The 229,208-nt window shown below is 59.1% G+C and carries 206 protein-coding genes, 5 tRNA genes and 5 pseudogenes (2 of these 216 running past the window's edge); 110 read left to right on the top strand and 106 right to left on the bottom strand.

Annotated features, from left to right (window positions below):
• A protein-coding gene (locus ACZRKZ_RS07775; protein WP_463981264.1) for a carbon-nitrogen hydrolase family protein crosses the window boundary here: on the bottom strand, positions 1-453 show its 5' portion. The gene continues 297 nt to the left of window position 1, outside the view; 453 of the gene's 750 nt are visible here — the first part of the coding sequence; the start codon lies at positions 451-453; its stop codon lies off the left edge, out of view.
• A gap of 148 nt (positions 454-601) precedes the next feature.
• Here ACZRKZ_RS07775 and ACZRKZ_RS07780 point away from each other — a divergent pair, with 148 nt between their 5' ends.
• The 13 genes from ACZRKZ_RS07780 to ACZRKZ_RS07840 all read left to right on the top strand — a co-directional run bounded on the left by ACZRKZ_RS07780 (position 602) and on the right by ACZRKZ_RS07840 (position 17,111).
• The gene (locus tag ACZRKZ_RS07780) at positions 602-736 is read left to right on the top strand and encodes a hypothetical protein (protein WP_463969527.1); all 135 of its coding nucleotides are present in this window, start codon (positions 602-604) and stop codon (positions 734-736) included.
• A gap of 337 nt (positions 737-1,073) precedes the next feature.
• Entirely contained in the window at positions 1,074-2,162 is a 1,089-nt protein-coding gene (locus ACZRKZ_RS07785; protein ID WP_463969526.1) for a 3-deoxy-7-phosphoheptulonate synthase, read from the top strand.
• A gap of 49 nt (positions 2,163-2,211) precedes the next feature.
• Positions 2,212-2,493, top strand: a complete 282-nt coding sequence (locus ACZRKZ_RS07790; RefSeq protein WP_149413954.1) for a peptidylprolyl isomerase — start codon at positions 2,212-2,214, stop codon at positions 2,491-2,493.
• Between the two features lie 139 nt (positions 2,494-2,632).
• Positions 2,633-4,516, top strand: a complete 1,884-nt coding sequence (locus tag ACZRKZ_RS07795; RefSeq protein ID WP_463981265.1) for an extracellular solute-binding protein — start codon at positions 2,633-2,635, stop codon at positions 4,514-4,516.
• Positions 4,516-5,577 (top strand): microcin C ABC transporter permease YejB, encoded by a 1,062-nt coding sequence (locus ACZRKZ_RS07800; protein ID WP_463969524.1) that lies wholly within the window; start codon positions 4,516-4,518, stop codon positions 5,575-5,577. Before ACZRKZ_RS07795 ends, ACZRKZ_RS07800 begins: the two co-directional genes overlap by 1 nt.
• Entirely contained in the window at positions 5,577-6,599 is a 1,023-nt protein-coding gene (locus ACZRKZ_RS07805; RefSeq protein ID WP_350616791.1) for an ABC transporter permease, read from the top strand. The genes ACZRKZ_RS07800 and ACZRKZ_RS07805 overlap by 1 nt, the downstream gene beginning before the upstream one ends.
• A 14-nt stretch (positions 6,600-6,613) precedes the next feature.
• On the top strand, positions 6,614-8,185 hold the full coding sequence (locus tag ACZRKZ_RS07810; protein ID WP_463981266.1) for an ABC transporter ATP-binding protein: 1,572 nt from the start codon (positions 6,614-6,616) through the stop codon (positions 8,183-8,185).
• Between the two features lie 15 nt (positions 8,186-8,200).
• Positions 8,201-9,607, top strand: a complete 1,407-nt coding sequence (locus tag ACZRKZ_RS07815) for a sigma-54 interaction domain-containing protein (RefSeq protein ID WP_463981267.1) — start codon at positions 8,201-8,203, stop codon at positions 9,605-9,607.
• 298 nt (positions 9,608-9,905) lie between these two features.
• A complete protein-coding gene (locus tag ACZRKZ_RS07820) occupies positions 9,906-11,297 on the top strand; it encodes a GntP family permease (RefSeq protein WP_463969520.1) in 1,392 nt (463 codons plus the stop codon).
• A 7-nt stretch (positions 11,298-11,304) separates the two neighbouring features.
• Positions 11,305-12,078: a 3-hydroxybutyrate dehydrogenase gene (locus ACZRKZ_RS07825; RefSeq protein ID WP_463981268.1), complete on the top strand. Its 774-nt coding sequence runs from the start codon at positions 11,305-11,307 to the stop codon at positions 12,076-12,078.
• A 52-nt stretch (positions 12,079-12,130) separates the two neighbouring features.
• A complete protein-coding gene (locus tag ACZRKZ_RS07830) occupies positions 12,131-14,086 on the top strand; it encodes an acetoacetate--CoA ligase (protein ID WP_463981269.1) in 1,956 nt (651 codons plus the stop codon).
• Between the two features lie 152 nt (positions 14,087-14,238).
• Complete coding sequence (locus tag ACZRKZ_RS07835; RefSeq protein ID WP_463981270.1) at positions 14,239-16,776, top strand: PAS domain-containing protein; 2,538 nt, start codon at positions 14,239-14,241, stop codon at positions 16,774-16,776.
• 59 nt (positions 16,777-16,835) lie between these two features.
• The gene (locus tag ACZRKZ_RS07840) at positions 16,836-17,111 is read left to right on the top strand and encodes a peptidylprolyl isomerase (protein WP_149413944.1); all 276 of its coding nucleotides are present in this window, start codon (positions 16,836-16,838) and stop codon (positions 17,109-17,111) included.
• Positions 17,112-17,161: 50 nt separating this feature from the next.
• Here ACZRKZ_RS07840 and ACZRKZ_RS07845 read toward each other — a convergent pair whose 3' ends face one another.
• From ACZRKZ_RS07845 to ACZRKZ_RS07880, 8 genes are all read right to left on the bottom strand, one after another.
• A complete protein-coding gene (locus ACZRKZ_RS07845) occupies positions 17,162-18,070 on the bottom strand; it encodes a sugar kinase (protein ID WP_463981271.1) in 909 nt (302 codons plus the stop codon).
• Positions 18,071-18,220: 150 nt separating this feature from the next.
• Positions 18,221-19,429 (bottom strand): amino acid deaminase, encoded by a 1,209-nt coding sequence (locus ACZRKZ_RS07850; RefSeq protein ID WP_463981272.1) that lies wholly within the window; start codon positions 19,427-19,429, stop codon positions 18,221-18,223.
• A gap of 10 nt (positions 19,430-19,439) precedes the next feature.
• On the bottom strand, positions 19,440-20,204 hold the full coding sequence (locus ACZRKZ_RS07855) for an IclR family transcriptional regulator (RefSeq protein WP_149413941.1): 765 nt from the start codon (positions 20,202-20,204) through the stop codon (positions 19,440-19,442).
• A 117-nt stretch (positions 20,205-20,321) separates the two neighbouring features.
• Positions 20,322-20,711: a RidA family protein gene (locus ACZRKZ_RS07860; protein WP_463981273.1), complete on the bottom strand. Its 390-nt coding sequence runs from the start codon at positions 20,709-20,711 to the stop codon at positions 20,322-20,324.
• A gap of 23 nt (positions 20,712-20,734) precedes the next feature.
• Positions 20,735-21,532, bottom strand: coding sequence for an amino acid ABC transporter ATP-binding protein (locus tag ACZRKZ_RS07865; RefSeq protein ID WP_463969513.1), 798 nt, complete (start codon positions 21,530-21,532; stop codon positions 20,735-20,737).
• Positions 21,529-22,191 (bottom strand): amino acid ABC transporter permease, encoded by a 663-nt coding sequence (locus tag ACZRKZ_RS07870; protein WP_350616808.1) that lies wholly within the window; start codon positions 22,189-22,191, stop codon positions 21,529-21,531. Before ACZRKZ_RS07870 ends, ACZRKZ_RS07865 begins: the two co-directional genes overlap by 4 nt.
• A gap of 9 nt (positions 22,192-22,200) precedes the next feature.
• Positions 22,201-22,863 carry an amino acid ABC transporter permease gene (locus tag ACZRKZ_RS07875; RefSeq protein ID WP_463969511.1) on the bottom strand — a complete coding sequence of 221 codons (663 nt, stop codon included), beginning with the start codon at positions 22,861-22,863 and terminating at the stop codon, positions 22,201-22,203.
• Between the two features lie 51 nt (positions 22,864-22,914).
• Positions 22,915-23,763, bottom strand: a complete 849-nt coding sequence (locus ACZRKZ_RS07880; RefSeq protein WP_463969510.1) for a transporter substrate-binding domain-containing protein — start codon at positions 23,761-23,763, stop codon at positions 22,915-22,917.
• 372 nt (positions 23,764-24,135) lie between these two features.
• Here ACZRKZ_RS07880 and ACZRKZ_RS07885 point away from each other — a divergent pair, with 372 nt between their 5' ends.
• The gene (locus ACZRKZ_RS07885) at positions 24,136-24,477 is read left to right on the top strand and encodes a thioredoxin family protein (protein ID WP_463981274.1); all 342 of its coding nucleotides are present in this window, start codon (positions 24,136-24,138) and stop codon (positions 24,475-24,477) included.
• Between the two features lie 52 nt (positions 24,478-24,529).
• Here ACZRKZ_RS07885 and ACZRKZ_RS07890 read toward each other — a convergent pair whose 3' ends face one another.
• Both ACZRKZ_RS07890 and sohB read right to left on the bottom strand, forming a co-directional pair.
• Positions 24,530-26,092, bottom strand: a complete 1,563-nt coding sequence (locus ACZRKZ_RS07890) for a TerC family protein (protein ID WP_463981275.1) — start codon at positions 26,090-26,092, stop codon at positions 24,530-24,532.
• A gap of 331 nt (positions 26,093-26,423) precedes the next feature.
• Complete coding sequence (sohB, locus tag ACZRKZ_RS07895) at positions 26,424-27,446, bottom strand: protease SohB (protein WP_463981276.1); 1,023 nt, start codon at positions 27,444-27,446, stop codon at positions 26,424-26,426.
• Positions 27,447-27,651: 205 nt separating this feature from the next.
• Between sohB and ACZRKZ_RS07900 the strand changes: the two genes are divergently transcribed.
• Both ACZRKZ_RS07900 and ACZRKZ_RS07905 read left to right on the top strand, forming a co-directional pair.
• Positions 27,652-28,362: a histidine phosphatase family protein gene (locus ACZRKZ_RS07900; RefSeq protein WP_463981277.1), complete on the top strand. Its 711-nt coding sequence runs from the start codon at positions 27,652-27,654 to the stop codon at positions 28,360-28,362.
• Positions 28,363-28,418: 56 nt separating this feature from the next.
• Positions 28,419-28,733, top strand: coding sequence for an SCP2 sterol-binding domain-containing protein (locus tag ACZRKZ_RS07905; protein ID WP_463981278.1), 315 nt, complete (start codon positions 28,419-28,421; stop codon positions 28,731-28,733).
• Positions 28,734-28,787: 54 nt separating this feature from the next.
• On the opposite strand, the gene ACZRKZ_RS07910 is transcribed toward ACZRKZ_RS07905, so the two are convergent.
• Positions 28,788-31,424 (bottom strand): MGH1-like glycoside hydrolase domain-containing protein, encoded by a 2,637-nt coding sequence (locus ACZRKZ_RS07910; protein WP_463981279.1) that lies wholly within the window; start codon positions 31,422-31,424, stop codon positions 28,788-28,790.
• A gap of 207 nt (positions 31,425-31,631) precedes the next feature.
• Here ACZRKZ_RS07910 and hglS point away from each other — a divergent pair, with 207 nt between their 5' ends.
• Positions 31,632-33,014: a 2-oxoadipate dioxygenase/decarboxylase HglS gene (gene hglS, locus ACZRKZ_RS07915; RefSeq protein ID WP_463981280.1), complete on the top strand. Its 1,383-nt coding sequence runs from the start codon at positions 31,632-31,634 to the stop codon at positions 33,012-33,014.
• A 145-nt stretch (positions 33,015-33,159) separates the two neighbouring features.
• On the opposite strand, the gene ACZRKZ_RS07920 is transcribed toward hglS, so the two are convergent.
• Complete coding sequence (locus tag ACZRKZ_RS07920) at positions 33,160-33,387, bottom strand: DUF465 domain-containing protein (protein WP_463981281.1); 228 nt, start codon at positions 33,385-33,387, stop codon at positions 33,160-33,162.
• 190 nt (positions 33,388-33,577) lie between these two features.
• Here ACZRKZ_RS07920 and tkt point away from each other — a divergent pair, with 190 nt between their 5' ends.
• Positions 33,578-35,644: a transketolase gene (gene tkt, locus ACZRKZ_RS07925; RefSeq protein ID WP_463981282.1), complete on the top strand. Its 2,067-nt coding sequence runs from the start codon at positions 33,578-33,580 to the stop codon at positions 35,642-35,644.
• A 114-nt stretch (positions 35,645-35,758) separates the two neighbouring features.
• Here the strand turns inward: tkt and ACZRKZ_RS07930 are convergent, their stop codons facing one another.
• Positions 35,759-36,730, bottom strand: a complete 972-nt coding sequence (locus tag ACZRKZ_RS07930) for a Gfo/Idh/MocA family protein (RefSeq protein ID WP_463981283.1) — start codon at positions 36,728-36,730, stop codon at positions 35,759-35,761.
• Positions 36,731-36,871: 141 nt separating this feature from the next.
• Here ACZRKZ_RS07930 and ACZRKZ_RS07935 point away from each other — a divergent pair, with 141 nt between their 5' ends.
• Complete coding sequence (locus ACZRKZ_RS07935; protein ID WP_463981284.1) at positions 36,872-37,234, top strand: NUDIX hydrolase; 363 nt, start codon at positions 36,872-36,874, stop codon at positions 37,232-37,234.
• A 53-nt stretch (positions 37,235-37,287) separates the two neighbouring features.
• Here ACZRKZ_RS07935 and ACZRKZ_RS07940 read toward each other — a convergent pair whose 3' ends face one another.
• The 5 genes and pseudogenes from ACZRKZ_RS07940 to ACZRKZ_RS07960 form a co-directional block, all read right to left on the bottom strand.
• Complete coding sequence (locus ACZRKZ_RS07940; protein ID WP_463981285.1) at positions 37,288-37,536, bottom strand: DUF1652 domain-containing protein; 249 nt, start codon at positions 37,534-37,536, stop codon at positions 37,288-37,290.
• Positions 37,537-37,781: 245 nt separating this feature from the next.
• Positions 37,782-38,225 (bottom strand): GNAT family N-acetyltransferase, encoded by a 444-nt coding sequence (locus ACZRKZ_RS07945; protein ID WP_463981286.1) that lies wholly within the window; start codon positions 38,223-38,225, stop codon positions 37,782-37,784.
• A gap of 46 nt (positions 38,226-38,271) precedes the next feature.
• The gene (locus ACZRKZ_RS07950; RefSeq protein WP_463969496.1) at positions 38,272-38,601 is read right to left on the bottom strand and encodes a hypothetical protein; all 330 of its coding nucleotides are present in this window, start codon (positions 38,599-38,601) and stop codon (positions 38,272-38,274) included.
• A 207-nt stretch (positions 38,602-38,808) separates the two neighbouring features.
• A pseudogene (locus ACZRKZ_RS07955) lies at positions 38,809-38,889 on the bottom strand (outer membrane lipoprotein carrier protein LolA); the annotation flags it as partial.
• Between the two features lie 104 nt (positions 38,890-38,993).
• Positions 38,994-41,147, bottom strand: a complete 2,154-nt coding sequence (locus tag ACZRKZ_RS07960) for a TonB-dependent receptor family protein (protein ID WP_463981287.1) — start codon at positions 41,145-41,147, stop codon at positions 38,994-38,996.
• A gap of 241 nt (positions 41,148-41,388) precedes the next feature.
• Here ACZRKZ_RS07960 and ACZRKZ_RS07965 point away from each other — a divergent pair.
• Both ACZRKZ_RS07965 and ACZRKZ_RS07970 read left to right on the top strand, forming a co-directional pair.
• A pseudogene (locus ACZRKZ_RS07965) lies at positions 41,389-41,781 on the top strand (LLM class flavin-dependent oxidoreductase); the annotation flags it as partial.
• Positions 41,782-42,221: 440 nt separating this feature from the next.
• Complete coding sequence (locus ACZRKZ_RS07970; protein WP_463981288.1) at positions 42,222-43,805, top strand: sensor domain-containing diguanylate cyclase; 1,584 nt, start codon at positions 42,222-42,224, stop codon at positions 43,803-43,805.
• Between the two features lie 133 nt (positions 43,806-43,938).
• On the opposite strand, the pseudogene ACZRKZ_RS07975 reads toward ACZRKZ_RS07970, so the two are convergent.
• Positions 43,939-44,481 (bottom strand): annotated as a pseudogene (locus ACZRKZ_RS07975) (LysR substrate-binding domain-containing protein); the annotation flags it as partial.
• A gap of 111 nt (positions 44,482-44,592) precedes the next feature.
• On the opposite strand from ACZRKZ_RS07975, the gene ACZRKZ_RS07980 reads away from it, so the two are divergent.
• Positions 44,593-45,144, top strand: a complete 552-nt coding sequence (locus tag ACZRKZ_RS07980) for a chalcone isomerase family protein (RefSeq protein ID WP_463981289.1) — start codon at positions 44,593-44,595, stop codon at positions 45,142-45,144.
• Positions 45,145-45,163: 19 nt separating this feature from the next.
• A complete protein-coding gene (locus ACZRKZ_RS07985) occupies positions 45,164-45,682 on the top strand; it encodes a DUF3833 domain-containing protein (RefSeq protein WP_463969487.1) in 519 nt (172 codons plus the stop codon).
• A gap of 100 nt (positions 45,683-45,782) precedes the next feature.
• On the opposite strand, the gene ACZRKZ_RS07990 is transcribed toward ACZRKZ_RS07985, so the two are convergent.
• The 4 genes from ACZRKZ_RS07990 to ACZRKZ_RS08005 form a co-directional block, all read right to left on the bottom strand.
• A complete protein-coding gene (locus ACZRKZ_RS07990) occupies positions 45,783-46,103 on the bottom strand; it encodes a hypothetical protein (RefSeq protein WP_463981290.1) in 321 nt (106 codons plus the stop codon).
• Positions 46,100-46,435: an MFS transporter gene (locus tag ACZRKZ_RS07995; RefSeq protein WP_463981291.1), complete on the bottom strand. Its 336-nt coding sequence runs from the start codon at positions 46,433-46,435 to the stop codon at positions 46,100-46,102. The genes ACZRKZ_RS07990 and ACZRKZ_RS07995 overlap by 4 nt, the downstream gene beginning before the upstream one ends.
• 221 nt (positions 46,436-46,656) lie before the next feature.
• Positions 46,657-46,854, bottom strand: coding sequence for a hypothetical protein (locus ACZRKZ_RS08000; protein ID WP_133100199.1), 198 nt, complete (start codon positions 46,852-46,854; stop codon positions 46,657-46,659).
• Positions 46,855-46,986: 132 nt separating this feature from the next.
• Complete coding sequence (locus ACZRKZ_RS08005) at positions 46,987-47,220, bottom strand: hypothetical protein (protein ID WP_463969484.1); 234 nt, start codon at positions 47,218-47,220, stop codon at positions 46,987-46,989.
• A gap of 309 nt (positions 47,221-47,529) precedes the next feature.
• Between ACZRKZ_RS08005 and ACZRKZ_RS08010 the strand changes: the two genes are divergently transcribed.
• The gene (locus ACZRKZ_RS08010) at positions 47,530-47,742 is read left to right on the top strand and encodes a hypothetical protein (protein ID WP_463981292.1); all 213 of its coding nucleotides are present in this window, start codon (positions 47,530-47,532) and stop codon (positions 47,740-47,742) included.
• A gap of 92 nt (positions 47,743-47,834) precedes the next feature.
• Here ACZRKZ_RS08010 and ACZRKZ_RS08015 read toward each other — a convergent pair.
• Positions 47,835-48,143, bottom strand: a pseudogene (locus ACZRKZ_RS08015) (putative metallopeptidase); the annotation flags it as partial.
• A gap of 119 nt (positions 48,144-48,262) precedes the next feature.
• On the opposite strand from ACZRKZ_RS08015, the gene ACZRKZ_RS08020 reads away from it, so the two are divergent.
• Complete coding sequence (locus ACZRKZ_RS08020; protein ID WP_463981293.1) at positions 48,263-48,517, top strand: helix-hairpin-helix domain-containing protein; 255 nt, start codon at positions 48,263-48,265, stop codon at positions 48,515-48,517.
• A gap of 92 nt (positions 48,518-48,609) precedes the next feature.
• On the opposite strand, the gene ACZRKZ_RS08025 is transcribed toward ACZRKZ_RS08020, so the two are convergent.
• The 3 genes from ACZRKZ_RS08025 to ACZRKZ_RS08035 all read right to left on the bottom strand — a co-directional run bounded on the left by ACZRKZ_RS08025 (position 48,610) and on the right by ACZRKZ_RS08035 (position 49,646).
• Positions 48,610-48,801, bottom strand: coding sequence for a hypothetical protein (locus tag ACZRKZ_RS08025; protein ID WP_463981294.1), 192 nt, complete (start codon positions 48,799-48,801; stop codon positions 48,610-48,612).
• A 165-nt stretch (positions 48,802-48,966) separates the two neighbouring features.
• Positions 48,967-49,311 carry a hypothetical protein gene (locus tag ACZRKZ_RS08030; RefSeq protein WP_463981295.1) on the bottom strand — a complete coding sequence of 115 codons (345 nt, stop codon included), beginning with the start codon at positions 49,309-49,311 and terminating at the stop codon, positions 48,967-48,969.
• Positions 49,308-49,646: an MFS transporter gene (locus ACZRKZ_RS08035; RefSeq protein ID WP_463981296.1), complete on the bottom strand. Its 339-nt coding sequence runs from the start codon at positions 49,644-49,646 to the stop codon at positions 49,308-49,310. Before ACZRKZ_RS08035 ends, ACZRKZ_RS08030 begins: the two co-directional genes overlap by 4 nt.
• Positions 49,647-49,899: 253 nt before the next feature.
• Between ACZRKZ_RS08035 and ACZRKZ_RS08040 the strand changes: the two genes are divergently transcribed.
• On the top strand, positions 49,900-50,415 hold the full coding sequence (locus tag ACZRKZ_RS08040) for a DUF6998 domain-containing protein (RefSeq protein WP_463981297.1): 516 nt from the start codon (positions 49,900-49,902) through the stop codon (positions 50,413-50,415).
• Here the strand turns inward: ACZRKZ_RS08040 and ACZRKZ_RS08045 are convergent.
• A complete protein-coding gene (locus ACZRKZ_RS08045; RefSeq protein ID WP_463981298.1) occupies positions 50,388-50,645 on the bottom strand; it encodes a hypothetical protein in 258 nt (85 codons plus the stop codon). The two genes, ACZRKZ_RS08040 and ACZRKZ_RS08045, sit on opposite strands and share 28 nt — an antisense overlap.
• A complete protein-coding gene (locus ACZRKZ_RS08050; protein WP_463981299.1) occupies positions 50,642-51,364 on the bottom strand; it encodes a phage antirepressor KilAC domain-containing protein in 723 nt (240 codons plus the stop codon). Before ACZRKZ_RS08050 ends, ACZRKZ_RS08045 begins: the two co-directional genes overlap by 4 nt.
• A gap of 331 nt (positions 51,365-51,695) precedes the next feature.
• Here ACZRKZ_RS08050 and ACZRKZ_RS08055 point away from each other — a divergent pair.
• Positions 51,696-52,352, top strand: a pseudogene (locus ACZRKZ_RS08055) (tyrosine-type recombinase/integrase); the annotation flags it as partial.
• A 127-nt stretch (positions 52,353-52,479) separates the two neighbouring features.
• Here ACZRKZ_RS08055 and ACZRKZ_RS08060 read toward each other — a convergent pair.
• Positions 52,480-52,570, bottom strand: a tRNA-Ser gene (locus ACZRKZ_RS08060).
• Positions 52,571-52,722: 152 nt separating this feature from the next.
• Here ACZRKZ_RS08060 and ACZRKZ_RS08065 point away from each other — a divergent pair.
• From ACZRKZ_RS08065 to ACZRKZ_RS08095, 7 genes are all read left to right on the top strand, one after another.
• Positions 52,723-53,394 carry a Bax inhibitor-1/YccA family protein gene (locus ACZRKZ_RS08065; RefSeq protein WP_133100215.1) on the top strand — a complete coding sequence of 224 codons (672 nt, stop codon included), beginning with the start codon at positions 52,723-52,725 and terminating at the stop codon, positions 53,392-53,394.
• 102 nt (positions 53,395-53,496) lie between these two features.
• Positions 53,497-53,889 carry a sulfurtransferase complex subunit TusD gene (tusD, locus tag ACZRKZ_RS08070; protein ID WP_463969482.1) on the top strand — a complete coding sequence of 131 codons (393 nt, stop codon included), beginning with the start codon at positions 53,497-53,499 and terminating at the stop codon, positions 53,887-53,889.
• A gap of 1 nt (position 53,890) precedes the next feature.
• Positions 53,891-54,241, top strand: a complete 351-nt coding sequence (gene tusC / locus ACZRKZ_RS08075) for a sulfurtransferase complex subunit TusC (protein ID WP_463969481.1) — start codon at positions 53,891-53,893, stop codon at positions 54,239-54,241.
• Positions 54,241-54,534: a sulfurtransferase complex subunit TusB gene (gene tusB, locus ACZRKZ_RS08080; protein ID WP_463981300.1), complete on the top strand. Its 294-nt coding sequence runs from the start codon at positions 54,241-54,243 to the stop codon at positions 54,532-54,534. Before tusC ends, tusB begins: the two co-directional genes overlap by 1 nt.
• Entirely contained in the window at positions 54,531-54,866 is a 336-nt protein-coding gene (locus tag ACZRKZ_RS08085) for a TusE/DsrC/DsvC family sulfur relay protein (RefSeq protein WP_463969479.1), read from the top strand. Before tusB ends, ACZRKZ_RS08085 begins: the two co-directional genes overlap by 4 nt.
• Positions 54,863-55,864: a glycosyl transferase family protein gene (locus ACZRKZ_RS08090; protein WP_463981301.1), complete on the top strand. Its 1,002-nt coding sequence runs from the start codon at positions 54,863-54,865 to the stop codon at positions 55,862-55,864. Before ACZRKZ_RS08085 ends, ACZRKZ_RS08090 begins: the two co-directional genes overlap by 4 nt.
• Positions 55,865-55,952: 88 nt before the next feature.
• A complete protein-coding gene (locus ACZRKZ_RS08095; RefSeq protein ID WP_463981302.1) occupies positions 55,953-56,948 on the top strand; it encodes a glutathione S-transferase family protein in 996 nt (331 codons plus the stop codon).
• 33 nt (positions 56,949-56,981) lie between these two features.
• Here the strand turns inward: ACZRKZ_RS08095 and cysG are convergent, their stop codons facing one another.
• From cysG to ACZRKZ_RS08125, 6 genes are read right to left on the bottom strand one after another with little or no spacing between them, the layout of a single operon-like run.
• The gene (gene cysG, locus ACZRKZ_RS08100; protein ID WP_463981303.1) at positions 56,982-58,376 is read right to left on the bottom strand and encodes a siroheme synthase CysG; all 1,395 of its coding nucleotides are present in this window, start codon (positions 58,374-58,376) and stop codon (positions 56,982-56,984) included.
• The gene (serS, locus tag ACZRKZ_RS08105) at positions 58,377-59,657 is read right to left on the bottom strand and encodes a serine--tRNA ligase (RefSeq protein WP_463981304.1); all 1,281 of its coding nucleotides are present in this window, start codon (positions 59,655-59,657) and stop codon (positions 58,377-58,379) included.
• 16 nt (positions 59,658-59,673) lie between these two features.
• A complete protein-coding gene (crcB, locus tag ACZRKZ_RS08110; protein WP_463981305.1) occupies positions 59,674-60,048 on the bottom strand; it encodes a fluoride efflux transporter CrcB in 375 nt (124 codons plus the stop codon).
• The gene (locus ACZRKZ_RS08115; RefSeq protein ID WP_133100225.1) at positions 60,048-61,370 is read right to left on the bottom strand and encodes a replication-associated recombination protein A; all 1,323 of its coding nucleotides are present in this window, start codon (positions 61,368-61,370) and stop codon (positions 60,048-60,050) included. Before ACZRKZ_RS08115 ends, crcB begins: the two co-directional genes overlap by 1 nt.
• Before the next feature lie 27 nt (positions 61,371-61,397).
• Positions 61,398-62,021, bottom strand: coding sequence for an outer membrane lipoprotein periplasmic chaperone LolA (lolA, locus tag ACZRKZ_RS08120; protein WP_133100226.1), 624 nt, complete (start codon positions 62,019-62,021; stop codon positions 61,398-61,400).
• A gap of 57 nt (positions 62,022-62,078) precedes the next feature.
• The gene (locus ACZRKZ_RS08125; RefSeq protein ID WP_463981306.1) at positions 62,079-64,484 is read right to left on the bottom strand and encodes a DNA translocase FtsK; all 2,406 of its coding nucleotides are present in this window, start codon (positions 64,482-64,484) and stop codon (positions 62,079-62,081) included.
• Positions 64,485-64,669: 185 nt separating this feature from the next.
• Here ACZRKZ_RS08125 and ACZRKZ_RS08130 point away from each other — a divergent pair, with 185 nt between their 5' ends.
• The 4 genes from ACZRKZ_RS08130 (at position 64,670) to infA (ending at position 66,779) form a co-directional block, all read left to right on the top strand.
• Positions 64,670-64,978 (top strand): hypothetical protein, encoded by a 309-nt coding sequence (locus tag ACZRKZ_RS08130; RefSeq protein WP_463981307.1) that lies wholly within the window; start codon positions 64,670-64,672, stop codon positions 64,976-64,978.
• Between the two features lie 38 nt (positions 64,979-65,016).
• Positions 65,017-65,697 carry a leucyl/phenylalanyl-tRNA--protein transferase gene (gene aat, locus ACZRKZ_RS08135; RefSeq protein WP_463981308.1) on the top strand — a complete coding sequence of 227 codons (681 nt, stop codon included), beginning with the start codon at positions 65,017-65,019 and terminating at the stop codon, positions 65,695-65,697.
• Between the two features lie 55 nt (positions 65,698-65,752).
• Positions 65,753-66,460, top strand: a complete 708-nt coding sequence (locus ACZRKZ_RS08140; RefSeq protein WP_149414855.1) for an arginyltransferase — start codon at positions 65,753-65,755, stop codon at positions 66,458-66,460.
• 100 nt (positions 66,461-66,560) lie between these two features.
• Positions 66,561-66,779: a translation initiation factor IF-1 gene (gene infA, locus ACZRKZ_RS08145; protein ID WP_002553999.1), complete on the top strand. Its 219-nt coding sequence runs from the start codon at positions 66,561-66,563 to the stop codon at positions 66,777-66,779.
• Positions 66,780-67,002: 223 nt separating this feature from the next.
• On the opposite strand, the gene clpA is transcribed toward infA, so the two are convergent.
• Positions 67,003-69,273 (bottom strand): ATP-dependent Clp protease ATP-binding subunit ClpA, encoded by a 2,271-nt coding sequence (clpA, locus tag ACZRKZ_RS08150; RefSeq protein ID WP_463981309.1) that lies wholly within the window; start codon positions 69,271-69,273, stop codon positions 67,003-67,005.
• Positions 69,274-69,302: 29 nt separating this feature from the next.
• Positions 69,303-69,692, bottom strand: a complete 390-nt coding sequence (clpS, locus tag ACZRKZ_RS08155; RefSeq protein ID WP_463969469.1) for an ATP-dependent Clp protease adapter ClpS — start codon at positions 69,690-69,692, stop codon at positions 69,303-69,305.
• Between the two features lie 218 nt (positions 69,693-69,910).
• Here clpS and cspD point away from each other — a divergent pair, with 218 nt between their 5' ends.
• On the top strand, positions 69,911-70,216 hold the full coding sequence (gene cspD, locus ACZRKZ_RS08160; protein ID WP_463981310.1) for a cold shock domain-containing protein CspD: 306 nt from the start codon (positions 69,911-69,913) through the stop codon (positions 70,214-70,216).
• Between the two features lie 85 nt (positions 70,217-70,301).
• On the opposite strand, the gene icd is transcribed toward cspD, so the two are convergent.
• Positions 70,302-71,558: an NADP-dependent isocitrate dehydrogenase gene (icd, locus tag ACZRKZ_RS08165; protein WP_133100233.1), complete on the bottom strand. Its 1,257-nt coding sequence runs from the start codon at positions 71,556-71,558 to the stop codon at positions 70,302-70,304.
• Positions 71,559-72,052: 494 nt separating this feature from the next.
• Between icd and ACZRKZ_RS08170 the strand changes: the two genes are divergently transcribed.
• From ACZRKZ_RS08170 to nuoN, 22 genes are all read left to right on the top strand, one after another.
• Complete coding sequence (locus tag ACZRKZ_RS08170; RefSeq protein ID WP_463969467.1) at positions 72,053-74,278, top strand: NADP-dependent isocitrate dehydrogenase; 2,226 nt, start codon at positions 72,053-72,055, stop codon at positions 74,276-74,278.
• Between the two features lie 146 nt (positions 74,279-74,424).
• Positions 74,425-74,871, top strand: coding sequence for an NUDIX hydrolase (locus ACZRKZ_RS08175; protein WP_463981311.1), 447 nt, complete (start codon positions 74,425-74,427; stop codon positions 74,869-74,871).
• 59 nt (positions 74,872-74,930) lie between these two features.
• A complete protein-coding gene (mnmA, locus tag ACZRKZ_RS08180; protein WP_463981312.1) occupies positions 74,931-76,055 on the top strand; it encodes a tRNA 2-thiouridine(34) synthase MnmA in 1,125 nt (374 codons plus the stop codon).
• On the top strand, positions 76,052-76,675 hold the full coding sequence (hflD, locus tag ACZRKZ_RS08185; RefSeq protein ID WP_017137510.1) for a high frequency lysogenization protein HflD: 624 nt from the start codon (positions 76,052-76,054) through the stop codon (positions 76,673-76,675). Before mnmA ends, hflD begins: the two co-directional genes overlap by 4 nt.
• 126 nt (positions 76,676-76,801) lie before the next feature.
• Positions 76,802-78,172, top strand: a complete 1,371-nt coding sequence (gene purB, locus ACZRKZ_RS08190) for an adenylosuccinate lyase (RefSeq protein WP_463969464.1) — start codon at positions 76,802-76,804, stop codon at positions 78,170-78,172.
• 82 nt (positions 78,173-78,254) lie between these two features.
• Entirely contained in the window at positions 78,255-79,421 is a 1,167-nt protein-coding gene (locus ACZRKZ_RS08195) for a ribosomal protein uL16 3-hydroxylase (protein ID WP_463981313.1), read from the top strand.
• Positions 79,414-79,836 (top strand): GNAT family N-acetyltransferase, encoded by a 423-nt coding sequence (locus ACZRKZ_RS08200; RefSeq protein ID WP_463969462.1) that lies wholly within the window; start codon positions 79,414-79,416, stop codon positions 79,834-79,836. Before ACZRKZ_RS08195 ends, ACZRKZ_RS08200 begins: the two co-directional genes overlap by 8 nt.
• Before the next feature lie 145 nt (positions 79,837-79,981).
• On the top strand, positions 79,982-80,707 hold the full coding sequence (locus ACZRKZ_RS08205; RefSeq protein WP_463981314.1) for a secretin N-terminal domain-containing protein: 726 nt from the start codon (positions 79,982-79,984) through the stop codon (positions 80,705-80,707).
• 482 nt (positions 80,708-81,189) lie between these two features.
• Positions 81,190-82,515 carry an isocitrate lyase gene (aceA, locus tag ACZRKZ_RS08210; RefSeq protein WP_133100243.1) on the top strand — a complete coding sequence of 442 codons (1,326 nt, stop codon included), beginning with the start codon at positions 81,190-81,192 and terminating at the stop codon, positions 82,513-82,515.
• 638 nt (positions 82,516-83,153) lie between these two features.
• Positions 83,154-83,567 carry an NADH-quinone oxidoreductase subunit A gene (locus ACZRKZ_RS08215; protein WP_133100244.1) on the top strand — a complete coding sequence of 138 codons (414 nt, stop codon included), beginning with the start codon at positions 83,154-83,156 and terminating at the stop codon, positions 83,565-83,567.
• A gap of 10 nt (positions 83,568-83,577) precedes the next feature.
• A complete protein-coding gene (locus ACZRKZ_RS08220) occupies positions 83,578-84,252 on the top strand; it encodes a NuoB/complex I 20 kDa subunit family protein (RefSeq protein WP_133100245.1) in 675 nt (224 codons plus the stop codon).
• Between the two features lie 72 nt (positions 84,253-84,324).
• Positions 84,325-86,109 (top strand): NADH-quinone oxidoreductase subunit C/D, encoded by a 1,785-nt coding sequence (nuoC, locus tag ACZRKZ_RS08225; RefSeq protein ID WP_133100246.1) that lies wholly within the window; start codon positions 84,325-84,327, stop codon positions 86,107-86,109.
• 2 nt (positions 86,110-86,111) lie between these two features.
• Entirely contained in the window at positions 86,112-86,609 is a 498-nt protein-coding gene (gene nuoE / locus ACZRKZ_RS08230) for an NADH-quinone oxidoreductase subunit NuoE (RefSeq protein ID WP_149414138.1), read from the top strand.
• Positions 86,606-87,961, top strand: a complete 1,356-nt coding sequence (gene nuoF / locus ACZRKZ_RS08235) for an NADH-quinone oxidoreductase subunit NuoF (protein ID WP_149414137.1) — start codon at positions 86,606-86,608, stop codon at positions 87,959-87,961. The genes nuoE and nuoF overlap by 4 nt, the downstream gene beginning before the upstream one ends.
• 135 nt (positions 87,962-88,096) lie before the next feature.
• Positions 88,097-90,811 carry an NADH-quinone oxidoreductase subunit NuoG gene (nuoG, locus tag ACZRKZ_RS08240; RefSeq protein WP_463969459.1) on the top strand — a complete coding sequence of 905 codons (2,715 nt, stop codon included), beginning with the start codon at positions 88,097-88,099 and terminating at the stop codon, positions 90,809-90,811.
• Positions 90,808-91,815: an NADH-quinone oxidoreductase subunit NuoH gene (nuoH, locus tag ACZRKZ_RS08245; RefSeq protein ID WP_463969458.1), complete on the top strand. Its 1,008-nt coding sequence runs from the start codon at positions 90,808-90,810 to the stop codon at positions 91,813-91,815. Before nuoG ends, nuoH begins: the two co-directional genes overlap by 4 nt.
• Positions 91,816-91,826: 11 nt before the next feature.
• Positions 91,827-92,375: an NADH-quinone oxidoreductase subunit NuoI gene (nuoI, locus tag ACZRKZ_RS08250; RefSeq protein ID WP_149414135.1), complete on the top strand. Its 549-nt coding sequence runs from the start codon at positions 91,827-91,829 to the stop codon at positions 92,373-92,375.
• A gap of 9 nt (positions 92,376-92,384) precedes the next feature.
• The gene (nuoJ, locus tag ACZRKZ_RS08255; RefSeq protein ID WP_133100251.1) at positions 92,385-92,888 is read left to right on the top strand and encodes an NADH-quinone oxidoreductase subunit J; all 504 of its coding nucleotides are present in this window, start codon (positions 92,385-92,387) and stop codon (positions 92,886-92,888) included.
• Positions 92,889-92,890: 2 nt separating this feature from the next.
• Positions 92,891-93,199 carry an NADH-quinone oxidoreductase subunit NuoK gene (gene nuoK, locus ACZRKZ_RS08260; protein WP_003174727.1) on the top strand — a complete coding sequence of 103 codons (309 nt, stop codon included), beginning with the start codon at positions 92,891-92,893 and terminating at the stop codon, positions 93,197-93,199.
• Entirely contained in the window at positions 93,196-95,049 is a 1,854-nt protein-coding gene (nuoL, locus tag ACZRKZ_RS08265; RefSeq protein ID WP_463981315.1) for an NADH-quinone oxidoreductase subunit L, read from the top strand. Before nuoK ends, nuoL begins: the two co-directional genes overlap by 4 nt.
• 39 nt (positions 95,050-95,088) lie before the next feature.
• Positions 95,089-96,621, top strand: a complete 1,533-nt coding sequence (gene nuoM, locus ACZRKZ_RS08270) for an NADH-quinone oxidoreductase subunit M (RefSeq protein WP_463969456.1) — start codon at positions 95,089-95,091, stop codon at positions 96,619-96,621.
• A 7-nt stretch (positions 96,622-96,628) separates the two neighbouring features.
• Positions 96,629-98,092, top strand: a complete 1,464-nt coding sequence (nuoN, locus tag ACZRKZ_RS08275) for an NADH-quinone oxidoreductase subunit NuoN (RefSeq protein ID WP_463981316.1) — start codon at positions 96,629-96,631, stop codon at positions 98,090-98,092.
• A gap of 178 nt (positions 98,093-98,270) precedes the next feature.
• Here nuoN and ACZRKZ_RS08280 read toward each other — a convergent pair whose 3' ends face one another.
• The 6 genes from ACZRKZ_RS08280 to ACZRKZ_RS08305 are packed head-to-tail and all read right to left on the bottom strand — an operon-like array spanning position 98,271 to position 104,209.
• Positions 98,271-100,013, bottom strand: a complete 1,743-nt coding sequence (locus ACZRKZ_RS08280) for an ABC transporter substrate-binding protein (protein ID WP_463969454.1) — start codon at positions 100,011-100,013, stop codon at positions 98,271-98,273.
• A 47-nt stretch (positions 100,014-100,060) separates the two neighbouring features.
• Positions 100,061-100,333, bottom strand: coding sequence for a DUF2160 domain-containing protein (locus tag ACZRKZ_RS08285; protein WP_133100256.1), 273 nt, complete (start codon positions 100,331-100,333; stop codon positions 100,061-100,063).
• A 10-nt stretch (positions 100,334-100,343) separates the two neighbouring features.
• The gene (locus ACZRKZ_RS08290; protein ID WP_133100257.1) at positions 100,344-101,144 is read right to left on the bottom strand and encodes an ABC transporter permease subunit; all 801 of its coding nucleotides are present in this window, start codon (positions 101,142-101,144) and stop codon (positions 100,344-100,346) included.
• 10 nt (positions 101,145-101,154) lie between these two features.
• Positions 101,155-102,021, bottom strand: coding sequence for a carbohydrate ABC transporter permease (locus tag ACZRKZ_RS08295; protein ID WP_149414131.1), 867 nt, complete (start codon positions 102,019-102,021; stop codon positions 101,155-101,157).
• On the bottom strand, positions 102,018-103,115 hold the full coding sequence (locus ACZRKZ_RS08300) for an ABC transporter ATP-binding protein (RefSeq protein WP_463981317.1): 1,098 nt from the start codon (positions 103,113-103,115) through the stop codon (positions 102,018-102,020). Before ACZRKZ_RS08300 ends, ACZRKZ_RS08295 begins: the two co-directional genes overlap by 4 nt.
• A complete protein-coding gene (locus ACZRKZ_RS08305) occupies positions 103,115-104,209 on the bottom strand; it encodes an ABC transporter ATP-binding protein (protein WP_463981318.1) in 1,095 nt (364 codons plus the stop codon). The genes ACZRKZ_RS08300 and ACZRKZ_RS08305 overlap by 1 nt, the downstream gene beginning before the upstream one ends.
• Before the next feature lie 283 nt (positions 104,210-104,492).
• On the opposite strand from ACZRKZ_RS08305, the gene ACZRKZ_RS08310 reads away from it, so the two are divergent.
• The 4 genes from ACZRKZ_RS08310 (at position 104,493) to ACZRKZ_RS08325 (ending at position 107,842) form a co-directional block, all read left to right on the top strand.
• Complete coding sequence (locus ACZRKZ_RS08310) at positions 104,493-106,319, top strand: sigma-54-dependent Fis family transcriptional regulator (RefSeq protein ID WP_463981319.1); 1,827 nt, start codon at positions 104,493-104,495, stop codon at positions 106,317-106,319.
• 437 nt (positions 106,320-106,756) lie between these two features.
• Positions 106,757-107,245 carry a hypothetical protein gene (locus ACZRKZ_RS08315; protein WP_463981320.1) on the top strand — a complete coding sequence of 163 codons (489 nt, stop codon included), beginning with the start codon at positions 106,757-106,759 and terminating at the stop codon, positions 107,243-107,245.
• Positions 107,246-107,253: 8 nt separating this feature from the next.
• Positions 107,254-107,442 (top strand): hypothetical protein, encoded by a 189-nt coding sequence (locus ACZRKZ_RS08320; RefSeq protein ID WP_463981321.1) that lies wholly within the window; start codon positions 107,254-107,256, stop codon positions 107,440-107,442.
• Positions 107,443-107,461: 19 nt separating this feature from the next.
• The gene (locus ACZRKZ_RS08325) at positions 107,462-107,842 is read left to right on the top strand and encodes a hypothetical protein (RefSeq protein WP_463981322.1); all 381 of its coding nucleotides are present in this window, start codon (positions 107,462-107,464) and stop codon (positions 107,840-107,842) included.
• Between the two features lie 70 nt (positions 107,843-107,912).
• On the opposite strand, the gene ACZRKZ_RS08330 is transcribed toward ACZRKZ_RS08325, so the two are convergent.
• From ACZRKZ_RS08330 to ACZRKZ_RS08345, 4 genes are all read right to left on the bottom strand, one after another.
• Positions 107,913-108,716, bottom strand: coding sequence for a 2OG-Fe(II) oxygenase (locus ACZRKZ_RS08330; RefSeq protein ID WP_463969449.1), 804 nt, complete (start codon positions 108,714-108,716; stop codon positions 107,913-107,915).
• 84 nt (positions 108,717-108,800) lie between these two features.
• Complete coding sequence (locus ACZRKZ_RS08335; RefSeq protein ID WP_463981323.1) at positions 108,801-109,610, bottom strand: glycosyltransferase family 2 protein; 810 nt, start codon at positions 109,608-109,610, stop codon at positions 108,801-108,803.
• Between the two features lie 448 nt (positions 109,611-110,058).
• Positions 110,059-111,447, bottom strand: coding sequence for a cysteine--tRNA ligase (gene cysS, locus ACZRKZ_RS08340; protein WP_463981324.1), 1,389 nt, complete (start codon positions 111,445-111,447; stop codon positions 110,059-110,061).
• 43 nt (positions 111,448-111,490) lie between these two features.
• Positions 111,491-113,188, bottom strand: a complete 1,698-nt coding sequence (locus ACZRKZ_RS08345; RefSeq protein WP_463981325.1) for a glutamine--tRNA ligase/YqeY domain fusion protein — start codon at positions 113,186-113,188, stop codon at positions 111,491-111,493.
• A 247-nt stretch (positions 113,189-113,435) separates the two neighbouring features.
• Here ACZRKZ_RS08345 and ACZRKZ_RS08350 point away from each other — a divergent pair, with 247 nt between their 5' ends.
• Both ACZRKZ_RS08350 and lpxH read left to right on the top strand, forming a co-directional pair.
• The gene (locus ACZRKZ_RS08350) at positions 113,436-113,942 is read left to right on the top strand and encodes a peptidylprolyl isomerase (protein ID WP_463981326.1); all 507 of its coding nucleotides are present in this window, start codon (positions 113,436-113,438) and stop codon (positions 113,940-113,942) included.
• Positions 113,939-114,688: a UDP-2,3-diacylglucosamine diphosphatase gene (lpxH, locus tag ACZRKZ_RS08355; RefSeq protein WP_463981327.1), complete on the top strand. Its 750-nt coding sequence runs from the start codon at positions 113,939-113,941 to the stop codon at positions 114,686-114,688. Before ACZRKZ_RS08350 ends, lpxH begins: the two co-directional genes overlap by 4 nt.
• 72 nt (positions 114,689-114,760) lie before the next feature.
• On the opposite strand, the gene ACZRKZ_RS08360 is transcribed toward lpxH, so the two are convergent.
• The 7 genes from ACZRKZ_RS08360 to ACZRKZ_RS08390 form a co-directional block, all read right to left on the bottom strand.
• Positions 114,761-116,290: a DHA2 family efflux MFS transporter permease subunit gene (locus ACZRKZ_RS08360; protein ID WP_149413977.1), complete on the bottom strand. Its 1,530-nt coding sequence runs from the start codon at positions 116,288-116,290 to the stop codon at positions 114,761-114,763.
• Entirely contained in the window at positions 116,290-117,489 is a 1,200-nt protein-coding gene (locus ACZRKZ_RS08365) for an EmrA/EmrK family multidrug efflux transporter periplasmic adaptor subunit (protein WP_463969444.1), read from the bottom strand. The genes ACZRKZ_RS08360 and ACZRKZ_RS08365 overlap by 1 nt, the downstream gene beginning before the upstream one ends.
• A 15-nt stretch (positions 117,490-117,504) precedes the next feature.
• The gene (locus tag ACZRKZ_RS08370; RefSeq protein WP_463981328.1) at positions 117,505-118,956 is read right to left on the bottom strand and encodes an efflux transporter outer membrane subunit; all 1,452 of its coding nucleotides are present in this window, start codon (positions 118,954-118,956) and stop codon (positions 117,505-117,507) included.
• On the bottom strand, positions 118,953-119,426 hold the full coding sequence (locus tag ACZRKZ_RS08375) for a MarR family winged helix-turn-helix transcriptional regulator (protein ID WP_463981329.1): 474 nt from the start codon (positions 119,424-119,426) through the stop codon (positions 118,953-118,955). The genes ACZRKZ_RS08370 and ACZRKZ_RS08375 overlap by 4 nt, the downstream gene beginning before the upstream one ends.
• A gap of 154 nt (positions 119,427-119,580) precedes the next feature.
• Positions 119,581-123,255 carry a translocation/assembly module TamB domain-containing protein gene (locus ACZRKZ_RS08380; RefSeq protein ID WP_463981330.1) on the bottom strand — a complete coding sequence of 1,225 codons (3,675 nt, stop codon included), beginning with the start codon at positions 123,253-123,255 and terminating at the stop codon, positions 119,581-119,583.
• Positions 123,252-124,979: an autotransporter assembly complex protein TamA gene (locus ACZRKZ_RS08385; protein ID WP_463981331.1), complete on the bottom strand. Its 1,728-nt coding sequence runs from the start codon at positions 124,977-124,979 to the stop codon at positions 123,252-123,254. The genes ACZRKZ_RS08380 and ACZRKZ_RS08385 overlap by 4 nt, the downstream gene beginning before the upstream one ends.
• A gap of 64 nt (positions 124,980-125,043) precedes the next feature.
• The gene (locus ACZRKZ_RS08390; protein WP_463981332.1) at positions 125,044-125,694 is read right to left on the bottom strand and encodes a GNAT family N-acetyltransferase; all 651 of its coding nucleotides are present in this window, start codon (positions 125,692-125,694) and stop codon (positions 125,044-125,046) included.
• A gap of 198 nt (positions 125,695-125,892) precedes the next feature.
• On the opposite strand from ACZRKZ_RS08390, the gene xthA reads away from it, so the two are divergent.
• Complete coding sequence (gene xthA / locus ACZRKZ_RS08395; protein ID WP_149413984.1) at positions 125,893-126,705, top strand: exodeoxyribonuclease III; 813 nt, start codon at positions 125,893-125,895, stop codon at positions 126,703-126,705.
• A gap of 90 nt (positions 126,706-126,795) precedes the next feature.
• Positions 126,796-128,136 (top strand): substrate-binding domain-containing protein, encoded by a 1,341-nt coding sequence (locus tag ACZRKZ_RS08400; RefSeq protein ID WP_463981333.1) that lies wholly within the window; start codon positions 126,796-126,798, stop codon positions 128,134-128,136.
• A gap of 66 nt (positions 128,137-128,202) precedes the next feature.
• Here ACZRKZ_RS08400 and ACZRKZ_RS08405 read toward each other — a convergent pair whose 3' ends face one another.
• The gene (locus ACZRKZ_RS08405; RefSeq protein ID WP_463969437.1) at positions 128,203-129,432 is read right to left on the bottom strand and encodes an acyl-CoA dehydrogenase; all 1,230 of its coding nucleotides are present in this window, start codon (positions 129,430-129,432) and stop codon (positions 128,203-128,205) included.
• Positions 129,433-129,594: 162 nt separating this feature from the next.
• Between ACZRKZ_RS08405 and ACZRKZ_RS08410 the strand changes: the two genes are divergently transcribed.
• From ACZRKZ_RS08410 to ACZRKZ_RS08420, 3 genes are all read left to right on the top strand, one after another.
• On the top strand, positions 129,595-130,530 hold the full coding sequence (locus tag ACZRKZ_RS08410; protein WP_133100278.1) for a LysR family transcriptional regulator: 936 nt from the start codon (positions 129,595-129,597) through the stop codon (positions 130,528-130,530).
• A gap of 154 nt (positions 130,531-130,684) precedes the next feature.
• Entirely contained in the window at positions 130,685-131,086 is a 402-nt protein-coding gene (locus tag ACZRKZ_RS08415; protein ID WP_463969435.1) for a MerR family transcriptional regulator, read from the top strand.
• 12 nt (positions 131,087-131,098) lie between these two features.
• Positions 131,099-131,998, top strand: a complete 900-nt coding sequence (locus tag ACZRKZ_RS08420; RefSeq protein ID WP_463981334.1) for a hydroxymethylglutaryl-CoA lyase — start codon at positions 131,099-131,101, stop codon at positions 131,996-131,998.
• Between the two features lie 568 nt (positions 131,999-132,566).
• Here the strand turns inward: ACZRKZ_RS08420 and ACZRKZ_RS08425 are convergent.
• Positions 132,567-134,249, bottom strand: coding sequence for an AMP-binding protein (locus ACZRKZ_RS08425; protein ID WP_463981335.1), 1,683 nt, complete (start codon positions 134,247-134,249; stop codon positions 132,567-132,569).
• Positions 134,250-134,421: 172 nt separating this feature from the next.
• Between ACZRKZ_RS08425 and ACZRKZ_RS08430 the strand changes: the two genes are divergently transcribed.
• The 4 genes from ACZRKZ_RS08430 to ACZRKZ_RS08445 are packed head-to-tail and all read left to right on the top strand — an operon-like array spanning position 134,422 to position 139,981.
• Positions 134,422-135,585 carry an acyl-CoA dehydrogenase family protein gene (locus tag ACZRKZ_RS08430; protein WP_133100282.1) on the top strand — a complete coding sequence of 388 codons (1,164 nt, stop codon included), beginning with the start codon at positions 134,422-134,424 and terminating at the stop codon, positions 135,583-135,585.
• Between the two features lie 13 nt (positions 135,586-135,598).
• On the top strand, positions 135,599-137,206 hold the full coding sequence (locus ACZRKZ_RS08435) for a carboxyl transferase domain-containing protein (RefSeq protein WP_463981336.1): 1,608 nt from the start codon (positions 135,599-135,601) through the stop codon (positions 137,204-137,206).
• A 16-nt stretch (positions 137,207-137,222) separates the two neighbouring features.
• Positions 137,223-138,029, top strand: a complete 807-nt coding sequence (locus ACZRKZ_RS08440; RefSeq protein ID WP_463981337.1) for a gamma-carboxygeranoyl-CoA hydratase — start codon at positions 137,223-137,225, stop codon at positions 138,027-138,029.
• Complete coding sequence (locus ACZRKZ_RS08445; protein WP_463981338.1) at positions 138,026-139,981, top strand: acetyl/propionyl/methylcrotonyl-CoA carboxylase subunit alpha; 1,956 nt, start codon at positions 138,026-138,028, stop codon at positions 139,979-139,981. Before ACZRKZ_RS08440 ends, ACZRKZ_RS08445 begins: the two co-directional genes overlap by 4 nt.
• Here the strand turns inward: ACZRKZ_RS08445 and ACZRKZ_RS08450 are convergent.
• On the bottom strand, positions 139,978-140,625 hold the full coding sequence (locus ACZRKZ_RS08450; protein WP_463981339.1) for a LexA family protein: 648 nt from the start codon (positions 140,623-140,625) through the stop codon (positions 139,978-139,980). The genes ACZRKZ_RS08445 and ACZRKZ_RS08450 overlap by 4 nt on opposite strands.
• Before the next feature lie 129 nt (positions 140,626-140,754).
• On the opposite strand from ACZRKZ_RS08450, the gene ACZRKZ_RS08455 reads away from it, so the two are divergent.
• Both ACZRKZ_RS08455 and ACZRKZ_RS08460 read left to right on the top strand, forming a co-directional pair.
• A complete protein-coding gene (locus ACZRKZ_RS08455; RefSeq protein ID WP_463981340.1) occupies positions 140,755-141,117 on the top strand; it encodes a DUF6124 family protein in 363 nt (120 codons plus the stop codon).
• Between the two features lie 466 nt (positions 141,118-141,583).
• Positions 141,584-142,735, top strand: coding sequence for a M14 family metallopeptidase (locus tag ACZRKZ_RS08460; protein ID WP_463969426.1), 1,152 nt, complete (start codon positions 141,584-141,586; stop codon positions 142,733-142,735).
• A gap of 34 nt (positions 142,736-142,769) precedes the next feature.
• Here the strand turns inward: ACZRKZ_RS08460 and ACZRKZ_RS08465 are convergent, their stop codons facing one another.
• Positions 142,770-143,216 (bottom strand): winged helix-turn-helix transcriptional regulator, encoded by a 447-nt coding sequence (locus tag ACZRKZ_RS08465; RefSeq protein ID WP_463969425.1) that lies wholly within the window; start codon positions 143,214-143,216, stop codon positions 142,770-142,772.
• A gap of 99 nt (positions 143,217-143,315) precedes the next feature.
• On the opposite strand from ACZRKZ_RS08465, the gene ACZRKZ_RS08470 reads away from it, so the two are divergent.
• Positions 143,316-144,515, top strand: coding sequence for an MFS transporter (locus tag ACZRKZ_RS08470; RefSeq protein WP_463981341.1), 1,200 nt, complete (start codon positions 143,316-143,318; stop codon positions 144,513-144,515).
• Positions 144,516-144,521: 6 nt separating this feature from the next.
• On the opposite strand, the gene ACZRKZ_RS08475 is transcribed toward ACZRKZ_RS08470, so the two are convergent.
• Both ACZRKZ_RS08475 and ACZRKZ_RS08480 read right to left on the bottom strand, forming a co-directional pair.
• Positions 144,522-145,061, bottom strand: coding sequence for a cytochrome b (locus tag ACZRKZ_RS08475; protein ID WP_463981342.1), 540 nt, complete (start codon positions 145,059-145,061; stop codon positions 144,522-144,524).
• Positions 145,058-146,140, bottom strand: a complete 1,083-nt coding sequence (locus tag ACZRKZ_RS08480; RefSeq protein WP_463981343.1) for a catalase family peroxidase — start codon at positions 146,138-146,140, stop codon at positions 145,058-145,060. The genes ACZRKZ_RS08475 and ACZRKZ_RS08480 overlap by 4 nt, the downstream gene beginning before the upstream one ends.
• Positions 146,141-146,309: 169 nt before the next feature.
• Between ACZRKZ_RS08480 and ACZRKZ_RS08485 the strand changes: the two genes are divergently transcribed.
• The 3 genes from ACZRKZ_RS08485 (at position 146,310) to ACZRKZ_RS08495 (ending at position 149,001) form a co-directional block, all read left to right on the top strand.
• Positions 146,310-146,816, top strand: coding sequence for a sigma-70 family RNA polymerase sigma factor (locus ACZRKZ_RS08485; protein ID WP_149414001.1), 507 nt, complete (start codon positions 146,310-146,312; stop codon positions 146,814-146,816).
• A complete protein-coding gene (locus ACZRKZ_RS08490; RefSeq protein WP_463981344.1) occupies positions 146,813-147,568 on the top strand; it encodes an anti-sigma factor family protein in 756 nt (251 codons plus the stop codon). Before ACZRKZ_RS08485 ends, ACZRKZ_RS08490 begins: the two co-directional genes overlap by 4 nt.
• Before the next feature lie 125 nt (positions 147,569-147,693).
• Positions 147,694-149,001, top strand: a complete 1,308-nt coding sequence (locus ACZRKZ_RS08495; RefSeq protein ID WP_463981345.1) for a leucine-rich repeat-containing protein kinase family protein — start codon at positions 147,694-147,696, stop codon at positions 148,999-149,001.
• Between the two features lie 45 nt (positions 149,002-149,046).
• Here the strand turns inward: ACZRKZ_RS08495 and ACZRKZ_RS08500 are convergent, their stop codons facing one another.
• Positions 149,047-149,754, bottom strand: coding sequence for a YebC/PmpR family DNA-binding transcriptional regulator (locus ACZRKZ_RS08500; RefSeq protein WP_463981346.1), 708 nt, complete (start codon positions 149,752-149,754; stop codon positions 149,047-149,049).
• A 184-nt stretch (positions 149,755-149,938) separates the two neighbouring features.
• The gene (locus ACZRKZ_RS08505; RefSeq protein ID WP_463981347.1) at positions 149,939-150,799 is read right to left on the bottom strand and encodes a LysR substrate-binding domain-containing protein; all 861 of its coding nucleotides are present in this window, start codon (positions 150,797-150,799) and stop codon (positions 149,939-149,941) included.
• 112 nt (positions 150,800-150,911) lie between these two features.
• On the opposite strand from ACZRKZ_RS08505, the gene ACZRKZ_RS08510 reads away from it, so the two are divergent.
• From ACZRKZ_RS08510 to ACZRKZ_RS08520, 3 genes are all read left to right on the top strand, one after another.
• Positions 150,912-152,021: a 2-aminoethylphosphonate--pyruvate transaminase gene (locus ACZRKZ_RS08510; protein WP_463981348.1), complete on the top strand. Its 1,110-nt coding sequence runs from the start codon at positions 150,912-150,914 to the stop codon at positions 152,019-152,021.
• A 36-nt stretch (positions 152,022-152,057) separates the two neighbouring features.
• A complete protein-coding gene (gene phnX, locus ACZRKZ_RS08515) occupies positions 152,058-152,885 on the top strand; it encodes a phosphonoacetaldehyde hydrolase (RefSeq protein ID WP_463981349.1) in 828 nt (275 codons plus the stop codon).
• Positions 152,886-153,007: 122 nt separating this feature from the next.
• Positions 153,008-153,553, top strand: coding sequence for a cytochrome b (locus ACZRKZ_RS08520; protein WP_463969414.1), 546 nt, complete (start codon positions 153,008-153,010; stop codon positions 153,551-153,553).
• A 2-nt stretch (positions 153,554-153,555) separates the two neighbouring features.
• Here ACZRKZ_RS08520 and ACZRKZ_RS08525 read toward each other — a convergent pair whose 3' ends face one another.
• Together ACZRKZ_RS08525 and ACZRKZ_RS08530 are read right to left on the bottom strand one after the other, a co-directional pair.
• A complete protein-coding gene (locus tag ACZRKZ_RS08525; protein ID WP_463981350.1) occupies positions 153,556-154,449 on the bottom strand; it encodes a 1-aminocyclopropane-1-carboxylate deaminase/D-cysteine desulfhydrase in 894 nt (297 codons plus the stop codon).
• Positions 154,450-154,506: 57 nt separating this feature from the next.
• Positions 154,507-156,546 carry an oxidoreductase gene (locus ACZRKZ_RS08530; protein ID WP_463981351.1) on the bottom strand — a complete coding sequence of 680 codons (2,040 nt, stop codon included), beginning with the start codon at positions 156,544-156,546 and terminating at the stop codon, positions 154,507-154,509.
• 316 nt (positions 156,547-156,862) lie between these two features.
• On the opposite strand from ACZRKZ_RS08530, the gene ACZRKZ_RS08535 reads away from it, so the two are divergent.
• The 3 genes from ACZRKZ_RS08535 to ACZRKZ_RS08545 all read left to right on the top strand — a co-directional run bounded on the left by ACZRKZ_RS08535 (position 156,863) and on the right by ACZRKZ_RS08545 (position 161,985).
• Positions 156,863-159,529: an autotransporter family protein gene (locus ACZRKZ_RS08535; protein WP_463981352.1), complete on the top strand. Its 2,667-nt coding sequence runs from the start codon at positions 156,863-156,865 to the stop codon at positions 159,527-159,529.
• Positions 159,530-159,810: 281 nt separating this feature from the next.
• Entirely contained in the window at positions 159,811-160,941 is a 1,131-nt protein-coding gene (locus ACZRKZ_RS08540; protein ID WP_463969410.1) for a carbon-nitrogen hydrolase family protein, read from the top strand.
• 3 nt (positions 160,942-160,944) lie between these two features.
• Positions 160,945-161,985 (top strand): AraC family transcriptional regulator, encoded by a 1,041-nt coding sequence (locus ACZRKZ_RS08545; RefSeq protein WP_463969409.1) that lies wholly within the window; start codon positions 160,945-160,947, stop codon positions 161,983-161,985.
• Positions 161,986-161,992: 7 nt separating this feature from the next.
• Here ACZRKZ_RS08545 and ACZRKZ_RS08550 read toward each other — a convergent pair whose 3' ends face one another.
• Positions 161,993-162,130: a hypothetical protein gene (locus ACZRKZ_RS08550; protein ID WP_463981470.1), complete on the bottom strand. Its 138-nt coding sequence runs from the start codon at positions 162,128-162,130 to the stop codon at positions 161,993-161,995.
• Positions 162,131-162,314: 184 nt separating this feature from the next.
• Between ACZRKZ_RS08550 and ACZRKZ_RS08555 the strand changes: the two genes are divergently transcribed.
• Positions 162,315-163,346 (top strand): transketolase-like TK C-terminal-containing protein, encoded by a 1,032-nt coding sequence (locus ACZRKZ_RS08555; RefSeq protein WP_463981353.1) that lies wholly within the window; start codon positions 162,315-162,317, stop codon positions 163,344-163,346.
• A gap of 1 nt (position 163,347) precedes the next feature.
• Here the strand turns inward: ACZRKZ_RS08555 and ACZRKZ_RS08560 are convergent, their stop codons facing one another.
• On the bottom strand, positions 163,348-163,818 hold the full coding sequence (locus ACZRKZ_RS08560; RefSeq protein WP_463969407.1) for a MarR family winged helix-turn-helix transcriptional regulator: 471 nt from the start codon (positions 163,816-163,818) through the stop codon (positions 163,348-163,350).
• 155 nt (positions 163,819-163,973) lie between these two features.
• Here ACZRKZ_RS08560 and aceE point away from each other — a divergent pair, with 155 nt between their 5' ends.
• Entirely contained in the window at positions 163,974-166,643 is a 2,670-nt protein-coding gene (gene aceE / locus ACZRKZ_RS08565; RefSeq protein WP_463981354.1) for a pyruvate dehydrogenase (acetyl-transferring), homodimeric type, read from the top strand.
• 6 nt (positions 166,644-166,649) lie between these two features.
• Here aceE and ACZRKZ_RS08570 read toward each other — a convergent pair whose 3' ends face one another.
• Complete coding sequence (locus ACZRKZ_RS08570; protein ID WP_463981355.1) at positions 166,650-167,480, bottom strand: DUF2242 domain-containing protein; 831 nt, start codon at positions 167,478-167,480, stop codon at positions 166,650-166,652.
• A gap of 326 nt (positions 167,481-167,806) precedes the next feature.
• Between ACZRKZ_RS08570 and nhaA the strand changes: the two genes are divergently transcribed.
• Positions 167,807-169,162, top strand: a complete 1,356-nt coding sequence (gene nhaA, locus ACZRKZ_RS08575) for a Na+/H+ antiporter NhaA (RefSeq protein WP_463981356.1) — start codon at positions 167,807-167,809, stop codon at positions 169,160-169,162.
• A 63-nt stretch (positions 169,163-169,225) separates the two neighbouring features.
• On the opposite strand, the gene ACZRKZ_RS08580 is transcribed toward nhaA, so the two are convergent.
• The 10 genes from ACZRKZ_RS08580 to ACZRKZ_RS08625 all read right to left on the bottom strand — a co-directional run bounded on the left by ACZRKZ_RS08580 (position 169,226) and on the right by ACZRKZ_RS08625 (position 178,829).
• A complete protein-coding gene (locus tag ACZRKZ_RS08580) occupies positions 169,226-171,097 on the bottom strand; it encodes a SurA N-terminal domain-containing protein (protein WP_463969403.1) in 1,872 nt (623 codons plus the stop codon).
• Between the two features lie 230 nt (positions 171,098-171,327).
• Entirely contained in the window at positions 171,328-171,600 is a 273-nt protein-coding gene (locus ACZRKZ_RS08585; RefSeq protein ID WP_074759350.1) for an HU family DNA-binding protein, read from the bottom strand.
• A gap of 146 nt (positions 171,601-171,746) precedes the next feature.
• On the bottom strand, positions 171,747-174,143 hold the full coding sequence (lon, locus tag ACZRKZ_RS08590; RefSeq protein ID WP_463969402.1) for an endopeptidase La: 2,397 nt from the start codon (positions 174,141-174,143) through the stop codon (positions 171,747-171,749).
• A 177-nt stretch (positions 174,144-174,320) separates the two neighbouring features.
• Positions 174,321-175,604 (bottom strand): ATP-dependent Clp protease ATP-binding subunit ClpX, encoded by a 1,284-nt coding sequence (clpX, locus tag ACZRKZ_RS08595; protein ID WP_133100315.1) that lies wholly within the window; start codon positions 175,602-175,604, stop codon positions 174,321-174,323.
• 106 nt (positions 175,605-175,710) lie between these two features.
• Entirely contained in the window at positions 175,711-176,352 is a 642-nt protein-coding gene (gene clpP / locus ACZRKZ_RS08600) for an ATP-dependent Clp endopeptidase proteolytic subunit ClpP (protein ID WP_133100316.1), read from the bottom strand.
• 92 nt (positions 176,353-176,444) lie between these two features.
• Positions 176,445-177,755: a trigger factor gene (gene tig / locus ACZRKZ_RS08605; RefSeq protein WP_463981357.1), complete on the bottom strand. Its 1,311-nt coding sequence runs from the start codon at positions 177,753-177,755 to the stop codon at positions 176,445-176,447.
• A 588-nt stretch (positions 177,756-178,343) separates the two neighbouring features.
• Positions 178,344-178,419 (bottom strand) — tRNA-His (locus tag ACZRKZ_RS08610).
• Positions 178,420-178,504: 85 nt separating this feature from the next.
• Positions 178,505-178,589: transfer RNA gene (locus ACZRKZ_RS08615), tRNA-Leu, on the bottom strand.
• Between the two features lie 55 nt (positions 178,590-178,644).
• Positions 178,645-178,720: transfer RNA gene (locus tag ACZRKZ_RS08620), tRNA-His, on the bottom strand.
• A 32-nt stretch (positions 178,721-178,752) separates the two neighbouring features.
• Positions 178,753-178,829, bottom strand: a tRNA-Arg gene (locus ACZRKZ_RS08625).
• 275 nt (positions 178,830-179,104) lie between these two features.
• Here ACZRKZ_RS08625 and folD point away from each other — a divergent pair.
• Together folD and pbpG are read left to right on the top strand one after the other, a co-directional pair.
• Positions 179,105-179,959: a bifunctional methylenetetrahydrofolate dehydrogenase/methenyltetrahydrofolate cyclohydrolase FolD gene (folD, locus tag ACZRKZ_RS08630; protein ID WP_463969401.1), complete on the top strand. Its 855-nt coding sequence runs from the start codon at positions 179,105-179,107 to the stop codon at positions 179,957-179,959.
• 208 nt (positions 179,960-180,167) lie between these two features.
• The gene (gene pbpG, locus ACZRKZ_RS08635; RefSeq protein ID WP_463969400.1) at positions 180,168-181,103 is read left to right on the top strand and encodes a D-alanyl-D-alanine endopeptidase; all 936 of its coding nucleotides are present in this window, start codon (positions 180,168-180,170) and stop codon (positions 181,101-181,103) included.
• A gap of 33 nt (positions 181,104-181,136) precedes the next feature.
• Here pbpG and ACZRKZ_RS08640 read toward each other — a convergent pair whose 3' ends face one another.
• Positions 181,137-181,814 (bottom strand): peptidase C39 family protein, encoded by a 678-nt coding sequence (locus tag ACZRKZ_RS08640; protein WP_463981466.1) that lies wholly within the window; start codon positions 181,812-181,814, stop codon positions 181,137-181,139.
• A gap of 210 nt (positions 181,815-182,024) precedes the next feature.
• On the opposite strand from ACZRKZ_RS08640, the gene ACZRKZ_RS08645 reads away from it, so the two are divergent.
• Positions 182,025-182,186 carry a hypothetical protein gene (locus tag ACZRKZ_RS08645; protein ID WP_463969399.1) on the top strand — a complete coding sequence of 54 codons (162 nt, stop codon included), beginning with the start codon at positions 182,025-182,027 and terminating at the stop codon, positions 182,184-182,186.
• 149 nt (positions 182,187-182,335) lie between these two features.
• Here the strand turns inward: ACZRKZ_RS08645 and ACZRKZ_RS08650 are convergent, their stop codons facing one another.
• Together ACZRKZ_RS08650 and ACZRKZ_RS08655 are read right to left on the bottom strand one after the other, a co-directional pair.
• Positions 182,336-183,619: a Zn-dependent hydrolase gene (locus ACZRKZ_RS08650; RefSeq protein ID WP_463969398.1), complete on the bottom strand. Its 1,284-nt coding sequence runs from the start codon at positions 183,617-183,619 to the stop codon at positions 182,336-182,338.
• Between the two features lie 32 nt (positions 183,620-183,651).
• Entirely contained in the window at positions 183,652-185,136 is a 1,485-nt protein-coding gene (locus tag ACZRKZ_RS08655; protein WP_463981358.1) for an NCS1 family nucleobase:cation symporter-1, read from the bottom strand.
• 602 nt (positions 185,137-185,738) lie between these two features.
• Between ACZRKZ_RS08655 and hydA the strand changes: the two genes are divergently transcribed.
• From hydA to preA, 3 genes are all read left to right on the top strand, one after another.
• The gene (gene hydA, locus ACZRKZ_RS08660; RefSeq protein WP_463981359.1) at positions 185,739-187,178 is read left to right on the top strand and encodes a dihydropyrimidinase; all 1,440 of its coding nucleotides are present in this window, start codon (positions 185,739-185,741) and stop codon (positions 187,176-187,178) included.
• Between the two features lie 156 nt (positions 187,179-187,334).
• A complete protein-coding gene (locus ACZRKZ_RS08665) occupies positions 187,335-188,702 on the top strand; it encodes an NAD(P)-dependent oxidoreductase (protein WP_463981360.1) in 1,368 nt (455 codons plus the stop codon).
• The gene (preA, locus tag ACZRKZ_RS08670) at positions 188,703-189,977 is read left to right on the top strand and encodes an NAD-dependent dihydropyrimidine dehydrogenase subunit PreA (RefSeq protein ID WP_463969394.1); all 1,275 of its coding nucleotides are present in this window, start codon (positions 188,703-188,705) and stop codon (positions 189,975-189,977) included. It begins immediately after the preceding gene.
• A gap of 81 nt (positions 189,978-190,058) precedes the next feature.
• Here preA and ACZRKZ_RS08675 read toward each other — a convergent pair whose 3' ends face one another.
• Positions 190,059-190,679 (bottom strand): TetR/AcrR family transcriptional regulator, encoded by a 621-nt coding sequence (locus tag ACZRKZ_RS08675; RefSeq protein WP_149415041.1) that lies wholly within the window; start codon positions 190,677-190,679, stop codon positions 190,059-190,061.
• Between the two features lie 116 nt (positions 190,680-190,795).
• Between ACZRKZ_RS08675 and copC the strand changes: the two genes are divergently transcribed.
• Together copC and copD are read left to right on the top strand one after the other, a co-directional pair.
• Positions 190,796-191,161, top strand: coding sequence for a copper homeostasis periplasmic binding protein CopC (gene copC / locus ACZRKZ_RS08680; RefSeq protein WP_463981361.1), 366 nt, complete (start codon positions 190,796-190,798; stop codon positions 191,159-191,161).
• A gap of 3 nt (positions 191,162-191,164) precedes the next feature.
• Positions 191,165-192,022, top strand: a complete 858-nt coding sequence (gene copD / locus ACZRKZ_RS08685; protein ID WP_463981362.1) for a copper homeostasis membrane protein CopD — start codon at positions 191,165-191,167, stop codon at positions 192,020-192,022.
• 52 nt (positions 192,023-192,074) lie between these two features.
• Here the strand turns inward: copD and ACZRKZ_RS08690 are convergent, their stop codons facing one another.
• The 11 genes from ACZRKZ_RS08690 to pedF all read right to left on the bottom strand — a co-directional run bounded on the left by ACZRKZ_RS08690 (position 192,075) and on the right by pedF (position 203,792).
• On the bottom strand, positions 192,075-193,220 hold the full coding sequence (locus ACZRKZ_RS08690; protein ID WP_463969391.1) for an HlyD family secretion protein: 1,146 nt from the start codon (positions 193,218-193,220) through the stop codon (positions 192,075-192,077).
• On the bottom strand, positions 193,217-194,875 hold the full coding sequence (locus ACZRKZ_RS08695) for an MFS transporter (RefSeq protein ID WP_463981363.1): 1,659 nt from the start codon (positions 194,873-194,875) through the stop codon (positions 193,217-193,219). The genes ACZRKZ_RS08690 and ACZRKZ_RS08695 overlap by 4 nt, the downstream gene beginning before the upstream one ends.
• A 142-nt stretch (positions 194,876-195,017) precedes the next feature.
• Positions 195,018-195,530, bottom strand: a complete 513-nt coding sequence (locus ACZRKZ_RS08700) for a ClbS/DfsB family four-helix bundle protein (RefSeq protein ID WP_463981364.1) — start codon at positions 195,528-195,530, stop codon at positions 195,018-195,020.
• Between the two features lie 18 nt (positions 195,531-195,548).
• Positions 195,549-197,027, bottom strand: a complete 1,479-nt coding sequence (locus tag ACZRKZ_RS08705) for a DASS family sodium-coupled anion symporter (protein ID WP_463969388.1) — start codon at positions 197,025-197,027, stop codon at positions 195,549-195,551.
• A gap of 88 nt (positions 197,028-197,115) precedes the next feature.
• On the bottom strand, positions 197,116-198,486 hold the full coding sequence (locus ACZRKZ_RS08710; RefSeq protein WP_463981365.1) for an ATP-binding response regulator: 1,371 nt from the start codon (positions 198,484-198,486) through the stop codon (positions 197,116-197,118).
• The gene (ercA, locus tag ACZRKZ_RS08715) at positions 198,470-199,633 is read right to left on the bottom strand and encodes an alcohol dehydrogenase-like regulatory protein ErcA (RefSeq protein WP_133100364.1); all 1,164 of its coding nucleotides are present in this window, start codon (positions 199,631-199,633) and stop codon (positions 198,470-198,472) included. The genes ACZRKZ_RS08710 and ercA overlap by 17 nt, the downstream gene beginning before the upstream one ends.
• Positions 199,634-199,761: 128 nt before the next feature.
• Positions 199,762-199,833: a pyrroloquinoline quinone precursor peptide PqqA gene (pqqA, locus tag ACZRKZ_RS08720; RefSeq protein WP_010209364.1), complete on the bottom strand. Its 72-nt coding sequence runs from the start codon at positions 199,831-199,833 to the stop codon at positions 199,762-199,764.
• A gap of 178 nt (positions 199,834-200,011) precedes the next feature.
• On the bottom strand, positions 200,012-201,532 hold the full coding sequence (gene exaC / locus ACZRKZ_RS08725) for an acetaldehyde dehydrogenase ExaC (RefSeq protein WP_463981366.1): 1,521 nt from the start codon (positions 201,530-201,532) through the stop codon (positions 200,012-200,014).
• A gap of 107 nt (positions 201,533-201,639) precedes the next feature.
• On the bottom strand, positions 201,640-202,581 hold the full coding sequence (locus tag ACZRKZ_RS08730) for a quinoprotein relay system zinc metallohydrolase 1 (protein ID WP_463981367.1): 942 nt from the start codon (positions 202,579-202,581) through the stop codon (positions 201,640-201,642).
• Entirely contained in the window at positions 202,578-203,327 is a 750-nt protein-coding gene (locus ACZRKZ_RS08735; protein WP_463981368.1) for a quinoprotein dehydrogenase-associated SoxYZ-like carrier, read from the bottom strand. The genes ACZRKZ_RS08730 and ACZRKZ_RS08735 overlap by 4 nt, the downstream gene beginning before the upstream one ends.
• Before the next feature lie 3 nt (positions 203,328-203,330).
• Complete coding sequence (pedF, locus tag ACZRKZ_RS08740) at positions 203,331-203,792, bottom strand: cytochrome c-550 PedF (protein WP_463981369.1); 462 nt, start codon at positions 203,790-203,792, stop codon at positions 203,331-203,333.
• 254 nt (positions 203,793-204,046) lie between these two features.
• On the opposite strand from pedF, the gene exaA reads away from it, so the two are divergent.
• A complete protein-coding gene (gene exaA / locus ACZRKZ_RS08745) occupies positions 204,047-205,936 on the top strand; it encodes a quinoprotein ethanol dehydrogenase (protein WP_463981370.1) in 1,890 nt (629 codons plus the stop codon).
• 77 nt (positions 205,937-206,013) lie between these two features.
• On the top strand, positions 206,014-206,661 hold the full coding sequence (locus ACZRKZ_RS08750) for a pentapeptide repeat-containing protein (RefSeq protein ID WP_463981371.1): 648 nt from the start codon (positions 206,014-206,016) through the stop codon (positions 206,659-206,661).
• 27 nt (positions 206,662-206,688) lie between these two features.
• Here ACZRKZ_RS08750 and ACZRKZ_RS08755 read toward each other — a convergent pair whose 3' ends face one another.
• Positions 206,689-207,315, bottom strand: a complete 627-nt coding sequence (locus ACZRKZ_RS08755) for a response regulator (protein WP_463981372.1) — start codon at positions 207,313-207,315, stop codon at positions 206,689-206,691.
• Complete coding sequence (locus tag ACZRKZ_RS08760) at positions 207,312-207,440, bottom strand: hypothetical protein (protein ID WP_463981373.1); 129 nt, start codon at positions 207,438-207,440, stop codon at positions 207,312-207,314. The genes ACZRKZ_RS08755 and ACZRKZ_RS08760 overlap by 4 nt, the downstream gene beginning before the upstream one ends.
• Positions 207,441-207,602: 162 nt before the next feature.
• Here ACZRKZ_RS08760 and ACZRKZ_RS08765 point away from each other — a divergent pair, with 162 nt between their 5' ends.
• On the top strand, positions 207,603-208,148 hold the full coding sequence (locus tag ACZRKZ_RS08765; protein WP_463981374.1) for a PQQ-dependent catabolism-associated CXXCW motif protein: 546 nt from the start codon (positions 207,603-207,605) through the stop codon (positions 208,146-208,148).
• Between the two features lie 55 nt (positions 208,149-208,203).
• Positions 208,204-208,869, top strand: a complete 666-nt coding sequence (locus ACZRKZ_RS08770) for a response regulator (RefSeq protein ID WP_463981375.1) — start codon at positions 208,204-208,206, stop codon at positions 208,867-208,869.
• 47 nt (positions 208,870-208,916) lie between these two features.
• Here ACZRKZ_RS08770 and nahK read toward each other — a convergent pair whose 3' ends face one another.
• From nahK to ACZRKZ_RS08795, 5 genes are all read right to left on the bottom strand, one after another.
• On the bottom strand, positions 208,917-211,508 hold the full coding sequence (gene nahK, locus ACZRKZ_RS08775; RefSeq protein WP_463981376.1) for a hybrid sensor histidine kinase/response regulator NahK/ErcS': 2,592 nt from the start codon (positions 211,506-211,508) through the stop codon (positions 208,917-208,919).
• On the bottom strand, positions 211,477-212,640 hold the full coding sequence (gene nosP / locus ACZRKZ_RS08780) for a nitric oxide-sensing protein NosP (protein ID WP_463981377.1): 1,164 nt from the start codon (positions 212,638-212,640) through the stop codon (positions 211,477-211,479). Before nosP ends, nahK begins: the two co-directional genes overlap by 32 nt.
• A 261-nt stretch (positions 212,641-212,901) precedes the next feature.
• Entirely contained in the window at positions 212,902-214,086 is a 1,185-nt protein-coding gene (locus ACZRKZ_RS08785; protein WP_463981378.1) for a porin, read from the bottom strand.
• A 197-nt stretch (positions 214,087-214,283) separates the two neighbouring features.
• Positions 214,284-215,090 carry a sulfite exporter TauE/SafE family protein gene (locus tag ACZRKZ_RS08790; protein WP_463981379.1) on the bottom strand — a complete coding sequence of 269 codons (807 nt, stop codon included), beginning with the start codon at positions 215,088-215,090 and terminating at the stop codon, positions 214,284-214,286.
• Between the two features lie 9 nt (positions 215,091-215,099).
• Positions 215,100-216,344, bottom strand: coding sequence for an NAD(P)/FAD-dependent oxidoreductase (locus ACZRKZ_RS08795; protein WP_463981380.1), 1,245 nt, complete (start codon positions 216,342-216,344; stop codon positions 215,100-215,102).
• A 189-nt stretch (positions 216,345-216,533) separates the two neighbouring features.
• On the opposite strand from ACZRKZ_RS08795, the gene ACZRKZ_RS08800 reads away from it, so the two are divergent.
• Positions 216,534-217,397 (top strand): MBL fold metallo-hydrolase, encoded by an 864-nt coding sequence (locus ACZRKZ_RS08800; RefSeq protein ID WP_463969385.1) that lies wholly within the window; start codon positions 216,534-216,536, stop codon positions 217,395-217,397.
• Between the two features lie 15 nt (positions 217,398-217,412).
• Here ACZRKZ_RS08800 and ACZRKZ_RS08805 read toward each other — a convergent pair whose 3' ends face one another.
• The 3 genes from ACZRKZ_RS08805 to ACZRKZ_RS08815 all read right to left on the bottom strand — a co-directional run bounded on the left by ACZRKZ_RS08805 (position 217,413) and on the right by ACZRKZ_RS08815 (position 221,232).
• The gene (locus tag ACZRKZ_RS08805; protein ID WP_463981381.1) at positions 217,413-218,624 is read right to left on the bottom strand and encodes an HD-GYP domain-containing protein; all 1,212 of its coding nucleotides are present in this window, start codon (positions 218,622-218,624) and stop codon (positions 217,413-217,415) included.
• 18 nt (positions 218,625-218,642) lie between these two features.
• Positions 218,643-220,268, bottom strand: a complete 1,626-nt coding sequence (locus ACZRKZ_RS08810) for a methyl-accepting chemotaxis protein (protein WP_463981382.1) — start codon at positions 220,266-220,268, stop codon at positions 218,643-218,645.
• A gap of 472 nt (positions 220,269-220,740) precedes the next feature.
• Complete coding sequence (locus tag ACZRKZ_RS08815) at positions 220,741-221,232, bottom strand: Lrp/AsnC family transcriptional regulator (protein WP_133100380.1); 492 nt, start codon at positions 221,230-221,232, stop codon at positions 220,741-220,743.
• Between the two features lie 196 nt (positions 221,233-221,428).
• Here ACZRKZ_RS08815 and ACZRKZ_RS08820 point away from each other — a divergent pair, with 196 nt between their 5' ends.
• The 5 genes from ACZRKZ_RS08820 (at position 221,429) to ACZRKZ_RS08840 (ending at position 227,505) form a co-directional block, all read left to right on the top strand.
• Complete coding sequence (locus ACZRKZ_RS08820; RefSeq protein WP_463969383.1) at positions 221,429-222,664, top strand: thiamine pyrophosphate-dependent enzyme; 1,236 nt, start codon at positions 221,429-221,431, stop codon at positions 222,662-222,664.
• A gap of 1 nt (position 222,665) precedes the next feature.
• The gene (locus ACZRKZ_RS08825) at positions 222,666-223,724 is read left to right on the top strand and encodes an alpha-ketoacid dehydrogenase subunit beta (protein WP_133100382.1); all 1,059 of its coding nucleotides are present in this window, start codon (positions 222,666-222,668) and stop codon (positions 223,722-223,724) included.
• Entirely contained in the window at positions 223,725-224,999 is a 1,275-nt protein-coding gene (locus ACZRKZ_RS08830; RefSeq protein WP_463981383.1) for a dihydrolipoamide acetyltransferase family protein, read from the top strand.
• A gap of 3 nt (positions 225,000-225,002) precedes the next feature.
• Positions 225,003-226,382 carry a dihydrolipoyl dehydrogenase gene (lpdA, locus tag ACZRKZ_RS08835; RefSeq protein ID WP_463981384.1) on the top strand — a complete coding sequence of 460 codons (1,380 nt, stop codon included), beginning with the start codon at positions 225,003-225,005 and terminating at the stop codon, positions 226,380-226,382.
• Positions 226,383-226,485: 103 nt separating this feature from the next.
• The gene (locus tag ACZRKZ_RS08840) at positions 226,486-227,505 is read left to right on the top strand and encodes a branched-chain amino acid aminotransferase (protein WP_133100385.1); all 1,020 of its coding nucleotides are present in this window, start codon (positions 226,486-226,488) and stop codon (positions 227,503-227,505) included.
• Positions 227,506-227,555: 50 nt separating this feature from the next.
• Here ACZRKZ_RS08840 and ACZRKZ_RS08845 read toward each other — a convergent pair whose 3' ends face one another.
• Positions 227,556-228,443, bottom strand: a complete 888-nt coding sequence (locus ACZRKZ_RS08845) for a GNAT family acetyltransferase (RefSeq protein ID WP_463981385.1) — start codon at positions 228,441-228,443, stop codon at positions 227,556-227,558.
• A gap of 209 nt (positions 228,444-228,652) precedes the next feature.
• On the opposite strand from ACZRKZ_RS08845, the gene ctlX reads away from it, so the two are divergent.
• Positions 228,653-229,208, top strand: partial view of a citrulline utilization hydrolase CtlX gene (gene ctlX, locus ACZRKZ_RS08850; RefSeq protein WP_463969379.1) — the 5' portion only. Its footprint extends 386 nt past the window's final position; only the first 556 of its 942 coding nucleotides appear in the window; the start codon lies at positions 228,653-228,655; its stop codon lies beyond the right edge, outside the window.

Below are 229,208 nucleotides of genomic sequence, written 5' to 3' on the forward strand. Positions count from 1 at the left end.
GGCGTGGGAAAAGTCTGCACACACCGCCAGTGCGATCCTGTCGTCACCCCACTCCAGCGCGGCGCCGCCCACTCCGGGGGCAAATGCCACTTCTTCACCGGGATGCAGGTGCTGCTTGCTGTACACCGCCAACGAACCATCCGCCGCCAATACCAGTGCGCCAATCAGCACCTCCGCGCCTGGTGCCAGCCGGATCGGCATGCCGACCACCGCCGTCATGTGCAGCTCACGGGCCATCTCACGCAGCGGCGCCAGCACTGCATCATCCGGGGCAATTGCCAGGTCAGCGGCGAGGGACGGCTCATAACCTGTCAAGGAAAGCTCTGGAAACACCAGCAACTGCACGCCTTGCTCGACTGCACGACGCATGAAGGTCAGATGGCGGGCGATGTTCGCTGGCACGTCACCAGCAATGGAGATGGATTGAGCAGCAGCAAGGGTCAAGGCAGTCATGTGGTCGCGTCCCAGCAATCATCGTGAAGTTTCATGCAGCATATCGGCAGTTGAGCCATAGCCGTAAGTACCCAAGCGCAATAGAAATTACTGATTGAATCCACCCGCACGCCTCAGTTAAGCTCCACCCATCATTTGGAGACACGCCATGTTGCAACTCACCCACACTCAGGTTCGCCCTACCGCCAACGCCCAGCGTTCGGTCGTGGCTACCCGCGTGAACGGTTTGAGCGCACTGGTCAGCTTTTATTTTGGTTATTGGTTTAGCCACTGGCGCGCCTGATACCTGAAATCGGCGCCCACGAATCAAGGGGTCGCCTACCAGAGAAATCTAACCCCCGGTCGGCTCCCCGACCGGGGGTTTTGTTTTTTCGGCCCCTCACTTTTTGCTTGATCCAGAATACTTAAAGGAATCGCAACATGAACTACATCACTTATTACCGCTACGACACTTGCACCGCCTGGCGATTTAGCAAGCTCCGCTCGGGACAGCCTGCCGCCTCCGATCGGTCACCTACAGGTGGCAAGCCAACACACGTAGCCAGTCTGGCCAATTGTCGAACACCCCAGTAGGGCCGAGCGTGCGGGAACAGCCCGCCGCTTGCCCAGGAAGCCCGAATATGAACTCGTCCATCGCCACCCTGCCTGCTTGCACCCTGTCCTGTGCCAATGAAACGCTGACCCAGCGTTTGCCCAGTTCCCTTGAACTCAAGCAGCAACTGCCCCTGAGCCCGTTCCTGACCGAGCAAGTCAGCGCCCATCGCCAGGCCGTGCGCGCCATTCTCGATGGCAAGGACTCGCGCCTGCTGGTCATCGTTGGCCCCTGCTCGATCCACGACCCGGAATCGGCCATGGAATACGCCCGCAACCTGAAGAAACTGGCCAATGAGGTCAGTGACCAGATGCTGCTGGTGATCCGCGCCTATGTCGAAAAACCCCGCACCACCATCGGCTGGAAGGGTCTTGCCTACGACCCGCGCCTGGATGGCAGCGACGACATGGCCGCCGGCCTGACCCTGTCCCGTGAATTGATGCGCGAAATGCTGCGCCTGGGCCTGCCCGTCGCCACCGAGTTACTGCAACCGATGGCTGCCGGCTACTTCGATGACCTGCTCAGTTGGGCCGCCATTGGCGCACGCACCACCGAATCGCAGATCCACCGGGAAATGGCCAGCGGCCTGGGCATCCCCGTCGGTTTCAAGAACGGCACCGACGGCGGCGTCGCCATCGCCTGCGACGCCATGCGCTCTGCCACTCATCCGCACCGCCACTTCGGTGTTGACAGCCAGGGGCATCCGGCGATCATCCAGACCCAGGGCAACCCCGACACCCACCTGGTGTTGCGCGGCGGCCACCGTGGGCCGAACTACGACCGCCAGAGCGTGGCCCAGGTGAAAGACGACCTGGCGAAAACCAAGGTAGCCACGCGGATCATGGTCGATTGCAGCCACGCCAACAGTGGCAAGGACCCTTTACGCCAACCGGCAGTGTTCAATGAGGTGCTGGAGCAGCGCTTGCAAGGCGACACATCACTGATCGGCATGATGCTGGAAAGCCACCTGTTTGAAGGCTGTCAACCACTGGGCCCGTCGATGCGCTACGGGGTATCGGTGACAGACGGTTGCCTGGGTTGGAACGGGACAGACCAGTTGCTGCGCGACGCTGCCCATCGGCTGCGTGAACATCATCGGAACTTTGCCGGGAAATAACCGCCTGAATCCGGTACGCTCACCTTTTTTATTCAAGGAGTTACCCCTCATGGCCAAAGCCACCGCCCGCCACATCCTGGTTGCCACTGAAGACAAGTGCAACGAACTGAAGACCCAGATCGAAGGCGGCGCCGACTTCGCCGAAGTTGCCAAAGCCAACTCCTCTTGCCCATCCAGCCGTCAAGGTGGCGACCTGGGCTCGTTCGGTCCAGGCCAGATGGTCAAGGAGTTCGACGCCGTGGTCTTCAGCGCCCCGGTCAATACCGTGCAAGGCCCAGTGAAAACCCAGTTCGGTTATCACCTGCTGGAAGTGACCAGTCGCCAGGACTGATCCCTGTGCACTGATGCATAAAACAACGGCCCGCCTTTTGGTGGGCCGTTGTGTTTGTGCGACAGCATGGCGACTGGCGACGCGTGCGCGGTTAGCGTACAAATCCCCTTCCTTCTTCACCCGGCGCTCAAGGCTGATAATGCGACTGGACTTCTTCACCTTATTTGGCTCGCCCCTGCTTTGCTCCACCCTGGCCCTGCTGATGGCGAGCGCGGCCGTTGTCGCCGCGCCGCAACAGGCATTGACCGTCTACGGAGAACCGGCGAAATACCCCGCCGACTTCAGCCACTTTGCCTACGCCAATCCCAAGGCCCCCAAGGGCGGTAGCCTGCGGCGCTCGGCCGTGGAGATCGGCCGTTTCGACCACGTCCTGCCGTATATCGATAAAGGCATCGGCGTCAGCCAACTCGACGGCTGGGTGTACTCGCCCCTGGCCCAGCGCTCCCTGGATGAGCCCTACACCGTCTATGGCCTGGTGGCGGAAAAAATGGAGCGGTCAGACGACGGTCTGTCCCTGCGTTTCTACCTCAACCCCAAAGCCAAGTTTGCCGATAACACGCCGATCACCGCCGAAGACGTGCGCTACACCTTCGACCTGCTGATGACCCAGGGCAGCCTGCGTTACCGAACCCTGTTCGCCGACGTCAAGCACGTCGAAGTGGAAGGCCCTCGGCAAGTGCGCTTCGACTTTTCCAGCAACGAAAACCGCACCCTGCCCCTGGACATCGCCACCCTGCCGGTCTTCCCCGAGCACTGGTGGAAAACCCGCGACTTCGCCAACGGCGGCGGCTACGAAGCGCCACTGGGCAGCGGCCCGTACCGCGTCAGCAAGGTTGATTCGGGCAACACCATCAGCTTCCAGCGCAACCCTGACTGGTGGGGCAAAGACCTCCCCGTCAGCCGTGGCCTGTACAACTTCGATCACCTGAGCCTGGAGTACTTCGGTGACACCGAAGTCGCGCGCCAAGTCCTGCGGGGCGGCGCCTACGATTTCAACCGCGAATTCTCCGCCACCGGCTACTCCATCGGCTACAACGGCCCAGCCCTGGACGACGGCCGCCTGCAACGAGCGCACCTGGCCAAGGACGCGCCGCAACCGGCCCAGGGCTACGTGTTCAACACGCAAAAACCGATATTCCAGGACCGCCGCGTGCGTCAGGCCCTGGCCATGCTCTGGGATTTCGAGTGGGCGAACCGGCAGATGATGCGCAATATGTACATCCGCCAGCAAAGCTATTTCTCCAACAGCCCGCTGGCGGCCACTCAGTTGCCGGACGCTCAGGAGCTGGCGATTCTCGAACCCCTGCGCGGGCAGATTCCCGACGAAGTCTTCACCAAAGTATTCAAGGCGCCGACCACCGACGGCACCGGCATGATCCGCGACAAACAACTGCAAGCCCTGGAACTGTTGGAACAGGCCGGCTGGAAGCCCGATGGCGACAAACTGGTCAACGCCGCCGGCGAACCGCTGGAGTTCACCTTCCTCAATGCCCAAGGCGGCCTTGAACGCCTGTTGTTGCCCTACAAGCGCAACCTGGCGCAGATCGGCATCACCCTCAATATCCGCCGTATCGACTCGTCGCAGTACGTCAATCGCCTGATGGCCCGGGACTACGACATGATCGTCACCGGCTTCCCGGTCACCACCTCGCCGGGGATGGAGCTGTACAACTACTTCGGCTCGTCCGCCGCCTTCGATCCCGGCGCCAACAACTACATAGTGTTGAAAAACCCGGCGGTGGATACTCTGATCACCGGGCTGGTCCGCGCTACCACCCAGGCGCAGATGCTCAGCTATGCCCACGCCCTGGACCGGGTGCTGCAATGGAATTACTACTGGATCCCCAATTACTACCCGTACGGCGCCTCGGCGGCATGGTGGAACCGCTTCGGTCGCCCGGCCGTGGCAGCCAGCAATGACGAAGCCCTGGAAACCTGGTGGGAAGTCAGCCACACACCGCTGACCAATGAGCAAATGGACGCCGAGCTGATCAAGCGCGGCCAGTCGGGAGGTGCCCACTGATGTTTACCTATATCGTGCGGCGCCTGCTGCTGATCATCCCCACCCTGGTGATCATCCTCTTGGTGAATTTCGTCATCGTCCAGGCCGCACCGGGCGGCCCGGTGGAGCAGGCCATCGCCCACCTGCAAGGGATTGGCGGCGGTGGCATTGGCGGCTCGTCCGGCGAAAGCATCAGCAGCGGTTCGCGGGCCAGTCGCGGGCTGGACCCAAAACTGATCAAGGACATCGAAAAACAGTACGGCTTCGACAAGCCAGCGCCGGAGCGCCTGTGGTTGATGCTCAAAAGCTACGCCCAACTGGATTTCGGCAACAGCTTCTTTCGCGGCTCGACGGTGATTGATCTGATTCTGGAAAAAATGCCCGTGACCATTTCCCTGGGCCTGTGGGCGACGCTGATCACCTACCTCGTATCAATTCCCCTGGGGATTCGCAAGGCGGTGCGCCATGGCAGCCAGTTCGACATATGGAGCAGCACGGCCATCGTCATCGGTTATGCAATGCCGGCGTTCCTGTTTGCGATGTTCCTGATCGTGGTCTTTGCCGGAGGCACCTCGCTGAACTGGTTCCCAGTGCGTGGCCTGGTCTCGGAAAACTTCGACCAGTTAAGCACTGTCGGCAAGATCGCCGACTACTTCTGGCACCTGGTGTTGCCGGTCAGCGCCCTGGTGATCGGCGGCTTTGCCACCTTGACCATCCTCACCAAAAACTCGTTCCTCAATGAAATCACTCGCCAATACGTGGTCACCGCACGCGCCAAGGGCCTGAGCGAACGCCGCGTGCTCTACGGCCATGTGTTTCGCAACGCGATGCTGCTGGTGATCGCCGGTATTCCCCAGGCGTTCATCAGCGTGTTCTTCGCAGGCTCCCTGCTGATCGAGGTGATCTTCTCCCTCGACGGCCTGGGCCGCATGAGCTACGAAGCCGCCGTCTCGCGGGATTACCCGGTGGTGTTCGGCTCGTTGTTTATCTTCACCTTGTTCGGCCTTTTGATAAAGCTCATCGGTGACCTCTGCTACACCCTGGTGGACCCGCGCATCGACTTCGCCGCGAGGAACGCCTGATGCTCAGACTGTCTCCCGTGGCTCGCCGGCGCTTTGAACGCTTCAAGAAAAACCGTCGCGGCTGGTGGTCGCTGTGGCTGTTTATCGGCCTGTTCATCCTGACCCTGGGCGGCGAGTTGGTCGCCAATGACAAGCCCTTGGTACTCAGCTACCAGGACGAACTGTACTTCCCGGCCTTCAAGCGCTACACCGAACAACAGTTCGGCGGCCAACTGCCGTTCCAGGCTGACTACCGCAGCGACTACGTGCAAAAGCTGATCAAGAAAGACGGCGGCTGGATGCTGTTCCCGCCGATCCCCTTCAGCGACGACACCCCCAACTATGAACTGACCCGCCCTGCCCCAAGCCCGCCGTCGACGGTGAACTGGCTGGGCACCGACGACCAGTCCCGCGACGTACTGGCGCGGGTGATCTTCGGTGCGCGAGTGTCAATCCTCTTCGCCCTGGCCCTGACTGTCATCAGCGGCGCCATCGGCATTGCCGCCGGGGCCTTGCAGGGTTATTACGGCGGCTGGGTAGACCTGCTCGGGCAGAGAATACTGGAAGTGTGGTCGGGATTACCGGTGCTGTACCTGCTGATCATCCTCTCGGGGTTTGTCGAGCCGAATTTCTGGTGGTTGCTGGGGATCATGGCGCTGTTCTCGTGGCTGGCCCTGGTGGACGTGGTACGCGCCGAATTCCTGCGCGGGCGCAATCTCGAATACGTCAAAGCCGCACGGGCGTTGGGCCTGAGCGACGCCAAGATCATCCGCCGGCATATCCTGCCCAACGCAATGAATGCCACCTTGAGCTATTTGCCATTCATTCTGACCGGGGCGATTTCAACCTTGAGCGCCCTGGACTTCCTCGGTTTCGGCATGCCGGCGGGCAGCGCCTCATTGGGTGAGCTGATCGCCCAAGGCAAACAGAACCTGCAAGCGCCCTGGCTGGGGCTAACGGCGTTTTTCACCCTGGCGCTTATTCTGTCGCTGCTGGTGTTTATCGGCGAGGCGTTGCGTGACGCCTTCGACCCACGATCATGAAAGGCAGCGAATGTATGACCGACAACCTGATCGAGATCCGCGACCTGTGCGTCGCCTTCAACGGCCAGACCGTGGTGCGCAAGCTGTGCCTGGATGTGCGCCCCGGCGAGTGCCTGGCGCTGGTGGGTGAATCTGGTTCCGGCAAGTCGGTGACCGCCCACTCGATCCTGCAACTGCTGCCCGAAGTCGGCACTGAAACCACAGGTTCCGTGCGTTATCGCGGCCAGGAGTTGATTGGCGCATCCGCCTCCACCCTGCAAAAGCTGCGGGGCAACCGGATTGCGATGATCTTCCAAGAGCCGATGACCTCCCTCAACCCGCTGCACAGTATCGAAAAGCAGATCGGCGAAATCCTGCTGCTGCACAAGGGCCTGGGCGGCAAGGCGGCGCAAGCGCGCATCCTTGAGCTGCTGGAACTGGTAGGCATCCAGAAACCCCAGGAACGGCTCAAGGCCTATCCCCATCAACTGTCCGGCGGTCAGCGCCAGCGAGTGATGATCGCCATGGCTCTGGCCTGCGAACCGGAACTGTTGATCGCCGACGAACCCACCACGGCACTGGATGTGACGGTGCAGCGCAAGATCCTGGTGCTGCTCAAGTCCCTGCAACAACGCCTGGGCATGTCGCTGTTGCTGATCAGCCACGACCTCAATCTGGTGCGCAGTATTGCCCAGCGAGTCTGCGTGATGCGTGCCGGGGAAATCGTCGAGCAGGCCGACTGCCAAACCCTGTTCAGCGCCCCGCAACATCCCTACAGCCGCCTGTTGCTGGACGCCGAACCGGCTGGCGCCCCGTTGTGCCGCGACGAGTACGAGACCGTGCTGCAGGTCGATGACTTGAGCGTGCAGTTCCAGATCGGCGGCGGCCTGTTTCGACGCAAGCAATACCTGCGGGCAGTGGACGGTATCAGCCTGAGCGTGCAGCGCGGCAAGACCCTCGGGATCGTCGGCGAATCCGGCTCCGGCAAGTCGACCCTCGGCCAGGCGATCCTGCGGTTGCTGGATTCCAGCGGCGGCATTCGCTTCCAGGGTGAAGCCCTCGACGGCCTGACCCACAAGCAAATGCGCCCCTGGCGCAAGCAAATGCAAGTGGTGTTCCAGGACCCCTTCGGCAGCCTCAGCCCGCGCATGTCGGTGGAGCAGATCATCAGCGAAGGCCTGGAAGTCCATGCCCCGTGCAGCCTCAAGGACCGGGAGGCGCAGGTGATTCAGGTGCTCGAAGACGTAGGCCTGGACCCCGCCAGCCGCCATCGCTACCCCCACGAATTCTCCGGCGGCCAGCGCCAACGCATCGCCATCGCCCGCGCCCTGGTGCTCAAGCCCGCGTTGATGCTGCTGGATGAACCGACCTCGGCACTTGACCGTACGGTGCAGAAACAAGTGGTCGCTCTGCTGCGCGAACTCCAGGAAAAATACGGCCTGACCTACCTGTTTATCAGCCATGACCTGGCGGTGGTGCGCGCCCTGGCCCATGACATGATCGTGATCAAGGACGGCAAGGTGGTGGAGCGCGGGCCGAGCCATGACGTATTTGAATCGCCACAGCATCCTTACACCCAAGAACTCCTCGCCGCTGCATGCGTGTAAAACGGATTGCCTGACATGAACACCACCGAAAGCCTCAAGGACTACCAACGCGTTCGCGCCCTGGCGATCCGCTCGTTGTTCAAGATCATCGAGCAGTCCAGCGAAGGCACGGTGATTGTCGACAGCGACGCCAATATCGTCTGGATGAACGAGCGCTACGCCAAGCGCTTCGGCCTCAAAAGCGCCGACCAGGCCATCGGCCAACCGTGCGAGCAGGTGATTTCCAATAGCCTGTTGCGCCAGGTGGTGCGCACAGACCTGCCCATCCTGCTGGATATCCAGGACACCCCCAAAGGCCCGCTGGTGGTGATGCGCCTGCCAATCCATGACGATGCCGGCGCGGTGATCGGCGCCATTGGTTTTGCCCTGTTCGATGAACTGCGCAACCTGTCGCCGCTGATCGAACGTTACCTGAGCATGCAGCAGGAACTGGCCTCCACCCGCTCGCTGCTGCGCTCACGCCAGAGCAAGTACAACTTCGCGCACTTTATCGGCACCAGCGCCGCCAGCCTGGAAGTCAAACGCCGTGCCCGACGCAGCGCCAGCGCCGAATCACCGGTGTTGCTGCTGGGGGAAACCGGTACCGGCAAAGAATTGTTGGCCCAAGCCATTCACGGCGCCTCACCGCGCGCCCATAAGGCGTTCGTCAGCATCAACAGTGCCGCGATCCCCCATGACCTGCTGGAAGCCGAATTCTTCGGCACCGCCCCCGGCGCCTTCACCGGCGCCGACCGCAAGGGCCGCCCCGGCAAGTTGCAGATCGCCCAAGGCGGCACGTTGTTTCTCGATGAAATCGGCGACATGCCGCTGCCACTGCAAAGCAAATTGCTGCGGGTGTTGCAGGAGAAGGAGTTCGAGCCGGTGGGCTCCAACGAGATGATCCACAGCGATGTGCGGGTGATCGCCGCGACGTCCATGGACCTGGAAGCCGCGATCAAGCGCGGCGAGTTTCGGGCGGACTTGTATTACCGCCTTAACGTCCTGCCGATCCAGGTCCCGCCCTTGCGCGACCGCCTGGACGACCTGCCGGCGTTGAGTGAAGCAATCCTGGAGGAACTGCGCAGCGAGCATGAACTGGATCGCGAGGCCTTGGCGCTCCTGGCACAGCACGCCTGGCCGGGGAATATCCGCGAGTTGCGCAACGTGCTGGAGCGGGCGGCGCTGCTCAGTGATGACCTGGTGCTTGATGCCCGCGAGATTCGCGCGGCGATTGGCACGTTCAGTCCGGTGGAGCGCAGTGCCGTGGAGTCGGCTGAAGGTGAAACCTTCAGTGCGGCGCGGGAACGGTTTGATCGGCAGGTGATTGGGGCGGCGCTTAAGGCGTGTGAGGGGAATGTGGTTGAGGCGGCGAAGCGGTTGGGGCTGGGTAGGTCGACCTTATACAAGAAAATGGTGTCGTTGGGCATCGAACAATCTCAATAAAGAGATGAAAATCCCCAAACAGAGACAGCCCTTGTAGGAGCGAGCTTGCTCGCGAAAAGCGCAAAGGCACCGCATGCATCCTGGATGCCAGCGTTATCGTTGACGACCATCGCGAGCAAGCTCGCTCCTACAGTGAGCCAGTACTCGTCTCAAAACAGAGATAAGCGCTGAATAATCTTTACTAAAACAAAATAATATTCATATATTTCAACAAGTTAACAACTTGGCACAAATCCCGCTATAGCCTCTCTCCACAGCTTCACCCACACAAAAATAACAATCCGATTGGAGACACTCCATGAGTGTGATCATTGCCCTCGCAGCCCTCGCGCTGCTGATGCTGGCGGCCTACCGTGGCTACAGCGTCATCCTGTTTGCTCCCATTGCCGCCCTCGGCGCCGTATTACTCACCGACCCCTCCGCCGTCGCGCCCGCCTTCACCGGGGTGTTCATGGAAAAAATGGTCGGCTTTATCAAACTGTACTTCCCGGTGTTCCTGCTGGGTGCGGTGTTCGGCAAGCTGATTGAGATTTCCGGCTTCTCGCGCTCCATCGTCGCCGCCGCCATTCGTTTGCTCGGCACTCGCCAGGCGATGCTGGTAATCGTGCTGGTCTGCGCCTTGCTGACCTACGGCGGCGTGTCGTTGTTTGTGGTGGTGTTCGCGGTGTACCCGTTTGCCGCCGAGATGTTCCGCCAGAGCAATATCCCCAAGCGCCTGATCCCCGCGACCATCGCCCTCGGTGCATTTTCATTCACCATGGACGCACTGCCTGGCACGCCGCAGATCCAGAACATCATCCCCAGCACCTTTTTCAACACCACCGCCTGGGCTGCCCCGTGGCTGGGCGTGATCGGCGCCATCTTCGTGTTCTGCGCCGGCATGCTCTACCTGGCCCGCCAGCGCAACAAGGCCCAGCGTGCCGGTGAAGGCTACGGCACCGAACTGCGCAACGAGCCGGAAACTGCTGAAGACATCAAGCTGCCCAACCCCTGGATCGCCCTGTCGCCGCTATTGCTGGTGGGGGTCATGAACCTGCTGTTCACCCACTGGATTCCCCTGTGGTACGGCAAAACCCACAGCCTCAGCCTGCCGGGCATGAGCGTGCCGGTGCAGACCGAGATCGCCAAGCTCACGGCAATCTGGGCAGTGCAAGCGGCGCTGTTGGTGGGGATCATCATGGTGCTGGTGTTCGGCTTTTCGGCGATCCGCAGCAAGCTGGCCGAAGGCAGTAAAAGCGCGGTCAGCGGTGCGCTGCTGGCGGCGATGAACACCGCTTCGGAATACGGCTTTGGCGCGGTGATCGCCTCCTTGCCGGGCTTCCTGGTGCTGGCAGACTGGCTCAAGGGCATCCCCGACCCACTGGTCAACGAAGCGATTACCGTGACCCTGCTGGCCGGCATCACCGGTTCTGCATCCGGCGGCATGAGCATCGCCCTGGCGGCGATGTCCGAGAGCTTTATTTCGGCAGCGCATGCGGCCAATATCCCCCTTGAAGTGCTGCACCGGGTCGCGGCCATGGCCAGCGGCGGCATGGACACCCTGCCCCACAACGGCGCCGTCATCACGCTGCTGGCGGTGACCGGGCTGACCCACCGCGAAGCCTATAAAGACATTTTCGGCATCACCATCATCAAGACCCTCGCGGTGTTCGTGGTGATCGGTACTTTCTATGCCACCGGCATTGTGTGAGGTTTTCATGACGACATTGAACGGCAAGACCGCCCTGGTCACCGGCTCCACCAGCGGTATCGGCCTGGGGATTGCCCTGAGCCTGGCCAAGGCCGGCGCCAACCTGATCCTCAATGGCTTCGGCGACGCCAGTGCGGTGATCGCCCAGGTGCAAGCGTTCGGCGGCAAGGTCGGCCATCACCCGGCGGATGTCAGTGACCCGGCGCAAATCGCCGAGATGATCGCCTATGCCGATCGCGAGTTCGGCGGCGTCGACATCCTGGTGAACAACGCCGGCATCCAGCACGTAGCCGCCGTGGAAGACTTCCCGGTGGAACGCTGGGATTCGATTATCGCCATCAACCTGTCCTCGGTGTTTCACAGCACGCGCCTGAGCCTGCCGGGCATGAAGACCAAGGGCTGGGGACGGATCGTCAACATCGCCTCGGTGCACGGCCAGGTCGGCTCGGTGGGTAAGGCGGCTTACGTGGCCGCCAAGCACGGGGTAATCGGCCTGACCAAGGTGGTGGGCCTGGAAACCGCCACCAGCAACGTCACCTGCAACGCCATTTGCCCAGGCTGGGTACTGACCCCGCTGGTGCAGAAGCAGATTGATGATCGTATTACCGCCGGGGTTGATCCGCAGCAGGCGCAGCATGATTTGCTGGCCGAAAAGCAGCCGTCCCTGGAGTTTGTGACGCCGCCACAGTTGGGCGAGTTGGTGCTGTTCTTGTGCAGCGAAGCCGGTAGCCAGGTGCGTGGCGCGGCGTGGAATATTGATGGTGGTTGGCTGGCCCAGTAAAAGCTGCCATGACAAAAGCACTGCACTATCAAAAAATAACAATAGGCCGATCATGTCCAACATCCTCTGGCAACCCAGCCCCGAACGCATCCGCACCACCCGAATGGACCAGTTCCGGCGCTTTATCAATGAGCGCCACGGCGTGCAGATCAATGACTATCCGGCCCTGCACCAATGGAGCATCGATGAGCGCCCGGACTTCTGGCGCGCGATTGTCGTATTCTTCGACGTGCAGTTCCGTACCCCGCCCAGCGCGGCACTGATCGAAGACGCGCAGATGCCCAGCGCCCATTGGTTTCCCGGCGCCACCCTGAACTTCGCCGAGCACCTGCTGCGCCGTCGTGATGATCATCCGGCGGTGGTGGCTATCAGCGAAGACGGACAACGCGAACAACTGACCTACGCCGAACTGGCCCAACACGTCGCCGGCCTGCAATACAGCCTGCGAGCGGCCGGTGTTGGCACCGGGGATCGGGTTGCCGCCTGCATGCCAAACACCTGGCAAACCCTGGTGGGCATGCTCGCCACTACCAGCCTGGGTGCGATCTGGTCCTGCTCTTCGCCGGACTTCGGCACTCAAGGGGTGATCGACCGCTTCGGCCAAATAGAACCCAAGGTGCTGATCACCTGCGCCGGTTACCGCTACGCCGGCAAGGTCATCGACCAGAGCGCCAAGCTCAATGAAATCCTCGAACGCCTGCCGTCCCTGCAACAACTGATCATCGTGCCTTACGCCCGGCCCGAGGCACGCGCTGAGGATTATCGGACCCAGGCCAAGGTTGCGCTGTGGGAGGAGTTCTACGCCGTCGGCGGCGAGCCCGAATTCGTCGCCGTACCCTTCGATCACCCGCTGTACATCCTCTATTCCAGCGGCACCACCGGCGTACCCAAGTGCATCATCCACGGCACCGGCGGCGTGCTGCTGACCCACCTCAAGGAACACGGCCTGCACGCCGACCTGTCCAGGGACGACTGCCTGTTCTACTACACCACCTGCGGCTGGATGATGTGGAACTGGCTGGTCTCGGTGCTGGCCATCGGCGCCACGGCAGTGCTGTATGACGGCTCGCCGTTTCATCCCGGGCCGGAGCGGTTGATTGACCTGATCGACCAGGAAAAAATCAGCGTCTTCGGCACCAGCCCGAAATACCTCGCCACCCTGGAAAAGGCCGGCCTCAAGCCGCGCCTGAGCCACGACCTGAGTAGCCTCAAGGGCCTGATTTCCACCGGTTCGCCACTGTCGCCGCAGAGCTACGACTACGTGTACCGCGAGGTCAAGGAAGAACTGTGCCTGTCATCCATGTCCGGCGGCACCGATATAGTCTCCTGCTTTGTGATTGGCAACCCTGTGCTGCCCGTACGGCGCGGCGAAATGCAGTGCAAAAGCCTGGGAATGTCCATCGAAGTGTGGGACGACCAGGGACGCCCCCTGATCGGTGAAAAGGGTGAACTGGTGTGCACCCGACACTTCCCGGCGATGCCCATCGGCCTGTGGAACGACCCGCACCAGGAAAAGCTGCGTGCCTCTTATTTCAGCCAGTTTCCCGGTGTCTGGGCGCAGGGCGACTATGCCGAGCAACGGCCCAACGGCAGCCTGCTGATCCATGGCCGCTCCGACGCAGTGCTCAACCCCGGCGGCGTGCGCATCGGCACGGCAGAGATTTACCGCCAGGTGGAGAAAGTACCCCAGGTACTGGAAAGCCTGGCCATCGGTCAGCGCTGGCAGGACGATGTGCGGGTGGTGCTATTTGTCCGCCTCAATGACGGGATAGAGCTGGATGAGGCGCTGCAACAGCAGATCCGCGAGGTGATCCGCGCCAACACCACGCCCCGCCACGTGCCAACGAAGATCCTCGCAGTGACGGACATTCCGCGCACTATCAGCGGCAAAATCGTCGAACTGGCGGTGCGCAACGTGGTGCATGGCGAGGCGGTCAAGAACACCGACGCCCTGGCCAATCCTGAGGCGCTGGAGCAGTTTCGCAATCGCCAGGAGCTGACCACCTGACCTGACAGAAAGGTAAAACGCTTTAGCCTTGGCGCACTCATTTGAAGACAAACCCCTCAAGCATGCTATTTTTCGAGGGTAGAAAGCCTTTCCCGACTCGCGGGATAATCGGTTTTTGTCATTCTTCAAAGCGTTACGCACAGGGCTTTTACATGAGCGGATCACCCACCGGCAGCGAGGCCGCAGCACTGATTACCCGGCTGGATTGGGCCAAAAGCCCCCTCGGTGATGCCAGCGACTGGCCACAAAGCCTGCGCACTGCCGTCGACATCGTGATCCACTCGCCCATGCCAATGCTGTTGCTATGGGGCCCGTCACTCACCCAGATCTACAACGACGGCTTCGCCCTGCTGGCCGGCAACAAGCACCCTGCTGCCTTCGGCCAGCCGGTGGACTTGGTCTGGCCGGAGATGAAACCGTTTACCGACCCAATCTACAGTGCGGTACTCGCCGGCCAGGTACGCGCGTTCACCGAGCAGCGTTTCGTCCTGCAACGCAACCACCGCGACACCGATATCTGGCTGGACCTGACCTATAGCCCGATCCGCGACGAGCGCGGCAACGTCGCCGGCATTTTGGTCACCGCTATCGAGACCAACGAGCGCCGGCGTATCGCCCTGGAGTTGCAACAACGCTCCGAAGAAAGCCTCAAGTCCCAGCACAACACCGAACAACGCCTGCAACTGGCCCTGGCGGCCACCGATGCCGTGGGCACCTGGGACTGGGACATCGGCGAAGACCGCTTCATCGCTGACGCCCACTTCGCGCAACTGCACGGGGTCGACCCCCATGAGGCGAGCCTGCTGCCCATCAGCGACTACCTGCACGGCGTACACCCTGAAGACCGCGGCATGGTCGCCCGCAGCATCAAGCATTGCATCACCCACAGCACCGAGTACGCCGAGGAATACCGCCTGCTGCAGGCCGACGGCCAGGTGCGCTGGGTGTTCGCCCGTGGCCGCTGCTACAAGGATCATCATGGCCGCCCGGCGCGTTTTCTCGGCGCCGCCCTGGACCTGACTGAACGCAAACACTCCGAACAAGCACTGCGCCAAAGCCAGACCGAGCTGCAACTGATCATCAACGCCATGCCGGTGCTGATTGGCTACGTCGACCACGAACAACGCTTTCGCCTGAACAACAGCGCCTACCTGGACTGGTACGGCAAAACCCCGCAAGAGCTGTATGGCAAGACCATTCGCGAAGTACTCGGTGAGGAGCTCTATGCCGGGCGCGCCGATAAAATTGCCGCCGCGCTCAAGGGCAAGGCCTGCAGCTTTGTCACCGTCACCCCCCATCGGGATGGCCGGCCACGGCATGCGCTGATGAAATATTTGCCGCGTTTCAGCGGCGACGGTTCGGTGAATGGCTTCTACATTTTTGTGATCGATGAAACCGAACGCAAACTCACCGAAGAGGCGTTGCGCCACCTCAACGATAACCTCGAAGAGCGGGTCAGCCAGCGCACCCAGGCCCTGGCCGAGGCCAACCAGCGCCTGCAAAACGAGATGTACGAACGCGAACGGGCCGAGGACGCCCTGCGCCATGCGCAAAAAATGGAAGCGGTCGGCCAGCTCACCGGCGGTATCGCCCATGACTTCAACAACATGCTCACCGGCATCATCGGCAGCCTGGACTTGATGCAGCGCTACATCGCCGCCGGGCGCAGCGATGAGATTGGCCGTTTCACCGACGCCGCCGTGTCCTCGGCCCATCGGGCGGCAGCGCTGACCCATCGTCTGCTGGCCTTCTCCCGGCGCCAATCGCTGGACCGACGGCCTATCGACCCCAACCAACTGGTCGCCTCCCTGGAAGAGCTATTTCGCCGCACCAAGGGCGCCCATATCGAACTCAAGGTGCGGCTGGGCACCGATATCTGGCCGGTCAATACCGATGCCAGCCAACTGGAAAACGCCCTGCTCAACCTGGTGATCAACGCTCGCGACGCCATGCCCGATGGCGGCGAACTGTGCATCGAAACCGCCAACAGCTACCTGGATGACACCGATATTTCCACCCCGGAGCCAGTCAAGGCCGGTGACTACGTGATGCTCGGTGTCAGCGACAACGGCGCCGGCATGAGCGCGAAGGTCCTGGCCAAGGCCTTCGATCCATTCTTCACCACCAAGCCCATCGGCCAGGGCACAGGCCTTGGGCTGTCGATGATTTATGGCTTTGCCCAGCAATCCGGCGGCCACGTAACGATTCAAAGCGAGCCAGGCCAGGGCACTTGCGTACGCCTGTACATGCCGCGCCTACATGGCACCGCGCTTGAAAAAACCATGCCCACCAACCTCGGGGAAGCCCCAGTGGCCATGGCTGGCGAAGCTGTGGTAGTGGTCGAGGACGATCCGGCGGTGCGCATGCTGGTGGTCAATGTGTTGGATGAACTGGGTTACACCGCCCACCAGGCCGCCGATGCGCGGGCGGCGTTGCCGTTGCTGGAATCCGACCTGCGGGTGGACTTACTGGTGACCGATGTCGGGTTACCGGGGATGAATGGCCGGCAATTGGCGGAGATCGCCCGTCAGCATCGCCCCGGGCTCAAGGTGCTGTTCATGACCGGTTATGCCGAGATGGCCGCCGAGCGCCAGGGCTTTCTGGAAGAAGGCATGGACATGGTGGCCAAGCCGTTCTCCATTGACCTGCTGGCCAATAAAATCCGCAGCATGATCAGCACCCATAAATGAGTTCAGGCATAATCGCGCGCCTTAAGCCTTACGACATAAGCAAGCCAGGTAATTGATCAATGAAAGCCCAAGCCCGTCACATCCTGGTGAAGACCAGCGAAGAAGCCGAACAGCTCAAGCAGCGTATTGCCAAGGGCGAAGCCTTTGATGTGCTGGCGAAGAAGTACTCCACCTGCCCGTCCGGCAAGCGCGGCGGCGACCTGGGTGAAGTGCAACCTGGGCAGATGGTCGGGGTGATTGATGCGGTGATCTTTAAAAAGCCTCTGCGGGTAGTGCATGGGCCGATCAAGAGCAAGTTTGGCTATCACCTGGTGCAGGTGTTTTACCGCGATTGATGAGCCTTTATGGCGAGCGGACTTGCCCGCTCGCCACAGGTCAGGTCGTTCTATTCCCTTGGGATAAGCGCTCCAGGCACCCGAATCACCCGGCTCGCCAAGCGATGCCCGGCCAATGCTGCCTGCTGCGGCGTGCCGCCCTTGAGCCGACTGGCCAGATACGCCGCACTGAACGAATCCCCCGCCGCCGTGGTGTCCACCACCTTCTCGACCACCAAGGCCGGGACGGTAAAACGCTCGCCGTCACAGCGAATCAGACACTCATCAGCGCCGCGTTTGAGCACCACTTCGCCAATCGCCGGGTAAGCGGCAAACACCTGCTCGCTGTCCTCATAGCCAAACAGCGCCCGCTCGTCATCCTCGGTCAACAAGGCGATATCTACCTGCGCCAACACTGGGTGATAAGCCGTTCTCGCCACCTCGGCACTGGCCCACAAGCGCGGCCGGTAGTTGTTGTCGAACACCACCTTGGCACCACGCTTGCGGGCCTCGATCAGGGTTTCCAACAGACGCTCGCGCCCCACTTCGCCCAATACCGCCAGGGTGATGCCGCTGAAATACAGCACATCGTAAGCCGGTAATGCGGCCAGAATAGGTTCCGCCGCCGCCGTGGTGAAACAGTCGCGCACCGCCGCTTCGTTGCGCCAGTAGAGAAACTTGCGCTCGCCGCGGGCGTCGGTCTGGATGCAGTACAAGCCCGGCAGACGACCCGGCAAGCGCTGGACCATGCCCAAGCCGAGGCCTTCTTCAGACCACTGCTTGCACATGGCGTCGCTAAAGCTGTCATCGCCCAGGGCCGTGACGTAATCAACACTGGCGCCTTCGCCCAGTTCGCGTCGCAGGTAAACAGCGGCGTTCAGGGTGTCGCCCCCGAAGCTTTGTTGCAGGCTTCCGTCGGCGCGGTGTTGCAGTTCGATCATGCATTCGCCGATCAGGGCGATGCGAGGGGTTGTGTTCATGCCTTGGTTCTCATGGTGTGCTTTAGGCTGCTTTTCTGTAGGAGCGAGCTTGCTCGCGAAGAACTGGCAGGCGCCGAGTGCATTCAGGATGCCAGCGTTATCGTTAACGACCATCGTCGGAACGCCGCCCGGAGCAAGCTCGCGCCTACATTAGAAGCAGGTACGCAGGGACTCGATCACCTGCAATTGCTCATCCACCAGATTACCCACTTGCCATTTGTCGAAGGTCAGGCACGGATGGGAAGTGCCGAAGGAGATGATGTCGCCGATACGCAACTCAACCCCAGGCGCTACAGTCATGAACGCATGCTGGTCCATCACTGCCGTGACCTTGCAGGCGCTGACATCATCGCCCACCGCGGGTACCACGCCAGCTTTGTAACGCAGCAGCGGCACCGGCAACCCGGCGTCGTAGGCCACGTCGCGCTTGCCCAGGGCTATCACCGCAAAGCCTGGTTCCGGCAACGACTGCACGTGCGCCCAGACTTCCAGCGCCGGGCGCAGGCCTTCATTGAGGTCACTGCGACGGTCGAGCACGCAGCATTGCGCCTCTTTGTAGATGCCATGGTCGTGCGCCACGTAGCTGCCCGGACGCAGCACACTGAGGAAGCGACCGGCAGCGTTTTGCGCTTCGAATGATTCGGCAATCAGGTCGTACCAGGCCGAACCCGACGCGGTAATGATCGGCTTGCCGAGGTCGAAAGAACCACTGTTTTGCAGGTCCACCGCCAGGCGCACCAGCGAGGCGGCGAATTCACGGATGCCGCTGACAGCCTGGTCGCCGTGGATCACACCTTCATAGCCTTCAATACCGGTCAACGCCAAGGCTGGCTGCGCCTTGATCGCGCTGGCCAGGTTCAATACTTCCTGCTCGCTGCGGCAGCCACAACGCCCGCCGACCACACCGTATTCGATCATCACGTTCAGGCGCAGGCCCCGTGCAGCGAAGAAGGCGCCCAGGTCGGCAACGTTGTCCGGGTGATCGACCATGCAGTGGAAGTCGAACTCAGGGTTGGCCAGCAACTCGGCGATCAGCGCCATGTTCGGCGCGCCCACCAATTGGTTGGCCATCAGCACCCGCCGCACGCCACCGGCATAGGCGGCGTGAGTCTGCACCGCAGTGGCCAGGGTGATACCCCAGGCGCCCTGCTCAAGCTGACGCTGGAACAGTGCCGGCATCATGCTGGTCTTGCCGTGTGGCGCCAGTTGCGCGCCACTGCTGCTGACGAAATCCTGCATCCAGCGAATGTTGTGCTCCAGGGCGTCGCGGTGCAGTACCAGGGCTGGCAGGCTGACGTCGCGCACCAGGTGGGCACCGATTTGAGCGGCGCCTTTTTCGACAGCATTGAAGGCAGTCATGGACAATCTCCTATTCATTGATGCGACGGGCCAGGTTGTTGGCGCTTTCAATCAACACCCGGCGATAGTCGTTGTAATTGTTCTTGGCATCGGCCCGCGGGGCAACGATACACAGGGTCGCAATGCTGATGCCCTGCGCGTCCCGTACCGGGGCGGCAAAGCAATGGGTAAAGGTGTCGGCCACACTGTCGAAGGAGAAAAAACCATCGACGCTGGCCTGACGGATTTGCCCAAGGAAGGTCTCCAGGGGCAGGCGCTGACCGTCCGGCAAAATGAAGTCGTCATGGTCGATCAGGTCGATGATTTGCTGGTCACTCAGATGCCCCAGCAACAAGCGTCCGGAGGCGGTCCAGGGGATCGGCGCGTTCTCGCCGATGTCCGAGGAAATGCGAAAATGCCGCTCGCCTTCACGCATCAGCGCCACGGTGTATTTGCGCCCGTTAAGCAGGCACATCTGCGCGGTTTCGTGGGTCTGGCTGACGATTTCCTGCAAGGCGTGATCGGCCTCGCGGGTCAGGTCGAAATGACGCAAATGCGCCTGGCCAAGGAAGTACAACTGACGGCCGAGGTAGACGTGACCGTCCTTGCCCACGGTTTCGAGAATCCGTCGCTCCAGCAGCGAAGCGACCAGTTCGTAGACGGTGGATTTCGGGCTGCCGATGCCGCTGGCAATATCGTTGGGGCGCAGGGGCTGGCCAACTTCCTTGAGGAAATCGAGGATATCGAACGCCCGGTCCAGGCCTTTGGCGCGGCGCTTGATGGTGTCTTCGGTCATGGCAGTGTCGGGTCCCGTCAAAGGCTTAATGTGTGCATGGGCATCTACACATCTTTGAAAACTGGCAAAACCTTGTGGCCAGGAGGCTTGCCCCCTATCCACAGGTCAATCGGGCATTTAGCCTTTTTTCCTGTAGGCCACGCAATCAATCTCAACCTTGCAATCGACCATCATGTTCGCCTGCACACAGGCTCGTGCCGGGGCGTGTTCCGGGCTGAAGTACTCGCCGAACACCTTGTTGAAACTCCAGAAATCCCGTGGGTCTTCCAGCCACACACCAACACGCACCACATCCTTGAGCTCATAGCCGGCCTCTTCGAGAATGGCGACGACGTTGCGCAGGGTCTGGCGAGTCTGTTCGATGATCCCGCCCTGGATGATTTCGCCATCCACCGCCGGCACCTGGCCCGACACATACAACCAGCCATCCGCTTCTACGGCGCGGGCGAAAGGGCGCGGCTGGCCACCGCCAGCGGTACTGCCGGCGCCGTAACGAGTAATGCTCATAATGGTTCTCCTGATTAAAACAATTAAAAACGAATGTTCTTGAGAAATTCCGCCAGGCGTGGCGATTGCGGGCGCTCAAAGATGTCCTTCGGTGGCCCCTGCTCTTCAATGCGGCCCTGGTTCATAAAGACGATCTTGTCTGAGACTTCATAGGCAAAACGCATTTCGTGGGTGACCAGCAACATGGTCATGCCCTCCTCCGCCAGGCCCTTGATGACGCTGAGCACTTCGCCAACCAATTCCGGATCGAGGGCCGAGGTCACTTCGTCGAACAGCATCAGGCTGGGATTCATGGCAATCGCCCGGGCAATCGCCACACGCTGTTGCTGGCCGCCAGATAACTGACCAGGAAAGTAGTTACGGCGTTCCAGAAGACCTACACGCTCCAGCCATTTTTCCGCCAGTGCCACCGCCTCGTCCTTGCCCATTTTCTTGACCTTGAGCAGTCCCAGGGTGACGTTTTGCAATGCGCTTAAATGCGGAAACAGGTTGAACTGCTGGAACGCCATGCCAGTCATCGCGCGATGCTGGGCGATGACTTTCTCGGCGTGGCGCACGCGCTTGCCGTTGACTTCGTTGTAACCGATGGACTCACCGTCGAGAGTAATCTGCCCACCCTGGAACTCTTCCAGCAGGTTGACGCAGCGCAATAGCGTGGTCTTGCCCGAGCCACTGGAACCGATCAGCGTCACCACATTGCCACGGTCCATGGCCAGGTCGACGCCCTTGAGCACTTCCACTGGGCCGTATTGTTTACGCAGGCCGCGAATGTCCAGCAGCGGTTGGCTATTGTTTACTGCAGTTGTGTTAGAAGGAGTCATGGCAAGGCCACCCGCTTTTCAATGTAGCGCCCGAATAACTCGATGGCGTAGTTGATGACAAAGAACAGAAAACCGGCGAACAGGTAGAACTCCAGGGTCATGAAGGTCCGGGCGATTACCTGTTGCGTACTGAGCAGCAACTCGGCGACGCCGATCACCGACAGCAGTGTGGAGGCCTTGACGATTTCCGTGGACGAGTTGACCCAGGTCGGCAGGATCTGCCGCAATGCCTGGGGTAACAGCACATAACCGAGGGACTGGTAGAACGTCAGTCCGATGGCCTTGCCCGCTTCCAGTTGCCCACGAGGAATAGCCTGCAGCGAGCCTCGGACGATTTCGGCAACGTGTGAACCGCAAAACAGCGTCAGGCCCAATGCGCCGGCCTGGAACGCGCTGATCTGCCAACCCAGGGCCGGAGCCATGTAGAAGCAGGCCAATACCAGTACAAACACCGGCGTGCCACGGATCAGGTCGACATACAGGCGAAACGGCGCGCGCATCCAGAACTTGCCGTAGGTCAGCACCAGCCCGGCGACGATGCCGATCAGGGTGCCGAAAATAATCGCCAGTACCGAGCAATAAACGCTGGTCTGGAACCCCGCCCAGAGGGTTTCCCGGGCGATCCACAACTCATGCAGCCAGCTGGGGGATTCGTACATGGGGCCTCCTTAGCGACGAATTGCCAGACGCTGTTCCAGGTAACGGAGCAGCATGGCGATGAGGTAACAGGCGGCCACGTAGAGCGCGGTCGTGACCATCCAGGTTTCAATCACCCGGTAGCTTTCGACGTTGATCTTGCGGGCGTAATAGGTCAGCTCCGGCACCGCGATTGCGGCCGCCAGGGAGGTGTCCTTAAACAGCGAGATGAAGTTGTTCGACAGCGCCGGCAGCACGTTGCGCAGCATCACCGGCACGGTGATGTAGGCACGAATGCGCCACTCGCCCAGGCCGATGGCCAACCCCGCTTCACGCAAACCCTTGGGAATATTCAACAGCCCGGCGCGGAACACTTCGGTCAGGTAGGCACCGGCGTACAGCGACAGGGTGATGATGAACGAGGGGATTTTATCCAGGCGAATCCCCAGGCTCGGCAAGGCAAAGTAGATCAACAGGATCAGCACCAGGATCGGCGTATTGCGGACCACCGTCACATACACCGACGCCAGGATTCGCAGCGCACGGTGTTTGGACAGCAGGGCAAAGGCCGCCAGCAGGCCGATCACGCAACCAATGGCAATCGACAGCAATGCCAGTTGAAGGCCCAAACCGAGCCCCACCAGCAAACTGTCAAAATCGCGCCATACGGCGGCAAAATTCAACTGATAATTCATGGTCAGCAGTACCTTAATCGGGGCGCCAGCAGCAGCGCCCCGCGCTCACGATCATTTGAATTCGACGGGAAAACCAATTGCTGGCGTTGGCAGGTCAACACCGAACCACTGCTTGAACGACGCCGCGTACATCGGGAACTCGACGCCAGTCATGGCCTCATGCAGCGCGGTGTTGACGAAGTTCAGCCAGTCCTGGTCGCCACGCTTGACGGCGCAGCCGTAGGTCTGCGGGCTCCAGGCGTAGGCTGGGCTGCGGTAGCGGCCGGGGTTCTGCACCATCAGGTACTTGACCGAAGACTGGTCGGTGGCGGCGGCGTCGGCACGGCCGGAGTTCACGGCCTGGTACATCAGGTCGACGCTGTCGTACTGGTCGACCTTGGCCTTGGGCAGCGCCTGGTGCACCAGTTCTTCGGCGTAGACGTTTTGCAGCACGGCCACGGTGACGTCGTCGCCTGCGGCTTGCAGGTCTTCGATTTCCTTGTATTTGCTGTTGGTCGGCAGCAGCAGGGCGACGCCCTCGCGGTAGTACGGCAGGGTGAACGCCACTTGCTGCGCACGGCTGGCGGTGATGGTGATGAATTGGCAGCTCATGTCGACCTTGTCGGTCAGCAGGTTGGGAATCCGCGCGTCGGAGGACTGCACCACAAACTCGACCTTACTGGGGTCGTTGAACAACCCCTTGGCCACGATTCGGCCGATGTCGATATCAAAACCTTGCAACTTGCCATCCGCTCCCTGGAAGTGCCACGGCGCATTGGTACTGCCTGTACCCACGATCAGATGCCCACGGGAGAGCACGCTGTCGAGCTTGCTGTCCGCCGCTTGCACAACGTTTGCGAGGGAAGCCGATGCGGCGAAGAGAAAAGCACACGCTTTGAATACGGAAGGTCGCTGATGCATGACAAGCACTCCAGGAGTTGTATATTCCGCTATACCGGAACTTGGTATGTAACAACGGAATAGACAGCAGAAAGTGTGCCACAGGCTGCAGCAGAAAAACATTGAAGGCTTAAATTTGTTGTAAATCAGATAGATAGAAATTTATGAACGAAGCGTTGTTAAACCAATAACGAAACCCAGATTGCTACCGATGGCCCCACGTATCGGTGACAAGTCACATTTGGGTGCACACGTGAGTCTTTTACGCGCACAAAAGAGATGCAGGCAGCAGCCGAGATCATTGGCTACCTGTGAGTTCTGACAGTAGACCGTATCCGCTTCCTGGCTTAGCTTGAGTGCAGGAGCTATCGGGCTTTCGAGAAGGAGATCATCATGGGGATTGCCACCGCAGTTATTGCCAGTCACGAGGATTACCAGCGGGTCCTGAAGACGCCAAAAGCGGTCTTCATGCTGTTTGTCTCACAGCACTGTCCGGCGTGCGAGGAAGCCGTGCCACTCTTTATGCGCATTGCCGGAAAATATACCGAAACCGTGGAAAGCCTGGTGCTCGACACCGCCCAAACCCCCAGGCATCCGGAGGTGACTGGCACCCCCACCCTACTGATTTTCCAGAATGGCGAAATGATCGAGAAGCTTAAAGGGTTCGGCACCTGGGGGACCCAGGTGCCGACCTTGGAGCAGATATTCAGCCGCTACGGCGGGCTGCCTGAATAAACGTGGCGCCCTACCGCTTTTCGCGAGCAAGAACTAGGCGTCCCCCTCGCTCCTACATGGGGTCGGCGGGCGCCAGCAGCACTTGGGTCACCCGCCGCTCCGCCACCGTCGCCACCGTCAGGCGCCAGCCTTCATGCTCCAGGCTGTCGCCCACCACCGGCAGGCGATCCAGCAGGCTCATGACCAGGCCGGCCAGGGTCTGGTAATCCTCGGTCGCCTGCGCCTGAAAGCCGGTGCGCTGGCGGATCAGGTTGAGATTCAAGGCACCGTTGACGCGGAAATCGCCTTGCTCTTCGACGATGTCCGGACCTTCGACTTCACTGGCGTCGGGCAATTCACCGGCAATGGATTCAAGAATATCGGTCATGCTCAACACGCCCATGAAGTCACCGAATTCGTTGATCACGAAGGCGATGTGGGTCGATTCCTGACGCATTTGCTCCAGGGCGTTGAGGATCGAAAAGCTCTCCAGCAGGTTGATCGCCCGGCGCGCCAGGTGCTCCAGGTTCGGCTCGTTGCCGGCCAGGTATTCCTTGAGCAATTCCTTCTTGTGCACAAAGCCCAAGGGCTCGTCGATAGCACCGTTGCGGATCAACGGCAGCCGCGAGTAGGACGAATGCATCAGTTTCAAGCGAATGGTGTCGGGATCGTCCGCCAGATCGATATAGTCGACATTGGCTCGCGGTGTCATCAAGGTGCGGATCGGCCGCTCGGCCAGCTGCAACACGCCACTGATCATCACCCGCTCACGGCGGTCGAACAACGGGCCTTCGTTGGCCTGAGCATCACCCAGCAGGTCACTGACATCTTCACCCACCTCTTCCACTGCCAGGTTTCGCCCGCCCAGCAAGCGCATCACCGCATGGGCAGTACGCTCGCGGATCGGTCGCGTACCTTGCGCAGATTTCTTGCGCCGGGCCCGGGCGATCTGGTTGAACACCTCGATCAGGATCGAGAAACCAATGGCCGCATAGAGGTAGCCTTTAGGAATATGGAAGCCCAGGCCTTCGGCGGTCAGCGCAAAGCCGATCATCATCAAAAAGCCCAGGCACAGCATGATCACCGTCGGGTGCGCGTTGACGAAGCGGGTCAGCGGCTTGCTGGCAATGATCATCACACCAATGGAGATGATCACGGCGATCATCATCACCGCCAACTCATCCACCATTCCCACGGCGGTAACTACCGCATCAAGGGAGAACACGGCGTCCAGCACCACGATCTGCGCAACAATGGGCCAGAACATCGCATAGGCGGCGTTGCCGGTGCGCTGGGCGATGTGGCCTTCCAGGCGCTCATGCAGTTCCATGGTGGCCTTGAACAACAGGAACACACCACCGAACAACATGATCAGGTCTCGTCCGGAGAAGCTCTTGTCGAACACCTCGAACAACGGCTGGGTCAGGGTCACCAGCCAGGAAATACTCGCAAGCAGGCCCAGGCGCATCAACAGCGCCAGGGACAAACCGATCAAGCGCGCACGGTCGCGCTGCTCCGGCGGCAACTTGTCCGCCAGGATCGCGATAAACACCAGGTTGTCGATACCCAGAACCAGTTCCAGCACAATCAAGGTCAACAGGCCGAGCCAGGCCGTTGGATCCGCTAACCATTCCATATAAATGTCTCTATCTCGTTATTGATTTCAGATCGCCGGACACGGCAAGGCACGACCAGAAGGCCGGGAAACAGTGGGCAATCGGAAAACGGGATGTTTGGCCTGGAGGGAGGCGTTCAGCGGGAACAGCGGCAGCGGATGTCCTGGAGAAAGACGACTGGGTGGCTCCGAGAGGGTGTTCATGCAAGTCCTGTAGCGGAAAAAGGACTTGAATCCTACAACCGAAAGCCAAATTCCCTACCACGCAAAACTATTACAAAATTTGTAACAGTCCGAGCAGACACCGCTTGACAATGTGGAGCGAGGGGGACGCCTCGCTCCTACAGAGGTATTACCAGAAGCGCTGCTGGGTCAAGCGGCTCCACCAGGTCAGCAGCACCCGGTCCACCGAGCCGCTTGCCGCGAGGCCAACCCGCTCTTGCAGGCTTTTGCGCTCGGCATAGTGCAGGTGATACAGCTCGGCAGTCTTGGCCCGAGTGGACAGGTATTCGTCGCTGGTTTGCAGCTCGTCCACCAGTTGTTTATCCAGCGCCGCGACGCCAAGCCAGACTTCGCCGGTGGCCACGTCATCAATGGCCAGTTGCGGGCGGTAGCGGGAAACGAAGTTCTTGAACAGTTGGTGGGTGATGTCCAGGTCTTCCTGGAACTTTTCCCGGCCCTTCTCGGTGTTTTCGCCAAACACCGTCAAGGTGCGTTTGTATTCGCCGGCAGTCAGCACTTCGAAGTCGATGTCGTGCTTTTTCAGCAAGCGGTTGACGTTGGGCAACTGCGCTACGACGCCAATGGAGCCAAGGATGGCAAACGGCGCGCTGATGATCTTCTCGCCGATGCACGCCATCATGTAACCGCCGCTGGCCGCGACCTTGTCGATACACACGGTCAACGGCACGCCCGCCTGGCGGATTCGCGCCAGTTGCGAAGAGGCCAGGCCGTAGCTGTGGACCATGCCGCCGCCGCTTTCCAGGCGCAGCACCACTTCGTCCTTGGGCGTGGCCAGGCTCAACAGCGCGGTGATTTCATGACGCAGGTTTTCGGTGGCCGAGGCCTTGATGTCGCCGTCAAAATCCAGCACGAACACCCGAGGTTTGTCTTCAGGCTTTTTCTTGGCCTTCTTTTCAGCCTTGCTTTCAGACTTGCGCAGGGCCTTGAGTTGATCCTTATCCAGCAAGGTCTGCTCCAGGCGCTCACGCAGGCCCTTGTAGAAATCATTGAGCTTGCTGACCTGCAACTGGCCGGCATTCTTGCGCCGGCCTTTGCTGCGCAGCGCAGCAAAACTGATCAAGACCACCAGAATGGCGACCACCAGGGTGACGGTTTTAGCCAGAAAACTTGCGTACTCGGCAAGGAAATCCACAGCAACTCCTTAAATGCGGCGCGCCCTCTGTCAAGTGCGGGCGCGGATTGCCCAAGCATACCGACGGGACTGCCGGGGAGCCAGTGATGAAACCGCTTGTAGCGGGCCTCTAACGAGCTTTTAAAACAAGCGTATGTTTTTTCATTGACAGCTTCTCGGCATCCTCATAACCTCGCCAGACTTTCAACGTACCGGGTGAACGGACGTGGGCAGCATCTATTTGATTCGACATGGCCAGGCCTCCTTCGGTGCAGACGACTATGACGTGCTGTCGCCCATTGGTGTGCAGCAGGCGCAAGTATTGGGCAGCCACCTGGCAGAACTGGGGCTGACCTTCGACCGCTGTGTGTCGGGTGACCTGCGCCGCCAGCAGCACACCGCGACCAGTGCTCTCGAACAATTCAGCACCCTCGGCCTTTCAGTTCCTACCCTGGAAATCGATAGCGCCTTCAACGAATTCGACGCCGACGCCATCATCCGCGCCCTGCTCCCTGATCTGCTCAACAGCGAACCCGAAGCCCTGGATATCCTGCGCAATGCCGCGCAAAACCGCAGTGAATTCCAGCGCATCTTCGCCCTGATCATCGAACGCTGGCTCGCCGGCACTTATGATCCGCCGGGCCTGGAAAGCTGGCTGGGGTTTATCGAGCGCGTCCAGGGCGGCTTGCAACGCATCCTTGAAGCCGCCGATAACCGCGACAAGATCGCTGTGTTTACCTCCGGCGGCACCATCACTGCCCTGCTCCACCTGATTACCCGAATGCCTGCCACCCAGGCCTTCGAACTGAACTGGCAAATCGTTAACACCTCGCTCAACCACTTGAAGTTCCGTGGTCGCGAGGTGGCACTCGCTTCCTTCAACAGCCATACCCACTTGCAACTGTTGAAGGCGCCGCAGCTCATCACTTTCCGATGAGCTGCGGCCAACCGTGACCCCTGGGTCGCTGGAATCACCCATAAAAGGATCGAACCATGACTGACGTAGCTAAAGCCGTAGAAGCAATGAAAGCCAAATTCAACCCAGCCGCTGCTGCCGGCCTGGACCTAGTGTTCGGTTTCCGTGTCGACGAGAACGAGAACTTCTCGCTGATCGTCAAAGACGGCACCTGCGAACTGAAAGCAGGCGTAAACCCTGACGCCCAAGTGACCTTGGTCATGGACGGCGAAACTATGCAAGGCATCGTCGACGGTTCCACCGACGGCATGCAGGCTTTCATGGGCGGCAAACTGCGCGCCGAAGGCGACATGATGCTGGCGATGAAGCTGAGCGAGCTGTTCCCGGCCTGATCCAAGGGGAAACCCTGGATAGACCAATCCCGCCTTCTGGCGGGATTTTTCATTTCAGACCCTAGGCTGCAACAGCAACGCCACCAACGCACTCCACCCCGTCTGATGCGAAGCCCCCAAGCCACGCCCAGTCTCGCCATGAAAGTACTCATGAAACAACACCAGGTCACGACTGTGCGGGTCTGCCTCCAATTGCGGGTAACTCGCCATCGACGGTCGCAAGCCATTTTCGTCCCGCAAAAACAGTCGCGTCAGGCGTTGGCTGAGGCTGTCGGCCACCTCCTCCAGAGAGGATAGATAACCGCTGCCCGTCGGGTATTCCACGGAAAAATTGTCATCGTAATAGCGGTGAAATTCGCGCAGCGACTCAATCAACATGTAGTTGACCGGCATCCACAACGGCCCGCGCCAGTTGGAGTTACCGCCGTACAGCCGCGAGTCGGACTCCGCCGGCTCATAGCGGGCACACAACGTATCGCCATTCATCTTCAGCGCCAGCGGCTGCTCGGCGTATGCCTTGGACAGTGAACGCACGCCAAAATCCGAGAGGAACTCCGAGTCATCGAGCATGCGCTTGAGCAAATCCTTGGTCCGCTCACCCCGCAGCAACGCCAGCAACAGGCGATTGCCCTGCCCCGGCTCGTTCCAGCGCGACACCAGCTTGGCCAAATCCGGCCGATGCTTCATAAATCCCAGCAAGCGCTCGCGCAACCCTTCCAGCCCTTCATGCTCGTGCTGCTCCAGCACCAGCACGGCAAACAGCGGCATCAATCCGACGATGGAGCGCAGGCGCACCGGCTCGCTGTGGCCGTCGGGGCGATGCAGCACGTCGTAAAAAAACTGGTCCTGCTCATCCCACAGGCCTTCAGCGCTGTCATCAACCCGATTAATGGCGCCAGCGATGTAAAGGAAGTGCTCGAAGAACTTCACTGCAATGTCGACATACACGCCATTGCGCTTGGCCAGCTCCAGGGCGATGCGCATCAGGTCCAGGGCATAGGCGGCGACCCAGGCGGTGCCGTCGGCCTGATCCAGTTGATAGCCGGGGGGCAACGTGGCCGAGCGGTCGAACAAGGCGATATTGTCCAGCCCCAGGAACCCGCCCTGGAACAGGTTGCGGCCCTCGGCGTCCTTGCGGTTGACCCACCAGGAAAAATTCAGCAGTAGCTTGTGGAAGATCCGCTCCAGGAAGTCCAGGTCGCCGACGCCGGTCAACGCCTTGTCCTGCTGATACACCCGCCAACTGGCCCAGGCATGGACCGGCGGGTTGGCATCGTCGAAACGCCACTCGTAGGCCGGCAATTGGCCGTTGGGGTGCATGAAGCGATCTTTCACCAGTAGTAATAATTGCTGCTTGGCGTAGCCCGGATCGATCAGGGCAAAGGCCACCGCCTGGAAACCCTGGTCCCAGGAGGCGTACCAAGGGTACTCCCAGGTGTCGGGCATGGAGACGATGTCAAAGTTGGACAGGTGCCGCCAATGGATATTACGAATATGCAGGCGCTCGGGCGGCGGTGCGGGTTGGGCGGGATCGCCATCAAGCCACTGTTTGACGTCGAAGTAATACAGCTGCTTGGACCACAACAGCCCCGCCAGGGCCTGGCGCTGAACATTGCGTGCGTCATCGTCGGCGATGCCCTGTTGTAGCGTCGCGTAGAAATCGTCGGTCTCCTGGCGGCGCAGCTCGAACAGTTTGCGCGCGTTGACCTGTGGCGCATCCACCGGGGCAAAGCGCAGGTATAAGGTTTTGCTTTCCAGCCCCGCTAACTCAAGGATAAAACGGGCAGCGACCTTGGTCCCCGCATCCCGGCGAATCGCCGTCTCAGCGCCGGCCACCACGTAATCGTTGATCCCGTCCTTGAACGGGCCCGACGCCGGTTGCCCGTCAAGTATGGGGAAGTTGCTTTCGTTCTCGCAAAACAGCCATTCGACGCCGTCCTGGCCCCAGGCACTGAGGTGGCGGTCAAGCAACTCAGGGTGACGCGCCAACACCCGCTCGCCCTCAAGGCGCAGTTCGGGCTTGGGTACATCAGCCGTCCAACTCCAGTCATTGCGCGCCCACACCTGCGGCATCACCTGCAAGCGCGTCGGCTGATCGGAACGATTGTGCACGGTCACCCGCATAAACAGGTCGTCGGGCTGGTGCTTGGCGTATTCGACGCTGACGTCGCAATAGCGATTGTCTTCGAACACCCCGGTGTCGAGGATTTCGTATTCGGCATCCGCCAAGCCACGGCGGGCGTTTTCGCTGATCAGGTCGTCATAGGGAAAGGCGGCGTGAGGGTATTTGTAGAGCATGCGCATGTAGGCATGGCTGGGAACGCCATCGAGGAAAAAGTACAGTCCCTTGACGTCTTCGCCGTGGTTGCCCTCGGCATTGTTGAGGCCGAACAGGCGCTCCTTGATGATGCCATCGCGCTCGTTCCACAGCGCCAGGCCCAGGCACCAGCGCTGGGCCTTGTCGCTGAAACCCGCCAGGCCATCCTCGCCCCAGCGATAGGCGCGGCTGCGTGCGTGTTCGTGGGGGAAGTAGCGCCAGGCATCGCCATCGGCGCTGTAGTCCTCGCGCACCGTGCCCCATTGCCGCTCACTGAGGTAGGGGCCCCAGTCGCGCCAGCGCTCGGCGGCATCTTTAGCCAAGCGCTGACCTTCAATCGTTTGCAGAATGTTCGTCAAAGGCTTGGCCGTCATCGAGTCTTCCATCGCGCACTGAGGTAAGGGCCAGTGTAGAGCCCACGGTCGATCAGATGCACGGGAACACAATCAAGTTCAGCGCGGGTTCAGCTCATTCATTTGCAGAATGAAGTCCAGAGGAATCTTCGTTTGCAAGGCATCGCGGCGCCCAACAAAATCAGCGCAAACGGCCAAGCCCTTCTAACAGCTGCCAGGAATTTTTCTATGCCAACCGCCCGCCATGTCAGCCCTGACGACATCCGCAAAGGCTTCTCCAAGGCCATGTCCGACATGTATCGCGATGAAGTGCCGCTGTATGGCGCGTTGATGGAACTGGTAGCCGAGACCAATGCACGGGTGCTGGCGACAGACACCGGCCTGGCGCGGCAACTGCAGCGCACCGGGGAAATCCAGCGCCTGGACATGGAACGCCACGGCGCCATCCGCCTGGGCACCGCCTTCGAACTGGCGACCATCAGCCGTCTGTTTGCAGTGATGGGCATGCAGCCGGTGGGTTACTACGACCTGACACCGGCCGGAGTGCCGGTGCATTCCACGGCCTTTCGCGCCGTGCATGAAAGCGCGTTGCAGACCAGCCCGTTTCGGGTCTTCACCTCGTTGCTGCGCCTGGAGCTGATCGAAAACCCCGAACTGCGCGCCTTTGCCCAGGCGGCACTGGCCAAGCGCTCGATCTTCACCCCGCGCGCCCTGGCGCTGATCGAGCAGTGTGAAGCCGACGGCGGCCTTGAGCAGGCAGACGCCGACCAGTTTATCCAACAAGCCCTGGAAACCTTCCGCTGGCACCACACCGCCACCGTCAGCGCTGCCCAGTACCAGCAGTTGAGTAATCAGCACCGGCTGATCGCCGATGTGGTGGCGTTCAAGGGCCCGCACATCAACCACCTGACCCCGCGCACCCTGGACATCGACCAGGTGCAGGCCGCCATGCCCGGCAAAGGCATCACGCCAAAGGCCGTGATCGAAGGCCCGCCACGGCGCCAATGCCCGATCCTGTTGCGCCAGACCAGCTTCAAGGCATTGGACGAAGCCATTACCTTTACTGACGCCAAAGGTAGCCACAGCGCACGCTTCGGCGAGATCGAACAGCGCGGCGTGGCGCTGACGCCCAAGGGCCGGGCGCTGTACGACCAACTACTGAATGCTGCACGCGATGACTTGGGGGCATTTCCTAATGAAGCCAATGCCTCACGCTACACCGAGCTGATGGCGCAGCACTTCGAGGCCTTCCCGGATGATCATCGGCAGATGCGTGAGCAAGGGTTGGCGTTCTTTCGCTACTTCGTCACCGACAAGGGTCGCGGGGCACAAGCTGATCCGTCACGCAGCCTCAGCGAACTGATCGCCACCGGTCATGTGGATGTGGAGCCATTGGTGTATGAGGATTTCCTGCCGGTGAGTGCCGCGGGAATTTTCCAGTCGAACCTGGGGGATGCCGCACAAACTCACTATGCGACCAACTCCAATCAGACGGAATTTGAAAAGGCCCTGGGACGTCGGACTATTGATGAGTTGCAGTTGTATGGCGAGACCCAACAACGCTCGCTCGCTGAGTGCGCCACGGCGCTGGGGTTGCCGGCGCTGGCGTGAAGGGAAAGAGTTCGCCCGACGCCACAACGCATTCCATGCGCAGTCAACGTGCCCCAGGGTCGGGCGAACGGTTGGCATGATAGGCAGCGGTATCGCCGCTGTCCTTCAAACAATTCTGAACAAATCTTTGCGATCCCCCTGGCCCTCAGGAACCGAGTTGGTTAACGATCTTGTCTTTGACCAACAAGCGTTTCTTCTTCAGTTTCTCCAGCTCTTCATCTACGCCGCCGGATGACTCAAAGTCCACCACCTCTTTGTCGGCACTGTCGTATTGGTGGAGCAGCGAATCCAGATACTTGTCGTCCGCCCTGCGTTTTTGAATGTCTTCCTTGGTGAAATCCAGGTCCTGATACAGGTCGTGTTTCACTGGCATGGAGTACCTCCGCAAGTTGATCAATGACTGAGTACACTTTGAAGCTAGCCCATCCGAGGGGCTTTTGTCATGTTTGAGATTAAGCCTGTCGTGTTTGCGTTCCCGTTCGTCGCGGCACAGGTTGATGGATAAAACCTTTACTCCCCAGCGGCCTCCACTGTAGATCGCCACCCGAGGGAGAACCGGTTCAATGAATCACGCCGCCAACGCTTGCGACACCCAATGCATCAACACCATTCGCACCCTGGCCATGGACGCCGTGCAAAAGGCCAACTCCGGCCACCCCGGCACGCCCATGGGACTGGCGCCGGTGGGTTACACCCTGTGGAGCCGCTTCCTGCGCTACCACCCCGAACACCCCGACTGGCCCAACCGCGACCGCTTCGTGTTGTCGGTGGGGCATGCCTCGATGCTCCTGTATTCGTTGCTGCACCTGGCCGACGTGGTGGAGATTGACGAGCACGGCAAACGCTCTGGCCTCCCGGCCATCAGCCTGGATGACATCAAGCAGTTCAGGCAGATGGATTCCAAGACCCCGGGCCACCCCGAATACCGCATGACCACCGGCGTCGAAACCACCACGGGCCCGTTGGGCCAGGGCTGCGCCAACAGCGTCGGCATGGCCATGGCCCAGCGTTGGCTGGCCCGGCGTTTCAACCGCGCTGACCAGGTGCTATTCGACTACAACGTCTACACCCTGTGCGGCGACGGCGACATGATGGAAGGCATCAGCAGCGAAGCCGCGTCCATGGCCGGCCACCTGAAGCTGGACAACCTGTGCTGGATCTACGACAACAACACCATCAGCATCGAAGGCCATACCGAGCTTGCCTTCAGCGAGGACGTGATCAAGCGCTTCCAGGCCTACGGCTGGCACACCTTGCACGTGACCGACGCCAATGACCTGCAGGCCCTGAGCAACGCCCTGCAAACGTTCCAGCGCAATACGGGCTCACCGACCTTGATCGTGGTCGATAGCGTTATCGGCTATGGCTCGCCCCACAAGCACAACACCGCCGCGGCCCATGGCGAGCCCTTGGGTGACGAGGAAATCCGCCTGACCAAGGCCGTCTATGGCTGGCCCCAGGATTCCAGTTTCCTGGTGCCTGATGAGGCGCGCACCGTGTTGCGTGATGCGCTCGTGGAGCGCAGCCAGCCTTTGTACAAGCACTGGACACAAACCCTGGCCCATCTTGAACAGCACGAACCAGAACTGGCCGACGAACTGCGCCGGATGCGCACTGGGGAAATGCCTGAGCATTGGCAGGAGGGCTTGCCCCGTTTTGCCGGTGATGCCAAAGGCGTCGCCAGCCGCGCTTCGGGTGGCGAGGTGCTGAATGCGTTCGCCCAGCAGATCCCCTGGTTGCTGGGCGGTTCGGCAGACCTGTCGCCGTCCACCAAGACCAACCTGACCTTCGACGGTGCCGGACGGTTCAGTGCCGAGGACTACAGTGGGCGCAACCTGCACTTCGGCATTCGTGAGCACGCCATGGGTGCCATTGCCAACGGCATGGCGCTGTCCTATCTGCGCCCGTACACCTCGACCTTCCTGGTGTTCAGCGACTACATGAAGCCACCGATTCGCCTGGCAGCGATCATGGAACTGCCGGTGATTTTCGTGTTTACCCATGACTCCATCGGCGTCGGCGAAGACGGCCCGACCCACCAGCCCATCGAGCACCTGAGCCAGCTTCGCGCCACGCCGGGGCTACTGACCCTGCGTCCGGGGGATGCCAATGAAACCCTGGAGGCCTGGGCAATCGCCCTGGCCCAGACCCATCGGCCCAGTTGCCTGGTGTTGTCGCGCCAGGCCTTGCCGACCCTGGACCACACGAAATACGCAGCGGCGTCGGGTACGGCCCGTGGCGCCTATGTGCTGGCCGGTGCCGGGAAGCCCGAAGTCATCCTGATCGCCACCGGCAGCGAAGTGAGTCTGGCAGTGGACGCCTATGAACAGCTGACGGCTGATGGCGTGACAGCGCAGGTGGTGTCGATGCCCAGTTGGGAGCTGTTTGAAGAGCAGGACCAAGCCTATCGCGACAGTGTCTTGCCGCCCGCGGTAAAAGCGCGGGTGGTCGTAGAACAGGCAGGGCCCCTGGGATGGGATCGTTATGTCGGGCAGACCGGGGCCAAGGTGGTGATGAATAGCTTCGGCGCCTCGGCACCGCTAGCCAAGCTGCAGGCCAGGTTCGGATTTACCGTGGAAAACGTGGTGAAGATGGCTAAAGAGCAGATTCAACACGCTATGGCTGACTAGCCCCTATGTTCGGGTGCCTGCCTGGGTGGGTGACCGTAGCATCTGTCGATGCTTAAGCGAGGCTGCGTCAGGAGCGACTCGATTGATGGCCGTGTTGCAGCCAACCTAGCCTCGCTAGGCCACACTACGCCCCAGAATCCGATCCATGATCCTATCCGTCTTCAACGCCTCGATCGCCACCGCCGGATGCTGCGCCTCGCCCCGGATATGCGCATTCATCCCCAGCACGTGATGCCACTGGATATGCGCATGATTAGGCACCTCCAGGGTCAGGTTGAACGCCCCCTCAAGCCGCAACGGTTGCTCATCGAACACCGAAAACGTAATGCGCCCCTTGCTGCCGATCAACTCGACCCGATCCTCCCGCCGATCCGCAACAAAGTTCCAGCAGCCCATTCCCAGGGCCCCCGAAGCAAAACGCCAACTGGCGGTCACGGCATCTTCAGCCGCATAGCGCCCAGCCTGGTGGGCACTGAAACCGGCGACATCGACAATGTCCCCCGCCAGAAACTGAAACAGATCAAGGCCATGACTGGCCAGGTCAGCAAAATAACCGCCACCGGCGACCTGAGGGTCGGTACGCCAGTTACCGGCGCTCTCATCCGCCGGGGACGGCGGCTTGCACAACGTCCAGGTGAGGTGACGCAACTCGCCAATTTTCCCGTCCAGCAGCCAGTCCCGTACTTGCTGAAAACGCGGCAGCGACCGCCTGTAGTAAGAGACAAACAAATGCAGGCCTGCCCGCTCGAACGTGCGCTGCATCAGCACACTCTGCTCGGCGTTCAACGACATGGGCTTTTCGACACAGCAATGCTTGCCAGCGGCGGCCACCAGCAGGCTGTATTCAAGGTGACTGTCGGGCGGTGTGGCGATATACACCGCATCCACCTCGGGATCATCGATCAGCGCCTGGGCATTGGTGTAGAACCGGGTAATGCCATGGCGTGCCGCATAATCGCGCACCGCCTCCTCCCGGCGCCCCATCACGGCCACAAGGGCAGAACCTGGCGCTTTGTAGAATGCCGGTCCACTCTTGATCTCAGTGACACTGCCACAGCCGATCATGCCCCAGCGTACGGTGTTCATCTGCATCCCTCTTCGTCGTGTTTTTTCCAGTGGGGCAGTATCTGTGTTTTCCCACGTCCTCTCCAGCCTGCGCCTTAAACATCACGCATGACAATTGCATTACACTTTTGTGACGATCATCCAACTGCAGGGGCACAGACGATGAAAATACGGGCAACAGTCATTTGCGAACACGAAGGGCACATTCTCTTCGTGCGCAAGGCCAGATCGAAATGGGCGCTGCCGGGCGGCAAGGTCGAGCGTGACGAGCTGCCGGTCGGCGCGGCCGCCCGTGAGCTGGAGGAAGAAACCGGACTGAACGTCGATGGCTTGCTGTATCTGCAGGAGTTGACGGCGGACAACACCGTCCATCACGTGTTTGAGGCTTCAGTGGTGAACATCGACGAAGCCCAGCCACGCAGCGAAATCATCGACTGTCAGTGGCACGCCTATGGTGCCCTCGACCAACTGGACACCACCGAGGCCACCAAGCGTATTGTCAGGTCCTTTCTGCGCCGTCTCTAGGCGCCACCAGGCACACGCTACGGATAGTATTGCCCTGGAACGCTCTGCGTCCCCTACCCCACCGCCGCAAAGCCCCGGCGACCGGCCTTGATTTCGGTACGCAACTCGCCAATCAAATTGGAGATGGAGCGGATGCTGTCCAGGCCGTTGGTGGACACCCCCGTCAGCAGCAAGTCCACCCGGCCAGACTCGGGTTCAAAGATGCAAATCCGCAGCGAGCCGTCCTTGCTCAGGGTGCAGTCACACGAAAGCGGCAGGAAGCCGGACTCCATGATGCGACTGAATTCAACGATCGAGATCATGCTGGACACCCTTCCCGGGACCTGACTCGGCGGATTTGATCCGTCTAGATTAGATGAGCTTTTACACCGTGCGCGGGCAATTAGTACGAAAGTGTTAGCTACCCCACAATTTCGCAAAACTGCCTGCCCAATGGCGCCCAAAAACCACGTGACAACCTCTCATCCGATGCCGTTGGCAGCTTGATTCCTGACGATGACGGCCAGCGGCAGATCGAACATGGGCACTGAGCGGTGTCGCCGCTGCTTCAGGCCCTGCGCTTCTGGTAACGCACGTCGTCACCGTCGACGTCATCGATGACCGACCAACCGAGTCGCTGGTAAAACCCGTTGGCCCTGACGTCACTCCGGCCATCGGTGATGAGGAAAATCTCCTCGTGGTGTTCGAACAACGCCTGCTCGGCCACGGCCATCAACAACCGGCCCAGCCCGCGACTCTCATAAGCAGGCAGGACAAACATGGCAAATACCTCACCCTCGGCGAGATCCACCATGGAAAACGCCGCAGGCTTGCCTTGAACCTCGGCGATCCAGGCACAGGGCGCCTCATTGATGCTGTCCGCCAGTACTTGCGGGGTTATGCCCAACTCCGTCATTTGCTCACGGCTCAAATGGTTCTGCACCACCGAGGTGCGGATCTCGAAGAGCGCTTCAATATCCCCAACCGTTGCCACCCTGACGACCGACGTCATAGCCACCTCCTCCATTTTTGCACTGGCCGGTGCAAAGCCGGCCGGGTCATTTACGCGCCAGTTTGTACCGAACGCACTCCTCATAAAAACTCTTGCGGATTACCGGTGGCTTGAGGCGCGAGGGGCTGTCGTAGGTCTGCTCGGTAATGCCCATGGCCATCATGTGCATCCAGGATTTGTTGAATTTGTACGTTTGAATCTTCTGCCGGGCGGCATACAACGAAACACCCAACAACTTGAGTTCCTGGGCCCTTGCCGCCGTGCCCGCCCCCCAACTGCACATGAAACGATCGCTCTCGCGCAGCTCTTTTGCCTGGGCAGACACAGCCCCGCCCGCCAGGGACAAGGCGATCAGTGTGCTTGTTACAATGCGCATTTAAATCCCACCTAACCACCTGAAAATAAAAGTGATTTTGGCGATTATCTTGTAACAGCGGGGCCAGCAAATTGCCTTCGGTGCGAGGGGCTTACTCCCACTGGGCCGCAAAGTAGCCCCAATCAGGTCACTACGACTTTTCAGACCGGGCGTGGTGACTAGTTTCAGGCCTGCTGCGCAGCCCAGCGCGGGCAAGCCCTAATGCCGAATTGTAGGAGCGAGCTTGCTCGCGAAAAACTTGAGGCCCCCACGGGGTGCCAGGTTTTCCGCGTTATCGTTAGCGACCATCGCGAGCAAGCTCGCTCCTACAGTGGATCACCTTCGCTTAACTTACCGGCATTAAGGCTTGCCATAGATATCAGCACTCTCAAAAAACGGGTAGATGCCTGGCCTTAACGCAAACTCCATGAAACCCCGGCGTACACGCCCATGCCGTCACCGGGCGTGGAGCGCGCAACGTCGCGGCCCTTGTCGTCATAACCCGGCGTTATCGTATTGGCATAACGCTTGTTGGTGAGGTTGCGCAGGTCGACCCAGGCTTGCCAGTCCTGCTTGGGCGCGTCGTAGCCGACGGTTGCACCCAGCAGCGTGTAGGCCGCCGCGTAGTAGGAGTTGGCATAGTCCACTGCAACTCGCGACGAATGCTCGCCATTGAGGCTGGTGTAAAAACCGGTGGGATGGCTGTAGCGCAGTTGCGCCTGGTAATAGTGCTTGGGGATGCCCGGCAGCATGTTGTCGCCAAAACGGTCGTCGTTACGGTAGTGGAAATCGCTGTAGGTGTAGGCCTGGCGCAGGGCGAGCTTGCCAGTGTTGCCACCGTCCCACAGCGGGCTGATCAGGCTCAGTTCCATGCCTTGGTGAATCGTGGGGCTGGCATTTGACTCGGCGAGCACCTGAGATTGGGTGGGGCTCGCGGCCTGGGTTTCCACGGTAAGCAACTCGTGGCGCACCTCGGAGTGATACAGCGCCAGGTCCCATTGCCCAAACCATTCTTCGCCGCGCCCGCCCACTTCCAGGGTGGTTGCGATCTGGTTCTGCAGGTCCACGCCTTCGCGTTGCAAGCCGCTGGCCGGACCGCTGTCTTTCGGGAAAAACTTGTTGGAACCCCAGATCATCGACCACGCATGGGGCGGCTCGACCGAGCGGCTGAGGTTGCCGTACACCTGTAGTTGCGGGTTGAAGTCGTAGCGCAAACCGACGCGGGGGGCGTAGTCCCAGTCGTGCTTGCTCAAGGGCGCATGGGTATCGGGGTAAGTAACCTCGGTTTCCCGGCGGGTATAGATCGCCGCAAGGCCGGTGGTCAGCCAAAGGTCCGGCACCAGCTCAAGGTCATTCCCGATATGCAGCACGGTGTCGGAACCCAGGTAGCTGTAGTCGCGGGTCTTGGTGCCGGGAGCATAGCCAGCCGTATTGCCGGTCGGCACCCGCACATATTCAGAAGCGCCGTTATTGGGCATACCTTGAGTAGTACGCAGGCCGACGGTGGTCTTGCTGTCGCGACCGAACAGGGTGTCCTGGCGAATGTAATTCAAGGTGCCGCTGATATCGGTGTAGGCAACTTTGAGGCGGTTGGTGCCTTCGCGCAGGTCCATCGGGTAATCGTGATAAACCAGTCCGGCCTCGATCCTGGCGTTGTCATCCAGGCGCAAGGTGGTCTTGTTGGCGATCCAGGTCGAGCCCGGTTGCAGCCGTTTGGAGTCCCGGGCCTGGTTGAGGGCGTTAGCCGCGCGAGGATCATGGTTGATCTGCTGGCGGGTCAACTTGCCGGGGCTATCGTTGGCGGTTTCCCGGTAGCGCAAGTAGAAACGGGTTTCCAGGTCGGGATTGAAGCGGTAGCCAACGTTGGCCGCCACGCCCTTGCCACTGCCCGCGCTCTGGTGTTGAAAACCGTCGTATTCGGAGTCGGTCAGGCTGATGTAATAGTCGGCATCGCCCAGCACCTGCCCGGAACTGATCTCCCGCTGAGCGTAACCATGGCTGCCGGCCTCATAGCGCACTTGCAACGTGGGTGCATCGTAGCCAGTGCGAGTGACATAGTTGATCGCCCCGCCTAACGCCAGCGCCCCGCGATCAAAACCGTTGGCGCCCCGCAGCACTTCGACCCGGCTGAGCCACAACGGGTCCTTCAGCTCATAAGGCGTGCCGCCAGGGCCGGTCAGTGGCAGGCCGTCGAAGGTCTCGTACAGCCCGGACGCATGGCCACCAGGGCCGCGATTGATCCCCGAACCACGAATGGAAATCTTCACCCCCTCGTTGTTCGCCGCCTTGGCGTAGACACCAGCCTGGTATTTGAGTACGTCTTCGTTGGTGCTCACCCGGCCTTGCTTGACGCTATCGAGATCGATGTAGTTGGTACCGCCCGGTACATTTTTCAGTTGCGCCTGGGCCGCTTCGCCCTCGCTGATTTCGGTGCTGGTCACTTCTACCGGGGCCAGTTGGAGAGTCCCTGTAGAGTCTTGGGCCGTGGCCAGTTGGCTGAGGGTCATGGCCGCACCGAAGCCGAGCAAGCGTGGGCAGAGAAAAAGCAAAGGTTGTCGCAGGCGCATGTGCCTATCCTTGATGAGGTCTGTGCTTGGAAGACCCGGTTGATCGGCAGGTCACGCAGCCCACGCCAAGCCCAGAATCGAATTAACAAATGCACACTCAGTATTTATCGATAGCTCCCACGCTCCGCGTTGGTTCAGCAGGTGCAACCCATGGCCTGGAGCTGATCCAGGCGCGACTGGAACGGCACTACGCCAAGGCCTACCTTCACGGGCGATAGTGCATCGCCCACACTTTGCATGCAGGATCGTCACCGCCGCCACCGCCATCGAGGCACAGAAAAAGTACGAAACCCTGCAAAGCAACTATCACCTGCAAGCGCAATTGGTGAGCTATGCGGGCGACACCGGCATTGATATCAGTCGCTATGCCGACAATGAGGCGCTGTCCACCTATACCGAAGGCATGACCTCCTACGTCATGAAACCCGATGGCAGCGGCAAGCCGCTGACCGCCGGCGAGGTCAGGCAACGCTTCGCCAACGTGACCCGCGGCAGCGACCTGATCCTGGTCGGCACACCGGAACAGGTGGCAGCACAGATCGAGGAACACGCGAGAATCTCCGGCACCAGTGGCTACATGCTTAACCCGCTGATCAGTCCCGGTTCACTCGATGACTTTGTCGAATGGGTGATCGCCTGCCAGGCTCGGCCTACGGCGCCTCGTTTCGCTTCGATTGAGCAGAACTCAATCTACGGCCGCGCCAACGAGCGCGCCGATCAGCACCAGTGGCAACATGACACACCGACCTCACGAGCGCGCCCCTCAGTGTTGGGCGGACGGGCCGCGGCGTTGTGGCGTGTTACACGACTGCGCATCGAACTCAGCCTGGCATTCACTCGGGCTGACGAAGGCACGACTGTTCTTGCTGATCAGCCCTGGGCGATTCTGGCGGTCGATAAATACCTTCAGCCTCCTGGGGTCATGAATCTACCGTCCAATTCGTCACACTAAGGCCGCAGGCCGAATACAACCCACCCAAATAATCCAACTAATCCATCTGCTCTTTTTAAAAAATCTCCTCAGAAAAAATCGGATATGCTCAAAATCACTAGAAAGGAAGCTTGGAGGATTTTATGTTAAAAAAAATCACCACCATTTTTCACGTCGAATGGGCTAATGCCAAACTCAAAGTCAGTCATATCGTCCTCTTTATTGCCGCAGTATGCCTCTCATTGATAGTGATAAGTATTTGGGGCGTTTTTAGCTCTCTAGAGAGGCACCTACACAACAAAACAACCGAGATGTCAAATCTTTCCAAGACCTTGTCATCCAGTATAGGGGCTACTCTAACTGAAGCTGACATAGTGATTTTAGGGGTCAAGGAACAGCTGGAAGCAGAAGGTACCAGCGCGGAGAATTTAAAAAGCCTGGGGGGGATACTAAAAATACAACAAAAACACCTACCTCAAATACATGGTTTCTTTATTTATGACGAGCATGGGAGTTGGCTGTTTAACTCAAACGGCATAATGCCGGCGGGTGCAAACAACTCAGACCGCGATTATTTTATTTACCACCGCGACCACACCGACCCGACCACTTTTATTGGCCCCTCTATACGCAGTCGATCAACAAACGAATGGATCACCACAGTATCGCGACGAATCAATCATCCTGACGGCAGCTTTGCCGGTGTCACGATAGCTACGATTTATCTTAAATATTTCATCACCCTTTACGATGACATAGACATGGGGAACAATGGCATTATTAACCTTACATCCTCAACGGGGAAAATTTTAGTCCGCAAACCATTTCGTGATGCTGACGTCGGCACGGACATTTCAAACGGACAAGTGTTTTCCCTATTAGTCTCTTCGGTAAATTCGGGAACCGCAACAACAAAATCAGTTGTCGATGGCGTAGAGCGGGTCGTCAGCTTTCGCCGCATTAATGGTTACCCCCTTGTAATTATTACTGCATTTGATAAAAATGAAATACTTGCGAATTGGCGGAGCGAGTCCCTCGACAGCATATTTATATCATCCCTATTATTGGTGGTACTGAGCCTTCTGGGATATCGACTAATAAAACTCATGAGCCAACAAATCCAGGCACAAAAAGAATTACAGTTTTCACAAAAAACTTACATCGAAGCTAACAAAGCCCTCGGCCTACTTGCTCTTGAAGATGGATTAACGGGACTTTCCAATCGCCGTCAATTCGACTTTTTTATCGAAGCCGAAATCAGCAGAAAAAACCGAAAATCAGATGACACAGCACTCATCATGATCGATGTTGATTTTTTCAAAAAGTACAATGACCATTACGGTCACGTACAAGGTGATGAATGCCTCAAAATCGTGAGCACCATAATAAAAAATAATGTCACTCGGACAGGTGATCTTGCTGCAAGATACGGCGGAGAAGAATTTGCCATCGTACTTCCAGGCACAGATTACGTTGGCGCCTTCCTCGTAGCCGAAAAAATTCGAACTGAATTAGAGCGAAATGCAATTCAACACACTGAATCCCCTATGGGAGTAGTGACCATTAGCATTGGCATTGGCATTGGCATTGGCATTGGCATTGGCATTGGCATTAGCGCATTGTCAGGCACAATGACTGAGACGCCTAAAGACCTGGTCGACATTGCTGACAAGGCACTCTATATCGCCAAATCCAGCGGAAGAAACAGGACTGTTATTTCCGATTAACTGTCCAACACACCTTACGAACAGAACCTGTCTCCGCTCTCTTTTCAACCTTAATGATTCACCGCCGAATCAGCCTACGTGCGCAGTTTAATGAGCGTTGAACCAGTTGGGGTGTAGCACGGGGAAATGCTCTTTCAACCAAATCTCCTGTTGCGAGGAATGTCTCAACAGTGATTCCCGGAGCTTGAACAATGCCGAAACCTGCAACACCGCATTGCACGTAGGCATTCGACTGATTCACGGTGATACCTCCATGAGGCGTATGAGGACGATCTTCGCCGTTCACCGAGAAATGCCAAGACAGCGGTCTGCTATTTTGACCGGAGATGAAGCTGACGCATCGGTGATCTTTTATATCTTGTGGGGTTTTGGGTACCCCACACGCCTGGAGATAACCTGCAGATGCACAGGCCACCATGGTGGCGGTGCCAATTTCTCTCGCTACCATGCTTGAGTCCGGGAGTTCGCCAATTCGCAGTGCACAATCGATGCCCTCGGCTACGAGATCTACCCTGCGGTCCGTCACGCCCAGCGCAAGCTCGATTTCGGGAAATGCCTCCGTAAATATTCTCAGGCTTTCCACGAAACTGTGCTGGGCAAATGCAGTGGGAATGTCAATGCGAAGCCGTCCACGCAACGTCGATCCACTACGGTCGAACATGGACGTTGAATCGCTTCTGGCGAGCCCGTTTTAAGGGGAGAGTCCGGTTTTGAGGTATTAGCTGTACAAAATAATAATTTGGTATAACTTTTAAGGGCGTCTATTGAGTCTTAACGAGGTCTTTGCATGGCTATGCAGACGGACCGCTTAATCCGCCACCTTATCTGTCTTGTTTTGATGTTCCCAAGTGCAGATCTATTTGCTGATTGGCGCGAGGCGTTACCCGATGCTCGTCGGTTGGGTAGCGGGGAGATGCGCGTGTTCGGTTTCTCTATCTACAACGCGCAATTCTGGAGCCCTCGCCTGACTGCCCGTGAACCGCTGGATGCGGATGTGCCTTTTGCGCTAGAGCTGACCTACAGTCGCGCTATTAGTCGCGATGATATGGTTGAGGCCAGCATCAAGGAAATGCGTCGCCTTTCACCCAACTCCCTGAATTCAACGCTGATGGCCCGCTGGGAGTGGGAGATGCAGCAGGCGTTTGTCGATGTGCGCGCCGGTGACCGCATCACCGGAGTCTATATGCCTGGAGAGGGCGCACGTTTTTACTTCGGCGAGAACCTACAGCATGTAGTGAGGGATGATGCGTTCGCCAAAGCCTTTTTTTCCATCTGGCTTGACCCCCGAACACGCAACCCGGAGCTACGCGCCCAATTGTTGGGTGTAGCTAAACCCTGAGACCGTTGAGGAAATGCACATGTTGAAGATATGGATACTGCTGCTATGCATTGGCCTTGCAAGTTGCAGTCGGGTGGATGTGCACACCTACAATCATGAGAAGCCCACGCTTGAGTTGCGAGAATTCTTCGAGGGGCGGGTCGAAGCCTGGGGTATGTTTCAAAATCGTTCTGGTGAGGTCACTAAGCGCTTCCACGTGGAGATCAATGGCCATTCCGAAGGTAGCAGGCTGATCCTCGACGAGTCATTTACTTACAGCGATGGTACTAAGCAAAAACGGGTGTGGACGCTAACTCCAGTTGGTTCTAGCCAATGGAGCGGAACCGCTGGCGACGTGGTAGGCGAGGCGCTTGGTGAGGTGGCAGGCAATACACTGCGCTGGAGATATGTGCTGAGCCTACCGGTGGATGGAAAGGAATATCAGGTTCAGTTGGACGACTGGATGTACCTAATGGACAAAAACACCATGATCAATCGCTCGTTCATGACCAAGTTCGGGGTGGAGGTAGGCCAGATCACCTTGTTCTTCCGCAAGTAGTCTTGAGTCCACGAGCATGCTGTCCGGCTATCCGGTGCAGCGCCGGCATCAACATCGCCCATATCAATGCGATTAGCAGAGCGCTAGGCCCTAGAGGTACTTAATGCAGGGGGCGTTGATGGCGTTGAAGGTTTCGCGTCAGCGTCCGGCACAGCCAGACCTTCACCCGCTGCCAGTACGTGACCATGAAGATGTGCCGGGCACCGGCCAGGGCCAGGGCGACATGAAGCGTCAGGCCGGCAGTGGTCGGGCCGAAGAAGATGTTCTGGCTGCGCACCATCACAACGAAACCGGTGATGGCGATCGTCGAGTAGATCAGCTTGCCAAGGATGCCGTCCCTCACCTTCCCGCTCAGTACGCACCAGGCCGCCCACAAAGCGATCAGGCCGCAGGCGATGGAGTTGATCAGTTCAAGATTCATGGATTGCCTCCCCCGAACCGCTGGCGGATAAGCGCCCAGAGGTCAGCGGATTTGATGGCTCGATTGATGGCCGCCAGGAGCGAGCCACCGAATGTGCCCAGCAGGAAACCGATACCGGCAACGATCTTCGGCTCAGTCACGCCCAGGTAGGTGCTGACCATGCTCGTTAGGTACAGCGAGCAGGCAACCCCAGTGATCAGGAAGATCAACCAGGCGCGCCAGTCCGCCAAGTCGTCCTTGTGCCACCAACTGGCAACCACGGCGCCGACCAGGCCTGCGATCAGCAATTCAAACCTGTCGATTTTGTCGAGCAGGCGCTGTAGATACTCCATGCGCTCGACTCCGTGGGGCATGACTTGAATTGAATCAGCCCCAACAGCACTCCCAGCCATAGCGATGGGTGTGGTGGGGCCGAAAGCGAAAAGGCCTCGATCAATGTCGAGGCCCTGAATGGGGCCCTCATCAGCGTGACGAGTCAGAGGCTCTGAGGGTCTGGGAAACTGGAGACGCAAAAAACCCGGCTCGGCGGCCGGGTTTTTAGCTGAGCTGTGTGTCAGTTGTCTGGATGTTCGCTCGCTACTGAATCGGCAGCCTCGACATCCGACATGTCTTCTTCAAGAGGCGCTTCGTCATCCGGCGGCAGAGGGATTGCATCCATATCACGCTTCGGATCGTGCCCTGTTTCGTTATCTGTCCCGCGGGTCACTTCCTGCTGTGAAATGTTCCCAGGGGCTTTCTCATTGATTTCCATGCTGGCTCTCCGTTCTAACGCTCGGAATATCCGCGCTTAAACATGAGAGTCGGCAGGTTCCAGTGAGTGCCGAACACTAGACGAACGGCGAAAAGCAAAAAGCCCCGTTCTAGGCGGGGCTTAATGAAAACTTTAGTCGTTTGAGGCTTGAGGGACTGGGGCCTCGTCGATGCTAATGCAGTGCTCAATGTCCGTTATTTTCTGCAGCGCAAGCTCGGCCGTTGAATAAGCCCCGAACATTCGGGCCTGATAAAAAACAACCCACGCAAACTGAATATCCGCGTTGCCGGCCTGCCCTACAACCAACTTCTTGAACCGTTCCGCCAAGTCGTCGACATGCATCTGTGCCATGCCACGCAAAACCATGACGCTCTCCCAGTTTATAGTCGGAAGCTCTATTTTCGACCTTGCACAAACTGAGCGCAATAAAAAGCCCGACATATAAGCCGGGCTTTGCAGTGCCAACCCCTAACGCGCAAGATCGACAGAATGGGCAAATGCTCTCTCACTTTCTCACTCATTGCAATGGCTATTTGCTACGCCGCGCAACTTTCGATAAGTCCCTCGGCATCAAGCAGTTCCTGAGCAGCGGTAAGCGCCTCATTCACCTGATCATCCAACGCCTTGCGAATCGACGAACGCCACCGGTAACGGGTTGATTCCGGCCTGCCATCGTTGTCCCAATTAGTGATGTCGTACCAGGCAGCGGGCAACACCGCCGTCGAGCGCTTGCCCGATGCCGAGGTTCAGCAGTTGATCCAGTTCTACAGAGTGAAAGACATTCGCAGCTTGATCGACCAGCAGGCCGAACACGTTAAGAAGCTGCAACTGCGGCTTTCTCCATTCCTGAATGAACTCAACCCAATGGTAAGGGTTCGCGAGGGCTGAACAACCAGCGCCACGACAGCTTGTCGTTAACTGCCCGGTCACCCATTTGGCAGCAAGAGTCTTGCTCGACCGCTTGGTCGCATCGTGCGATTCACACAGCTGAACCAATCGCGCATCTGCTGCTCCATCCGAGCTTTCTGCCAGCCGCCAGCGCGGAACGCTACCTGTTCGGCCTGGCCCAGGACGGTGCGGCCCTGCTTCTCGAAGCTCGACGACGCCCACATGACCCGGATGTCTGCATCCAGTAGGTGGGCATGGTCTTCGTTGTGAATTCTGCCCGTGTCGGCAAGGATCTCGGCTTGGAGCCAGTCCCACACCTCAGGCGCCGGGGTCAGGCGTGTACCAAGGTCCGATAGCTCGGACAACCCAAGCAATGATGCCGGCGGCACTGGTCTGTTCACGCACTCTCCCTAGATACTCTTCACCGCTCACACTCAAAACGATGACGCCTGTCTATTGAGGCACCGCCTAGCGTCGGGCACACTTCCACAGACTCATCGAAGAAAAAAGGACTTTACGGATGCCATTCTCACTGGAAGAAAGAACCGCCTTGCTCACCCTCAAGGGCGTAGGACCAACCGTCATTACTCGGCTTGAGCAGATGGGTATCGAATCGCTCGCCGAGCTCCGAAAGTCGGATGTTGGTGACATCCTGGCTCAAGCGTCCGCGGCATTAGGTTCGACTTGCTGGAAGAATAGCCCTCAAGCCAGAACAGCCATCACTGCAGCCGTCGAGCTTGCGAGGAGCTCAACAGAGAACAACCCGGCACGGTAGGCGCGTTCGATTGCCTCCCAGTCGGGTTGCTTGGTTGTCATAATCCGTCCAAATAAAAACCCCTCCAGATGGAGGGGCGGGGTAAGTGCTCATTACTCGAGCTTTTCGAGAACCTCATCGCGGAAATTCGCGCGCTGAACTTTTCCAGAATCGTCGTGCCAGATGCAACCAACGCCAGGGCTAGACTGTTCGTCTTCTCCGATCACGTTCTTAATTGACTCCACTACCATCGGCTTACCGCCGCATTTAAAACCGACTGCATCACCTAATTGAAACTTTGACATTTTGAATCTCCTTTGCTGGGTCAAACCACAACATGAGGCCAGAATGCCATCATTTCAACTAGCCTCACTCAAACCATCCGGTCGTCTCTGTATCACAACCACGGTAGTAGACCGCGTCACTTGGTTGCGCGCCACGATTTGGCGCATTCGAAAACGTGGCGCGGATTACTTGCCCCGGCGCTCAATACCACCAGGCGCCTTTTCACAGTGCAGGCAGTGCTCGCAGTTCAGCGTCCGGCACAGCCAGACCTTCACCCGCTGCCAGTACGTGACCATGAAGATGTGGCGGGCACCGGCCAGGGCCAGGGCGACATGCAGCGTCAGGCCAGCAGTGGTCGGGCCGAAGAAGATGTTCTGGCTGCGCACCATCACAACGAAACCGGTGATGGCGATGGTCGAGTAGATCAGCTTGCCGAGGATGCCGTCCCTCACCTTCCCGCTCAGCACGCACCAGGCCGCCCACAGCGCAATAAGGCCGCAGGCAATGGAGTTGATCAGTTCAAGATTCATGGTGGGTTGCCTCCCCCGAACCGCTGGCGGATAAGCGCCCAGAGGTCAGCGGCTTTGATGGCTCGGTTGATTGCTGCCAGGAGCGAGCCACCGAACGTGCCCAGCAGGAAACCAATTCCCGCGACGATCTTCGGTTCAGTCACGCCCAGGTAGGTGCTGACCATGCTCGTCAGGTACAGCGAGCAGGCAACCCCAGTGATCAGGAAGATCAACCAGGCCCGCCAGTCGGCCAGGTCGTCCTTGTGCCACCAACTGGCAACCACGGCGCCGACCAGGCCTGCGATCAGCAATTCAAACCTGTCGATCTTATCGAGCAGGCGCTGTAGAAACTCCATGCGCTCTACTCCGTGGGGCATGTTTGAATTGAATCAGCCCCAGCAGCACTCCCAGCCATAGCGATGGGTGTGGTGGGGCCGAAAACGAAAAGGCCTCGATCAATGTCGAGGCCCTGAATAGGTGCGCTGTCTCTCCCACTATCCCGGTATCGACGCACAGGCATCACCGAGGGCTGTAGGTGTAAAGTGGCGACACAGAGCGCTATTCAATGCAAACGTCGCCATTTGCTCTGCATCCCAGGACTCTCGCACGATGAATCTCGCTAATCTCCAGACAAAAGACCTACTCAAGCTTCAATCTGAAGTAATAAGCGAGCTCAGAGTTCGTGGTGTCCTGAGAACAATGAACAATCCCGTCGGCGACTATGCTGAATGGCTCGTTGCTTCAGCCCTCGGATTGAAGCTCGCCAAGAACTCAGCTGCCGGCCATGACGCAGAGTCTGAAGACGGCAAAAAATTTCAGATCAAGGCGCGCCGTGCCAGCCCTACCAACAAATCCAGGCAGCTAGGCGTAATACGCAATTTGGATAAAGGCGATTTCGACGAACTGATCGCAGTTATTTTCAGCGAGTCGTATGAGGTAGTAGAGGCAGTATCAATCCCGCACGCAGTTATATCCGACTACAGCACGCACAGATCACATGTAAATGGTCACGTTTTGAACCTCCGCGGAAAACTTCTCACTGACGGTCGCGTTCGGGATATTCGTGCCGAACTCAACCGAGAAATTTCCCAGCAGCCTCAAAAAGCTGGCGAGATGTCGAAGTAGTAATCCTTCCCTTCTTCGAAGTGCTCTGCGCGATCAGCGGCCACATTCACGGTGTATTCGCCGTATGGCGTGTACTTACCGTAGATTGCGTCCTCTTCCGCCGGATTGGCCGACCACACGGCACCGAAGTTCAGGCGGGTCGCCTCTGCAGCATCGTCCACCATGATCTGGTGGGCCAGTGCGCGATCGGCAACGCGGAGCAGGAGCTGTAGGCGCTCGGTGGTAATCACAGGACACCTCCCAGCAGGTCGGCATCGCGTGCGGACCACAAGGCGCGGATCTTGGTCAGGCCCTTTCCGGTCACGCGAGCAGTGGCAACAGTGGTCTTGCCGTTCTCTGGATGCTCGAAGGTGCTGAGCTTCGCGGTCAGGTAACCGGACTCAATAGGAGCTTGCATGGGTTCGTTTTTGCGCAGAGTGACCCAGCGTTTCTGGCGCAGGAAATCCATCAGGCGTTTCTGGCCTGTACCGATAAGCTTGGCAGCCTCGCCCACTGAGTAGGTTTCGTGGGTTACGGTTACGGCATTGAAGAAGTCGACCTTTGGTGCGTCGGACACTACCTTCTGCTCAAGCATCAGGTTTTCGTGGCTTAGCTCGGTGTTGTCAGCCTCCAGGGAGACGACCTTGCGTACGTTGTCGGTCAATAAAGCCAGCAGTACCTTTGGGTCGTTGAGGCTGGCGATATCGAACGACGGCCTTACCAGAGCATCTTCAAGTTCGTGAAGGCGTCGGATCACCTTGAGTCGAAGCGGCACGCTATAGCCGGTGACCAGGGTTTCGGTCAGTTCACGATTGAGGTGGTAGTTTTCTGTGTAGCCACGGGAATCCTTGTCTTCAACGACATGATCCAGAACTGGATCATCGGCCAGCGCCTTAAGCATGACGCGAATGTCGCGAATGACATGGGCGTGAAGCTTCCCCGTCAGATCCGCAATATCCGAACTGCTCATGGAAACTTCTCGCGCCACGTTTTGCGATTGCAGAAAACGTGGCGCGGGATTGGTTGAGCTATTGATATGTGGCTGGGTTTGCATATAATCGGCCTCACAAAGTGTTATCGAATTAGCCGACCTCGACCGTCGGCTTTTTTGTGCCCGTCAGATCCGCATATTTGTAAGTGCGAATCGAAAGCCCCCTTTCCAGCCTGTTTTTTCCCCGCAAGCAGAAAAAAACTTCAAGCAGCCCTCACCGACGCGTCCATCACATCCAGGCTCTGGCGAACATGGCCGATCTCTTGGCGGATAGCGGTGGTGCTGCCTGAGCACAAGCGAGTTCATCCGGGTATCCCTGCTTTCGCACATCTACAACATTGCGCGTGAGTGGGGAATCACCGAGAACAACCCCGCCGCCGGCGTACGGAAAAACAAGGAAGTGCCGCGGGACTTTTACGCGACCGAAGAAATCTGGAGCGCCGTGTATGCGGTCGCATCCTCGGAGCTGCGGGACGCTATGGATCTGGCCTATCTGACCGGCCAGCGCCCGGCAGATGTGCTGTCGATGCGGGAAGCTGACGCGGTTAACGAGTTCCTGCAGGTATCGCAGGGCAAGACGTCCAAGAAGCTACGAATTCGCCTGACTGCTGCCGGCGCTCTCAATCACTTGGGCGCACTGGTAGAACGACTGATCGAGCAAAGGCGTGCACGCGGGGTGCGGAGCCCGTACCTAATTGTCACAGAAGATGGACGGCAGGTGACCAAGCCGATGCTGCGGCTGCGCTTTGACGATGCCAGGGATCGGGCGATAGCGACAGCCCGCGAGAAGGGAGACGGGATTCTTGCGGCGAGCATCCGCCAATTCCAGTTCCGCGATATTCGCCCGAAAGCTGCCAGTGAGATCCTAGACTTGGGCGATGCAAGCCGCCTGTTGGGGCACACGGACAAGCGTATTACCGAGACGGTTTATCGGCGTGTGGGAGAGATCGTAAAGCCGACCCGCTGACCGCAACTTGCAACGAGTTGCGGAAACTGCCTGAAATGATGCGGAAACGATCAGCGATTAAGCCGCCTGATCTTTCAAACCCCAGAAACACAAAAGCCCCGCATTAACGGGGCTTTCGTATGAATCTTGGCGGGAAACCAGGGATTCGAACCCTGGGAACGCTATTAACGTTCGCCGGTTTTCAAGACCGGTGCATTCAACCACTCTGCCAATTTCCCTTATGCAACACAGGATTATAGTAGTCCATCCTGTCTCAGCGGGCGCCATAATACCCGAATGAAACACACTGTCAAACTCTCTGCGTAGCTTGTTACAGGGCGTCTGTTATGATCTTTGCGACTGAACGTTTCAAAACTGAAGGAGTGTCGCCATGCGCGAACAGGATTACGCAGTTAATAGCAACGTGCAGGCTGAGCAGCTAGAGGTTAGCCGCGTCCTGCGCAACACATACGGCTTGCTCGCTCTCACCCTCGCGTTTAGCGGCGTGATGGCGTTCGTGGCCCAGCAAATGCGCGTCGGCTACCCGAATATCTTTGTGGTACTGATCGGCTTCTATGGTCTGTTTTTCCTGACCAACAAGCTGCGTGACTCGGCCTGGGGCCTGGTGTCGGCGTTTGCCTTGACCGGTTTCATGGGTTTCCTGCTGGGCCCGATCCTTAACCGCTACCTCGGCATGCAGGGCGGCGCGGAAGTGGTCAGCTCGGCGTTTGCCATGACCGCCCTGGTGTTTGGTGGTCTGTCGGCCTATGTGCTGATTACCCGCAAGGACATGAGTTTCCTCGGTGGCTTCATCACTGCTGGCTTCTTCGTGTTGCTGGCGGCGGTGCTGGCGAGCATGTTCTTCCAGATCAGCGGCCTGCAATTGGCAATCAGCGCGGGTTTTGTGCTGTTTTCCTCGGTCTGCATTCTGTTCCAGACCAGCGCCATCATCCATGGCGGCGAGCGTAACTACATCATGGCGACCATCAGCCTGTATGTATCGATCTACAACCTGTTTATCAGCCTGTTGCAGATCTTCGGCATCATGAGCCGCGACGACTGATCGTAGCCTCATGCAAAAAGCCCGCTTCGGCGGGCTTTTTGTTGTCTGCGGCTTTATCATTGGCCCAGGTTTGCCGACCGTCTGTTCCATAAAGAGTGTTCCATGAAGTTCGCGATTGCGCTTTTCTCCGCCGCCCATGCGCCCTCCTCGCGCCGCGCCCTGCTGTTCGCCCAAGCGGCGCTGGCTGGTGGGCATGAGATTGTGCGGCTGTTTTTTTATCAGGATGGCGTCTACAGCGCGTCCAACTCGGTTGTGACACCGCAGGATGAGCAGGACATCGCCCAGCAATGGCGGACGTTTGTCAGTGAACACCAATTGGATGGCGTGGTGTGCATCGCCGCAGCTTTGCGTCGCGGGGTGCTGAACGCCGAAGAGGCTTCGCGCTATCAACGTAGCGCGGTGAGTCTGGATGCACCTTGGGCGTTATCGGGCCTTGGGCAGTTGCACGACGCCGTGCAGGACGCCGACCGCCTGATCTGTTTTGGAGGCCCATAAGATGTCTAAATCCTTGCTGGTTATCAGCCGTCAGGCGCCGTGGTCCGGGCCGAGCGCGCGGGAAGCGCTGGATATTGTTCTAGCCGGTGGCGCGTTTGATTTGCCCATTGGCCTGCTGTTTCTGGATGACGGAGTGTTTCAACTGGCAACGGGCCAGGACGCCAAAGCCGTGCAGCAGAAAGACCTCAGCGCCAATCTGCAAGCGCTGTCGCTGTTTGGCATTGATGAGGTGTTCGCGTGCAGCCAGAGCCTTGCCGAACGTGGACTAACATCTGCCGGCAGCGCGCAGCCGCTGAACAGCGAAGAGATTTCCCGGATGATTGACCGTTACAGTCAGGTGATTACCCTCTGATGTCGACCTTACATGTAGTGTCCCACTCGCCTTTTACCGATAGTCGCCTGGACAGCTGCCTGCGCCTTTGTGGCGTCCAGGACGCGATCCTGCTGTGCGGTGACGCTGCCTATGCCCTGCAGGCCGGCAGCGCACCCTTTGAGGCCCTGCAAGCCAAGGCGCTAAAGGTATTTGTCCTCGTCGAAGACAGCCAGGCTCGCGGCCTGCCCGTACCAGACTGGGCCAAGAGTGTCGACTATCCGGCTTTTGTCCAACTGTCGATCGACCATGACAAGGTCAACACCTGGCTATGAACACCCTGACCGTGGGCGAACACACCCTTGAGCTGGACAAGGACGGCTACCTGGTTGACCTGAGCGATTGGTCAATCGAGGTGGCCAACACCCTGGCCGCCGCCGAAGCGCTTGAGTTGACCCCTGAACACTGGGAAATCCTCAACGTGCTGCGTGGTTTTTATCAAGAGTTCCAGCTGTCGCCCGCCACCCGCCCGCTGATCAAGTACACCGCCTTGAAGCTGGGCCCGGAAAAAGGCAACAGCCTGCACCTTAACCGACTGTTTAAAGGCACTCCCGCCAAACTCGCCGCCAAGCTGGCGGGCCTGCCCAGGCCGACGAATTGCTTATGACCGATTTTTCCCCGCTGATCACCGAAACGCCTGCCGAGCATCCGTTTGCGCCATTCGTGCGCATCCTGGGCAAGGGCAAACGTGGCGCCCGCAGCCTGACCCGCGAAGAAGCGCGGGAAGCCATGGGTATGCTGCTCGATGAAAAAGTCGAAGACACCCAGCTCGGTGCGTTCCTGATGCTGTTGCGGCACAAGGAAGAAAGCCCGGAAGAGCTCGCCGGCTTTACCGAAGCGGTACGCGAACGACTCAACGCCCCTGCCTTACAAGTAGATGTCGACTGGCCTACCTATGCCGGGAAAAAACGCCACCTGCCCTGGTACCTGCTGGCGGCCAAGTGCCTGGCACAAAACGGCGTGCGCATTTTTATGCATGGCGGCGGCGCTCATACAGCGGGTCGGCTCTACACCGAGCAGTTGCTGGAAGGCTTGCAGATCCCGCTGTGCCGCACTTGGCAGCAAGTCGAGACCGCCCTTGAACAGGGCAACCTGGCCTTTATGCCCCTGGACGACTGGGCGCCGCAGCTGCAGCGCATGATCGATCTACGCAACACGCTGGGCCTGCGTTCACCAATCCACTCCCTGGCGCGCATCCTCAATCCGTTGAACGCTCGCTGCGGCCTGCAAAGCATCTTCCATCCGGGCTATCAGGGTGTGCATCGCGATGCCAGCGGCCTGCTCGGCGACAATACCATCGTGATCAAGGGCGATGGCGGCGAGATCGAGATCAACCCGGACACCATCAGCCACTTGTACGGCACCACCGGCGGCGAAAACTGGGATGAAGAGTGGCCCGCCCTCTCCCCCCAGCGCCACGTCAAGCCGGCGGCCCTCGACCCCGAGCATCTAAAGGCGCTGTGGCGCGGCGATGTAGAGGACAGCTATCCACAACTGGCCCTAATAGCCACCATGGCTCTGGCGTTGCGCGGCCTTGGCCACCCACGGGAGCAGGCGTTCGAGCTGGCCCAGCAGTACTGGGACGCCCGGGACAAATCGATTTAGTCGATCATTAACCCCCAGCCTTTGCGCTACTTGTTCGAACTCAGACCTTTAGACTGGACTCCAACGCTTATTAGCCAAGGAGTCAGTCATGGGTTTGCTGATCGAAGGACGCTGGCATGACCAGTGGTACGAAAGTAGCGCAGATGGCGCCTTCCAACGGGAACAGGCGCAACGCCGCAACTGGGTAACTGCCGACGGCCTGCCCGGCCCTACAGGCGATGGCGGCTTCGCTGCCGAAGCGGGTCGCTACCACCTGTACGTTTCCCTTGCCTGCCCCTGGGCACACCGCACACTGATCCTGCGTAAACTCAAGGGCCTGGAAAGCCTGATCGACATGTCGGTGGTCAGTTGGCTGATGCTGGAGAACGGCTGGACCTTCGACAAGGCCCATGGCTCCAGCGGCGACAAGCTCGACGATTTCACCTACATGCATCAGCGCTACACCGCCGATACGGCCAGTTACACCGGACGCGTCACCGTGCCAGTGCTATGGGACAAGAAGCTGAAGCAAATTGTCAGCAATGAATCGGCGGAGATCATCCGCATGTTCAACAGTGCGTTTAATGGGCTGACAGGTAACGAGCTGGACTTCTATCCCGAGGCGCTGCGCTCAACCATCGATGCACTGAACGATCGGATCTACCCCGCCGTGAACAATGGCGTCTACCGCGCAGGCTTTGCCACGTCGCAAAAGGCCTATGAGGCGGCTTTCGACGATGTGTTTGCCGAACTGGATCGACTGGAGCAGCACCTGGGTGAGAATCGCTACCTCGCCGGCAAATACCTCACCGAAGCTGATGTGCGCCTGTTCACCACGATGATCCGGTTTGATGCGGTGTACTACAGCCACTTCAAATGCAACCTGCGGCGGATTGCCGATTATCCGAATTTGTCGAATTGGCTAAGAGAGCTGTATCAGTGGCCAGGGATTGCCGAGACGGTGGATTTTGCTCACATCAAGGGTCACTACTACGCCAGTCACCGGACGATTAATCCGACGGGGATTGTACCGAAGGGGCCGTTGCAGGCGTTTGATGCGAAGCATGATCGGGAGAGATTGAGCGCAAAAGGGGTTTGGGCTTAATCACTGTAGGAGCGAGCAAGCTCGCTCCTACACCTAGACTTGCGACTGAGCGCCTTCAAACCACTTCAGCTTCTCACGCAGCAGCACCACTTCCCCGACAATCACCAGTGTCGGCGCATGAACCTCATGCTCCGCCACCATGCGTGGCAGGTCAGCCAGCGTGCCCGTGAACACCCGCTGGTTGGACGTAGTGCCCTGCTGGATCAACGCCGCCGGCGTATCCGCCGAACGCCCATGCTGGATCAGTTGTTCGCAGATGATCGGCAAACCAATCAAGCCCATGTAGAACACCAGGGTCTGTGATGGCCCCACCAGATCACTCCAGGGCAGGTCCGACGTACCGTCCTTCAAGTGCCCGGTAATGAAGCGAACTGATTGCGCATAGTCGCGGTGAGTCAGCGGAATACCGGCATACGCAGCACAACCACTGGCCGCAGTAATACCTGGCACGACCTGGAACGGGATGCCATGGGCCGCCAGTTCTTCGATCTCTTCGCCACCACGGCCGAAGATGAACGGATCGCCACCCTTGAGTCGCAATACACGCTTGCCCTGCTTGGCAAGGTCCACCAGTTGCTGGTTGATCTGGTCCTGAGGCACAGCGTGATCGGCGCGACGCTTGCCAACGTAAACCCGCTCGGCATCACGGCGACACAGTTCAAGAATCGCCGGCGCCACCAGACGGTCATACAGCACCACATCGGCTTGCTGCATCAAGCGCAAGGCACGGAAGGTCAGCAGGTCCGGATCACCAGGGCCTGCGCCCACCAGATAAACCTCGCCCGGCGCATGAGGCGGCGCACCGTTGATCTTGTCCACCAGCAGCCGCTCAGCTTCGTCACCCTGCCCGGCCAGCTGCCGATCAGCGATTGGCCCCTGAAAGACTTCCTCCCAGAACGCCCGACGTTGCTGCACGTCCGCAAACAAGCCTTTGACCTGGGTGCGAAAGCGCGCAGCCAACCCGGCCAACTGGCCATAAGTCGACGGAATCCAGGTTTCCAGCTTGGCTCGGATCAACCTCGCCAGCACTGGCGCATCGCCACCACTGGAGACAGCAATCACCAAAGGTGAACGATCGACAATCGCCGGGAAGATCACGCTGCACAAGGCAGGTGCATCCACCACATTGACCGGCACACAACGGCGCCGGGCATCACTGGAGACTTGCGCGTTCAGCGGCTCGTCATCCGTAGCCGCGATGATCAGGGTGCAACCATCAAGGTCCACTTCCTGATAACCGCGCACAATTAGTTCACCGCCACTGCCCTGCACCAGTTCACGCAACTGGTCTTCAATCTGGGGAGCAACCACCCGCAACGACGCGCCGGCGTCGGCCAGCAGCCGGGATTTGCGCAAGGCAATCTCCCCGCCACCGACGACCAACACACGACTGCCGCGCAGGTTATGAAACAGCGGCAGAAATTCCATTTAGCCGATGACCTCAATGCCCGCCATGTAAGGCTTGAGCACATCTGGCACACGAATCGAACCGTCGGCTTGCTGGTAGTTTTCCAGCACCGCGACCAAGGTCCGACCCACTGCCAGACCAGAACCGTTCAAGGTGTGGACCAGTTCCGGCTTGCCGGTTTCCGGATTGCGGAAACGCGCCTGCATGCGACGGGCCTGGAAATCACCGCAGTTGGAGCACGACGAAATCTCGCGGTACTTGTCCTGGCTCGGTACCCAGACTTCCAGGTCGTAAGTCTTGACCGCGCTGAAACCCATGTCGCCGGTGCATAGCGCCAGCACTCGATACGGCAGTTCCAGCAATTGCAGGACACGCTCGGCGTTGGCAGTCAGGCCTTCCAGCGCTTGCATGGAGGTCGACGGCTCGACGATCTGTACCATCTCTACCTTGTCGAACTGGTGCTGTCGGATCATGCCGCGAGTATCGCGACCGGATGCACCGGCCTCGCTACGAAAGCACGGCGTGTGGGCGACGAACTTCAATGGCAACTGCTTGGCGTCGAGGATTTCCCCGGCGACGATGTTGGTCAGCGACACTTCGGCGGTAGGGATCAGGTACAGATCGGCTTCGCCTTCGCGGCTGATCTTGAACAGGTCTTCCTCGAACTTGGGCAACTGGCTGGTACCAACCAACGCCGGCGCCTGTACCAGGTAAGGCGTGTAGGCCTCTTCGTAGCCGTGTTCGCCGGTGTGCAGGTTGACCATGAACTGCGCCAGGGCACGGTGCATACGGGCAATCGGGCCACGCAGCAAGGCAAAACGGGCGCCGGACAGCTTGGCGGCGGTTTCGAAATCCAGGCCGCCACTCAGTTCGCCGAGGGCGACGTGGTCCTTGATCTCGAAATCAAAGGCCTTCGGTGTGCCCCAGCGGCGCACTTCGACGTTGCCGTCTTCGTCGACACCGACCGGCACCGACTCGTGCGGCAGGTTAGGGATGCCCAGCAGGATCGAATCCAGCTCGGTCTGGATCGCGTCCAGCTCCACTTTACCGCTGGCCAGTTCACCCGCCATGCGCTCGACATCTGCCATCAACGGCGCGATGTCTTCGCCACGCTGCTTGGCCTGACCGATGGATTTGGAACGCGCATTACGCTCAGCCTGCAGTGCTTCGGTGCGGGTCTGGACGGTCTTGCGCTGTTCTTCCAGCGCTTCGATGCGCGCAACATCCAGGGCAAAGCCACGGGATGCCAGGCGGTCCGCTACGTCCTGAAGGTTGCTACGTAACAGTTTGGAATCGAGCATGTCGGTCTCTCGTTTATCAAAGTTTGGTCAAGGACAGGCCAGCCCAGGTGGCGAGCAGCCCGCCGAACACGCTGATGGCCAGGTACCCGAAGGCGACCGGTGCCTGCCCGCTTTCCAGCAGACGCAACGTATCCAGTGAAAAGGATGAAAAGGTCGTCAGACCGCCTACAAAGCCGACAATCAAACCGGCGCGAATTTCAATGGGCACTTCCGGGCGCAACAAAAACAGCCCGTACAACACGCCAATGATCAAACACCCCACCAAGTTGACCGCCAGGGTCGCCGCATAAAAATGTCGCGGCCAGTTGGCACTCACCCAGTTGCTTGCGGCGAAACGCAATAATGTACCAGCGATGCCGGCCACGGACACGGCAAGAATCATTCTAAGCACTACTTTCTCCGCTGTTTCGGGCTAAGTCGGTCGAGTTGGGCGAGGTGATTGAGTTTCTCACCGATCTTCAGCTCCAGGCCACGAGGCACCGGTTGGTAGAACGGCTGAGGCTCAAGCTCGTCGGGAAAATAGTCTTCGCCGGCCGCATAGGCATCCGGCTCATCATGGGCGTAACGGTATTCGTCGCCATAACCCAGCTGTTTCATCAGTTTGGTCGGCGCATTGCGCAGGTGCAGCGGCACCTCCAGCGAACCGTGCTCGGCGGCAGCGCGCAATGCGGACTTGAACCCCATATAAACCGCGTTGCTTTTCGGCGCACAGGCCAGGTAGGTAATGGCCTGGGCCACCGCCAACTCGCCTTCCGGGCTGCCGAGGCGCTCTTGCACTTCCCAGGCGGCGAGGCACAGGCTCAGGGCGCGCGGGTCGGCGTTGCCAATGTCTTCGCTGGCCATACGTACCACACGCCGAGCCAGATACAGTGGGTCGCAACCACCGTCGATCATGCGGGCGAACCAGTACAGCGCGCCGTCGGGGTTGGAGCCTCGCACCGACTTGTGCAGCGCCGATATCTGGTCGTAAAACGCTTCGCCGCCCTTGTCGAAACGGCGGCGGGTATCGCCCAAAAGGCTTTGCAGCAGGTCGACACCGATTTCACTAGCATCTTCAGCCAGGTCGGAAGCGTTCTCCAACAAGTTGAGAAAACGTCGCCCGTCTCCGTCAGCGGCGCTTAGCAGAATCTTGAAACCTTCTTCACTGAGACTCAACTGGCGCTTGCCCAGGCCCTTGTCTTCACTCAACGCTCTCTGCAGCAGCTTTTTCATGGCTGCTTCGTCGAGGCTTTTGAGCACATAGACCCGCGCCCGAGACAACAGGGCGTTGTTCAGCTCAAAGGAGGGGTTTTCGGTGGTGGCACCAATAAAGATCAGCGTGCCGTCTTCGACATAGGGCAGGAACGCATCCTGTTGCGACTTGTTGAAACGGTGCACTTCGTCGACGAACAAGATGGTGCGCTTGCCGTATTGACCGGCCTGCTGCTTGGCGATTTCCACAGCCTGGCGGATTTCCTTGACCCCGGCCAGTACCGCCGAGACCGTTTCGAAGTGCGCGTCCGAGACCTTTGCCAGCAGCCGCGCCAGAGTGGTTTTACCCACGCCCGGCGGCCCCCAGAAAATCATCGAGTGCAGGGCACCCTGCTCCAGGGCTTCGCGCAAGGGTTTGCCGCGAGCGAGCAGGTGTTCCTGCCCGACGTACTCGTCCAGGTTGGTCGAGCGCAGGCGCGCCGCCAAAGGTTGAGCAATCGGGTCACTTCGAAACAGGTCCATGGGCAGCGTTTATAACCTCTAGGCAGTTTATTCCTGGATCACATCGGCACCCTTGGGGATGTCGAACTTGAACTTGGAAGCGGCGACAGGCTCATTGGCCTTGACCCCGGTGAACAAGATATTGGTGCGCTGGCCGACGCTGTCGATCAACTGCATGTCGTTAATCATGCCATTGCGAAACGACAGGCGCAGGCTGTCAAACAGCGTGTCCTTGGATTTCGGCTTGAGGGTGAAGTCGATCACGCCGCTGGCCTGCTTGGACGTAATATCAAAGCTCTCACTGATTTGCGACACATTGCCAGACAGCAGCAAGGCCGGGGTCTGGCTCAGGCGCGGATCAAGTGTCTTGATGGTCGCCTGCTCCAGATCCGGATCCCACAGGGTCACCTTCTTGCCATCAGAGACAATGGTTTGCTCGGCGGGTGCGTCGGTATGCCAGTAGAAAAGCCCTGGGCGCTGCACTGCCATTTCGCCAGCGGTTTCCTGCAACTGGGTACCGCCACCATCCAGGGTCAACTGGGAAAAGCGTGCGGTCAGTGTCTTGGATTTTTCCAGCAAGTTGGTCAGGCTCGCAACGGAGGCCGGATCAGCGTGAGCAGAAAGAGCGGTCAAAGCCAGCGCCGGCAACAACAGCATGCGGATAAGACGCATGGGAGTCCTCATAGATTTCGGTTGAAAGGCGAGCCGCGCGTGGTCACGCGGCACATATCAGTCGCGCACCGGCCCCGGCGCAAGAACTTCGCGGGAACCGTTGGTGTTCATGGACGTCACCACACCAGCCATTTCCATGGATTCGATCATGCGGGCGGCGCGGTTATAGCCGATCTTCAGTTTGCGCTGAACAGCAGAGATCGAGGCACGACGACTTTCCAGGACGAACTGTACGGCTTCGTCATAGAGCGCATCGGTTTCGGCATCATCATCGCCACCACTGCCGCCGTCAAAGCCACTGCCGGCCTCTTCGACGCCTGCGAGAATATCGTCGTTGTATTCCGGGGCGCCGCGCAGTTTCCAGGCTTCCACCACGCGGTGTACTTCATCATCGGAGACGAACGCACCGTGGACCCGGATCGGCAGGCTCGTGCCTGGCGGCATGTAGAGCATGTCACCGTGGCCCAGCAACTGTTCAGCGCCACCCTGGTCGATGATGGTCCGTGAGTCGATCTTGCTCGACACCTGGAACGCCATGCGGGTTGGGATGTTGGCCTTGATCAGACCGGTGATCACATCCACCGACGGCCGCTGGGTCGCCAGAATCAAGTGAATACCGGCAGCACGAGCCTTCTGGGCAATACGAGCAATCAGCTCTTCGACCTTCTTGCCAACGATCATCATCATGTCGGCAAATTCGTCGACCACCACCACGATGGTCGGCAGTTTGATCAGCAATGGTGCTTCGTCGTGAATACTTTCGCGTTTGTACAGCGGATCGGTCAGCGGCGTGCCGGCGTCCTGGGCTTCCTTGACCTTGGCGTTGAAGCCAGAGAGGTTACGCACGCCCATCTTCGCCATCAACTTGTAGCGCCGCTCCATCTCGGCGACGCTCCAGCGCAGGGCGTTGGCGGCGTCCTTCATGTCGGTTACCACCGGGCACAACAGGTGCGGAATGCCTTCGTAGATCGACAGTTCAAGCATTTTCGGGTCGATCATGATCAGTTTGGCGTCTTCCGGGCCAGACTTGAACAGGATCGACAGGATCATCGCGTTCACACCCACCGACTTACCTGAACCGGTGGTACCGGCTACCAGCAGGTGAGGCATTTTCGCCAGGTCAGTGATGACCGGCCTACCACCGATGTCATGGCCCAGGGCCAAGGTGACCGGCGACTTGAAGTTGTCGTACTCCGATGTCGACAGCACTTCGGAGAAGCGCACGATCTGCCGGTCTTCGTTGGGAATCTCGATACCGACGGTAGTCTTGCCCGGAATCACTTCCACCACCCGCACACTGGTCACGGCCAGGGAACGCGCCAAGTCTTTAGCGAGGTTGGAAATGCGGCTGACCTTCACACCAGCGGCCGGCTGGATTTCGTAACGAGTGATCACGGGGCCTGGATGAATCGAGTCCACCGAGACTTCGACGCCGAACTCCTTGAGTTTGATTTCCAGCAAATGGCCAACGGCCGCCAGGGACTCAGGGGAATAGTTGAGTTTTTTCTTCTCGGCTGGATCAAGAATCGAGATCGGCGGCAAGGTCCCTTCCACGGCGCTGTCGACAAACAATGGAGCCTGTTTCTCTTTCTGCACGCGCTTGCTCTGCTCCGCAGCCATGGTCGGCGCGGGGGCAATCACCGGCGGTACTTGCTTCTCGCGGTCAGACATGTGCTTGGTCAGGGCCTGCTCGCGCTCGATCAGCCGCTCCTTGACCTTGGCCTGTTCACGCCGGTCCGGCGTGCTGGGGGCAACCACTTCGCTGACGCGGGTGTCGACCTCACGCAACTGCGCGACCATGCGCTTGCGGTCCACGCGAGCTGACCACCAGCGGTTGGCGGCGCTCTGGAATAGTTCGAGCAGGTCCAGGGTGATCTTGCCGGTCACGTCCATGACCTTGAACCAGGACAGGTCGGTAAATACCGTCAAGCCGAACAGGAACAAGGCGATGAACATCAGGGTGCTGCCCTGGATGTTCAGGCTCTTGCGGGCCAGGTCACCTAGGCTTTCGCCCAAGGCGCCGCCCGCTCCAGCCGGCAAGCCGGTAGGTGCGTGAAAATGGATATGCGCCAAGGCCGCGCCCGACAACACCAGGAACACCAGTCCGATCAAGCGCCAGGAAAACAGCCAGCCGCTCCACTGCCAGGGTTCATGGCGCTGCCGGAAAATCTGCCAGGTCTTGATTGCCAGCAACAACGGGAAGATATAAGCGAAATATCCCAGGATCATGAACAGGATATCGGCGCTGTAGGAGCCGGCAGGACCACCGAAGTTCTGCACATCGTCGATCTTGCTGTTATGGCTCCAGCCCGGATCATCCTTGCCATAGGTCAACAAGGCCATCATCAGGAACAGGCATAAAGCGCCGATGGCAATCAGCGCACCTTCCTTGAGCCGGTAGTGCAGATGCTGGCGCCAGGCCGGAACTACTGCTGTTTTAGGTGTTACGGTGGATTTCTTCAAAACTGGTCTTTTCCTGCGCCTGTAGCGCGTCCAACTGTTGAATGACTACAAAAACACTGCCCAATCCGGACAGGTAAAAAAGTGAACCCGCGTCGTTGATACTTCTTTTAACACTCTGTGACGGGATCATGAAACGGCGATAACGCCTGAACACAAGGATATAGCGCCGCATTGTACGGGTTTGTGTGCCCGTTGCCACGCAGTTGGCTCACCAATACAGCCTAGCCAATGGCAATTTTCATGCAATTCAATTTGAGCATGCATTGTCTTTGCTGACAAAGGCTTATGAGCTGTTGTTATCAGACTGGACAAGCATCGAAAGCGATCATCCTGCGCCATCCGCCCAGCGGATCATCACTGAACCCGATTACGACCACACCTCTGCCTTAGAGTTGCAGAAACACTCGCTTATGCATCCGGGCACTGATTGCGCGTTCGGGGTAGCCGAGCTGCGTCCCGTCGACAATAATCACTGCCTGATGCGGCGGGCCTAGACCTGTCACCGCCCTCCCCTCCCCTAAGTCTGAATACCATGCTGACCTGGCTGCAACGCAACACCCTGACTTTCCCGCCGCTGGCAAAAGCCATGCGCGAACCCAATGGCCTGCTTGCGGCCGGTGGCGACCTGTCTGCCGACCGCCTGATCAAGGCCTATCGCCACGGCTGCTTTCCCTGGTTTTCGGAAGGCCAGCCGATTCTCTGGTGGTCGCCCGACCCACGCACCGTGCTATTTCCCGCCGAACTGCACGTATCCCGCAGCCTGGGTAAATTACTGCGTCAGCAACGCTATGAGGTTACCTTCGACAAGGACTTCGCCGCAGTCATCCAGGCCTGCGCCGCCCCCCGACGCTACGCCGACGGCACCTGGATCACCGACGCCATGCAGAGCGCCTACCTGCAACTGCATCAACGCGGTTATGCCCACTCGGTGGAAGTCTGGGACCAGGATGAACTGGTCGGCGGCCTCTACGGCCTGGCGATGGGCCAGTTATTTTTCGGTGAGTCGATGTTCAGCCGCGCCGACAACGCCTCGAAATTCGGCTTTGCTACCCTGGTCAAGCAATTACAGGCCTGGGGGTTTGTGCTGATTGACTGCCAGATGCCCACCGATCATCTGCACAGCCTCGGCGCCCGCGCCATACCCCGCAGCGACTTTGCCGGTTATCTGCGCGATCATCTGGACCAACCCAGCGCCGCACCGTGGGTTTCCTAGGCGACTTCGTCGCACCTGGCTTACACTTATTTCAAAGCTTATCCGAGGGTTGATCATGACCGAGTTGGCGCGCTTGAAGTTTTATGCCACTCAACCCCACTCTTGCAGCTATCTGCCCGATGAGCAGGCCACCACGCTGTTCCTCGACCCCAGCCAGCCAATGGACGTGCACGTCTATGCCGATCTGTCGGAGATGGGCTTTCGGCGCAGCGGCGACCACCTCTACCGGCCCCACTGCCAGAACTGCAATGCTTGTGTGCCGGCACGCATTCCCGTGGCGCAATTTTTGCCAGATCGTAATCAGAAACGCATTCTCAAGCGCAATGCCGACCTGACGGTGACACCGGCCAAACCAGGCTTCAGCGAAGAATATTTTGATCTCTACCAGCGCTACATCGAACAACGCCACGCCGATGGCGACATGTTCCCGCCCAGCCGCGACCAGTTCTCCACGTTTCTGGTGCGCGAGCTGCCGTTCTCACGCTTCTACGAGTTTCGCCTTGAGGGACGGCTGGTGGCCGTTGCCGTCACGGACCTGCTGCCCAACGGCCTGTCTGCGGTCTACACCTTTTACGAACCTACCGAAGAACGCCGCAGCCTGGGACGCTTTGCAATCCTCTGGCAAATCGGCGAAGCGTTGAGGCTGGAATTGGAAGCGGTATACCTCGGATACTGGATCAAGAACTGCAAAAAAATGAACTACAAGACCCAATATCGGCCCATTGAGCTGCTAATTAATCAAAGATGGGTCACTCTGAACTAGAACCCCTTGGCTTAAACCCCATTTTTCGGGCACAATGCACGCCGCTTTTGCCTGGAGCAGTTGCACCGGGCCATTCATTGGATACCGAGGGCTTTACTGCATGTCGAAAGAAGACAGCTTCGAAATGGAAGGCACTGTCGTCGACACCCTGCCCAACACCATGTTTCGTGTGGAGTTGGAAAATGGGCACGTCGTAACCGCGCATATTTCCGGCAAGATGCGCAAGAACTACATTCGTATTCTTACCGGCGACAAAGTGCGCGTCGAGCTGACGCCCTATGACTTGAGCAAAGGGCGCATCACTTACCGCGCTCGTTAATCAAGTCAATACAAAACGCCCGGTTATGCCGGGCGTTTTTGTGCGCGCAGTATTTAGCAGCACCATTGAGCCATTGTGGAGCGAGCTTGCTCGCGAAGGTGGTTAACCATAACGCAGGGCACCTGGCAACCAAGGGCGCCCTTTCGTTTTTCGCGAGCAAGCTCATTCCTACACACAGCAAAAAGGCGCCTCTCGGCGCCTTTTGCTTTATTGCAGTCAGCTATCAGGCCATTTCAGCCGTGGTTTCGAACTCGAAGGTCAGTTCACCGTCCTTCAGATCGATGTGCACCACGCCACCATGGTCAGCCAGTTCACCAAACAGGATCTCTTCGGCCAGTGGACGCTTGATCTTGTCCTGGATCAACCGCGCCATCGGCCGTGCCCCCATTGCCGCGTCGTAGCCACCCGCGGCCAGCCAGCTGCGTGCAGCGTCCGTTACTTCCAGCTGCACGCGCTTGTCTTCCAGCTGCGCCTGAAGCTCGGTAAGGAACTTGTCCACCACGTTCTTGATGACCTCATGACTGAGGCGACCAAACTGGATAATGGTGTCCAGACGGTTGCGAAACTCTGGCGTAAAGCTCTTCTTGACCACTTCCATCGCATCGGAAGAGTGATCCTGATGAGTAAAGCCAATGGAAGCCCGTGCGGCCGTTTCGGCACCGGCGTTGGTGGTCATGATCACGATCACGTTACGGAAGTCCGCCTTGCGCCCGTTGTTGTCGGTCAGGGTCCCATGGTCCATGACCTGCAGCAGCAGGTTGAAGACTTCCGGGTGGGCCTTCTCGATTTCATCGAGCAGTAATACGCAATGCGGCTGCTTGGTGATCGCCTCGGTCAACAGACCGCCCTGGTCGAACCCGACATAGCCCGGAGGCGCACCGATCAGGCGCGACACAGTGTGCCGCTCCATGTACTCGGACATGTCGAAACGCACCAGTTCGATGCCCATGGCCTTGGCCAACTGGCGTGCCGCCTCGGTCTTGCCGACACCGGTAGGCCCTGCGAACAGGAACGAGCCGACTGGCTTGTCCGGTGACTTGAGGCCAGCCCGGGACAGTTTGATCGCAGTCGACAGCGAATCAATCGCCGCATCCTGACCAAACACCGTCAGCTTGAGGTCGCGCTCCAGGTTACGCAGCAGCTCCTTATCGGAACTGGTGACGTGCTTTGGCGGAATTCGTGCGATTTTCGCCACGATATCCTCGACCTGAGGCACTTCAATGCGCTTCACACGCTTCTCGACCGGTTGCAGGCGCTGATAGGCCCCTGCTTCGTCGATGACGTCGATGGCCTTGTCCGGCATATGCCGATCATTGATATAGCGCGACGCGAGCTCAGCAGCAGCACGCAGGGCTTCATCGCTGTATTCGATGCCATGGTGCGCTTCGAAACGCCCCCTGAGACCGCGCAGAATGCCGATGGTGTCTTCGACCGAAGGCTCGGACACGTCGACCTTCTGGAAGCGACGTGCAAGGGCACGGTCTTTTTCGAAGATCCCGCGGAACTCCTGGAACGTGGTCGAACCTATGCAACGGATATCGCCCGATGACAGCAGCGGCTTGAGCAGGTTCGCGGCATCCATCACGCCGCCGGAGGCTGCACCGGCACCGATGATGGTGTGAATTTCATCGATAAACAGGATCGCCTGCGGACGTTTTTTCAGCTCGCCGAGCAACGCCTTGAAGCGCTTCTCGAAATCGCCACGGTACTTGGTCCCGGCGAGCAACGCGCCCAGATCAAGGGAGTAGACGACGCTGTTGGCCAGCAGATCGGGAACCTGATTATCAACGATACGCTTGGCCAGGCCTTCGGCAATCGCGGTTTTACCCACGCCCGCCTCGCCTACCAGCAGCGGATTGTTCTTGCGACGACGAGCCAGGATCTGCGCGACGCGCTCGACTTCCAGCTCACGCCCCACCAGCGGATCGATCCGCCCTTGGCGCGCCAGCTCGTTGAGGTTACTGGCATAGGCATCCAGTGGGTTGCTTGAAGAAGAAGACTCACCGCCCTCGTCGTCCTGCATATCCTGCTCACCCTCGGAGTGATCGCCATGCCCAGGCACTTTCGAGATGCCGTGGGCGATGTAGTTGACGACATCGATCCGGGCAACGCTCTGCTGCTTGAGCAGAAACACCGCCTGGCTTTCCTGTTCGCTGAAGATGGCGACCAGCACGTTGGCGCCAGTGACTTCGCGCTTCCCGGAGCTCTGTACGTGGAAGACGGCACGCTGAAGCACCCGCTGGAAGCCCAGGGTTGGCTGGGTTTCGCGGTCCTCGTCGTGAACGGGGATCAGTGGCGTGGTGGAGTCGATAAACTCTTGTAGATCATGCTTGAGCTTGTCGAGGTTGGAGCCGCACGCACGCAAAACGGTGGCGGCAGCTTCGTTATCCAAAAGTGCCAGCAGCAGGTGTTCGACGGTCATGAATTCATGACGCTTCGAACGGGCCTCCTTGAAGGCAAGATTGAGGGTGACTTCGAGCTCGCGGTTTAACATAGCTTCACCTCATACCCAACTGGTCGGAGTTAACCGTCCTTCTCGATTTCACAGAGTAGCGGATGCTGGCTTTCCCTGGCGTACTGGTTGACCTGCATGGCCTTCGTCTCGGCGATGTCGCGGGTAAACACTCCACATACTGCCCGTCCTTCTGTGTGAACGGCCAGCATTACCTTGGTCGCCAACTCGCGGTTCAGGCTAAAAAACACCTCGAGTACTTCGACGACGAAATCCATCGGCGTGTAGTCATCATTAAACAAAACCACCTTGTACATCGGCGGTGCCTGTAAAGCAGGCTTAGCCTCCTGGACAGCAATACCTGCAGAACCGTCGTCGCCCTCGTGACCATCCGGATGATCCTTATGGAGAGTCGGGCGGTCCTGATTGAATGTTAGTCGAATCTGGCTAATTGCATGCATGGAAAGAAAGGTTCGTCAGTTGTGCAAATACAGTGGTGGGGGCGGCCTGTCAGATTTTCAACTCTGGCCGACTGGTCGCCTTGACTATCGGCAAATCGGTGTTACAACCAATAGAACCCACAGTGGGTAAAAAAGGTCCGCGCAGTCAACCTTATTTGTTCGGGTTAGGACGGATAAACTGGATGATACTCCAGTGATGGAGTCTGGTGCAGAGGGATATGGGCATGGCTAGCGGCAAGGTCAAGTGGTTCAACAATGCCAAGGGGTACGGCTTCATTAATGAAGACGGCAAGGATGAAGACCTTTTTGCGCACTTTTCGGCCATCAGTATGGATGGCTATAAAACGCTCAAGGCCGGACAACCTGTAACCTTTGAAATCATTCAAGGGCCAAAGGGGCTTCACGCGGTGGAAATTCGTGCGCATGTCACGGAGAGTACCAGCACACAGACTGAAACCCCCGATCTGAGCGCAACCGCCAGCGAAAGACCCATGACTCAAAAATCAAAAAAACAAACGGCTTGATTCGCCGCTGAGTAAACGCTCCACGATAAAAAACCGACCCCCCAATGACTTGGGCGGGTCGGTTTTTTCTTTTCGGGTTGTCGACTTACATATGAGAAATCAATGCATCACCAAACGCCGACGAAGACAGCAACTTGGCCCCCTCCATCAAGCGATGGAAGTCATAGGTCACAGTCTTGGCCGAGATTGCGCCGTTGGTGCCCTTGATGATCAAGTCAGCCGCTTCGGTCCAGCCCATGTGACGCAGCATCATTTCTGCCGAAAGGATCAGCGAACCCGGGTTGACCTGGTCCTTGCCGGCGTATTTCGGCGCGGTACCGTGGGTGGCTTCGAACATCGCTATGGTGTCGGACAGGTTGGCGCCCGGTGCAATGCCGATACCGCCCACTTCTGCCGCCAGGGCATCAGATAGGTAGTCACCGTTGAGGTTCAGGGTAGCGATCACATCGTATTCGGCTGGGCGCAGCAGAATCTGCTGAAGCATGGCGTCGGCGATGGCGTCCTTGACCACGACGTTCTTGCCGGTGCGCGGGTTCTTGAATTGCATCCACGGACCACCGTCAAGCAGGGTCGCGCCGAACTCTTCGGCGGCCACTTCGTAGGCCCATTCCTTGAAGGCACCTTCGGTGAACTTCATGATATTGCCTTTGTGCACAATGGTCAGCGAGTCGCGGTCATTGTCGACCACATACTGCAGGGCCTTACGCGCCAGGCGCTTGGTGCCTTCCAGAGATACCGGCTTGATGCCAATACCGCAGTTTTGGTCGAAGCGGATTTTGGTAACACCCATTTCCTCTTTCAGAAACTTGATGACCTTGATCGCTTCCGGGGAACCGGCTTTCCACTCGATACCCGCGTAAATGTCCTCGGAGTTTTCACGGAAGATGGTCATGTCGACATCGCCAGGTTTCTTGACCGGGCTTGGCACACCTTCGAACCAGCGCACCGGGCGCAGGCACACATACAAATCGAGCTGTTGACGCATGGCCACGTTCAGCGAACGGATGCCACCACCGACCGGAGTGGTCAGCGGGCCCTTGATGGAAACCACGTAATCCTTGACCGCGTCCAGGGTTTCCTGGGGCAACCAGGTATCCTGGTCGTAAACTTGAGTCGCCTTCTCGCCGGCATAAACCTCCATCCAGGAAATCTTGCGCTTGCCGCCGTAGGCCTTGTTAACAGCTGCATCGACAACCTTGATCATCACCGGGCTGATGTCGACGCCAATACCGTCACCTTCAATGAAGGGAATGATCGGGTTGTTAGGAACATTGAGAGAATGGTCTGCATTGACGGTGATTTTGTCGCCGACTGCCGGAACCTGAATCTTCTTGTATCCCATGCTGAACTCCGTTTGTGGATTGAACATCTGGCTGCGCTCGAGCGTACTCCAGTTGCCTGGCAACGGGAACCTCAGCCCCCGCCCATTCGCTGCGAAAACAGCACATTTAGCTGCCTACAAGCTTGAAATAAAAGGGAAAAACGCCAAACTTGAGCATATCGTGCGACTTTAGGCGTAGCCCGGTACCTGCGACCTTTAGACCAATGGACGAGACACCTTTTGTATGAAGGCTCGGCGTAAGCATAGCGACCTATGTATAATGCCGCCGCTGACCACAGAGTCACGACGGCTGGCCTCTCTATTACGAGACTTTCCGCCCAAAAAGCCGGGCTGCCACAGCAGTCCACCCGCCTGACGCTCGACTGATGCAACCCAACATCATCGCGAAGAAACATCGACATTCGGCTCATGGATGACTTTGAACGAACGCGCTTTACCCGGCGCATCTCGAGTTTCCGCGCACGCTTTCAGTAAAGAAGAGAGTTAATCCGAATATGCCCACCCGCTCGAAGATCATCTATACCTTCACCGACGAAGCCCCAGCCCTCGCCACCTATTCACTGCTGCCTATCGTAGAGGCCTTCACCGCTTCCGCTGATATTGCTGTGGAAACCCGCGACATCTCCCTCGCAGGGCGCATCCTCGCAAGCTTCCCAGAGCAACTGGGCGCCAAGGCCGTACCGGACCACCTCGCCGAACTGGGCGCCCTGGCCGTCACCCCTGAAGCCAACATCATCAAGCTGCCAAACATCAGCGCCTCGACGCCTCAGTTGCAGGCCGCGATCAAGGAACTGCAAGCCCAGGGCTTCGACCTGCCGGACTACCCGGAAACCGTAACCACCGACGCGGAAAAAGAAACCCGTGCACGTTACGACAAGATCAAAGGCAGCGCCGTGAACCCGGTACTGCGCGAAGGTAACTCGGACCGCCGCGCACCGCTGTCGGTCAAGAACTATGCACGCAAGCACCCGCACAAAATGGGCGCCTGGGCTGCGGACTCCAAGTCCCACGTTGCCCACATGAGCACCGGCGACTTCTACGGCAGCGAAAAAGCCGTACAGATCGAAGCTGCTGACGCTGTCAAAATCGAGTTGATCGCCAAAGACGGCACCACCACCGTCTTGAAAGAAAAAACCACCGCCCTGGCGGGTGAGATCCTCGATTGCGGCGTACTGAGCAAAAACGCCCTGCGTAGCTTCATCGCCGCTGAAATCGAAGACGCCAAGAAACAAGGCGTGTTGCTGTCGATTCACCTGAAAGCCACCATGATGAAGGTTTCCGACCCAGTCATGTTCGGCCAGATCGTTGCCGAGTTCTATAAAGACGCCCTGACCAAGCACGCTGATGTGCTGGCGCAGATCGGCTTCAATCTGAATAACGGCATCGCTGACCTGTACGCCCGCATCAAGGCCCTGCCGGCCGATCAGCAAGCGCAGATCGAAGCCGACATCCAGGCGGTGTACGCCGCTCGTCCGTCCCTGGCCATGGTCAACTCGGACAAAGGCATTACCAACCTGCACGTACCGAGCGACGTTATCGTCGACGCCTCGATGCCTGCGATGATCCGTGACTCCGGCAAGATGTGGGGCACTGACGGCCAACTGCACGACACCAAGGCCGTGATCCCGGATCGCTGCTACGCCACCATCTACCAGGCGGTGATCGAAGACTGCAAGCAACACGGCGCCTTCGACCCAACCACCATGGGCAGCGTGCCAAACGTTGGCCTGATGGCGAAAAAAGCCGAAGAGTACGGCTCCCACGACAAGACCTTCCAGATCAAGGCTGACGGCGTAGTTCGCGTCACCGACAGCAAGGGCAACCTGCTGATGGAACAGACCGTCGAAGCCGGCGATATCTTCCGCATGTGCCAAACCAAGGACGCACCGATCCAGGATTGGGTCAAGCTGGCCGTCAATCGTGCCCGCGCCAGCAACACCCCGGCGATCTTCTGGCTGGACCCACTGCGCGCCCACGATGGTGTAGTGGTCGAGAAAGTTCAGGCTTACCTGAAGGATCACGACACCAGCGGCCTGGACATCCGCATCATGGCGCCTGTTGACGCGATGAAGTTCACCCTGGACCGCACCCGCGAAGGCAAAGACACCATCTCGGTGACCGGCAACGTACTGCGCGACTACCTGACTGACCTGTTCCCGATCATGGAACTGGGCACCAGCGCCAAGATGCTGTCGATCGTGCCGTTGATGAACGGTGGCGGCCTGTTCGAAACCGGCGCTGGCGGTTCGGCACCGAAACACGTGCAGCAGCTGCTGGAAGAAAACTTCCTGCGCTGGGATTCCCTGGGCGAGTTCCTGGCCCTGGCAGCCTCCCTTGAGCATTTGGGTGTGAACTACAACAACCCGAAAGCCCTGGTACTGGCCAAGACCCTGGACCAGGCCACCGGCCAGTTCCTCGACAACAACAAGTCGCCATCGCGCAAAGTCGGCAACATCGACAACCGCGGCAGCCACTTCTACCTGGCGCTGTACTGGGCTCAGGCCCTGGCTGCCCAGACCGAAGACAGCGCACTGCAAGCGCAGTTCGGAGAACTGGCCAAGACCCTGGCCGCGAACGAGGCAACTATTGTTGCCGAGCTCAACGCCGTACAGGGCAAGCCGGTGGACATCGGCGGTTACTACCACGCTAATACCGACCTGATCAGCAAGACCATGCGCCCAAGCAACACCTTCAACGCGGCGATTGCTGCGCTGGTGTAAGGTTGTAAGGATGCAAAGAAGCCCCGGCCTTGTGCCGGGGTTTCTGCGTCTGGAACCGAATTAAAATGTGGGAGCTGGCTTGCCAGCTCCCACACTGACCGCAATCCTCAGCAAAGATAGCGCCACTCCTTGAATCGAGGCTCTCCATGACCTGGCAACCCCACATCACCGTCGCCACCATCGTCGAAGACAATGGCCGCTTCCTGATGGTCGAAGAACTCAAGGGCGGCCGCGCCGTGCTCAATCAGCCCGCCGGCCACCTCGATCCGAATGAAACCTTGATCGAGGCCGCCGTGCGCGAAACCCTCGAAGAGACCGGCTGGGACGTCGAAGCTACCGGCGTCGTCGGGATCTACCTGTACACCGCCCCCAGCAACGGCGTGACCTACCAGCGGGTCTGCTTCATCGCCAAAGCCCTGAAACACCATCCGGACTATCAACTGGACGCCGGTATCGTGCGCGCCTGCTGGCTGACCCGTGACGAGCTGATGGCGCTGCGCGAGAACTGGCGCAGCGAGTTGATCATCCGTTGCATCGATGATTATCTGGCAGGCTTTCACCACAGTCTCGAATTGATCCGCCCTTCTCTTTAGCCTTGCAGGCTCGGGCCTGCTAGAATCGCGTCCTTTTTAAAGACACCCGTTGAAATCCTATGCGTGATCCAGCCCCTTCTGACACACAAAAGAAGCGCGTCATCGTCGGTATGTCCGGCGGCGTGGATTCTTCCGTTTCCGCCGTCCTGCTGATGGAGCAGGGTTATGAGGTGGAAGGCCTGTTCATGAAGAACTGGGAAGAAGACGATGGAACGGAATATTGCACCGCCATGGACGACCTGGCTGATGCCCAGGCCGTCTGCGACAAGATCGGCATCAAGCTGCACACCGCCAACTTTGCCGCCGAGTACTGGGACAACGTGTTCGAGCACTTCCTGGCCGAATACAAGGCCGGTCGCACGCCGAACCCGGACATCCTGTGTAACCGCGAGATCAAGTTCAAGGCGTTCCTTGACTACGCCATGATCCTCGGCGCTGACCTGATTGCGACTGGCCACTACGTGCGCCGCCGCGATGTAGACGGCCGCACCGAACTGCTCAAGGGCCTGGATTCGAACAAGGACCAGAGCTACTTCCTGCACGCTGTTGGCGGTGAACAAATCGCCAAGACGCTGTTCCCGGTCGGCGAACTGGAAAAGCCCGAAGTGCGCAAGATCGCCGAAAAACACGAATTGGCGACCGCCAAGAAGAAAGACTCCACCGGGATCTGCTTTATCGGCGAGCGCCGCTTCAGTGACTTCCTCAAGCAATACCTGCCAGCGCAACCGGGCGAGATCAAGACCACCGAAGGCGAAGTCATCGGCCAGCACCACGGCCTGATGTATCACACCATCGGCCAGCGCCAGGGCCTGGGCATTGGCGGCCTGAAAGACGCCAGTGACGAGCCGTGGTACGTGTTGATCAAGGACCTGGAGCACAACGAACTGATCGTCGGCCAGGGCAATGACCACCCGTACCTGTTCTCCCGCGCCCTGCTCGTCTCGGACATCTACTGGGTCAACCCGGTGGACCTGAGCACGCCGCGCCGCCTGACAGCCAAGGTGCGCTATCGCCAGAGCGACCAGCCGTGCACCCTGGAAAAAACCGCCAACGGCTACCGCGCCACCTTCGACGACCCGCAACGCGCGGTCACACCAGGGCAATCGGTGGTGTTCTATGACGCAGAGATTTGCCTGGGAGGCGGCGTGATTGAAGTCGCCGAACCCTGGAGCAGCAAGGCATGAGCCCGACCCAGGAGCAATTGACGGCATTGGGCGGCGTATTTCTTGCCGCCGTGCTGGTGGATAAAATCGCCAAGACCGGCCAGGTTACCGAAGCGGGCCTGACCTGCATGCTTGGCAGCCTGCTGATCCGCGACCCAAAAGACACCCTGGAAGTCTACGGCGGTGACGATCTGGCCCTGCGCGAAGGTTATCGCGCCCTGATCGGTGCCCTGGAGCGCGACCCAAGCACCCTGCAGCGCGAGCCACTGCGCTACGCCCTGTCGATGCTCGGCCTGGAGCGGCAACTGGCCAAGCGCGACGACCTGCTGGAAACCATCGGCAAGCGCCTGCCGCAGATTCAGTCCCAGGTCGAGCACTTCGGCCCGGCCCACGAAAATGTGATCGCAGCCTGTGGCGCGCTGTACCAGGACACCTTGAGCACTTTGCGCCAGCGCATCCAGGTCCACGGCGACATGCGCAACCTGCAACAACCGAACAACGCCTCGAAAATCCGCGCCCTGCTGTTGGCTGGTATTCGTTCGGCGCGGTTGTGGCGGCAATTGGGCGGTCATCGTTGGCAGTTGGTCATTAGCCGTCGCAAATTACTTAAAGAGCTTTACCCGTTGATGCGCAACGAATAAGTCGCAGATACAGGCCCCTTTTCACCTCGTTACGCGTAATACGCCGGTCAGTTGGCAGCGGGCCGGCGAATTTTTTCATGTATGATACGCGCCCCATTTCGTTGCCCGACTGTCCGAGAGCACCCCATGCAGCTTTCTTCGCTCACTGCGGTTTCCCCTGTTGACGGCCGCTACGCCGGCAAAACCCAGGCCCTGCGCCCTATTTTCAGCGAGTACGGGCTGATCCGTGCGCGCGTTCTGGTTGAAGTGCGCTGGCTCCAGCGCCTGGCTGCTCACCCTGCCATCAGCGAAGTGCCGGCGTTTTCAGCCGAAGCCAACGCTGTACTGAACACCCTGGCGGAAAACTTCTCTCTGGAGCACGCCGAGCGTGTCAAAGAGATCGAGCGCACCACCAACCACGACGTCAAAGCCATTGAGTACCTGCTCAAGGAACAAGCGGCCAAACTGCCAGAGCTGGCCCAGGTCAGCGAATTCATCCACTTTGCCTGCACCAGCGAGGACATCAACAACCTGTCCCACGCCCTGATGCTGCGTGAAGGCCGTGATGACATCATGCTGCCTCTAATGCGCCAGACCGCCGAAGCCATTCGTGAACTGGCTATCCGCTTTGCCGACGTGCCAATGCTGTCGCGCACTCACGGTCAACCGGCCTCGCCGACCACCCTGGGTAAAGAGCTGGCCAACGTGGTATACCGCCTGGAGCGTCAAATCGCTCAAGTCGCTGCTGTACCGCTGCTGGGCAAGATCAACGGCGCCGTCGGCAACTACAACGCACACATTTCTGCCTACCCTGAGATCGACTGGGAAGAAAACGCCCGCGCCTTCATCGAAGACGAGCTGGGCCTGGGCTTCAACCCCTACACCACGCAGATCGAGCCGCACGACTACATCGCCGAGCTGTTCGACGCCATTGCGCGCTTCAACACCATTCTGATCGACTTTGATCGCGATATCTGGGGCTACATCTCCCTGGGCTACTTCAAGCAGCGCACCATTGCCGGTGAAATCGGTTCGTCGACCATGCCCCACAAGGTCAACCCGATCGACTTCGAAAACTCCGAAGGCAACCTCGGTATCGCCAACGCCCTGTTCCAGCACCTGGCCAGCAAGTTGCCAATCTCCCGCTGGCAGCGCGACCTGACCGACTCCACCGTACTGCGCAACCTCGGCGTGGGCTTCGCTCATAGCGTGATCGCGTACGAAGCCAGCCTCAAAGGCATCAGCAAGCTGGAACTCAACGCGCAGAAAATTGCCGCTGAGCTGGACGCTTGCTGGGAAGTCCTGGCCGAGCCGATCCAGACCGTGATGCGTCGTTACAACATCGCAAACCCTTACGAGAAGCTCAAAGAGTTGACTCGCGGCAAGGGCATCACCTCCGACGCACTGCAAACGTTCATCGACGGCCTGGACATGCCAGCCGCCGCCAAGGCTGAGCTAAAACTGCTCACCCCGGCCAACTACATCGGCAACGCTGTGGCACAAGCCAAACGCATCTGATTGCTGCAAGACCCTTGAGACGCCCGGCAGCGCCGGGCGTTTTTATTCCCGTCTTAAAAGTATTTTTTTCAATAGGTTACACATGAATCCTGATATTCCTCTTCAACTTCTGGGCGGCATCACTGCACGGGAATTCCTGCGCGACTACTGGCAGAAGAAACCGCTGCTGATCCGCCAGGCCATTCCCGATTTCGAAAGCCCGATCGATGCCGATGAGTTGGCCGGTCTGGCCCTGGAAGAGGAAGTCGAGTCACGCCTGGTGATCGAGCACGGTGAGCGTCCGTGGGAGCTGCGTCGCGGCCCGTTCGCCGAAGATGCCTTCAGCGCCTTGCCCGAGCGTGACTGGACTCTGCTGGTACAGGCTGTCGACCAGTTCGTCCCGGAAGTTGCCGAGTTGCTGGAAAACTTCCGTTTCCTGCCGAGCTGGCGCATCGACGACGTAATGATCAGCTATGCCGCCCCTGGCGGTAGCGTTGGCCCGCACTTCGACAACTACGATGTGTTCCTGCTGCAAGGCGCCGGCAAGCGCAACTGGAAAATCGGCCAGATGTGCGACTCCGAAAGCCCGCTGCTGCAGCACGCCGACCTGCGCATCCTCGCCAACTTCGACGCCACCGAAGAATGGGTGCTGGAGCCGGGAGACATGCTCTACCTGCCACCGCGTCTGGCCCACTGCGGTGTTGCCGTGGATGACTGCCTGACCTACTCGGTAGGCTTCCGCGCCCCGAGCGCCGCTGAAGTACTGACCCACTTCACCGACTTCCTCAGCCAGTACCTGCCGGATGAAGAGCGCTACACCGACGCCGACGCCCAGCCCGTGAGTGATCCGCACCAGATCCAGAGCGACGCCCTTGACCGCCTCAAGGGGCTGTTGGCCGAGCACATGAGCGACGAGCGCATGCTGCTGACCTGGTTCGGACAGTTCATGACCGAGCCGCGCTATCCAGAACTGGTAGTAGGCCCGGAACTGGAAGAAGACGACCTGCTGAGCAGCCTGGAACAGGGCGCCGTGCTGATTCGCAACCCAAGCGCACGCCTGGCATGGTCGGAAGTGGATGACGACCTGCTGCTATTCGCCAGCGGCCATAGCCGTCTGTTACCCGGCAAGCTGCGGGATCTGTTGAAAATGGTTTGCGCCGCCGATTCGCTGCACGTCGACAACCTCGGCCCTTGGTTGGCGGATGAGGACGGCCGCGATCTGCTCTGTGAACTGGTCAAGCAAGGAAGCCTGGGGTTTGCCGATGAATAAGATTCGCGTACGTGTCGCGGACTGGCTAAAGGACAACGCCGAGATTCGGCGTATTCGTGAAGCGGTGTTTATCGCCGAACAATCAGTTCCGCCTGAGTTGGAATGGGATGCTGACGACGCTGGCGCGGTACATTTCCTCGCGCTGGAAGGCGACTTTCCTGTCGGCACCGCCCGCTTGCTGCCCAGTGGCGAGATCGGCCGCGTGTCGGTCCTCAAGGACTGGCGCGGACTGAAGGTCGGCGATGCACTGATGGATGCGGTGATTGGTGAGGCCCAGAAGCGCGGCCAGGCCAAACAGATCCTTAGCGCCCAGGTTCATGCAGCGCCGTTTTATGAGCGGCTGGGCTTCAAGATTGTCAGCGAAGAGTTCCTGGAAGTCGGGATTCCTCATGTTGATATGGTGCGCGAGGGCTGATCCAAGCCTCTAAGCCCCAATAAGCAACACCACAAAATGCCCCGCTATCATGTCGATAGCGGGGCATTTTGCTATGGTGGCCCATCGCAGCCTCGTTTCACTCGACAGCGCCTACGGGCTTCATTTATTCGCAGAGATAACGGACATGTCCCTACGTACCCTACTCACCGCCCTGCTCCTGGCCACCAGTTTCTCGGTGATGGCCGCCACCGAAGTCGTGCCCCTGAGTAATCGCACCAGCGCCGACCTGCTGCCAGTGGCACAGAACTTTATCGGCAAGGACGGCACCGTCAGCGCCTATGGCAATCAATTGATTGTCAACGCCGAGCCAGACAAGATCCAGGGCTTGCGCGCCCTCCTCGCGCAACTGGACATACCGTCCAAGCGCCTACTGATCACCGTCGACACTAACGAAAACAATCAGCAAACCAACAACCAAGTCATTACCTACAGCACTGAAAGCCGCGACGGCGGCATCCAGCAGATCCAGGCCAGCGAAGGCGTGCCGGCGCTGATCCAGGTGGGCCAGAGCGTGCCTCTCACCACAACCCAGCCCGACACCTACGGCCGCCCGCAAAACCAGACCCAATATCGCAACGTCACCCAGGGTTTCTACGTCACTGCCAGCGTCACCGGCGAAACCGTCCACCTGAGTATCAGCACAAATCGTGACCGCATGAGCCAGGAACGCCCCGATGTAGTGAACGTGCAAAGTGCCGACACAACCGTCAGCGGCCGCCTGGGCGAGTGGATCACCCTGGCCGGGATCAATCGTCAGACCCAGGCCGACAAACAGGGCGCAACCCGTACCTACTCGACTCAGGGCAGGGATGACCTGACCTTGCGGGTCAAAGTCGACACATTGAACTGAAGCACCAAAAACTGACTGATTAGTCGTCTTAGACTAAAGATGTAGTGCCTGAAAAAAAGCACTACAAAACATTTGACGATCCAAAAAAGCATGGGCATGATGGCCTCGCTCCCGCTAATCAGAGGCCCTGGCAAGGGCCTTCGGATCGCAGCTCTTAGCTACCCACTTGAGCCGATTCGTGTCTGTACCCGCCCACAAGGTGTGTTTGACGAGGTTGCGACTGGAACGAAGTTGTCCCGAGGGACGGAAGCTAACCAGGTAACCCGGCAATACACTGATGGATCGTACAAAGGCCCACGATGCCCGAAGACTGTTCTCGGTTCGCCTCTACCTGCTCACTTCCCCCTTGAGCCCATCGTTCATCCCGTCGCAGTCCCCGCCAAGCCTAAGCCTCTGGTTAGCGAGCAGCCACGCCCACGCACTGAATGCGCGGCTGGCAACAGGATTTTTCCACCCAGACCTATGCGACGAGGTTTATCTCCATGGCACTGACACGCGAACAGCAAATTGCAGCCCTCGAAAAAGATTGGGCTGAAAACCCACGCTGGAAAGGCGTGACACGCGCTTACTCCGCTGCTGACGTCGTCCGCCTGCGCGGCTCGGTTCAACCTGAGCACACCTTTGCAAGACTGGGCGCCGAGAAGCTGTGGAACCTGGTGACCCAGGGCGCCAAGCCGTCCTTCCGTCCCGATAAAGATTTCGTCAACTGCATGGGCGCCCTGACCGGCGGCCAGGCTGTGCAACAAGTCAAGGCCGGTATCCAGGCGATCTACCTGTCTGGCTGGCAAGTGGCTGCGGACAACAACTCCGCAGAATCCATGTACCCAGACCAGTCGCTGTACCCGGTGGACTCCGTACCAACCGTGGTCAAGCGCATCAACAACTCGTTCCGCCGCGCCGACCAGATCCAGTGGAAAGCCGGTAAAGGTCCGGGCGATGAAGGCTACATCGACTACTTCGCGCCAATCGTAGCTGACGCCGAAGCCGGCTTCGGCGGCGTACTGAACGCCTACGAGCTGATGAAGAGCATGATCGAGGCAGGCGCTGCCGGCGTTCACTTCGAAGACCAACTGGCTTCCGTGAAAAAATGCGGCCACATGGGCGGCAAGGTACTGGTTCCTACCCAGGAAGCCGTACAGAAGCTGACCGCAGCCCGTCTGGCGGCTGACGTTGCCGGTACACCGACCATCATCCTGGCCCGTACCGACGCCAACGCAGCAGACCTGCTGACTTCGGATTGCGACCCGTACGACCTGCCATTCGTAACTGGCGAACGCACCCAGGAAGGCTTCTACAAAGTACGCGCCGGCCTTGACCAGGCTATCGCTCGCGGCCTGGCCTACGCGCCGTACGCCGACCTGATCTGGTGCGAAACCGCCAAGCCAGACCTGGACGAAGCTCGTCGCTTTGCTGAAGCGATCAAGAAGGAATACCCGGACCAACTGCTGTCCTACAACTGCTCGCCTTCCTTCAACTGGAAGAAAAACCTGGACGACGCGACCATCGCCAAGTTCCAGCGCGAACTGTCCGCCATGGGCTACAAGCACCAGTTCATCACCCTGGCCGGCATTCACAACATGTGGCACAGCATGTTCAACCTGGCGCACGACTACGCCCGTAACGACATGACTGCCTACGTGAAGCTGCAGGAGCAGGAATTCGCTGATGCCTCCAAGGGTTACACCTTCGTGGCGCACCAGCAGGAAGTGGGCACTGGCTACTTCGACGACATGACCACCGTGATTCAGGGCGGCTCCTCGTCCGTGACCGCGCTGACCGGCTCGACCGAAGAAGAACAGTTCCACTGAGTAACCTGAGTACACGGCCATTGCGGACTCGATAAAAAGCTAACCGCAGTGCCGCACAATCTGACGCCCCGACTGGTTCGGGGCGTTTTTTTGCCTGCGAAAATCCCCCTGGCACACCGAAGCTCAAATGTGTGGCTTGCTCATAAGTACCTACCCAACTTTTGATGGCTGTCGGATTCCCTGTGGCGAGCCCGACGCCCACTGGAAATACGCCCAGCGCCAGCACTTTCGCAAAACATTGATCCAGAGCGGTATTCGCTTTGGAAGATTCGGTTAAAAGATCCCCTTTACCAACTTGGGCCAAACGGGCAAGTAACAACAACTTCTCCCGCGACACACCCAACATCCGTTTAAAACCCGCACAAACGATAGTCATTATCATTTGTAGAGCAAAAACTTCATTACACGTTAAACAAAACATAATTGATGAAAATCAAGCTAATGCCCGTAGCGTCTGGGCTGCAGACCCACAAAGGTGCACTATGTCCTTATTCCATCGAATAAATTCGCTCTCGGAATTTTACTTGCCCGGTGTTTAGCCATAAAATCACCGCGGTTGATTGCTCTGCGACATATCGTCACTGCTTTATTTCTTTATCAAGCTCAGAGACCCTTGCTCTCTGTTAAGGATTACCAGCATGCCCGAAGCGACAGGACTCATGGCCCACAACTGGGGCTTTGCCATTTTCCTTTTGGGTGTCGTCGGCCTTTGCGCCTTCATGCTCGGTGTATCCAGCCTCCTGGGGTCAAAAGCCTGGGGTCGCAGCAAAAACGAACCGTTCGAGTCCGGCATGCTACCTACAGGTGGCGCCCGTTTGCGGTTCTCAGCCAAATTCTATCTGGTCGCGATGCTCTTCGTGATCTTCGATATCGAAGCCCTTTTTCTCTTTGCCTGGTCTGTGTCCGTCCGCGAAAGCGGCTGGACCGGATTCGTCGAAGCTCTCGTTTTCATAGCAATTCTGTTGGCAGGCCTTGTCTACCTATTTCGAGTGGGCGCCCTTGACTGGGCTCCGGAAGCTCGTCGCAAGCGGCAAGCGAAGCTGAAACAATGAGGCTTTGGCGATGCAATACAATCTCACCAGGATCAACCCGGATGCTCCTAACGAGCAGTACCCCATCGGCGAGCGGGAAACCGTTTCCGATCCGTTAGAAGACCAAGTCCACAAAAACATCTACATGGGCAAGCTGGAAGACGTGCTGAACGGCGCGGTCAACTGGGGGCGTAAAAACTCCCTGTGGCCGTACAACTTCGGCCTTTCCTGCTGCTACGTGGAAATGACCACCGCCTTCACGGCGCCCCACGACATCGCGCGCTTTGGCGCCGAAGTTATCCGGGCATCGCCGCGCCAGGCGGATTTCATGGTTATCGCCGGTACCTGCTTTATCAAGATGGCGCCGATCATTCAGCGTCTCTACGAGCAAATGCTCGAACCAAAGTGGGTTATCTCCATGGGTTCGTGCGCCAACTCCGGTGGCATGTACGACATCTACTCCGTTGTTCAGGGGGTGGACAAGTTCCTGCCCGTGGACGTCTACGTGCCTGGCTGCCCGCCCCGCCCTGAAGCATTTCTGCAAGGCTTGATGCTGTTGCAGGAATCGATTGGCAAGGAGCGTCGCCCACTTTCCTGGGTTGTCGGAGATCAAGGCGTATACCGCGCCGAGATGCCGTCACAAAAGGAACAGCGCCGCGAACAGCGTATTCAGGTCACCAACCTGCGCAGCCCCGACGAAGTCTGATCCAGAGCCGCTTCTTTTATAGAACGAAAACCTGGCTTCATTCTTTACGTTGACCGAAAGCGATAAAAAACCATGACTACAGGCAGTGCTCTGTACATCCCGCCTTACAAGGCAGACGACCAGGATGTGGTCGTCGAACTCAATAACCGTTTTGGCCCTGACGCCTTCACCGCCCAGGCCACGCGTACCGGTATGCCGGTGCTGTGGGTGGCGCGTGCCAAGCTTGTCGAAGTCCTGAGCTTCCTGCGCAACCTGCCCAAGCCGTACGTCATGCTCTATGACCTGCATGGCGTGGACGAGCGCCTGCGTACCAAGCGCCAGGGGCTGCCGAGCGGCGCCGACTTCACCGTGTTCTATCACCTGATGTCGCTGGAACGTAACAGCGACGTGATGATCAAGGTTGCCCTGTCCGAGAGCGACCTGAGCATTCCGACCGTGACCGGTATCTGGCCAAACGCCAACTGGTACGAGCGTGAAGTGTGGGACATGTTCGGCATCGATTTCCCCGGCCACCCGCACCTGTCGCGCATCATGATGCCGCCGACCTGGGAAGGTCACCCGCTGCGCAAGGACTTCCCTGCCCGCGCCACTGAATTCGATCCGTACAGCCTGACCCTGGCCAAGCAGCAGCTTGAAGAAGAAGCCGCACGCTTCCGTCCGGAAGACTGGGGCATGAAACGCTCCGGCACCAACGAGGACTACATGTTCCTCAACCTGGGCCCGAACCACCCTTCGGCTCACGGTGCCTTCCGCATCATTCTGCAACTGGACGGCGAAGAAATCGTCGACTGCGTGCCGGACGTTGGCTACCACCACCGTGGTGCCGAGAAGATGGCCGAGCGCCAGTCCTGGCACAGCTTCATCCCGTACACCGACCGTATCGATTACCTCGGCGGCGTGATGAACAACCTGCCGTACGTGCTCGCGGTCGAGAAGCTGGCCGGCATCAAGGTGCCGGACAAAGTCGACACCATCCGCATCATGATGGCCGAGTTCTTCCGGATCACCAGCCACCTGCTGTTCCTGGGTACCTATATCCAGGACGTTGGTGCGATGACACCGGTGTTCTTCACCTTCACCGACCGCCAGAAGGCGTACACGGTGATCGAAGCTATCACTGGTTTCCGTCTGCACCCGGCCTGGTACCGCATCGGCGGCGTTGCGCATGACCTGCCGCGCGGCTGGGAAAAACTGGTGAAAGACTTCGTCGAGTGGCTACCAAAACGCCTCGACGAGTACCAGAAAGCCGCCTTGGACAACAGTATCCTCAAGGGTCGGACCATCGGCGTCGCTGCCTATAACACTAAAGAGGCCCTGGAATGGGGCGTCACGGGTGCCGGCCTGCGTTCCACCGGTTGTGATTTCGATCTGCGTAAAGCACGCCCGTACTCCGGCTACGAGAACTTCGAATTCGAAGTCCCGCTGGCGGCCAATGGCGATGCCTACGACCGTTGCATCGTGCGCGTCGAAGAGATGCGCCAGAGCATCAAAATCATCGACCAGTGCATGCGCAACATGCCGGAAGGCCCGTACAAGGCGGATCACCCGCTGACCACGCCGCCGCCTAAAGAGCGCACCCTGCAGCACATCGAAACCCTGATCACGCACTTCCTGCAAGTCTCGTGGGGCCCGGTGATGCCGGCCAACGAGTCCTTCCAGATGATTGAAGCGACCAAGGGTATCAACAGTTATTACCTGACGAGCGATGGCGGCACCATGAGCTACCGCACCCGGATTCGCACCCCAAGCTTCCCGCACCTGCAGCAGATCCCTTCGGTGATCAAAGGCAGCATGGTCTCGGACTTGATTGCGTACCTGGGTAGTATCGATTTCGTTATGGCCGACGTGGACCGCTAAGCATGAACAGCACGCTTATCCAGACAGACCGTTTCACCTTGAGTGAAACCGAACGCTCGGCCATTGAGCACGAGCTGCATCACTACGAAGACCCGCGCGCGGCGTCGATCGAAGCCTTGAAGATCGTCCAGAAGGAACGTGGCTGGGTGCCAGACGGCGCCATCTACGCCATCGGCGAGATACTGGGCATCCCCGCCAGCGACGTTGAAGGCGTGGCTACGTTCTACAGCCAGATCTTCCGCCAACCGGTGGGCCGCCACATCATTCGCGTGTGCGACAGCATGGTCTGCTATATCGGCGGCCACGAGTCCGTGGTCGGCGCAATCCAGAGCAAGCTGGGCATCGGCCTGGGCGAGACCACCGCTGACGGCCGGTTTACCCTGCTGCCGGTGTGCTGCCTGGGCAACTGCGACAAGGCGCCGGCGTTGATGATCGACGACGACACATTCGGTGACGTGCAAACTGCTGGCGTCGCCCAATTGCTCGAGGGCTACCCATGACCCTGACTTCCTTCGGTCCTGCCAACCGCATCAAGCGTTCGGCCGAGACTCACCCGCTGACCTGGCGCCTGCGTGACGATGGCGAAGCCGTTTGGCTCGACGAGTACCAGGCCAAGAACGGTTACGCTGCCGCGCGCAAAGCCTTTGCCGACATGGCCCAGGACGACATCGTCCAGACCGTGAAAGACGCAGGCCTGAAAGGCCGCGGCGGTGCAGGCTTCCCCACGGGTGTGAAGTGGGGCCTGATGCCCAAGGACGAATCCATCAACATCCGCTACCTGCTGTGCAACGCGGATGAAATGGAGCCCAACACCTGGAAAGACCGCATGCTGATGGAGCAACTGCCCCATCTGCTGATTGAAGGCATGCTGATCAGTGCCCGCGCGCTGAAAACATACCGTGGCTACATCTTCCTGCGTGGCGAATACACCACCGCCGCCAAGCACTTGAACCGTGCAGTGGAAGAAGCCAAGGCAGCCGGCCTTTTGGGCAAGAACATCCTGGGCAGCGGTTTTGATTTCGAACTGATCGTCCACACCGGCGCAGGGCGTTACATCTGCGGTGAAGAAACCGCACTGATCAACTCCCTCGAAGGCCGCCGCGCCAACCCGCGTTCCAAGCCGCCCTTCCCTGCCGCCGTCGGTGTGTGGGGCAAGCCGACTTGCGTAAACAACGTTGAAACCCTCTGCAACGTGCCGGCGATCATTGCCGACGGCGTGGACTGGTACAAATCGTTGGCCCGCGAAGGCAGTGAAGACATGGGCACCAAGCTCATGGGCTTCTCCGGCAAGGTCAAGAACCCTGGCTTGTGGGAGTTGCCATTCGGCATCACCGGTCGCGAGTTGTTCGAAGACTACGCCGGCGGCATGCGCGACGGTTACACCCTCAAGGCCTGGCAGCCAGGCGGCGCCGGTACCGGCTTCCTGTTGCCCGAGCACCTGGACGCACAAATGTATGCCGGCGGCATCGCCAAGGTGGGCACCCGCATGGGTACCGGCCTGGCCATGGCGGTGGACGACAGCGTCAACATGGTCTCCTTGCTGCGCAACATGGAGCAGTTCTTCTCCCGCGAATCCTGTGGCTTCTGCACGCCTTGCCGCGATGGTTTGCCATGGAGCGTCAAGCTCTTGATGGCCATCGAGAAAGGCGAAGGTCAGCCCGGTGATATCGAGACCCTGCTGGGTCTGGTCGGATTCCTCGGCCCAGGCAAGACCTTCTGTGCTCACGCACCGGGCGCCGTGGAGCCATTGGGCAGCGCAATCAAATACTTCCGTTCGGAGTTCGAAGCCGGCATCGCGCCCACCAGCGCCGCCGTCCCACCTCTGGCGAGGCCGATCGTAGTCGGCGCGTAACGCTTAACAAGGCGAAAGGTCCGTGCCCTTCGCTTTCTCATGTGATGACGCCTTTAAGGCTGTGTTGATTCCCATGAATAACAAGATTCCATTAGCCACGCCCGCTGACACCGGGCCAACGAAGAACTTTGAACCATGGCCACTATCCACGTAGACGGCAAAGAGCTCGAAGTCGATGGGGCAGACAACCTGTTACAGGCGTGTCTGTCGCTAGGCCTCGATATCCCTTATTTCTGCTGGCACCCCGCCCTTGGCAGCGTTGGCGCTTGCCGCCAGTGCGCGGTCAAGCAGTACACCGACGAGAACGACAAGCGTGGTCGGATCGTCATGTCCTGCATGACCCCCGCCACCGACGGCAGCTGGATTTCCATCGACGACGAAGAAGCGAAAGTGTTTCGCGCCAGCGTCGTTGAATGGCTGATGACCAACCACCCGCACGACTGCCCGGTCTGCGAGGAAGGCGGTCACTGCCACCTGCAAGACATGACCGTGATGACTGGCCACAATGAGCGCCGTTATCGCTTCACCAAGCGTACTCACCAGAATCAGCAACTGGGCCCGTTCATTTCCCACGAAATGAACCGCTGCATCGCTTGCTACCGCTGCGTGCGCTTCTACAAGGACTACGCCGGCGGCACCGACCTCGGTGTGTTCGGCGCCCACGACAACGTGTACTTCGGTCGCGTTGAAGATGGCGTGCTGGAAAGCGAGTTCTCCGGCAACCTCACCGAGGTCTGTCCGACCGGTGTGTTCACCGACAAGACTCACTCCGAGCGCTACAACCGCAAGTGGGACATGCAGTTCTCGCCGAGCATCTGCCATGGCTGCTCCAGCGGTTGCAACATCTCCCCTGGCGAGCGCTATGGTGAACTGCGTCGTATCGAAAACCGCTTCAACGGTTCGGTCAACCAGTACTTCCTGTGCGACCGTGGCCGTTTTGGCTATGGCTACGTCAACCGCGAAGACCGTCCACGCCAACCGCTGCTGGCCGATGGCGCCAAGCTGAGCCTGGACCAGGCGCTGGATAAAGCCGCTGACCTGCTGCGCGGTCGCAACATCGTCGGTATCGGTTCGCCCCGCGCCAGCCTCGAAAGCAACTATGCGTTGCGCGAACTGGTAGGCGCCGAGCACTTCTACTCGGGTATCGAAGCCGCTGAACTGGAACGCATCCGCCTGGTCCTGCAAGTGCTGAACGACAGCCCGCTGCCTGTGCCAAACATGCGCGACATCGAAGACCATGACGCGATCTTCGTCCTCGGTGAAGACCTGACCCAGACCGCCGCCCGCATGGCCCTCGCCCTGCGCCAGTCGGTCAAAGGCAAGGCTGAAGACATGGCCGACGCCATGCGCGTCCAGCCATGGCTCGACGCTGCGGTGAAAAACATCGGTCAGAACGCGCTGAACCCGCTGTTTATCGCAAGCCTGGCTGAAACCAAGCTCGACGATATCGCCGAAGAGTGCGTTCACGCCGCGCCTGACGATCTCGCCCGCATCGGTTTTGCCGTAGCCCATGCCATCGACGCCAGCGCGCCTGCCGTCGAAGGCCTGGACGCCGAAGCCCTGGAACTGGCCAAGCGCATCGCCGACGCCCTGCTGGCGGCCAAGCGCCCACTGATCATCGCCGGTACCTCCCTGGGTTCCAAGGCGTTGATCGAAGCCGCGGCCAACATCGCCAAGGCCCTCAAGCTGCGCGAGAAGAACGGTTCCATCAGCCTGATCGTGCCAGAAGCCAACAGCCTCGGCCTGGCCATGCTGGGTGGCGAGTCCCTGGACGCCGCCCTGCAAGCCGTGATCGACGGCAGCAGCGATGCCATCGTGGTGCTGGAAAACGATCTGTACACCCGCACTGACGCGGCCAAGGTTGACGCTGCGCTGAACGCGGCCAAAGTGCTGATCGTTGCCGACCACCAGAAAACCGCCACCAGCGACCGTGCCCACCTGGTACTGCCAGCGGCAAGCTTCGCCGAAGGCGACGGTACTCTGGTCAGCCAGGAAGGCCGCGCCCAGCGCTTCTTCCAAGTGTTCGATCCGAAGTACCTCGACGCGAGCATCCTGGTTCACGAAGGCTGGCGCTGGCTGCATGCCCTGCGCGCCACCTTGCTGAACCAGCCAATCGACTGGACCCTACTGGACCACGTCACCGCAGCCTGCGCTTCCAGCACGCCGCAATTGGCCCGAATCGTCGACGCTGCACCGTCCGCCTCGTTCCGCATCAAGGGCATGAAACTGGCCCGTGAACCGTTGCGCTATTCCGGTCGTACCGCCATGCGCGCCGACATCAGCGTGCACGAACCGCGTACTTCGCAAGACAACGACACCGCGTTCGCCTTCTCCATGGAAGGTTACTCGGGCTCGGTCGAGCCTCGCCAGCAGGTGCCGTTCGCCTGGTCGCCGGGCTGGAACTCGCCGCAAGCCTGGAACAAGTTCCAGGACGAAGTCGGTGGTCATATCCGCGCTGGCGACCCAGGTACCCGCTTGATCGAAAGCCAGGGTGACTCGCTGAACTGGTTCGCCAATGTTCCACGCGCCTTCAACCCGGCCCAGGGCACCTGGCAGGTCGTGCCGTTCTTCCACCTGTTCGGCAGCGAAGAGAACTCTTCCAAGGCCGCGCCGGTTCAAGAGCGCATCCCGGCTGCTTATGTAGCCTTGGCCAAGTCGGAAGCCGATCGCCTGGGCGTCAACGACGGTGCCCTGCTCAGTTTGAACGTAGGCGGCCAGACCCTGCGTCTGCCGCTGCGCATCAACGAAGAGCTGGGCGCCGGCCTGGTGGCATTGCCAGCAGGTATCGCCGGTATCCCGCCGGCAATTGCAGGCTTTATCGTTGACGGTCTGCAGGAGGCAGCGCAATGACCTGGTTCACCCCTGAAGTGATCGACGTGATCATTGCGGTCGTCAAGGCCATCGTGATCCTGCTGGCCGTGGTGGTCGCGGGCGCCCTGCTCAGCTTCGTCGAACGTCGCCTGCTGGGCTGGTGGCAGGACCGTTACGGTCCGAACCGCGTTGGCCCGTTCGGCATGTTCCAGATCGCCGCCGACATGCTGAAAATGTTCTTCAAGGAAGACTGGACCCCGCCGTTTGCCGACAAGGTGATCTTCACCCTGGCACCGGTCGTGGCCATGAGCGCCTTGCTGATTGCCTTCGCAATCATCCCGATCACCCCGACCTGGGGCGTGGCGGACCTGAACATCGGCTTGCTGTTCTTCTTCGCCATGGCCGGTCTGTCGGTCTATGCGGTGCTGTTCGCTGGTTGGGCCAGTAACAACAAGTTCGCCCTGCTGGGCGCCTTGCGGGCCTCGGCCCAGACCGTGTCCTACGAAGTGTTCATGGGCCTGGCCCTGATGGGCATCGTGGTGCAAGTCGGCTCGTTCAACATGCGCGACATCGTCGAGTACCAGGCCCAGAACCTGTGGTTCATCATTCCGCAGTTCTTCGGCTTCTGTACCTTCTTCATCGCAGGCGTAGCCGTGACTCACCGTCACCCCTTCGACCAGCCGGAAGCGGAACAGGAACTGGCCGACGGTTATCACATTGAATACGCCGGCATGAAATGGGGCATGTTCTTCGTCGGTGAGTACATCGGCATCATCTTGATCTCGGCGCTGCTGGTGACCTTGTTCTTCGGTGGCTGGCACGGTCCGTTCGACATCCTGCCGCAACTGGCTTTCCTCTGGTTCGTCTTGAAGACCTCGTTCTTCATCATGCTGTTCATCCTGCTGCGCGCTGCCATCCCGCGTCCACGGTATGACCAGGTGATGGATTTCGGCTGGAGATTCTGCTTGCCGCTGACCCTGATCAATTTGCTGGTGACTGCTGCCGTTGTGTTGTTGAACACGCCAGCGGGCGCGGTTCAGTGAGGATTTGACCCATGTTCAAATATATTGGCGACATCGTTAAGGGTACCGGTACCCAGTTGCGAAGCCTGGTGATGGTGTTCGGTCACGGCTTTCGCAAACGCGACACCCTGCAATACCCGGAAGAAGCGGTGTACCTGCCGCCGCGCTATCGCGGCCGTATCGTCCTGACCCGCGACCCCGACGGCGAAGAGCGCTGCGTGGCCTGCAACCTGTGCGCCGTGGCGTGCCCGGTGGGCTGCATCTCCCTGCAGAAAGCTGAAACCGAAGACGGTCGTTGGTACCCGGAATTTTTCCGTATCAACTTCTCGCGCTGCATTTTCTGCGGCCTCTGTGAGGAAGCCTGCCCGACCACCGCGATCCAGCTGACACCGGATTTCGAAATGGCCGAGTTCAAACGTCAGGACCTGGTGTACGAGAAAGAAGATCTGCTGATCTCTGGTCCCGGTAAAAACCCTGATTACAACTTCTATCGCGTTGCAGGTATGGCCATTGCCGGTAAGCCAAAAGGCTCCGCGCAAAACGAAGCCGAGCCGATCAACGTGAAGAGCTTGCTGCCTTAAGGAAGAAAGATGGAATTCGCTTTCTATTTCGCATCGGGTATTGCAGTAGTGGCCACGCTTCGCGTGATCACCAACACGAACCCCGTGCACGCCCTGCTCTACCTGATCATTTCGCTGATCGCCGTGGCCATGACCTTTTTCAGCCTCGGCGCACCGTTCGCTGGTGTGCTGGAAGTGATCGCCTACGCTGGCGCCATCATGGTGCTGTTCGTGTTTGTGGTGATGATGCTCAACCTGGGCCCGGCTTCGGTCGCCCAGGAGCGCGTCTGGCTCAAACCCGGCATCTGGATCGGCCCGGTGATCCTGGCAGCCCTGCTGCTTGGCGAGCTGCTGTATGTGCTGTTCGCTCACCAGAGCGGCCACGCCATCGGCCACACCACCGTAGACGCCAAGGCCGTGGGCATCAGCCTGTTCGGCCCGTACCTGCTGGTGGTCGAACTGGCTTCGATGCTGCTGCTTGCCGCAGCCATCACCGCCTTCCACTTGGGCCGCAACGAAGCCAAGGAGCAATGATGATGCCTGCTATCCCTTTGGAGCATGGTCTGGCGGTCGCCGGCATCCTGTTCTGCCTTGGCCTGGTCGGCCTGATGGTGCGCCGCAACATTCTCTTCGTGTTGATGAGCCTGGAAATCATGATGAACGCCGCTGCACTGGCGTTCATCGTGGCAGGTGCACGGTGGGGCCAGCCGGATGGACAAGTCATGTTTATCCTGGTGATCAGCCTGGCAGCCGCCGAGGCCAGTATTGGCCTGGCGATTCTGCTGCAACTGTATCGTCGCTTCCACACGCTTGATATCGACGCTGCCAGTGAGATGCGCGGATGAACATGATCTTTCTGACTTTCGTATTTCCCCTGATCGGTTTTCTGCTGCTGTCGTTCTCCCGTGGACGTCTCTCGGAAAATCTCTCGGCCCTGATCGGTGTCGGGTCCATTGGCTTGTCGGCGATTGTCGCCGCCTACGTCATCTGGCAATTCAACGTCGCGCCGCCCGAGGGTGGTCACTACACCCTGGTGCTGTGGCAGTGGATGTCGGTGGAGGGCTTCAAGCCCAACTTCGCCCTCTACGTCGACGGCCTGTCGATCACCATGCTTGGCGTGGTGGTGGGCGTGGGTTTCCTGATCCACCTGTTCGCCTCCTGGTACATGCGCGGTGAGGCCGGTTACTCGCGCTTCTTCGCCTACACCAACCTGTTTATCGCCAGCATGCTGTTCCTGGTGCTGGGCGATAACCTGTTGTTCCTGTACTTCGGCTGGGAAGGTGTAGGCCTGTGCTCGTACCTGTTGATCGGTTTCTACTACAGCAACCGCAACAACGGTAACGCGGCACTCAAGGCCTTTATCGTCACCCGTATCGGCGACGTATTCATGGCCATCGGCCTGTTCATCCTGTTCCAACAGTTGGGCACGTTGAATATCCAGGAGCTGCTGGTGCTGGCGCCGCAGAAATTCCAGGTCGGTGACTTCTGGATCACCCTGGCGACCCTGATGCTGCTGGGCGGCGCTGTCGGTAAATCCGCGCAACTGCCGCTGCAAACCTGGCTGGCGGACGCGATGGCCGGTCCTACTCCGGTTTCGGCACTGATCCACGCCGCGACGATGGTAACCGCCGGTGTCTATCTGATCGCCCGTACCCACGGCCTGTTCACCCTGGCGCCGGACGTCCTGCATCTTGTCGGCATCGTCGGTGGTGTGACCCTGGTGCTCGCCGGTTTCGCCGCACTGGTTCAGACCGACATCAAGCGTATCCTCGCCTACTCGACCATGAGCCAGATCGGCTACATGTTCCTGGCCCTGGGCATCGGTGCCTGGGAAGGCGCGATCTTCCACCTGATGACCCACGCCTTCTTCAAGGCCCTGCTGTTCCTTGCCTCCGGTGCGGTGATTGTTGCCTGCCACCATGAGCAGAACATCTTCAAGATGGGCGGCCTGTGGAAGAAACTGCCACTGGCCTACACCAGCTTCATCGTCGGCGGCGCGGCCTTGTCGGCCTTGCCATTGGTGACTGCAGGCTTCTATTCCAAAGACGAAATCCTTTGGGAAGCCTTTGCCAGCGGTAACCAGGGACTGCTGTATGCAGGCCTGATGGGCGCATTCATGACCTCGTTGTACACCTTCCGCCTGATCTTCATCGCGTTCCACGGTGAAGCGAAGACCGAAGCCCACGCGGGCCATGGCATCTCCCACTGGCTGCCACTGTCGGTACTGATCATCCTGTCGACCTTCGTCGGCGCCATGATCACCCCACCGCTGGCTGGCGTGTTGCCACAAAGCGTCGGCCATGCCGGCGGCGACGCCAAGCACAGCCTGGAAATCGCTTCGGGCGCCATCGCCCTGGCCGGTATCCTGCTGGCGGCATTGCTGTTCCTCGGCAAGCGTCGCTTCGTCACCGCCGTTGCCAACAGTGGCATTGGCCGCGTCCTTTCGGCCTGGTGGTTCGCTGCCTGGGGCTTCGACTGGATCTACGACAAACTGTTCGTCAAGCCTTACCTTGCGATCAGCCACGTACTGCGCAAAGACCCGTTCGACCAGACCATTGGTTTGATCCCGCGTGCTGCCAAGGCCGGTCATAACGCCCTGAGCCGCACCCAGACAGGCCAGTTGCGCTGGTATGCAGCTTCCATGGCGGCCGGTGCCGTGCTGGTGATCGGCGCCATCGTTGTGGTAGCGGTCTGATATGAACTTTGCGAACTTGCGAAAGGAAACGAGCCCGTCATGATTCTGCCCTGGCTAATCCTGATCCCCTTTATCGGCGGCCTGCTCTGCTGGATGGGCGAGCGCTTCGGCGCTACCCTGCCCCGCTGGATTGCGTTGCTGACCATGTCCCTGGAACTCGCTCTCGGCCTCTGGCTGTGGGCCCATGGCGACTATTCATTTGCTCCGGCGCCTGGCGCAGATCCGACCTGGGCGCTTGAGTTCAAGCACATCTGGATCCCGCGTTTTGGCATCAACGTGCACCTGGCCCTCGATGGCCTGTCGCTGTTGATGATCCTGCTGACCGGCCTGCTGGGTATCCTCTCGGTACTCTGCTCCTGGAAAGAGATTCAGCATCGCGTGGGCTTCTTCCACCTGAACCTGATGTGGATTTTGGGCGGTGTTGTCGGCGTGTTCCTCGCCCTCGACCTGTTCATGTTCTTCTTCTTCTGGGAAATGATGCTGGTGCCGATGTACTTCCTCATCGCGCTCTGGGGTCACAGTTCTTCGGACGGCAAGAAAACCCGGATCTACGCGGCGACCAAGTTCTTCATCTTCACCCAGGCTTCCGGCCTGATCATGTTGGTGGCGATCCTCGGCCTGGTACTGGTTAACTTCAACAGCACCGGGGTAATCACGTTTGATTACGCCACGCTGCTGAAAACCAAGATGTCCCTGACCACCGAATACATCTTGATGCTGGGCTTCTTCATCGCCTTCGCGGTGAAGCTGCCGGTGGTGCCGTTCCACTCCTGGTTGCCTGACGCTCACGCCCAGGCGCCGACCGCCGGCTCCGTGGACCTGGCCGGTATCCTGTTGAAGACTGCGGCCTACGGCTTGCTGCGTTTCGCCCTGCCGCTGTTCCCGAATGCCTCGGCCGAGTTTGCGCCGATCGCCATGACCCTCGGTCTGATCGGGATTTTCTACGGTGCGTTCCTGGCCTTCGCCCAGACCGACATCAAGCGTCTGATCGCCTTCTCGTCCGTTTCCCACATGGGCTTCGTACTGATCGGCATCTACTCCGGCAGCCAGGTGGCATTGCAAGGTGCAGTGATCCAGATGTTGGCTCACGGCGTTTCGGCGGCGGCACTGTTTATCCTCAGTGGCCAGTTGTATGAGCGTCTGCACACCCGTGACATGCGTGAGATGGGCGGCCTGTGGTCGCGTATCGCCTACCTGCCGGCCATCAGCCTGTTCTTCGCCGCCGCATCCCTGGGCTTGCCGGGTACCGGCAACTTCATTGGCGAATTCCTTATCCTGATGGGTGCGTTCGTCAATACACCGTGGGTCAGCGCTATCGCTACCTCCGGCCTGGTGTTCGGTTCGGTCTACTCGCTGATCATGATCCACCGTGCCTACTTCGGTCCGTCCAAGTCGGACGCCGTGTTGCATGGCCTGGATGCTCGCGAACTGATCATGGTGCTCGGCCTTGCAGTGCTGCTGATCTACATCGGCGTGTACCCGCAGCCGTTCCTCGATACCTCTGCCGCAACGATGCATGGCGTGCAGCAATGGTTCGGCACCGCCTTCACTCAACTCGCTTCGGCCCGGTAAGAGCGCTATGGAATTCACGATCCAACATTTTATCGCGCTTGCGCCGCTGCTGATCTCCAGCCTCACCGTTGTAACGGTGATGCTGGCGATCGCCTGGCGCCGCAACCACTCGCAGACCTTCCTGATTTCGGTGGCGGGTCTGAACCTGGCCTTGCTGTCGATCATACCGGCACTCAAGGTCGCGCCACTGGCGGTCACCCCGCTGTTGATGATCGATGACTTCGCGCTGCTGTACATCGCGTTGATCCTCGTCGCCACTCTGGCCTGCGTCACCCTCGCCCACGCCTACCTCGGCGAAGGCGGCACCGGTTACCCAGGCAACCGCGAAGAGCTGTACCTGCTGATCCTCCTGGCTGCCACCGGCGGTATTGTCCTGGTCAGCGCGCAACACCTGGCCGGCTTGTTCATCGGCCTGGAACTGCTGTCGATCCCGACCTACGGCCTGGTGGCCTACGCCTTCTTCAACAAGCGCTCCCTGGAAGCCGGCATCAAGTACATGGTGCTGTCGGCGGCTGGTTCCGCGTTCCTGTTGTTCGGTATGGCGCTGCTCTACGCCGAAGCTGGCAGCCTGAGCTTCAGCGGTATCGGTCACGCCCTGGCCGCCACCAGCATGCCTGCGCCAATTGCCCAGTTGGGCCTGGCAATGATGTTGATCGGCCTGGCGTTCAAGCTGTCGCTGGTGCCTTTCCACCTGTGGACTCCGGACGTGTACGAAGGCGCCCCGGCGCCAGTCGCTGCTTTCCTGGCTACCGCCTCGAAAGTCGCGGTGTTTGCGGTGATGGTGCGTTTGTTCCAGATCTCGCCTGCTGCCAACACCGGTGTACTGAGCGACGTGCTGACCATCATCGCCATCGCGTCGATCCTGTTCGGTAACCTACTGGCCCTGACCCAGAACAACCTCAAGCGTCTGCTGGGTTATTCGTCCATCGCTCACTTTGGCTATCTGTTGATCGCCTTGGTGGCAAGCAAGGGCCTGGCGGTGGAAGCCATCGGTGTCTATCTGGCCACCTACGTGATCACCAGCCTTGGCGCGTTCGGCGTGATCACCCTGATGTCCTCGCCTTACAAAGGCCGCGACGCCGACGCCCTGTACGAGTATCGCGGCCTGTTCTGGCGCCGCCCGTACCTGACCGCCGTGTTGACCATGATGATGCTGTCCCTGGCCGGTATCCCGCTGACCGCGGGCTTCATCGGCAAGTTCTACATTGTGGCTACCGGTGTTGAAGCGCACGAATGGTGGCTGGTGGCTTCGCTGGTATTGGGCAGCGCCATCGGCGTTTTCTACTACCTGCGCGTGATGGTGACGCTGTACCTGATCGAGCCAAACCTGCGCCGTGTCGACGCCGAACTGCACTGGGAACAGAAAGCAGGCGGCGTAATGCTGCTGGCGATCGCCCTGTTGGCGTTCTTCCTCGGCGTCTACCCACAACCGTTGCTCACCTTGGTGCAGCATGCGGTGATGGCGGGTTGATCGTTTAGGCGATTGCAGTAAATAGAACGGCACCTTCGGGTGCCGTTTTGCGTTTCTGGGAATAGATCCAAGAGGGGCGGCGCGGCGTCTATTGCTATCGCGAGCAAGCCCGCGATAGCGGTAGCAGAAACGCCACAAAAAACGGCACCTCACGGTGCCGTTCTACTAACGCCCCCTCTTACTTACGCGCCGCCTCCCACGACTTGAGCAACTCGTTGTAGTTGACCGTTTCACCCTTGGGCTTCTCGTTCGCCAGTTTCGGCTTCGGCGCCCCAGGCTGATCAAACCAGTATTGCGCATCGCGCTCCGGGTTCATCTTCGGCCCGCAGATCGGCTGCACCTTGGAGCGCTCCAGGCGCGTCATGATGGCGTCCTGGTCCTTGGCTAAACCATCCAGCGCCTGTTGCGGGGTTTTCTCGCCGCTGGCGGCTTCCGAAATGTGGCTCCACCACAGTTGGGCCAGGCGTGGATAATCCGGCACGTTGGTCCCGGTCGGTGTCCATTGCACACGGGCCGGGCTGCGATAGAACTCCACCAGCCCGCCAAGCTTCGGTGCCAGGTCGGTCATGGCCTGGGAGTTGATGTCAGACTCGCGGATCGGCGTCAGGCCGACGATGGTTTTCTTCAGCGACACGGTTTTCGAGGTCACGAACTGGGCATAGAGCCAGGCCGCCAGTTTCTGTTTCTCCGGTGTCGACTTGAGGAAGGTCCAGGAACCCACGTCCTGATACCCCAGTTTCATGCCCTCCTCCCAATACGGCCCACGCGGCGATGGCGCCATGCGCCACTTCGGCGTGCCGTCGGCATTCATCACCGGCAGGCCGGGCTTGGTCATGTCGGCAGTAAAGGCGGTGTACCAGAAGATCTGCTGGGCGATGTTGCCCTGGGACGGCACCGGCCCGGATTCGGAGAAGGTCATGCCCGCTGCTTCCGGCGGCGCGTAGGCGCGCATCCAGTCGACATACTTCTGCGTGGCAAAGACCGCAGCAGGGCCATTGGTGTCGCCGCCCCGGGTGACGCTGGAGCCCACCGGATGGCAATCCTCGACGCGGATGCCCCATTCGTCTACTGGCAAGCCATTAGGCAAGCCTTTGTCGCCACCACCAGCCATGGAGAACCAGGCATCGGTGAAACGCCAGCCCAGAGACGGGTCTTTCTTGCCATAGTCCATGTGCCCGTAGACGCGCTTGCCGTCGATTTCCTTGACGTCTTCGGTGAAGAACTTGGCAATGTCTTCATAGGCCGACCAGTTCACCGGCACGCCCAACTCGTAGCCGTATTTTTCCTTGAACTTGGCTTTCAGGTCCGCACGCTCAAACCAGTCGGCGCGGAACCAATACAGGTTGGCGAACTGCTGGTCGGGCAACTGGTAGATCTTGCCGTCCGGCGCGGTGGTGAAGGAAATGCCGATGAAGTCCTTGAGGTCCAGGGTCGGCGAGGTGAAGTCCTTGCCTTCGTTGGCCATAAGATCGGTGATGGATTCGGTCTTGCCGTAGCGAAAGTGCGTACCGATCAAATCCGAGTCGTTGACCCAACCGTCATAGATGTTCTTGTCGGACTGCATCTGGGTTTGCAACTTCTCCACCACGTCGCCTTCCTGCAACAGGTCGTGGGTCAGCTTGATCCCGGTGATTTCGTTGAAAGCCTTGGCCAGCACCTTGGATTCATACTCGTGGGTGGTGAGGGTTTCCGACACCACGTTGATCTTCATCCCACGAAACGGCTCGGCCGCCTTGATAAACCACTTCAACTCTTCGAGCTGCTGGGCTTCGGTCAAGGTGGACGGTTTGAACTCACTGCCGATCCATTTTTTCGCCGCGTCCTCGTAGGCATCGGCCCAGGCTGCAGCGCTCAACCCGCTGAGCGCCAGCACGGCCGCCAATGAAATGCTATGTCGCAGCTTATTGTTTTTGTCGAACATAGAGACCTCCTGGTTAAGTACAGAGTGGGGGTGCCAAGACCTGGCAACTAGCCCCAGCGCATCACAGCCAACAGCCACACCAGGGACAGCGCGGACGCCACCCAGATGCTCCAGCCGGTCACGCCAATCACCAGCAAATGCAGGTAGGCGCTCCCGAGAAGACCAATAAACAAACGATCACCACGGGTGGTGCTGATCGGTAAAAAGCCGCGCCGGGGGATACTCGGCGAGCGCAGTTCCCAGGTGGTCATGCCCGCCAGCAGCAGGGCAATGGCCGCAAAGAACAGCGCAGTCGGGGTGGTCCAAGCCATCCATTCCATCATCGACTCCTCAGACCCGGCCCAGGGCAAAGCCCTTGGCCACATGGTTGCGAACAAACCAGATCACCAGCATGCCCGGCAGAATGGTCAACACTCCAGCCGCCGCCAGTACACCCCAGTCAATGCCGGAGGCCGAGACCGTACGGGTCATCACCGCCGCGATAGGCTTGGCGTTGACCGACGTCAGCGTGCGCGCCAGCAGCAGTTCGACCCAGGAAAACATGAAGCAAAAAAACGCCGTCACGCCGATACCCGAGCCAATCAAGGGGATAAAAATCTTTACGAAAAACTTGGGAAAACTGTAGCCATCGATGTAGGCGGTTTCGTCGATTTCCTTGGGCACCCCGGACATGAAGCCTTCAAGAATCCACACCGCCAGCGGCACGTTGAACAGGCAATGAGCCAGGGCCACTGCGATATGGGTATCGAACAGGCCGATAGACGAATACAGCTGGAAAAACGGCAGCAGAAACACTGCCGGCGGCGCCATACGGTTGGTCAGCAGCCAGAAAAACAGATGCTTATCCCCCAGGAAACGGTAGCGGGAAAACGCATAGGCTGCCGGCAACGCCACGCTTAGGGAAATCACCGTATTCAGGCTGACGTAATACAGCGAGTTCAGATAGCCGGTGTACCAACTGGGGTCGGTGAAGATCACCTTGTAGTTAGCCAGGGTGAACTCCTGGGGAAACAGCGTCAGGCCGCCGAGGATTTCGGTGTTGCTCTTGAAGGACATGTTCAGCAGCCAGTAGATCGGCACCAGCAGGAACAGGATGTAGATCAGCAGCGGCACAAGCTTGCGTTTGCTCATGATAGCGGCCTCAGCGATTGGCGTCGGAGTGGGTCATGGCGGTATAGAACAGCCAGGACACCAACAGGATGATCAGGAAATACACCAGGGAAAATGCCGCCGCCGGGCCCAGGTCGAATTGCCCTACGGCCATCTGGGTCAAGGTCTGGCTCAGAAAGGTGGTGGCATTGCCTGGTCCCCCGCCGGTCAGCACAAACGGCTCGGTGTAGATCATGAAACTGTCCATAAAGCGCAGCATCACCGCGATCAGCAGCACGCTCTTCATCTTTGGCAACTGGATATGCCGGAATACCGCCCAGGCTGATGCGCGATCAATACGCGCCGCCTGGTAATACACATCCGGGATCGCCCGCAGCCCCGAATAGCACAGCAGTGCCACCAGTGAGGTCCAGTGCCAGACGTCCATCACCAGCACCGTGACCCAGGCGTCCATGGTATTGGCGGCATAGTTGTAGCTGATGCCCATCGCATTGAGGGTCGAGCCCAACAAGCCGATATCGGCCCGACCGAAGATCTGCCAAATGGTGCCGACCACGTTCCACGGGATCAGCAACGGAATCGCCATGACGATCAGCACCAGGGACGACCAGCGGCCCTTGGTGGGCATGGTCAAGGCAATGGCTATCCCCAAGGGAATCTCGATCAGCAGCACGCAGGCGGAATAAATGAACTGGCGCAGCAACGAGTCATGCAATCGCGGGTCCAGCAGCACCTGCTTGTACCAGTCGGCGCCGACAAAGTAGCGGCTGGACTGGTCGAAAATGTCCTGCACCGAATAGTTGACCACCGTCATCATCGGAATCACTGCGCTGAAGGCCACCAGCAGAAACACCGGCAGCACCAACCACCAGGCCTTATTGTTCTGCACCTTATTCATGGCTGCATCTCCAGCAGGTAATCGTCGGCATAGACCATCAACCATTGCGCGGGAAAGCTGATGGACGCCCGGCCCTCTGGAACCGGTTTGTCCTCGGCCAGACGCACTTTCAGCGGCGCGCCATCGAGGTTCAGGGTCATGATCTTGTAGGTGCCTAGGTCTTCGACGTGGACCACATCAGCCTGCAACGCATCGGGGGTGGGCTCATCCCAGACATGGATAAACTCCGGGCGGATGCCGACCTGCAGTTTTTTGTAGTCCATTTGCGCGATCCGCTGTTGCAGCACCTCGGACAACGCCAGGTGCGTCCCGGCAAAGCACACGCCACCGGCGTCCGCCTGCACTTCGATCAGATTCATCCCAGGGCTGCCGATGAAATAGCCGACAAAGGTATGACTGGGTCGCTCGAACAACTCCCGTGGCGTGCCGAATTGCACGATCTGCCCGCCGTACATCACCGCAATCTTGTCGGCAAAGGTCGAGGCTTCCAGTTGGTCGTGAGTGACGTAGACCATGGTGATGTTGAACTGCTCGTGGATCTGCTTGAGCTTGCGCCGCAGTTTCCATTTCAGGTGTGGGTCGATCACCGTCAACGGCTCGTCGAACAGGATCGCTGACACGTCATCGCGCACCAGCCCACGGCCCATGGAGACCTTTTGCTTTTCATCGGCAGTGAGGTTACGAGCCTTTTTGCTCAGCAGGGCCTGCAGGTCGAGGACCTCGGCAATTTCCTGCACCTTGCTGTGAATTTTCGCGGGTGCCATGCCCTGGTTGCGCAAGGGAAAGGCCAGGTTGTCGAACACCGTCATGGTGTCGTACACCACCGGGAACTGGAACACCTGGGCGATGTTGCGCTTTTCCGGGGTCAGCTCGTTGACCACCTTACCGTCGAACATCACTTGGCCTTCCGACGGGCTGAGCAGGCCGGAGATGATATTGAGCAAGGTGGACTTGCCGCAGCCTGAGGGGCCAAGCAACGCGTAGGCGCCACCCTGTGCCCAGACGTGGTTCATTTCGCGAATGGCGTAGTCCTCAGGGCCTGTTGGCGTAGGACTGTAGCTATGCGCCAGGTTCTGCAAATGGATTTCGGCCATCAGGCAACCCTCGCGACACGTCGACCGGGGGCCTGGACTAACCGTCCCTGACCATCGAATACAAACAATTTGTGGGTGGGGATATAGATCCGGATCGGCGCATCGACGTCGTATTCGTGAACCCCAGGCAGATGCAAAACCAGCAGAAAATGTTCACTGCGCACATGCAGGAACGTTTCCGAGCCGCTGATTTCCGCGACTTCCACGGTTACCGCCAGCTCCAGGTCATCATCATTGCTGGGCACCAGGCTGATATGGCTGGGGCGCACGCCAAAGCGGAACTCACCTTCACCGATGGGCCGCAGGTCGACGTTCAACGGGAAATGCACGAAGTTGGCGAAACTCACTTCATTACCACTAATCCGTCCCGGCATCAGATTGATCGGCGGTTCGGAAAACAACTCGGCAGCCAGCACCGTTTGCGGCTGGTGGTACACCTCGGCGGCCTTGCCGCTCTGGATCACCCGGCCTTCGTGGAGGATCGTGGTGGTGCCGCCCAAGGCCAGTGCTTCGTTGGGTTCAGTGGTGGCGTAAATGGCGATGGTGTGTCGCGCCTTGAACAGTTCGCGCATTTCCTGACGCAGTTCTTCCCGAAGTTTGTAGTCCAGGTTCACCAGCGGCTCATCGAACAGGATCAACTCGGCGTCCTTGACCAGCGCTCGGGCCATGGCCGTGCGCTGCTGCTGGCCACCGGATAGTTCCAAGGGATGGCGTTGCAGAAACTTCTCGATGCGCAGCATCTTCGCGGTTTCCAGTACCTTGCTCTGGATCTGCTCGGCCGAGACACCGGCCTGGCGCAACGGCGAGGCGATGTTCTCGTAGACGGTCATGGTCGGGTAATTGATGAACTGCTGGTAGACCATCGACACGTTACGCAACCGCACCGATTGTTGGGTGACATCAACACCATTCATCAGGATGCGACCGCTGCCTGGCTTGTCCAGGCCGGCCATCAGGCGCATCAGGCTGGTCTTGCCGGACAGGGTGCGGCCCAGCAGAACGTTGAAGGAGCCGGCTTCAAAGCGCAGATTGACATCATCGATCCAGGTCTGGCCTTCGACAACGCGGGTGACATGTTCCAGGGTCAATGACATGACACGACCTTTTTATTATTGGAGTTGTTCTATCGAAATGTCAGAGCGAGTTTCGTGCCAAAAGCCAATAGCCAGCGCAGGCCCTTGATAAGTAAGGTATTTGGTCAATGGAAGGCAAACCCAGCGTTCACTGCTGAACAGAAATGAACATCCCGCACTGAACAATTGAACAACCTCTAGGTTGACAATGAACAGTTCTGAACAACACTGAATGAGCCTCTGTAGGAGCTCGCTCTTATGAAGTGAGCCCCATAAAAACAACAATAAAAAGAAGGTCACAGAAATGGCCGCACCTGCCCCACTGCTGACTCACGACACCATCATCCAGGACTCCTGGCGCCGCTGCCGCGCCTTTGGCCTGGATCATCAGAGCACGCCGAGCTTCGATCAACTGCCCGCCGAGGGCATCAGTCAACTGCTGGAAAGCCAGCATTCCCTGGTGCAGACCACCCACCAGGAAGTCCTGCCCTATTACGAGAACATCCTCAGCAACTCCAACTGCCTGATCATGCTCGCCGACAACCAGGGCCAGGTGCTGACCTCCTGGGGCACCCAACGTTTTATCGAGCCTAAACTGGCCCGAGGCTTCAGCGCCGGCGCCAGTTGGATGGAGCGCTCCAGTGGCACCAACGCCATCGGCACCGCCCTGGCCTGTGCCCAGGCAGTACATATCGAGCACGATGAACACTTCCTCAAGGCCAATCGTTTCATGACCGGCTCGGCGGCGCCGATCTTCGACGCCAAGCGCGAGATCATCGCGGTACTGGACGTGTCCAGCGACAGTTACCTGCCGCCGTCCCACACCCTGGGCATGGTCAAGATGATGAGCCAGACGGTGGAAAACCGGCTGATCCTCAACCTGTTTCGCGGAGAACATTTCCAGCTAACCTTCAATACTGGCCTGAGCAACCTCGACAGCCAGTGGGCCGGCTTGCTGATTTTTGATGAAAGCGGCCAGGTGCTATCGGCCAACCGCCGTGCCGACAACCTGCTGGGTATCAGCCTGTCGCGGGTGATGATCGACAGCCTGTTCAAGGTGTCGCTGCTGGAACTGCTCAACCAACCCGAAGGCTTGCCCTTCGCCCTGCAAGCCGCCGGGCGCAACCGCTTCCAATGCCTGTTGAAGCGGCCCAAACAAACGCCGATCCAGGCCCGCGTGTTTAGCGATCCAACGCCCGTCGTAGCCACCCCTATCAGCCTCAAGACCCTGCACTTTGGCGACAGCCGTGTGGAAAAGGCCGTGCGCCAGGCCGAGCGGCTGCTAGAAAAGGATATTCCGCTGCTGATCCACGGTGAAACTGGCGTCGGCAAAGAAGTGTTCGTCAAAGCCCTGCACCAGGCCAGCTCCCGCAGCCAACAAGCATTTATCGCCGTCAACTGTGCAGCGATTCCTGCCGAGCTGGTGGAATCGGAGCTGTTTGGCTACGAAAAAGGCGCGTTCACCGGCGCCAATCAGAAAGGCAGCATCGGCCTGATCCGCAAGGCCGACAAAGGCACTCTGTTTCTTGATGAGATCGGCGACATGCCCCTACCAACCCAGGCTCGACTGCTGCGGGTATTGCAGGAACGCTGCGTGCAGCCAGTGGGCAGCAGCGAGTTGTTCCCGGTGGACTTGAGGATCATCTCCGCCACCAACCGCTCGTTGCGCGAACAGGTACAGATCGGCCGCTTTCGCGAAGACCTCTATTACCGCATCGGCGGCCTGACCCTGGAACTGCCGCCCTTGCGCGAGCGCAGTGACAAGCAGGCGCTGTTCAAGCAATTGTGGCAACAACACCGTGAACCGACCCAATGGGCTGGGCTGAGCGCCGAAGTACTGGCGCTGTTCGATCAACATCCGTGGCCGGGCAATTTGCGCCAGGTCAGCAGCGTGATGCAGGTGGCGCTGGCCATGGCTGAAGATCAGCCGATCCGGATGGAGCACTTGCCGGATGATTTCTTTGTGGACCTCAACGTAGCGGCGCCGCTCCCCGCCAATGAAGTTCTGGATGACAACCTGGACCTCAATCAACGGCTAAAAGCGTTGGGTGGCAACATTTCCCATCTTGCCCGTGAGTTGGGCGTGAGCCGCAACACCTTGTACAAGCGTCTGCGCCAGGGTGGCAGCTGACTCCTACGTTGAAGCGCAGATGTAGCCGATGATTTGACGAAACGTCCTATCAGCACTGACGAATAAGTCCGACTTCTTTCTCTTGCAAACCTCTCCAAAGTCTCTCGCCTGATCACACAGCGCGAGGGACCGCCGATGTTGCAACCGACTAATGTTCTGGCCCATCGGGTGGCCTCTTGAATCCCCTGGCCAATAAAGCCATTGGCTTTCTGGTGCTGGCTGCCCTCGATTCGAAGACAGGATCCTTTCACAGGAAAGGATCAGCAAAAAAGCCCCATAGTCAGATTAGAGCAGCCTAATTCAGGACGTGGTTACCGACCGAATAAAAAAGACAAGCAGAACCCTACCTACAATGAGCAACTAAACTGGTTCGAAGTTAAATTTGACAAAGCCGACAGCACGAGACCATTTACCGCTTTCCCTAGCGAGAAAAAATAATGCTAAAAGACCCTTTCTTAAATGATCCATTCGACCCAAGCCTTATGTGGTTTATAGGTGTTTTTGATGTATACGACCGTGAGCACAATCTTGGGCAAGAGCTCGAAAAATACGACCCCAACAATAAGGAAGACAGAAAGACGCTCATACAAAATTACGCCTTAAATTTAAATTACCTTTCTTATAGACATAAACATACGTTGATAGAGGCTTTAAAAAACGCTTTAGATGACGAGAATTATGATTTTCAAGGCCTATTTGAAATAGATGAAGATGAGCACATTTCTTGGCCAAGAAATGAGTGGTATGAACTCGACAGCCCAAGAGAATTCCTAAAAGACGTCTACCTACTAGCTCAGACTTACTGGAAGGAAGAACCTTACTCGGCCAGTCTCGAAACACCTTCTCAATGGCGAGCAACAAAAAATGACAAACCTAATTACACGACAAGGAACAAAATAAATATGCCACTTTACGCTTTCGAATAGGAAATAGAATGGACACGCAAATGAGCGGTGGCATGGTTGCATACGAACTAACCATGGGAAAACGTCCTACACGGGAAGATATGGTTCATATATTTGATCATGAAGAACACAACCTGACAAACAACCCGCAAGAACAGACGGAATTCTATAAAGACTGGCTAGCGTCAGTAGGCGCCGAGAGAAATACACACGGCTAAACGCCAACAGAGGACAACCATGAAATCAATAGAAATCATCACCATCAAAAATAATACTCGTGGAAGTTCGACAATAGAATATGAGGGTGGCAAACCAGCTCTAACCCTATTACTAGATAACGGACTCAAGAAAACTTATACAGCCAGCGATCTGTATGACTGCCTTGGCCTACTAAGAGCGGACGTTAAAGACACAAGATTTTTATGCAAGGGAGCTAAAGTCAACGTGCATACTTCTGGAATGTCATCGCACATGTCAAACGGGCTTGTTGCATATGAACTGACAATGGGCCAACCGGACGGGAAGCTGGTCTATATTTTTGATTATGATGAAAATAACATAACCAACAACATCCAGGAGCAACATGATTTTTGTGCACGCTGGGCTGCCTCTTTATAGTAGCCAGCCCCTAAACGGGACAACTATATTTGCCCCTACCCACACTTCAGACCTTCCTTAGCGATATAGATTAGTTCTTTTTCTTGACTAGTTTGTTAATATAATACTTGAGACTTAATCGATCTTTTGGCCTCGGCTTGTAATGGGTTTTGTTTCTTTGTGCGGGATCGACCGCCATGGCTTGTGCTGTATAGTAATAAAGTGCAATAGACCTGCGCGTGATGTGCTCCGGAGTCGTCAATGGCTCTGGGTGCCCATGATTGCTATCTTTGTCTGTGTTAAAAATGACGCAGCGGTTATAAATTGGCAGGATCTTTTCAAGACACATTTTCATGTCGACATCCCAAAGCTCCAGATTACCGCCGTATTCCTCTTGCCAGTCCTCATTCAGGTAAATTATGACATTCAGCCTGCGTTCAACATTAAGTTTCTTGTTGAGCCTGAAATCTGAGTGCACCCCTAGGAAACCACCACTTTTTGTTTCATGCAGCCCACCACCGGTGAAATAGGGATCGGGGATCAAACCTTCGATGCCCGTGAGCTTTTCAAGAAACTGCAACATGGGGGCTGAGTTAAAAGCGTTGAAAAGAATCTTCAAAAATGGGGAGCATTCGTTGGGACTTATTTGACGTTTACGTTGGCCTTTATAGCCGCGCTCGTAGAGCATTTCGTTGTTAGTCGGCTCGACTGGGAAGTGCGAGCAGATACTCGCAATCAGGTCTGCCTGTAAAAAATCATCGATTACTATATGCGGAAATGGCGTAGCCTGGACATAGCGACTGGCAAGTGAACAACCAAAAGCGCTGGCGGCGTTCTGGTCGAAATCAAGCTCCGGGGAGAGGGTGACGGGTAGTGTTTGAGTGATGGGTGCCATTACCGCTCCAATAACTTAATATAAAGATCTGTGGATGACACTCAAACAGTGTCGCACACACTACTCGCCGTGCGGCTTCGAAGCTTAACTATTGCTGTCTTTCTTGTTCATACGCTTAAGGATACTGTTGTACATATTGGTTCGTCTATGAGTCTCTCCATAGCCGCCAGCTGCTGCGACAGTACCGGCCTGAATGTGATCTAGGTAGCTGAAAATTTTACGTGGCGATAACATTTCAATGACATAGCCAAGCTCGGTCATGCGGTCTTGGAGGGTATAACCAGGCACACGATCATCCATCGAAAAATGCATGCCGTGCTGCTTGATAAGTTTGCAGTTCCACAACGTACAAAAACTCTTCAAGTAGACTTCTTTATACGGCTTTGGTTCTCTGGATCGTAATCCCAGGGAAACTTTCAGATGTCTGAAATGGTGTTTGAAGAGTCGCGAGCTAAAGCGCCAAATGGTTCTCACGGTGCCACGATTTAATTGTTCTACACAGCCGACGGCTACGACTTTTGGGTTTTTAATGCATTTATTTAGCATCATCGAGAAAACGTTTTTATCGAAAACAAACGTATCGGTGTGCATCAGGAATAAATAATCAGTTTCAATTCGCTCCAAAACCATGTCAAGTGCTTTGCCATGCGCGATATGGCCCGGCTCTGGTTCAAGAGCAGTACGCTCGATTAAGTTGATCCAGTCAAGTGCCCGCAAATACTCGGTACTCTCATCGGCGGAGTAGTTGTCAACCACCCATATTGGGATGTTACTGTCACCCACATGCTTTCGCAATAAGTCCAAGCATATTCTGGTAATTTCTGGTGTCTTGTAATTTACTATAACTATGCTGAATAGTTTAGAATTGTCGACTAGTAAATCAGTACTGCTCATCGCTCAGACACTCAATAGTATTATATGTAAGTATAGAAATGATCGGACCCGCATACAGCTGCGCTGCTTATGTGCCTGCGCGATATTTTGTGCAACTACAAAACACCACTTATTAAGTCGCCTTGCCATACACTGAACAACCTTAGTTTGTTCCGACCCGATGGAGAGCAGTAGAGTCAGCCGTATCGTATAAGGATCTACTCTGTAGGTAAATATCCGTGAATTAGTTTGTTACATCAGAAGGCTGGCTAGGCGAGCTTCTTGGGAATGCGTGAGCCGAGCGTACATAAGCCATCCAGGAGCAAAAACGACTCGGCGCGCGCTGGGAGCGCCTCATTCTAATTGAGCCCAACATCCAGGTCGCCACAAGAAAAGCCACAGGCAAGCCCCCCCAAATCTCACACAAAAACGCCCCGAACCAGTCGGGGCGTTTTCATTCAGCGGGTAATCAACCCTGATCAGCCAACCGCCAAGTCGTCCCACCCTTCCCGTCTTCCAGCACCACACCCATCGCAGTAAGTTGGTCACGAACTCGGTCAGACTCAGCCCAGTCCTTGTTAGCCCGGGCAGTCAAACGCGCCTGAATCAGCGCATCCACTTCAGCGGCATCAACGCGGCCTTCAGCACCCGCTTGCAGGAAGTCATCGGCTTCCATTTGCAGGACGCCCAGCACACTGGCCAGCTCTTTCAAGCGCGCCGCCAAACCGGCCGCCGCATCAAGATCACTCTCGCGCAGTCGGTTGATCTCACGCACCATTTCGAACAGCACTGCGCATGCTTCCGGCGTACCGAAGTCGTCGTTCATCACCTGGGTGAAACGCTCAACGAACGCTTCGCCGCCAGCAGGAGCAACGGTCGGCAGGCCTTTCAACGCGTGGTAGAAACGCTCCAGGGCGCCCTTGGCATCCTTGAGGTTGTCTTCCGAGTAGTTGATGGCGCTGCGGTAGTGGCTCGACACCAGCAGGTAACGCACAACTTCCGGGTGGTACTTTTCCAGCACATCGCGGATGGTGAAGAAGTTGTTCAAGGACTTGGACATCTTCTCGCCATTGATGCGAATCATGCCGCAATGCATCCACGCGTTGGCGTAGGTCTTGCCGGTGGCCGCTTCGCTTTGGGCGATTTCGTTTTCGTGGTGCGGGAACTCCAGATCGCTGCCGCCGCCATGAATGTCGAAGGTCTCGCCCAGGCAGCAGGTGGACATCACCGAGCATTCGATGTGCCAGCCCGGACGCCCGGCGCCCCATGGTGACTCCCAGCTCGGCTCGCCGGGCTTGACGCCTTTCCACAGGACGAAGTCCAGTGGGTCCTGTTTGGCTTCGTCGACTTCGATCCGCGCACCGATACGCAGGTCTTCAATTTTCTTGCGCGACAGCTTGCCGTAGCCCATGAACTTGGCGACGCGGTAGTACACGTCGCCATTGCCCGGGGCGTAGGCGTAACCCTTGTCGATCAGGGTCTGGATCATGGTCAGCATGCCAGGGATATGATCCGTGGCGCGAGGCTCCATGTCCGGCTTGAGGATGTTGAGGCGCGCCTCGTCCTCGTGCATCGCGGTGATCATGCGCTCGGTCAGCACGTCGAACGGCTCGCCGTTCTCGCGGGCCCGATTGATGATCTTGTCTTCGATGTCCGTGATGTTACGTACATACGTCAGGTCATAACCGATGAAACGCAACCAGCGGGTCACCAGGTCAAAGGCAACCATGCTGCGGCCGTGGCCGATATGGCAGTAGTCGTACACGGTCATGCCGCAGACGTACATGCGCACCTTGTTGCCATCCAAAGGCTTGAAGACTTCTTTGCTCTTGCTGAGCGTGTTGTAGATCGTTAGCACAACAATTCCTTCTCTCTATGCAAAGCCGGTCAGGCCTGCATGATCACTGGCCCCACGAATCACGCAAGGTCACGGTACGATTGAATACCGGCTGACCAGGTTTCGAGTCCTTGATATCCGCGCAGAAGTAACCTTCGCGCTCGAACTGGAAACGGTCTTCCGGCTGTGCGTTGCCAAGTGATGGCTCAGCACGACAACCTGTAAGAACTTGCAGCGAGTCAGGGTTGATGTTGTCCAGGAAACTGGCGCTGTCTTCGGCCTTCTCAGGGTTGGCCGAACGGAACAGACGATCGTACAGGCGCACTTCGCATTCGATGCTGGCCTCAGCCGGCACCCAGTGCACCACGCCCTTGACCTTGCGGCCTTCAGGGTTCTTGCCCAGGGTTTGCGGATCGTAGGAGCAACGCAACTCGACGATGTTGCCATCGGCGTCCTTGATCGCTTCGTCAGCACGGATCACGTAGCTGCCGCGCAGGCGCACTTCGCCGTTGGGCTCCAGCCGCTTGAAGCCTTTTGGCGGCTCTTCCATGAAGTCTGCACGGTCGATGTAGATTTCACGGGCAAACGGCAATACACGCACGCCCATGTCTTCTTTCGGGTGGCACGGCAGTTCGAGGTTCTCGACTTGGCCTTGCGGGTAGTTGGTGATCACAACTTTCAGCGGATGCAGCACGCACATGGCGCGTGGTGCGCTGTGGTCGAGATCGTCACGGATGCTGAATTCCAGCATGCCGAAGTCCACCACACCGTCGGAACGGTTGGTGCCGACCATGTCACAGAAGTTGCGGATCGATTTTGGCGTGTAGCCACGGCGGCGGAAACCCGACAGCGTGGACATGCGTGGGTCGTCCCAACCGAAGACGTGCTTTTCATCGACCAGTTGCTTGAGCTTGCGCTTGCTGGTGATGGTGTAGTTCAGGTTCAGGCGGCTGAACTCGTACTGACGCGGGTGCGCCGGTACGGGCAGGCTGTCGAGGAACCATTCGTACAGCGGGCGGTGGCTTTCGAACTCCAGGGTGCAGATGGAGTGGGTGATGCCTTCGATGGCGTCCGACTGACCGTGGGTGAAATCGTAGTTGGGGTAGATGCACCACTTGTCACCGGTCTGGTGGTGGTGAGCGTGACGGATGCGGTACATGATCGGGTCGCGCAGGTTCATGTTCGGCGAGGCCATGTCGATCTTGGCCCGCAGTACACGATCGCCGTCCTTGAACTCGCCGGCTTTCATGCGGGCGAACCAGTCCAGGTTTTCTTCAACCGAACGGTCGCGGAACGGGCTGTTCTTGCCAGGCTCGGTCAGGCTGCCACGGTATTCCTTGGCTTGCTCCGGGCTCAGGTCGTCAACGTAGGCCTTGCCGGCCTTGATCAGCTCAACGGCCCAGGTGTACAGCTGGTCGAAATACTGCGAGGCATAGCGCACTTCACCGGACCATTCAAAGCCCAGCCACTTGATGTCGCTTTCAATGGCGTCGATGTATTCCTGGTCTTCCTTGGCCGGGTTGGTGTCGTCGAAACGCAGGTGCGTGACGCCACCGAACTCCTGGGCCAGGCCGAAGTTGACACAGATCGCCTTGGCGTGACCGATGTGCAGGTAGCCGTTGGGCTCTGGCGGGAAGCGGGTGACGATCTGCGTGTGCTTGCCCGAATCCAGGTCCGCCTGGATGATCGGGCGCAGGAAATTGACCGGGACGGCAGGTCCGGCCTTGGAATTCGAGGTAGGGTCGACAGTGGGCTTGCTCATAGGATCCTTGAACAGACGAAGTACGTGGCCGGGGTAGGCCTAAAACAAAGGGCTTATCATAGCCGATGCTGTCAATCACCTGACAGAGCGCGGCCAAAAACTGCTTCATTTATTGTATGGGCGGTAAAAAACCACCTCGAAATTCCTGCAGGTCACGCTAAACTGCGCACCTTGGCCGTCGTTTGGCCAAACAGGTAGCGGCGCCAAAAACGCCCGAATCCACGAATTCCTTGAAAGAGTAGCGAACATGACTCAAGTCAAACTGACCACCAACCATGGCGACATCGTTCTGGAACTGAACGCTGAAAAAGCACCGATTACCGTTGCCAACTTCATCGAATACGTTAAAGCAGGCCACTACGAAAACACTGTTTTCCACCGTGTCATCGGCAACTTCATGGTCCAGGGCGGCGGTTTCGAGCCGGGCATGAAAGAAAAGAAAGACAAGCGCCCAAGCATCCAGAACGAAGCGGACAACGGTCTGCCCAACGTGAAGTACTCTGTCGCCATGGCTCGTACCATGGAGCCGCATTCGGCCTCCGCTCAATTCTTCATCAACGTGGCAGACAACAGCTTCCTCAACCACAGCGCCAAGACTACTCAGGGCTGGGGCTACGCGGTATTTGCCAAAGTAGTTGAAGGCACCGACGTCGTGGACAAGATCAAGGGTGTTTCCACCACCATGAAATCCGGCCACCAGGACGTACCCGCAGAAGACGTGATCATCGAGAAAGCCGAGATCATCGAAGCGTGATACTGCTGATTTCAGATTTGCATCTGGAAGAGGAGCGCCCGGACATTACCCGGGCGTTTCTGGATTTACTGAAAGGCCGCGCTCGCTCCGCGCAGGCGTTGTACATTCTGGGGGACTTCTTCGAAGCCTGGATTGGCGACGATGCGATGACGCCCTTCCAGCGCTCCATTTGCACGGCTCTGCGTGAGCTGAGCGACAGCGGCACCCCGATTTTTCTGATGCACGGCAACCGTGATTTCCTGCTGGGCAAGGTGTTCTGCAAAGCTGCAGGCGCCACCTTGCTCAAGGACCCCACTGTCGTGCAGTTTTATGGCGAGCCAGTGCTATTGATGCACGGCGACAGCCTCTGCACCCGCGACATCGGCTATATGAAGCTGCGGCGCATCCTGCGCAACCCCATTACCCTGTTTATCCTGCGTCACCTGCCCTTGGGGGCCCGACACAAACTGGCGCGCAAGCTGCGCAGTGAAAGTCGTGCCCAGACGCGGATGAAAGCCAACGACATTGTCGATGTGACGCCCGAGGAAGTGCCGCGGGTGATGCAGGCGTTTGGCGTGCACACGCTGGTGCATGGGCATACCCATCGCCCGGCCATTCACAAGTTGCAGATTGGCGATCAAGCGGCCAAGCGCATTGTGCTGGGGGATTGGGACAAGCAGGGTTGGGCGTTGCAGGTGGATGAGCAAGGATTTCAGTTGGCGGCGTTTGATTTTGTGAATCCGCAGTTGGCGTTGCCTGGAAGCTGAATATCCCTGTGATGAGCGGGCTTGTTGTGGCGAGCAGGCAAGCCCGCTCGCCACAGTGTTAAAACACCTAACCTAGTGTCCGCTCGCCGCCGGCCCCGCCTTCGCGGTAAACGGTGGTTTGGCCAACCACACCAGCAGAATCAATCCCATGAACATCCACCCCATCAACGTGAAGTAATCCACGGTGGACATCATGTACGCCTGGCTGGTCAGTATCTGATCCAACTGCGCATACGCTTGGTGACTGGCACCGCCCAAAGTATTCAGGGCATCTCGTGTCGCAGAGTCGTAGGTACTCATGCTCTCGCTCATGTAGGCATGATGCTGATCCGCCCGGCGAATCCAGATCCAGGTAGTCAGCGACGCCGCAAAGCTGCCGCCCAGGGTCCGCAGGAAGGTCGCCAGGCCCGCGCCATCGGCGATCTGGTGCGGCGGCAGGTCGGACATCAGAATGCTCAAGGTCGGCATAAAGAACAGCGCCACACCGATGCCCATGAACAGCTGCACCAGAGCGATGTGCTGGAAGTCCACTTCATTGGTGAAGCCGGCACGCATAAAGCAGCTCAGGCCAATCGCCAGGAATGCCAGCCCGGCCAACAGCCGCAGGTCGAACTTGTGGGCGTACTTTCCGACAAACGGCGACATCAACACCGGCAAAATGCCGATCGGTGCCACGGCCAGGCCTGCCCAGGTAGCGGTGTAGCCCATCTGGGTCTGTAACCATTGCGGCAGGATCAGGTTGATCCCGAAGAACCCCGCGTAGCCAAACACCAATACGATAGTGCCGATGCGGAAGTTGCGATGAGCAAACAGCCGCAGGTTGACCACCGGGTGTTTATCGGTCATTTCCCAGATCACGAACACCGCCAGGGCAACCACCGAGATCACCGCGCCGATGATGATGAAGTTCGACTCGAACCAGTCCAGATCGTTGCCCTTGTCGAGGATGATCTGCAAAGCGCCGACCCCGACAATCAGGCTCAACAGCCCGACATAGTCCATCGGCTGGTAACTGGTGACCACCGGCCGCTTCCTTAACTGCGAGCGCACCACCATTACCGCAAAGATGCCGATAGGCACGTTGATAAAGAAGATCCACGGCCAGCTGTAGCTGTCGGTAATCCAGCCGCCGAGGATAGGCCCGGCAATCGGCGCCACCACCGTGACCATCGCCAACAACGCCAGGGCCATACCGCGCCTGGCCGGCGGATAGACCGCGATCAACAACGTCTGGGTCATCGGGTACAAGGGCCCTGCAACCAGACCTTGCAGTACGCGAAAACCGATCAGCTCGGGCATCGACGTGGAGATGCCGCAGAGAAACGAGGCCAGCACGAACAGGATGGTGGCCCACAAAAACAGCTTAACCTCACCGAAGCGGCGGCTCAGCCAGCCGGTCAACGGCAAGGCAATAGCGTTGCTGACGGCGAACGAGGTGATGACCCAGGTGCCCTGCTCCGAACTCACCCCAAGGTTGCCGGAAATGGTCGGCAACGCCACGTTGGCGATGGTGGTGTCGAGCACCTGCATGAAGGTCGCCAGGGACAGGCCGATGGTGGCCATCAGCAAGCTGGGCGGCGTGAAGGAGGCGTTATTGCTCATTAGCGCTGCGCGGCCTTGGGAGCCGCCACACTGTTGTCATGAATCAGTTGGGTGATCATCGCGTCGGCTTCGACCAACTGCCGGTCGTACACGTTGGTGCTGAACGAGGCTTTTTGCGGCGGTTGTTGCGCCAGTACCGGGCCGCTCTGGTCGTGCAGATCGACATTGACCAGGGTCGACAAGCCGACTCGCAAAGGATTCCTGGCCAACTCTTCGGCATTGATATGGATCCGTACCGGCACCCGTTGCACGATCTTGATCCAGTTGCCGGTGGCGTTCTGCGCCGGCAGCAAGGCGAAGGCACTGCCGGTCCCGGCGCCGAGGCTGTCGATGGTGCCGCTGTACTTCACGTCGCTGCCATAGATATCAGCTTCGATGTCCACAGGCTGGCCAATGCGCATTTGGCGCAGTTGGGTTTCCTTGAAATTGGCGTCGATCCACAACTGGTCCAGCGGGATGACCGCCATCAGCGCGGTACCCGGCTGCACACGCTGGCCCAGTTGCACAGTGCGCTTGGCTACATAACCGGTGACCGGCGCGATCAAGGTACTGCGGGCGTTGCTCAGGTAGGCCTGACGCAGTTGCGCAGCGGCGGCCTGCACGTCTGGATGGGAAGAAATCACCGTATCATCCACCAGCGCACTGGAGGTCTTGAACTGCTGCTGGACGTTGGCCAGGGCATTCTGCGCCGAGGTCAGGTCGTCACGGGCATGGGACAGTTCTTCGAGGGAAATCGCCCCGCCCTGGGCCAGGTTTTTCCGACGGTTGTAGTTGTCCTGGGCCTTTTGCACTTCGGCTTTCTGCGCCAGGACCTGGGCTTTCATGCCGTCGACATTGCTGTACAAGCCCCGCACCTGGCGCACGGTGCGCGCCAGGTTGGCCTGGGCACTTTGCAGGCCGACGGCGGCATCGTTGGGGTCGAAGTTGATCAACACCTGGCCTTCATGAACCAGGTCGCCATCGTCGGCGCCGATGCTGACCACGGTGCCGGTGACCAGCGGGGTGATTTCCACCACGTTGCCGTTGACGTAGGCGTCGTCGGTGCTTTCGCTCCAGCGCCCGTAAAGTTCATGCCAGCCCCAGACGCCCACGATGCCGAGGATGACGATCAGCGCCAGGCCCAACAGCATGATTTTGCGTTTGCGCGGATTGCTGTCGTTGGGTTGTTCTGTGGTGTTGGTTGTTTGGGCAGTGGCCATGACAAGTACCTTGAATTATTCAGTGCGCGTGGCAGGAGTGGTCGACGCCACGTTATCGGTGTGAAAACCACCACCCAGGGCCTGCATCAATTGAATCGAAAGATCGATTTGCTCGGCATTCAGGCTGGCCAACTGGCGCTGGGCCTGCAGCAGTTGCTGTTCGATGCTGAGCACGTCCAGGTAATTACCGATACCTGAGCCGTAACGCTGAACCACGGTGTTGTAGGAATCCTGAGCAATGTCCGTGGCGTGTTGCTGAGCCTGGATCTGCCGACCGATGTCCCGCAGTTGCGAGAGGCTGTCGCTGACATCCCCCAACGCTTTCACCAGGCTTTTGTTGTACTGGGCCACCGCCAGGTCGTAGTCGGCGTCTCGGGAATCGAGATCGGCACGCAGACGGCCACCGTCGAAAATCGGCAGGGACACAGTGGGGGCGATGTTGAAGAAGCGGCTGGCGGAACCGAACATGGCATCTCCCAGTAACGACTCAGCCCCGGCGCTCGCGCTCAGGTTGAGATTGGGATAGAAGTTGGCCTTGCCGGCGACGATATTCTTGCTCGCCGCTTCGACTCGCCAACGGGCGGCCACCAGGTCAGGACGCCGGCCCAGCAGTTCGGCTGGCAGCACCGAAGGCACGGCGACTGCGCTGGGTGTCAGTACATTCGGGCGGGTCAACTCGTTGCCACGGTCCGGGCCTTTGCCGAGCAGTACCGCCAGGGCGATTTTCGCGCTCTGCAGCTTTTTCTCGGCGTCGATCAATTGCGACTCGGAGCTGGCTTGCAGGCTTTCGGTTTGCTGGTATTGATACTGGCTGTCGATCCCGGAACTCAGGCGGCGCTTGCTCAGGTTGAGCATCTGCCGCGTACGCTTGAGGTCGTCGTTGGCCAGGTCATGGAGAATATGGGCCTGACCAAGATCGCTGTAGGCCCGCGCCACGTCGGCGGCCAGGGTCAACTGCGCAGCCTGCTGGTCGACTTCGGCGGCGCGAGCCTGGCCGAGGGCCGCTTCCCAGGCAGCACGCTGGCCACCCCACAGGTCGAAGTTGTAATTGAAGCTGGCACCGATGTTACGCACGGTGGCGTAGGCATCACCCTGGCCCAACGGGTCCTGATCCTTGGCCAGGCGCGAGCGGCTAATACCAGCGCTGGCATCCAGGGTCGGCATGCGTGCGGCGTCTGCAGCGTAGGCCGCTGCTTCGGCCTGATGGGCTCGGGCGCTGGCCACTTGCATATCAGGGCTGTCGCGCAGGGCCTCCTGGATCAGGCCGTCGAGCTGTGGGTCGCCGAGGCTTTTCCACCAGTCGTTTTTTGGCCAGGCGGCTGGCGACAGGGGCACGCCACTGAGGGATTTACCCGCTTGCAGGTTATTGGCTTCGAGCGTTTTGCCTTGGGTGTCCAGGCCGCTGAAGTTGGCACAACCGGCAACACTCATGACCACCAATATAAGGCAGAGGGCACGACTGTTCATTTATCACCTAAGCGCTGGATGGTGATGGGATCACCCGCCGCTATCAGAATCTTCTTCAAAATATGTTCCAGGGTTTTCAATTCCCCCGGTTCCAAGGCCCCCGCCAGCTGGTTCAAGGCCTGCGCCCCGATGTGCGGGAGCATGTCCGCCAGATGCTGGCCTTCCACCGTCAGCACCAGTTGCACCTGACGCCGGTCCTGCTCGGAACGCTTGCGCGCCAACAGGTCTTTTTGCTCCAGGCGGTCGAGCATGCGAGTCATGGAGCCGCTGTCCAGGGACAGGTGCGCGCATAGCTGCGCCGGGGTATCGACGCCGAACTGGGCCATGATGATCAACACCTTGAACTGCGCGGCGGTGATGCCGTAGGGCTCCATATGGGTGTCGATGATGCGGTCCTTGAGCAAGGCGGCGCGACCCAACAGGAGGCCGAGGTGGCAGTTGTGGAAGTTTTCGGGGGTGAAGTGTTTCATCGAGACCTACCTATTAACTGCCTAGGCAGTGAATGTATGACAAGATATTACTGCCTAGGCAGCCAATGTCAAACAAATAGTTAGGGTGCTTGGTATCCGACGGATAGAGGGTTATCCCTTATAGGAGCAAGCTCGCTCCTATAAGGGGCAGGGTTTAGAAATCCCGCTTGTAGAAGATATCCAGCGAACTGGCCACACCGCTGGCCACTTCCAGGTAAACCTTTTTACTCAGCAAGTAACGCAGCGCAATGGTACTGGCCGGTTCAAACACCCCGACGCCATAGCGCAAGCTGAGCTTTTCCGAGATCTTGCCGCTGGCCACCACGGCGGTGTTGTTGCCACTGCCCTGAGTGTCGAGTTCAAAGTCCTGGATTCCCAGGTTCTTGGCAATGTCCGAAGTCACCCCGGCGCTACCCATCAACCCCAGGCCCAGCGCCGCCTGGGCCAGCATGTTGTTGTCTTCGCCGGTGGTAGTCAGCGGGCGCCCCAGCACCAGGTAGGACAGCGCCTGCTCCTGGCTCATGGCAGGCTCCGAGAATATTTGCGTAGTGGGTTGTTCGGCGCTGCCGCTCAGGCGGATACCGGCGATTACGTCGTCGGTCTGGCGGATGGCTTCGATGTCCAGGTACGGCTGATCAAGGGGACCGGCAAACAACAGCCGCGCACGGCGCACGGTGAGGCGCTGGCCGTAGGCGCGGTAACGGCCATCGTTGAGCCACAGTTCGCCACGGGTGTCCATGTTATCGCCGATGTGTACATGGCCTTGCAGGTTGGCCGTCAAGCCGAACCCGGCAAAGCTCAATTTGTCCTCGCCCACTACCACGTCGATGTCCATGGCCATCGCCAACGGCGGCTTGCCCTCCTCGGTCTGGCTGCCGACGATCACCGTGTCATCGGAGACCTTGACCGTCGACGGCGGTAGCTCACGCACGGTGATCTCGCCCTTGGGAACCTGCACTTTGCCGGAGATGGTCAGCTTATCGTTGTTCATGGTGATCTTCAGATCGGGTGCCACTTCCAGGGCCGCATAGGGCTCGACGGTGACCGGCAGGTGCGTGCCTTGCAGGTTGATGTCCACGGCCAGGGTGTGGCCCCAGTCGATCTGGCCTTTGACCGTGCCCTGCCCGGCCTTGCCACTGCGCCAGCCGCCGTTGAGTTGCACGCTTTCGCCGGCGATCAAGGCCTGGATGTTCAGGCCCTCGAAGCTGGTGGGCAATTCAGGGCCGGAGATTTCGCCGCCGATCAGGTTGACGCTGCCGTTGACCTGAGGCGCCAGGAGGCTGCCGGAGATTCGCCCGTTACCATTGAGTTTGCCGTTGAGCTTCTCGACCATAGGCACAAACGGCCGCGCCACCGCCAGGTCGAGGCCGGTCAGGCTGAAATTGCCGGTCAACGGTTTGTTCTTCGGCAATGGATTGATTTGGGCCTGCAACAACAACTCGCCCAGCTTGCCACCCCGGAAACTCAGTTGGGTGTCGATACGCTTGGGGTTGAGGGTGGTTTCAAGCGTCAAGGTGTCGTAGGGAAAATCCAGCCATTGATCCTTGTCCTTGACCCGTAAGGTGCCGCCACTGGCATCCACCGAGACCACACCTTTGGGGCCGCTGGCCGGCAGGTCCAGTTGCACGTCCGCGTTGAGTTTGCCCTGCCAGGCGAAATCCTTGGGCAGCCATTGCGCCAGGCTGTCGATGGGGAATTGCTTGAGGTGGTAACGCAGCTTGGGCTCGGGCATCAAGCGCTGATCTTCGCCACACAAACTGGCCGCTCCGGAGACCCAGCAATGAGCGGAAAGGGTCAGCTTGCCATCAGCCATTCGCTCGATTTTCGCCGGAGCCTGTAGCTTCCAATCCTGCCCACCGGCTTGTACGTCACCGCTGGCCAGGCGGCCGCGCCAGTTGCCTTTATCGAGATTGCCGTCCAGGGCCAGGGCCAGTTTGACCAGCGGGCCGACGAGGTCCACTTGCACTTTCTGGCTTTTGATATCGCCCTGGGCGCTGGCGGTGAAGGTCCCGACCTGGGTTTCGCCGGCCTGAATGCCACTGCCCTTGAGGTCGATTTTTGCCCGTTGGGCGTTGTCGAGGCTGGCATCCAGGGACAGGTTTTGCAGGCGATTGTCTTCAAATGCCAATTGCTGGCCCAACAGATTGAGCTTGCCCTGAGGCGCTTTCAACGTGCCGGCGACATCGAGGCGACCGTTGACCTGCCCGCGCAGTTGCGGCCACAGTTGGGCCAGGCGCGTCAGTTTGATGTCGATCTGCCCGGCCAAGCGCTGTTGCAAGCTGCCGCTGCCGTTGATGCGGTTGTCACCCAGGCGAATATCCAGGGCGCCGAGGGTCCATTGCTCGCCCGCACCGTCGGCCTTGGCCTGCAACACCGCTGGCTGGCCGCGCAAACGGCCCTTGAGGTCTAGATCGGCGTTCAGCTTAAGCTGCCCGTTCTTCATTTCGCCTTTGCTGCGCAATGGGCCGGCCAGGGTGCCCGGTAATTGCGCGACCCAGTACGCCGGGTTGATTGCCGACAGGTCCAGCGCGGTATCCCAGGCAATGCCATCGGCAAACTGCAGGTTCAGGTGCCCTTCGGCCTTGCCTTGGCCGGCAGCCAGTTTCAACTGCGGCAGGAACACTTGCTTGAGGTCACCGCTGAACGGGCTGACCAGGCTGAACTTGCCGGCCGGGCCGTCGAGGTCGGCCTTGAAGTTGCCCAGGTAGTTGCCGTCCTTGTAGAAGACTTCACCGTCGAAGGCACGCAACACCACTTGGGGTTCGTCGATCAGCGGGTAGAGGCGATGCCAGGGGAAGTCCAGCCAGTGGACCTTGGCGTCAGCGCTGAAGCCTTGCTGCCAATCCAGTTGAGCGCTTAATTTGAGGCTTTGCTTGTCTGCGGCGTTCAAGTCCAGGCCCGCGAGCTGTGCACCCTTGGCGTCGACGCGGCCTTGCAGAAGCAAGTCCACCGGGCCTTTTTCCGCCGGCAGGACGGCTTTGCCCAGCAGTTGGTAGCCACTGCTCAGGTCGCCCTTGGCGGTGAGATCAAGCTGATTGAGTTGCAGGGTGTCGGGCAAATCGGCGCTGGCCTTGAAGCCGTCGGCGGTGATGTGCACTTGCGCTGGCAGGTTTTCCACCAGGGGTTGCAGCTCGCCGCTGAGTTTGCCTTGCAGATAGCCGCTGCTGTCAGCATCGAGTTTGAGGGTCTTGAGCAAGTCGCCATCGACTTTGAGCGCAATGGCCCAAGGTTCGCCACCGGGAGCGTAAGGCAAACTCAGGTTGCCGGTCGCACTCAACGGCCAATCGCCAATCGGCTGCAGCAAACCGGACAACTCCAGGGTCAGGTCATCCCGCTGCAAGTGCACCGAGTCGATTTTCATCCCCTCGGCAGTCCAGTGGGCTGCCAGTTGCAAGTCCTTGAGCTCTTCGCTGCCGTTGAACAACAGGCTACCGACGCGCACGTCACCCAGCTGGATCGCCAGCGGCAATTTTAACTCCGGCAGGCTAATGGGGCCGCTGCTTTCATCGGTGCTAGGGGGAAATTGCAGGCTGACTTGTTCCACGTCCAACTGATCAATGCACAACGTCATGCGCATCAGGCACCCAGGTGACCAGTCGAACTTGGGCGCATTGAGTTCCACCCGGCTGCTGTCTTGCTGCCACAGGAGATGATCAGCGCTCCATTGCCCGCCCAGGCGACCCTGGAAGTTGTCGACGGTCAAGCCCGGTACTTGATTCAGCACCCAGCGACTGCCGACTTGCGTGCCCAGCACCGTCCACAGCGCCAGAAACAACACCGCAAAAACCGCAAGAACGGCCAGCCCCGCTATTTTCAAACCACGTATCACAGCTCAGGCCCCATGGAAAAGTGCAAACGAATGCCGCCCGGGTCTTCCAGGGCATGGGCCAGGTCGAGGCGGATCGGCCCTACCGGCGATACCCAACGCACACCGACGCCAACGCCGGTTTTCAGGCTCGGCAGCTCCAGGCTATTGAAGGAGTTACCTTGGTCGATAAAGGTCGCGATTCGCCATTTTTCGGCAATGGAGTATTGATATTCGGCGCTCACAGCCACCATGTAGCGACCACCGATGCGATCGCCCGCGGAGTTTTCCGGCGACAGGGTCTGGTACTCATAGCCACGCACGCTCTGATCGCCACCGGCAAAGAAGCGCAGGGACGGTGGCACTGATTTGTAGCCGTTGGTGGCACTGCCACCAAACTGTGCCCGAGCAAGAAAACGGTGGTTGTCCCACAGGGTGGTCAAGCCTTTGACTATCGCCGTGCCGTAAAGCAGGTTGGTGTCAGAGCCCAAGCCCTCCTTGGCGACCTTGGCATCAAACTGCAGGCGATAGCCGTTATGGGGATCGATACGGTTGTCACTGCGCAGGTAGGAATAGTTGACGCCAGGCATCAGCAAATTGCTCATGCCCGAGTCATCCCCCAGGCGATACTCTTCGCGCTGCAATTTGAGGGAGATCACCCGCGTCCAGCCACTGGGCAATTTGCTGTGCCATTCAGGGCCGAAGGTGAGCAGTTTACTCAGGGTGTCGGTGTTGGACAGTTCTTCATTTTGATAGCCACCAGCGAAACGCAGTTTGTCGGTTAGCGGCGGGTCAAGCGGAATGTCGTACCACAGACCGACGTTCTGCCTAGGCGCCGACAATTCGGCCTCCCAGCCATAGCTGTGCCCCTGCGAATTGGCCCAGTGGCGGGTCCAGTTGGCCTTGCCGCGTGGGCCGACGTCCGTGGAAAAGCCCAGGCCCAGGCCCATGGTTCGCGGCTTGCGGGTTTCCAACTGGACCGCTACTGGAATCACATCATTGGCCGCAACAGCAGGTGCCGCATCAACACGCACGCCTTCAAAAAAGCCACTGGATTGCAGGGCCTGGTTGAGTTCGGCGATCAATTCGGAATCGTAGGGTGCGCCGCTCTGGAACGGCACCATGCGCTGCAACAGGTCTTCATCGAGCGGCGTGTTGCCGGCAAAGCTGACCTTGCCCAGGGTGTAGCGCGGGCCGCTGTCGTAGACAAGGTCGATATCGGCCACGCCCGCCAGGGGGGCGACCGATAGTTTTTGGCTGGTAAAGCGGCCACTGAAAAAGCCGTAACGGGAAGCCTGGTTCTGGATCAGGCGCTTGGCGTCTTCGTAGCTGCCGTGGTTGAGCACTGCACCGGGCTTGAGTTCATTGCTGTCAGGCACACGAAAGTATTTAAGGCTGGCAGCCTGGCCATCGACGCGAATGGTCACATTGCGCAAGTGCACCGGCTCGCCGGGGTCGATGGTGAGGATCAGGCGTGGGTTCTTCCCGCCCGTGACGTCACTGGCGATCTGCGGCTGATAAAAGCCCAGCGCCTGGGCGGCCTTGCGGGCCTGCTCTTCGGCACCGTGACTAAAGCGCAACAAGGCTTCTTCGTCACGATCGCCCACCCCGCCAATATAGCCTTCGATGTTGGCTTTCAGCACGTCGTTTGAAGGCTTGATCCGCACGTCCAATTCGCTTTGCGCCAACGCGCCGCAGCTTGTGAACAGCAGAATCAAGCCGCTGGTAAATCTTCCGGGAAACTTCATAGGCGCGGATGCTACACGAGCTTGGGAGCATCTTAGAACCCGGATTTGTCTGAATAATTCTGTCTTAAACCGTTGCTGCCTGTAACGCCTGTGGATTCGGATGAAAAAACACGTGTTCACGAATAGGTCCTACAGCGACCTCGCCAATTTCTTCATAACCCTGACGTTTGTAGAAGTCCAGGTAGCGCGAATTGCCGGTGTCCAGCACCACTCCGGTGGAGTTGGGGTCTTCGGCGCACCAGTTATGCACCGCCTCAAGCAACTGTTCGCCAAAGTGCTTACCCTGAAATTGCGGGTGAATTCCCAGCAACGGCAGTACATGCACCGACTCCGACGGCAGGCACGCCAGCACTGCCTGATGGTATTCCAGATAGCGTCGGGTACCACGCACACCGGTGCTCAGCCACATGCGCAACTGCCAGGCCCAGCTTTCAGTGATCCCCAGGCGTCGTTGCGGCGGCGCGATCAGGGCGATGCCAATCAACCGGTCGTTGACCAGCAGGCCGATGGCCGGCAAGTTCTGGAAGAAGTGCTGCTTGACCAGCTCGCGCACCGTGGCGCGCACGCGCTGTTCGTATCCGGAGCGTTCGGCTTCAAAGATGTAGGCGAAGGTCGGCTCATGACGGTAGGCCTGGTACAACAGGGAACGGGCTTCGCGGGAATAGCCGCTGTCGAGCATATGAATCTGGGCGATGGCAGTCGAGGTGTCAGGCATAACGGTGTATCTCCCCTGGACGCAACTCAAATAGGCGCTACTCGAAAGGTTGCGCTCTAGTAGTACGAGCCCGCGACGGCTGACTCGTTCCCCGCATGCGGCACCTTGAAGGACATTAGCAGTGCATCTGTCCTACCGCCACGCTGGCTCCCGTCCGACTTGTCGGCTAGCATCGCACTTTTGCCAGGACTGTCGACCATGAAAATCGTCTCGTTCAACATCAACGGGCTGCGCGCCCGCCCTCATCAGTTGGCGGCGCTGATCGAGAAGCACCAGCCAGACGTGATCGGCCTGCAGGAAACCAAAGTCCACGACGATCAGTTTCCATTGGCCGAGGTCCAGGCCCTGGGTTATCACGTGTATTACCACGGGCAGAAAGGCCACTACGGTGTCGCCCTGCTCTCGCGCCAGGAGCCCCTGGCGCTGCACAAAGGTTTTGCCGGTGATGAAGAAGACGCCCAGCGGCGGTTTATCTGGGGCACATTCGCCGACGGCAATGGCAACCCGATCACCATCATGAACGGCTATTTCCCACAGGGTGAAAGCCGCGACCATCCCACCAAGTTCCCGGCCAAGCAGCGTTTCTACAATGACCTGCAACAGTTGCTGGAGACGCAGTTCAGCAATGACCAAGCGCTGGTGGTGATGGGCGACGTGAATATTTCCCCGCAAGATTGCGACATCGGCATCGGCGCCGACAACGCCAAGCGCTGGCTGAAAACCGGCAAGTGCAGCTTCCTCCCGGAAGAGCGTGAGTGGATGGCGCGCTTGAAGAACTGGGGTTTGGTCGACAGCTTCCGACACTTGAACCCGGACGTGGCCGATCGCTTCAGCTGGTTCGATTACCGCAGCCGTGGCTTTGAAGACGAACCCAAGCGTGGGCTGCGCATCGACTTGATCATGACGTCCCTGGGGTTGTTGCCCCGGGTCAAGGCGGCGGGTGTGGATTACGATCTGCGGAGCATGGAGAAGCCGTCCGACCATGCGCCGATCTGGCTGGAACTGAGCTGACACCCTCCCTTGCTCGCTCCTGCAGTCATATTTATGCAACCTTCCTGACTTAATCTCCCGGCACTCCCTTTGGCTTGAGAAGGTGCCGGCATGATGCTGCGCGTTCTGTACCTGCTGGCAATTTGCAGCGCCCTGCCCCTCCACGCGTTTTCTGCGCAACTCCCCTTTCCCGAGCACAGCCCGGCCTTGCGTATCCAGGGCTCCAATACCATTGGCGCGGCGTTGGGTCCGGCGTTGGTCAAGGGCTTGATGGAGCAACAGGGTCTGCAGGATGTGCACAGTGAACCCAACGACAAAGCCAACGAGCAGCGCGTCGTTGGCAAAACTCGTCAAGGCAACCGGGTCACGGTGGAGATTGCCGCCCACGGCTCCAGCACCGGGTTTGCTGCCCTAAAAAACGCCAGTGCCGACCTGGCGGCATCTTCGCGCCCGATCAAGGATCGCGAACTGGTGGACCTCGAACCCCTGGGCGACTTGAAAAGCTCCAATGCCGAACAGGTGATCGCCATTGATGGCTTGGCGATCATCCTTCATCCCCACAACCCGCTGAACACTTTGAACACTGAGCAACTGGCGCAGATTTTCAGTGGTGAAGTCAGTACCTGGGAAGCGTTGGGTGGCGTCGGTGGCGCGATTCATCTGTACGCTCGGGATGATCAATCCGGCACCTTCGACACCTTTAAGGAACTGGTGCTCAGCCGCCGAGGCAAACTTCTCGACGGCACAGCCAAACGCTTCGAGTCCAGCGAGCAGTTGTCCGATGCCGTCAGCCACGACCCCCAAGGCATCGGTTTTATTGGCCTGCCCTATGTACGCCAGGCCAAGGCAGTGGCCATCAGCGATGGCGAATCACAACCCATGCTCCCGCTGAGCAGCCTGATTGCCACCGAAGACTACCCACTGTCACGCCGACTGTTCTTTTACCTGCCGCCCGGCAAGCAGAATCCCTGGGCCGAGGCGCTGGTGAACTTCGCCCAAAGTGCCAAGGGCCAGGCTATCGTTGCTGCCAATGGTTTTATCGCGCAACAGGTCCAGGCCATCACAGTCGAGCCCCGCGTAGCAATGCCCCAGGGCTATCAGGCGATTGCCCGCCAGGCCCAGCGGTTGACGGTGAATTTTCGATTTGAGGAAGGCAGCGCCAGCCTCGATAGCAAGGCACGCCAGGACCTGATGCGGGTGTTGGCTTACCTGAGAAGCCACGGCAAGCTCGACAAGCAGGTAACGCTGGTGGGGTTTGGTGATGCGAAGAATGATCCGCAACGGGCCGCCCTGCTTTCCAAGTTACGGGCGATGGCGGTGCGTCGGGAGTTGGTCAAGAGTGGTGTGGTGTTGCGCGACATTAGTGGGTTTGGCGCACAGATGCCGGTGGCGGCGAATACGGCGGATGAGGGAAGGATCAAGAATCGGCGGGTGGAGGTTTGGGTTTATTGAGGTGTTGAGGTGACTCGTCAGGACTATTGTGGCGAGGGGGCTTGCCCCCTTGCCACAGAGGCCTGGTTACTGGCTGCTACGCATCATTTCCCGAGGCACATACTTGCCGATCTCGAACTTGCCAATCGCAGCGCGGTGTACTTCATCCGGGCCGTCGGCCAGGCGCAGGGTGCGTTGCATGGCGTACATGTAGGCCAGCGGAAAATCATTGGAAACCCCGGCGCCGCCGTGGATCTGGATCGCCCGGTCAATCACCTTCAAGGCCACGTTCGGCGCCACCACCTTGATCTGGGCAATTTCGCTTTTCGCCACTTTGTTGCCGGCGGTGTCCATCATGTAGGCCGCCTTCAAGGTCAGCAGCCGTGCCATGTCGATTTCCATCCTAGAGTCGGCGATCTTGTCGATATTGCCCCCCAGACGCGCCAGCGGCTTGCCAAAGGCGGTGCGGCTGATGGCGCGTTTGCACATCAATTCCAGCGCCCGTTCAGCCATGCCGATGGAACGCATGCAGTGGTGGATACGGCCAGGGCCAAGGCGGCCCTGGGCGATTTCGAAACCACGACCTTCGCCCAGCAGGACGTTTTCGTACGGTACACGGACGTTTTCAAACAGCACTTCGGCGTGGCCGTGAGGTGCATCGTCGTAGCCAAACACCGGCAGCGGACGGACGATCTTCACGCCGGGAGCGTCCACTGGCACCAGGATCATCGAGTGTTGCTGATGACGCGGCGCATCGGGGTTGCTCAGGCCCATGAAGATCATGATCTTGCAGCGCGGATCACAGGCGCCGGAGGTCCACCATTTCTTGCCATTGATAACCCATTCGTCGCCATCGCGAACCGCGCGGGCGGCCATGTTGGTAGCGTCGGAAGAGGCCACGTCCGGTTCGGTCATGGCGAATGCCGAGCGGATCTCGCCCCGCAACAGCGGCTCCAGCCAGCGTTGTTTCTGCTCTTCGTTGGCGTAGCGCACCAGCACTTCCATGTTGCCGGTGTCCGGCGCCGAGCAGTTGAACGGTTCAGGCCCCAACAACGAACGGCCCATGATTTCCGCCAACGGTGCGTATTCCAGGTTGGTCAGGCCGGCGCCCAGTTTCGATTCCGGCAGAAACAGGTTCCACAACCCCTCGGTTTTGGCCTTGGCCTTGAGCTCCTCCATGATCGCGGTGGGCTGCCAGCGATCACCTTCGCTGACCTGGCGTTCAAACACCGGCTCGGCCGGGTAAACGTAAGCGTCCATGAACGCGGTGACGCGCTCACGCAGTTCCTGAACCTTGGGCGAATAAGCGAAATCCATGAGCAGTTACCTTCTCTTTCTCTTAGAACGGGAGGTTGTCGGGGTCATGAAACGATGCTAGAACAGCTACGAAAATTTACCTAGCCTATTCTCGGCGTGTATTAACATTCATCACCGATATATGATCAGCCTATAAAAACCTAACAATAAGAGCGCAGCGAAATGAATCTGAGCAAGGTCGACCTCAACCTTTTCATCGTCTTTGACGCGATCTATACCGAAGCCAACCTGACCCGCGCCGGGCAGATCGTCGGCATTACCCAACCGGCGGTGTCGAACGCTCTGGCACGCCTGCGGGAAACCTTCAACGACCCGCTGTTCGTGCGCACAGCCCAAGGCATGGTGCCCACGCCCATGGCGCAAAACATCATCGGCCCGGTGCGTAACGCGCTGTCGTTGCTGCGGGTGTCGGTGCAGGAAAGCCGGATCTTCAACCCGTTGCAGGCGGCCAAGACCTACCGCATCAGCATGACCGACCTTACCGAAGCGGTGATCCTGCCACCGCTGTTCCAACGCCTGCGCCGCCTGGCACCGACGGTAATCATCGAGAGCTTCCTGTCCAAGCGCCGGGAAACCACCAAGGAACTGGCGGCCGGTCGTCTGGACTTCGCCGTGGATGCACCGCTTAACACCGACCCGCAAGTGCGCCACGTCAAGCTGATGGAAGACCGCTACGTGTGTGCCATGCGCAAGGGCCATCCCATGGCGGGCAAGGAAAAATTCAGCCTGGATGATTACCTCTCGCTGACCCACATCCATATCTCCAGCCGCCGCAATGGCCTGGGCCATGTCGACCTGGCCCTGGGCAAGATGGGTATTCAGCGCAAGGTCGCCTTGCGCTCCCAGCATTACTTGATGGCGTCGCAAGTGCTGCAGCAGACCGACATGGTCATGACCGTGCCGGAGCGCTTTGCCCGGCGCAACGACCTGCATTCGTTCAACCTGCCGGTCAATGATGTGCCGTCGGTGGAAACCCACCTCTACTGGCATGAAAGCACCGACCAGGACCCTGCCAACCGCTGGATGCGCGAGCAGATGATCGAGTTGTGCCAGCAGGTGACGGCCCATGAGAAGAAGCTGGACAAGCAGCAAGCTTGATCTGTTGTGAGGAGGTTTGTTGTGGCGAGCGGGCTTGTCGGATCGCCGCACCGCCGCGTTGGGCTGCGTAGCAGCCCCAGCAACCTCATTGCGACTTGACGCTTACGTCAACCAGCCATTAGCTTAGCGCCCAAGACATCTTCTGGGCATCTGCATGAGCACGACCTACAGCATCTCCGACCTCGCCCGCGAGCTCGACATCACCACCCGCGCCATTCGCTTCTATGAAGAACAAGGCCTGCTGTCCCCGGAACGCCGGGGGCAGGAACGCATTTATACGCCTCGGGACAAAGTCAGTCTCAAGCTGATCCTGCGAGGCAAGCGCATCGGTTTTTCCCTGGCCGAATGCCGCGAGTTGATCGAACTCTACGACCCCACCAGCGGCAATCAGAAACAACTGCACAGCATGCTGGCGAAAATCACCGAGCGCCGCCAGCAGTTGGAGCAGCAGATGCTGGATATCGAGCAGATGAAGCTGGAACTCGATACCGCCGAAGAGCGCTGCACCCAGGCGCTGGAACAGACCATTCAGAGCCAGGTTGGCCAACAACTCTAAAAGGTAATCCCCATGTCTCTTCCTTCTCATGTACGCCTGGTAGAAGTCGGCCCACGCGACGGTCTGCAAAACGAAGCACAACCCATCAGTGTCGACGACAAGGTCCGGCTGGTAGACGACCTAAGCGCTGCCGGCCTGGGCTATATCGAAGTGGGCAGTTTCGTCTCACCCAAATGGGTGCCGCAGATGGCCGGCTCCGCCGAGGTGTTTGCCCGGATACAGCGCAAACCTGGCGTGACCTATGGCGCGCTGGCGCCGAACCTGCGGGGATTCGAGGACGCGATGGCGGCCGGGGTCAAGGAGGTCGCGGTGTTTGCGGCGGCGTCCGAGGCGTTTTCCCAGCGCAATATCAACTGCTCCATCAGCGAAAGCCTGGAGCGGTTCGCACCGATCATGGCGTCGGCAAAACAACATGGGATCACTGTGCGCGGCTACGTGTCCTGTGTGCTGGGTTGCCCGTACGAAGGCCAGATCGCACCGGAACAGGTGGCAGCCGTCGCCCGTGAGCTGTATGCCATGGGCTGTTATGAAGTGTCCCTGGGAGACACCATCGGCACCGGTACTGCGGGCGCTACGCGACGAATGTTTGAGGTGGTGGGCGCTCAAGTGCCGCGGGACAAGCTCGCTGGGCACTTCCACGATACCTATGGCCAAGCCATCGCCAATGTCTACGCCAGCTTGCAGGAAGGCATCCAGGTGTTCGACAGCTCTATCGCCGGCCTCGGCGGCTGCCCCTATGCCAAGGGCGCCAGCGGTAACGTCGCCACTGAGGACGTGCTGTACCTGCTCAATGGCCTGGGTATCGAGACCGGAATCGATTTGGATCAACTGCTGCTGGCCGGCCAGCAGATTTGTACGGTATTGGGCCGCCCGACCGGATCGCGGGTAGCCAAGGCGCGCAGTGGAGGTTGAGTACCGTATCTGTGCAGATGTGTTACCGCACGGATACACATCGAGTAACAAGGGAACATATTCTGTCGCACTTACTGAAAGATATTTCCTACAAAAAAATCAAGCCATTGATTTTAAAGGAATTTAAAAAGTTGGCACGGCTTCTGCTATCTCTATGGCATAACAAGAATAAAACGTATCAAACCCAATAAAAATAAGACGTAACGACTCTGACATAACAAAAACAACACGGCAGAGACGCAGCTAACAGATTTTTTTGGAGAAGATGTGCTTCGCAGGGTACGGCAGATGCCGCCACTCGCAACCGGGCAGAGAACAATAAAACTACCTCAAGGTAGCTACCCACTGGTTGGATCGCGTGCGAAGAAGCAGATCAGCGCTCAAAAAAATACGTTTGCTCTTGACCCCGGATGGGGGTCGCCAAAAACAGCAGTAAAGGGCCACGGTTGCTAAAAACAACAATAGACCGCCCCTCAATAATAAAAAAAGAGCACGTAACAACAAATTAAAGGGGAGCCTCGGCTCCCCTTTGTGCTGTCTGGGCTTCAGGAAACAGCCCACCCCTACATCAATCCCTTCCCAGCAGCTCCTCAATCGTGATCTCACGCATGCGAAACTTCTGGATCTTGCCGGTCACCGTCATCGGAAATTCATCGACAAACTTGAAATGTTTGGGCGTCTTGAAGTGGGCAATCCGCCCCTTGCACCAGGTCTGCAGTTCCAGTTCATTGGCCACATGGCCAGGATGGAATTTGACCCAGGCGACGATCTCCTCGCCATAGCGTGCGTCGGGGATGCCGATGATCTGCACGTCAGCCACTGCCGGGTGGGTGAAGAAGAATTCCTCCAACTCCCTCGGGTACACGTTTTCGCCGCCGCGAATGATCATGTCCTTGTTGCGCCCGGCAATACATACGTAGCCCTGCTCGTCCATGGTCGCCAGGTCGCCGGTGTGCATCCAGCCGGCGTCGTCGATGGCTTCTCGGCTCCCTTGGGGGTTGTTCCAATAACCGAGCATGACGCTGTAGCCTCGGGTACACAGCTCGCCTATCTGCCCGCGCGCCACTGTGTTGCCGGCCTCGTCGATGATCTTGCTTTCCAGTTGCGGCTGGGTGCGACCGACGGTAGTGACCCGCAATTCCAGGCCATCATCCGGCCCGGTCTGCAATGACACCGGGCTGGTTTCGGTCATGCCGTAGGCAATCTGCACCTCACTCATGTGCATCTCGCTGATGACCCGGCGCATCACCTCGATTGGGCAGGTGGCGCCGGCCATGATCCCGGTGCGCAGGCTCGACAGGTCGAACTCGGCGCGGCGCGGGTGATCGAGCATGGCGATAAACATGGTGGGCACGCCGTACAGGCCGGTGGCTTGCTCTTGGGCGACGGCGGCCAGGGTCAGCAACGGGTCAAAGCCGTCATTGGGGTAAATCATGGTAGTGCCATGGGTGATGCAGCCCAGGTTGCCCATAACCATACCGAAGCAGTGGTAGAGCGGCACCGGAATCACCAGGCGATCTTGCGCCGTGAGCCCCAGGCTTTCGCCGACCATATAGCCGTTGTTGAGAATATTGTGGTGACTGAGGGTGGCGCCCTTGGGGAAGCCGGTGGTGCCGGAGGTGTACTGGATGTTGACGGCTTGATCGAAGTGCAGGCTGACCTGGCGGGTGTGCAGTTGCTGCAGGGGGATGCCCGCTCCCATCGTCGACAGCTGCGACCAGGGCAGGAATCCCGAGGGCGGCCGCGGGGTGAGGCTGATAACTCCACGCAGTTCAGGCAACTTCTCGCAGTGCAATTGGCCGATGGACTGCTCCGCCAGTTCCGGTACCAGTTCTTGCAGCATGGCGTGGTAATCGGACGATTTGAACGCCCCCGCGCAGATCAACCATTGGCAGCCGGATTGCTTGAGCACGTATTCCAGTTCGCTACTGCGGTAAGCCGGATTGATATTGACCAGGATCACACCCAGCTTGGCACTGGCCACCTGGCTGATAACCCACTCGGCACAGTTGGGCGCCCAGACACCCAGGCGATCTCCAGCCTGCAAGCCCAGCGCCAGCAGTGCCCGGGCGTGCAGGTCAACGGCATCGGCCAGTTGCTGCCAGGTGTAACGCAGGTTCTGGTGGCGCACTATTAATGCATCACCATCAGAATGCTGCGCGACCGTACGGTCAAACGCCTGACCAATGGTCATGGCCAGCAAGGCCTTGTCTTGGGAGCCACGGCTGTAGCTCTGATTCGGTTGATCCATAACGACCCCTATTGTCTTTTTTGTAGGTGGACGGTGCGCCAGGCAGGCGCGAGCTTGACGTTAACGTAAGCTACGATTGACAGTCGCGCAAGGCAAGCTTACGTTAACGTAAAGGTGAGTGCCCGGCCGGGCAATCAACTCCCACAAAAATAAAGCGTAAAGGTGCCCCGTCATGAGTTACCCCTCCCTGAACTTCGCCCTTGGTGAAACCATCGACATGCTGCGTGACCAGGTGCAGTCCTTTGTGGCCAAGGAACTGGCACCAAGAGCAGCGCAGATCGACATCGATAACCTGTTCCCCGTAGACATGTGGCGCAAGTTTGGTGACATGGGCCTCTTGGGCATTACCGTGCCAGAAGAATACGGCGGCGCCGGCCTGGGTTACCTCGCCCACGTGGTGGCCATGGAAGAAATCAGCCGGGGCTCGGCGTCGGTGGCGCTGTCCTATGGCGCCCACTCCAACCTCTGCGTCAACCAGATCAACCGCAACGGCAACCACGAACAGAAAACCAAATACCTGCCCAAGCTGATCAGCGGCGAGCACGTCGGTGCCCTTGCCATGAGCGAGCCAAATGCCGGTTCTGACGTGGTGTCGATGAAGCTGCGTGCCGATAAACGCGGCGATCACTACGTGCTCAATGGCAGCAAGACCTGGATCACCAACGGCCCCGACGCCAACACCTATGTGATCTACGCCAAGACCGACCTGGAAAAAGGTGCCCACGGCATCAGCGCGTTTATCGTCGAGCGGGACTGGAAAGGCTTCAGCCGCAGTAACAAGTTCGACAAGCTGGGTATGCGCGGCTCCAACACCTGCGAGCTGTTTTTCGATGACGTTGAAGTGCCGGAAGAAAACCTGTTGGGCAAGCTCGACGGCGGCGTGCGGGTGTTGATGAGCGGCCTGGACTACGAACGCGTGGTGCTGTCTGGCGGCCCCACCGGGATCATGCAGGCGTGCATGGACGTCGTTGTCCCTTACATCCACGACCGTAAGCAATTTGGCCAGAGCATCGGCGAATTCCAGCTGATCCAGGGCAAGGTCGCTGACATGTACACCCAGCTCAACGCCAGCCGTGCCTACCTGTACGCCGTGGCTCAGGCCTGCGAGCGCGGCGAAACCACGCGCAAGGACGCCGCCGGGGTAATCCTCTACAGCGCCGAACGCGCCACGCAAATGGCCCTCGATGCGATCCAGATTCTGGGCGGTAACGGCTACATTAACGAGTTCCCGGCTGGCCGCCTGTTGCGCGACGCCAAGCTGTATGAAATCGGCGCGGGAACCAGTGAGATTCGTCGCATGTTGATTGGTCGCGAACTGTTTAACGAAACCCGCTAACGGAGCGCGCGCCATGGCAACCCTGCACACCCAACTCAACCCGCGCTCGGCGGAATTTGCCGCTAACAGCGCGGCGATGCTCAAACAGGTCGACGCCCTGCACACCCTGCTCGCCCAGGTACAGCAAGGCGGCGGCGCCAAGGCCCAGGAGCGCCATACCTCCCGTGGCAAACTGCTGCCTCGCGAGCGTATCAATCGTTTACTCGATCCCGGTTCAGCGTTTCTTGAACTCAGCCAGCTGGCCGCCTACCAGGTGTATGGCGAAGACGTGCCAGCCGCTGGCGTGATTGCCGGGATTGGCCGCGTCGAAGGCGTCGAGTGCATGATCGTCGCCAACGACGCCACGGTGAAAGGTGGCTCCTACTACCCGCTGACGGTCAAAAAACACCTGCGCGCCCAGACCATCGCCGAGCAGAACCGCCTGCCTTGCATCTATCTGGTGGATTCGGGCGGCGCCAACCTGCCGCGCCAGGATGAGGTGTTCCCCGATCGCGAGCACTTTGGGCGGATCTTCTTCAACCAGGCCAACATGAGTGCCCAGGGCATCCCGCAAATCGCGGTGGTCATGGGCTCCTGTACCGCTGGCGGTGCTTATGTGCCGGCCATGGCGGACGAAGCGATCATGGTCCGCCAGCAAGCCACCATTTTCCTGGCCGGCCCGCCGCTGGTGAAGGCCGCCACTGGTGAACTGGTCAGCGCCGAAGACCTGGGCGGCGCCGATGTGCATTGCAAGATTTCCGGTGTGGCCGACCACTATGCCGACAGCGACGAACATGCGCTGGCCTTGGCCCGCCGTAGCGTGGCCAACCTCAACTGGCATAAACAGGGTCAGTTGCAGCAGCGCACACCTGTGGCGCCGCTCTATGGCAGCGATGAGTTGTATGGGGTGATTCCGGCCGACGCCAAGCAGCCATTCGATGTGCGCGAAGTCATCGCCCGACTGGTGGACGGTTCGGTGTTCGATGAATTCAAAGCACTGTTCGGCACTACCCTGGTGTGTGGTTTCGCCCACTTGCACGGCTACCCGATTGCGATCCTGGCCAACAACGGCATCCTCTTCGCCGAGGCTGCACAAAAAGGCGCGCACTTTATCGAGCTGGCCTGCCAGCGCGGGATTCCCCTGCTGTTTTTGCAAAACATCACCGGGTTTATGGTCGGCCAGAAGTACGAGGCCGGCGGCATCGCCAAGCACGGCGCCAAGCTGGTGACGGCCGTGGCGTGCGCCAAGGTGCCAAAGTTTACGGTGATCATCGGTGGCAGCTTTGGCGCCGGGAACTATGGGATGTGCGGTCGCGCCTATGACCCGCGCTTCTTGTGGATGTGGCCCAACGCGCGGATCGGCGTGATGGGTGCCGAACAGGCGGCCGGCGTGCTGGTGCAGGTCAAGCGAGAGCAGGCAGAGCGCAGTGGCCAGCCGTTCAGTGCCCAGGAAGAGACCAACATCAAGCAACCGATCCTCGACCAATATGAGACCCAGGGCCACCCCTATTACTCCAGCGCTCGCCTGTGGGACGACGGCGTCATCGACCCGTTGCAGACCCGCGACGTGCTGGCCCTGGCCCTGTCTGCCTCGCTGAATGCCCCCATCGAGCCGAGCCGCTTCGGCGTGTTCCGCATGTGAAATGGAGCTGCACCCCATGAGCGATTTCAATACTCTCGAACTGGTTACCGACGCCCGTGGCTTCGCCACCCTGTGGCTGAGTCGAGAACACAAAAACAATGCCTTCAACGCCGAAATGATCCGCGAACTGATCATTGCCCTGGACCACGTCCAGGGTGATCCCGCCCTGCGCTTTCTGGTACTGCGCGGCCGTGGCAAGCACTTCAGCGCCGGCGCCGACCTGGCCTGGATGCAACAGTCGGCCGAGCTGGATTACCACACCAACCTGGATGACGCCCGGGAACTGGCGGAGCTGATGTACAACCTGGCCAAGCTGAAAATCCCGACGCTGGCGGTGGTTCAGGGCGCAGCCTACGGTGGCGCTCTCGGTTTGATCAGTTGCTGTGACATGGCCATTGGCACCAATGACGCGCAGTTCTGTCTGTCGGAAGTGCGCATTGGCCTGGCGCCAGCGGTCATCAGCCCGTTTGTGGTTCAGGCCATCGGTGAGCGTGCAGCACGCCGTTATGCCCTGACTGCCGAGCGGTTCAGTGGTGAGCGCGCGCGGGAAATCGGCCTGTTGGCGGAAAGTTATCCGCCAGCCGAACTGAATCATCAGGTTGAACAGTGGATCGCCAACCTGCTGCTCAACAGCCCGGCGGCGATGCGTGCCAGCAAAGACTTGCTGCGCGAAGTCGCTCACGGCGCGCTTACCCCGGCACTGCGGCGCTATTGCGAAAACTCCATCTCGCGCATCCGCGTCAGCGCCGAAGGTCAGGAAGGCTTGCGAGCCTTTCTGCAAAAACGTCCGCCCAGCTGGCAATCCCAGGAGCCGCGTTCATGAGTTCACCTGTTCTCACTACCGTGCTGGTGGCCAATCGCGGCGAAATTGCTTGCCGGGTCATGCGCACGGCCAAATCGTTGGGGCTGACCACGGTCGCCGTCCACAGCGCCACCGACCGTGATGCCCGCCACAGCCGCGAGGCCGATATCCGCGTCGACCTGGGCGGCAGCAAGGCTGCTGACAGCTACCTGCAAATCGACAAACTGATCGCGGCCGCCAAGGCCAGTGGTGCCCAGGCGATTCATCCCGGTTATGGCTTTCTGTCGGAAAACGCCGGATTTGCTCGAGCGATTGAAGCGGCCGGTTTGATCTTCCTCGGCCCGCCCGCCTCGGCCATCGATGCCATGGGCAGCAAATCCGCTGCCAAGGCCTTGATGGAGACCGCCGGGGTGCCGTTGGTGCCCGGCTACCATGGTGAAGCACAGGACCTGGCAACCTTTCGCGAAGCAGCCGAACGCATTGGTTACCCGGTGTTGCTCAAGGCCACCGCCGGTGGTGGCGGCAAGGGCATGAAAGTGGTCGAAGACGTCAGCCAACTGGCCGAAGCCCTGGCCTCGGCACAGCGTGAAGCCCTGTCGTCCTTTGGCAACGCGCAGATGCTGGTGGAGAAGTACCTGATCAAACCACGCCATGTGGAGATCCAGGTGTTCGCCGATCAACATGGGCATTGCCTGTACCTCAATGAGCGGGACTGCTCGATCCAGCGCCGTCATCAGAAGGTCGTTGAAGAAGCGCCAGCACCCGGTCTCAGCCCTTTGCTGCGCAAGGCCATGGGCGAATCTGCAGTACGTGCGGCCCAGGCCATCGGCTACGTCGGTGCTGGCACCGTGGAATTTTTGCTGGATGCACGAGGCGAATTTTTCTTCATGGAGATGAACACTCGGCTGCAGGTGGAGCACCCGGTGACCGAGGCTATCACTGGCCTTGACCTGGTGGCCTGGCAAATTCGTGTGGCTCAGGGCGAACCGTTACCGATGACCCAGGAGCAGGTGCCGCTGCTCGGCCATGCCATTGAAGTACGCTTGTACGCCGAAGACCCTGCCAATGATTTTCTGCCGGCCACCGGGCACCTGGCGCTGTACCGTGAATCCGCGCCTGGGCCGGGCCGCAGGGTTGACAGTGGTGTCGAGCAAGGCGATAGCGTTTCGCCGTTTTACGACCCGATGCTTGGCAAGCTGATTGCCTGGGGCGAGGACCGCGAACAGGCGCGCCTGCGACTGTTGAGCATGCTGGATGAGTTCGCCATCGGTGGGCTGAAGACTAACCTGGGTTTTGTGCGACGTATCATCGGCCATCCGGCGTTTGCGGCGGCGCAACTGGATACCGGGTTTATTCCTCGCTATCAGGATGACCTGCTGCCCGCCGTCGGCGAATTGAGCGATGAGTTCTGGGAAGCAGCCGGCCATGGCTTTATGCAGAGTCAGCCTGCCAAGGTACGCGATGATGATCCTTGCTCGCCCTGGGCTCGCAGCAATGGCTTTCGTGCAGGCTTACCCGCCGAGACCTCGCTGCACTTGAGTTGCAACGGCCAGGATCGCCTCGTGACGCTGCGAGAAAGTGTTCACGCACCGCAACTGCGGGGCGAACAGTTGCTGATCGACCAGCAAGGCGTGCGGCACTCGCACCTCGCCGTACGTGGCGAAGGGGTTTTCTTTCTGCGCTGGGACGGCGAGATGCACAGCGTGAGGCTGTTTGATCCGATCGCCGCGGTTGAGGCCAGCCAGTCTCATCAAGGCGGCCTGACCGCACCGATGAATGGCAGCATCGTGCGCGTGCTGGTGGAACTCGGGCAGGCCGTTGAGGCCGGCGCACAGTTGGTGGTGCTGGAGGCCATGAAAATGGAACACAGCATCCGGGCGCCCCACGCCGGCATCGTCAAGGCGCTGTATTGCCAGGAAGGCGAAATGGTCGGCGAAGGCAGCGCGCTGGTAGAACTGGCGGCGCAGGCTTAGAACTTCACCGTCGCCTGTACCACTACGCCGATGATCCGGCATTCATCGGTGAACAGGGCTTTCGGATAGGTCGGGTTAAGCGGCACCAGGTAAAGCTGGCCGCTCTCCTCCATCAGTTTGCGGAAGGTCGCCTGGATGGCATCCGGCCATTGGGCGACTACCAGCTTGCCGGGCCCGGCTTCAATCGCCGGGTCGACCAAGATCATCATCCCTTCACCGATGCTCAAACCGCTGGGCGCGGTCATCGCGTCACCTGTCACCTGCAGCCAGAACGCAGCGCCGCGGGCGCGGTAGTCCGTCAGCTCGAAGCGCGCAGCGCCATAGGCCGGGCGCTCTTCGCGAACCTCGCCCACGCCCTTCCAGTCGCTCACCGGATAACGAAAATACGGGTTGTATTTCTCGGCCGGCAACTGCTCGTCTTCAACCGGCTCGGTGGCCTTTTCGCGGATCACCAAGGCGACTTCGAGAACCCCCAGGCCGAGCTCCTCGATCACCCGATTCATGTCGGCGAGGCTCGGTATACGGCGTTTGTTCAGCCAATGGCCGACGCCGCCCTGGGACATGCCCAAGCGCTCTGCAAGCTGATCCTGTGTGACCTTGCGGTCTTTCATGCTGGTTTTGACCAACGCTATCCATTTGTCCATAGGGCCGACAATACGTTGTGTATTCAGGCCCACAATAAACAGTTTGTAGTAATCAATCAAATGACATAAATACAATTCGTACTATTATTGAGTCCAGGCATTCCACTCCCCACCCAGAGCACCCACATCATGACCCTGTCCCCGGACCACCAGCCCTGTACACCCGACGAAGATGAACTGCTTTTCCTGCACAGCAGCGGTGCAGCCCAGCGTGCGCTGGATTATTACTTGAAAACGGATGTAACCGAATCGGTAACCGATGGCACCTTGTTCGAAGTCAAGGCCGAGGTCAGTGATGAAGAAGCCCTTCTCCACGCCTCTGACCTGCTGCGCAGCGCGGCCGCCACGGCTTATGAATCGGCGAATGGCACCCTCGGCAATAGCCGCGATCTGGCATTTTCGGTGGTTTATTTGATTGATATGGCCAGGGCCATGCTGGAACGGACACTGCAAGTCTCGGCTCGGAAAACCGATCACCAGACAAGCGCGTAGAAGGCATGAACGACAAATATTTCTATCAGACGGATAAAAACATTTGACTTGCAAATGATAATGATTATTATTGCATGCAGCTGGTCGCGAGATCAGTCGATAGACCAAGGGACCTTAGGTCGGACTCTTGGAATATCTCCTCATCAGGCTAATCACGGTTTTTGACCCGGCTCTTTGGCCGGGTCTTTTTTTGCCAGTTTTTCCTGGCGTGGCTTCAGGCTAATGAAGACTGTGTGTTGCTTGATGGCTCGCATAGTAGCAAAAGACTATCGCCGAAAGAAAGCCGATCAAGCGCTCTGGCATCGATCTTTCCAAAATAGCACTTGAGAATCAATCTCATAGATTCTAAGCTACTGCGGCGTCATGGATGACGCCCCCCTCTTCCCACGCAAAAATTTGCGTCCGAGCTTTACCTCGCGCCTGTGTAAAATGCCAGCCACAACAATCATATTCAGGCAACCAGACTATGACCGTGGCCTTGACCTCCATCAAAATCAGCACCAACTTTGACAGTGGCAATATCCAGGTGCTCGACGCCAGCGATGCCCATCAATTGCTGCTGGCGATCAAACCAGATACTCGTAGCCAGCACTTCCAGTGGTTCCACTTCAAGGCCGAGGGCATGCATGTGGGCCACACCCACACCTTCCGCCTGAGCAACGCCGGCCAGTCCTCCTACAAACATGCCTGGACTGGCTACAGCGCCGTGGCATCCTACGACCACATCAATTGGTTCCGGGTGCCTACCCGCTTTGATGGCGAGACCCTGCACATCAGCCTTGAAACCCAGGAAAAACAAGCCTGGTTCGCCTACTTCGAACCCTACAGCCGCGAGCGTCATGACGGGTTGATCGACCAGGCGCTGAATCGCGCCGGCACTCAATTGCTGGCCACCGGCAAAAGTGTTGAAGGCCGCGACATTCCATTACTGCGTCGGGGCAAAGGCGGCAAAGGCAAGCGCAAGGTCTGGATCATTGCCCAGCAACATCCGGGCGAGCACATGGCCGAATGGTTCATGGAAGGCATCATCGAGCGCCTGCAACAGGACGGCGATGATGAACTGAAAAAGCTCCTAGCCGCCGCCGATCTGTACCTGGTGCCCAACATGAACCCGGACGGAGCCTTCCACGGCCACCTGCGCACCAACGCCATGGGCCAGGACCTCAACCGCGCCTGGCAGAGCGCCAGCCAGGAAATCAGTCCGGAAGTGCTGTTCGTCCAGCAGCAGATGGAAAAATATGGCGTCGACCTGTTCCTGGATATCCACGGTGACGAAGAAATCCCCTACGTCTTCACCGCTGGTTGTGAAGGCAACCCTGGTTACACGCCGCGTATCGAACAGCTGGAAAAACACTTTCGCAGCCACCTGAGCGCACTGACCCGCGACTTCCAGACCGTCCACGGCTACACCCGTGATTTGCCGGGCGAAGCCAACATGACACTGGCCTGCAACAGCGTCGGCGAGAAGTTCGATTGCCTGTCACTGACCCTGGAAATGCCCTTCAAGGACAACGATGACTCACCTGATCCGCACACCGGCTGGTCTGGCAAACGCTCGATGCAGTTGGGCAAGGATGTGTTGAGTACGGTGGCGGATATCGTTGCAGTGTTGCGCTAACCCCCTGCTGGAGGGCCCTCTGGATTTGGGCCCTTTACTCGACGGCCACGCGTCGACAATCCTCTGGCCCCACCAGGCGGCCATCTGCCGACCGCAACTCCAGCGCCCGTAACGCAAGCCCCTGCTCGCAGTCCACCATCACCGAATGGTGTTCACCCTCAGCGTAGAAAAACCCCTCGCCCCATTGCCGTAATCCAATGATCACGGTGAACAACCCCCTGCCCTTTTCCGTCAACTGGTATTCCTGATACGCGCTGCCATCCGACGCCGGAACGATCTCGAAAACCCCATGGGCCACCAGGCTACGCAAACGCGTCGAAAGAATGTTCTTGGCCACCCCCAGGCTGCGCTGGAACTCACCAAAGCGTCGGATGCCGTCGAAGGCATCACGAATGATCAACAGCGCCCAACCATCGCCAATGGCATCGAGGGAACGAGCCACCGGGCATTCGGCACCTTCAAAGCGGGTGAGCTTGACCATGGGGAGATGCCTGCCTTCGGAAAAATGTAGTTGCAATATAAAACCAGAATACCTACCGTACAACTGGTTTTAATTCGAAACCGGAATAGGGGAATCACAATGTCTCAATCCCCCTTGAGCGGCGCCGTAGTCTTGCTGTTCGCCATCGCCTGCGGCCTGTCGGTGGCGAACGTCTATTATGCCCAACCCTTGCTGGATGCCATGGCCGACACCTTCGCCATGGACCACGCCACGGTCGGTATCGTCATCACCCTGACCCAGATCGGTTATGGCGTCGGCCTGTTACTGCTGGTGCCCCTGGGCGACTTGTTGAACCGGCGCCGCTTGATCGTCGGCCAGTTGCTGTTGTCGACTTTCGCGGTCCTGCTGGTGGCACTGTCCTCCAACCGCTTTTGGCTGCTGGCCGGCATGGTCCTCACCGGGTTGCTGGCGGTAGTGACCCAGGTGCTGGTGGCCTATGCCGCAAACCTGGCACGGCCCAAGCAACGCGGGCATGTAGTGGGGCTGGTCACCAGTGGCATCGTGGTCGGCCTGCTGCTGGCGCGCACGGTGTCGGGAACCATGGCTGACCTGGCCGGTTGGCGCTCGGTGTACGTGTTGTCGGCGGGATTGACCTTGCTGATGGCGCTGCTGCTTTGGCGGATCTTGCCCTCAACCGAACAGCCAAGGGCCAGCGAATCCTATGGTCAGTTAATCCGCTCGGTCTTCACCCTGTTCCGGGAAGAAAAGGTACTGCGGGATCGGGCGGTACTGGCGCTGCTGATTTTCGCCGCCGGCACCGTGCTGTGGACGCCACTGGTGTTGCCCTTGAGCGCCCCGCCGCTGTCGTTGTCCCACACGCAAATCGGCCTGTTCGGACTGGCCGGTGCAGCCGGTGCCCTTGGTGCCGCCCGCGCCGGGCATCTGGCCGACCGGGGCCTGGCCCAATGGACCAGCGGCGTTGCCCTGGTATTGATGCTGGTGTCCTGGCTGGCGATTGCCTTTACCCAATCCTCCCTGTGGGCGCTGTTGCTCGGCGTGATTACCTTCGACCTGGGCCTGCAAGCAGTACACGTCACCAGCCAAAGCCTGATCTACAGCGTACGCCCCGAAGCCCAGAGCCGGTTGGCGGCCGGCTACATGCTGTTCTATTCGGTGGGCAGCGCGCTGGGATCAGTGGGTGCAACCATGGTGTATGCCTGGGCGGGATGGATTGGAGTCTGCGCCCTTGGCGCCGGCATCAACGTGCTGGCGCTGATCTACTGGCGGGTTACGCTGGACCCTGCAACGGCTGCACAAGCACAACCGTCACAGGGTTAACCATCATCAGTCCTTGGTCCCGGTCATGCTTTGCAGCACGCCATCACGGCGGATCAGCCCATGAAACAGCGCCGCCGCCAGATGCATCAGCACCGTCAGGAACAGCAAATAGGCAAGAAACCCATGAGCTTTGCGCAACACCGAAAATAGCTGGGCATTGGTCGAGACCAGTGCAGGCAACTGCACGGAACTGCTGAGCATCACCGGATCACCCGCCGCCGAAATCATCCCCCAGCCCAGCAACGGCAAGATCAGCATCAACCCGTAAAGCACGATATGGGACGCCTTGGCCGCCAGCACCTGCCATAACGGCAAGTCGGCGGGCAACGGCGGCTGGCGAGTGGAAAAGCGCACTACCAGGCGCACGATCACCAGCGCCAGGATGGCGATCCCCAAAGGCTTGTGCAGATGCAGCAGCCACTCGTGCCGTTCCGAGACCGAGGCCGCCATACCCGCGCCGATAAACAGCATGGCAATGACCATCAAGGCCATCAGCCAATGCAGCAGCCGCGCCAGCGGGGCAAAAAACCGGGGTTGGGCATTCATGGCTTCGACTCCTGAGGGGCACTGTGCAACTGACTGACTTCACTGGTACGGCGCAGGTAGGAACTGGCATATGCCGCCGAACGAGCGGCCAGCAGCGGGTCATTGGAGGCTTCGATGCCACTGGGCAGGATCAACGGATCAAAGTTGATATCGCGGCAATCACCGTCGACTTGCGGCTGACTGCTTTGCAGCACCAGGGTCCCGGCGTTCAACACCTTGTGCTCACCCGACCAGGCCTTGCTGGCGTCATCAGTGGGGTCGCCGGGATTGGCCAGGGTGATATTTAACTGCCAACGCAGGGGGCCGGCTACCAGGCGCTGTGCCAGGTCTTTTTCCAGGAAGTCAGCGCCTTCAGGCGCCGCAGCACCTGGCGCATCCTCACTCACAGGCACCACGCCCCAGCGAACGGCCTGACGTTGGCCACTGGCATTCACCAGGTAAAACGCATTGATGCCGTTATAAGTCTCTGTGGCATAGCTGGCGGACGGCTTAGCGGTCTTGATCCAGGCCAGAAACGGCGCCGTCTGCGGATGAGAAGCAAAGAATGCCGGCATATTGGCCGGGTTCGGCTTGCCGGTGGCAGGGTCCGGCGCGCCCGCCTTGAGCATCTGGTAGAACGCCTCAGGCGTGCCCACCGGAAACACCGGCATGCTGTTCATCCCAGTGCGCCATTGCTGGCCGTTGGCCAAGCTGAATTGCAGGGCAAAACTGCGGATCGGCACACTGCTGTCCGGCGCATAGGGGTTGCCGCTGGGCAAGGCAAAGCGGCCAATCACCGGCGTACGCGCCTCGCTGAACACTTGGGCACTGGAATACTGACGCACCGAAGGGTCACTCTCGAAATAACCCGCCACGCATACACCTTTAGAGTGGTTTCGCCGGTAACCCGGATGCACGCCGCTGTTGGTTTCCAAGGCGTTGACCAGGGTTTTCGGGCGTAATCGTTGTGGGTCAAGGCTGCCGTTGACGTAGGCAAAAGCCCCGACCACAACCGCAACCACCGCGCCGATGCTGGCTAACCGTGCTATCAAGCTTGCGGTACTGAGCGGCGGACGTGGCGGTGATGAGTGATCTACCATGAAGGAACTCCAGGGCCAACGGCCAAAGGTGTGAAAACAGAAGGTCGGAGCAATAGGACGAACCCCGGCAAACTCTATTCCCGGGCTGGCTGTTTATTTTTCAAGGCCTGGAATAACCTTCAACGCTGGGCGTCTTCCTAGTCCCAGCGTAGTGACTAGCCAGAACCCCATGCACGAACTCGACGAACAGTTACGTGAACTCATTCCAAGGCTTCGGCGTTTTGCCGTGTCCCTGACGCGTAACTCCAGCAGCGCCGACGACCTGGTACAGGCGAGCCTTGAGCGCGCGATCATCCGTTGGGCCGACAAGCGCCCCGAAGGCGATTTGCGCGCATGGCTGTTCTCGATCCTTTACCGGCAGTTTCTCGATGCTCACCGGCGTTCCCGGCGCTATGCGCGGATGCTTGAGTTTTTTACCGGCCGCGATGACGCCCAGCCCTCGGTGGAGCGCACCGTGATTGCGCAATCGACCCTGCAAGCCTTCGACCAACTGAACACCGAACAACGCGCCCTGCTGCTGTGGGTCTCGGTAGAAGGCTTGAGCTACAAGGAGGTCGCCGACATCCTCGATGTGCCCGTCGGCACCGTGATGTCTCGCCTGTCCCGTGCGCGCCAGGCCTTGCGTCAGGTCAGCGACGGCGAAATCACCAGCCCTTCCCTGCGGATACTCAAATGATCAGCCTGCCTCCCAGCGAACGCGATTTGCTTGCCTACGTCGATCACCAGCTTTTGGAGGCTGATCGTCGCCTACTCGATACCTGGCTGGCGGCCCACCCCGAGGTCGCGGCCCAGGTCCACGCCTGGCAACAGGATGCACAACACCTGCGTGCCGCCTTGAGCGGCGTGCTGCAACAACAACCCGCCAATCCTGACCTGGACCCGGCCGTGATTCGCCAACGGATCAAGCGCCAGTCTCGCCGTCACCTCGCCACCGCCGCCGTGCTGTTGATAGCCGTCAGCGTCGGCGGCCTGGGCGGATGGCAGGCACGGCAAGCGACCATGACCAGCGCAGAGCCACCGATGACCGATGCCATGCAGGCCTATCGCCTGTTTGCCCAGAACCAGATCATGCCCGCCGACTACAAAGTGCAAGACAAAGGCGACATGCAAGCCTGGCTCGACCGCTACTTCACCCAGGCCCACCGCCTGCCGGACCTGACCCAGGCGGGTTTCAAGGCGGTCAGCGGGCGCTTGCTCACCACCGAACAGGGCGCGGCGGCCATGGTGCTGTACGAAGACCCCCAAGGCCGGCGCATCAGCTTCTACATCCGGCCACCAGGGCCGGGAAACAACCTGCTGCCACGGGGCAGTCGCACTGCCGACGGGTTGCAGGCCGAGTACTGGTCGGGCGCCGGCTACAACTATGCGATGGTCAGCCCGGCGGATGAACCGACCACCCAGATGCTCAAGCAGACCATAAGGTTCTAGAACCCCACGCCCAACACCACATGTCAATATCGGTCCTTGCGGTACAGATCGCGCCCCTGCGCTTGTCAAACCGCTATCATCACCACCCGTTACGCCCTTCCTATTGCCGAGTGACCACGCTGTTCATGGATACCCTTGCCCAACTCAAGGCCGGCCAATTGGCTGGCATCAAGCGTCTGGACCTATCGTGCGGGCTGACCGAGTTCCCCCGGGAAATCTTCGACCTGGCTGACTCCCTGGAAATTCTCAACCTGAGCGGCAACGCCCTGCACAGTCTGCCGGACGACCTGCACCGCCTGCCCCACTTGCGCGTGCTGTTTTGCTCCGACAATGTCTTCACCGAACTGCCCGAATGCCTGGGCCAGTGCACCCGGTTGAGCATGGTCGGCTTCAAGGCCAACCAAATAGAAAACGTCCCGGCCGCCGCCCTGCCGCCATTGCTGCGTTGGCTGATCCTCACCGACAACCGCATCAGCCGGTTGCCGGCCGAGTTGGGCGAAAGACCGCTGCTGCAAAAACTGATGCTGGCCGGCAATCACCTTGAACAGTTACCCGAGAGCCTGGCCCACTGCAAAAACCTTGAGTTGCTGCGTATCGCCTCCAACCGCTTGACCCACCTGCCGGGTTGGCTGCTGGCGCTGCCCAGCCTGACCTGGCTGGCCTATGCTGGCAACCCGGTGGAAATGGCCGTTGAGGTGGCCGGCAACGACACGACACCCAATATTCCCTGGTCGCAACTCGACCTGGCCCAGGTGCTCGGCGAAGGCGCTTCCGGGATCATTCGCCAGGCGACCTGGACCCCAACGACGGGCCCGGCCAGGGCCGTCGCGGTCAAGCTCTACAAAGGCAGCATCACCAGCGATGGTTCTCCCTTGCACGAGATGCAGGCCTGCATCGCTGCCGGCCAACATGCCAATTTGATCAAGGTTGAAGGCCGCGTCATTGGACATCCCGAAGACCAGGCGGCGCTGGTGATGCAACTGATCGAGCCGAGCTACCGCAACCTCGCAGGCTTGCCGAGCCTGGCCTCGTGTACCCGCGACGTCTATGAACCCGGCACGCGCTTGCGCGCCGAGGTGGCCCTGCGCATGGTGAGCGGCATCGCCTCGGTGGCGGCGCATCTACATCGCCAGGGCATCACCCACGGCGATCTCTACGGCCACAATATTTTGTGGAACGAAGCCGGTGATTGTTTGCTGGGGGACTTTGGTGCCGCCTCGTTCCATGCCACCGCTGACAGCCTCGAAACACAGGCCTTGCAGCGCATTGAAGTGCGGGCATTCGGGGTGTTGCTGGGGGAGTTGCTGGAGCGGATTGAGACCGGGTTGAGCGATGAAAACCGCCGGGCACTGGAGGTATTGCAGGAGCGTTGCTGTCAGCCGGATGTGCTGGCAAGGCCGGGATTCGCCGAGATCGAGGCGCTGTTAGCGTGACCGTATGATCATTCCCACACTGTGTGGGAATGATCAGTTAAAGGGTTAGCCCGCCACCAACCCGACAAACATGTCCTGCACGTCGTCATGGTTGTCCAGGCCTTCGAGGAAGGCTTCGACTTCAGCCATTTGCTCGTCGCTCAAACCGCTGACCGGGTTCTTCGGCTGATATCCCAGCTTGGCGGACAGCACGGTGAAACCCTGTTCAGGCAAGGCTTTCTGTACGGAGTCGAGGTCAGTAGGCTCGGTGATGAACAGGGTTGCGCCCTCTTCGCCTTCTTCAAAATCCTGAGCGCCGGCTTCAATGGCGGCCATTTCTGGATCGGCGTCCGGGGTGTCTGGCGTGGCTTCGATCATGCCGACATGGTTGAAGTCCCAGGCCACGGAGCCGGAAGCGCCCAGTTGACCCTTGCGAAACGCCACGCGGATTTCCGCCACGGTACGGTTGATGTTGTCGGTCACGCACTCAACGATCAATGGCACCTGATGCGGGGCAAAACCTTCGTAGGTCACGCGATGGTAGTGCACGGTCTCACCCAGCAGGCCAGCGCCTTTCTTGATAGCCCGGTCCAGTGTTTCCTTGGGCATCGAGGCCTTTTTGGCCTGTTCCACCACCAGACGCAGGTGCGCGTTGGTCGAGATATCGGCACCATTGCGGGCGGCAATGGTGATCTCTTTCACCAGTTTGCCGAAAATCTTGCCCTTGGCATTGGATGCCGCTTCTTTGTGTTTAACCTTCCACTGTGCGCCCATGACTCGCTCTCTTTTGTCCATCGCGCCGAGACGTCTACTGGCCGGCGCTTTGGGGGCAGAGTTTATAGCGCAAAAACACTCTGATCCACCAAAAAACCGGCCGCTGACGCAGGAGGTCAGGTGCGCAATGGTTTGGAGTGGTGGCGACATTCCTGGAGATTGTCAGGGAAAGCCTGCTGGAGGATCAGCCCGGCGCCAACTCAAAAAACGCCTGAATCAAGCGCAACTCCCGGCGCCGCTCCATGCAACCGATCATGTGCCGGTTCACCAGCCCGTCGCCGCTGATGGGAATCGCTCGAACCCGTGGGTCGCGGCTGACCTCCACCGATGACACCACCCCCACCCCCAACTCAGCGGCCACGGCTTCCGTCACCGCTTCGCGGCTGTCCAGTTCCAGCAGCACCTTGGGCTGGACCCCCGCCTGGGTGCAGGCATCGTCGAAGGTGCGGCGGGTAATGGAACTGGGCTCGCGCAGCACCATGATCACCTGGTCCAGTTGCTCAAGGCGAACCCCTGCCGGGTCCGCCAACCAGGGATGCCCTGCCGGCACCAGCGCGCAGATCCGTGACTCACTCAAGGGTTGCAGGTGCAGGCCCTTGCGCGGCTCGACCTCGGTCAACACCGCCACGTCAGCGTGTTCGGACAGCAGTGCGGCGAGGGTTTCCTGAGCGTTGCCCAGGCGCAGGTTGACGGTGATCCCCGGATAACGGGCGCGCAGCTTCGCCAGCATCGGCATGACCATGTGCGGCCCGTCCGCAGCCACTTCCAGGCGCCCGGTGAGCAGTTGCCGGTTGGCCTCCAGCATCGCTTGCGCCTCATCCACCAGGCCAAAGATGGTCCGAGTGATCGCGGCGAGCTTGGTGCCCTCCTCGGTCAATTCCACCCGCCGGGCAGTACGCCGTAACAGGGTGATCTGGTAGTGCTCCTCCAGCGCCTTGATATGCCCGGTGACCGCCGGCTGGCTGATAAACAATCGCGCAGCGGCACGGGTAAAACTACCGTCACGGGCGACGGCATCAAATGCACGCAGTTGAAATAAATTCATAGCTATCGGTCTCACTGATGGCTGGCATAACAACAAACAATTTGATTGATGGCAAGGCAAACTGCAACTTATGTCCCGTAGCTTCACCCCAACGCTTTGCGAGGACATCAGAATGAGTACTGCCGCGCCGATCCTGCTCACCCCCGGCCCCTTGACCACCTCCGCCCGTACCCGCCAGGCGATGATGGTGGACTGGGGTTCATGGGATGACAGTTTCAATCAACTGACCGCCAGCCTCTGCAATCAGTTGCTGACCATCGTCAACGGCAGCGACAGCCATCACTGCGTGCCGTTGCAGGGCAGCGGCACTTTCGCGGTCGAAGCGGCCATCGGCACCCTGGTCCCACGGGACGGCAAGGTGCTGGTGCTAATCAATGGCGCCTATGGCAAGCGCCTGGCGAAGATATGCGAAGTGTTGGGCCGCTCATTCAGCACCTTTGAAACCGCCGAAGATGAACCCACCACCGCCGCCGACGTCGACCGCCTGCTGCAGGCTGACAGCGGTATCACCCACGTCGCACTGATCCATTGTGAAACCAGCACCGGCATCCTCAACCCACTACCGGAAATCGCCCAGGTCATCGCCCGCCACGGCAAGCGCCTGATCATCGACGCCATGAGTTCCTTTGGCGCGCTGCCCATCGATGCCCGCCAAGTACCTTTTGATGCGTTGATCGCCGCCTCCGGCAAATGCCTGGAAGGTGTGCCGGGAATGGGTTTTGTCTTCGCCGAAAAACAGGCACTGGTCGCCTCCCAGGGCAACAGCCACTCCCTGGCCATGGATCTGTTTGATCAACACAGCTATATGGCCAAGACCGGCCAATGGCGCTTCACCCCGCCAACCCACGTCGTCGCCGCACTGCACGAAGCGTTGCTGCAATACAACGAAGAAGGCGGCTTGCCGGCTCGCCATCAGCGCTATGCCAACAACTGCCAGACACTGCTGGAGGGGATGGCCCAGCTCGGTGTACGCAGCTTTCTACCCGCCGCGATCCAGGCGCCGATCATCGTCACCTTCCACGCGCCAAAAGATCCGCGCTACCAGTTCAAGGACTTCTACGAACGGGTCAAGGCCAAGGGATTCATCCTCTACCCCGGCAAATTAACCCAAGTGGAAACCTTTCGCGTCGGCTGCATCGGCCATGTCAACCAGACCGAGATGCAGGCTGCCGTGGCAGCGATTGCCCAGGTACTGCAAGAGATGGAAGTGCTGGAAATCTGATTACCCCCACTTATTTTGAACCACAGGATTTGAACCATGAACTACCAAAACCCAAGCAAACTCCAAGCCGCCATCCTCGACTGGGCCGGCACCGTGGTCGACTTCGGCTCCTTCGCCCCAACTCAGATCTTTGTCGAAGCCTTCGCCGAATTCGACGTCCGGGTCTCCATCGAAGAAGCGCGCGGCCCGATGGGCATGGGCAAGTGGGACCACATCCGCACGCTGTGTGACCAGCCGCAAGTGGCCGAGCGGTACCGCAAAGCGTTTGGCCGTACGCCGACCGATGACGACGTGACCGCCATCTACCAACGCTTCATGCCGTTGCAGATCGAAAAGATCGCCGAACACTCCGCCTTGATTCCCGGCGCCCTGGAGACCATCGCGCAGTTGCGTCAGCAAGGTATCAAGATCGGCTCCTGCTCCGGCTACCCCAAGCAGGTCATGGATAAGGTGGTGGAACTGGCCGCCCGTAACGGCTATGTCGCCGACCATGTGGTCGCCACCGACGAAGTGCCCAACGGTCGCCCGTGGCCGGCCCAGGCATTGGCTAACGTGATCGCGCTGGGGGTAGATGATGTCGCCGCCTGCGTGAAGATCGACGATACCGTACCGGGCATCCTAGAAGGCCGTCGTGCCGGGATGTGGACCGTGGCGCTGACCTGCTCGGGCAACGCGCTGGGCCTTACCTACGAACAATTTCGCGCATTGGACGGCGAAACACTGGCCAGCGAACGCAGCCGCATCCAGGGCCAGTTCGAAAGCTCACGTCCTCACTACATGATCGACACTATCAGCGACCTGCCTGCGGTCATTGCCGATATCAATAGCCGTCTGGCACGAGGTGAGATGCCGCAGAGCAACTGATCAAGATCAACATATCGCGACCTCACGCAGTTGCCACGGGCAAATCTGGAAAAAAGGCTTACATTGAAAGGACTTCGTCGCTAAAGAACGGAGGTTTGCCCTGATGAGTGAGGAACAAAGCGATGCCCTGGAAAAACACCGATTCGCGTTACAGCACGATGTCGATTGCCCTGCACTGGCTGATGCTGGTGCTACTGGTGATGGTCTACACCACCATTGAGTTTCGCGGGATATTCCCCAAGGGCAGTGGTGGCCGTACGTTAATCAAGGAGCTGCACTTTATGTTCGGCCTGACGGTATTCGTACTGGTCTGGCTGCGACTGTTCGCGCGCACCCTGGGAGTAGCACCGAAGATCGTGCCGGCGCCGCCGCAATGGCAGGCCTTGCTTGCCACCCTGATGCACGTGGCGCTCTATGTATTCATGATCGGCATGCCGATTTTTGGCTGGTTGATCGTTAGCGCCGAGGGACACTCGGTGCTGTTTTACGGGATTGAGTTACCGCCGCTGATTGGCGAGAACAAGGACCTGGCCAAGCAGATCGAAGGCTGGCACGTGCTGGGTGGCACCATCGGCTATTGGCTGATCGGCCTGCATGCCGTAGCGGGGCTTTATCACCATTACTTTATGCGTGACAACACCGTGCGGCGGATGATGCCTAAACGCTGACCCTACGCAAAACCCCGGCGGCCCTGTAAGCCGCCGGTGTGGATGAAGATCAGGCGTGTGCCTACGGCAAACCGGCCCGCCTCGACTTGCTCCTTCAACGCCAGCAGCGCCTTGGCGGTGTAAAGAGGCTCAAGGGGCAAACCGCTGGCCTGTTCCGTGGCGTCGATAAACGCCAGCAGCACGGGATCAACCTGGGCAAATCCGCCTCGGCTGGCATCGAGCAGCTCGAACCCTCCTTGCACAATCTCGCACACCTGGCGCTCCACACCGTGATCCAGCGGCACCGCCAGCGCGCCATACACCGGGTGCGCGCCCGCCTCGGCCAGCACCAGCCCGGCCAACGTGGTGCCCGTCCCGGCTGCCAGCCACCAACCGTGATAATCCTCCCAACCCAGACCGCGTAACTGTGCCTGTGTCTGAAACACCAACTGCCTGCAGCCCATGGCCCCCGACAATCCTCCGCCACCCTCAGGCACCGGGTGCAAATGCGGATACTGTTCCTTCCACGGCAGCCAGAAATCAGGCTTATGGCGCGCCCGATATCCGCCATAGCCCAGACAATGCAGCTGCATGCCGAAGGCCTTGAGGTCAACTACGGTGGGGGTTTCTTGAGGATGACCACGCAATAGCCCGACGGTGGCAAAGCCGAAGCGTTTGCCGGCTGCCGCCAACGCGTGCAGGTGGTTGGAGTAAGCACCGCCCAGGCTGATGATGCCGCTAGCGCCGGCTTGCTGAGCTTGAGCCAAATGCTCGGTCAGCTTGAACCACTTGTTACCGCTGATCAGCGGGTCGATACGATCCAGGCGTAGCACCGCAACCTCGATGCCTGCGCGAGCCAGCCAGTCCAGATGCAACGGTTCAAGCGGGGCGTGAGGGAGCCAGTCGAAGGGACCCATGGCAGCGAGTCTGCATGAAAAAAGGGGCGGTAGTCTAACACCGCCCCTTTAACGCACTTACAACTCAGCGGCGAGGCGCGAGCCCTGGTTGATGGCACGCTTGGCATCCAGCTCGGCGGCAACATCGGCACCACCGATCAGATGCACATTCTGCCCGGCAGCGACCAGACCGTCCTGCAGTTCGCGCAGCGGGTCTTGGCCTGCACAGATGACAATGTTGTCCACCGCCAACACCTGGGGCTCGCCATCGGCACCGATGCGGATGTGCAAACCTTCATCATCGATCTTCAAGTACTCGACGCTGTTGAGCATCTGCACCTGTTTGTTCTTCAGGCCGGCGCGGTGAATCCAGCCGGTGGTCTTGCCCAGGCCGTCGCCGACCTTGGAAGCCTTGCGCTGCAGCAGGAACACCTGGCGCGCCGGTGCGTGAGGCTCAGCCTTGATTCCGGCTACTCCGCCCCGCGCCTCAAGGTGAGTATCAATGCCCCACTCTTTCCAGAACGCCTCACGGTTCAGGCTGGTGGACACGCCTTGGTGCACGAGAAATTCCGACACGTCAAAACCGATGCCACCGGCCCCGATCACCGCCACACGCTTGCCCACTGGCTTGCGTTCCAGGATCACGTCCAGGTAGCTGAGCACCTTGGCGTTCTCGACACCCGGAATCGCTGGGGTACGCGGCGCAATACCGGTGGCCAGGATAATTTCGTCATAACCGCCAGCCACCAGATGCTCCACATCCACGCGGGTGTTGAGGCACAACTCGACATGGGTCGTCTGCAACTTGCGCTTGAAATAGCGCAGGGTTTCAACAAACTCTTCCTTGCCCGGTACGCGCTTGGCGATATTGAACTGGCCGCCGATCTCGCTGGCGGAATCGAACAGCGTCACTTGATGTCCGCGCTCGGCCGCCACGGTCGCTGCAGCCAAACCCGCAGGCCCGGCGCCGACCACGGCGATTTTCTTGATCTGCTTGACGGGCAGATAGTTGAGTTCGGTCTCATGGCACGCCCGTGGGTTGACCAGGCAGGTGGTCAGTTTTCCGCTGAAGGTGTGATCCAGGCAGGCCTGGTTGCAGCCAATGCATGTATTGATCTCGTCAGCGCGGCCTTCAGCGGCCTTGTTGACGAAGTCCGCATCCGCCAGGAACGGCCGGGCCATGGAGACCATGTCGGCATCGCCTTCGGCCAGGATCTGCTCGGCGATTTCCGGAGTGTTGATACGGTTGGTGGTAATCAGCGGGATCTTCACCGAACCGCGCAGCTTGGCAGTCACTTTACTGAAGGCGCCACGGGGGACTTTGGTGGCGATGGTCGGGATGCGCGCTTCATGCCAGCCAATGCCGGTGTTGATAAGCGTCGCGCCAGCCTGCTCGATGGCCTTGGCCAACTGCACGATTTCTTCCCAGGTGCTGCCGCCTTCCACCAGATCGAGCATCGACAGGCGAAAGATGATGATGAAATTGGGCCCAACGGCTTCGCGCACCCGACGGACGATCTCCACCGGCAAGCGCATGCGGTTTTCGTAGGCACCGCCCCAACGGTCGGTGCGATGGTTGGTGTGGGCGGCGAGAAACTGGTTAATGAAGTAGCCTTCAGAACCCATGATTTCCACACCGTCGTACTCGGCGACCTGGGCCAGTACCGAGCAGGTGACGAAATCGCTGATCTGCTTTTCGATGCCCTCTTCGTCCAGCTCTTTAGGCTTGAACGGGTTGATCGGCGCCTGGATTGCGCTTGGCGCTACCTGCCTGGGGCTGTAGGCATAACGGCCGGCATGGAGAATCTGCATGCAGATCTTGCCACCCGCTTCGTGCACGGCATGCGTGACGATCTTGTGTTTTTGCGCCTCTTCCTCGGTGGTCAGCTTGGCCGCACCGGAATACACCCCGCCTTCATCGTTGGGGCCAATGCCGCCAGTGACCATCAGGCCAACGCCGCCACGGGCGCGCTCGGCAAAATAGGCCGCCATGCGCTCGAAACCACCGGGTTTTTCTTCAAGACCAGTGTGCATCGAGCCCATCAGTGTGCGGTTGCGCAAGGTGGTAAAACCCAGGTCCAACGGGGCCAGCAGGTGCGGGTAGGCAGCAGCGGTCATGGTACAGCTCCACAACGGATCATCACGGGACGTGGGACGCTCGAACGGCACCCCATCGGTTTATGTCCCACAGACTAAGAGTCCACCCGCTGTCGCTCAATGACTGAAACTGACAACTTATTGATCTAAATGTGCAGCACCTCTTGGCAAGTGTGTCTATCAGCCCTGCCCAGGCGCCGAACCCTCCATGAGTATTCACCTGGGTCTAAATTCTGTTCACTCACCCTTGAACCAAGCGAGCGCGCCACATTATTTGCCAACCTGAACGACATGTACTAAACCCAGTACAGTTTTATAACTAGAACAAGACAGCCTTATGTACACGGAACGGTTATTTACCAAGCCTGCTCTACTCGGCGTGAGCGTACTTTCCCTGATGAGCCTCGCCTTGCAGCAAGCCCAGGCCGCGTGTGTACTTACCCCAGTCCTCGGGGTTGATTCTTATGTGTGCGACAGCGGCACCAGCGCTACCGGCCTTACCGACTTGTTGGGCAACAACACCCTGACACTCCCCGCCGGCGGCACCGGCACCATCAACGGCAACATCACCTTCGGTCCGGGCGCGGACTTCGTCGACATAAACTCTGGCCGCATCGTGGGGACAGTCACCCAGCGTGACGGTGCCGATCGCTTCCAGATCAGTGCCGGTACAGTCACCGAGGCTGTTTCCCAAGGCAATGGTATCGATGACTTTGTAATGAGCGGCGGACAAATCCAGTCCCTGGCCCAAGGGGACGGCCGCGACACCTTCCTGATGACCGGGGGTACCATCGTCGGCGCCTTTGAAGACGGCGACGTGGCGCAGCAGACCAGCGGCACCATCGGCCGGGTCGACATGAAGCTGGATAACAATATCTACGACATGTCCGGTGGCTCGATTCTCGGCAACCTGGTGACCGGTTTTGGCACCGACCAGATTATCGTTTCCGGCGGCACTATCGGCGGCAATATCAGCGTCAGCGGTGGCAATGACAGCATCACAATCAGCGGCGGGATCATTAACGGCGAAATCCGCGCCAGCATCGGCAACGACACACTCAACTGGATCAATGGCGGCCAGATCAAATCAGCCGTGCTGATGGGCGACGGCGACGATACCGCGCTGCTCAGCGGCCTGACTGAAAGCCTGTTAAGTACCACGCCGTCCATCGACGGTGGCCTGGGCAATGATCAGCTGACCTTCGATAACACCACCTCCAGCACAGCATCGCGTTACATCGGCTGGGAAACCGTCAACCTCAACAACAATTCGCGCTTCGACCTGGCGGGGGATTTTTTCCTCGGTGACAGCGTCAGCAATATCGGAACCTTTTCCATCGACAACAGCAGTGTGCTGGCCGTGACCCAGGGCAGCATCCGTCCCTATACCGCCGGCCAGTTGGCCACCCTCAGCAACGCCGGCACCATCGACATGACCACCGCCAGCAACAGCGCCACCGACTCGCTGACCGTGCACGGCAACTATGTTGGCAACAACGGCCAGTTGTGGCTGCAAACAGCGCTGGGGGACGATAACTCCGCCACGGACAAACTGGTGGTCTCGGACGGCACCATCAGCGGTAACACCCAATTGGCGGTGACCAACCTCGGTGGCCTCGGTGGCCTTACGCAAAACAATGGGATCGAGGTGGTGCAGGCGCTCAACGGCGCGGTCAGCACTACCGATGCCTTTGCCCTGAAAGGCTCGGTTTCTGCCGGGGCCTATGAGTACTATCTATTCAAGGGCGGGGTGACGGCGGGTTCGGAAAACAACTGGTACCTGCGCTCCTCGGTAGTGGCGGTGCAACCGCCCGTGGTACCGACGCCCCCACCGGTGCCGCCAGTCGTGGTGCCGATACCACCGATTCCACCGACACCACCCGTGGTCGCGCCCGATGAACCGCCCGTGGAGCCGCCGACCTCACAGCCTGTCGCGCCAGCCGAGCCCCCTGCTCCACCACCCACTCAAGTGCCGGCCGGAGCCTCGCCTGAGCCTGCCGTCACCACCCCACTACTGCCAACAGCGATCGCGGGCGCCGAGCCAATTCCCCTGTACCGCCTGGAAGTGTCCGTGTATTCGGTGGTGGTGCCGGCCGCACAGTTGATGACCTTGCAAGCGCTGGGTACGTTCCATAACCGCCAGGGCGAACAAAGCCTGCTGAGCGAAACCGGAGCCGTCCCGGCCGGCTGGGGTCGCGCGTATGGCAGTGATTTCAACAAGAGCTGGTCAGGCACCGTTTCGCCGAGTTTCGACGGTTCTGTCAAAGGTTATCAGGTGGGTCACGATCTCTACGCCTCTGAAACCAGTGGCGGGCAGACCCAGCGCTTCGGTTTGTTCGTGGGTCAAAGCCGTTTACAGGGCGACGTCAAAGGCTTTGCCTTGGGCTTCCAGGACCGCCGCTCCGGTCGGGTCAAACTTGACGGGGACAACTTCGGTGCCTACTGGACCCTAACCGATCCCAAAGGCTGGTACGTGGACCTGGTGGCCATAGGTACCCGACTGGATGGCGACAACAAATCCGACCGTGGCGTGAAGATGGACAGCAAGGGCCACGCACTGGCGCTGTCGGCAGAAGCCGGGTATCCGATTACCGTGTCAGAACACTGGGTAGTGGAACCGCAGGTCCAGGTGATCAACCAGCAGATTGATATGGACAGCCAGAATGACGGTATTTCCAAGGTCTCATTCGACTCCCAGGATTACTGGACCGGGCGCGTCGGCGCACGCCTGAAAGGCCGTTACCTGGTGCAGAACACACCGATCGAACCTTATCTGCGAGCCAACGCCTGGCGCACCTTCGGTGGTAGCGATACGGTGACCTACGATGACGTTGACCGGATCAAGAGCGATCACAAGTCCTCCTCCGCCGACCTGGGCGTGGGCGTGGTTGCCCGCTTGTCCTCAACGGTGAGCGTGTACCTGGCGGCGGACTACAACACTAATCTGGATACCAACGAACTGGAGGGTGTCAGTGGTAACGCGGGGGTTCGGATCAGCTGGTAAACAATCCCAGTCAGTCAAGCGAGCACAAGGCTCAAAATAACGAAGATCTCATGTGAGTGTGCGCTTGCCCCTAACTTCACTTCGATGGGTTTGGGTGCAAGTGCAGATCACATTTGACACAACCCATCCTCCGTGTTGAATGAGACCGACATTCACCCCGCCGCAAAAATATGATTTCATATCGATCTGAAATTTTTCGCCCAACCATTGTTTTTCGTACCTGCGATACAGTTTTAAGAGAACATGCAAGATCATGCACACCGTCCGTTGTCATTTTCCCCATGCGTAAACTGCTTGCCTTAACCCTCACCATGGCCTTCGTCGCCGCCGTTTCCGCCTATCTGGTCTGGACCCAGGAGCGCCCCGTGGGGCATTACCTGTCGGACCTGCGGATCAACCTGGCAGTCGACGAAGGTATCCCCGCCGATCGCGGCAACCTGCTGGGCATCCAGCCAGAACTGTTTCCCGCCGACTACCAGAGCCTGGAACGCCTGCACCTGAAACTGTCGGCCTACCTGCGCAAAGCCCAGGACCAAGGCCTGCTTAACGAGAAAACCATCGTCGTATTGCCCGAACATGTCGGCACTTGGCTGATGCTTAGTGGCGAAAAAGACCAGTTGTACCAGGCCACCAGTCTTGAAGAGGCGATGAACTGGCTGTCGGCCAGCAACCCGCTGCTGTTCCTTCGCGCCCTGATCAGCGCCGAGGGCGCCAACCGTATGGACGACGCCTACCTGCGCATGAAAGCGCCGACCATGGCGCGCGACTATCAGATTCTGTTTGGCGGCCTGGCCAAAGAGTTCGGCATCACCCTGGTGGCCGGCTCCATTGCCTTGCCCAACCCCAGTGTCAGCCAAGGCCAATTGCAGGTCGGCCATGGCGCGCTGTACAACGCCAGCCTGGTATTTGGCCGTGATGGCTTTCCGTTGGGCCAACCCCAGCGCCAGCTCTACCCGATCTTCGATGAACGCGGTTTTATCCAACCCAGCGATGAAAACGCCATCAGCGTGATCGATACGCCTGCCGGCCGCCTGGGCATCCTGATTGGCAGCGACAGTTGGTACCCGGACAACTACCGCAAGCTCAATGAACAAGGCGCGCAATTGGTGGTGGTGCCGGCGTTCGTCATTGGCCGCGATACGTGGGACAAACCGTGGCGTGGCTTCAAGAGCGTATCTACGCCGCCGGAAGTCAGCCTCAAACCCGAAGAACTCAGTGAAGGCGAAGCCTGGCACCGCCTGACGCTGATCAGCCAACAACCCATCAGCCAAGCCACGGCCGGCATGAGTGTTTTCCTGCGCGGGCAGTTCTGGGACCAGAGCAGTGCCGGGCAGAGCTTTCTCACCCGCAATGGCGAAGTGTTCGCCGACAGCAACGCGCGTGGTGCGCGCATGCTGAACGTCTGGCTGTAAATCATGAAGCCTGCGCCAATGCGCCTCGGGGATTTATCGGTGGGCTTTGTCCACACACTGGCCGACGCCATCCTCAGCCATGGCCTGGACCCGCAACCACTGCTGCTGCAATACGGCCTGGACCCGGCACGCCTTGGCGAGGCCGGTGCTCGCTTGTCGATCCCCCGCTACATGCGCCTGGGCCACGCGGCCATTCAGTTGACCGGCGATCCGAGCCTGGGTTTGCGCATGGGCCAGCTCAGTCGCTTGAGCCAGGCAGGGTTGGCTGGTGTCACCGCCGCCCAGGCGCCCACCGTACGCGAGGCAGCCCGCACGCTGACCCGCTTCGAAGCGTTGTATGGCGCCAATTACCGTGGTCAGTCCAGCTTTCATGAAGACGCCCAGGGCGCGTGGTTACGTTTCTACTCCATCAGCCCCTACAACGCCTACAACCGCTTTGTGGTGGACTCGATCATTGCCGGCTGGCTGCATCAGCTGTCGAGCCTGAGCGCAGAACCGGTGCGGGCCGAACGGATCGAGATCGAATTCGCGGCGCCCGACTACAGTCCGTGCTACAGCGTTCTGGGAGACTGTCAGATTCAGTTTGGTGCCGAGGCCAATCAACTGCGCCTGAGCCAACACACCCTGGCGCTGCGCAACCCCGCGCATTGCCCCAGTACCTGGCAAACGCTGTTGCAACTGTGTGAAAGGGAATTGGAGCAGTTGACCCGCACCCGCAGCCTGCGCGAGCGCATCACCCGTTTACTCGGGCCGATGCTCAATGGCGGCCGGGAACCCAACCTGGAAGAAGTAGCGGCACGCTTGAAGCTGCCAACCTGGACCTTGCGCCGCAAACTGGCCGAAGAAGGCACGCAGTTTCGGGCGATCCTCAACGATACCCGCCGCGACCTGGCCATGACCTATATTCGCGATACGGAACTGGCGTTCGGCGAAATCGCCTACTTGCTCGGTTTTGCCTCAGCCGAAGCCTTTCAACGGGCGTTCAAGCGTTGGAACAGCCAGACCCCAGGGGAGTTTCGCCGCAGTCAGCGGCATTCAGCCTGACGTCCGGTTACAGCTCTGTAGCGTCATCGGCCGGGTCCATCGGGTCCAGTTCAAAGGCCTGGTACTCCAGCAATTCTTCCTGGTAATCGTCCATTGTCAGCTCCTTGTTGAGTGCAACGCGGTGGTTGCTTAATGACCTGCTCAACCAGCCTAAAGTGCCGTCATGACGAAAAAATGTACGGGCGATGACGTTCCTGCACCTGAATATTAAACGTAGCCGCGTTCTGCTGATTTAGCATGACTTAACGGATGCAATTGCAATCATTGCAATTGCAATAATATATAAAAATCCATTAGGGTGTGGGCCTACGTTGCCAGGCGACCCAACCATGACCACCCTCATCTCCCGAACCGCGCTAGCCGCCCAGATCTGCATCGATACTTTGAGCGCTTCGGATCAGCCCCGCAGTTCGCCGCTGTATACCGTCATGGCAATGGCCAACACCCTGGAGTTCAACCCAGCGACCCGCCGACAAGCGTGGGTCATTCGCGGCCAATCTCGATGCCGACGTAACGGCGCCTGGCCCAGCTGGTTCGCCCGTAACACCGGTGAAAGACCAATGTTGTACCTGCACAGCGCGGCGTCATCGGCCCAACTGCTGGCGCTGTCCGCCGAGACCGCCCAACGCGGCATCTTGTGCAACGACATCGAAACCCATCCCTCTATCTGGCCCAAAGGCACGCAGCCTTCCCTACCGATGTGGTTGGCGAGCAACCCTCAATGCACGCCTTATGACCCGGCGTCAGGAGAGGAAACCCGGGCGATTATCCTGGCGGGCTTGCGGACGCTGTATGTCGACGGCAAGCCGGGCTTTTATTACCTGGCGCTGCACGACCAGGACGAAGGTCCGGGATTGAGTCCACAGAATTGTGAAGATGCGCTCAAGGGCATGTATCGGGTCAAGCGAGAACAAATCGGGGATCTGAGCGTACGCCTGCTCGGCGCAGGCCGGGCGTTTGAGGAGGTGCTGGGCGCCGCAACGTTACTGGAAGAAGAATGGAGCATCGCCGTGCAACTCTGGAGTTGTCCCAGCTACACCCGGCTGGCCCGTGAAGCACGGGCTGCTGAACGCTGGAATCGCCTGCATCCGAGCACCTCAAGGCGCAGTTGCCATTTGCAGGACTGTCTGGTGGGGAATGATGCGCCGGTGATTGCCGTCACCGGGTACCCGCAATCGATTGTCGATCCGTTGGCGGGGTACGTGGATGCACGGTTTGTAGCGTTGGGAGCGGGCTCGGTGGGAGCCTCGACACCCAGCCGCTACTGGATCACTGCGTTGGCCTTGAAGGCGCTGGCAGATGATGGGTATATCGATGCCGCGCAGGTTGAAACAGCCCTGCGCCGGTATCGACTGAAATGAATCAGCTCTTGCGCCGCCCACGGGACTGTACACACACGCTCATCGCCAGGCCCGCCGTGCGCTCCAGCGCATCGGCAAACCCCTGGCGCTGCTCAGCATCAAGCTGGGACAAAAACAGCTCATCCACTGTACTTTCGTAGATGCTCCACATCTTTTTGCGCAACACCCGGCCTTCTTCAGTGATTGAGACAAACGCCGCCCGCCCATCGCCGTCAGAGCGCGAACGCACCACCAGGCCATCCTTTTCCAGACGGTCCACCAGTCGCGTCAGGTTGTAGCGTTCGATAGCCAGCACATCCGCCAACTCATGCATGCGCCGGGTGCCATCAGGACCGCTTTCCAGGCCCCATAGCGCGTCATACCAGGCGTAAGGCGGCAGCCCTGCATTGGCCAGGCGCCGTTCAATTTCACGGATGACCGTCCTGTGGGCCCTGACAAACCGGAACCAGACATCAGGCTCTTTCGACGACATGCAACACCATCCGGGGAATTCAAGAAGGTTGCAATAGTAGCTCATCCCGCGCTAGATTCAGTCATGTAGTTGTAATTGCAACTACATTTGCAGTGTGCCACGCCGTCATCCCACAAGGACCCGCACGCGCAAATCCATTCACCCTGGAGCCCGACATGACCCAGAACACCGCAGCAAGACTCGACGACGATCCACAGGAAACCCGCGAATGGCTGGAGTCCATCGAATCGGTGCTGTCAGCCGAAGGCCGCCCGCGAGCCCATTACCTGATTGATCAGTTGCTGGATTTCGACGTGGCTCGGCATGGCGACTTCTACGGGCGCGTCACTACACCCTACGTCAACACCATCCCGGTGGATCGCCAACTGCCCTACCCCGGTGACCTGGCCGTCGAGCAACGTCTGAATGCGTTTATCCGTTGGAACGCCATGGCCATGGTCCTACGTGCCGGCAAACATTCCGGCGTCGGAGGACATATCGCCACGTATGCGTCGGCAGCGGTGCTCTACGACGTCGGCTTCGATCATTTTTTCCGTGGCCGCACCGACAGTTTCGACGGCGACCTTGTGTACATCCAGGGCCACTCGTCCCCAGGCATCTATGGGCGCGCCTACCTCGAAGGCCGGATCAGCGAAGCGCAACTGGACAACTTCCGCCGGGAAGCGGGCGGCGAAGGGTTGTCGTCCTATCCGCACCCACGGCTGATGCCGGACTTTTGGCAATTTCCTACGGTGTCGATGGGCTTGGGGCCGATCACCGCCGCCTACCAGGCACGCTTCATGCGCTACCTGGAATTTCGCGACCTCAAGCAGCACCAGGGCCGCAAAGTCTGGGCGTTCCTCGGTGACGGCGAGATGGACCAGCCGGAGTCCCTGGCGGCGATATCCCTGGCGGGCCGGGAAAAACTCGACAATCTGATCTTCGTGGTCAACTGCAACCTGCAACGCCTCGATGGCCCGGTACGCGGCAACGCCAAGGTAATTCAGGAGTTCGAAAGCCTGTACCGTGCTGCCGGCTGGAATGTGATCAAGGTGATCTGGGGCGGAGGCTGGGATGCGCTGCTGGAAAAGGACACCAGCGGCTTGCTGCGCCAGCGCATGATGGAGTGCGTGGACGGTGACTATCAGAACTACAAGTCGCAAAACGGTGCCTATGTGCGGGAACACTTCTTCGGCAAATACCCGCAACTGCTGACACTGGTTGCGGACCTTTCCGACGACGATATCTGGAAACTCTCGCGGGGCGGTCACGATCCGGACAAGGTCTACAACGCCTATGCCGCGGCCGTACGCCACAGCGGCCAGCCGACCGTTATCCTGGCAAAAACCGTCAAGGGCTTCGGCATGGGCGAGGCTGGCGAAGGGCAGAACATCAACCATCAGCTGAAAAAAATGGGCGACAATGCCGTGAAGGCCTTTCGTGATCGCTTCGGACTGGAAGTGGCCGATGACCAACTGGCGCAAATCCCCTACCTCAAACCCGCCGCCGATAGCGACGAAGCCCGTTACTTCGCCGCCCGGCGCCAGGCCTTGGGAGGCTATATTCCGGCGCGCACCAACAACGTCGAATCGTTGAAAATTCCGGAGCTTGAGGCGTTCGCAAACCAGCTCAATGACACCGGCGAGCGCTCGATTTCCACGACCATGGCCTTTGTACGCATCCTCGGCACCCTGCTCAAGGACCCCGACCTCGGCAAGCTGATCGTACCCATCGTCCCGGACGAGTCCCGTACCTTCGGCATGGAAAGCCTGTTCCGTCAGATCGGTATTCATTCCGCCGTCGGGCAGCTATACACCCCGCAGGACGCAGGCCAGCTCAGCTACTACAAGGAAAGCAAGGACGGGCAGATCATGCAGGAAGGCCTGAATGAATCCGGTGCCATTTCCTCGTGGATCGCGGCGAGTACGTCCTACAGCAATCACGGTTTGATGACCGTACCGTTCTACATTTTCTATTCGATGTTCGGCTTCCAGCGTGTCGGCGACCTGGCATGGGCCGCCGGTGATGCCAGGGCCCGTGGCTTCCTGCTGGGAGCCACTGCCGGGCGAACGACATTGATGGGCGAAGGCTTGCAGCATGACGATGGCCACAGTCACGTGCTGTCTTCGGTGATCCCTTGTTGTATTTCCTACGACCCGACCTTCGCGTTCGAATTAGCGGTGATCATTCGCGAAGGAATGCGCCGCATGTACGTCGAACAAGAGGACATTTACTACTACATCACCCTGCTCAACGAAAACTACCCGCATCCGGCGATGCCCGAGGGCGTCGCGGATGGGATTCTCAAGGGCATGTACCGGCTACAAGCCGGCGAAGAAACCCAACACCCCCAAGTGCAACTGATGGGCAGTGGTTCGATCCTGCGGGAAGTGATCGCCGCCGCAGACTTGTTGCGCATGGACTTCGGTGTAGTCAGCAATGTGTGGAGTGTCACCAGCCTTACCGAACTGCGCCGCGAAGGCCATGAGGTGGAACGCTGGAACCTACTGCACCCGCAGAGCGAGCCGCGCTTGAGCTATGTGGAACAGAGCCTGGCCGGTCAAGTCGGACCGGTGGTGGTCGCCACCGACTACATGAAGATCTTCGCCGACCAGATCCGCCCGTTCGTTGCTGGACGCCGCTTCGTGGCACTAGGCACCGACGGTTTCGGGCAATCGGATACACGGGAATCCCTTCGGGAGTTCTTCGAGGTAGATCGACATTTCATCGTGCTGGCCGCGCTGAAAGCCTTGGCCGACGACGGTCTGATCAGTCGCAGCCGCGTCAGCGAGGCCATAAGCCGCTACGGGATCGATGTCGACAAATCGAATCCCGTAGCGGTCTAGCTCAGCCTACTGTGCAGGTGTCGGCAGGGGCTCAATAGACTCTGTCGGCGCAGGCAACGTTGGCGCGGTTTCAACCGGTGCCGCTGGCTCAGAGGCTTGCGCTGGTGCAATCGGCGCAGCTTCCGGTGGCGGTGCCAACGGTTGCGATGCCTCGGGCTCTGCCGCAGGGGCGGGCGACGTTACCGGAACCAAGGGCGCGGGCACCGGGGGATTATCCGCCGCTGGGGCCGGCTCAGCCGGTGCCGCCGTGGGCTCCGGCACGCCCAGCTCGGCCTTGGGCTTTTCAGGAATATGCGCGGCCTTTTTCACTTCCTGTGGCAGAAAAACATCCACCAGCGCGAAATAACGGTCATAAAACTTGGGCGCAGACACTGTCTCACTGGCCACCTTGACCATCGAGTCATCGGTGGAGCCAATCGGCATCGACACCGACCCCAACACACCCACACCCAGGCTTGCGGAGTTGTTGACCTTCTTCAGTGCATAGCGATCCTGCAGGGCGTTGGCAAACATCGTCGAGTGATGATTCGCACTGCCATCGTCGGCGCACACCACGTTGAAACTAATCTGCAGATGGGTTTCACCGGTCTGCTGGAAACTCTTGTTACCAACCACCAGCTTCGGATCGCTGCTGGTGATGATATAGCCCTGGCTTAGCAAGGCACGCCTGGCCGCTTCGCAAGCCGCGATATCACTGACCGGATAATCACGTGAAAACGTACCGGAGTCGTCGAAATTCTCATGTTCATAAATAGCGGTCTTGGGCGACGAGCAGCCCGCGGCGCCCGCCAGCACCAGCGCCACGCCGAGGGCACGCAAGTGAAATGATATAGACATTGAAAATCCTGAGGAAAACAGTCAGGGCGGTATTGTGCAACAGATCGTGGCGTCGGCGCGCGGATTCCTGTCAGTAAAACGTCACAGTCTTACGGGACGGTGTCTGCAGGAAAAAGCCGCTCGCCCATAGGGTCGTAAACACCCGCAACTTCGCCGAGGCATTGCGACTTGATGGCCCTGACGGCGACGCTTCGTTTAACCGATGTTTAACCAGCAACGTGACTCAGTGTCGGTTAACTCTTATGATCGTACTGGGTGCGCTGTTGCATACAGCACAGGGTAGGTTAAAGGATAAGCATTGGTCGGGCCGCCAATGGAGACTTGTCGTGCCTGATAAACGCCCTACTATTCCCCGCCCACAGGTTTTAACTGAGGGCGCCCTGTCTGTGCTGGAGCGGTTTTCACGCATCGAAGCGGTCAGCGGTATCGTACTGCTGCTGGCAGCAATTGTGGCGCTGATCTGGGCCAATAGCCCTGCCGCCGATTCCTACGAACATTTCTGGAATACCCCACTCACTATTGGATTGGGGGACTTCACGGTCTCGCGTTCATTGCACTTCCTGGTGAACGACGGGCTGATGACCATCTTCTTCCTGGTGGTGGGTGCCGAGATTCGCCAGGAGATCAAGGACGGTGCACTCGCCAACCTGAAACTGGCTACCCTGCCGCTAGGGGCTGCACTGGGTGGAGTGCTAATGCCGGCGATCATTTATGCCCTGCTCAATCACGGTACCGAGGCCGCCAGCGGTTGGGCCGTGCCCACCGCCACTGATATCGCGTTCGCAGTGGGTGTGCTTGCGCTGTTGGGCAAGTCAATTCCCGGTGGCGTGCGCATCCTGTTGCTGGCCCTGGCAATCATTGATGACATCGTCGCTATCTTGATCATTGCCATCTTCTACACCGCCAGCCTGGACTACATGGGGTTGGTGATTGCGGCCTGCGGGTTGGCGCTGGTGCTGATTTTTCAGCGGATGGGCATTGGCAAAGCCGTTGTGTACGTTCTGCCGGGAGCCATTGTCTGGTTTGGCCTGCTCAAGACCGGTGTGCACCCGACGCTCGCGGGCGTCATGCTTGGCCTGATCACACCCGTCAGCTCCAGACCTACATCGGAACGGCCTCTGGACACCATCGGGCGCACGTTTCATGAACTGATTGAGCGACTTTCGCAATCAGCTGAAAGTGCGCATCAGGTCGCCAAACCGTTGAAGCAGTTGAGACAGGCCCAGCGCGAGATGTTACCGCCGGTGCAGCGCATTCAGGCGAGTTTACACCCATGGGTGGCCTTCGGGGTCATGCCGCTATTCGCCCTGGCCAACGCTGGGGTGAGTCTGCAAGGGTTCAACCTGGACGATCCGCTACCCCATGGTGTTTTCATGGGCGTCATCCTGGCTCTGGTACTCGGCAAGCCGCTGGGGGTAATACTGGCGAGCGTGGTGCTAGTCAAACTGAACATCTGCAAACTGCCTGAGGGCGTGACCTGGAACGGTGTCGGCCTGGTGGGCCTGCTGGCAGGGATTGGTTTTACCATGTCCATTTTCATATCCTCGCTGGCCTTCTCTGATCCGACGCTACTGTCGGCTGCCAAGCTGAGCGTGCTGACAGCTTCGTCCCTGGCAGCGGTGATTGGGCTGACCTGGGGCAAGCTCAAATTCTCGGGCAAGCGCCTGAATGGAAACGACTGACGGTCCATAAAAAAAGACCCCGGTTTTGAGGCCGGGGTCTTTTTATTCAGGCTGATAACGACATCAGAACTTCTTGATGTCAGCCTGGGCTTCCAACTGCTTGCGATAGGCAGCGAAGTCCTGCTGGCCAACACGGGACGCGAGGAAGCGACGATATTGCTCCTTCTCTTCGTCCGTCGGGGCAACTGCTTCGTTGACGGCGTTGAGACGCACAATCACCAAGCTACCATCAGACAGCGTCACGTCGCTGAACGTCGGCTTGTCCTTGGCGGCTGGCTTGGCCATCCGGAACAAGGCCTGCAGCACGGCTGGATCGATCCCTTCCTGACCACGGGTGGCCGCTTCGGTAACTTTCCATGCCTGACCATCGACCGCCTGATTCAGCGGCAACTTGCCATCGCGCAGGTTGGCAATCAGCTCATCGGCATGAGTCTTCGCCGCAGCGCTTGCGCGCTCCTTGGTCAACTGCGCACGGATGGCAGTGGCAACGCTTTCCAGCGGCAACTGTTCTGGCTTGCGATGCTCTTTGGCACGCAGCACCACGATGGTTTCCGGGTCCAGCTCGATGGCAGTGCTGTTGGCACCTTCATCCAATACTTCCGGGCTGAAAGCAGCGGTTACCACTGCGCGGTTTGCTGCAACACCTTCGCCACCTTCACGGCCAAATGGCGCGGAGGTGTGCACGGTCAGTTTCAGGTCCGAAGCCGGCTGAGCCAGATCGGAGGCCTCAAACGCGGCGTCTTCCAATTGCTTGGTCGCTTCGACGAAACGCTGCTCAACCTGTTGGGTCTTGATTTCGCGGGTCAGCTTGTCTTTCAGGCTGGCAAACGATGGCACTTGCGGTGCTTCAACACCCAACAGCTTGATCAAGTGCCAGCCGAAGGTGGTACGTACCGGCTCCGATACCTGATCCTTGTTCAAGGCATACAGGGCTGTTTCGAAGTCTGGGTCGTAGACACCCGGGCCCGCGTAACCCAAGTCACCGCCATTGCTGGCCGAACCTGGGTCCTGCGAAAACTCCTTGGCCAGGGCTTCAAAGCTTTCGCCCTTGGCCAGGCGGGCCTGCACTTCTTCGATCTTGGCCTTGGCTTGCGCCTCGTTCACCTTGTCGCTGACTTCAATCAGAATATGCGCGGCGCGACGCTGTTCAGCGAGGTTGGCGGTTTCTTTCTGATACTGCGCCTGCAGCTCATCGTCCTTGACGGTGACTTGGTCAAAGAAGGAAGACTTCTTCAACTCCAGGTAATCGATGACCACCTGATCCGGTGTCATGAACTCTTTGGCGTGCTGGTCGTAGTAAGCCTTGACCTCGTCATCGGTGAGTTTCACCGCAGCCGGGTTGGCCTTGACGCTTACAGTGGCGAAATCGCGGGTCTGCTTTTCCAGACGAGCAAATGCCAAAACCTGCGCATCGGTTACAAAACCGCTGCCGGCAATACCTGCACGCACTTGGCCGATAAGCATTTCCTGGGTCAGCATCTGACGGAATTGCATACGGCTGTAGCCCAACTGACGGATCACCTGGTCGAAACGCTCAGCGTTGAACTTACCATCGACCTGGAATTCCGGCGTCTGCAGGATCACTTGATCCAGCGCAGCTTCCGAGAAAGCGAATTTCGAGTCAGCCGCGCCTTGCAGCAGCAGCTTGCGATCGATCAGGCCTTTGAGGGCAGCGTCGCGCAGCATTTTTTCATCCAGCAAGGACGCGTCAAAGTCCTTGCCCAACTGTTGCATCAGCTGCCGACGTTGCGTGTCGACGGCCTGGCTCAGCTCGTTTTGACTGATTTCTTCACCATTGACCTTGGCCGCATCCTGGCTGTTGGTCGTGGCCTGAAAAATGGCCTCGATACCGGTGAAAGCCATCAATACAACGATGATCCCGATAATGGTCTTGGCAATCCAGCCTTGTGAATTGTCCCTGATATTTTGCAGCATGCGTCCCCCAGAAACGGTTGAACTTCAAAATTAGGCAACCGTGGAGCGTGGGTAGAGTCCGGATAGAAGAAAGGCGCATCCGAGGATGCGCCTTCTCGTAACTGGCGGAGCGGTCGGGGGTTAGAACCCACACCCCCGGCGTGGCGACCCAACATAAGCTGGGTCTGGTGCCGCTCCGCTGCCAAGTCAGACTTGCGTGTGACCCGGATAGGCAAAAGCTTGAACGAAGCTTAGTTAACAGCTTCTTTCAGGGCTTTACCGGCTTTGAAACCTGGTTTTTTGGCTGCCGCGATTTTCAGGGCTTCGCCAGTCTGTGGGTTACGGCCAGTGCGAGCTGGACGATCGGTCACAGAGAAAGTACCGAAACCAACCAGTACCACAGAGTCGCCGGCCTTGAGAGCGCCAGTGACGGATTCGATTACTGCGTCCAGCGCCCGGCCAGCAGCGGCTTTCGGGATATCAGCAGATGCGGCGATAGCATCAATCAGTTCCGACTTGTTCACTCTAAGTCCCCTTATATCTATTGAGTATGATTCTAAGTTTTTTGGTGAAAGCAAAAACCAGTACTGAATGGCCTACAGACACTTAAGAGCCGCTTTATAACAAGGGCTCTAAAAAGCTGTCAAGGAAGCCCCCAAGCTTAAACGTATTAATGCGTGCTAATTCTTTCCTTAGAGTCAGTTTCGCGCTTTTCGTCCTTTGCAACTATCTCCGGAGCCACATCCGGCAAGGGCTCCGGCGCGTATTGCAGCGCAATTTGCAGGACCTCGTCAATCCATTTAACCGGTTTAATCTGAAGATCCTGCTTGATATTGTCAGGAATTTCCTTCAAGTCGCGAACATTCTCTTCCGGAATAATCACTGTCTTGATTCCGCCACGGTGCGCAGCCAGCAATTTCTCCTTGAGACCACCAATGGCCAGCACCTGGCCACGAAGGGTAATTTCCCCGGTCATGGCCACGTCGGCGCGTACTGGAATGCCGGTCAATGCCGAAACAAGGGCCGTGCACATGCCTACGCCTGCGCTAGGGCCGTCCTTGGGGGTTGCCCCTTCCGGCATATGGATGTGAGTGTCGCGCTTCTCATGGAAGTCCAGGGGGATGCCCAGACTCTTGGCACGACTGCGCACCACGGTCAGTGCAGCGGTGATGGACTCGACCATCACATCGCCAAGGGAACCGGTCTTGATCAATTGCCCCTTGCCTGGTACCACAGCGGCTTCGATGGTCAGCAACTCGCCACCCACCTGAGTCCAGGCAAGGCCCGTAACCTGGCCGATCTGATCCTGCTGCTCAGCCAGGCCATAACGGAATTTACGCACGCCTAGGAAATGTTCCAGCAAGTCAGCCGTAACCTTCACCGAGAAGCGTTTTTCCAGGGAATGCTCCTTGACCGTCTTGCGGCAGATCTTCGCCAATTGACGCTCAAGACCCCGTACACCGGCTTCGCGGGTGTAGTAGCGAATGATGTCGCGGATTGCCTCGGCATCAAATTCGATCTCGCCTTTTTTCAGGCCGTTGGCTGAAATCTGCTTGGGCGAAAGGTATTTGACGGCAATGTTGATCTTCTCGTCTTCGGTGTAGCCCGGCAGACGAATCACCTCCATCCGGTCCAGCAAGGCTGGCGGGATATTCATGGAGTTGGAGGTGCACAGGAACATCACATCGGAGAGGTCATAGTCGACTTCCAGGTAATGGTCGTTGAAATTGTGGTTCTGCTCAGGGTCGAGCACTTCCAGCAAGGCAGATGCCGGGTCGCCACGCATGTCGCTGCCCATTTTGTCGATTTCATCGAGCAGAAACAGCGGGTTGCGCACACCCACTTTTGTCATCTTTTGAATCAATCTTCCTGGCATCGAACCGATGTAAGTACGGCGATGACCACGAATTTCCGCTTCATCGCGCACGCCGCCGAGGGCCATGCGTACAAACTTACGGTTTGTTGCGTGGGCAATGGACTCAGCCAGGGAGGTTTTACCCACACCAGGAGGACCGACCAGACACAACACCGGCCCGCGAATTTTCTTCACCCGCTTCTGCACGGCGAGGTATTCGAGGATGCGTTCCTTGACCTCTTCCAGGCCATAGTGATCGGCGTCGAGAATATCTTCGGCGCGAGTCAGGTCCAGACGCACTTTGGTCTGGGCCTTCCACGGCACCTGGACCAGCCAGTCGATGTAGGAACGTACCACGGTGGCTTCAGCGGACATCGGCGACATCTGCTTGAGCTTATTCAGCTCGGCGGTCGCCTTGGTCAAGGCATCTTTCGGTAGGCCAGCAGCATCGATGCGCTTTTTCAGCTCTTCGATTTCGTTGTGGCCTTCTTCGCCGTCACCCAGTTCTTTCTGAATGGCCTTCATCTGCTCATTCAGGTAGTACTCGCGCTGGCTGCGCTCCATTTGCTTCTTGACTCGACCACGGATGCGCTTTTCAACCTGCAACAAGTCGATTTCGGCATCCAGCAATGCCAGGACATGCTCGACCCTGGCAGACAAATCGATAATTTCGAGGATGTCCTGCTTCTGGTCAATCTTCAGCGCCATGTGCGCGGCCATGGTGTCCACCAGGCGGCTTGGCTCATCAATACTGTTGAGGGAAGACAGGACTTCAGCCGGAACTTTCTTGCCCAGCTGTACATATTGTTCAAATTGGGAAAGCAAGCTGCGAACGAACACTTCGGATTCGCGCTCAGGGGCATCGACTTCATCAATCAGCGCCACTTCGGCGCGCAGATGGCCATCCACCTCCATGAAGCGCTCGACCGCGCCACGCTGCTCACCTTCGACCAGCACCTTTACAGTGCCGTCAGGCAGCTTGAGCAGTTGCAGAACAGTGGCAATGGTACCAACGCGATATAGGGCATCTTCGCCCGGATCGTCGTCGGCAGGATTTCTCTGGGCCAGCAGCAGAATCTGCTTGTCGCCCGTCATCGCGGCCTCGAGGGCTTCGATAGACTTCTCGCGCCCCACGAACAGCGGGATAACCATGTGCGGATACACAACGACATCACGCAATGGCAGGAGAGGCAATTCGATGGTTGTCTTCATGATTTCGCCTCTACGGCGGCCCAAGGGGCCGTAAACAGATGGAAGTAGCCTGAAACCAAGATGGGGGCTGCCTGCAAAAAAAACAAGCTCAATGGCAGCAGTTAAACGCAGTAAAAACAAAGGGGCCCAAAGGCCCCCTTATTTTGTACAGCTGGTTCTATTGCAGCAGGACGACACTTACGCGTCAGGTGCAGCCTTGGCAGCCGGCTCACTGTTTTCATAGATATACAGTGGCTTGGACTTGCCTTCTATAACGCTTTCGTCGATCACGACTTTACTCACCTCAGACTGCGAGGGGATTTCGTACATCGTGTCGAGCAATACACCTTCGAGGATCGAACGCAAACCACGAGCGCCGGTCTTGCGCTCCAGTGCCCGCTTGGCCACCGATTTGAGCGCGTCAGCACGGAACTCAAGGTCCACGCCTTCCATCTCGAACAGCTTGGCGTACTGCTTGGTCAGGGCGTTTTTCGGCTCGGTGAGGATCTGCATCAATGCAGCCTCATCAAGCTCGTCCAGGGTCGCCAGGACAGGCAGGCGACCGACGAATTCCGGGATCAGACCGAACTTGACCAGATCGTCAGGCTCGACTTCACGCAGGGACTCACCGACTTTCTTGCCCTCTTCCTTACTGCGCACTTCTGCACCGAAGCCAATGCCACCACGGGTGGAACGGCTTTGAATAACCTTTTCCAGACCGGAGAACGCACCGCCGCAGATGAACAGTATATTGCGCGTGTCAACCTGAAGGAATTCCTGCTGGGGATGCTTGCGGCCGCCTTGTGGCGGTACGGAAGCAACCGTGCCTTCAATCAGTTTCAACAGTGCTTGCTGCACGCCTTCACCGGAAACGTCCCGGGTAATCGAAGGGTTGTCGGATTTGCGCGAAATCTTGTCGATTTCATCGATGTAGACAATGCCCATCTGGGCTTTTTCCACGTCGTAATCGCATTTCTGCAGCAGCTTCTGAATAATGTTCTCGACATCCTCACCTACGTAACCGGCCTCGGTGAGGGTGGTTGCATCGGCAATGGTGAAGGGAACGTTCAGCAGGCGAGCCAAGGTTTCTGCAAGTAGGGTTTTACCCGAACCTGTAGGACCAATCAGCAAGATGTTGCTTTTGCCGAGCTCGACATCGTCATTCTTTTTGTCACGCTGGTTCAGCCGCTTGTAGTGGTTGTACACCGCTACGGCCAAAACCTTTTTTGCACGCTCTTGACCAATCACATACTGATCAAGGATGCCGCTGATTTCTTTAGGCGAAGGCAATTTATGCGCGCTGCTTTCGGCCTGGGCTTCCTGCACCTCCTCACGGATGATGTCATTGCACAGGTCGACGCACTCGTCGCAGATAAAGACCGAGGGGCCGGCAATCAATTTGCGCACTTCATGCTGGCTTTTGCCACAGAAGGAGCAATAGAGCAATTTGCCGTTGTCCTCGCCGTTGCGGGTGTCAGTCATTCGATCGATCCAAATCCGATAGGCTTGCAACACAAGATGAAGGCTATTGCGGGCTTTTTCAAGTCCGCAGGTGGTCAGTTAAACCAACCACCTACATTTGGGCTGCTTAGGCAGGCATGTGACGCTTCTGCATGACCGAGTCGATCAGCCCGTATTCGGCTGCGCGCTCGGCACTCATGAAGTTATCACGTTCGGTGTCGCGCTCAATGGTTTCGAGGCTTTGACCAGTGTGATGGGCCAACAACGTATTGAGGCGCAGGCGAATATTCTTGATTTCCTCAGCATGAATGAGGATATCGGTCGCTTGCCCCTGGAAACCACCTAGCGGCTGGTGAATCATCATCCGCGAGTTCGGCAGGCAGAAACGCTTGCCCGCTGCGCCACCGGCGAGCAGAAAAGCACCCATGCTGCAGGCTTGGCCGATGCAGGTAGTGGAGACGTCAGGCTTGATGAACTGCATGGTGTCATAGATCGACATCCCCGCAGTGACCGAACCACCTGGCGAGTTAATGTAAAGATGGATGTCCTTGTCCGGATTTTCCGCTTCAAGGAACAGCAGTTGCGCCGCGACCAGGTTGGCCATGTAGTCTTCTACCGGGCCAATCAGGAAGATCACTCGTTCCTTGAGGAGGCGCGAGTAGATGTCATAGGCGCGCTCGCCACGGGCGGACTGCTCGATAACCATCGGGACCAGGCCGCCTGCGGCCTGGATGTCAGAACTCTGCTGATAATAAGAATTGCGGGACATGTCCTGCAGTCACTCCCAAATAGTCATGTCTTGAATACGCATAAGCCAGCGCGAGGCTGGCTTATGTGTGCATTTTCAAACGTGTCGGACAATCAGTCGGCTTGTGCTGCTTCCGCCGGCTTGACTGCTTCTTCGTAAGAGACCGATTTATCGGTCACGCTAGCCTTCTGCAGAACAGTATCCACAACTTGTTCTTCCAGCACAACCGAACGCACTTCGTTCAGCTGCTGGTCGTTCTTGTAGTACCAGGACACAACCTGCTCAGGTTCCTGGTAAGCCGAGGCCATTTCCTGGATCAGCTCACGAACGCGGGTTTCGTCAGGCTTGAGGTCGAACTGCTTGACCACTTCAGCCACAACCAGGCCCAGAACAACACGGCGTTTGGCTTGCTCTTCGAACAGCTCGGCCGGCAGTTGATCAGGCTTGATGTTGCCACCGAACTGCTGAACAGCCTGCACGCGCAGACGATCGACTTCGTTGGACAGCAGAGCCTTAGGCACTTCGATCGGGTTGGCGGCCAGCAGACCGTCCATGACCTGGTTCTTGACCTTGGACTTGATAGCCTGACGCAGTTCACGCTCCATGTTCTTGCGAACTTCGGTGCGGAAGCCTTCGATACCGGTTTCCTTGATACCGAACTGGTTGAAGAACTCTTCGTTCAGCTCTGGCAGCTTAGGCTCGGAAACGGTGTTGACCGTCACGGTGAACTCGGCGGCTTTGCCAGCCAAGTCCAGGTTCTGGTAGTCAGCCGGGAAAGTCAGGTTCAGAACACGCTCTTCGCCGGCTTTAGCGCCAACCAGACCATCTTCGAAACCAGGGATCATGCGGTTGGAGCCCAGCACCAACTGAGTGCCCTTGGCGGAGCCGCCAGCGAATACTTCACCGTCAACCTTGCCAACGAAATCGATGTTCAACTGGTCTTCGTTCTGGGCGGCGCGCTCGGCCACTTCAAAGCGAGTGTTCTGCTTGCGCAGGATTTCCAGCATGTTGTCCAGATCCGAATCAGCCACTTCAGCGCTGAGGCGCTCGATGGCGATGGATTCGAAACCGGCAACGGTGAACTCAGGGAATACTTCGAAAACTGCAACGTATTCCAGATCCTTGCCCGCTTCCAGCGATTTAGGCTCGATGGAAGGCGCGCCAGCCGGATTCAACTTTTGCTCGACAACAGCTTCGTAAAAGGAAGACTGGATTACGTCGCCTACAGCTTCCTGGCGCGCATCAGCACCAAAGCGGCGCTTGATTTCGCTCATTGGCACTTTGCCTGGACGGAAACCAGCGATCTTGGCCTTTTGGGCAGTCTGCTGCAGACGCTTGTTGACCTGAGTCTCGATGCGTTCAGCCGGCACGGTGATGCTCATGCGGCGCTCAAGAGCAGAAGTATTTTCAACAGAAACTTGCATGGATATTCCTCGTTGCACAGACGTTAGCCGGCCGTTTCCGACCCCAGAATCAAGGGCATGCATTCTAGTGGGTCAAACTCAAGAAGTCACCCTACTGAAAACGGGTAAAAAAACAGCAGGCCATTTATAGGAGCGAATGCAGGAATGCACCTCGCCCCGCTAGCAATACATCCCTTCACGCCAAGGCTCTGCGCCAACACTTCTATATATAGAAGCGATTGTCGATCAGCTCCCTGACAGCCGACCCACAAACGGGATCGGCGGACACGGCGGCATCATCGAGAAACATAAATACGACGAAACACCCTATCCCTGCAGCCCAATACCTGCGACCACGCTGAAACTCAAGCCACTTAAACAAAAACGGCACAGCCCTTTTTCAGGTGCTGCGCCGTTATCTGCTATTAAATAGCTGCACCGACCCCGATGTAACCGGATCAGCTCCATGCGTTCAAAACCGGCAGCGATTCTAACGCCAAGGCATTGAGAATGCTTGTTTTTTTCTTGACTTCGAGAATGCGCAACAACAAAGGCAGAAAAAACAGCATAAAAAAAGCGCCAGACTATTAATCTGGCGCTTTCTAAATATGGGGTGGACGAAGGGGATCGAACCCTCGACAACGGGAGTCACAATCCCGTGCTCTACCAACTGAGCTACGCCCACCATTGTAGCGTGACCAAAAAATCCGACTAGAACGGATTTTTTGTTGAGCTTTACTAAAGGCAGTAGACCCAAGTAAGGCTTGATTTGGTGCGGATGAAGAGACTCGAACTCTTACACCTTGCGGCGCTGGAACCTAAATCCAGTGTGTCTACCAATTCCACCACATCCGCGGTTGAAGCTCTTAAAGCAAAGGCGCCAGACTGTTAATCTGGCGCCTTTTAAATATGGGGTGGACGAAGGGGATCGAACCCTCGACAACGGGAGTCACAATCCCGTGCTCTACCAACTGAGCTACGCCCACCATATAGCGCTACTTGTGCCAAAGCTGCCTAATGGCGCACCCGGCAGGACTCGAACCTGCGACCATCCGCTTAGAAGGCGGATGCTCTATCCAGCTGAGCTACGGGCGCTTTATTAATCTGTACTCTTTGAGGATTACAAACTAAGTGCTTCCAGCCTTACAGAACAAACATTCTGCTCGACCTTCTTAACCAGTGCTAGGCTGTGCCCGACAAGTGCGACGAATAGTATAGACGCCCCCGGAACTCGTCAAATCCTTTTTAAAAAAAACTCATTTTATTTAAGGGGTTAGGGGAATTTACAGACCAAGCGCCTTTGCCCTCACGTCCTGGCGTGCGAGAATGCGCGCACTTTTCTTCCCCTTCTCGATGGTTAATCACGCGTAATGACTGCACAACTTATCGACGGCAAAACGATCGCCGCCAGCCTGCGCCAGCAGATCGCCAAACGTGTCGCTGAGCGTCGCCAGCAGGGCCTGCGCACGCCTGGCCTCTCGGTGATTCTGGTCGGCAGTGATCCCGCCTCTCAGGTTTATGTCTCGCACAAGCGTAAAGACTGTGAAGAGGTCGGCTTTATTTCCAAGGCCTATGACTTGCCTTCCGATACCACCCAGCAGGCACTCACCGACCTGATCGAGAGCCTCAACGACGACCCGAAGATCGACGGCATCCTGCTTCAGCTGCCGTTACCCCAGCATCTGGATGCGTCCAAACTGCTGGAATGCATTCGCCCGGATAAAGACGTCGACGGCTTCCATCCTTATAACGTCGGCCGCCTGGCCCAACGCATTCCGCTGCTGCGGCCCTGCACCCCGAAGGGCATCATGACCCTGCTGGAAAGCACCGGCGTCGACCTCTATGGTCTGGATGCGGTCGTAGTCGGCGCTTCCAACATTGTCGGTCGCCCGATGGCAATGGAATTGCTGCTGGCCGGTTGCACCGTGACCGTCACCCACCGTTTTACCAAGGACCTGGCCGGCCACGTCGGCCGGGCGGACTTGGTGGTGGTCGCCGCCGGCAAGCCAGGCCTGGTGAAAGGTGAATGGATCAAGGAAGGCGCCATCGTCATCGACGTCGGCATTAACCGTCAGGAAGACGGCAAGCTGGTGGGCGATGTGGTGTACGAAACCGCCCTGCCCCGTGCCGGCTGGATCACCCCGGTTCCGGGCGGCGTCGGCCCAATGACCCGTGCCTGCCTGCTGGAAAACACGTTGTATGCTGCAGAAACCCTGCACGACTAATAACCAGCCGCTCTGAAAAAGCCCTGCCTTATGGCGGGGCTTTTTATTGCCCCGAAAATAACTGCTTTTTTCTTTGTTTTTAAGAGCTTTAGTCTGGTTCTGGAAGAACATTCGACAGTTTCTGATCCATACTTCTAAAATGTAACGTCATTTTTCAGAAAGCCCGTTGCAGAACGGTATACCCCTACTTTTTAGCGAGTTCATCCGCGTGAAAATTCGTATCTCTATCATCAGCCTATTTTTTGCATTTACAGGCACCTTCGCCAGCGCCAGCGAAACCACCCTCGCCCCACGCGACACCTCGCAACTGCACCTTGCCTCCGGCAGTGCAATGCTGGTGGACCTGCAGACCAACAAAGTCATCTACGCCAGTAACCCCGATGTTGTCGTGCCCATCGCCTCCGTCACCAAATTGATGACCGGGATGGTCGTGCTGGATGCCAAGCAGAACATGGATGAGTACATCTCCATCAACATCACTGACACCCCGGAAATGAAAGGTGTGTTCTCGCGGGTCAAGATCAACAGCGAAATGCCTCGTAAAGAGATGCTGCTGATCACCCTGATGTCTTCGGAAAACCGCGCCGCCGCCAGCCTTGCCCATCATTATCCGGGCGGCTACGCAGCCTTTATCGCAGCGATGAACGCCAAGGCCAAGGCCCTGGGCATGACTAGCACCCATTATGTCGAGCCCACCGGCTTGTCGATTCATAACGTCTCGACCGCCAGGGACTTGAGCAAGCTGGTACAGGCTGCGCATAAATACCCGATGCTCACGCAACTGAGCACCACCAAGGAAAAAACCGTGTCTTTCCGCAAACCCAGCTACACCCTGGGTTTCTCCAACACCGACCACCTCGTCAACCGTGCCAACTGGGACATCAAGCTGACCAAGACCGGCTTTACCAATCAGGCAGGTCACTGCCTGGTGCTGGTCACCAGCATGGGTAACCGTCCGGTGTCGCTGGTGATCCTCGATGCCTTTGGCAAATTCACCCACTTTGCCGATGCCAGCCGCATTCGCAAATGGGTAGAGACCGGCAAAAGCGGCTCAGTGCCGGACGTAGCTCTGCAATACAAGGCCGACAAGAATCTCAAAAATCGCCAGAGCGGGACAGCCCAGGTTTCCGAGGCACACCGCTAATCAAAGCAGCCCCCCTGCATAAGACGGTTTTTACTATTTCACCGGTTTGCCGGCCAGCACCTTCAGTGCCTGGGCTGCAGCCTGTTCCTGCCCGGCCTGAGCAAGCTCGTTGGCTGCTTTCTGCCAGCGTCCGGCATCCACGTTCGCCGGCAGCTGACTTGGCCGCTGGATCAGGATCGCCCAGTGACCGGCGCTTTTCCAGGCAGACTCAAAGGCACTGAAGCCCATCAGCTGTCGCCGGTCCATTCCCACCCGCAACAACACCGTACTCTTCTGCTGGTTGTAGCCGACCAGCACGGCGTAACGTGGCCCAGCCCAGAAGGTCGAGCCCTCGGTGATCCGTACCATCACCGGATACCCGGCGGCCACTTGTGCCAACAGTGCCGGCAGCTTGGCATCCAGCGGATACACCAGCATCCCGTATTCGCGCGCCAGCACCTGCATATTGTGCTCAAGGTCAACTTCCGCGCCTGGAAGGTGTAGCGGCTTATCCAGCAAACCCGGTGTAATCACAATGCCTTGTTGCGACAGCATGCTGGCCAAGGCAGCAGGACCGCTCTGATAGGCCTCACTGCGAAACACCGGCACGCCGTTGAGTTCAACACGCTCAGGCAAGCCCCGGATTTTCGAGGGTTGCCCGGCACAGGCTGCAAGTCCAAGGACACAGGCTGCCACCAGCAAGGAGGTTTTAACGTTCGGCCGTAAGCGCAACTTCTTCACTCTCTTGATCATCTGCAGGCGTGGGCCTCGATCATAGGGTGCTCTGGAACCTGGGTATAGCCTTGAGCCGCAGTAAATGGCCGGGGATAGAGCAAACAAGTTGCACGCTTCGACCATTGGTCAATAGCGCACAACCACCCGGCAGCTAGACTGTCCATGAGAAGACAGTGCGTGCCCTGCAAAGGGCGAAAGGAGGCACTTATGAGCCTGACAACAACGATTTTTTTCTTGGTTTGTGGCTGGCTGGCCGTCGCCGGCGCCATGCTGTGGGGCGTATTACGCATTACCCGCCGCCACCATCATCCGCAAACCAGGCCCGCAGTAACCAGCAAGTCGCGCAAACCCACCGCGCACCATGCCTAGGGGATCACCCCGGTATGCAGTTGAAGTCCTGGGTCTGCACCACTTCCTGGCCGTGGCCGTCCGTCATCAATGCCCTTTGCGTCCACCCGCTCGGCCATCAGAAGGCTGATCGTTCCCGTTCACTCCGCGCGGGAACGATCATCCAGGAGTCAGGCAGCCAGCTTACCGCTGGCAATTGCCTGTGACGCCGCCACCATCGCCCGCAACAACACCGCACACCCCGCCGCCAGATCATCCGGCGCAGCATTTTCGATTTCGTTGTGGCTGATGCCGCCTTCGCACGGCACGAAGATCATCCCGGCCGGGCCGAGTTCGGCGACGAAGATCGCGTCGTGCCCTGCCCCGCTGACGATGTCCATGCTCGACAGGCCCAAACCGTTAGCGGCATCACGTACGGCATCGACGCAGCCTTTGTCGAAGTACAGCGGCGGGAAGTCGGCGGTGGGTGTCATCTCGAACGTCAGGCCGTGTTTCTCGCAGGTATCGTCGATCACCTTGCGTACCTGGGCAATCATTGAATCAAGCCGTGCTGGCTCCAGGTGGCGGAAGTCCAACGTCATGCGCACTTCACCGGGGATGACGTTGCGTGAGCCGGGATAGGCTTGCAGGCATCCGACGGTGCCACAGGCATGGGGTTGATGACCAAGGGCGGCAGCGTTGACCGCGGCGACCACGGCGGCGGCGCCCACCAAGGCATCTTTACGCAGATGCATCGGCGTCGGGCCGGCGTGGGCTTCGACGCCGTGCAACTTCAGATCGAACCATTTCTGGCCGAGGGCGCCGAGCACCACGCCGATCGTTTTGCGTTCATCTTCGAGAATCGGGCCTTGTTCAATATGCGCCTCGAAATAGGCGCCCACCTTATGCCCGCTGACTGGCCGCGATCCGGCATAGCCAATGGCGTTCAGCGCATCACCCACCGTCACACCGTCAGCGTCGGTTTTGGCCAGGGTCTCTTCGAGAGTGAACTTCTCGGCAAACACCCCGGAACCCATCATGCACGGCGCAAAGCGCGAGCCTTCTTCGTTGGTCCACACAACAACTTCCAGTGGCGCTTCAGTTTCCACCTTGAGGTCGTTGAGTGTGCGCAACACTTCCACCCCGGCCAGCACGCCAAAACAACCGTCGAACTTGCCGCCGGTGGGTTGGGTGTCGATATGGCTGCCGGTCATCACCGGTGGCAGCGTGGGATTGCGCCCAGGGCGGCGGGCGAATATGTTGCCGACGCCATCGATGGTCACGGTACAGCCGGCTTCCTCGCACCACTTCACAAACAGGTCGCGAGCCTGGCGATCGAGGTCGGTCAGAGCCAGGCGGCAGACGCCGCCCTTGGGCGTGGCACCGAGCTTGGCCAGTTCCATCAGGGACAGCCACAAACGGTCGCGATTGATGTGCTGATGGGTGGATTGCAGAACGTCAAGGGCAGCGTTCATGGTGATTTCCTCAGGCTATTTCTTATGGTTTATTAAGGGGTTTTGACCGCCACCGGGCTGGCCCCGCGCTTCATGCACAAGCCGTAATACAACAACCCGCCCAGCGCTGAGCCGGTGAACCAGCCATAGCTGTAGAACCAGCTGAATGCATCACTGCCCAACGACAGCAACGTCAACACCACCGGCACGCCAAAGGCGATAAAGCCGTACCAATTCCACGCCGGATACACGTCATCGCGGTACAACCCAGCCAGGTCCAATTGCTGTTTCTTAATGATGAAGTAGTCCACCACCATGATCCCGGCAATCGGCCCCAACAGGCTTGAGTAACCCAGCAACCAATTGGAATAGACCGTTTCCAGGCTAACGTCGGAGACCAGCAGGCCAAGCTTTTTCAGCAGCTCATGGCCCATCAGCGCCAGCCCCACCAGGCCGGTGAGCACCACCGCCGTGGTGCGGTTGATCAACTTGGGCGCGATGTTCTGGAAGTCATTGGTGGGCGATACGATGTTCGCCGCGGTGTTGGTGGACAAGGTGGCAACGATGATCAGCAGCATGGCCACGGCCACCCACACCGGGCTCTGGATATGGCCGATCAAGGTCACCGGATCGGAAACGCTGACACCCACCAGTTTCACCGAGGCGGCGGTCATGATCACGCCGAGGGCAGCGAACAGGAACATGGTCAGCGGCAGGCCAAAAATCTGCCCGAGTATCTGGTCCTTCTGGCTTTTGGCATAGCGGCTGAAGTCGGGAATATTCAGCGACAAGGTGGCCCAGAAACCGACCATCGCCGTCAGGCCCGCCATGAAGTAGCCGGTGAGGCTGGCGCCTTCGGGGCGCTTGGGCGGGATCGCCATCAACTCGGTCAGCGACACGTTGGGCAACGCCCACACCAGCAGGCCGACACCCACCAGCACCAACAGCGGCGCAGACAGGGTTTCCAGCCATTTGATCGACTCGGCGCCCCGCAGCACGACCCACAGGTTCAGCCCCCAGAAGATCATGAAACCGATCACTTCACCGGTGCCGCCCAACGACTTCCAACCCTCGAAAATCGAACCCAGGAACAGGTGAATCGCCAGCCCGCCAAACATCGTTTGGATACCGAACCAGCCGCACGCCACCAGGGCGCGAATCAGGCACGGCACGTTGGAGCCGATCACCCCGAAGGAGGAGCGCAGCAACACCGGAAATGGAATGCCGTACTTGGTACCGGGAAAGGCGTTGAGCGTCAGGGGAATGAGCACCACAACGTTGGCCAGCAGGATCGCTATCAACGCCTCGCCCACCGACAACCCAAAGTAGGCGGTGAGCACACCGCCAAGGGTGTAGGTCGGCACGCAGATCGACATACCGATCCACAGCGCGGTGATGTGCCATTTGTTCCAGGTGCGTTCGTGCACCTTGGTGGGTGCCATGTCGTGGTTGTAACGGGGGCTGTCAAGGACGTCGTCACCGGCGTCGAGTTCGTACAGGCCGTCGCGTTCGATGACTTGCGATCTGTTCTGTTGCATGGCCGCTCCACGGTTTTTTCGAATTATTTTTGCTCATCCCACGCAGGACGCGGGATGGCCGGAGTACCTCGTTGACAACATGACATCACGGACCCGGCCAACCGCCACTGCACTCAATAACCGTGCCGCTAGCCGTCACTTCGTCCGCACCGCTTATATAACTCGCTGATGTTTATCAGCTTTATTGTTTCGACCGATCAACCCCTCGGTACTTGCAGCGTTACTCAGGCCAAATAACGCACAAGTTGTCCGAACCATCAGGACTCAATCTGGTGCAACACAATTATTTTTATTTCCTGCCCCCGTCAAGAGGCATGTCTCAAGCGCCTGATTTGCAATAAGAAATGTTGCTCATATTGGGAACCTGTCAAGTGCGTCAAAATGGTGAGAGGCCGCTACATTTTGGTGATTTTTATTTATTATCCTTATAAATCAACTATTTAATGCACGTATAAGCTTATAAAAAATATTCTTGCTCATTCTAAAAACTCGGGCTAGCTTCTATTCCTGTCACCGCTGACAGGAATTAACCTTCCCAGCGGCGCGATGCATTACAACACTTAGAACTGGCATAAGCCGGTCAAGCCCGTGAGGAACTCGGCATGTCTCTGTTGATCCGTGGCGCCACCGTTATTACCCATGATGAAAGTTACCGAGCCGATGTCTTGTGCCTTGAGGGTCTAATCCGCGCTATTGGCACTGATCTGGATATTCCCGCTGGCACCGAGATACTCGACGGCAGCGGCCAATACCTGATGCCCGGCGGCATCGATCCCCATACCCATATGCAACTGCCCTTCATGGGCACCGTGGCCAGTGAAGACTTTTTCAGTGGTACGGCGGCAGGCCTGGCGGGCGGAACAACATCGATCATCGACTTTGTGATTCCCAACCCCCAGCAACCCTTGATGGACGCCTTTCACCAGTGGCGCGGCTGGGCGGATAAATCAGCGGCCGACTACGGTTTTCACGTCGCCATCACCTGGTGGAGCGAGCAGGTGCGCGAAGAAATGGCCGAGCTGGTCAGCCATCACGGCATCAACAGCTTCAAGCATTTCATGGCTTACAAGAACGCAATCATGGCCGCCGACGACACCCTGGTGGCCAGCTTCGAACGCTGCCTGGAACTGGGCGCGGTGCCGACGGTGCATGCCGAAAACGGCGAGTTGGTCTATCACTTGCAACGCAAATTGATGGCCCAAGGCATCACCGGTCCCGAGGCTCATCCATTGTCCCGGCCTTCGCAGGTAGAAGGCGAAGCCGCCAGCCGCGCCATTCGCATCGCTGAAACCATCGGTACCCCGTTGTACCTGGTACACGTCTCGACCAAAGAGGCACTGGACGAAATCACCTACGCCCGCAGCAAGGGCCAACCGGTCTACGGCGAAGTCCTGGCCGGGCATTTGCTGCTGGACGACAGCGTCTACCAGCACCCCGACTGGCAAACCGCCGCCGGCTACGTGATGAGCCCGCCCTTCCGCCCGCGCGGGCATCAGGAAGCGTTATGGCATGGCCTGCAATCGGGCAACCTGCACACCACCGCCACCGACCATTGCTGCTTTTGCGCCGAGCAAAAAGCCGCTGGCCGTGACGATTTCAGCAAGATCCCCAACGGCACCGCCGGTATCGAAGACCGCATGGCGCTGTTGTGGGACGAAGGGGTCAATACCGGGCGGTTGTCGATGCAGGAGTTCGTCGCGCTGACCTCCACCAACACCGCGAAAATCTTCAACCTCTACCCGCGCAAAGGTGCAATCCGTGTCGGTGCCGATGCCGACCTGGTGCTCTGGGACCCCGAAGGCACGCGGACCATTTCCGCCAAGACCCACCATCAACAGGTGGACTTCAACATCTTCGAAGGCAAGACCGTGCGCGGCGTGCCCAGTCATACCATCAGCCAGGGCAAGTTGGTCTGGGTTGATGGCGATTTAAGAGCTGAGCGCGGTGCCGGACGTTATGTCGAACGGCCGGCGTATCCGTCGGTATTCGAGCAGTTGAGCAAGCGGGCTGAGCATTCCAGGCCAGTGGCTGTAAAACGCTGAGGCCGCCATTCGCGAGCAAGCCCGCTCCCACATTCGACCGCGTTCAGCCTGAAGAAATGGGATCGAATGTGGGAGCGGGCTTGCTCGCGAAGGGGCCGGTACAAGCGACAAAAATGCCCGTTAGAGGCGATCCAAAAAAACCGTGAGGCCAATACCGTGATCCAGACCCTGAACCATCTTCCACACCCCCACGAAGATGCGGCCGCCCTCGCCGCCCATTTCACCGACCTAGCGCCGCCGCTCAACGCCCGGCAAGCGCAATTGGAAGCCTCGCGCTGCCTTTACTGCTATGACGCACCGTGCGTCAACGCATGCCCCAGCGAGATCGATATCCCGTCGTTCATTCGCAATATCCACACGGAAAACGTCCAGGGCGCGGCGCAGAAAATTCTCTCGGCCAACATCCTCGGCGGCAGTTGTGCCCGAGTGTGCCCGACGGAAATCCTCTGCCAGCAAGCCTGCGTGCGCAACAACGCCGAAGAATGCGCCCCGGTGCTGATCGGCCTGCTGCAGCGTTACGCCGTGGACAATGCGCACTTCAGCGAGCATCCGTTTCAGCGTGCCGCGCCCACCGGCAAGCGCATCGCCGTGGTCGGCGCAGGGCCGGCGGGTTTGTCCTGCGCCCATCGCAGCGCCCTGCACGGCCATGACGTGGTGATTTTCGAAGCGCGGGAAAAGGCTGGCGGCCTCAATGAATACGGGATCGCCAAGTACAAGCTGGTGGACGACTTCGCCCAGAAGGAACTGGACTTCCTCCTGCAAATCGGCGGCATCGAAATTCGCCATGGCCAGCGCCTGGGCGACAACCTGACCTTGAGTGAACTGCACCAGCAATTCGACGCGGTGTTCCTCGGCCTGGGTCTTGCCGCCAGCAAGCAATTGGGTCTACCTCACGAAGATGCGCCAGGCCTGGTCGCCGCCACCGACTATATCCGTGAACTGCGCCAGGCCGATGACCTCAGCCTACTGCCTTTGGCCGACCGCTGCATCGTCCTTGGCGCCGGCAACACCGCCATCGACATGGCCGTGCAAATGGCCCGCCTCGGCGCCCGCGACGTCAATCTGGTGTACCGCCGCGGCTTGAGCGAAATGGGCGCCACCGGCCATGAGCAAGACATCGCCAAGGCCAATCAGGTGCGCCTGCTGACGTGGGCCCAACCGGAGGAAATCTTGTTGGATGATCAGGGCCATGTGCGCGGCATGCGCTTTGCTCGCACACACATGGAAAATGGTCGCCTGCAGCCTACAGGCGAAACCTTCGAACTGGCCGCCGACGCCATCTTCAAGGCCATCGGCCAAGGTTTCGACGACGAGGCTCTGCACGATCCACTGGCCCACCAACTGCAACGCCAGGGCGACCGCATCTTCGTCGACGAACAGCTGCGCACCAGCATCCCCGGCGTGTATGCCGGCGGTGACTGCGTCAGTCTCGGCCAGGACCTCACCGTCCAGGCCGTCCAGCACGGCAAGTTGGCCGCCGAGGCCATGCACGCCCAACTCATGCTCAACGTGGAGGCTGCGTAAATGGCCGATCTCTCGATTGTCTTCGCCGGTATCAAAGCCCCCAATCCATTCTGGCTGGCCTCCGCGCCGCCCACCGACAAGGCCTACAACGTGGTCCGCGCCTTCGAAGCCGGCTGGGGTGGCGTGGTCTGGAAAACCCTTGGCGAGGACCCGGCGGCGGTCAACGTCTCGTCCCGTTACTCGGCGCACTATGGCGCCAACCGAGAAGTGCTGGGCATCAACAACATTGAGCTGATCACCGACCGTTCCCTGGAGATCAATCTGCGGGAAATCACCCAGGTGAAAAAGGACTGGCCGGATCGCGCCCTGATCGTGTCGTTGATGGTGCCGTGCATCGAAGAGTCCTGGAAACACATCCTGCCCCTGGTGGAAGCCACCGGCTGCGACGGCATCGAGCTGAACTTCGGCTGCCCCCACGGCATGCCGGAGCGGGGCATGGGCGCGGCGGTGGGCCAGGTACCGGAGTACGTGGAACAAGTGACACGCTGGTGCAAGACCTATTGCTCGCTGCCGGTGATCGTCAAGCTCACACCTAACATCACGGACATCCGCATCGCTGCCCGTGCGGCTTATCGCGGTGGCGCCGATGCGGTGTCGCTGATCAACACCATCAACTCCATCACCAGCGTCGACCTGGAACGCATGGTCGCCCTGCCGATGGTCGGCACCCAAAGTACCCACGGCGGCTACTGCGGTTCAGCAGTCAAGCCGATAGCCCTGAACATGGTCGCGGAAATCGCCCGCGACCCGCAGACCCAGGGCTTGCCGATCTGCGGGATTGGCGGCATTGGTAATTGGCGCGATGCGGCGGAGTTCGTCGCCATGGGCTGCGGCGCGGTGCAAGTGTGCACAGCGGCGATGCTCCATGGTTTTCGGATCGTCGAAGAAATGAAGGATGGGCTGTCGCGGTGGATGGACAGTCAGGGTTACGCCAATTTGCAGGAATTTTCCGGGCGGGCGGTGGGCAATACCACCGACTGGAAGTACCTGGACATCAACTATCAGGTGATTGCCAAGATTGATCAGGCAGCGTGTATTGGTTGTGGGCGCTGCCATATCGCTTGCGAAGACACCTCACACCAGGCCATTGCCAGCCTCAAGTTGCCAGATGGGACGCATAAATACGAAGTGATTGATGATGAGTGCGTGGGTTGCAATTTGTGCCAGATCACCTGCCCGGTGGCCGATTGCATAGAGATGGTGCCGGTGGATACGGGCAAGCCATTTCTCAACTGGACGCAGGACCCAAGGAACCCCTATCGGGAGGCGGTGTAATAACCTGACCTTCATCGGTGCCTGATAGGCACCGTTATCGCGGGCTTGCCCGCGATGAGGCCGGCGCTAATACCACAAGGCTCAAGGCTCCAAGCCAATCCCCCGCAAAATCACACTGGTCACCGTCTGCACCGCCCTTTCAAACTGCATGTCTGACAGCGGCGCGTGGTCGTTCAAAATCATCACCTGATGATCAAAGTCAGCATAGTGTTGGGTCGACGCCCAGATCATGTACAGCAGGCTCGACGGCTCCACCGGCAAGATGCGTTTGTCTTCCACCCATTGGCGAATTTTCGCCTCCTTCATCTTGGCCCAATCGTACAGGCTGGCGTCCAGCGCCTCACCGAGGGTCGGGGCACCGTGGATGATTTCGTTGGCCCAGACTTTCGAGCCATAGGGGCGACTGCGCGAATGCTGCATCTTGGCGCGGATGTAACTGCTGAGCACTACGCGGGGGTCATCGAACATCTCGAAGCACAGCGCGTCCTGCTTCCACACTTCCAGCAGGTCAAACAGCACCGCGCTGTACAGCTCACTTTTGGTGCTGAAGTAGTAATGCAGATTGGAGCGTGGCAATTGCACTTCTTCGGCGATGTCGGCCATGGCGGTGCTGCCATAGCCCTTTTCGGCGAAGACCTTTTCAGCCGCCAGCAGAATCTTTTCGACGTTAACACGACGAATACCGATCTTGTGATTGCCCATAAGGGCTCCCTGACAACAACATGTCCCAGAGACTACCATCCGCTCTAGATCGGGGCGACAGGCCAAGCCGAAACTTCGTACACTGCCCCTCCTTTCCAGTTGATGGGTATTGAACCATGTTGATCAAGAAAACCCTCACCACCGTGGCCCTGCTCGCATCCTTGCTGGGTGCCTCGGCGGCATTTGCCCACGCGCACCTAAAAAGCGCTACCCCCGCAGCCGACAGCACTGTCGCCGCGCCGAAGGACGTGCGACTGACCTTCAGCGAAGGCGTCGAAGCCACCTTCACCAAGGTCTCGCTGAGCAAGGACGGCACCGAAGTGGCGGTCAAGGGCCTGGAAACCCCGGACGCCGACAAGAAAGTCCTGGTGGTGACACCCGCTGCCCCCTTGGCCGCCGGCACCTACAAGGTCGAGTGGCACGCGGTGTCGGTCGACACCCACAAAAGCGAAGGCCGCTACAGCTTCAAGGTCGGCCAATAACCGATGGCCACGCTGCTGGTGCTGTGCCGTTTCCTGCATTTCATCGTCGTGCTGCTGATGTTCGGGGCCTGTGCATTCAGGCCCTGGCTGCTGGGCGCGGAACCGCAGCCGGTGCTGGACCGACAACTGACACGCATCACCCGTCTGCTGGCCTGGCTGGCCCTGGTCTCCGGGGTCGCTTGGCTATTGCTGATCACCGCCAGCATGGCGGGCTCCTGGCCGGCGGCGCTAGAGCTGTCGACCGTGCAGTTGGTGTTGGGCAAAACCTTCTTCGGTCAGGTCTGGACCTGGCACCTGCTGCTGAATGTTTTGCTGCTACTCAGTTTCATGATGCCCTGGACCGCCCTGCGCCTGCCGTTGAGCGCGCTGCTGCTGGCAACCCTGGCGCCGGTAGGCCATGGCGCCATGCTCGACGGTATCAGTGGGCAATTGTTGATCCTTAATCAAGTGCTGCATTTGGTCTGTGTCAGCGCCTGGCTCGGCGGTTTGCTGATGCTGGTGTTGATCCTCAGGCAATCTGCACACCCTCCACTGGAGCCGATCCTCAGACGCTTCAGCGGTGTTGGTTATGGCGTGGTGGCGGGCTTGCTGGTGACCGGCTTGATCAATGTTCGCGTCCTCACCGGGCAGTTCTGGCCGACGCCGCTGCTCACCGGCTTTGCCTTGATTCTGTTGATCAAAGTGCTGCTGGTGGCCGCAATGCTGGGGCTGGCGCTACTGAACCGACTGCGCATAAACAACTGCGAGCAGCGGCTGGCCACGCTGAAAGCCAGCGTGCTGCTGGAATGGCTACTGGGTGTGGCGGCCGTTGCGGCGGTTTCCCTGCTCGGCACCCTGCCGCCCATGGTCATGGCCGGATGAAACGGTGCTGCTTGTCGGCGCGGCGGTGGGCTAGCCAGCATTTCTTCGCAGCTTAGGGAGGTGTGTTCTGGAGCCTTCCCGCCGTATCAATACTCACCACCACCGACAACCCCGGCCGCAAGCGCTCGCTCTGCTCCTGATCCGGGTCCACGGTAATCCTCACCGGCACCCGCTGGGCGATCTTGACGAAGTTGCCCGTGGCATTGTCCGCCTGCAACAAGCTGAACTCAGAACCGGTGGCCGGGGAAATACGCTGCACCGTGCCGTGAAACTTGCGGTGGTTCAGGGCATCAACGGTAAAGGTCACCGGCTGGCCCACTTGCACATTGTCCATTTGGGTTTCTTTCATATTGGCAATCACCCACAACTGGTTCGGCACCAGGGCCATCAACTGCGCGCCGGAGTTAACGTAAGCACCGAGGCGCACGCCAATCGGCCCCAGTTGCCCGTCGCGCGGGGCAACCACGCGGGTGTTGGACAGATCGATTCGCGCCAGCTCCACCGCCGCATCGGCACTGGCCACGGCGGCCTCCAATGAACCGCGATTAACGATCACCGTCTGCAAGTCCTGGCGGGCGATTTCCAGGCTGGCCTGGGCCTGGGCCACGGCAGCGATGGTTTGCGCGTTGGCGGCGCGGGTCACGTCCAGCTCGCGTTTGGACACTGAGCCGTCGCCGATCAACTCTTCATTGCGGCGCAGGTCGGCGGTGCTTTTGCGGGCCTGGGCCTGGCTGTCGACCAAGGCGGCTTGCCGCAACTTGATGGTCGCCTCGGCGCTGTTGCGTTGCTGCACCACATTGGCCAGAGACGCCTGTTGCACCGCCAATTGTGCCAGGGCCTGGTCCAGGCGCTGCTTGTAGATTCGGTCGTCCAGGCGCACCAGCAAATCCCCAGCCTTGACGAACTGGAAGTCCTGCACCGGCACTTCATACACATAGCCGCTGAGCTGCGGCCCGATGATCGTCACCTGGCCACGCACCAGGGCATTTTCGGTGGTTTCCACGGCGCTGCTGAACGGCGGCAATTGCCAGGCATAGAGCACGATCAATACCCCGACGATGGCAATCGCGGCAAATCCCAGGGACGAGATGATCCGCACCCACAACGAGCGTGGTTCGGTGGCCGCAATACTGGGCGGGGCGCTGCCTTGCGGGGTGGAAGCGATGGCGCTGGTAGTCGTAGTCGTCGGTTCGGTCATGAAGAAAGTGCACCGCTAGGTTGAACGGGAGGCGCTGCACTTACGGCAGCTTTGGTGGTACTCATCAGCCACAGGCTGCGGATGAAAATCCAGATCATGGTCAGTATCGCGATCACCGCAATCAGCATGAACACGTCGTTATAAGCCATGACATTGGCTTCACGGGTGGCCGCCGTGGCCAGACTGCGAATGCCCATCAGGTTGCGCAGTTCCGGGTCGGCGATCACCGAACCGTAAGCCGAGCCGCCGCTCTGCACCCGTGCGGCCACCCGCGGGTCCATCAAGGTCAGGTGCTCGACAATCATGCTGGAGTGAAACTTCTCCCGCACGATCTGAAAGGTGCCGAGCAACGCTGCGCCAATCAGCCCGCCAAGGTTCTGGCAAATCCCGAATAGCACCGAGAAACTCACCAGGTTGCTGGGGTTAGTCAACACGTTACGCACGCCCAGGACCATGGTCGGGCCGAGAAAGAACGTGCCGCCGAAGCCTAACAGGAACTGGCTGATGTACATGTTCTGCGGCCGGGTCAGGTTGCTGGAGAAACTGTCGATCACTGAGCCGGTGGCCATCAGCGCCAGGGAAATGACCAGCGGCATCAGCAAATGGGCCGGGTTGATGGTCAGCGCGCTGGTGGCCAAACCAGCAATCGCCCCCAGTAGCATCACCAGGTACAGGGTGCGCATCTGCTCGTTGCCCATGTTCAGCGCCTGCAAAAAGCCCACCGCACCGGTGGACTGCTCCGAGAGCACCATGCGGATAAGGATCACCGCCAACGCCAGGCGAATCATCACCCCGCTGCCCAGCCAGCGGGTCATCAGCATCGGGTTGGCGCGGTTATGCTCGATAGCCAGGCCGGCCATGATCAGCACCAGCGAACAGGCCGAAGCGATGCCGATCCACGGTGCTTCCAGCCACCAGTCAATCCTGCCCAGGGACAGCACCGCACACAGCAACGCCACGCCGGTAGACAGCAGGGCGAAGGTGAGGAAGTCGAGTTTCTCAAAGGTCTTGAAGCGATCACCCGGCGGCAATTTAAGCAGGAACACGCAGCCCAGGCAGGTCAGCGCCATGCCCAGTTCAAACAGGTACAGCCCGCGCCATTCGGCGATTTGCAGCAAGTCTTCGGAGAACAGCCGCGCCAATGGCAAGGCCAATTGCGAGGTACCCAAGCCCAGTACCAGGGCCTTGAGCCGCCACTTTGCCGGGAACGCCTGGATCATGTAGTACAAGCCCAGGGAACTGAGCGCCGCACCGACCATGCCGTGGGCCGCCCGCACGGCAATGGCGGAGCCTAAGTCGTTGACGAACAAGTGGCCGAAGGTCACCAGCGCATACAGCACCAGGAACACCTCGGTAAACGCCCGCAGGCCAAACTGCTGGCGAAACTTCACCAGCAACAGGTTCATCGAGACATTGGTCATCACATAGGCGGCGGGCAGCCAGGCCATTTCGGCGGTGGTCGCGCCCAATGCGCCTTGTAGGTAAGGCAGGTTGGCGATTACCAGGGAGTTGCCCAGGCCGCCAGTGATAGCCACCAATAGGCCGACCAGGGCATAAGCCCAGCGTTTGCGGGTGGAATGCAGCGGCGTAGACGGCGAACCCGGCAGGGCCGGACGCTCGTGGGGCTGCCAAGTGCGCGGGGCGTATTTATCCATTCGGCGACCTTGATGATCGTGCCGCAACGCGCCGCACGGTAAAACCTCTGCAAAGGGACTCCTAAAGCTGAGCAGGGTTCATCTTGCCATTATGGCAGGTCAGCCTTGTAGCGTTCTTATTCTGCGGGGCGGACCTGAACGGTCAGGCCAGGCCGTTGTGCCTTTTCCATTGCCGGACACGGGTTCGGGCATTGGCATACGGTGACGAGGTATTGAGCTGAATCATTCGTCCCAGGGTGTACTTTTCGTACCAAGGCGCGCCATAGAGTTCGCCGTCACTGGCGCGTTGAACCAGGGCGAGGATTTGCCGATGGGCCTGCTCCAGCCGTTCCAACCGCTGGGGATAGGACAGTACGGCGTAGTCGGCATAAAACTTTTGTGCCAAGCGTCCCAGTTCATTCCACTTGAACCCAACCTCGGGAAACGCCACCACCTGCCCATTGGCGCGGCCGGCACACCATTGCTGCACCAGAAGGTTCCAGCCAATCAGGTAGGCCAGCAGATCACACAGGCTCATCCGTGTCCCTTTGACATGTCCTTCCAGGGAGCATTCCCCGGCACGTTCGAGGGGGACGGTGGCCAGATCGGCCACCAGGCGCCGATAGTTGAGGGTGATGGCATCGATCAATTGCTGCTTGTTCTGCGGGACAGCCATGGCAACGCTCCTTGTACTTCAGATCCAGCCCAACCAACTCCACCATGTGGCGGCGAACACCAGCATCAACAGGTAACCGATCAAGGTCACCAGCAACCCAACCTTGGCAAACTGCCGGGCGGTAAAGGTTCCGGTGCCCAGGCACACCATATTCTGCGGTGCGTTGATCGGCAGGATGAAGCCATAACTGACGACAAACCCCAGCAGCATGGTCATGCCCAACCGATTGATATCTCCCGGCAGGGTTTGCAGGACCGCAATCAGGATTGGCAACAACGCCGAAGTCAGCGCCGTGGCACTGGCAAACCCCAGGTGGATCACGATCAAGAACGCCCCAAGAATGGCAAACACCCCCAGCGGTCCCAGTTGATCAAGCCCGGTATGCCCTACCACCTGCGCGCCCAACCATTGCCCGGCATGGGTAGTCAGCAGCGCCGTACCGAGGCTGATGCCCACGCCAAACACAATCACCGTGCCCCACGGGATGCGCGGCTGCACATCTTTCCAGGTCATCACCCCGATTCCCGGCAGCAGCAAAAACACTAGCCCGACGTAGGTGGTCGAGGTGGTATCAAAACTGTGTAGCCGCCCTTCCGTGGCCCAGGCCAGCAACAGCAGCACCGACACCGTCAGCAGACGTTTTTGCGGACCGGTCATAGGCCCGATGTCCGCCAGGGACTGCGCCACCGCTTCCTTGCCGCCGGGAATGCTGTCGCTTTCCGGTGGCAGCAATTTCAACACCAGGAACAACAGCACCGCCGACATGATCACTGCCCACGGCGCACCCGCGATCAGCCAGTCAATCCACGACACCCGCTGGCCGAGCATCTTGTCCATAAAACCGACGGTCAGCAGGTTTTGCGCAGCTGCGGTTTGGATGCCGACGTTCCAGATACTGGTGCCCTGGGCGACGACGATCATGATCCCGGCGGCGATGTTGGAGCGCTTGTCGACACCAAAGGCGGCGATCACCCCCATCATGATCGGCACCACACAGGCACTGCGGGCGGTGGCGCTGGGCACCACCAGGCTGAGCAGGATGGTCACGGCAATCGCCCCCACCAAAATCCCTCGGGTGCTGGTGCCGACGCGGGTCAAGGTCACCAGGGCGATGCGCCGATCCAGACCGGTATGGGTCATGGCGGCAGCGATAAACAGCGCACCGACCACCAGGGCCAGGGCCGGGTTGGAAAAACCGGTCAGGGCCATGCCGATGGCCGGGCTGGAGCCGATCAGGTGAGTGGGGTCCTGCATCGACGGCGCGGTGCCCAGCAGAAAAGCCATGAGCGAGGTGATCATGATCGCGCTGGCCTCGTAGGACACCGCTTCGCTGATCCACACCACCACCGCAAACACGAGGATCGCCAGCATCCGATGCCCGGCCACCGGCAAGTCGGCAGGCAGCGGCAACAGCAGCACGCCGACCATCACCAGCACGGCGATGACCAGACCCATGGGCAGCTTGTATGAGACTGCAGGTGTTGCAGGGGCGCCCATGGCGATCTCCGTCAGCCAAAATATTCTGGCAAGGAGCATGAGGCAAAGCGTCGCAACGGGCCTTGACGGGTATCAAGGGGAAACCCGTTTATCCCAACAATTGGCTCAACACCGCGCGCAACTTGCCGGGCTTGACCGGTTTGTTCAACAGCGGCGCCTCCAGGTGCTGTAACGAGCGGCGGCACTGGTCGGTGCGGTCCGCCGTGATGATCACCGCCGGGATTTTCGCCCCGAAGTGCTCGCGCAGGTGCTTGACCACCTCACAGCCGACCACCCCGTGATCCAGGTGATAGTCCGCCAGGATCAGCTCCGGCGCCCTGCCCTGCAACGCAGCCAGGGCGCCCGCCTGGTCGGTAGCGGTGACCACTTCGCAGCCCCACTGCCCCAGCAGTGCGCTCATGCTTTCGAGGATGCTGACTTCGTTATCCAGCACCAGCAGACGCCGGCCGGGCAGCGGGTTACCAGCTCCCGCCTGGGGTGTCGCCAAGCGGGTGGGCAGAGGAATTTCATCAGACAGCGGCACCTCGATGCTGAACATCGAACCGCGCCCCGGCCACGAACGCACGGCCACCTGATAACCGAGGATCTTGGCGATGCGCTCGACAATCGCCAGCCCCAGGCCTACACCCTTGCGGTCCGCCGCGCGACCGACGTCCAGTTGATTGAACTCCAGGAAAATCGAATCCAGGCAATCGGCCGCAATGCCGCGCCCGGTATCCCAGACTTCCAGGCGCAACCGGTCGCCACGACGTCTGGCGCCCAGCAGGATGCACCCCACATCGGTGTATCGGCAGGCGTTGCTGAGGAAGTTGCGCAGGATGCGCGTCATCAGGCGCAAATCCGTGCTGATGGCGTAGCCGCTCATATGCACCCGCAATTTCAGCCCCGCCGCCTCTGCCACCGACTGAAACTCCGAGACCAGCGGCGCAAGCAATTCGTCGATGCGGTACAGGGCAATGTCCGGTTTGACCGCCGCCTGATCGAGGCGGGCGATGTCCAGCAAGTCGGCGAGCAAGTCTTCCGCCCCTTCCAAAGCCTGGTGAGTGCGTTCCACCAGCACCTGTTCAACGCTGGGCAAGTTGCGCTCGCGCAAGGTGGAGATCAGCAGGCGCGCGGCGTTGAGCGGTTGCAACAGGTCATGGCTGGCGGCGGCCAGGTACTTGTCTTTACTGCGATTGGCGGCCTGGGCAGCGTCACGGGCATCACGCAGGTCCTGTTCGATCCGTTCGCGCCGGGCGATCTGCTGTTGCAGGTTGCGGTTGGCTTCCAGCAACTCGTCGGTGCGGGCGGCGACCCGCTGCTCCAATTCGTCGTTGAGCCCTTTGTAGCGGTTGCGCTCGGCCTCCAGTTCGTCGAGTCGGGCGGTCAGCTCCGGGTAATGACTCTTGCGCGCCGAATGGTCGCCCAGCCCCAACAGCCCGGCCAGCGCCCGCTGTTGATCGTCAGAGAGCTTCGCCATAGACGACCTCGACGTCACGCTGGCTGGACTCGCGCGGGTTCGTGAGGATGCACGGGTCATGCATGGCGTGCTGCGACAAGAAAGGAATGTCCGCCACCCGTACCCCGTGCAAACCGAGGGTTTCGTGGAAGCCGATGGCGTGCTTCAGGGCGATCAAATGGTTGACCAGCCGGCCGCAGATCTGCCGGTGATTGAGGCCTCGACAATCGATGCCAAAGGTCTCGGCAATCACCTTGAAGCGCTCCGGTGCCGAGTTGTAGTTGAACGCCACCACATGCTCCACCAACACCGCGTTGCACAGGCCGTGGGGCAAATCGAGAAAGCCCCCCAGGCTGTGGGACATGGCGTGCACCGCGCCGAGGATCGCATTGGAAAACGCCAGCCCGGCCTGCATGCTGCCCAGCATGATTTTCTCCCGCAGGGCGATGTCCGTCGGGTTGGCGATCATCTGCACCAGGTTGCCGTTGATCAGGCGCATGGCTTCCAGTGCGTGGGGGTCGGTGAGCGGCCCATGACCGGTGGACACAAAGGCTTCGATGGCATGCACCAGCGCGTCGATGCCAGTGCAGGCCGAGAGGAACGGGTCCATGCTCGCCGTGGTTTCCGGGTCGATCAACGACACGTCCGGCACCACTGCCTTGCTGACGATGGAGAACTTCATGCGCTCTTGCTGGTTGGAAATGATCACGAACTGCGAGACATCCGCCGAGGTGCCGGCCGTGGTCGGGATCAGGATCAACGGCGGGCTGGGCACGCGAATGGTGTCCACCCCTTCAAACTCCAGGATGCTGCGACCATGGGCGACGACGATGCCGATGGCCTTGCCACAATCCATCGGGCTGCCACCGCCGACGGCGACGATCACATCGCAATGGTTTTCCCGATAGACCTCGGCGCCGAGCATCACTTCCTCGACCCGTGGGTTGGGCGATACGGCGGTATACAGGCAGTAATCGATACCCAGGGCTTGCAGGCTGGCCTCGATGTCGGTCACCCAGCCGGCGGCCACGACGCCAGGGTCACTGACCACCAGCACCTTGCGCGCACCAAAGGTCTTGGCGTAGTTGCCGACGTTGTGCCGGCTGCCGGCACCAAAGATGATTTCAGGGGAAACGAATTTACGCAGTTGGCTGAGATTCTGGCTCATTGGAAAGCCTGTTTTTATTGTTTTGGAAGATGCGACTCACACTAACCCATCCGGCGCTGAATGCAATCAGACCAATGGGTAGCCTCCCAAAACCGGCCCGGCCAGCACGATGGCTGGCCGGGAACACATTAACGGCTGGCGAAATACATGGTCACTTCAAAGCCAATGCGCAAGTCGGTAAAGGCGGGTTTAGTCCACATGGGGTAATCCTCTTCTTGTGCCGGGCGATTCCGGTAGAGGCATTAATGCACGGGGAGACGAGGGATCGAATGCTACTTTCGAAGGAGGTAGCAACGTGCGTTAGTAGGGGGTTGTGGCGAGCGGGCTTATCGGATCGCAACAACAAGCCCGTCCGCAAGGTTTAAGGTGATTTAGGAGTCAGAAGAACCCCAACGGATTAATGTCGTAGCTCACCAGCAGGTTCTTGGTCTGCTGATAATGGTCCAACATCATCTTGTGGTTCTCCCGGCCAACCCCGGACTTCTTGTACCCACCAAACGCCGCATGCGCCGGGTACAGGTGATAACAGTTGGTCCATACGCGCCCGGCCTTGATCGCCCGGCCCATGCGGTAGGCGCGGTTGATGTCGCGGGTCCACAGGCCGGCACCCAGGCCGAACTCGCTGTCATTGGCAATCGCCAGGGCTTCGGCTTCGTCCTTGAAGGTGGTCACGCCCACCACCGGGCCGAAGATTTCTTCCTGGAACACGCGCATTTTGTTGTGGCCCTTGAGCAGGGTCGGCTGGATGTAATAGCCGCTGGACAGGTCGCCTTCCAAACGCTCGGCCGCGCCGCCGGCGAGCAGTTCGGCGCCCTCTTCCTGGGCTATTTTCAGGTACGACAGGATCTTGTCGTACTGCTGCTCGGAAGCCTGGGCGCCGACCATGGTTTCAGTGTCCAGCGGGTTGCCGCGCTTGATCTTGACGATCTTCTTCATCACCTCAGCCATGAACGGTTCGTAGATCGATTCCTGCACCAGCGCCCGCGACGGGCAGGTGCATACCTCGCCCTGATTGAAAAACGCCAGCACCAGCCCTTCGGCGGCTTTCTCGATGAAGGCCGGTTCGGCGCTCATGATGTCTTCAAAAAAGATATTCGGCGACTTGCCGCCCAGCTCGACGGTAGACGGAATAATGTTCTCGGCGGCGCAATGCATGATGTGCGCACCCACCGGGGTGGAGCCAGTAAAGGCGATCTTGGCGATGCGCTTGCTGGTGGCCAAGGCTTCACCGGCTTCGCGACCAAACCCCTGCACGATATTCAAGACGCCAGCCGGCAGCAGATCAGCGATCAACTCGGCAAACACCATGATCGACAGCGGCGTCTGCTCGGCAGGCTTGAGCACCACGCAGTTGCCGGCGGCCAGCGCCGGGGCGAGTTTCCAGGCGGCCATCAACAGCGGAAAGTTCCACGGGATGATCTGCCCGACCACGCCCAGGGGCTCGTGAAAGTGGTAGGCGGTGGTCAGTTCGTTGATCTCGGCGGCGCCGCCTTCCTGGGCGCGAATGCAGCCGGCGAAGTAGCGAAAATGGTCGGCAGCCAGGGGCACATCGGCGTTGAGGGTTTCGCGTACGGCCTTGCCATTGTCCCAGCTTTCGGTGACGGCCAGCACTTCCAGATGCTGTTCGATGCGGTCGGCGATTTTCAGAAGCACCAGGGAACGGTCCTGGGCCGAGGTTTTGCCCCAGGCATCGGCGGCGGCGTGGGCGGCGTCCAGGGCCTTGTCGATGTCGGCGGCGCTGGAGCGGGGGAACTCGGCGATCACTTCACCGGTGACCGGCGAGGTGTTGGTGAAGTATTCGCCATTGACCGGCGCGACGAACTCGCCGCCGATGAAGTTGCCGTAGCGCGGCTTGAAAGTGACGATGGCGCCAGGGGTTCCGGGTTGTGCATAGATCATGGTGAGGCCTCTGTCGGGGTCGGTGCCAGTTGGGCAAACCGGCGATGGATCGATAGTAAAGAGCCCCGCGAGCCAGACGAATACGCCGTTGGCAGGAGGGAATGTCGTTATTTGGTCGTAGAGTCCACCCGCTGCATCTGCCCTCGCTCGTAGCCGGGATACAGATGGCTGACGCTGCGGATCAACTCGTAGCGGCTCAGGCTGATGGCGGCGAAGCGCTCAGGGATGGGGCTGCGGATCATCTCGGTCATGTCGTTGCCATTGGCGGCGCCATCGCGCAGCAGTTGGTCGAGCCACGTCAGGTAGTCGCGCATCTGTTCGAACGGTTTGGCGTCAGTCGCCACCGGGCCGTGGCCGGGCACGACCAGGGTCCAGGGCAAGCCTTGCAGGGTGGTGATATCCGCCAGCCACACCGACAGGCCCGGGCTGTTGGGAGTCGTCAGGGCACGCTGGTAAAACACCAGGTCGCCGGCAAACAACACGCCGGTTTTTTCATCGAAAATCGCCAGGTCGGCACCGGTGTGGCCGCTCAATTGCACCAGCCGCACGTCATGGCTGCCGAAGGTCAACACGCCGGGCGTCAGCACCTGGGCCGGCAGGACTACTTCGGTGCCGCGCATCCAGTCGCCGACCATCCGATAAAGGTTCTCGGCCATGCTGTCGCCCTGCTCATGCAGTAATTGCGTGGTTCCAGTGAGCGCGCCGATGGGCACATCCTTGAACGCCTGGTTGCCCAGTGCATGGTCGGGATGATGATGGGTCAACAAGACCTGGATCACCGGCTTGTCGGTGGTGGCGGCAATCGCCTGGCGCATGGCCTCGCCATAACGCTTCGACGGCCCGGTATCAATCACCACCACGCCGCGTTCGGTGACGATAAAGCCGGTGTTGACGATATTGCCGCCGTTGGCCTTAGCGAAGTTGTCGGTGCTGCCTTCCAGCAGCCAGGTGCCTTCGGCGATTTGCCGGGGCTTGAGGGCATAGTCAAGATCTGCCACAGCCGGCAGGCTCAGGCTGATCAACACCAGCACAATCAAATGCCGTTTCACGGTATCGTCCCCTCGAATTGACTGCCGCTGGTATCGCGCAACACCAAACGCGTCGGCCCTGCCCCTTCGATATCAAAGGCCAGGTTGGGGTTTTCGCTGACCGCCGGGAACAACTCCAGGCGCGCCAGCAGTTGATCGTGTTGATCCAGCAGTTCGGCATGGTTGAGGTAGAACTCGGGGATGGCGCTGACCATGCCGTTGTCCATCGGATGGGCGACTTGCATTCGCACGCGGCTGAATTCGCCCCGTGGATAACGCCCGCCGAGCACTTCGCCGATGTGCTCTTCCCAGCCCTGCTGGGTGCGCACCACGCTGGGCGCGGTACAGCCACCGCCTGCGGCATCGATCAACGTCGAACCAACATGCCACAAGCCATCTTTGGTCAGGACCGCCGCCCGCAAGGGCGTTGCCTGTTCAATACGGATACGGATCGACAGCCACGGCAGCACGCGGTCTACCGGCTGAAAGTCGACGATTTTCGGCAGCGGATTAAGCTCGGCCCAGACGATGATTTTCACCACCTGCCCCTTGAAGGCCCGGGCGTCGATTTCCAGCGGCACCTGGCGCGCGTCTTCGGCGAAAGGCGGCGCCAGCAGCTTGACCCGCTCGTCGAAGACGAAGGGAGCACTGTCGAGAAACTGCTTGTGGTAGTAGGCCCACATCACCGACGGCACCGGGTCCTTGCCGGGCTCGATACCCCAGGCCGCCAGGGGAAAGCAGCAGATCAACAGCCAGCGCCAGGCCATGGCTCACTCCTCGACGTGCACGCTGTCGAGGTAGGTGCGCACCGCCCACAAGGCTTCCTGGCTCAGGTAGTCGGCCATCTTCGGCATGTACACCCGGCCGTCGCGTACAGCGCCGTGGCGTACGCGCTCGACGAACCATTCATCACCGACATCGCCTTCGTCCAGCATGCGCAGGTCGGGGGCGATACCGCCGGACTTGGCTTCCAGGCCGTGGCACGCCGCGCAGTTCTGGTTGTAGGCCGAGGCGCCGACTTCTACGGCCTTGTCATGTTCCGGGGATTTGCGATACGGGTTCACCGCCGCCCAACCATCACCGTCCACCGGCACACCGACATCCTTGATCGGCGTCAGCCCTTTGGTTTCCACGGCCGTGGGCGTCACGTTGCCATGGGCCCACACCGAACCTGCACTGATAACGCCAGCCAGCAGGCCGGCAACGAGCAAGGCATTGCGTTTTGTTGTCATTATTTTTCCCTCAGGATTGCACGCAAACCTCTTTGGCAGAGGCTATGGCAACCATCTTAGGAACCGGCGCAAGCGCGCCGTATGCTGCTTTGGTGGCCGCTCTCTCCTCCCTTGGTAGTAGGGCTTGTGGGGCACACCTAAATCAGATGCCGTTCGGGAAATTGTCCCGACAACGCCGGGAGTTTTTCCGTATCCGCCCGATGGGTGCCGGCAGCAACCTGTGCAGGCCAAAACCTCCACTGGGAACTGCAACCATGACAATAAGATCGCTACCCGCCCTCTCGCCGCTCAGCCTTGCCGTGCAGGCCTTTCTGCTGGTCGGCAGCCTGTCCTTGAGTGCGGCAAGCTTTGCCGCCGAGCCTGCCAAGCAGACTCGCAACGTCACCTGGGAAGACATCGCCAACGACCACCTGACCACCAAGGACGTGCTGCAATACGGCATGGGCACCAACGCCCAGCGCTGGAGCCCGCTGGCCCAGGTCAACGACAAGAACGTGTTCAAGCTGACCCCGGCCTGGTCCTATTCGTTTGGTGATGAGAAGCAGCGCGGCCAGGAATCCCAGGCCATCGTCAACGACGGTGTGGTGTATGTCACCGGTTCCTACTCCCGAGTCTTCGCCCTCGACGCCAAGACCGGCAAACGCCTGTGGACCTACAACCACCGCCTGCCGGACAACATCCGTCCGTGCTGTGACGTGGTCAACCGCGGGGCAGCGATCTTCGGCGACAAGATCTACTTCGGCACCCTCGATGCGCGCCTGATCGCCCTCGACAAAAACACCGGCAAAGTGGTGTGGAACAAGAAATTCGGCGACCACGCCGCCGGCTACACCATGACCGGCGCCCCGGTGCTAATCAAAGACAAGGTCACCGGCAAGGTGCTGTTGATTCACGGCAGCTCCGGTGATGAATTCGGCGTGGTCGGCCAACTGTTTGCCCGCGACCCGGACACCGGCGAAGAAGTGTGGATGCGCCCCTTTGTCGAAGGCCATATGGGCCGCCTGAACGGCAAGGACAGCACCAGCACCGGTGACGTCAAGGCGCCGTCCTGGCCAGATGATCCGACCACCGAAACCGGCAAGGTCGAAGCCTGGAGCCACGGCGGCGGTGCCCCTTGGCAGAGCGCAAGCTTCGATGCCGAGACCAACACTATCATCGTCGGCGCCGGCAACCCTGGCCCGTGGAATACCTGGGCGCGGACCTCCAAGGACGGCAACCCCCATGACTTCGACAGCCTCTACACCTCGGGCCAGGTCGGCGTCGACCCAAGCACCGGCGAAGTAAAATGGTTCTACCAGCACACGCCGAACGATGCCTGGGACTTCTCCGGCAACAACGAGCTGGTGCTGTTCGACTACAAGGACAAGGATGGCAAGGTGGTCAAGGCCACCGGTCACGCCGACCGCAACGGCTTCTTCTACGTGGTGGACCGCAACAACGGCAAGTTGCAGAACGCCTTCCCCTTCGTCGACAACATCACCTGGGCCAGCCACATCGACCTGAAGACCGGCCGCCCCGTGGAAAACGAAGGCCAGCGTCCGGCCAAGCCATTGCCGGGTGAGACCAAGGGCAAGTCGGTGGAAGTCTCGCCGCCGTTCCTCGGTGGCAAGAACTGGAACCCCATGGCCTACAGTCAGGACACCGGCCTGTTCTACATCCCCGGCAACCAGTGGAAAGAGGAATACTGGACCGAAGAGGTCAACTACAAAAAAGGCTCGGCGTACCTGGGCATGGGCTTTCGCATCAAGCGCATGTATGACGACCATGTCGGCACCTTGCGGGCAATGAACCCCACCACCGGCAAAGTGGTATGGGAACACAAGGAAGCGCTACCGCTGTGGGCTGGCGTGCTGGCGACCAAGGGCAACCTGGTGTTCACCGGTACCGGCGATGGTTTCTTCAAGGCCTTCGATGCGAAAACCGGGGCCGAGTTGTGGAAGTTCCAGACCGGCAGCGGCATCGTTTCCCCACCGATCACCTGGGAACAGGACGGCGAGCAGTACATCGGCGTGACCGTCGGTTATGGCGGCGCAGTGCCGCTGTGGGGTGGCGACATGGCTGAGTTGACCAAGCCGGTGGCACAAGGCGGGTCGTTCTGGGTGTTCAAGATCCCGAGCTGGGACATGAAAACGGCTCAGAAATAGTCCTCTGTGGCGAGGGAGCTTGCTCCCTCGCCACAAAAGCGCTCTTGCCACACACCTCCTTCGCTAGAGGCCTCTTTATGAAATACCTGCCTTTGCTGCTACTGCTCACCCTGTCCATCGCCCACGCCGACGATGGCGACGACGTCCCTCTGATCATCAACGGCTGCACCATCGCCGAACACAGCCAATGCCCCGGCGCCAACCTCAAGGGCGCCAACCTGAGCAATCAAAACTTGAGCAAGATGAACCTGGCCGGCGCCGACCTGCGCGATGCCAACCTGCGTCACGCTAACCTGGACCTGGCCAACCTGGAAAAAGCCCAGTTGCAGGGCGCCAACTTGACCCGCGCCAGCCTGCAACAAAGCAACCTGCGCCTGGCTAACCTCACCGGCGCCACGCTGATGGCGATCCAGGGCTGGGGCATGTTCGCCCAGGGCGCGCAATTCGAGAACGCCAACCTCAGCGCCGCCTACCTGCAATTCGCAAGGCTGTCTGGGGCCAAACTGCACAAGGCCAACCTGCGGGCGGCTGATCTGGAAATGACCTGGCTGAGCAAGGCCGATCTCCAGGGCGCCGACCTCAGCGATGCCAACCTGCAAGAAGCCAAGTTCGGTGAAAGCAACCTGGAAAAGGCCACCCTCAGCGGTTCGCGCCAGCATTATGCGAATTTTCAGGATGCCAATATGGAGGGTTGCAAGGATTGCCCGACGACGTGGGACCGATAACCCCTATCTTGTGTGGCGACCGGGCTTTCAACTGGCCACCCGCACCACGCCCATGTCGATCCCCAGATGCACCAGCTCGGCATGGGAAGTGACCTGCAATTTGCTCTTGAGCAAGGTCAGGTGGTTGGAGACGGTCTTGCTGCTGATGCTTAGTTGCTGGGCAATCGAACGGGCCGGTGTGCCCTTGGCGAGCATCAGGAAAATTTCCAGCTCGCGCTGGGTCATGCTTTGCAAGCGTTGATCGCCGGGATGGTAGGCAAGCTGAGTGGCCAAGTCCTGTTCGATATACGTATGACCATCGAGAATGCGCGCCACCGCGTCGGTCATCACCTGAGGCGTCGCGCTTTTGGTGAGGTAGCCCGAAGCACCGGCCTCCAAGGCCTGGCGCACCAGCGGCAACGAAGCGTATTGGCTGAAAAACAGCACCCGCAGTTGCGGCAGGCGCTGGCGCAGGCGCCGGGTGGTTTCCAGGCCGCTGATGCCCGGCAGGCCGAAGCCGATGATCACCAGGTTCGGCACCGCCTCCTGCACCCGCAACAGGGCTTCTTCACCGCTGGCCGCCTCGCGCACTTGGGCAGCCGGCAGCAGCGTGTGCAACAGACTGGCGTAGCCCAATCGGACCACCGCATGGTCGTCCACCAACAAGATATTCATCGCGCCAACCCCGGCAGAGCGGGCATCACCGGCAATGGCAACGGTCGCGGGGCGTGGAGTTTATCGACGCCGATCAGGCTGACAATCAGCAAAAACGGCAGGAGCAATGCCTTGAGAGTACGCATGGTCGTGCAATTCCTTGCGTGATGGCCGATACCTTCCATGCTAGAACCCCCAGCCTTGGGGCGAGTTACTACTTTGGTACTGGTTTTCCTGTCTATCGTCGCATTCCCAAGGCACCGGGACTGGCATGTAATGGGTGCATAACTATAAGGATCGAACCTGCCATGCTGCCCGCCCGACTTCATCTGTTAGCGGTACTGTCGCTGAGCCTGATGCTGGCCAATGCCCAGGCTGAAACGGCGCTGTTTTCCAGCGAAGGCTACCGTATCAACCTGTATCGCAGCCCCACGCCGGACCACCTGCCGGGCGCAACCATCGTCGATACCCAGGCCTTGCAAACCCTGCTTGAGCAAACCCTGCGCCCGCTGCTGATCGACGTCTATCGAAGGCAATGGCTGCAAGGGCGCTTTATCGAAGACCAGCCCCACGCCAACCTGCCCGGCAGCCATTGGCTGGCCAATACCGGCGATGGTGAGCTGACATCCCAATGGCAAGCCTATTTCGCCCGCAACCTGGCGGCATTGACCGCTGGCGACCTCAAGCAACCGCTGGTCTTTTACTGCCGCTCCGATTGCTGGTTGAGTTGGAACGCGGTAAAACGAGCCGCCGCCTTGGGCTATACCTCTGTGTACTGGTATCGCGACGGCCTGGACGCCTGGGAAGCGGCGAAACTGCCGACAACGCCAGCCCAACCCGAGCCCTTGCACTGACCTGAACGCTTGCGTGTTGTTGCCCCACCCAAATCAAAATAATAGGTGAAAGGCCATGTACAAAATTCTGATTGCCGACGATCACCCACTGTTTCGCGAAGCGATTCATAACGTCATCAGCGACGGCTTTGCCGGCAGCGAAGTCATGGAAACCGCCGACCTGGACAGCGCCCTGGCCCTGACCCAGGAACACGACGACCTCGACCTGATCCTGCTGGACCTGAACATGCCAGGCATGCACGGTCTCAATGGCTTGATCAACCTGCGCAACGAGGCGCCGACGATTCCGGTGGTTATCGTCTCCGCCGAGCAGGACAAGCAAATCGTGCTGCAAGCCATCACCTATGGCGCCGTGGGTTTTATCACCAAATCCTCGCCACGAGCGCAGATGACCGAGGCGATCCAGCAGATTCTCAACGGCAATGTCTACCTGCCGCCGGACATCATCCGCAGCCAAAAAAGCAGCGGTCAACGGCGCATGAACGACAGCCCAGGCTTCGCCCCGGAGCTGCTCCAGGCCCTGACCCGCAAGCAGCTGCTGGTGCTGGAACGGATGACCAAGGGTGAGTCGAACAAGCAGATCGCCTATACGCTGGAAATTGCCGAGACCACGGTCAAAGCCCATGTGTCGGCGATCTTGCGCAAGCTCAATGTGCATAACCGAGTGCAAGCGATCTTGAGCGCGGGGGATATTGATTTCGGGTCGTACCTGCGCCGCTGACAGCGGCTCGCGACAATGATGTGATCGTTCCCAACGCCTAGGAACGATCATTTACCGAGTAAATGACTCATCGCTGTCTTGAGCTTCATCGGCCGCACCGGCTTGTGCATCAAGGTATGCCCCAACTCGCGGATCTGCAGTTTGAGCTCATTGCTGTAGTTGGCAGTGATCATCATCGCCGGTATGGCGCAGGCGCGGCGGGCGTTGATCCGCGCCACGGCGTCCACGCCATTCTGCTCGTCGTCCAGGTGATAGTCGGCGATCAGCAAGTCCGCCTCGGCATGGTAGTTGTCCACCTGCCGCGCCAGGTCCTGCTCCGACAGCGCGGTGATCACCCGGCAGCCCCAACCTTCGAGGAGCGTACGCATGCCCGCGCAGATCGCCGCATCGTTATCCAGCACCCACACCCGCGCGCCTTGCAGCCGTTCCAGCATCGGTTCGCTCATCAACGGCGCTGGCAAGGCCTTGGGCGCGGTGGCGCTCAACGGCACCTCCACGCAGAACATCGAGCCCTTGCCTGGCCATGACTTCACGGTAATCCGATGGCCGAGGATGCCGACGAGTTTTTCCACGATCGCCAGGCCCAAACCCAAACCACGGTCCTGATCCGGGCGCTGCACATCGCCACGCTTGAACTCCTGGAAAATCTCCTCCAAGCGGTTTTCCGCGATGCCCATGCCAGTGTCCCAAACCTGGATCGACAGGCGCTGATGGTGCCGACGACACCCCAGCACCACACGCCCGCTGTAGGTGTAGCGAATGGCATTGCTCAACAGGTTGCGCAGGACCCGCGCCAGCAACTGAATGTCGCTGCGCACCAAGGCCGAACAGCCGATGAAGTGCAGCTCCAGGCCCTCGCTGCGGGCCACCTGGGTATATTCGGCGGCGAGGTTTTCCAGCAACTCGCTCAAGGCGAACGGTGCGATGTCGGCCTTGATCACCCCGGCGTCGAGCTTGGAAATATCCACCAGGGTGCCCAGCAGGTTTTCCACGTCTTCCAGGGAGTTGCTGACGTTGCGCACCAGCGTCTCGTTGGCCACCGGCTCCCGGCGCTCCATCAACGCGCTGGTAAACAGCCTCGCGGCGTTGAGCGGTTGCAGCAGGTCGTGGCTGACCGCGGCGAGAAACTTGGTTTTCGACAGGTTAGCCTGCTCGGCTTCCAGCTTGGCCTCCCGCAGGCGCGATTCCACGCGACGGCGCTCGTCGATTTCCAGCAGTAACTGGTCGTTGAGAGAGGTCAGTTCTGCCGTGCGCTCGCGCACCCGCAGTTCAAGATTTTGGTAAGCCTGATGCAAGGCCTCGGCGGTGCGGCGGCGTTCGGTGATGTCGCGGATCAGCACGAAAATCCCCACCACCTCGCCGCTGGCCAGGCGATTGGGCACGTAGGAGCGCAGCATATAGCGCTCCTGGTTGTTGATGTTGGTTTCGGCAAACTCGAAGGTCACACTCTCCCCCGCCAGCGCCCGCGCCACGTAGGCTTCCAGGCGCTGATAGTGCTGCTCGCTGTGGGCTTCGCGCAGGCTTTGCCCGAGCATCACGCCGCGGGGCCAGCAGTACCATTGTTCATAGACCTTATTGGTGAATTCGTAGACCAGATCGGCATTGAGGTAGGCGATCAACGCCGGCACATGGTCGGTGATCAGGCGAATCCAGCGTTCGCTCTCGCTCAGGGTTTCGGCGTGCTGGTAGCGTTCGGTGATATCGGTGAACGTATTGACGAAACCGCCGGTGGGCAGCGGATGGGTGCGAATTTCCAGGACTCGGCCATCGAACAGGCGTTGCTCGCACTCCTGTACCAGCCGGCCCTTGGCGTCGCGGCTGGCGGGGGTCAGCAGTTTCAGCTCACTGTCGGCGATCACCTCGGCAAACAGTCGATGGGCCGCCACCGGCGCCAGACCGCTCAACTCAAGAAAACGCCGGTTCCACAGCTCCAGCACGCCCTCGGCATTGACCATCGCCACGCCCTGGGACAAGTTGTCCACCGCCCGCTGCAATAGGTGCGACTTCTGCGCCACGGCCTGTTCGCGGCGCACGGTTTCACTGAGTTTGACGTCGGTGATGTCGGTAAACAGGATCACTCGCCCGCCCTCCTGGGTCGGCCGTTCACTGACTTGTAACCAGCGGCCGTTGTGCAGGCGGTAAAACAGGTTTTCCTCATCGTGACCGCGGGCCTCTTCGGCAAACAACCCGGTGGTGGTCATCAGCCGCTTGACCTCGGACAACAGCATGCCGGCGATGATCCGCACGCGGCTGTTGCTCCAGAACGCCTTGAAGCGGCTGTTGAACAGGACGATGCGCTGCTGAGCGTCGAACAGCACAAAGGCGTCGGAGATACTTTCGATGGCGTCGATCAAATGCTGGTGAGCCGTTTCCGCCCGCAGTCGTGCGTCGCTGAGCAAGTGGTTGCTGGCCTTGAGTTCGGCCATGGCCTGGTTCAGCGCATCGGTGCGTTCGCGGACCTGCTCGGCCAGCACCACCGAATGCTGGAACGCCGCATAGGGATCGTTGCCACGGGTCACACCGGACTCGATACGCTCGATCAACGCCGCATTGATGCGTTGCAGCTTGTGGTTGTCCTGTTGCAGGCCGGTGATCCGGGCCTGGAGTTCAGCGGTGTCCAGGGGTACGGCCCCGGGCAATGGCGACCCCGGTGAAGGTCTGGTTGATGTGCATGCCATTGAACTGTTCTCCGTAGGTGTTGAAACCCATCACCCGTTGGTCCTGCAAAAACGCCCCGATCTGCTCCAGGGCGCCGCTGTCTTCCAGCTCCAGGCGCCGCAGGAAGCAGTCGCAGCCAATGGTCAGCAACAGCGCGCCAAGGCGTGCTTGCAAGCCGTCGAACAGGGTTTGCAGGTTCGGCAGGATCGGGCCTGGGGTCATGGCGGTGAGGACGATGCCGTTTTCCACGGCGCAGTAGAAACTCAGGCTCAAATCCGCATGTACTTGCTGGATAGCCCGCACGTAGTACTGATCGTTGATGCGCACCGCCAACGGGTGGGCGGCGAAGATCCGGTGATCCAGTTGCGCCACTGGCACGCCGATATGCCGGGCGTATTCTTCGGCGGCAGGTTCGGCATTCAGCTCAAAGACCCGCCGCGAAGTGCTGTCGGCACCAGTCACCACCAGCTTTTGCGCACGGGGCAGGATGTGGTGGGTGGTGAACACTTCAAAATCCAGCCAGGTGTTGACCAGTACCACCACCGCCGCGCCACTGTGGAACTCGCCATCGAAATAGACGTGGGTGTGGGTCAGGCAATTGTCATCACCGGCCGAACCGCCAAAATGCGGGATATCACCGAGGGCAGCGCTGAGCGCGGCGAGGACCATTTCTTCGCGGCTGGACAAGCCATCGAGCAAGGTCAGGGCAAAGCTGTTGCCCTTGATCGGCGCCAAGGTGTTGCTGCGACAACCGCCCACCAGGCGTTCAACCATTTGCTGGGCGTCGATCAGGCTAAAGTGTTCCACCTGGTCGATCAGTTCGGTGGCGATGGAAAAGTGCCGGTGATCAAAACCCACCGCCGTGACGCAATTGCGCCCGTAGCCCTGGGGCGTGATCTCGCCGGCGCTGGTGCAACCCACCAGGCGAATACCGCCGAAGCTGTGCTGCAAGGCCTGGCCCAGGGCCTGTAAGTCATAGGAAGCGGAACAGAAGAACAACACAAAGCCCAGGTGGGGATGCAACAACTGGCGCGCCAGCTCATCGGCCACCTGCCGGGCATCGGTAGCCTGGGACATGGCAGTGACTACGCCTTCGCTCTGGACCTGCTGCATGGTCGACTCCCCCTGTGAGGCATAAGTGTACGAAGCCTGGGGGGAGCGACCTATGCTACTTGGGTACTGGGTGGGGGATTCGATGGGATGAGAGGGCCCAGGAAATACTGGAGATCAACAGTGGGAGTCGCTTTCTGTGGGAGCCGGGCTTGCCCGCGATGCAAACGACTCGGTGTATCAGTCAAACCCAGGGGATGCTATCGCGGGCAAGCCCGGCTCCCACAGTTGATCGGCTTCAGTTCATAGACCAGGTTACTGCTGCTACCAGGTCAGCACCGCTCCCACCGCGAAGGTATCAGTGTCTTCATTTTGCGCACTGGTGTCGTGGCCCTCGATCTGGAACTGATTGTACTCGGCGACCAGCTTCAGGTTGTCGTTGATGTCATGGAACAGCGCAATGCCACGGGTTTCATAATCCGCGCCGCTGCCGACCACGCCGTTGCCGTCGTCCTTGGTCTTGCCGTAAGACAACGCCAGGCGGTTCTTGCCCAGCTTGTACGAGCCCTGCAGCAGGTAGCCGTTGCTGTCGACGTTACGCAGCGTGGCTTCGCCGGCATTGTTGGTAAAGAACGGGTTTATGCCCTTGGCCTGGAAACCTGAACCGGTCAGCGACAACCCGCCCATTTTCGCCTGCACGCCGTAGCCCAGGCCCTTGGAGGTGACGGACTCCACCGTCGAGTCGGTGTTGTCCGAGGTCTGATAGCTGCCGTTGAGCCAGCTGTAGATCTTCGCCCCGCCTACGTCGAGCTGGTAGGTGATCTCACTTTCGGTGCGCGGGTTCTTCTGGTAGGCCTTGCCCAACGGGCTGCTGTCGTTGGTGTCCACCGGGTCCATGATGCCCACGGCAACCCGCAAGCCTTCCATCACCGGAGTGCGATAGGTGATTTGCGAGGTGGGAAATGGATAGGGATAACCGCTGCCGATATTACCGAACGACACGCCGCCGCCGTCCACCAGGCCAAGGCTGTCGCTGACCTGGCCGTAGCCTGCGAGCAGTTCATCGAGCAGGATGTTGGAACGGGCAAACAGGCCGAAATCCTTGCCGATCAATACCTCGCCCCACTCGGGATTGGCCACGGTGCCGTAGAACTGACGCACGTCGATGGCGGTGTCAGTGCCGTTGGTTTCGCTGTCGTTGATGGTCACCCAAAACGAGGCACGGGCGCCGAGCTTGAGGTCGTTAACCTGCTTGCCCATGTTAAAGCCCAGGTAGTTGGGCAAGAAGCCCATCTTCACCCGCGCCTGGCGACGGTCGTACTGGTCGCCAGCGCGGTCGACGTCGCTGTTGACGTAGAAGGCGTTGATGTAGCCATCAGTAGAGAACGTGGTCTCATCCTTGTCGTAGAGCATGATCTCGGCTTCGGCTACCGAGCTCAGGCCCAGGGACGACAGGCTGACGATGACGGCTGGCAAGAAACGATGCGTGAAGTTCTTATTGTTGTGCATGGCGCGCTCCGCAACGGGGGGACTTGTTGTCGGAGGGGATTATCGAAAGCACAACAGCGGCGGCATACGCTGCCTTGGAGGGGGATCAAAGGTGCTTTGGGCGGTCGGCAATTGCCCGGCAAATTCGATGTAAGACGGGCCTCGTGAAAGGCCCGCCACTTAGGGTGTAAGCCTGGGGGCCATTAGGCCCGGCGCGCTCAATCGAAGGCTCTGAACAGCATGTAGGTGGCCACCACGATGCACAATGTAGCGAAGCCCACTTGCAGGGCTCTGGCCTGAATCAGCGAGCAAAGGCGCCGACCCACAATCATCCCGACGATGCTGGAGACGATAAACACCCAGCCCACGGAGTCAATGGTGACACCGGCATGAAACGCACCGACCACGCCGATCAGGGAAATCAGGCTGATCACCATCAACGACGTGGCGACAATCCCACGCATCTGCACATCGGTCAGTTGCTTGAATGCCGGCACAATCAGAAACCCGCCGCCAACACCGAGCAAACCCGACACGGCACCGGTCACCGCGCCCAAGGCTGCCAGGGTGGCGGTGCACTTGGCGGTCCAGGAAAAGCGCCCGGTCTGTTGATCGAGCATGCAGTTCTTCTGGCCCCAGGAAGCGGCGCCGTGGTCACTGGGCCCCGCCTCGACCTTCTCGCGCCGCAACATGCGCCAGGCCACCAGCACCATCAGCGCGCTGAACAGGCCCATCAGGATCTTGTCCGACAGTTGATGGGCCAGGAACACCCCCAGCGGCGAAAACAGCGCCCCCAGCAAGGCGATCAGCAGCGCCGCGCGGTAGCGCACCAGGCCATGGCGCAAACCATCAATCGCCCCGACAGCGGCAGCCGCGCCCACGGCGAACAACGACACGGGCGCCGCTTGGGTCATGGTCAAGCCAAGCCCCAGCACCAGGGCCGGGACGCCGATTATTCCACCGCCAGCGCCGGTCAAGCCCATCACCAACCCCATGATCACGCCAAAAAAACTTGCCAGTAGCATAGGGTTCTCTCAATCCACCTTGGACAAACGGGTCAGCCATTCGCGGCCCTTGAGCATGCCGTTCCAGTAGAACCACGGCAGCAGCGTCGCCTTGAGAAACCACGCCGAACGCCGCGCCACTGTCGGGTCGAGGGGAAAGGTCGGCAGCAGCTTGCCGGCATAACCGAACTCGGCCAATACCACCTTGCCCCTCTCCACCGTCAGCGGGCAGGAACCGTAGCCATCGTACTTGAGGGGCAGCGGCTTATGCTTGCGCAGGGCCAGGAGATTTTGCGAGACCACAACGATTTGCTTGCGCACCGCTGCGGCGGTTTTGGCGTTGCTGGTGGAGCACACATCACCGAGGCCGAATATCTGCGAATAACGCACATGTTGCAGGCTGTGGGGGTTTACCTCGCACCAGCCGGCGGCGTCGGCCAATGGGCTCTGACGGATGAAATCAGGGGAGACTTGCGGCGGCACGACGTGCAGAAGGTCGAAGGATTTTACCTCGATGGTGACATTGCCTTCGCCGTCCTTGACCTCGAACCAGGCCTTGCGCGCAAGGCCGTCGACCTTGATCAGGTTGGAATTGAAGGCCAGTCGCGCCGAGTATTTTTCGACATACTTCATCAAGGGAGGAACGAAGGTTGCCACACCAAACAGCACGGCACCGGCCAGGTTGAATTCGACGTCGATATTTTTTAGCGCGCCCTGCCTGAGCCAGTGGTCGCAGGACAGGTACATGGCCTTTTGCGGCGCTCCGGCGCATTTGATCGGCATGGCCGGCTGGGTGAAAATCGCCTTGCCGCCCTTGAGTTGCTGCACCAGTTGCCAGGTATAGGCCGCGTGCTGGTAGCTGTAGTTGGAGGTGACACCGTTCTGGCCGAGGGCTTCCTGTAAACCTTCGACTTTCTCCCAGGCCAGGCGCAGGCCGGGGCAGACGATCAGGTTGTTCCAGGTGACGCGCTGGCCGCTGTCGAGCACCAGGGTCTGTTCATCGGGCAACAACTCGCTGACCGCCGCTTGTACCCAGGTCACCCCGTCAGGCAATACTTTGGCCATGGGCCGGGCGGTTTTGCTGATGTCATGGGCACCGCCACCCACCAGGGTCCAGGCGGGCTGGTAATAGTGTTCGTCGTTGGGTTCGATCAGGGTGATGTTCAGGTGAGGGTCGCGCTTGAGCAGGCTGGCCAGCAGGCCGATACCCGCGGAGCCGCCACCGATGACAACGATATCGCCACTGATGGTCGGTCCCCAGTGTTGGTCGTTCATGGTTTTTGGCCTTTTTTAGTCAATGCACACAAGGGTCGTTGCCGTATGGCATCACGCCCTGCTGTTTGCCACCACGATGCCATCCTTTGCCTCGAGTCCTTTAATTCACTTAAGCTCGCAAGGTTATGTGGAAAATACCATGAATGTAAGCCGCGATTTCCCGGCCCCCAGCCACTCAGGACGACCGTTATGTCAGCGTTGATTCAATCCTTTCTGGACGAGGCCTCGTCGACCTACACCTATGTCGTCTATGAACAGGACGGCGGCCAGTGCGCCATCGTCGACTCGGTGCTCAATTATGACCCAGCCTCGGGACGCACCGGCACGGCCCAGGCCGACCAGGTGATTGCCTTCGTAGGCGAGCACCGCTTGCAGGTGCAATGGCTGCTGGAGACCCACGCCCACGCCGACCACCTGTCCGCCGCGCCCTATCTGCGCCGGCAACTGGGGGGCAAGATCGCCATCGGCAAGTCCATCACCAAGGTACAGGGCGTATTCAAGAACCTGTTCAACCTTGAACCGGAGTTCCGTGTCGACGGTTCGCAATTCGATCATCTGTTCGCCCCGGATGAGGTATTCCACATTGGCAACCTCAAGGCCCGTGCCCTGCATGTGCCAGGCCATACGCCGGCGGACATGGCCTACCTGATCGACGATCAATTGATCCTGGTGGGCGACACGCTGTTCATGCCCGATGTCGGCACGGCGCGCTGTGACTTTCCCGGCGGCGACGCTCGCCAGCTCTACGCCTCGATGCGCAAGTTGCTGGCCTTCGCGCCGCAAACGCGCCTCTATGTCTGCCACGACTACCCGCCCGAAGGCAGGGCCGCCAAATGCCTGACGACGATTGCCGAGCAGCGTGCCGGAAATATTCATGTGCATGACGGGGTGGATGAGGCGACGTTTGTGACAATGCGCACCCAGCGTGATGCGGGCCTGGGTATGCCGACGCTGTTGCTGCCGGCGATTCAGGTCAATGTGCGGGCGGGAAATATGCCGCCAGCGGAAGATAATGGGGTGGTGTATTTGAAGATCCCATTGAATCAGCTTTAAGGCGGCGCATAAGGCCTAGTCAAAATAGGACGTCTTAGGCTGGGCGAGCCCCGACCACAACTCGTCGACATGCTTGAACCCCCATTCCTCAGCGGACTCCCGGCTGATGATCTTGTCACGCTGTTCGGCCAGATTCACCACGGCCTGGACAATCGGCAAGCGAGAGCGCGCCGAAAAAAACACGTTGACCACCGGCGTGAGCAAGGACTTGGGGTTTTGCTCTATTACCACGCCAATACGACCACTCTCCAGGCGGACCAGAGCACCAACGGGGTAGATCCCCACACACCGAACAAACGCCTGGAACACACTCTCGTCAAAATGGCCTTTCCACTCAGCCATTTTCTGAATCGCGTCGGCCGGCCCCCAGCCGCGTTTGTAGGGGCGCTCTGAAGTGATCGCATCGTAGACATCACACACAGCGCCCATCTGCGCAAACAGGCTGATCTGATCCTGGACGAGGCCGTGGGGATAGCCGCTGCCGTTGCATTTCTCGTGGTGATGCAGGCAGACATCCAGCACCAATGCACTGATATGCGGGCAGTTGCGCAACATTTTCGCGCCCTCCACCGGGTGACTGCGCACGATGTCGAACTCCGCCTCAGTCAGCGCCCCAGCCTTGTTCAAAATGCCCTCCGGGATGGCCATTTTCCCGACATCATGGAACAAGCCTGCCAGGCCCGCCTCCTGGACCAGTGCAGGCGAGAGGCTCAATTGCCGGGCCAGCGCGATCATCAATCCACTGACGGCAACCGAATGCATGTAGGTGTATTCATCAGACTTTTTCAAACGGGCCAGGCTAATCAATGCATGGGGATGGCGTAGCACCGACTGGGATATTTCCTCGACCAGGCTGGCCACTCGGGTTGGCTCAACCGCCCTACCCATGCGCAAATCACTGAACATCTCGATGACCGCGCCTTTGGCGACAGCGCACACCTTGACCGCGCGCGCCACCTCAGCCTTCATTTCCACACGAGGGGAAGCCACCGGGCGTTTCAAGGCAGGCGTCTTATGTGCGGCCTGCAGGTCCTGCGGTTTCAGGTCGCAACCTTTCTCGGTATCAATCCAGACACCCTGGACCTTTGATGCCAACAAGCGCTGCAAATCTTCGTTGCGATTGAGCAAAAAACTGCTCTTCCAAAAAGCATGATCGATCCATGAACCATCAAGCTTATGGATGTGCATACCCAGAGTCACCTGCGACGCAGGAATGCATTTCAACATACGTCATACCCCAATCAACTAACTCACGGAAAACTTTGAAACGATCTGCCTAAGATCCACCGCAAGTTTGGACAGCTCATTGCTGGCAATGGATGTCTGACCGGCGGCAGAAGAGCTCTGAATAGAAAGATCCCTGATGCTGATGAGGTTCTGATCAACGGAACGAGCCACATGGGCCTGCTCCTCCGATGCGGTCGCAATCAGCAGATTTCTTTCATTGATATCAGAGATGGCTTGGGTGATTTGGGTAATGGCGGCGCCTGCTTCATGGGCGATCTTTAACGAATCCACGGCTTCACTGCGGTTCAACTCCATAGACAGCACCGCCTCGCTTGAGCAGCTCTGGATTTTCGCAATCATCTGCTCAATTTCGTGGGTAGATGTTTGCGTTCTGTGGGCCAGCGCCCTGACTTCGTCGGCCACGACAGCAAAGCCGCGCCCCTGCTCTCCGGCCCTGGCCGCCTCGATCGCCGCATTCAAGGCAAGCAAGTTGGTTTGTTCGGCAATGGAACGGATAACCTCGACCACCTTGGCGATATCCTGGGCCTGCTTGGCGAGCCCTTCGACTTCCAGCCCGGTTTGCTGAACCGTTGTGCTCAACTTTTCAATCGAGGCAATGGTCTGGGCAACACGGTCCTGACCCACCTTTGCCGAGCGCTGGGAGTCTTGAGTCGACTGGGAAGCTGAGACAGCATTTCTGGCCACTTCCTCTACCGCCGCAGTCATCTCATTGACTGCCGTAGCGGCCTGATCAGTTTCCATGCTTTGTCGCTCAATGCCTGCACTTGACTCCTTGGTGATCGAACTCATCTCCTCCGCCGCCGCGGCCAGTTGCCCCGAAGCTTCGGAGATATGCTGCAAGGTGCTTTTCAGGTTCATTTGCATGGCCGCCGTAGACTGTTGCAGATCCGTCAACTCGTCCTTGCCACTGATATTAATGGCGACACGCAGGTCGCCTTGGGCAATCTTGGCCGTCGCCGCCAACAACTCCTTGACCGGCGTGATGATGCTTTTGGTGAACAGGTGCGCCACCACGACCGTCAACAAGACAGAGACCACCATCAGCACAATGGTAAGCAGGCGGGCGGCATCAAACTCATCGGAGGCCGTACCCACGGCGATTTGCGCACCGTTTTGGTTGATAGCCACCAGTTCACCGATCCACGATTGAAGTTTTAACGCCACGGGACTGGCCTGGTCGCGGATAAACACGTTGATATCATTTATCGAACGAGATGCATCCATGGCCACCAGCTCATCAACCTTGAGATTATAACTCTGGACGCCTTTCACTATGTCTTCGTACTTGTTTTTCTCCTGCGGACTTGAAACAAATTTTGAGTATTTCTCTGTCACGTCAACCAATACGTTCCTCGCGTCCTTGATCGCGCCAGTGGAGTCCCCACTCAACCTATTGTCTTCCATCGCAAATCGACGCAGCTCCAGCCGGAGGTTTAGCAATGCGCTTTCTATTTCTCCTGCCTGGCGAATACTGGGAAGCCAATTAGTTTCAATCGCGACCGTCGAGGCATAAATCCTGTCAGCTTTTACCAGCGTCAGGCCCCCTTGTATCAACAGCAAAAGACAGACAACGCCAAAACACAAAATGGTGCGCAAGTTCAGCCTTATCAATCGCATTGACATAACAACTCCCGATTTCCTTAGTTCTGCGGACCTTGCGCCCTGTGCAGAAGCTGTCAGATATCACTTTATTTAGAGGCGAGTGAAAAAAACGTAACGTTAGGCGGTTATTTTTGTTAAATCCAAAAATACCGTGTGAGCGTAAAACCAAAACACCACCTGGCACACTATTGAAAGTGTTCAATATGGCGCTTTATTTAATAAGAGGGCGCAATGCAAGTTGACCAGCGAAATCATAAAGCGCACGGCAGACTAAATCTTGACGCTCCATGACTATAAGCTCTCGCTTAAAGCTGGAGTTTAGCAGGTGCATCAGCGAGCACAGGGAAAACCGATCTTATAATATAAAGTATCGACAGTGATAGGCCGTATTGGAGGTCATCAATACTTATTGCCATCTAAACGAATAGATTGGAGGGAAACTTCACCTTATAACGCAGCGACGACGCCCCCCGTCGCTGGTCAAGGCTGGCGCTTACGGCTTGCTCAACATCAGGCCATCTGGCGGCAACGGCAGCGCCGTCTTGTAGCGCACCTGCTTGAGCGCGAAGCTGGAGCGGATATTCGCCACGCCGGGCACCTTGGTCAGAAAGTCCATCATGAAGCGCTCCAACGACTGGATGGTCGGCACCAATACCCGAATCAAATAGTCGGGATCGCCGGCCATCAAATAGCACTCCATCACCTCTGGCCGATCAGAAATCGCCCCTTCGAATTGCTGCAACGCCTCCTCGTTCTGCTTTTCCAGGCTGACATGGATGAACACATTGACGTGCAGCCCCAGCAGATCGGCGTCCAGCAGCGTCACCTGGTCGCGAATCAGCCCCAGCTCTTCCATGGCCTTGACCCGGTTAAAACACGGAGTGGGTGACAGGTTGACCGAGCGGGCAAGGTCGGCGTTGGTGATGCGGGCGTTCTCCTGGAGGCTGTTGAGAATCCCGATATCGATACGGTCCAGCTTACGCATGAGAAAAAACCACCTGTTTATTATGCTTATGCAGTTTTTTTATCCTCAAATGAACTAAAGCGCAACGAAACAGAGAGAAATATTCTCCTACGCCCAGCCTATGATTGTTGTAGGACAAGATTTCTTCTACCCGAAGACTGACTGTCAGCTAAGCGCGCCCACTACAAGAAATTCACAAGATCGAGCGTAGAAAGCCATGAATCAGCAATATGAACCGCTGCGCCTGCACGTTCCCGAGCCTTCCGGCCGTCCAGGCTGCAAAACCGACTTTACCTACCTGCGTCTGACCGATGCAGGTACGGTGCGCAAACCCGCCATTGACGTTGAACCCGCCGACACTGCCGACTTGGCCAAAGGCCTGATCCGCGTGCTCGACGATCAGGGCCAGGCCCTTGGCCCATGGGCTGAAGGCGTGCCCGTCGAAATCCTGCGCAAGGGCATGCGTGCCATGCTCAAGACGCGGATCTTCGACAACCGCATGGTGGTCGCCCAGCGTCAGAAAAAAATGTCGTTCTACATGCAAAGCCTTGGCGAAGAAGCCATTGGCAGCGCCCAGGCCCTGGCCTTGAACATCGACGACATGTGCTTCCCCACCTACCGCCAGCAAAGCATCCTGATGGCCCGCGAAGTGCCGCTGGTGGACCTGATCTGCCAACTGCTGTCCAACGAGCGCGACCCGCTCAAGGGCCGTCAGTTGCCGATCATGTACTCGGTGCGCGAAGCCGGCTTCTTCACCATTTCCGGCAACCTCGCGACCCAATTTGTACAGGGCGTGGGCTGGGGCATGGCCTCGGCGATCAAGGGCGATACCAAGATTGCCTCGGCCTGGATCGGTGATGGCGCCACAGCTGAATCAGACTTCCACACCGCCCTCACCTTCGCCCACGTCTATCGGGCGCCGGTGATTCTCAACGTGGTGAATAACCAGTGGGCGATCTCCACCTTCCAGGCCATCGCCGGCGGTGAAGCCACCACCTTTGCCGGACGCGGCGTGGGTTGCGGGATTGCCTCCCTGCGGGTAGACGGCAACGACTTTATCGCGGTATACGCCGCCTCCGCCTGGGCCGCCGAGCGCGCCCGGCGCAACCTGGGGCCGACCCTGATCGAATGGGTCACCTACCGCGCCGGCCCCCACTCCACCTCCGATGATCCGTCCAAGTACCGTCCCGCAGACGACTGGAGCCACTTCCCCCTGGGCGACCCAATCCTGCGCCTCAAGCAGCACTTGATCCGTATCGGCCAGTGGTCCGAAGAGGAACACACCGCCGTCAGCGCGGAACTGGAAGCCGAAGTGATCAAGGCCCAGAAAGAAGCCGAACAGTACGGCACCCTCGCCGGCGGCCAGATTCCAAGCGCCGCGACCATGTTCGAAGACGTCTATAAAGAGATGCCGGAGCACTTGAAGCGCCAGCGTCAAGAGTTGGGGGTCTGACATGAACGATCACAACAACACTATCGAGCTGGAAACCGCCATGACCACCACCACCATGACCATGATCCAGGCCCTGCGCTCGGCCATGGATGTGATGCTTGAGCGTGACGACAATGTCGTGGTGTTCGGCCAGGACGTCGGCTATTTCGGCGGCGTGTTCCGTTGCACCGAAGGCCTGCAAAACAAGTACGGCACCTCGCGGGTGTTCGACGCGCCGATCTCGGAAAGCGGCATCGTCGGTGTCGCCGTGGGCATGGGTGCCTATGGCCTGCGCCCGGTGGCGGAAATCCAGTTCGCCGACTACGTCTACCCGGCTTCCGACCAAATCATTTCCGAAGCGGCGCGCCTACGTTATCGCTCGGCCGGCCAGTTCACCGCACCGATGACCCTGCGCATGCCTTGCGGCGGCGGCATCTACGGCGGCCAGACCCACAGCCAGAGTATTGAAGCGGTGTTCACCCAGGTCTGCGGCCTGCGCACGGTGATGCCGTCCAACCCTTACGACGCCAAGGGCCTGCTGATCGCCTCCATCGAAAACGATGACCCGGTGATCTTTCTAGAGCCCAAGCGCCTGTACAACGGCCCCTTCGACGGCCACCACGACCGCCCGGTAACCCCGTGGTCGAAACACCCCGCCGCGCAAGTCCCGGATGGTTACTACACCGTGCCGCTGGACGTCGCCGCCATCACTCGTCCGGGCTCGGAGGTGACCATCCTGACCTACGGCACCACGGTGTATGTGTCGCAAGTGGCTGCTGAAGAAAGCGGCATTGATGCCGAAGTCATCGACCTGCGAAGCCTGTGGCCGCTGGACCTGGAAACCATCGTCAACTCGGTGAAGAAAACCCGTCGTTGCGTGATTGTCCACGAAGCCACCCGCACCTGCGGTTTCGGCGCCGAGTTGGTGGCGCTGGTTCAGGAGCATTGCTTCCACTACCTGGAAGCGCCTATCGAGCGCGTCACCGGTTGGGATACCCCGTATCCCCACGCGCAAGAGTGGGCGTACTTCCCTGGTCCGTCCCGTGTGGGCGCGGCTTTGCATCGGGTTATGGAGGTCTGAATGGGCACGCACGCTATCAAGATGCCGGACATTGGCGAAGGCATCGCAGAAGTTGAACTATCGGTCTGGTACGTCAAGGTTGGCGATCTGGTGGTAGAGGATCAGGTGCTGGCGGACGTGATGACCGACAAGGCGATGGTGGATATTCCGTCGCCGGTCCATGGCAAGGTGATTTCCCTGGGCGGTGAGCCGGGTGAAGTGATGGCGGTGGGCAGCATTCTGATCAGTATTGAAGTGGAAGGCGCGGGCAATACCAAGGAATCGGCGTTGTCGGCGGTGGTAGAGGTAGAGGAAGCGGCACCTGTACCTGCGCCGAAGGTCGAAGCCAAGGCCCCGGCCATTGAAAGTAAACCGGCGACCAAGCCGGTCGTTGCTCAAGCCCCGGTAGCCCGTGATGCCGACGAGCGTCCGTTGGCCTCCCCGGCCGTGCGCAAGCACGCGCTGGATGCAGGTATTCAATTACGTTTGGTCCAGGGCTCCGGCCCGGCCGGGCGGATTTTGCATGAAGACCTTGAGGCGTATTTGCTGCAGGGTCCGGCAAAAAGTTCGGCAGCATCCAATCCTTACGCCGAACGCAATGACGAACAGCAAATCCCGGTGATCGGCATGCGCCGCAAGATCGCCCAGCGCATGCAGGACGCCACCCGGCGTGCCGCGCATTTCAGCTACGTGGAAGAGATCGACGTCACTGCCCTCGACGAGTTGCGGGTACACCTCAATGAAAAACACGGCGCCACCCGCGGCAAGCTGACCTTGCTGCCGTTTCTGGTGCGAGCCATGGTCGTCGCGTTGCGGGACTTCCCGCAGATCAACGCGCGTTACGACGATGAAGCCCAGATCATCACTCGCCTGGGCGCGGTGCATGTCGGCGTCGCCACCCAAAGCGATATCGGCCTGATGGTTCCGGTGGTGCGTCACGCCGAGTCCCGCAGCCTGTGGGGCAATGCCGAAGAGATCACCCGCCTGGCCGCCGCCGCGCGCAATGGCAAGGCCAGCCGTGATGAGCTGTCGGGCTCGACCATCACGTTGACCAGCCTCGGCGCCTTGGGCGGGATTGTCAGCACACCGGTACTGAACCTGCCGGAAGTGGCCATCGTCGGCGTCAACCGCATCGTTGAGCGCCCCATGGTGATCAAGGGGCAGATCGTGATCCGCAAGATGATGAACCTCTCCAGCTCCTTCGATCACCGGGTGGTCGATGGCATGGACGCGGCGCAATTCATCCAGGCCATCCGTGGCCTGCTCGAACAACCCGCCAGCCTGTTTCTGGAGTAAGGCATGTCTCAATCATTAAATACCACACTGCTGATTATCGGCGGCGGCCCTGGCGGTTACGTGGCGGCGATTCGTGCCGGCCAACTGGGCATCCCGACCATTCTGGTGGAGGGTCAGTCACTGGGCGGTACCTGCCTGAATATCGGCTGCATTCCGTCCAAGGCACTGATTCACGTTGCCGAACAGTTCCAGCAAACCGTGCACCACAGCCAGGGCTCCCACCTGGGGATCGACGTCGACGTACCCACCCTGGACATCGGCAAAAGCGTGGCATGGAAAGACGGCATCGTTGACCGCCTGACCACCGGTGTTGCCGCGCTGCTGAAGAAACACAAGGTGCAGGTCATCCAAGGCTGGGCCAAGGTCATCGATGGCAAGACTGTGGCAGTTGGCGACCAGCGCATCCAGTGCGAGCACCTGTTGCTGGCCACCGGTTCGAAAAGCGTCAACCTGCCAATGCTGCCAATTGGCGGGCCAATCATCTCTTCCACCGAGGCCTTGGCGCCGACGAAAGTACCCAGGCGCCTGATCGTAGTCGGCGGTGGTTACATCGGGCTGGAGCTGGGGATTGCCTATCGCAAGTTGGGTTCCGACGTCAGCGTGGTCGAGGCCCAGGACCGTATCCTGCCAGCCTACGACGCCGAGCTGACGCAACCGGTGGCCGAATCCCTCAAGCAACTGGGGGTCAAGCTGTACCTGAAACACAGCGTCACCGGCTTTGAACGCAACACCCTGCAAGTACGCGATCCCAACGGCGACACCCTGTCCCTGGAAACCGACCAGGTGCTAGTGGCCGTTGGTCGCAAACCCAATACCCAGGGCTGGAACCTGGAAGCGTTGAACCTGGACATGAACGGCTCGGCGATCAAGATCGACAGCCGCTGCCAGACCAGCATGCGCAATGTCTGGGCCATTGGCGACCTGAGCGGCGAGCCGATGCTCGCGCACCGCGCGATGGCCCAGGGCGAGATGGTCGCAGAGCTGATCAGCGGTAAAACCCGCGAATTCAACCCGGCGGCAATCCCGGCAGTGTGCTTTACCGATCCAGAACTGGTGGTGGTCGGCAAGACCCCGGACGAGGCTAAAGCCGCTGGCCTGGATTGCATCGTCGCAAGCTTCCCGTTTGCCGCCAATGGCCGCGCCATGACCCTGGAGTCGAAAACCGGCTTCGTGCGGGTGGTGGCGCGGCGCGACAATCACCTGATTGTCGGTTGGCAGGCGGTAGGTGTCGGCGTGTCCGAGCTGTCCACGGCCTTTGGCCTGTGCCTGGAAATGGGCTCACGCCTGGAAGACGTGGCGGGCACCATCCACGCCCACCCGACCTTGGGTGAAGCGGTGCAGGAAGCGGCGTTGCGGGCCTTGGGGCATGCGTTGCACCTTTGAAGGGGGTGCGAATGCAGCGGGTAATGAAGTATTGTTGCGCCCATCCAGAAATAAACCACACGCCTGCCTTCGACCAGGCGGTTGACAAGAGATAGAGGGTGTCATGGGTAACGAAAGCATCAATTGGGACAAGCTGGGTTTTGACTACATCAAGACCGACAAGCGTTTTCTCCAGCACTGGCGTAATGGCGAGTGGGAAAAAGGCACCCTGACCGAAGATAACGTGCTGCACATCAGCGAGGGCTCCACCGCCCTGCACTACGGCCAGCAATGCTTCGAAGGCATGAAGGCCTATCGCTGCAAGGACGGTTCGATCAACCTGTTCCGCCCGGACCAGAACGCCCTGCGCATGCAGCGCAGCTGCGCACGCCTGCTGATGCCACAAGTGCCGACTGAAGATTTTATCGAAGCCTGCAAGGAAGTGGTCCGCGCCAACGAGCGTTTCATCCCGCCGTACGGCACCGGCGGTGCGTTGTACCTGCGTCCGTTCGTGATCGGTACCGGTGACAACATCGGTGTGCGCACTGCGCCCGAATTCATCTTCTCGATCTTCTGCATCCCGGTGGGCGCCTACTTCAAGGGCGGCCTGACCCCGCACAACTTCCTGATTTCCGGCTACGACCGTGCAGCACCAAACGGCACTGGCGCGGCCAAGGTCGGCGGCAACTACGCCGCGAGCCTGATGCCGGGCTCCCAGGCGAAAAAGGCCAACTTTGCCGATTGCATCTACCTGGACCCGCAAACCCACTCGAAGATCGAGGAAGTCGGTTCGGCCAATTTCTTCGGGATTACCCACGACAACACGTTCGTCACCCCGAACTCGCCGTCGGTATTGCCAGGCATCACCCGCCTGTCGCTGATCGAACTGGCCAAGACCCGCCTGGGCCTGAAAGTGGTCGAAGGCGATGTGTTCGTCGACAAGCTGTCGGACTTCAAGGAAGCCGGCGCCTGCGGTACAGCGGCGGTGATCACGCCCATCGGCGGCATCGAATACAAAGACAAGCTGCACGTGTTCTACAGCGAAAAAGACGTCGGCCCGGTGACCCAGAAGCTCTATAAAGAGCTGACCGGTGTGCAATCGGGTGATGTTGAAGCGCCTGAGGGTTGGATCGTCAAGGTTTGATCCTGCACCTGCTTTAAACAGGAAACCCGCCTATTTGGCGGGTTTCTTGTTTATTCGGGGATGTTTTCCGGGATCTTCTTGCCCATGTTGATCCGCGGCTCCGCCCCGTAGCCCAGCGCCTCGTAAAAACCCACTACCGCATCATTGCCGCCAGTGATCTGCAGGTTGATCTTCATGCAGCCCAAGGCCGTTAATGCCTGCTCGGCATGCCGTACCAACGAGGCGCCCAAGCCTTGCCGGCGATAGTCGGGATGCACTGCCACCGAATACAACCAGCCGCGATGCCCGTCATAACCGGCGAGGATGGTGCCAATCACGGTTTTCTTGTCCGTAGCCACAAAAAACAACCCATCATTGACCGCCAGTTTTTTATCAATGACCAGGGTCGGCAGGTTGTGCGCCGTGTCATAACCAAAGGCAGCCTGCCACAGCGCGACCACCTGCGCACGGTGTGGGCGGTCGCGGTAGGGGCCAATGGGATGGCGTGACGACAATGCCTTCTCCATCACCAGGGTGCGTTCGTTACCGTGGTAGACGTCGCGCACAGTAATGAAGCCTAACTTGATATAGAACAATTCGGCAGTCAGTGAGGAGGGTACATTCAATACCGTCACTCCGGCCTCGCGGGCACGCAGTTCGATTTCGATCATCAGTAGGCGGCCGATACCCTGGCCTTGCAACGTCGGATTGACGAACACCGAACGCACCACATTAGCGTCGAGTGCGGCGGTGGCGACGATCACTTGATCCTGGATCGCCACCAAGACGGTTCGGCGCTTAAGCAATTGCAGCACCGCGTCGGGAGTAAAGTTGCTCGCCACCCGCGCAATCACGTCGGCCGGGTAATCCTGGGCGTTGCTGTCGTGCAGGGCCGCGAGAATGACTTGGCTTATGCCTTCAGCATCGGCGGTTTTGGCGAGACGAACTTCGGTTGGCATGACTTCTCCTTCTTGACACCAATATCGTAGCGTGCAGCAGCATCGCATTTTTCACCGAAAAGATGCCACGCCTACCCTCAGCAGCCGATTTCGCTGCAAAACCCCGCTTTTCAGCTTTCCCGGCTGAGCCACGCCCCTACTTCAACCGGGATTCTGCCTCCATAGCGCACAAAATAGCTTTACTGCCCACCCCATGGACCCGTGCCCCCATGCAAACCACTAACACCGTTCTGATGATCCGCCCGGCACGCTTTGCCTTCAACCCGGACACCGCGATCAACAACCGCTTCCAGCAAGCACCCCTAGACCCCTACAGCGCACAGCAGAAAGCGCTGGAAGAATTCGACGGCTATGTCAACACCCTGCGCCAGCACGGCGTGGAAGTACTGGTGGTGCAAGATACCCTCGCGCCCCACACCCCGGATTCGATCTTCCCCAACAACTGGTGGAGCAGCCACGCCGACGGCAGCCTGGTGCTGTACCCGATGGAGGGCCAGAACCGCCGCCTGGAACGCAGCAAAGGCGTGCTGCAAGTACTGGAGCAACGCTTTGCCATCCACGACACCATCGATTTCAGCCACCTCGAAGAACAGAACATGTTCCTCGAAGGCACCGGCAGCATGGTCCTCGACCGCCAGCACCGCATCAGCTACGCCTGTCACTCAGGGCGTACTCACTCCGATGCCTTGCGCCAGTTTGCCGAACGCCTGAACTACCAGGTCTGCGTATTTCACGCCGTCGACCGCCACCACGCACCGATCTACC

The sequence above is a fragment of the Pseudomonas sp. c313 genome (assembly GCF_055407145.1).

Bases quoted from the DNA above. Each gene is read 5' to 3' on its own strand.
- folD (WP_463969401.1), top strand. From the start codon at position 179,105: ATGACTGCACAACTTATCGACGGCAAAACGATCGCCGCCAGCCTGCGC.
- exaA (WP_463981370.1), top strand. From the start codon at position 204,047: ATGACAATAAGATCGCTACCCGCCCTCTCGCCGCTCAGCCTTGCCGTG.
- clpX (WP_133100315.1), bottom strand. From the start codon at position 175,604: ATGACTGACACCCGCAACGGCGAGGACAACGGCAAATTGCTCTATTGC.
- ACZRKZ_RS08440 (WP_463981337.1), top strand. From the start codon at position 137,223: ATGAGCGATTTCAATACTCTCGAACTGGTTACCGACGCCCGTGGCTTC.
- serS (WP_463981304.1), bottom strand. From the start codon at position 59,657: ATGCTCGATTCCAAACTGTTACGTAGCAACCTTCAGGACGTAGCGGAC.
- aceA (WP_133100243.1), top strand. From the start codon at position 81,190: ATGGCACTGACACGCGAACAGCAAATTGCAGCCCTCGAAAAAGATTGG.
- ACZRKZ_RS08450 (WP_463981339.1), bottom strand. From the start codon at position 140,625: ATGGACAAATGGATAGCGTTGGTCAAAACCAGCATGAAAGACCGCAAG.
- ACZRKZ_RS08675 (WP_149415041.1), bottom strand. From the start codon at position 190,679: ATGGGCAATCACAAGATCGGTATTCGTCGTGTTAACGTCGAAAAGATT.
- ACZRKZ_RS08545 (WP_463969409.1), top strand. From the start codon at position 160,945: ATGAAGCCTGCGCCAATGCGCCTCGGGGATTTATCGGTGGGCTTTGTC.
- ACZRKZ_RS08195 (WP_463981313.1), top strand. From the start codon at position 78,255: ATGAATCCTGATATTCCTCTTCAACTTCTGGGCGGCATCACTGCACGG.
- ACZRKZ_RS08455 (WP_463981340.1), top strand. From the start codon at position 140,755: ATGACCCTGTCCCCGGACCACCAGCCCTGTACACCCGACGAAGATGAA.
- purB (WP_463969464.1), top strand. From the start codon at position 76,802: ATGCAGCTTTCTTCGCTCACTGCGGTTTCCCCTGTTGACGGCCGCTAC.
- ACZRKZ_RS07920 (WP_463981281.1), bottom strand. From the start codon at position 33,387: ATGCCAGTGAAACACGACCTGTATCAGGACCTGGATTTCACCAAGGAA.
- cysG (WP_463981303.1), bottom strand. From the start codon at position 58,376: ATGGAATTTCTGCCGCTGTTTCATAACCTGCGCGGCAGTCGTGTGTTG.
- ACZRKZ_RS08705 (WP_463969388.1), bottom strand. From the start codon at position 197,027: ATGGGCGCCCCTGCAACACCTGCAGTCTCATACAAGCTGCCCATGGGT.
- ACZRKZ_RS08475 (WP_463981342.1), bottom strand. From the start codon at position 145,061: ATGAATGCCCAACCCCGGTTTTTTGCCCCGCTGGCGCGGCTGCTGCAT.
- ACZRKZ_RS08085 (WP_463969479.1), top strand. From the start codon at position 54,531: ATGAACACCCTGACCGTGGGCGAACACACCCTTGAGCTGGACAAGGAC.
- ACZRKZ_RS08710 (WP_463981365.1), bottom strand. From the start codon at position 198,486: ATGGCGAAGCTCTCTGACGATCAACAGCGGGCGCTGGCCGGGCTGTTG.
- ACZRKZ_RS08645 (WP_463969399.1), top strand. From the start codon at position 182,025: ATGAGCCTGACAACAACGATTTTTTTCTTGGTTTGTGGCTGGCTGGCC.
- ACZRKZ_RS07840 (WP_149413944.1), top strand. From the start codon at position 16,836: ATGAAAGCCCAAGCCCGTCACATCCTGGTGAAGACCAGCGAAGAAGCC.
- ACZRKZ_RS07910 (WP_463981279.1), bottom strand. From the start codon at position 31,424: ATGACGGCCAAGCCTTTGACGAACATTCTGCAAACGATTGAAGGTCAG.
- ACZRKZ_RS08770 (WP_463981375.1), top strand. From the start codon at position 208,204: ATGTACAAAATTCTGATTGCCGACGATCACCCACTGTTTCGCGAAGCG.
- ACZRKZ_RS08755 (WP_463981372.1), bottom strand. From the start codon at position 207,315: ATGAATATCTTGTTGGTGGACGACCATGCGGTGGTCCGATTGGGCTAC.
- ACZRKZ_RS08285 (WP_133100256.1), bottom strand. From the start codon at position 100,333: ATGGAATGGATGGCTTGGACCACCCCGACTGCGCTGTTCTTTGCGGCC.
- nuoK (WP_003174727.1), top strand. From the start codon at position 92,891: ATGCCTGCTATCCCTTTGGAGCATGGTCTGGCGGTCGCCGGCATCCTG.
- clpS (WP_463969469.1), bottom strand. From the start codon at position 69,692: ATGCATGCAATTAGCCAGATTCGACTAACATTCAATCAGGACCGCCCG.
- ACZRKZ_RS07830 (WP_463981269.1), top strand. From the start codon at position 12,131: ATGTCCAACATCCTCTGGCAACCCAGCCCCGAACGCATCCGCACCACC.
- ACZRKZ_RS07785 (WP_463969526.1), top strand. From the start codon at position 1,074: ATGAACTCGTCCATCGCCACCCTGCCTGCTTGCACCCTGTCCTGTGCC.
- ACZRKZ_RS08830 (WP_463981383.1), top strand. From the start codon at position 223,725: ATGGGCACGCACGCTATCAAGATGCCGGACATTGGCGAAGGCATCGCA.
- ACZRKZ_RS08505 (WP_463981347.1), bottom strand. From the start codon at position 150,799: ATGAATTTATTTCAACTGCGTGCATTTGATGCCGTCGCCCGTGACGGT.
- ACZRKZ_RS08815 (WP_133100380.1), bottom strand. From the start codon at position 221,232: ATGCGTAAGCTGGACCGTATCGATATCGGGATTCTCAACAGCCTCCAG.
- ACZRKZ_RS07885 (WP_463981274.1), top strand. From the start codon at position 24,136: ATGGGGATTGCCACCGCAGTTATTGCCAGTCACGAGGATTACCAGCGG.
- ACZRKZ_RS08290 (WP_133100257.1), bottom strand. From the start codon at position 101,144: ATGAGCAAACGCAAGCTTGTGCCGCTGCTGATCTACATCCTGTTCCTG.
- ACZRKZ_RS08425 (WP_463981335.1), bottom strand. From the start codon at position 134,249: ATGGATCAACCGAATCAGAGCTACAGCCGTGGCTCCCAAGACAAGGCC.
- ACZRKZ_RS08805 (WP_463981381.1), bottom strand. From the start codon at position 218,624: ATGTTGAAATGCATTCCTGCGTCGCAGGTGACTCTGGGTATGCACATC.
- ACZRKZ_RS08325 (WP_463981322.1), top strand. From the start codon at position 107,462: ATGAAATCAATAGAAATCATCACCATCAAAAATAATACTCGTGGAAGT.
- ACZRKZ_RS08655 (WP_463981358.1), bottom strand. From the start codon at position 185,136: ATGCAACAGAACAGATCGCAAGTCATCGAACGCGACGGCCTGTACGAA.
- preA (WP_463969394.1), top strand. From the start codon at position 188,703: ATGGCCGATCTCTCGATTGTCTTCGCCGGTATCAAAGCCCCCAATCCA.
- copD (WP_463981362.1), top strand. From the start codon at position 191,165: ATGGCCACGCTGCTGGTGCTGTGCCGTTTCCTGCATTTCATCGTCGTG.
- ercA (WP_133100364.1), bottom strand. From the start codon at position 199,633: ATGAGCCAGAATCTCAGCCAACTGCGTAAATTCGTTTCCCCTGAAATC.
- ACZRKZ_RS08840 (WP_133100385.1), top strand. From the start codon at position 226,486: ATGGGTAACGAAAGCATCAATTGGGACAAGCTGGGTTTTGACTACATC.
- ACZRKZ_RS08095 (WP_463981302.1), top strand. From the start codon at position 55,953: ATGGGTTTGCTGATCGAAGGACGCTGGCATGACCAGTGGTACGAAAGT.
- ACZRKZ_RS08530 (WP_463981351.1), bottom strand. From the start codon at position 156,546: ATGACCGCTGCTGCCTACCCGCACCTGCTGGCCCCGTTGGACCTGGGT.
- ACZRKZ_RS08035 (WP_463981296.1), bottom strand. From the start codon at position 49,646: ATGGAGTTTCTACAGCGCCTGCTCGATAAGATCGACAGGTTTGAATTG.
- ACZRKZ_RS07970 (WP_463981288.1), top strand. From the start codon at position 42,222: ATGTTAAAAAAAATCACCACCATTTTTCACGTCGAATGGGCTAATGCC.
- ACZRKZ_RS08690 (WP_463969391.1), bottom strand. From the start codon at position 193,220: ATGACCGAACCGACGACTACGACTACCAGCGCCATCGCTTCCACCCCG.
- ACZRKZ_RS07805 (WP_350616791.1), top strand. From the start codon at position 5,577: ATGCTCAGACTGTCTCCCGTGGCTCGCCGGCGCTTTGAACGCTTCAAG.
- ACZRKZ_RS08090 (WP_463981301.1), top strand. From the start codon at position 54,863: ATGACCGATTTTTCCCCGCTGATCACCGAAACGCCTGCCGAGCATCCG.
- ACZRKZ_RS08800 (WP_463969385.1), top strand. From the start codon at position 216,534: ATGTCAGCGTTGATTCAATCCTTTCTGGACGAGGCCTCGTCGACCTAC.
- nuoI (WP_149414135.1), top strand. From the start codon at position 91,827: ATGTTCAAATATATTGGCGACATCGTTAAGGGTACCGGTACCCAGTTG.
- ACZRKZ_RS07870 (WP_350616808.1), bottom strand. From the start codon at position 22,191: ATGTACGAATCCCCCAGCTGGCTGCATGAGTTGTGGATCGCCCGGGAA.
- nuoH (WP_463969458.1), top strand. From the start codon at position 90,808: ATGACCTGGTTCACCCCTGAAGTGATCGACGTGATCATTGCGGTCGTC.
- ACZRKZ_RS08375 (WP_463981329.1), bottom strand. From the start codon at position 119,426: ATGAAACACTTCACCCCCGAAAACTTCCACAACTGCCACCTCGGCCTC.
- ACZRKZ_RS07945 (WP_463981286.1), bottom strand. From the start codon at position 38,225: ATGACGTCGGTCGTCAGGGTGGCAACGGTTGGGGATATTGAAGCGCTC.
- ACZRKZ_RS07815 (WP_463981267.1), top strand. From the start codon at position 8,201: ATGAACACCACCGAAAGCCTCAAGGACTACCAACGCGTTCGCGCCCTG.
- ACZRKZ_RS08540 (WP_463969410.1), top strand. From the start codon at position 159,811: ATGCGTAAACTGCTTGCCTTAACCCTCACCATGGCCTTCGTCGCCGCC.
- ACZRKZ_RS08490 (WP_463981344.1), top strand. From the start codon at position 146,813: ATGATCAGCCTGCCTCCCAGCGAACGCGATTTGCTTGCCTACGTCGAT.
- ACZRKZ_RS08365 (WP_463969444.1), bottom strand. From the start codon at position 117,489: ATGGCCACTGCCCAAACAACCAACACCACAGAACAACCCAACGACAGC.
- ACZRKZ_RS08580 (WP_463969403.1), bottom strand. From the start codon at position 171,097: ATGCTGCAAAATATCAGGGACAATTCACAAGGCTGGATTGCCAAGACC.
- ACZRKZ_RS07865 (WP_463969513.1), bottom strand. From the start codon at position 21,532: ATGACTCCTTCTAACACAACTGCAGTAAACAATAGCCAACCGCTGCTG.
- phnX (WP_463981349.1), top strand. From the start codon at position 152,058: ATGAACTACCAAAACCCAAGCAAACTCCAAGCCGCCATCCTCGACTGG.
- ACZRKZ_RS08500 (WP_463981346.1), bottom strand. From the start codon at position 149,754: ATGGGCGCACAGTGGAAGGTTAAACACAAAGAAGCGGCATCCAATGCC.
- tkt (WP_463981282.1), top strand. From the start codon at position 33,578: ATGAATCACGCCGCCAACGCTTGCGACACCCAATGCATCAACACCATT.
- ACZRKZ_RS08750 (WP_463981371.1), top strand. From the start codon at position 206,014: ATGAAATACCTGCCTTTGCTGCTACTGCTCACCCTGTCCATCGCCCAC.
- xthA (WP_149413984.1), top strand. From the start codon at position 125,893: ATGAAAATCGTCTCGTTCAACATCAACGGGCTGCGCGCCCGCCCTCAT.
- nuoM (WP_463969456.1), top strand. From the start codon at position 95,089: ATGATTCTGCCCTGGCTAATCCTGATCCCCTTTATCGGCGGCCTGCTC.
- ACZRKZ_RS08415 (WP_463969435.1), top strand. From the start codon at position 130,685: ATGAGCACGACCTACAGCATCTCCGACCTCGCCCGCGAGCTCGACATC.
- ACZRKZ_RS08410 (WP_133100278.1), top strand. From the start codon at position 129,595: ATGAATCTGAGCAAGGTCGACCTCAACCTTTTCATCGTCTTTGACGCG.
- ACZRKZ_RS08810 (WP_463981382.1), bottom strand. From the start codon at position 220,268: ATGTCAATGCGATTGATAAGGCTGAACTTGCGCACCATTTTGTGTTTT.
- ACZRKZ_RS08695 (WP_463981363.1), bottom strand. From the start codon at position 194,875: ATGGATAAATACGCCCCGCGCACTTGGCAGCCCCACGAGCGTCCGGCC.
- ACZRKZ_RS08370 (WP_463981328.1), bottom strand. From the start codon at position 118,956: ATGAACAGTCGTGCCCTCTGCCTTATATTGGTGGTCATGAGTGTTGCC.
- ACZRKZ_RS08520 (WP_463969414.1), top strand. From the start codon at position 153,008: ATGCCCTGGAAAAACACCGATTCGCGTTACAGCACGATGTCGATTGCC.
- exaC (WP_463981366.1), bottom strand. From the start codon at position 201,532: ATGATCTATGCACAACCCGGAACCCCTGGCGCCATCGTCACTTTCAAG.
- ACZRKZ_RS08065 (WP_133100215.1), top strand. From the start codon at position 52,723: ATGCGCGAACAGGATTACGCAGTTAATAGCAACGTGCAGGCTGAGCAG.
- ACZRKZ_RS07875 (WP_463969511.1), bottom strand. From the start codon at position 22,863: ATGAATTATCAGTTGAATTTTGCCGCCGTATGGCGCGATTTTGACAGT.
- cspD (WP_463981310.1), top strand. From the start codon at position 69,911: ATGGGCATGGCTAGCGGCAAGGTCAAGTGGTTCAACAATGCCAAGGGG.
- ACZRKZ_RS08460 (WP_463969426.1), top strand. From the start codon at position 141,584: ATGACCGTGGCCTTGACCTCCATCAAAATCAGCACCAACTTTGACAGT.
- copC (WP_463981361.1), top strand. From the start codon at position 190,796: ATGTTGATCAAGAAAACCCTCACCACCGTGGCCCTGCTCGCATCCTTG.
- ACZRKZ_RS07855 (WP_149413941.1), bottom strand. From the start codon at position 20,204: ATGACCGAAGACACCATCAAGCGCCGCGCCAAAGGCCTGGACCGGGCG.
- nuoF (WP_149414137.1), top strand. From the start codon at position 86,606: ATGACCCTGACTTCCTTCGGTCCTGCCAACCGCATCAAGCGTTCGGCC.
- ACZRKZ_RS08495 (WP_463981345.1), top strand. From the start codon at position 147,694: ATGGATACCCTTGCCCAACTCAAGGCCGGCCAATTGGCTGGCATCAAG.
- ACZRKZ_RS08200 (WP_463969462.1), top strand. From the start codon at position 79,414: ATGAATAAGATTCGCGTACGTGTCGCGGACTGGCTAAAGGACAACGCC.
- ACZRKZ_RS07800 (WP_463969524.1), top strand. From the start codon at position 4,516: ATGTTTACCTATATCGTGCGGCGCCTGCTGCTGATCATCCCCACCCTG.
- ACZRKZ_RS08360 (WP_149413977.1), bottom strand. From the start codon at position 116,290: ATGAGCAATAACGCCTCCTTCACGCCGCCCAGCTTGCTGATGGCCACC.
- ACZRKZ_RS08435 (WP_463981336.1), top strand. From the start codon at position 135,599: ATGGCAACCCTGCACACCCAACTCAACCCGCGCTCGGCGGAATTTGCC.
- ACZRKZ_RS07950 (WP_463969496.1), bottom strand. From the start codon at position 38,601: ATGCGCATTGTAACAAGCACACTGATCGCCTTGTCCCTGGCGGGCGGG.
- ACZRKZ_RS08480 (WP_463981343.1), bottom strand. From the start codon at position 146,140: ATGGTAGATCACTCATCACCGCCACGTCCGCCGCTCAGTACCGCAAGC.
- ACZRKZ_RS08205 (WP_463981314.1), top strand. From the start codon at position 79,982: ATGTCCCTACGTACCCTACTCACCGCCCTGCTCCTGGCCACCAGTTTC.
- ACZRKZ_RS07935 (WP_463981284.1), top strand. From the start codon at position 36,872: ATGAAAATACGGGCAACAGTCATTTGCGAACACGAAGGGCACATTCTC.
- ACZRKZ_RS08445 (WP_463981338.1), top strand. From the start codon at position 138,026: ATGAGTTCACCTGTTCTCACTACCGTGCTGGTGGCCAATCGCGGCGAA.
- ACZRKZ_RS08220 (WP_133100245.1), top strand. From the start codon at position 83,578: ATGCAATACAATCTCACCAGGATCAACCCGGATGCTCCTAACGAGCAG.
- ACZRKZ_RS08420 (WP_463981334.1), top strand. From the start codon at position 131,099: ATGTCTCTTCCTTCTCATGTACGCCTGGTAGAAGTCGGCCCACGCGAC.
- ACZRKZ_RS08790 (WP_463981379.1), bottom strand. From the start codon at position 215,090: ATGCTACTGGCAAGTTTTTTTGGCGTGATCATGGGGTTGGTGATGGGC.
- ACZRKZ_RS08560 (WP_463969407.1), bottom strand. From the start codon at position 163,818: ATGTCGTCGAAAGAGCCTGATGTCTGGTTCCGGTTTGTCAGGGCCCAC.
- ACZRKZ_RS08525 (WP_463981350.1), bottom strand. From the start codon at position 154,449: ATGGGTCCCTTCGACTGGCTCCCTCACGCCCCGCTTGAACCGTTGCAT.
- ACZRKZ_RS08535 (WP_463981352.1), top strand. From the start codon at position 156,863: ATGTACACGGAACGGTTATTTACCAAGCCTGCTCTACTCGGCGTGAGC.
- ACZRKZ_RS07820 (WP_463969520.1), top strand. From the start codon at position 9,906: ATGAGTGTGATCATTGCCCTCGCAGCCCTCGCGCTGCTGATGCTGGCG.
- ACZRKZ_RS08785 (WP_463981378.1), bottom strand. From the start codon at position 214,086: ATGCACAACAATAAGAACTTCACGCATCGTTTCTTGCCAGCCGTCATC.
- ACZRKZ_RS07990 (WP_463981290.1), bottom strand. From the start codon at position 46,103: ATGAATCTTGAACTGATCAACTCCATCGCCTGCGGCCTGATCGCTTTG.
- aceE (WP_463981354.1), top strand. From the start codon at position 163,974: ATGACCCAGAACACCGCAGCAAGACTCGACGACGATCCACAGGAAACC.
- ACZRKZ_RS08280 (WP_463969454.1), bottom strand. From the start codon at position 100,013: ATGTTCGACAAAAACAATAAGCTGCGACATAGCATTTCATTGGCGGCC.
- ACZRKZ_RS07890 (WP_463981275.1), bottom strand. From the start codon at position 26,092: ATGGAATGGTTAGCGGATCCAACGGCCTGGCTCGGCCTGTTGACCTTG.
- pedF (WP_463981369.1), bottom strand. From the start codon at position 203,792: ATGACAACAAAACGCAATGCCTTGCTCGTTGCCGGCCTGCTGGCTGGC.
- mnmA (WP_463981312.1), top strand. From the start codon at position 74,931: ATGCGTGATCCAGCCCCTTCTGACACACAAAAGAAGCGCGTCATCGTC.
- hglS (WP_463981280.1), top strand. From the start codon at position 31,632: ATGCCAACCGCCCGCCATGTCAGCCCTGACGACATCCGCAAAGGCTTC.
- ACZRKZ_RS08040 (WP_463981297.1), top strand. From the start codon at position 49,900: ATGAATCTCGCTAATCTCCAGACAAAAGACCTACTCAAGCTTCAATCT.
- ACZRKZ_RS07850 (WP_463981272.1), bottom strand. From the start codon at position 19,429: ATGACTGCCTTCAATGCTGTCGAAAAAGGCGCCGCTCAAATCGGTGCC.
- ACZRKZ_RS08735 (WP_463981368.1), bottom strand. From the start codon at position 203,327: ATGGCCTGGCGCTGGCTGTTGATCTGCTGCTTTCCCCTGGCGGCCTGG.
- hydA (WP_463981359.1), top strand. From the start codon at position 185,739: ATGTCTCTGTTGATCCGTGGCGCCACCGTTATTACCCATGATGAAAGT.
- hflD (WP_017137510.1), top strand. From the start codon at position 76,052: ATGAGCCCGACCCAGGAGCAATTGACGGCATTGGGCGGCGTATTTCTT.
- ACZRKZ_RS07880 (WP_463969510.1), bottom strand. From the start codon at position 23,763: ATGCATCAGCGACCTTCCGTATTCAAAGCGTGTGCTTTTCTCTTCGCC.
- ACZRKZ_RS08795 (WP_463981380.1), bottom strand. From the start codon at position 216,344: ATGAACGACCAACACTGGGGACCGACCATCAGTGGCGATATCGTTGTC.
- ACZRKZ_RS07860 (WP_463981273.1), bottom strand. From the start codon at position 20,711: ATGAGCATTACTCGTTACGGCGCCGGCAGTACCGCTGGCGGTGGCCAG.
- ACZRKZ_RS08025 (WP_463981294.1), bottom strand. From the start codon at position 48,801: ATGTCAAAGTTTCAATTAGGTGATGCAGTCGGTTTTAAATGCGGCGGT.
- ACZRKZ_RS08390 (WP_463981332.1), bottom strand. From the start codon at position 125,694: ATGCCTGACACCTCGACTGCCATCGCCCAGATTCATATGCTCGACAGC.
- ACZRKZ_RS08510 (WP_463981348.1), top strand. From the start codon at position 150,912: ATGAGTACTGCCGCGCCGATCCTGCTCACCCCCGGCCCCTTGACCACC.
- ACZRKZ_RS08845 (WP_463981385.1), bottom strand. From the start codon at position 228,443: ATGCCAACCGAAGTTCGTCTCGCCAAAACCGCCGATGCTGAAGGCATA.
- ACZRKZ_RS08345 (WP_463981325.1), bottom strand. From the start codon at position 113,188: ATGAGCAAGCCCACTGTCGACCCTACCTCGAATTCCAAGGCCGGACCT.
- ACZRKZ_RS07980 (WP_463981289.1), top strand. From the start codon at position 44,593: ATGGCTATGCAGACGGACCGCTTAATCCGCCACCTTATCTGTCTTGTT.
- ACZRKZ_RS08030 (WP_463981295.1), bottom strand. From the start codon at position 49,311: ATGAATCTTGAACTGATCAACTCCATTGCCTGCGGCCTTATTGCGCTG.
- nuoC (WP_133100246.1), top strand. From the start codon at position 84,325: ATGACTACAGGCAGTGCTCTGTACATCCCGCCTTACAAGGCAGACGAC.
- ACZRKZ_RS08050 (WP_463981299.1), bottom strand. From the start codon at position 51,364: ATGAGCAGTTCGGATATTGCGGATCTGACGGGGAAGCTTCACGCCCAT.
- lolA (WP_133100226.1), bottom strand. From the start codon at position 62,021: ATGCGTCTTATCCGCATGCTGTTGTTGCCGGCGCTGGCTTTGACCGCT.
- ACZRKZ_RS07780 (WP_463969527.1), top strand. From the start codon at position 602: ATGTTGCAACTCACCCACACTCAGGTTCGCCCTACCGCCAACGCCCAG.
- ACZRKZ_RS08140 (WP_149414855.1), top strand. From the start codon at position 65,753: ATGACCGAGTTGGCGCGCTTGAAGTTTTATGCCACTCAACCCCACTCT.
- ACZRKZ_RS08470 (WP_463981341.1), top strand. From the start codon at position 143,316: ATGTCTCAATCCCCCTTGAGCGGCGCCGTAGTCTTGCTGTTCGCCATC.
- ACZRKZ_RS08115 (WP_133100225.1), bottom strand. From the start codon at position 61,370: ATGGACCTGTTTCGAAGTGACCCGATTGCTCAACCTTTGGCGGCGCGC.
- tusD (WP_463969482.1), top strand. From the start codon at position 53,497: ATGAAGTTCGCGATTGCGCTTTTCTCCGCCGCCCATGCGCCCTCCTCG.
- infA (WP_002553999.1), top strand. From the start codon at position 66,561: ATGTCGAAAGAAGACAGCTTCGAAATGGAAGGCACTGTCGTCGACACC.
- ACZRKZ_RS08820 (WP_463969383.1), top strand. From the start codon at position 221,429: ATGAATCAGCAATATGAACCGCTGCGCCTGCACGTTCCCGAGCCTTCC.
- nuoE (WP_149414138.1), top strand. From the start codon at position 86,112: ATGAACAGCACGCTTATCCAGACAGACCGTTTCACCTTGAGTGAAACC.
- ACZRKZ_RS08570 (WP_463981355.1), bottom strand. From the start codon at position 167,480: ATGTCTATATCATTTCACTTGCGTGCCCTCGGCGTGGCGCTGGTGCTG.
- aat (WP_463981308.1), top strand. From the start codon at position 65,017: ATGCTGACCTGGCTGCAACGCAACACCCTGACTTTCCCGCCGCTGGCA.
- ACZRKZ_RS07845 (WP_463981271.1), bottom strand. From the start codon at position 18,070: ATGAACACAACCCCTCGCATCGCCCTGATCGGCGAATGCATGATCGAA.
- ACZRKZ_RS08005 (WP_463969484.1), bottom strand. From the start codon at position 47,220: ATGGTTTTGCGTGGCATGGCACAGATGCATGTCGACGACTTGGCGGAA.
- ACZRKZ_RS08335 (WP_463981323.1), bottom strand. From the start codon at position 109,610: ATGAGCAGTACTGATTTACTAGTCGACAATTCTAAACTATTCAGCATA.
- ACZRKZ_RS08000 (WP_133100199.1), bottom strand. From the start codon at position 46,854: ATGGAAATCAATGAGAAAGCCCCTGGGAACATTTCACAGCAGGAAGTG.
- ACZRKZ_RS08700 (WP_463981364.1), bottom strand. From the start codon at position 195,530: ATGGCTGTCCCGCAGAACAAGCAGCAATTGATCGATGCCATCACCCTC.
- lpdA (WP_463981384.1), top strand. From the start codon at position 225,003: ATGTCTCAATCATTAAATACCACACTGCTGATTATCGGCGGCGGCCCT.
- ACZRKZ_RS08170 (WP_463969467.1), top strand. From the start codon at position 72,053: ATGCCCACCCGCTCGAAGATCATCTATACCTTCACCGACGAAGCCCCA.
- ACZRKZ_RS08020 (WP_463981293.1), top strand. From the start codon at position 48,263: ATGCCATTCTCACTGGAAGAAAGAACCGCCTTGCTCACCCTCAAGGGC.
- ACZRKZ_RS08215 (WP_133100244.1), top strand. From the start codon at position 83,154: ATGCCCGAAGCGACAGGACTCATGGCCCACAACTGGGGCTTTGCCATT.
- ACZRKZ_RS07940 (WP_463981285.1), bottom strand. From the start codon at position 37,536: ATGATCTCGATCGTTGAATTCAGTCGCATCATGGAGTCCGGCTTCCTG.
- nuoL (WP_463981315.1), top strand. From the start codon at position 93,196: ATGAACATGATCTTTCTGACTTTCGTATTTCCCCTGATCGGTTTTCTG.
- ACZRKZ_RS08385 (WP_463981331.1), bottom strand. From the start codon at position 124,979: ATGAAGTTTCCCGGAAGATTTACCAGCGGCTTGATTCTGCTGTTCACA.
- ACZRKZ_RS07960 (WP_463981287.1), bottom strand. From the start codon at position 41,147: ATGCGCCTGCGACAACCTTTGCTTTTTCTCTGCCCACGCTTGCTCGGC.
- ACZRKZ_RS08295 (WP_149414131.1), bottom strand. From the start codon at position 102,021: ATGAATAAGGTGCAGAACAATAAGGCCTGGTGGTTGGTGCTGCCGGTG.
- ACZRKZ_RS08310 (WP_463981319.1), top strand. From the start codon at position 104,493: ATGGCCGCACCTGCCCCACTGCTGACTCACGACACCATCATCCAGGAC.
- ACZRKZ_RS08305 (WP_463981318.1), bottom strand. From the start codon at position 104,209: ATGTCATTGACCCTGGAACATGTCACCCGCGTTGTCGAAGGCCAGACC.
- ACZRKZ_RS08555 (WP_463981353.1), top strand. From the start codon at position 162,315: ATGACCACCCTCATCTCCCGAACCGCGCTAGCCGCCCAGATCTGCATC.
- ACZRKZ_RS08400 (WP_463981333.1), top strand. From the start codon at position 126,796: ATGATGCTGCGCGTTCTGTACCTGCTGGCAATTTGCAGCGCCCTGCCC.
- ACZRKZ_RS07995 (WP_463981291.1), bottom strand. From the start codon at position 46,435: ATGGAGTATCTACAGCGCCTGCTCGACAAAATCGACAGGTTTGAATTG.
- ACZRKZ_RS08300 (WP_463981317.1), bottom strand. From the start codon at position 103,115: ATGGCCGAAATCCATTTGCAGAACCTGGCGCATAGCTACAGTCCTACG.
- ACZRKZ_RS08405 (WP_463969437.1), bottom strand. From the start codon at position 129,432: ATGGATTTCGCTTATTCGCCCAAGGTTCAGGAACTGCGTGAGCGCGTC.
- nuoN (WP_463981316.1), top strand. From the start codon at position 96,629: ATGGAATTCACGATCCAACATTTTATCGCGCTTGCGCCGCTGCTGATC.
- ACZRKZ_RS07905 (WP_463981278.1), top strand. From the start codon at position 28,419: ATGACTGACGTAGCTAAAGCCGTAGAAGCAATGAAAGCCAAATTCAAC.
- clpP (WP_133100316.1), bottom strand. From the start codon at position 176,352: ATGTCCCGCAATTCTTATTATCAGCAGAGTTCTGACATCCAGGCCGCA.
- ACZRKZ_RS07835 (WP_463981270.1), top strand. From the start codon at position 14,239: ATGAGCGGATCACCCACCGGCAGCGAGGCCGCAGCACTGATTACCCGG.
- ACZRKZ_RS08485 (WP_149414001.1), top strand. From the start codon at position 146,310: ATGCACGAACTCGACGAACAGTTACGTGAACTCATTCCAAGGCTTCGG.
- ACZRKZ_RS07810 (WP_463981266.1), top strand. From the start codon at position 6,614: ATGACCGACAACCTGATCGAGATCCGCGACCTGTGCGTCGCCTTCAAC.
- ACZRKZ_RS08330 (WP_463969449.1), bottom strand. From the start codon at position 108,716: ATGGCACCCATCACTCAAACACTACCCGTCACCCTCTCCCCGGAGCTT.
- ACZRKZ_RS08825 (WP_133100382.1), top strand. From the start codon at position 222,666: ATGAACGATCACAACAACACTATCGAGCTGGAAACCGCCATGACCACC.
- nuoJ (WP_133100251.1), top strand. From the start codon at position 92,385: ATGGAATTCGCTTTCTATTTCGCATCGGGTATTGCAGTAGTGGCCACG.
- ACZRKZ_RS07985 (WP_463969487.1), top strand. From the start codon at position 45,164: ATGTTGAAGATATGGATACTGCTGCTATGCATTGGCCTTGCAAGTTGC.
- ACZRKZ_RS08650 (WP_463969398.1), bottom strand. From the start codon at position 183,619: ATGAACGCTGCCCTTGACGTTCTGCAATCCACCCATCAGCACATCAAT.
- ACZRKZ_RS08350 (WP_463981326.1), top strand. From the start codon at position 113,436: ATGACTCAAGTCAAACTGACCACCAACCATGGCGACATCGTTCTGGAA.
- ACZRKZ_RS07795 (WP_463981265.1), top strand. From the start codon at position 2,633: ATGCGACTGGACTTCTTCACCTTATTTGGCTCGCCCCTGCTTTGCTCC.
- nosP (WP_463981377.1), bottom strand. From the start codon at position 212,640: ATGCAGCAGGTCCAGAGCGAAGGCGTAGTCACTGCCATGTCCCAGGCT.
- ACZRKZ_RS08175 (WP_463981311.1), top strand. From the start codon at position 74,425: ATGACCTGGCAACCCCACATCACCGTCGCCACCATCGTCGAAGACAAT.
- icd (WP_133100233.1), bottom strand. From the start codon at position 71,558: ATGGGATACAAGAAGATTCAGGTTCCGGCAGTCGGCGACAAAATCACC.
- lon (WP_463969402.1), bottom strand. From the start codon at position 174,143: ATGAAGACAACCATCGAATTGCCTCTCCTGCCATTGCGTGATGTCGTT.
- ACZRKZ_RS08430 (WP_133100282.1), top strand. From the start codon at position 134,422: ATGAGTTACCCCTCCCTGAACTTCGCCCTTGGTGAAACCATCGACATG.
- clpA (WP_463981309.1), bottom strand. From the start codon at position 69,273: ATGTTAAACCGCGAGCTCGAAGTCACCCTCAATCTTGCCTTCAAGGAG.
- ACZRKZ_RS08315 (WP_463981320.1), top strand. From the start codon at position 106,757: ATGCTAAAAGACCCTTTCTTAAATGATCCATTCGACCCAAGCCTTATG.
- ACZRKZ_RS07790 (WP_149413954.1), top strand. From the start codon at position 2,212: ATGGCCAAAGCCACCGCCCGCCACATCCTGGTTGCCACTGAAGACAAG.
- ACZRKZ_RS08760 (WP_463981373.1), bottom strand. From the start codon at position 207,440: ATGCGTACTCTCAAGGCATTGCTCCTGCCGTTTTTGCTGATTGTCAGC.
- tusC (WP_463969481.1), top strand. From the start codon at position 53,891: ATGTCTAAATCCTTGCTGGTTATCAGCCGTCAGGCGCCGTGGTCCGGG.
- tig (WP_463981357.1), bottom strand. From the start codon at position 177,755: ATGCAAGTTTCTGTTGAAAATACTTCTGCTCTTGAGCGCCGCATGAGC.
- nuoG (WP_463969459.1), top strand. From the start codon at position 88,097: ATGGCCACTATCCACGTAGACGGCAAAGAGCTCGAAGTCGATGGGGCA.
- ACZRKZ_RS08320 (WP_463981321.1), top strand. From the start codon at position 107,254: ATGGACACGCAAATGAGCGGTGGCATGGTTGCATACGAACTAACCATG.
- tusB (WP_463981300.1), top strand. From the start codon at position 54,241: ATGTCGACCTTACATGTAGTGTCCCACTCGCCTTTTACCGATAGTCGC.
- ACZRKZ_RS08465 (WP_463969425.1), bottom strand. From the start codon at position 143,216: ATGGTCAAGCTCACCCGCTTTGAAGGTGCCGAATGCCCGGTGGCTCGT.
- ACZRKZ_RS07825 (WP_463981268.1), top strand. From the start codon at position 11,305: ATGACGACATTGAACGGCAAGACCGCCCTGGTCACCGGCTCCACCAGC.
- ACZRKZ_RS08765 (WP_463981374.1), top strand. From the start codon at position 207,603: ATGCTGCCCGCCCGACTTCATCTGTTAGCGGTACTGTCGCTGAGCCTG.
- ACZRKZ_RS07930 (WP_463981283.1), bottom strand. From the start codon at position 36,730: ATGAACACCGTACGCTGGGGCATGATCGGCTGTGGCAGTGTCACTGAG.